Source organism: Streptomyces sp. NTD91, assembly GCF_059510455.1.
In genome coordinates this window covers 54500-221736 of record NZ_JCAJZW010000009.1, presented here as the reverse complement: position 1 = coordinate 221736, position 167237 = coordinate 54500, and the positions used below count along the sequence as shown (strand labels likewise).

The 167237-nt window shown below is 72.0% G+C and carries 143 protein-coding genes, 1 tRNA gene, 3 pseudogenes and 1 riboswitch; of the genes and pseudogenes, 33 read left to right on the top strand and 114 right to left on the bottom strand.

Annotated elements, in window-relative coordinates:
- Positions 1-297: 297 nt before the first annotated feature.
- Positions 298-747 (top strand): PTS sugar transporter subunit IIA, encoded by a 450-nt coding sequence (locus AC5WRT_RS13705; RefSeq protein WP_496093263.1) that lies wholly within the window; start codon positions 298-300, stop codon positions 745-747.
- 79 nt (positions 748-826) lie between these two features.
- On the top strand, positions 827-2497 hold the full coding sequence (ptsP, locus tag AC5WRT_RS13700; protein ID WP_496093264.1) for a phosphoenolpyruvate--protein phosphotransferase: 1671 nt from the start codon (positions 827-829) through the stop codon (positions 2495-2497).
- A 114-nt stretch (positions 2498-2611) separates the two neighbouring features.
- Here ptsP and AC5WRT_RS13695 read toward each other — a convergent pair whose 3' ends face one another.
- Positions 2612-3505 (bottom strand): DUF8829 domain-containing protein, encoded by an 894-nt coding sequence (locus tag AC5WRT_RS13695; protein ID WP_496093265.1) that lies wholly within the window; start codon positions 3503-3505, stop codon positions 2612-2614.
- A 24-nt stretch (positions 3506-3529) separates the two neighbouring features.
- Positions 3530-4801: an MFS transporter gene (locus tag AC5WRT_RS13690; RefSeq protein ID WP_496093266.1), complete on the bottom strand. Its 1272-nt coding sequence runs from the start codon at positions 4799-4801 to the stop codon at positions 3530-3532.
- A gap of 56 nt (positions 4802-4857) precedes the next feature.
- Here AC5WRT_RS13690 and AC5WRT_RS13685 point away from each other — a divergent pair, with 56 nt between their 5' ends.
- Complete coding sequence (locus AC5WRT_RS13685; protein WP_496100245.1) at positions 4858-6177, top strand: aminotransferase class I/II-fold pyridoxal phosphate-dependent enzyme; 1320 nt, start codon at positions 4858-4860, stop codon at positions 6175-6177.
- 12 nt (positions 6178-6189) lie between these two features.
- Here the strand turns inward: AC5WRT_RS13685 and AC5WRT_RS13680 are convergent, their stop codons facing one another.
- Positions 6190-8157 carry an acetoacetate--CoA ligase gene (locus AC5WRT_RS13680; RefSeq protein WP_496093268.1) on the bottom strand — a complete coding sequence of 656 codons (1968 nt, stop codon included), beginning with the start codon at positions 8155-8157 and terminating at the stop codon, positions 6190-6192.
- Positions 8158-8371: 214 nt separating this feature from the next.
- On the opposite strand from AC5WRT_RS13680, the gene AC5WRT_RS13675 reads away from it, so the two are divergent.
- Entirely contained in the window at positions 8372-10732 is a 2361-nt protein-coding gene (locus AC5WRT_RS13675; RefSeq protein WP_496100244.1) for a glycoside hydrolase family 31 protein, read from the top strand.
- 10 nt (positions 10733-10742) lie between these two features.
- Here AC5WRT_RS13675 and AC5WRT_RS13670 read toward each other — a convergent pair whose 3' ends face one another.
- A complete protein-coding gene (locus AC5WRT_RS13670) occupies positions 10743-11279 on the bottom strand; it encodes an NUDIX domain-containing protein (protein ID WP_496093270.1) in 537 nt (178 codons plus the stop codon).
- 45 nt (positions 11280-11324) lie between these two features.
- Positions 11325-12134 (bottom strand): M15 family metallopeptidase, encoded by an 810-nt coding sequence (locus AC5WRT_RS13665; RefSeq protein WP_496093271.1) that lies wholly within the window; start codon positions 12132-12134, stop codon positions 11325-11327.
- Positions 12135-12267: 133 nt separating this feature from the next.
- On the opposite strand from AC5WRT_RS13665, the gene AC5WRT_RS13660 reads away from it, so the two are divergent.
- The 5 genes from AC5WRT_RS13660 to glpK all read left to right on the top strand — a co-directional run bounded on the left by AC5WRT_RS13660 (position 12268) and on the right by glpK (position 18404).
- A complete protein-coding gene (locus AC5WRT_RS13660; protein ID WP_496093435.1) occupies positions 12268-12693 on the top strand; it encodes a Zn-ribbon domain-containing OB-fold protein in 426 nt (141 codons plus the stop codon).
- Positions 12690-13880, top strand: coding sequence for a lipid-transfer protein (locus AC5WRT_RS13655; protein ID WP_496100243.1), 1191 nt, complete (start codon positions 12690-12692; stop codon positions 13878-13880). Before AC5WRT_RS13660 ends, AC5WRT_RS13655 begins: the two co-directional genes overlap by 4 nt.
- A 124-nt stretch (positions 13881-14004) precedes the next feature.
- Complete coding sequence (locus AC5WRT_RS13650) at positions 14005-15654, top strand: GGDEF domain-containing protein (protein WP_496100242.1); 1650 nt, start codon at positions 14005-14007, stop codon at positions 15652-15654.
- Between the two features lie 375 nt (positions 15655-16029).
- Complete coding sequence (locus AC5WRT_RS13645; RefSeq protein WP_496093274.1) at positions 16030-16779, top strand: MIP/aquaporin family protein; 750 nt, start codon at positions 16030-16032, stop codon at positions 16777-16779.
- A 104-nt stretch (positions 16780-16883) separates the two neighbouring features.
- Positions 16884-18404 carry a glycerol kinase GlpK gene (glpK, locus tag AC5WRT_RS13640; protein ID WP_496093275.1) on the top strand — a complete coding sequence of 507 codons (1521 nt, stop codon included), beginning with the start codon at positions 16884-16886 and terminating at the stop codon, positions 18402-18404.
- A 168-nt stretch (positions 18405-18572) separates the two neighbouring features.
- Here glpK and AC5WRT_RS13635 read toward each other — a convergent pair whose 3' ends face one another.
- The 4 genes from AC5WRT_RS13635 to AC5WRT_RS13620 all read right to left on the bottom strand — a co-directional run bounded on the left by AC5WRT_RS13635 (position 18573) and on the right by AC5WRT_RS13620 (position 23202).
- Positions 18573-19178 carry a GTP-binding protein gene (locus AC5WRT_RS13635; protein ID WP_496093276.1) on the bottom strand — a complete coding sequence of 202 codons (606 nt, stop codon included), beginning with the start codon at positions 19176-19178 and terminating at the stop codon, positions 18573-18575.
- Positions 19179-19243: 65 nt separating this feature from the next.
- Entirely contained in the window at positions 19244-19639 is a 396-nt protein-coding gene (locus AC5WRT_RS13630) for a DUF742 domain-containing protein (RefSeq protein ID WP_496093277.1), read from the bottom strand.
- 9 nt (positions 19640-19648) lie between these two features.
- Positions 19649-20083 carry a roadblock/LC7 domain-containing protein gene (locus AC5WRT_RS13625; RefSeq protein WP_496093278.1) on the bottom strand — a complete coding sequence of 145 codons (435 nt, stop codon included), beginning with the start codon at positions 20081-20083 and terminating at the stop codon, positions 19649-19651.
- A complete protein-coding gene (locus tag AC5WRT_RS13620) occupies positions 20080-23202 on the bottom strand; it encodes a nitrate- and nitrite sensing domain-containing protein (RefSeq protein ID WP_496100241.1) in 3123 nt (1040 codons plus the stop codon). Before AC5WRT_RS13620 ends, AC5WRT_RS13625 begins: the two co-directional genes overlap by 4 nt.
- A 414-nt stretch (positions 23203-23616) precedes the next feature.
- Here AC5WRT_RS13620 and AC5WRT_RS13615 point away from each other — a divergent pair, with 414 nt between their 5' ends.
- Positions 23617-24138: a hypothetical protein gene (locus AC5WRT_RS13615; RefSeq protein WP_496093436.1), complete on the top strand. Its 522-nt coding sequence runs from the start codon at positions 23617-23619 to the stop codon at positions 24136-24138.
- Between the two features lie 18 nt (positions 24139-24156).
- On the opposite strand, the gene AC5WRT_RS13610 is transcribed toward AC5WRT_RS13615, so the two are convergent.
- The 4 genes from AC5WRT_RS13610 to AC5WRT_RS13595 all read right to left on the bottom strand — a co-directional run bounded on the left by AC5WRT_RS13610 (position 24157) and on the right by AC5WRT_RS13595 (position 32232).
- Positions 24157-28920 (bottom strand): hypothetical protein, encoded by a 4764-nt coding sequence (locus tag AC5WRT_RS13610; protein WP_496093280.1) that lies wholly within the window; start codon positions 28918-28920, stop codon positions 24157-24159.
- Positions 28921-28969: 49 nt separating this feature from the next.
- Complete coding sequence (locus AC5WRT_RS13605) at positions 28970-29848, bottom strand: hypothetical protein (RefSeq protein WP_496093281.1); 879 nt, start codon at positions 29846-29848, stop codon at positions 28970-28972.
- 28 nt (positions 29849-29876) lie between these two features.
- The gene (locus AC5WRT_RS13600) at positions 29877-31406 is read right to left on the bottom strand and encodes a hypothetical protein (RefSeq protein WP_496093282.1); all 1530 of its coding nucleotides are present in this window, start codon (positions 31404-31406) and stop codon (positions 29877-29879) included.
- 136 nt (positions 31407-31542) lie between these two features.
- A complete protein-coding gene (locus AC5WRT_RS13595) occupies positions 31543-32232 on the bottom strand; it encodes a GntR family transcriptional regulator (protein ID WP_496093283.1) in 690 nt (229 codons plus the stop codon).
- 111 nt (positions 32233-32343) lie between these two features.
- On the opposite strand from AC5WRT_RS13595, the gene AC5WRT_RS13590 reads away from it, so the two are divergent.
- Positions 32344-33183 carry a putative hydro-lyase gene (locus AC5WRT_RS13590; protein WP_496093284.1) on the top strand — a complete coding sequence of 280 codons (840 nt, stop codon included), beginning with the start codon at positions 32344-32346 and terminating at the stop codon, positions 33181-33183.
- A gap of 343 nt (positions 33184-33526) precedes the next feature.
- Here AC5WRT_RS13590 and AC5WRT_RS13585 read toward each other — a convergent pair.
- The 5 genes and pseudogenes from AC5WRT_RS13585 to AC5WRT_RS13565 form a co-directional block, all read right to left on the bottom strand.
- Positions 33527-34354: pseudogene (locus AC5WRT_RS13585) on the bottom strand (SGNH/GDSL hydrolase family protein); the annotation flags it as partial.
- A complete protein-coding gene (locus AC5WRT_RS13580) occupies positions 34351-35526 on the bottom strand; it encodes a glycosyltransferase (RefSeq protein WP_496093285.1) in 1176 nt (391 codons plus the stop codon). The gene AC5WRT_RS13580 and the pseudogene AC5WRT_RS13585, both read right to left, overlap by 4 nt.
- The gene (locus AC5WRT_RS13575) at positions 35523-36689 is read right to left on the bottom strand and encodes a glycosyltransferase family 4 protein (RefSeq protein ID WP_496093286.1); all 1167 of its coding nucleotides are present in this window, start codon (positions 36687-36689) and stop codon (positions 35523-35525) included. The genes AC5WRT_RS13580 and AC5WRT_RS13575 overlap by 4 nt, the downstream gene beginning before the upstream one ends.
- Positions 36690-36871: 182 nt before the next feature.
- Entirely contained in the window at positions 36872-38290 is a 1419-nt protein-coding gene (locus AC5WRT_RS13570; RefSeq protein WP_496093287.1) for a HEAT repeat domain-containing protein, read from the bottom strand.
- A 301-nt stretch (positions 38291-38591) separates the two neighbouring features.
- Positions 38592-38984 carry an ankyrin repeat domain-containing protein gene (locus AC5WRT_RS13565; protein ID WP_496093288.1) on the bottom strand — a complete coding sequence of 131 codons (393 nt, stop codon included), beginning with the start codon at positions 38982-38984 and terminating at the stop codon, positions 38592-38594.
- Positions 38985-39288: 304 nt separating this feature from the next.
- On the opposite strand from AC5WRT_RS13565, the gene AC5WRT_RS13560 reads away from it, so the two are divergent.
- Positions 39289-39483 carry a hypothetical protein gene (locus AC5WRT_RS13560; protein WP_496093289.1) on the top strand — a complete coding sequence of 65 codons (195 nt, stop codon included), beginning with the start codon at positions 39289-39291 and terminating at the stop codon, positions 39481-39483.
- 47 nt (positions 39484-39530) lie between these two features.
- Positions 39531-41144, top strand: coding sequence for a hypothetical protein (locus AC5WRT_RS13555; RefSeq protein ID WP_496093290.1), 1614 nt, complete (start codon positions 39531-39533; stop codon positions 41142-41144).
- Between the two features lie 33 nt (positions 41145-41177).
- Here the strand turns inward: AC5WRT_RS13555 and AC5WRT_RS13550 are convergent, their stop codons facing one another.
- Positions 41178-42686 (bottom strand): SCO1417 family PLP biosynthesis transcription factor, encoded by a 1509-nt coding sequence (locus AC5WRT_RS13550; protein WP_496093291.1) that lies wholly within the window; start codon positions 42684-42686, stop codon positions 41178-41180.
- Positions 42687-42788: 102 nt separating this feature from the next.
- Between AC5WRT_RS13550 and yczE the strand changes: the two genes are divergently transcribed.
- The 4 genes from yczE (at position 42789) to AC5WRT_RS13530 (ending at position 46277) form a co-directional block, all read left to right on the top strand.
- Positions 42789-43442 (top strand): membrane protein YczE, encoded by a 654-nt coding sequence (yczE, locus tag AC5WRT_RS13545; protein ID WP_496093292.1) that lies wholly within the window; start codon positions 42789-42791, stop codon positions 43440-43442.
- Positions 43439-44215: a glycerophosphodiester phosphodiesterase family protein gene (locus AC5WRT_RS13540; protein ID WP_496093293.1), complete on the top strand. Its 777-nt coding sequence runs from the start codon at positions 43439-43441 to the stop codon at positions 44213-44215. Before yczE ends, AC5WRT_RS13540 begins: the two co-directional genes overlap by 4 nt.
- A 62-nt stretch (positions 44216-44277) precedes the next feature.
- Entirely contained in the window at positions 44278-45624 is a 1347-nt protein-coding gene (locus AC5WRT_RS13535; RefSeq protein ID WP_496093294.1) for an MFS transporter, read from the top strand.
- Between the two features lie 278 nt (positions 45625-45902).
- Complete coding sequence (locus tag AC5WRT_RS13530; RefSeq protein ID WP_003977404.1) at positions 45903-46277, top strand: RNA polymerase-binding protein RbpA; 375 nt, start codon at positions 45903-45905, stop codon at positions 46275-46277.
- A gap of 102 nt (positions 46278-46379) precedes the next feature.
- On the opposite strand, the gene fxsA is transcribed toward AC5WRT_RS13530, so the two are convergent.
- From fxsA to AC5WRT_RS13510, 4 genes are all read right to left on the bottom strand, one after another.
- Positions 46380-46934, bottom strand: coding sequence for an FxsA family membrane protein (gene fxsA / locus AC5WRT_RS13525; RefSeq protein WP_496100240.1), 555 nt, complete (start codon positions 46932-46934; stop codon positions 46380-46382).
- A gap of 66 nt (positions 46935-47000) precedes the next feature.
- On the bottom strand, positions 47001-47798 hold the full coding sequence (locus AC5WRT_RS13520) for a polyprenol monophosphomannose synthase (RefSeq protein WP_496093296.1): 798 nt from the start codon (positions 47796-47798) through the stop codon (positions 47001-47003).
- 537 nt (positions 47799-48335) lie between these two features.
- Positions 48336-49940, bottom strand: coding sequence for an amidohydrolase (locus tag AC5WRT_RS13515; RefSeq protein ID WP_496093297.1), 1605 nt, complete (start codon positions 49938-49940; stop codon positions 48336-48338).
- 67 nt (positions 49941-50007) lie between these two features.
- Positions 50008-50448, bottom strand: a complete 441-nt coding sequence (locus tag AC5WRT_RS13510; protein ID WP_018548954.1) for an Lrp/AsnC family transcriptional regulator — start codon at positions 50446-50448, stop codon at positions 50008-50010.
- A 244-nt stretch (positions 50449-50692) separates the two neighbouring features.
- Here AC5WRT_RS13510 and AC5WRT_RS13505 point away from each other — a divergent pair, with 244 nt between their 5' ends.
- Entirely contained in the window at positions 50693-51127 is a 435-nt protein-coding gene (locus AC5WRT_RS13505) for a hypothetical protein (protein ID WP_496093298.1), read from the top strand.
- Between the two features lie 434 nt (positions 51128-51561).
- Here the strand turns inward: AC5WRT_RS13505 and AC5WRT_RS13500 are convergent, their stop codons facing one another.
- The 6 genes from AC5WRT_RS13500 to AC5WRT_RS13475 form a co-directional block, all read right to left on the bottom strand.
- Positions 51562-52737, bottom strand: a complete 1176-nt coding sequence (locus AC5WRT_RS13500; protein ID WP_496100239.1) for an acyl-CoA dehydrogenase family protein — start codon at positions 52735-52737, stop codon at positions 51562-51564.
- 327 nt (positions 52738-53064) lie between these two features.
- Entirely contained in the window at positions 53065-53685 is a 621-nt protein-coding gene (locus tag AC5WRT_RS13495) for a TetR/AcrR family transcriptional regulator (RefSeq protein ID WP_496093437.1), read from the bottom strand.
- 114 nt (positions 53686-53799) lie between these two features.
- Positions 53800-53946: an SCO1431 family membrane protein gene (locus tag AC5WRT_RS13490; protein WP_496093300.1), complete on the bottom strand. Its 147-nt coding sequence runs from the start codon at positions 53944-53946 to the stop codon at positions 53800-53802.
- Between the two features lie 54 nt (positions 53947-54000).
- Positions 54001-55362, bottom strand: coding sequence for a C39 family peptidase (locus tag AC5WRT_RS13485; RefSeq protein WP_496093301.1), 1362 nt, complete (start codon positions 55360-55362; stop codon positions 54001-54003).
- A gap of 244 nt (positions 55363-55606) precedes the next feature.
- Positions 55607-57148: an amino acid permease gene (locus AC5WRT_RS13480; protein WP_496093438.1), complete on the bottom strand. Its 1542-nt coding sequence runs from the start codon at positions 57146-57148 to the stop codon at positions 55607-55609.
- A 62-nt stretch (positions 57149-57210) separates the two neighbouring features.
- Complete coding sequence (locus AC5WRT_RS13475; protein WP_496093302.1) at positions 57211-58158, bottom strand: hypothetical protein; 948 nt, start codon at positions 58156-58158, stop codon at positions 57211-57213.
- Between the two features lie 219 nt (positions 58159-58377).
- On the opposite strand from AC5WRT_RS13475, the gene AC5WRT_RS13470 reads away from it, so the two are divergent.
- Together AC5WRT_RS13470 and AC5WRT_RS13465 are read left to right on the top strand one after the other, a co-directional pair.
- Positions 58378-59061, top strand: a complete 684-nt coding sequence (locus tag AC5WRT_RS13470) for a uridine kinase family protein (protein WP_496093303.1) — start codon at positions 58378-58380, stop codon at positions 59059-59061.
- A gap of 428 nt (positions 59062-59489) precedes the next feature.
- A complete protein-coding gene (locus AC5WRT_RS13465; protein ID WP_496093304.1) occupies positions 59490-61355 on the top strand; it encodes an AAA family ATPase in 1866 nt (621 codons plus the stop codon).
- 410 nt (positions 61356-61765) lie between these two features.
- Here the strand turns inward: AC5WRT_RS13465 and AC5WRT_RS13460 are convergent, their stop codons facing one another.
- The 9 genes from AC5WRT_RS13460 to AC5WRT_RS13420 all read right to left on the bottom strand — a co-directional run bounded on the left by AC5WRT_RS13460 (position 61766) and on the right by AC5WRT_RS13420 (position 69159).
- Positions 61766-62854 (bottom strand): hemolysin family protein, encoded by a 1089-nt coding sequence (locus tag AC5WRT_RS13460; RefSeq protein WP_496100238.1) that lies wholly within the window; start codon positions 62852-62854, stop codon positions 61766-61768.
- Positions 62851-64185, bottom strand: coding sequence for a hemolysin family protein (locus AC5WRT_RS13455; protein ID WP_496093306.1), 1335 nt, complete (start codon positions 64183-64185; stop codon positions 62851-62853). Before AC5WRT_RS13455 ends, AC5WRT_RS13460 begins: the two co-directional genes overlap by 4 nt.
- Positions 64186-64420: 235 nt before the next feature.
- On the bottom strand, positions 64421-64885 hold the full coding sequence (locus AC5WRT_RS13450) for a PH domain-containing protein (RefSeq protein WP_496093307.1): 465 nt from the start codon (positions 64883-64885) through the stop codon (positions 64421-64423).
- Positions 64886-64900: 15 nt separating this feature from the next.
- Positions 64901-65749: an ATP phosphoribosyltransferase gene (gene hisG, locus AC5WRT_RS13445; RefSeq protein WP_496093308.1), complete on the bottom strand. Its 849-nt coding sequence runs from the start codon at positions 65747-65749 to the stop codon at positions 64901-64903.
- Between the two features lie 54 nt (positions 65750-65803).
- Positions 65804-66076: a phosphoribosyl-ATP diphosphatase gene (locus tag AC5WRT_RS13440; protein WP_023552153.1), complete on the bottom strand. Its 273-nt coding sequence runs from the start codon at positions 66074-66076 to the stop codon at positions 65804-65806.
- Positions 66077-66110: 34 nt separating this feature from the next.
- Positions 66111-66596 carry a 6,7-dimethyl-8-ribityllumazine synthase gene (gene ribH / locus AC5WRT_RS13435; RefSeq protein ID WP_496093309.1) on the bottom strand — a complete coding sequence of 162 codons (486 nt, stop codon included), beginning with the start codon at positions 66594-66596 and terminating at the stop codon, positions 66111-66113.
- Between the two features lie 36 nt (positions 66597-66632).
- Complete coding sequence (locus AC5WRT_RS13430; protein WP_496093310.1) at positions 66633-67916, bottom strand: bifunctional 3,4-dihydroxy-2-butanone-4-phosphate synthase/GTP cyclohydrolase II; 1284 nt, start codon at positions 67914-67916, stop codon at positions 66633-66635.
- The gene (gene pnuC, locus AC5WRT_RS13425; protein WP_496093311.1) at positions 67913-68554 is read right to left on the bottom strand and encodes a nicotinamide riboside transporter PnuC; all 642 of its coding nucleotides are present in this window, start codon (positions 68552-68554) and stop codon (positions 67913-67915) included. The genes AC5WRT_RS13430 and pnuC overlap by 4 nt, the downstream gene beginning before the upstream one ends.
- Positions 68551-69159, bottom strand: coding sequence for a riboflavin synthase (locus tag AC5WRT_RS13420; protein ID WP_496093312.1), 609 nt, complete (start codon positions 69157-69159; stop codon positions 68551-68553). The genes pnuC and AC5WRT_RS13420 overlap by 4 nt, the downstream gene beginning before the upstream one ends.
- Before the next feature lie 155 nt (positions 69160-69314).
- Positions 69315-69445, bottom strand: a riboswitch (FMN riboswitch).
- 319 nt (positions 69446-69764) lie between these two features.
- On the opposite strand from AC5WRT_RS13420, the gene AC5WRT_RS13415 reads away from it, so the two are divergent.
- Positions 69765-70655, top strand: coding sequence for an RNA polymerase sigma-70 factor (locus tag AC5WRT_RS13415; protein WP_496093313.1), 891 nt, complete (start codon positions 69765-69767; stop codon positions 70653-70655).
- 103 nt (positions 70656-70758) lie between these two features.
- Positions 70759-71502: an SDR family oxidoreductase gene (locus tag AC5WRT_RS13410; RefSeq protein ID WP_496093314.1), complete on the top strand. Its 744-nt coding sequence runs from the start codon at positions 70759-70761 to the stop codon at positions 71500-71502.
- Positions 71503-72044: 542 nt separating this feature from the next.
- Here the strand turns inward: AC5WRT_RS13410 and AC5WRT_RS13405 are convergent.
- On the bottom strand, positions 72045-73325 hold the full coding sequence (locus tag AC5WRT_RS13405; protein ID WP_496093315.1) for an ROK family transcriptional regulator: 1281 nt from the start codon (positions 73323-73325) through the stop codon (positions 72045-72047).
- Positions 73326-73455: 130 nt separating this feature from the next.
- Here AC5WRT_RS13405 and AC5WRT_RS13400 point away from each other — a divergent pair, with 130 nt between their 5' ends.
- Positions 73456-74670, top strand: a complete 1215-nt coding sequence (locus AC5WRT_RS13400) for an MFS transporter (RefSeq protein WP_496093316.1) — start codon at positions 73456-73458, stop codon at positions 74668-74670.
- On the opposite strand, the gene AC5WRT_RS13395 is transcribed toward AC5WRT_RS13400, so the two are convergent.
- Entirely contained in the window at positions 74630-75088 is a 459-nt protein-coding gene (locus AC5WRT_RS13395) for an acyl-CoA thioesterase (RefSeq protein ID WP_496093317.1), read from the bottom strand. The two genes, AC5WRT_RS13400 and AC5WRT_RS13395, sit on opposite strands and share 41 nt — an antisense overlap.
- Before the next feature lie 205 nt (positions 75089-75293).
- Here AC5WRT_RS13395 and AC5WRT_RS13390 point away from each other — a divergent pair, with 205 nt between their 5' ends.
- Both AC5WRT_RS13390 and AC5WRT_RS13385 read left to right on the top strand, forming a co-directional pair.
- Complete coding sequence (locus AC5WRT_RS13390; RefSeq protein WP_496100246.1) at positions 75294-76700, top strand: uracil-xanthine permease family protein; 1407 nt, start codon at positions 75294-75296, stop codon at positions 76698-76700.
- Positions 76701-76849: 149 nt separating this feature from the next.
- Complete coding sequence (locus AC5WRT_RS13385; protein WP_496093318.1) at positions 76850-77536, top strand: DUF5995 family protein; 687 nt, start codon at positions 76850-76852, stop codon at positions 77534-77536.
- Positions 77537-78039: 503 nt separating this feature from the next.
- On the opposite strand, the gene AC5WRT_RS13380 is transcribed toward AC5WRT_RS13385, so the two are convergent.
- The 10 genes from AC5WRT_RS13380 to AC5WRT_RS13335 form a co-directional block, all read right to left on the bottom strand.
- Complete coding sequence (locus AC5WRT_RS13380) at positions 78040-79752, bottom strand: flavin monoamine oxidase family protein (RefSeq protein WP_496093319.1); 1713 nt, start codon at positions 79750-79752, stop codon at positions 78040-78042.
- A gap of 53 nt (positions 79753-79805) precedes the next feature.
- Positions 79806-80594: a carbon-nitrogen hydrolase family protein gene (locus AC5WRT_RS13375; protein ID WP_496093320.1), complete on the bottom strand. Its 789-nt coding sequence runs from the start codon at positions 80592-80594 to the stop codon at positions 79806-79808.
- A 213-nt stretch (positions 80595-80807) separates the two neighbouring features.
- Positions 80808-81188, bottom strand: coding sequence for a DUF742 domain-containing protein (locus tag AC5WRT_RS13370; RefSeq protein ID WP_496100237.1), 381 nt, complete (start codon positions 81186-81188; stop codon positions 80808-80810).
- Positions 81189-81195: 7 nt separating this feature from the next.
- Positions 81196-81633, bottom strand: coding sequence for a roadblock/LC7 domain-containing protein (locus AC5WRT_RS13365; RefSeq protein WP_496093322.1), 438 nt, complete (start codon positions 81631-81633; stop codon positions 81196-81198).
- Positions 81623-84091, bottom strand: coding sequence for a sensor histidine kinase (locus tag AC5WRT_RS13360; RefSeq protein WP_496093323.1), 2469 nt, complete (start codon positions 84089-84091; stop codon positions 81623-81625). Before AC5WRT_RS13360 ends, AC5WRT_RS13365 begins: the two co-directional genes overlap by 11 nt.
- A gap of 55 nt (positions 84092-84146) precedes the next feature.
- A complete protein-coding gene (locus AC5WRT_RS13355) occupies positions 84147-85658 on the bottom strand; it encodes an HAD-IA family hydrolase (RefSeq protein ID WP_496093324.1) in 1512 nt (503 codons plus the stop codon).
- A gap of 14 nt (positions 85659-85672) precedes the next feature.
- Complete coding sequence (locus tag AC5WRT_RS13350) at positions 85673-86743, bottom strand: ABC transporter ATP-binding protein (protein WP_496093325.1); 1071 nt, start codon at positions 86741-86743, stop codon at positions 85673-85675.
- Between the two features lie 5 nt (positions 86744-86748).
- Positions 86749-87567, bottom strand: a complete 819-nt coding sequence (locus AC5WRT_RS13345; protein WP_496093326.1) for an ABC transporter permease — start codon at positions 87565-87567, stop codon at positions 86749-86751.
- Positions 87555-88451: an ABC transporter permease gene (locus AC5WRT_RS13340; RefSeq protein WP_496093327.1), complete on the bottom strand. Its 897-nt coding sequence runs from the start codon at positions 88449-88451 to the stop codon at positions 87555-87557. Before AC5WRT_RS13340 ends, AC5WRT_RS13345 begins: the two co-directional genes overlap by 13 nt.
- Complete coding sequence (locus AC5WRT_RS13335) at positions 88448-89605, bottom strand: ABC transporter substrate-binding protein (protein ID WP_496093328.1); 1158 nt, start codon at positions 89603-89605, stop codon at positions 88448-88450. Before AC5WRT_RS13335 ends, AC5WRT_RS13340 begins: the two co-directional genes overlap by 4 nt.
- 203 nt (positions 89606-89808) lie before the next feature.
- Between AC5WRT_RS13335 and AC5WRT_RS13330 the strand changes: the two genes are divergently transcribed.
- Positions 89809-90549: a GntR family transcriptional regulator gene (locus AC5WRT_RS13330; protein WP_496093329.1), complete on the top strand. Its 741-nt coding sequence runs from the start codon at positions 89809-89811 to the stop codon at positions 90547-90549.
- Positions 90550-90669: 120 nt separating this feature from the next.
- Here AC5WRT_RS13330 and AC5WRT_RS13325 read toward each other — a convergent pair whose 3' ends face one another.
- From AC5WRT_RS13325 to fmt, 9 genes and pseudogenes are all read right to left on the bottom strand, one after another.
- Positions 90670-91122: an Lrp/AsnC family transcriptional regulator gene (locus tag AC5WRT_RS13325; protein WP_031174468.1), complete on the bottom strand. Its 453-nt coding sequence runs from the start codon at positions 91120-91122 to the stop codon at positions 90670-90672.
- A 54-nt stretch (positions 91123-91176) separates the two neighbouring features.
- Positions 91177-91329, bottom strand: a pseudogene (locus AC5WRT_RS13320) (amino acid permease C-terminal domain-containing protein); the annotation flags it as partial.
- A 415-nt stretch (positions 91330-91744) separates the two neighbouring features.
- Positions 91745-93190, bottom strand: coding sequence for a GuaB1 family IMP dehydrogenase-related protein (locus AC5WRT_RS13315; RefSeq protein ID WP_496093440.1), 1446 nt, complete (start codon positions 93188-93190; stop codon positions 91745-91747).
- A 132-nt stretch (positions 93191-93322) separates the two neighbouring features.
- Positions 93323-93661: a barstar family protein gene (locus tag AC5WRT_RS13310; RefSeq protein ID WP_496093330.1), complete on the bottom strand. Its 339-nt coding sequence runs from the start codon at positions 93659-93661 to the stop codon at positions 93323-93325.
- Entirely contained in the window at positions 93658-94074 is a 417-nt protein-coding gene (locus AC5WRT_RS13305; RefSeq protein ID WP_496093441.1) for a guanyl-specific ribonuclease, read from the bottom strand. The genes AC5WRT_RS13310 and AC5WRT_RS13305 overlap by 4 nt, the downstream gene beginning before the upstream one ends.
- A 201-nt stretch (positions 94075-94275) precedes the next feature.
- Complete coding sequence (locus AC5WRT_RS13300) at positions 94276-95319, bottom strand: sugar-binding transcriptional regulator (protein ID WP_496093331.1); 1044 nt, start codon at positions 95317-95319, stop codon at positions 94276-94278.
- 90 nt (positions 95320-95409) lie between these two features.
- Positions 95410-96093 (bottom strand): ribulose-phosphate 3-epimerase, encoded by a 684-nt coding sequence (gene rpe, locus AC5WRT_RS13295; RefSeq protein ID WP_496093332.1) that lies wholly within the window; start codon positions 96091-96093, stop codon positions 95410-95412.
- A gap of 152 nt (positions 96094-96245) precedes the next feature.
- Complete coding sequence (locus tag AC5WRT_RS13290) at positions 96246-97664, bottom strand: RsmB/NOP family class I SAM-dependent RNA methyltransferase (RefSeq protein ID WP_496093333.1); 1419 nt, start codon at positions 97662-97664, stop codon at positions 96246-96248.
- Positions 97665-97745: 81 nt separating this feature from the next.
- Positions 97746-98678: a methionyl-tRNA formyltransferase gene (fmt, locus tag AC5WRT_RS13285; RefSeq protein ID WP_496093334.1), complete on the bottom strand. Its 933-nt coding sequence runs from the start codon at positions 98676-98678 to the stop codon at positions 97746-97748.
- Between the two features lie 322 nt (positions 98679-99000).
- Between fmt and AC5WRT_RS13280 the strand changes: the two genes are divergently transcribed.
- Entirely contained in the window at positions 99001-99537 is a 537-nt protein-coding gene (locus AC5WRT_RS13280) for a hypothetical protein (RefSeq protein ID WP_496093335.1), read from the top strand.
- A gap of 119 nt (positions 99538-99656) precedes the next feature.
- Here AC5WRT_RS13280 and AC5WRT_RS13275 read toward each other — a convergent pair whose 3' ends face one another.
- The 14 genes from AC5WRT_RS13275 to pyrR form a co-directional block, all read right to left on the bottom strand.
- Positions 99657-101804 (bottom strand): primosomal protein N', encoded by a 2148-nt coding sequence (locus AC5WRT_RS13275; protein WP_496093336.1) that lies wholly within the window; start codon positions 101802-101804, stop codon positions 99657-99659.
- Positions 101805-102249: 445 nt separating this feature from the next.
- The gene (gene metK, locus AC5WRT_RS13270) at positions 102250-103458 is read right to left on the bottom strand and encodes a methionine adenosyltransferase (protein WP_496093337.1); all 1209 of its coding nucleotides are present in this window, start codon (positions 103456-103458) and stop codon (positions 102250-102252) included.
- A 241-nt stretch (positions 103459-103699) separates the two neighbouring features.
- Positions 103700-104902 carry a bifunctional phosphopantothenoylcysteine decarboxylase/phosphopantothenate--cysteine ligase CoaBC gene (gene coaBC, locus AC5WRT_RS13265; RefSeq protein ID WP_496093338.1) on the bottom strand — a complete coding sequence of 401 codons (1203 nt, stop codon included), beginning with the start codon at positions 104900-104902 and terminating at the stop codon, positions 103700-103702.
- Positions 104903-105017: 115 nt separating this feature from the next.
- A complete protein-coding gene (gene rpoZ, locus AC5WRT_RS13260) occupies positions 105018-105290 on the bottom strand; it encodes a DNA-directed RNA polymerase subunit omega (protein WP_003982715.1) in 273 nt (90 codons plus the stop codon).
- Positions 105291-105341: 51 nt separating this feature from the next.
- Positions 105342-105959, bottom strand: a complete 618-nt coding sequence (gene gmk / locus AC5WRT_RS13255) for a guanylate kinase (protein ID WP_496100236.1) — start codon at positions 105957-105959, stop codon at positions 105342-105344.
- Positions 105960-105971: 12 nt separating this feature from the next.
- A complete protein-coding gene (locus AC5WRT_RS13250) occupies positions 105972-106295 on the bottom strand; it encodes an integration host factor (RefSeq protein WP_003977346.1) in 324 nt (107 codons plus the stop codon).
- A gap of 301 nt (positions 106296-106596) precedes the next feature.
- Positions 106597-107442 (bottom strand): orotidine-5'-phosphate decarboxylase, encoded by an 846-nt coding sequence (gene pyrF / locus AC5WRT_RS13245; RefSeq protein WP_496093340.1) that lies wholly within the window; start codon positions 107440-107442, stop codon positions 106597-106599.
- Complete coding sequence (locus AC5WRT_RS13240) at positions 107439-108545, bottom strand: quinone-dependent dihydroorotate dehydrogenase (RefSeq protein ID WP_496093341.1); 1107 nt, start codon at positions 108543-108545, stop codon at positions 107439-107441. Before AC5WRT_RS13240 ends, pyrF begins: the two co-directional genes overlap by 4 nt.
- 54 nt (positions 108546-108599) lie before the next feature.
- Entirely contained in the window at positions 108600-111908 is a 3309-nt protein-coding gene (gene carB / locus AC5WRT_RS13235) for a carbamoyl-phosphate synthase large subunit (RefSeq protein ID WP_496100235.1), read from the bottom strand.
- Positions 111901-113043 (bottom strand): glutamine-hydrolyzing carbamoyl-phosphate synthase small subunit, encoded by a 1143-nt coding sequence (gene carA / locus AC5WRT_RS13230; protein ID WP_496093343.1) that lies wholly within the window; start codon positions 113041-113043, stop codon positions 111901-111903. The genes carB and carA overlap by 8 nt, the downstream gene beginning before the upstream one ends.
- Positions 113040-113600, bottom strand: coding sequence for a PH-like domain-containing protein (locus AC5WRT_RS13225; protein WP_496093344.1), 561 nt, complete (start codon positions 113598-113600; stop codon positions 113040-113042). Before AC5WRT_RS13225 ends, carA begins: the two co-directional genes overlap by 4 nt.
- Positions 113597-114883: a dihydroorotase gene (locus tag AC5WRT_RS13220; RefSeq protein WP_496093345.1), complete on the bottom strand. Its 1287-nt coding sequence runs from the start codon at positions 114881-114883 to the stop codon at positions 113597-113599. Before AC5WRT_RS13220 ends, AC5WRT_RS13225 begins: the two co-directional genes overlap by 4 nt.
- Before the next feature lie 5 nt (positions 114884-114888).
- Positions 114889-115923 (bottom strand): aspartate carbamoyltransferase catalytic subunit, encoded by a 1035-nt coding sequence (locus AC5WRT_RS13215; RefSeq protein WP_496093346.1) that lies wholly within the window; start codon positions 115921-115923, stop codon positions 114889-114891.
- 93 nt (positions 115924-116016) lie between these two features.
- Entirely contained in the window at positions 116017-116598 is a 582-nt protein-coding gene (pyrR, locus tag AC5WRT_RS13210; protein WP_496093347.1) for a bifunctional pyr operon transcriptional regulator/uracil phosphoribosyltransferase PyrR, read from the bottom strand.
- A gap of 253 nt (positions 116599-116851) precedes the next feature.
- On the opposite strand from pyrR, the gene bldD reads away from it, so the two are divergent.
- A complete protein-coding gene (gene bldD / locus AC5WRT_RS13205; RefSeq protein WP_043498969.1) occupies positions 116852-117355 on the top strand; it encodes a transcriptional regulator BldD in 504 nt (167 codons plus the stop codon).
- A gap of 154 nt (positions 117356-117509) precedes the next feature.
- On the opposite strand, the gene nusB is transcribed toward bldD, so the two are convergent.
- The 18 genes from nusB to AC5WRT_RS13115 form a co-directional block, all read right to left on the bottom strand.
- Complete coding sequence (gene nusB / locus AC5WRT_RS13200; protein WP_496093348.1) at positions 117510-117944, bottom strand: transcription antitermination factor NusB; 435 nt, start codon at positions 117942-117944, stop codon at positions 117510-117512.
- A 2-nt stretch (positions 117945-117946) separates the two neighbouring features.
- Positions 117947-118513, bottom strand: a complete 567-nt coding sequence (gene efp, locus AC5WRT_RS13195) for an elongation factor P (protein WP_208901946.1) — start codon at positions 118511-118513, stop codon at positions 117947-117949.
- A gap of 44 nt (positions 118514-118557) precedes the next feature.
- The gene (locus AC5WRT_RS13190) at positions 118558-119664 is read right to left on the bottom strand and encodes an aminopeptidase P family protein (RefSeq protein ID WP_496093349.1); all 1107 of its coding nucleotides are present in this window, start codon (positions 119662-119664) and stop codon (positions 118558-118560) included.
- Positions 119665-119842: 178 nt separating this feature from the next.
- Entirely contained in the window at positions 119843-120721 is an 879-nt protein-coding gene (locus tag AC5WRT_RS13185; protein WP_496093350.1) for a Pro-rich N-terminal domain-containing protein, read from the bottom strand.
- A 183-nt stretch (positions 120722-120904) separates the two neighbouring features.
- Entirely contained in the window at positions 120905-121996 is a 1092-nt protein-coding gene (aroB, locus tag AC5WRT_RS13180; RefSeq protein WP_496093351.1) for a 3-dehydroquinate synthase, read from the bottom strand.
- The gene (locus AC5WRT_RS13175) at positions 121993-122475 is read right to left on the bottom strand and encodes a shikimate kinase (protein WP_496093442.1); all 483 of its coding nucleotides are present in this window, start codon (positions 122473-122475) and stop codon (positions 121993-121995) included. The genes aroB and AC5WRT_RS13175 overlap by 4 nt, the downstream gene beginning before the upstream one ends.
- A gap of 32 nt (positions 122476-122507) precedes the next feature.
- A complete protein-coding gene (aroC, locus tag AC5WRT_RS13170; RefSeq protein WP_496093352.1) occupies positions 122508-123692 on the bottom strand; it encodes a chorismate synthase in 1185 nt (394 codons plus the stop codon).
- 165 nt (positions 123693-123857) lie between these two features.
- Positions 123858-124697, bottom strand: a complete 840-nt coding sequence (locus AC5WRT_RS13165; RefSeq protein WP_496093353.1) for a shikimate dehydrogenase — start codon at positions 124695-124697, stop codon at positions 123858-123860.
- Entirely contained in the window at positions 124678-126357 is a 1680-nt protein-coding gene (gene mltG, locus AC5WRT_RS13160; RefSeq protein ID WP_496093354.1) for an endolytic transglycosylase MltG, read from the bottom strand. Before mltG ends, AC5WRT_RS13165 begins: the two co-directional genes overlap by 20 nt.
- Positions 126358-126480: 123 nt before the next feature.
- Positions 126481-126945, bottom strand: a complete 465-nt coding sequence (gene ruvX / locus AC5WRT_RS13155; protein WP_496093355.1) for a Holliday junction resolvase RuvX — start codon at positions 126943-126945, stop codon at positions 126481-126483.
- Positions 126946-126971: 26 nt separating this feature from the next.
- A complete protein-coding gene (gene alaS, locus AC5WRT_RS13150) occupies positions 126972-129644 on the bottom strand; it encodes an alanine--tRNA ligase (RefSeq protein WP_496093356.1) in 2673 nt (890 codons plus the stop codon).
- Positions 129644-130000 (bottom strand): hypothetical protein, encoded by a 357-nt coding sequence (locus AC5WRT_RS13145; RefSeq protein WP_496093357.1) that lies wholly within the window; start codon positions 129998-130000, stop codon positions 129644-129646. Before AC5WRT_RS13145 ends, alaS begins: the two co-directional genes overlap by 1 nt.
- Positions 130001-130016: 16 nt before the next feature.
- Entirely contained in the window at positions 130017-130451 is a 435-nt protein-coding gene (locus AC5WRT_RS13140; RefSeq protein WP_496093358.1) for a DUF948 domain-containing protein, read from the bottom strand.
- A gap of 582 nt (positions 130452-131033) precedes the next feature.
- Positions 131034-131648 (bottom strand): 30S ribosomal protein S4, encoded by a 615-nt coding sequence (gene rpsD, locus AC5WRT_RS13135; RefSeq protein ID WP_360157444.1) that lies wholly within the window; start codon positions 131646-131648, stop codon positions 131034-131036.
- A gap of 305 nt (positions 131649-131953) precedes the next feature.
- On the bottom strand, positions 131954-133309 hold the full coding sequence (locus AC5WRT_RS13130; RefSeq protein ID WP_496093359.1) for a replication-associated recombination protein A: 1356 nt from the start codon (positions 133307-133309) through the stop codon (positions 131954-131956).
- Between the two features lie 44 nt (positions 133310-133353).
- The gene (locus AC5WRT_RS13125; protein WP_496093360.1) at positions 133354-134010 is read right to left on the bottom strand and encodes a vitamin K epoxide reductase family protein; all 657 of its coding nucleotides are present in this window, start codon (positions 134008-134010) and stop codon (positions 133354-133356) included.
- A gap of 447 nt (positions 134011-134457) precedes the next feature.
- Complete coding sequence (gene hisS, locus AC5WRT_RS13120) at positions 134458-135720, bottom strand: histidine--tRNA ligase (RefSeq protein WP_496093361.1); 1263 nt, start codon at positions 135718-135720, stop codon at positions 134458-134460.
- A 14-nt stretch (positions 135721-135734) separates the two neighbouring features.
- Positions 135735-136448: an MBL fold metallo-hydrolase gene (locus AC5WRT_RS13115; RefSeq protein ID WP_496093362.1), complete on the bottom strand. Its 714-nt coding sequence runs from the start codon at positions 136446-136448 to the stop codon at positions 135735-135737.
- Positions 136449-136628: 180 nt separating this feature from the next.
- Here AC5WRT_RS13115 and AC5WRT_RS13110 point away from each other — a divergent pair, with 180 nt between their 5' ends.
- Together AC5WRT_RS13110 and AC5WRT_RS13105 are read left to right on the top strand one after the other, a co-directional pair.
- A complete protein-coding gene (locus AC5WRT_RS13110; protein ID WP_496093363.1) occupies positions 136629-137462 on the top strand; it encodes a peptidylprolyl isomerase in 834 nt (277 codons plus the stop codon).
- A gap of 142 nt (positions 137463-137604) precedes the next feature.
- Positions 137605-138834 carry a DUF349 domain-containing protein gene (locus AC5WRT_RS13105; protein ID WP_496093364.1) on the top strand — a complete coding sequence of 410 codons (1230 nt, stop codon included), beginning with the start codon at positions 137605-137607 and terminating at the stop codon, positions 138832-138834.
- Positions 138835-138897: 63 nt separating this feature from the next.
- Here AC5WRT_RS13105 and relA read toward each other — a convergent pair whose 3' ends face one another.
- From relA to pgsA, 15 genes are all read right to left on the bottom strand, one after another.
- Complete coding sequence (gene relA, locus AC5WRT_RS13100; RefSeq protein WP_496093365.1) at positions 138898-141432, bottom strand: GTP pyrophosphokinase; 2535 nt, start codon at positions 141430-141432, stop codon at positions 138898-138900.
- A gap of 283 nt (positions 141433-141715) precedes the next feature.
- Positions 141716-142255, bottom strand: a complete 540-nt coding sequence (locus AC5WRT_RS13095; RefSeq protein WP_496093366.1) for an adenine phosphoribosyltransferase — start codon at positions 142253-142255, stop codon at positions 141716-141718.
- Positions 142252-143355 (bottom strand): protein translocase subunit SecF, encoded by a 1104-nt coding sequence (gene secF / locus AC5WRT_RS13090; RefSeq protein WP_496093367.1) that lies wholly within the window; start codon positions 143353-143355, stop codon positions 142252-142254. The genes AC5WRT_RS13095 and secF overlap by 4 nt, the downstream gene beginning before the upstream one ends.
- Before the next feature lie 3 nt (positions 143356-143358).
- On the bottom strand, positions 143359-145137 hold the full coding sequence (secD, locus tag AC5WRT_RS13085) for a protein translocase subunit SecD (protein WP_496093368.1): 1779 nt from the start codon (positions 145135-145137) through the stop codon (positions 143359-143361).
- Positions 145138-145279: 142 nt separating this feature from the next.
- On the bottom strand, positions 145280-145783 hold the full coding sequence (gene yajC / locus AC5WRT_RS13080; RefSeq protein WP_496093369.1) for a preprotein translocase subunit YajC: 504 nt from the start codon (positions 145781-145783) through the stop codon (positions 145280-145282).
- 189 nt (positions 145784-145972) lie between these two features.
- Entirely contained in the window at positions 145973-147043 is a 1071-nt protein-coding gene (gene ruvB, locus AC5WRT_RS13075) for a Holliday junction branch migration DNA helicase RuvB (RefSeq protein WP_496093370.1), read from the bottom strand.
- Positions 147044-147068: 25 nt separating this feature from the next.
- A complete protein-coding gene (gene ruvA / locus AC5WRT_RS13070; RefSeq protein ID WP_496093371.1) occupies positions 147069-147674 on the bottom strand; it encodes a Holliday junction branch migration protein RuvA in 606 nt (201 codons plus the stop codon).
- The gene (ruvC, locus tag AC5WRT_RS13065; protein ID WP_496093372.1) at positions 147671-148210 is read right to left on the bottom strand and encodes a crossover junction endodeoxyribonuclease RuvC; all 540 of its coding nucleotides are present in this window, start codon (positions 148208-148210) and stop codon (positions 147671-147673) included. The genes ruvA and ruvC overlap by 4 nt, the downstream gene beginning before the upstream one ends.
- A 127-nt stretch (positions 148211-148337) precedes the next feature.
- The gene (locus AC5WRT_RS13060; protein ID WP_496093373.1) at positions 148338-149090 is read right to left on the bottom strand and encodes a YebC/PmpR family DNA-binding transcriptional regulator; all 753 of its coding nucleotides are present in this window, start codon (positions 149088-149090) and stop codon (positions 148338-148340) included.
- Positions 149091-149139: 49 nt separating this feature from the next.
- Positions 149140-149748: a pyridoxal 5'-phosphate synthase glutaminase subunit PdxT gene (pdxT, locus tag AC5WRT_RS13055; protein ID WP_496093374.1), complete on the bottom strand. Its 609-nt coding sequence runs from the start codon at positions 149746-149748 to the stop codon at positions 149140-149142.
- A 24-nt stretch (positions 149749-149772) separates the two neighbouring features.
- Positions 149773-150678, bottom strand: a complete 906-nt coding sequence (gene pdxS, locus AC5WRT_RS13050; RefSeq protein WP_393859929.1) for a pyridoxal 5'-phosphate synthase lyase subunit PdxS — start codon at positions 150676-150678, stop codon at positions 149773-149775.
- 125 nt (positions 150679-150803) lie between these two features.
- Positions 150804-151346, bottom strand: a complete 543-nt coding sequence (locus AC5WRT_RS13045) for a hypothetical protein (protein ID WP_496093375.1) — start codon at positions 151344-151346, stop codon at positions 150804-150806.
- Positions 151347-151441: 95 nt separating this feature from the next.
- Complete coding sequence (locus AC5WRT_RS13040; RefSeq protein ID WP_496093376.1) at positions 151442-152605, bottom strand: glycosyltransferase family 4 protein; 1164 nt, start codon at positions 152603-152605, stop codon at positions 151442-151444.
- Entirely contained in the window at positions 152602-153510 is a 909-nt protein-coding gene (locus tag AC5WRT_RS13035; RefSeq protein ID WP_496093377.1) for a phosphatidylinositol mannoside acyltransferase, read from the bottom strand. Before AC5WRT_RS13035 ends, AC5WRT_RS13040 begins: the two co-directional genes overlap by 4 nt.
- Positions 153507-154169 carry a phosphatidylinositol phosphate synthase gene (gene pgsA, locus AC5WRT_RS13030; protein WP_496093378.1) on the bottom strand — a complete coding sequence of 221 codons (663 nt, stop codon included), beginning with the start codon at positions 154167-154169 and terminating at the stop codon, positions 153507-153509. Before pgsA ends, AC5WRT_RS13035 begins: the two co-directional genes overlap by 4 nt.
- 312 nt (positions 154170-154481) lie before the next feature.
- On the opposite strand from pgsA, the gene AC5WRT_RS13025 reads away from it, so the two are divergent.
- The gene (locus tag AC5WRT_RS13025; protein WP_496093379.1) at positions 154482-156680 is read left to right on the top strand and encodes an elongation factor G-like protein EF-G2; all 2199 of its coding nucleotides are present in this window, start codon (positions 154482-154484) and stop codon (positions 156678-156680) included.
- Positions 156681-156891: 211 nt separating this feature from the next.
- The gene (locus AC5WRT_RS13020) at positions 156892-158538 is read left to right on the top strand and encodes an AbeC-like domain-containing protein (protein WP_496093380.1); all 1647 of its coding nucleotides are present in this window, start codon (positions 156892-156894) and stop codon (positions 158536-158538) included.
- Positions 158539-158567: 29 nt separating this feature from the next.
- Here AC5WRT_RS13020 and AC5WRT_RS13015 read toward each other — a convergent pair whose 3' ends face one another.
- The 4 genes from AC5WRT_RS13015 to AC5WRT_RS13000 form a co-directional block, all read right to left on the bottom strand.
- The gene (locus AC5WRT_RS13015) at positions 158568-159125 is read right to left on the bottom strand and encodes an HIT family protein (protein WP_496093381.1); all 558 of its coding nucleotides are present in this window, start codon (positions 159123-159125) and stop codon (positions 158568-158570) included.
- Positions 159126-159199: 74 nt separating this feature from the next.
- Positions 159200-161179 (bottom strand): threonine--tRNA ligase, encoded by a 1980-nt coding sequence (thrS, locus tag AC5WRT_RS13010; RefSeq protein WP_496093382.1) that lies wholly within the window; start codon positions 161177-161179, stop codon positions 159200-159202.
- Between the two features lie 121 nt (positions 161180-161300).
- Positions 161301-162533: a hypothetical protein gene (locus AC5WRT_RS13005; RefSeq protein ID WP_496093383.1), complete on the bottom strand. Its 1233-nt coding sequence runs from the start codon at positions 162531-162533 to the stop codon at positions 161301-161303.
- Positions 162530-163096, bottom strand: coding sequence for a DUF4365 domain-containing protein (locus tag AC5WRT_RS13000; protein WP_496093384.1), 567 nt, complete (start codon positions 163094-163096; stop codon positions 162530-162532). The genes AC5WRT_RS13005 and AC5WRT_RS13000 overlap by 4 nt, the downstream gene beginning before the upstream one ends.
- Before the next feature lie 168 nt (positions 163097-163264).
- Here AC5WRT_RS13000 and AC5WRT_RS12995 point away from each other — a divergent pair, with 168 nt between their 5' ends.
- Positions 163265-163990 (top strand): 3'-5' exonuclease, encoded by a 726-nt coding sequence (locus AC5WRT_RS12995; protein WP_496093385.1) that lies wholly within the window; start codon positions 163265-163267, stop codon positions 163988-163990.
- 45 nt (positions 163991-164035) lie between these two features.
- On the opposite strand, the gene AC5WRT_RS12990 is transcribed toward AC5WRT_RS12995, so the two are convergent.
- The 4 genes and pseudogenes from AC5WRT_RS12990 to AC5WRT_RS12975 all read right to left on the bottom strand — a co-directional run bounded on the left by AC5WRT_RS12990 (position 164036) and on the right by AC5WRT_RS12975 (position 166783).
- Positions 164036-164107 (bottom strand) — tRNA-Val (locus tag AC5WRT_RS12990).
- Between the two features lie 39 nt (positions 164108-164146).
- Positions 164147-164593 carry an SRPBCC family protein gene (locus tag AC5WRT_RS12985; protein ID WP_496093386.1) on the bottom strand — a complete coding sequence of 149 codons (447 nt, stop codon included), beginning with the start codon at positions 164591-164593 and terminating at the stop codon, positions 164147-164149.
- Positions 164594-164639: 46 nt separating this feature from the next.
- Positions 164640-165183 (bottom strand): annotated as a pseudogene (locus AC5WRT_RS12980) (exo-rhamnogalacturonan lyase family protein); the annotation flags it as partial.
- 589 nt (positions 165184-165772) lie between these two features.
- Positions 165773-166783, bottom strand: coding sequence for an alpha/beta fold hydrolase (locus tag AC5WRT_RS12975; RefSeq protein WP_496093387.1), 1011 nt, complete (start codon positions 166781-166783; stop codon positions 165773-165775).
- Between the last annotated feature and the right edge of the window lie 454 nt (positions 166784-167237).

Here is a 167237-nt window from a genome sequence, read left to right as displayed (position 1 = left end):
GCTTTTTCCGCCTCTCCGACCACCACTCTGCAAGCATGCAGAAGCGGATCCAGAGATAGGATCTGACGAGTTGGATTCCGCCTGGCGGGGGTGCTTGCGCAGCCCTCAGCCCCGGCAGGAGTACGACTGTACACGGAGCCTCGGAGACGGCGCAAATCACGGGGTTGGTGGTCTAGACCACTAGCTGGTAGCTTCTATCCGGAACCGCTACTTCATATGACATACGCTGCTGCCAGTGCGCCGTCCGGGACACGCAGTGACGGCCCGTAAGCAGCTCCACTCCTTGGGAGGCTTCCCATGACCACCGTGACGTCCCCTCTCGCCGGGCGTGCCATCGGACTGGCCGAAGTGCCGGATCCGGTCTTCTCCGGGGCCATGGTCGGCCCGGGCACCGCGATCGACCCCGTGCGTGAGCCCTCCGAGGCCGTCGCGCCCGTGGACGGCGTCATCATCTCCCTGCACCCGCACGCATTCGTCGTGGTGGACGAGAGCGGGCGCGGCGTGCTCACCCACCTCGGCATCGACACGGTGCAGCTCAACGGCGAGGGTTTCGAGCTGCTCGTGAGCAAGGGCGACACCGTGACGCGCGGCCAGGCCGTCGTGCGTTGGAACCCGGCCGCGGTCGAGGCCGCCGGCAAGTCACCGGTCTGCCCCGTCGTCGCGCTCGAAGCCACGGCCGAGTCCCTCTTCGACCTCCGTGACAGCGGAGACGTGAAGGCCGGCGACAGCCTCTTCGGCTGGAACTGACGGCGACGCCGTCACCGGACGGCGAATCAGGAGAACCATCGCGGCGGCGGGGCCCGCCGCACTATCGGAGACGGGTGAGATGGAGACAACGCTGCGAGGCGTCGGCGTAAGCCATGGCGTGGCCATCGGCGAGGTCCGGCACATGGGTACGGCGGTGCTGGAACCGCCGGCCAAGCAGATACCTGCGGAGGAGGCGGAGCGGGAGCAGGGGCGCGCCCGCCAGGCGGTGGACGCCGTGGCCGCCGATCTCATGGCGCGCGGCAACCTGGCGGGCGGCGAGGCCCAGGCCGTGCTCGAGGCGCAGGCCATGATGGCCCAGGATCCCGAGCTGATGGCTGATGTGGACCGGCGGATCGCCGTGGGCAGCACGGCCGAGCGCGCGGTGTACGACGCGTTCGCCGCGTACCGGGAGCTGCTGGCCGGTGCCGGTGAGTACCTCGCCGGCCGGGTCGCCGACCTCGATGACGTGCGGAACCGCATCGTCGCCCGACTGCTGGGCGTGCCGATGCCGGGCGTCCCGGACAGCGACCAGCCGTACGTACTCGTGGCCCGGGACCTGGCGCCCGCGGACACCGCTCTGCTGGATCCCTCGCTGGTGCTCGGCTTCGTGACCGAGGAGGGCGGGCCGACCAGCCACAGCGCGATCCTGGCGCGGGCGCTGGGGGTACCGGCGGTCGTGGCACTGCCGGGCGCCGGTGAGCTGGCCGAGGGCACGGTGATCGCCGTCGACGGCAGCACCGGCGACGTCTTCGTGAACCCGAGCGAGGAGAAGAAGGCACAGCTGGAGGCCGCGGCCGCCGAGCGCAGGGCCGCGCTGGCCGCGTCGACCGGCCCGGGCGCGACGGCGGACGGTCACAAGGTGCCGCTGCTGGCCAACGTGGGCGGTCCCGCGGACGTTCCGGCGGCGGTCGAGGCCGGGGCGGAGGGTGTCGGTCTCTTCCGTACCGAGTTCCTGTTCCTGGACGACAGCAAGAGTGCTCCTTCCGAGGCGAAGCAGGTGGAGGCCTACCGGCAGGTGCTGGAGGCGTTCCCCGAGGGCCGCGTGGTCGTGCGGGTGCTGGACGCGGGTGCGGACAAACCGCTGGACTTCCTGACTCCTGCCGACGAGCCGAACCCGGCGCTTGGCGTGCGGGGTCTGCGGACGCTGCTGGACCACCCGGAGATCCTGCGCACGCAGCTGACCGCGCTGGCGAAGGCCGCCGAGGGGCTGCCGGTCTATCTCGAGGTCATGGCGCCGATGGTCGCGGACCGTACGGACGCGAAGGCGTTCGCGGACGCCTGCCGTGCCGCAGGGCTGCAGGCGAAGTTCGGCGCGATGGTGGAGATCCCGTCGGCCGCGCTGCGGGCTCGTTCGATCCTGCAGGAGGTCGAGTTCCTGTCGCTGGGGACCAACGACCTCGCGCAGTACACGTTCGCCGCCGACCGGCAGGTGGGCGCGGTGTCCCGGCTTCAGGACCCGTGGCAGCCGGCGCTGCTGGACCTGGTGGCGCTGTCCGCCGAGGCGGCGAAGGCCGAGGGCAAGAGCTGCGGGGTGTGCGGTGAGGCCGCCTCCGACCCGCTGCTGGCCTGTGTGCTGACCGGTCTGGGTGTCACCTCCCTGTCGATGGGTGCGGCGTCGATTCCCTATGTCCGGGCGACGCTGGCGAAGTACACGCTGGCGCAGTGCGAGCGGGCCGCCGCGGCCGCGCGGGCCGCGGACAGTGCCGAGGACGCGCGCAGCGCTGCTCAGGCGGTGCTGTCCGGCGAGTAGTCGTACCGGCGCGTCGCGTGTGTCGGGTCAGGGGCGTCCCGCCTTCGGGTGGGGCGCCCCTGGTGCGTCCTGCGTGCTGGAGGCGCGGTCCGCGTCCGCGGCGTCTCGGTCCGCTCAGTGCCGGTGGTCCGGTGTCCCGCTCTCGTCTCCGAGGTCGGGGGGCTCGCAGTAGTCGACGCCGGATTCCGGCGGGATGAGGTCGCCGGATTCGACGTCGGTGCAGTAGGCGTCGAAGACTTCGGAGGCGGTGAGTGGTTCGAGGCGGCCGCAGCGCAGTCGCCAGCCGTAGACGCGGTCGGCCGTGTCCGGGGCGCTGGTGCGCAGGACGAGACCGCCGGGGCTTCGGGTGGCGAGGCCGAGCGCGAGGACGCTGGTGAACTCCAGGACCTCGCCCTCGTCGAGGTGGATGCCGTCGTCACCGTCCCGGTCGCCGTGCAGGACGGCGACCAGGGTGTCGGGTGGTCCGGAGACACTGCACACGAGGTGGCGGTCGCCGGGTGGTGCGGTGTCGAGGATACGGATCAGAAGTTCGGAGGCGCGGGTGAAGGCCGCCCTCCCGATGTCCTCGCCGCAGGTGGGACAGGGGCCGAGGCGGGAGAGCAGGGTGGTGGCGTACTCCCATGTCGCCTGTCGTACGGCTTCGTCCACGAGGGCGGGGACGAGTGTGGCCAGGGGCCGGCCGTCGTAGGGGATGGCCGGGCCGGTCGCGGCGAGTTCCGCGGTGAAGCGGCTACGGCTGGCCGGGGCTTCGGGGTCGAGGCCGGCTTCGGCGCAGTAGGCGGCGTAGTCCTCGGGGTCGAAGAGGGCGAGTGTGGTGTGGCTGCCCTGGGCGGCGCGGGCCCTGAGGACGGCTTCCACCTGTCGGAGATAGGCCGCATGGTCGTCGAAGGCGAAGCTGCGGTAGCGCCGCATGGCGTGGAAGTCGTGTTCGTCGGTGAGCAGGCCGATGGTGCCGGCGATCTCGCGGCGCAGGACGCGCCGCATGCTCTGGTGGTCGGTGTGCGCCATGTTTCCCCCTGAGTGCGCAGTCGATCAGTGCTCACTCACCGTAACCGGCGGCACTGACAGCGGGCTCCGACGGAGGCGGTCGCGGACCAGGCGGTGCTGGAGTGCGCAGGTCGCGGCGATGGTGGCGCCGAAGGCGGTCCAGCCGAGGGGACCGGTGGCGATGGCCGCGGTGACGGCGAGCGGGCCGAGGCTGCGCTGGGCGGACTGGGCGAGTCCGTGCACGCCGAGGTAGGCGCCCTGTGCGGTGTCGGGGGCGAGGGCCAGGGAGAGTTCCCAGGACACGACGGCGTGCAGCATCTCGGCCGTGGTGAAGAGGGCGGCGGACGCGATGAGCAGGCAGATCGCCCGGTCGGTGCCGCCCGTGGCGGACAGGGCGAGGGTGACGCCGCCGGCGGCGGAGGCGGCGGACAGCGGGAGGAGCAGTTTCCGGGCTGCCGCGGTGGTGGTGCCGTAGCGGGCGAGCGGCACCTGGAGGGCGACCACCATCACGTTGTTGAGAACGAGCAGCAGGGGTGCGAGGCCGTGCGGTACGCCCTCGCTGTGCGCTATCCACAGGGGCAGGCCGACCTGGAAGACGGAGTCGTCGAGGAACAGGACCGTGTCGGTCGCCACGTAGCCGAGGTAGGTGCGGTCGCGCCAGGGGTTCGCCGGTCTCGTGCCGCGCGGTGTGCTGCCGGAGGCGGCGACGCGGTTGCCGGACGGGGGTTCCGCACAGGTCAGGGTGAGCAGTGCGATGGCCACGAAGGAGCATGCGTCTCCGGTGAGGAGCCAGCGGTAGGCGGTGGTGGTGCCGAGGGTGAGGGCGGCCGCGGCGGCGAGGCCGCCCAGGGCCCAGCCGGCGTTGGACGCGGTGCGGTTGACGGCCTGGTAGCGGACGCGGTCGGGGCCGGCGATGCGGGCGGCGTAGAGCTTGGTGAGGACGCTGGAGGCGCGGTCGCCGAGGCTGCCTACGGCCGAGATGGCGAGGAGCGGGAGGTAGTGGTCGGTGGTGAGCAGGCCGAAGGACGCGAGTGCGCGCAGGAGTTGGAGTGCGATCAGGATCCGGGTCAGGGGGAAGCGGTCGGCGATGCGTCCGCCGAGAGGTGCGCCTGCGATGCCGACGGCGCCGGAGACGGCGGCGAGGGTGCCGATCTGGGCGATGGAGAGGCCGGAGACGTAGGTGAAGTACAGGACGGAGACGGCTGCCCACAGGCCGCTGCCGATGCGGTCGACGAAGGTGATGAGCAGCATCCGGTGTCCGTCGCGGCCTCCTGGCATGCGTGCGGGCCGGATGGTGGCCTCGGGTTCGGCGTCCACTGTTCCCCCTCAGCTGGAGCTTGTGTCGAGTTATGTGCTGATACATAATCAGCGACGTGGCAACACAATATGAGATCAGTGGTACGACGGCCAAGGGGATTGCCTGGTCCGTCGAAAGGGGCGTGGCCGAAGGAGCGTTGGCGCCGGGGGGCGCGCTGCCGCCGGTGCGACGGCTCGCGGACGAGCTGGGGGTGAGTCCGGGAACGGTCGCCACGGCCTACAAGGAGTTGCGGCGGCGGGGCATCGTCGTCACGCGCGGGCGGGGCGGCACCGTGGTCGCGCCGGCTCCCGCGGTGGCGTCGCGACGGCCGCCCAGGGTGCCCGCGGGGCTGCGGGACCTGGCCGGCGGACATCCCGATCCGGCCTGGCTGCCCGCTCTGCTGCCGCCGTCACGGCTCTCGCCCGGCGCCCGCTCCCATCGCTCCTCGCCCCGGCTGGCGCGGCTCGAGGAGGTGGTGCGGGACTGGCTGGGGGCGGACGGCGTCCCGGTGGAACACGTGACGTTCGCGCACGGGGCGCTGGACCTGATCGGCCGGGTGCTGTCGGTCGAGCTGCGCCCTGGGGACGCCGTGGCCATGGAGGACCCGGGGTATCACCATCTGCTGGATCTGGTCGCGGCGCTGGGGCTGCGTGCCGTCCCGGCCGCGGTGGACGACGCGGGGATGCGCCCGGAGGCGCTGCGCGAGGCGCTCGCGGCCGGGGTGCGGGCCGTGGTGTTCAGTCCGCGCGCGCAGAATCCGTACGGCGGATGTTTCTCGGCCGCCCGCCGCGACGCGCTGGCCGAGGTGCTCCGTGCCGCGCCCGACGTGCTGGTGGTGGAGAACGACCACGCCTCCGAGGTCGCGGATGCCCCGCTGCACACGGTGACGGGAGCCGCTCTGCCGCGCTGGGTGCATGTGCGGACCGTGAGCAAGTTCCTGGGAACGGATCTGCGCTGGGCGGCCGCGGCCTGTGATCCGGTGACGCTCGCGCGGCACGACGGCCGGCTGCTGCTCACCTCGGGCTGGGTCAGCCATCTCTTGCAGGAGACCGTGCACGGTCTGATGACCGACGGGGGCACGCGCGCGTTGGTGGCGCGTGCGCGCGCGACGTACGCGCTGCGTCGCACCGCGCTGGCCGGTGAGCTGAGCGCGCGGGGCATCGCCTCGCACGCGGTGAGCGGGATGAACCTGTGGGTGCCCGTACGCGACGAGTCGGCCGTGGTGAACGGGCTGCGGTCGTACGGCTGGTGGGTCGCGGCCGGGGCGAGGTTCCGGCTGGCTTCCGGGCCCGGGGTCCGGATCACGGCCGCGGCGCTGGAGCCTGCCGACGCCGCGCGGCTGGCCTCGGACTTCGCCGCCGTACTGGGCGAGTCCGAGGCCACCTACGGAGGGTGAGGCCCGCGGAGGTCAGCCGCGCTTGCGGGCGAGTTCCTCGTAGAAGCCGAGCAGGGCGAGGTTGTCGATGGAGCCGGGGTTGACCGCCTTCTCCGGCGGAGTGCCCTGCAGGAGGCGCTTGACGGGGACCTCGATGCGCTTGCCGGTGAGGGTGTGCGGGACGCCGGGCACCTCGATGATCTCGTCGGGCACATGGCGTGGCGAGAGCTGCTCGCGGATCGTCTGCTTGATCCGGTTCAGCAGGGCCTCGTCCAGGACGGCGCCGGGCGCGAGGTGCACGAACAGTGGCATCCAGTAGCCCCCGTCGGGCTGCTCGATGCCGATGACCAGGGACTCCTTGATCTCCGGCAGCCGTTCGACGACCTCGTAGATGTCGGCCGAGCCCATGCGCACGCCCTGCCGGTTGAGGGTGGAGTCTGAACGACCGTGGATGATCACGGTGCCGCGCGAGGTGACGGTGATCCAGTCGCCGTGGCGCCAGACGCCGGGGTAGGTGTCGAAGTAGCTGTCGTGGTAGCGGCTGCCGTCCGGGTCGTTCCAGAAGCGGATCGGCATCGAGGGCATCGGGTTGGTGACGACCAGCTCGCCGACCTCGTCGATGACCGGCTTGCCGCTCGGGTCCCAGGCCTGCAGATCGGTGCCGAGTCCCGGCGCCTGGAGTTCGCCGGTGTACACCGGAAGGGTCGGTACGCCGCCGGCGAAGCAGGAGCAGACATCGGTGCCGCCGCTGACGGAGGCGATCCACAGGTCCTCGCGCACCTCGTCGTGCAGCCAGCGGAAGCCGTCGGGCGGCAGCGGCGAGCCGGTGGTGGCGACGCACTTCACCGCCGAGAGGTCGTGGTCGCGCGCGGGGTGGACGCCGGCCTTGCGGCAGGCCATGACATAGGCGGCGGAGGTGCCGTAGAGGGTGGCGCCGGTGCGTTCGGCGACCCGCCACTGGGCGCCCGTGTCCGGGTAGCCGGGGCTGCCGTCGTACAGGACGATCGTCGTGCCGGTGAGCAGGCCGGAGACGAGGAAGTTCCACATCATCCAGCCGGTCGAGGTGTACCAGAAGAAACGGTCCTCGGGGCCGAGGTCGCAGTGCAGGCCGAGCTGCTTGAGGTGCTCGACCAGGATGCCGCCGTGGGACTGGACGATGGCCTTGGGCAGGCCGGTCGTGCCGGAGGAGTACAGCACCCACAGGGGATGGTCGAAGGGCACCTGCTCGAAGACGGGTTCGGTGTCCCGCGCGGTCAGGGCCGACCACGCCAGGGCGCCCTCCGGTGCCTCGGTGCCGAGCAGCGGGATGTGGACGACGGCGCGCAGGGTGGGCAGCTCGCGGCGCAGTTCGGCGACGACCTCGCGGCGGTCGTGCTCCTTGCCGCCGTAGCGGTAGCCGTCGACGGTGAAGAGCACAACGGGTTCGACCTGCTGGAAGCGGTCCAGCACACTGCGGGCGCCGAAGTCGGGGGCACAGGAGGTCCACACGGCGCCGACGGCGGCGGTGGCGAGCAGGGCGACGACGGCCTGCGGGATGTTGGGCAGGTAACCGCTGATCCGGTCGCCGGGGCGGACACCGAGCGCGCGGAGTTCGGCGGCGAGGGAACCGACCTGGCGGCGCAGTTCGGACCAGGTCACCGCGCGCGGTGCGTGGGTTTCGTCGACGTACAGGAGGGCGGGCTGATCCGCGCGGTCGGCGGCGGCACGCAGGGCGTGCTCGGCGTAGTTGAGGGTGGCTCCGGGGAACCACTGGGCGCCGGGCATCGCCCGGTCGCCGAGCACGCGTGCGTAGGGCGTCGAGAAACGGACGTCGAACCACTCGGTGACGGCTTCCCAGAACCTCTCCAGGTGGTCGACGGACCACTGGTGCAGGGCCGGGTAACCGCCTTCGGCGGGGGCGCCGTGGCGCTCGGCGGCCCAGGCCTGGAATCGGGTGATGCGTGCCTGGGCGATCCGCTCGGGATCGGGCTGCCAGAGCGGCTGGGGGTTCGCGGTCGACATGGTGGCGGCTCCCGGGCTGTGCGCGTCGTGTGCGTCGGTCCGCGCACGGCTGGGGTGTGCGCGTGACGCGGCTGACAGGGACGATGCCATGTGATCGACTTCTACACCAGGGTGTCCCCCACACAGTCCGCGTCGTGAAGATGTGCTCGCACCATGGGTGAACGGCAGTTGAACGACACGCGCGCGTGGGGCACGCAGTGGCAGGGTGAGCAGCATGGACGGTCGTGACCTGGTGCGTTCGGTGAGTGGAGTCGGTGCGGGGCGGGCGGCTCGGGGGTTGCGTACCGTCCGGGCGGCGTGGCGTCGGCGGCGGATCGACGCCGCCGCCCTGCCGCGACGTGGAGCCGAGCGGGCTCGGGTCCCGGGTCGGGTGGAGGACGTGGAACCGGGACCCGGCGGCGGACTGATCCGATTCGCGCGCTCCGAACTGCGGATCACGGTCGCCGTGAACGGGGCGGTCTTCTGGGGCTGGGACGGAGCGGGTCCGCAGCCCTCGTACGCGCTCGCCGGGAGCTGTCCGGAGGCGGATCCGCGAGCGATGCTGGAGCCGGACAAGGACGGTGGCTGGCGGGTGGTCGCCGAGCGGGTGACCGTCGCCGTCTCCCGGCACGGCGCGGTGGAGGTGCGCACGCCCGGCGGAGTGACCCTGCGGCGGGACCTGCCGCCGCGCTGGTGGGAGCCGGTCGACGGGGGCCCGGCGCGCTGGACGCAGCGGTCGGAGGTGCCGGCGGACGCGCGCTTCTTCGGCCTGGGCGGCCGGGCGTCCGGGCCCCGGCTGCGGGACGGGGCGTACCGGCTGTGGAACACCGACCCCGGCCGGGCGTTCGGCCCCGCCGACGACCCGCTGTATCTGACCATGCCGGTGCAGCTCCTGGTGGCGGACGCCGGCACGCATATGGTGTTCCACGACACGACGTGGGACGGCACGGTGGTGTTGCACGAGGGCGAGGAGGGGGCCGGGTCGGGGCACGACCGGGCGGGGCGCTGCGAGCTGCGGATGGACGGCGGCCCGCTGCGCTGCTGGGTGATCGTGGGCACCCCCGCACGCGTGCTGCACACGTGGGCCTCGCTCACCGGGGCGCCCGCACTGCCGCCCGCGTGGGCGCTCGGTCACCACCACGCGCGGTGGGGCTTCGGCAGCGAGCAGGAGGTCCGCCGGATCGTCGCCGGATACCAGGAGCGCGGGCTGCCGCTGGACGCCGTGCACCTGGACATCGACCACTACGACGGCCACCAGGTGTTCACGGTCGACCGGGAGCGGTTCCCGACGCTGCCGCAGCTCGCCGAGGAACTGCGCCGCGACGGGATCCGGCTGGTGTCGATCGTCGACCCGGCGGTGAAGGCGGCGCCGGGGAACGCCGTGTACGACAGCGGTTCTGCCGTGGACGCGTTCGTGCGGGACGCCTCGGGGCGCACGGTGCGCGGTGTGGTGTGGGCCGGGGAGTCGGTCTTCCCGGACTTCACGCACGCGCGCGTGCGCAAGTGGTGGGGCGGGCTCTACGAGGAGCGGCTGGAGCAGGGCTTCGCCGGCTTCTGGCACGACATGAACGAGCCGACGTCCTTCACCGCCTTCGGTGAGCCGACCCTGCCGCGTTCGGCCCGGCACGCCCTGGAGGGGTGTGGCGGGGATCACCGGGAGGCGCACAACGTGTACGCGCTCTGCATGGCCCGGGCGGGCTACGAGGCGCTGCGCGAGCTGTCCCCCGGTGAGCGGCCCTTCCTGTTCTCCCGGTCGGGCTGGGCGGGGCTGCAGCGCTACGGGGGCACCTGGTCGGGGGACGTGGCGACGGGCTGGCCGGGACTGCGGGCGTCGCTGTCGCTGGTGCTCGGGCTCGGGCTGTGCGGGGTGCCGTACTCGGGCCCGGACGTGGGCGGTTTCGACGGCGATCCGTCGCCGGAGCTGTATCTCAGGTGGTTCCAGCTCGGCGCGTATCTGCCGCTCTTCCGCACCCACGCGAGCCTGCGGGCGGGGCGCCGGGAGCCCTGGGCGTTCGGCCCCGAGGTGCTGGAGCACGTGCGCGTGGCGCTGCTCCAGCGACGGCGGCTGCTGCCGTACTTCGTCACGCTGGCGCACCTGGCCCGGCGCACCGGCGCGCCCTACGTGCGGCCGCTGTGGTGGTCGGCACCGGAGGACCGAACGCTGCGTGACTGCGAGGACACGTTTCTGCTCGGGGACGCTCTGCTGGTGGCTCCGGTGCTGGAGCCGGGCGCCGAAAGGCGTGCGGTGCGGCTGCCGCGCGGCCGGTGGTACGACACCGTGACGGAGGAGGTGTACGACGGGCCGGCGCGGGTCCTCGTCGACGCGCCGCTGTCGCGGGTACCGGTGTTCGCTCGCGCGGGCGCGGTCGTCCCCGTGCGCGGCGCCGACGGCGGCCTCGAGCTGGAGGTGTGGTCACCCGCGCGTGGCCGTACGGGGGGCGGTCTGGTGGTGCCGGACGCGGGGGACGCGTGGGACGAACCGGAGGTCGAACGGTACGTCGCCCGCCGCCACGGTGCTCGGGTGGTGGTCACGCGGGACCGGGAGGCGGGGTCCGCCGAGCCGCCGTACCCGGTGCGGGTGCGGGGGCTCGACTGAACCGCGTCGGTCAGACGTACCGGCCCTCGAACCAAGCCCGTACGGCCAGGGTGTGCAGCGGGAAGGCGAGTTCCTCGGGCCGGCGCAGCAGCTGCCGGCCCTCGGTCTCGTCCGTGGGAGCGGCGGGCGGGAGGCCTTCCGCCGGGCGCTCCGGGAGGAGTCCGAACAGCAGCAGGTGGCCGTCGGGCGAGCTCATGGCGTCCACGAGCCGTACGTCGCGCGCGGCCGCGTCGATGCCGGTCTCCTCCTTGAGTTCGCGCACGACGGCCTGCTTCCAGTCCTCCCGGTCGTCGATGTAGCCGCCGGGCAGCGCCGTGCCCCCGCGCGCGGGGGCGACGGTCCGGGTGATGACGACCAGGGCCGTGCCCTTGGTGTCGTACACGGGCTGGAGCGCGATCGCCACCGGGAGCGGATTGCGGTAGGCGACGGTTCCGCACGCCGGGCAGGTGCGCGGCCAGCCGGAAACGCCCTCTCCGTAGGGCGCTCCGCACGTCGAACAGTGCGAGTCCGGTGCGGAATTGGCAGTTGAGTGCTGAGTTTCGGACACGCGCGGACTGTATCCGATCGGAAGAGGGCCGTCTTGGGCAGGCGGTCAGTCTCCGCTGGTGAGCGACCTCCGGGACACGGGGAAGTCGAAGTAGGTGTCCGGGTAGGGCTCGGGCTTGTACGTGTAGTGCCACCATTCCTCGGCGAGGTTCACGAACCCGAGGCTCTCCAGGGTGTTCTTGAGCAGCAGGCGGTTGGCGCGCTGTGCGCCCTGGATGCGCGGGTCGAGGGTGTGGGCGAGGGTGTCGAAGCAGTCGAATCCGGTGCCCATGTCGACGGAGTTGTCGGGGAAACGCTCGTCCTTGGGCGCGTAGCAGGGCACGAGCGGCTGTCCGGGGTGGTAGGGGCGGGTCGGGCGGGCGGGGAGCCTCACGATCGTGAGGTCCATGGTCGAGCCGCGGCTGTGGCCGGACTTCTCGGCGATGTAACCGTCCTCGAAGAGCCGGGTCTTGTCGACGTTCGGGTAGAACTCGCCCTTCATCGCCTGGTCGTCGAGGTCCCGGGCCCAGCGGACGAAGTGGTTGACGGCGCGCTGCGGTCGGTAGCAGTCGTACACCTTGAGGGTGTAGCCCTTGCGCAGCAGGAGGAGCTGGGCCCTGTGGAGGGCCTCGGCGGCGGGGCGGGTGAGGGTGCAGATCGGCTGCTCGTAGCCGTCGATGCGCTCGCCCACGAAGTTGTGCGGCGTGAAGTAGCGGATCTCCTGGACGATCGTCGGATCCACGCTGCTCAGGGCCACGAAGTCCTTGGGCGCCCGGGGCTTTGTCGTCGCCCCGGCGGTCGCGGGGGCGGTCGTCACGGCCAGCAGGGCGGCGAGGGCGGTGACGAGACCGCGGACTGCACTGGTGAGTCGTGTCATGCCTCCTGCGTCTATCAGGAGGCATTCCGGCCGGGAAGCTCTCTGCCCATTTCCGGATCGCGGTGGCACACTTCTGACGCACCGTCAGAATTTTGATGCCCGGGGAGGGACTGTGCCGCACATCCGCACGCCCGTGGTCGATGGATGGTTCGTCGGCGACGGTGACGGCTTCCGCCTGCTCGGCACCCGGTGCGCCGCATGCGCCTCGGTCTTCTTCCCCCCTGAGAACCTCCACTGCCGCAACCCCTGGTGCCCCGGCGGCGATCTGCACGAGGTACCGCTCTCTGCGCGCGGCCGGGTCTGGTCGTACACGGACAGCCGCTACCGGCCTCCGTCACCCTATGTGAGCGATCCGGAACTTCCCTGGGTGCCGTGCACGTTGATCGCTGTGGAGTTGACGGCCGAGCGGATCGTGGTGCTGGGCCAGGCGGCTCCCGGTGTCACCGTCGCCGATCTGGCGGTGGGCATGGAGGTGGAGGTCGTTTCCGGAGTGCTCCACGAGGACGCGGAGACGACCTGGACGACCTGGAACTGGCGGCCGGCGGGGGTGAGGGCGTGACGAAGGACGTGGCGGTGCTCGGCGCGGGCATGCACCCGTGGGGCAAATGGGGGCGCTCCTTCGTGGAGTACGGGACGGCGGCGGCCCGCGCGGCGCTCGCGGACGCCGGTGTCGGCTGGCGGGACGTCGGCTCGGTCGTGGGCGCGGACACGGTGCGTGGCGGATATCCCGGGTATGTGGCGGGAGCGACCTTCGTCAGGGCCCTGGGCCGGCAGGGCGCGAAGATCGCGAGTGTGTACGCGGCGTGCGCCTCCGGGGCGCAGGCGATCGCCACCGCCCGGGCGCAGATCCTGGCCGACCTCGCCGACGTCGCACTCGTGGTGGGCGCGGACGCGGCGCCCAAGGGGTTTTTCCGGCCGGCGAGCGGCCACCGGCCGGACGATCCCGACTGGCTGCGCTTCCGGGTCCTGGGAGCGACCAATCCCGTGTACTTCGGGCTGTACGCGCGTCGGCGGATGGCGGTGCACGGGGACACACCGGCGGACTTCGCCCTGGTGAAGGTGAAGAACGCCGCGCTGGGCGCCCTCAACCCGTACGCCCGCTACCGCAAGCGGGTCACCGCCGAGGAGGTCGCCGCCTCCGCGATGGTCGCCGATCCGCTGCGGTTGCTCGACATCTGCGCCACCTCCGACGGCGGCGCCGCCCTGGTGCTCTCCAGCATGGAGTTCGCGCACCGGCACGGCGTGGCCCGGCCGGTGCGGATCCGGGCGGTGTCCACGGTGACCCCGCACTTCCCGAACCGGACCCTGGACCTGCCGGACATCGCCACGGACCCGGCGGTGGCGGTGGACGCCCCCGACGAGACCTTCGGGGCGTCCATAGCCCGGACCGCCTACGAGGAGGCCGGCATCGGCCCCGGTGACCTGTCCCTCGCCGAGGTCTACGACCTGTCCACCGCCATGGAGTTGCAGTGGTACGAGGATCTGGGGCTGTGCGGCGAGGGCGACGGGGCGAAGCTGCTGCGGGAGGGCGCGACGGCCCCCGGCGGCCGCATACCCGTCAACACCAGTGGCGGGCTCGCCTCCTTCGGGGAGGCGGTGCCGGCCCAGGCCATCGCGCAGGTCTGCGAACTGACCCGGCAGCTGAGAGGCACGGCGGGCGACCGGCAGATCGCCCGCGCGCGCGTGGGGATCTCCGCCACCCAGGGGCTGTTCGGGCACGGATCGTCGGTGATCGCGGTGAGATGAGCCGAAGGCCGGTGCGACCGTGGTGGCGTCTGTGGCTGTCCACGCTGCGTGACCACCTCGGAATCCTGCGTGAACGTCTCATGAACTGCGCCTGGGGGTGCCCGCGCAGCGCCATCATGCTCCCGTGCACTCCTGGACGGACACTCTCCGCTTCGCCTTCCAGCCGGTGGTCAACCTGAGGACGGGCGCGGTCGCCGCACTGGAGACACTCGCCCGCCCGGAGACGGGCGACATCCTGGCCGAGGCCCGCCGGGATCCCGAACTCGACGGGAGACTCGCGGTGCTGGCACTCCGCGCGGCGACGCGCAAGGAGACCCTGCTGCCGCTGCACCTGAACGTGTTCGCGGCCACCCTCGCCGACCTCGGCGGCCTCCGGCCGCTGCACGACGCCGTGCGCGCGGCCGGACGGCTGCCCTGGGAGGTGACGCTGGACGTGGTCCCGCCCTATACGCACGTGCCGCAGCGGGCCCTGCTGGAAGCGGTGGCCGCGCTGCGCGAACAGGGGTTCCGGATCAGCGCGGACGGCATCGGGGACGGCGACGTGCCGCTTCGGCTGCTCACCGACCTCTCCCCCGACCTGGTCAAGCTGGACGCCTCCCTGCTGTCGCGGCCGGCCGCGGTGCGCGCGATGCGCACGCTGTGCGAGGAGCTTCGCGCCCTGGTCGCGGTGGAGGGCGTGGAGACGGAACTGCAGTACGCGGCGGCCGTGTCGGCCGGGGCGCAGCTCGGCCAGGGCGAGCTGTTCGCGCCGCCGGCCCGGATCCCCGCGGCGGACGTATACGTTCCGCCGCGCTCCCCCGGCGCCGTCGGTGCGCCCCGGTCGGGGCCGTCCGTGCGGGAGTTCGTCCGTCCGGCCGCCGTACTGCCGGTGACCGCCCCGGCAAGGCAGGTGCGGTCACTGCTGACCGGTTCGCCTGATGTGTCCGGGGTTCTGCTGGTGGACCAGGCGGGCAGACCCGTGCGCTCGGTGCACCGCTCCCGGTTCCTGCTGTCGATGTCCGGCCGCTACGGGCACGCCCTGTACGCCGACCGGCCGGCTTTCAAACTCGGGGACGCGCCGCGCACGGTCGGGGTCGACGCCACCGCCTGGGAGGTACTGGACGTCGTCGCGATCGGCGGCCGGGACCGCACCTCCGACGACGTCGCGGTGGTCGACCGGCACGGCCGGTGCGTGGGCGTCGTACGGCTCGCGGACCTGGTGCGGGCGCTGGCCGAGAGCCGGGTCGAGGAGGCGGCCGGGCTCAATCCGCTGACCCGGCTGCCCGGTTCCGACGCGATCACGGGCGAGGTGGACCGATGGATCGCGGACGGCCGCGCCTTCGCGCTCAGCTGGCTGGACATCGACCACTTCAAGCAGGTCAACGACGGTGCCGGGTTCGCCACGGGCGACGAGCTGATCCGATCGGTCGGGCGGGCGCTGCAACAGGCGGTCGCCGGGCACGCGCGCGTGGGGCACATCGGCGGGGACGACTTCCTGGTACTGGCCGAGGAGGAGGCGCTCGATCCGCTCGTCGCCGCCGTGCTCGACACGCCCTGGTCGGCCGGAGGCCGGCCGGTCACCCTCTCGCTCGCGACCGTGGTGTGCGCGCCGGGCAGCGTGGGCGACCACCGGCAGGCCGCCGCCCGGCTGGCTCCGTTGAAGCAGGCGGCCAAGGCGCTGCGCGGTGCCAGCTGGGTGCTGGGACGGGCCGGGCTGCCCGGTCACGAGGTCCGGCGCGGAGCGGGGGCGGCGCCGGCACCGGCGGGGTACGCGGTCGTGGAACCGGGGCGGTGAAGGACCTTGCCCTGTTCGACCTTCGAGCGACGTACCGGTTGAGGACCGTGTCCCCCGCCGCCCGGCACCGTGACCCGGGCAGGGGCGCGTCGATGTCACCGTCGCCGTCGGCAACCTTGACGCCCCCCGGGCGCCGGTGAACACTTCCCGGTGTCGGCCGACATCGCCGTACATTCTCGGCGTTATCAGGCACTGTGCCACGGGTCTGTCCTGCTCCACGACCCGTCCTTCCCCGGCGATACGGCTGCGACGGCACGCTCGTCACGGACGCCGGGCGGGACTCGGTACTCCCTGTCCCCGGCTGAAGACGCCAACGGAACTTTCCTGCACGGAAGGCCGGGGCCACCGCCCCCGAAAGGCGCCAAGGGAGCCGCCATGAGCAACGGAGACATTTTCGTCGGCGAAGTCATCGGCACCGCCATCCTCGTCCTCTTCGGGGCCGGTGTGTGCGCCGCCGTCACCCTGAGATACTCCAAGGCGCGGGCCTCGGGCTGGGTCGTCATCGCGTTCGGCTGGGGCTTCGGCGTCCTCGCGGGCGCGTACACCGCCGCTCCCCTCTCCGGCGGCCAGCTCAACCCCGCCGTCACCCTCGGCATCGCCATCGACACCGGCAAGTGGGGCAAGGTCTGGGTGTATCTGCTGGGCCAGCTCGTCGGCGCGATGATCGGGGCCGTGCTGGCCTATCTGGTCTATCTCGCCCAGTTCCAGGCGAACGTCCGCAAGGAGGGCACCACGGAGGGCACGGCCGACGAACCGGTGCCGACGCTGGGCGTCTTCTCGACCATCCCGGAGATCCGGAACCCACTGGCCAACCTCGTCACCGAGATCATCGCGACCGTCGCGCTGGTCCTGCCGATCCTCGCCTTCGGGCTGACGAAGGGGCTCGGCGAGTCCGGTACCACCGTGCTGATCGTCTCGCTGCTCGTCGTGGGCATAGGGCTCTCCCTGGGCGGCCCCACCGGTTACGCCATCAACCCCGCCCGCGACCTCGGCCCGCGCATCGTGCACACCTTCCTGCCGATCCCCAACAAGGGCAGCTCCGACTGGGGTTACGCCTGGATCCCGGTCGTCGGCCCCCTGATCGGCGGGGCCATCGCCGGCGCCCTCTACAACACGGCCTTCTGATCCGCCGTTTCCCGCCCCTTCGGCCCCGAACGCCGACCTCGTCCCTCTCCCCCGCAACGCGCCCCTCCGACCAGCGACCCGACCCAGCGACCCAGGGGACTGCCATGACGGACACCGCCGACACCTACGTCGCCGCCATCGACCAGGGCACCACGTCCAGCCGTTGCATCGTCTTCGACCACAGCGGCGCCATCGTCGCCGTCGACCAGCGCGAACACCGCCAGATCTTCCCCAAGCCGGGCTGGGTGGAGCACGACGCGACCGAGATCTGGTCCAAGGTGCAGGCCGTGGTCGCCGGCGCGCTCGCCAAGGCCGGGCTGCGCGCCGACCAACTGAGCGCGCTCGGCATCACCAACCAGCGCGAGACCACCGTCCTGTGGGACCGCGCCACGGGCAAACCCGTGCACAACGCGATCGTGTGGCAGGACACCCGGACCGCGGCCCTGTGCGGCGAACTGGGCGGGACGGACGGCCAGGACCGCTTCCGCGAGCAGACCGGACTGCCGCTCGCCAGCTACTTCTCCGGTCCCAAGGCGGCCTGGCTGCTGGACGACGTGCCCGGCCTGAGGGAGCGCGCAGAGCACGGCGAGATCGCCTTCGGCACCATCGACTCCTGGCTGATCTGGAACCTCACCGGCGGCACCGAGGGCGGCCGGCACGTCACCGACGTCACGAACGCCGGCCGCACCATGCTGATGAACCTGGAGACGCTCCAGTGGGATCCGGCCATCCTGTCCGTCATGGACATCCCCGAGGCGGTGCTGCCGGAGATCCGGTCCTCCGCCGAGGTGTACGGCACGGCCGTCGGACAGCTCTCCGGGGTGCCCGTGGCCTCCGCGCTGGGCGACCAGCAGGCCGCCGTCTTCGGGCAGGCCTGCTACGACGTGGGCACCGCGAAGAACACCTATGGCACCGGCAGTTTCCTGCTGCTGAACACCGGCGACCGGCCGGTGCCCTCCAAGAACGGGCTGCTGACGACGATGGGGTACAAGATCGGCGGGGAGGCGCCGGTCTACTGCCTCGAGGGTTCCATCGCGACAACGGGTGCGCTCGTCCAGTGGTTCCGCGACCAGCTCGGGATCATCCGCACCGCCGACGAGATCGAGACACTGGCGGCGAGCGTCGAGGACAACGGCGGCGCCTACATCGTGCCCGCGTTCTCGGGCCTGTTCGCGCCCTACTGGCGCTCCGACGCGCGCGGTGTCGTCACCGGCCTCACCCGGTACGTCACCAAGGCCCACCTGGCGCGGGCGGTGCTGGAGGCGACGAGCTGGCAGACCCGGGAGGTCGTGGACGCCATGTACCAGGACTCCGGAGTACGGATCAGCACTCTGAAGGTCGACGGCGGCATGACCAAGAACAGCCTGCTCATGCAGCACCAGGCGGACGTCCTCGGCGTGCCGGTGATCCGGCCCCGGGTCTCGGAGACGACCTGTCTGGGTGCCGCGTACGCGGCCGGTCTGGCGACGGGCGTGTGGAACGACCTGGACGAGCTGAAGTCCCACTGGCAGCAGGACGCGCAGTGGACACCGGCGATGGAGCCCTCGGTACGCGACCGCGAGTACCGCAACTGGCGCAAGGCCGTGGAGAAGAGCTTCGGCTGGCTGGAGGAGGACGGAGCGTAGCGGGATCGCGCACGCGCGCGTGCCGGCTCCGCTCCGAAGAGTTGCGGCACGCACGCGTGAAGGGTCCTCACCGGACCACGGCCCGTACCCCGGTCGGCGGGGGTACGGGCCGTGCCCGTGGGTCGGCCGGGGAGGTCCCCCGGCCGGCCGTGGCAAACGCCCCGTCGGTCAGCCGAGGGCGGCCCGGCGGCGGTCCGCCCCATGGTCCATCGCGTGCCGGACTACTCCGATGAGCACCTCCTTGACCGATTCCCGCTCCCGCGCGTCGCACAGCAGCACGGGGACGTCGTCGTCCAGGTCGAGAGCCTGCCGGACCGTCTCGGCCGGGTAACGGGCCGCTTCCTCGAAGCAGTTGACGCCGACGAGGAAGGGGATGCCACGCCGCTCGAAGTAGTCGACGGCGGCGAAGCAGTCCTCCAGACGGCGGGTGTCGGCGAGGACCACGGCTCCGAGCGCGCCCTCGGACAGCTCGTCCCACATGAACCAGAACCGTTCCTGCCCAGGTGTGCCGAACAGGTACAGCACCAGGTCCTCGCGCAGGCTGATCCGGCCGAAGTCCATGGCCACGGTGGTGGTGTGCTTGCCCTCCACCCCGCTGGTGTCGTCGATGGGGCGGCTCGCCTCGGTGAGTAGTTCCTCGGTGCGCAGCGGCCTGATCTCGCTGACGGCGCCGACGAGGGTCGTCTTGCCCACGCCGAAGCCGCCTGCCACCAGTATCTTGAGCGTGACGGGCTCGACCGGGGACGCGCCGCGCTCGGAACGCCCGAAGATCATCGGTCTCTTCTCCTGCTCGAAGGGTCCTGCTCGAAGGGTCCTGCTCGAGGGGTCCTGGGCGACGTTCACAGTGCCCGGAGGCCGTTGATCACGTCGCGCAGAATCCTCTCGTCCGGCAGCTCGGCCGGCGGCACCGGACGTGTGACATGGACGAGTTCCGCATGCACGAGGTCGCCGACGAGAACGCGCACCACGCCGACCGGCAGGTCGAGTCCGGCGGCGAGTTCGGCGACCGACTGCGGCTCGCGGCGGCAGAGCCCGACGATCTCCACGTGTTCCGGCGCCAGCGTCGGGTCCGTTTCCGGGTCCGCCACGTCGGGTTCGGTGACGACCACCGCGATCAGGTCGAGCCGGTGCTGGGCCGGACTTGTGGTGCGGCCGCGTGTCATGGCGAAGGGACGGACGACCGGTCCGGCCTCGTCGTCGAACCAGTGGTTGCTTCCCTGCCCGTCTGTGCTCATGACATCTCACTACCCGTCTGCGGGCAGATCGGTGCGCGGTGCGCTGCCCAGATGTGCGCCGACCCTCTTGACCAGGAGGGTCATCTCGTAGGCGACCTGGCCGACGTCGGAGTCGGCGTCGGACAGGACGGCGAGGCAACTGCCGTCCCCGGCGGCCGTGACGAACAGGAAGGCGTCGTCCAGTTCGACCACCGTCTGCCGGACGCCGCCCGCCTCGAAGTGGCGGCCCACGCCCTTGGCCAGGCTGTGGAAGCCGGACGCGACGGCGGCCAGATGCTCGCTGTCCTCGCGGGTCAGGTCCTTGGACACACCCGTCGGAAGCCCGTCGCCGGACAGGATGACGGCCTTGCGGATGCTGGCGACCCGGTCGACCAGGTCGTCCAGGAGCCAGTTGAGGCCTCCCTTGTCGGTCGCCGTGTGGCCGGTCGCCTTCGGTGCGGTCATCGACCGTCCCCCTTAGTCGTTCCTTGTGCTGTGCCGTCATGGGCGTCGTCGCCCCCGGCGTTCTCCCGCCGGCCGCGCTGCCAGCCGCGCTGGAGCGAGGCCATCCGGCTGCGAACCTCCTCGGCGTCGCGTTCCGCGGGCTGCGCCGCGCGCTCGGTGCGCCGCGCGGTGTCCTGCTTGAGCTGGGGGGCCAGACTGGCCTGCCGTATGCGCCGGGGCAGTGGGCCGGTGGCCGGTGGGGCTGCGGCCGGGTCGTCGGCCGTGTGACCGCCGTGTCCGGGGGCGCCACTCGCCGGTGCCGCGCCGTCGCCGGCCAGCGCTCCGCTGCCGCGGCGTGTCGGTCCGTCGCCGTCGCCGGTGCGGTGCGCCGCGCTGTCACCGGGAAGGGCCCGCTCGTCCCCACCGGCAGCCGCGCGGTCCTCCTCACGGGTGGCTCCACCTACGCCGTCGTCGGAGCGGCGGCGCCGGGGCAGGGCGGCGAGGCCGGACGCTGCGTCGGTGTTCTGGTCGGCGGGCTCGTCGCGGTCCCCGGCCCGGTCCGCGGGGTCGGCGGCGGCTGCGGTCCGGGCGCGGCGCGGCAGCGCGGGAACGCCGGTCCCGTCCACGGACGACGGTTCGCCGTCCCCGGCCCGGTCCGCGGGGACCGCAGCGGCAGCGGTTCCGGCGCGGCGCGGCAGCGCGGGAACGCCGGTCCCGTCCACGGACGACGGTTCGCCGTCCCCGGCCCGGTCCGCGGGGTCGGCGGGGCCCCGGGAAGTGGTGGTGGGCCGGCGGGTCGGGAGGGGAGCCGGTGCGTCGGTGCCGGGGCGACGGGGCCCGACGGAGGGCTGCTGGTCGCGTTCGTCACGGCGGGAGCGCCGGCCGGTGACGGGCTTGCCGTGCGAGCTGACCAGTTTCGGGGTCTGCCGGCGCGACAGGGGTATGGGCCCGGTGCCGCCGGCCTCGGCGGACGGCGAGGGCACTTCGTCGTCCGTGCCGGAACGGGAGCCGCGGGGCCGGAACAGCCCTCCGCGCTCGCTGTCCTCGTCGGCCAGGACACCGGGGAAGTCGTCGATGGCGTCCAGGTCCACCGGCGCCTCCAGCTCGACCGGGCCGTCCAGCAGCGAGGTGGGCAGGCCGGGAAGCTGCGCCGGCGCCATGGACCGTGCGCCGGCCAGGCCCGTCTGTCCGGTTCCCTTCGCCGGCCGGTCCCGGTCGAGGCGGAAGCCGAGGCCGTTGGTGTCCGGTACGTCGTCGGACAGCAGCGCGTCCGGGATGAAGACGACGGCGGTGGTGCCGCCGTACGGCGAGGGCTGGAGGGAGACCCGGACGTTCTGCCGTTGGGCGAGACGGCTGACCACGAACAGGCCGAGCCGGTCGGTGTCGGACAGTTCGAACTCGGGCGTCTCCGCCAGCCGCAGATTGGCGTCCAGGAGCGCCTCGGCCGTCATGCCGAGTCCCCGGTCGTGGATCTCCAGCGTGAAGCCGTTGGCGACCCGCTCGCCGAGCACCTGGACGGCGGTGTGCGGGGGCGAGAACACCGTGGCGTTCTCGAGCAGTTCGGCGACGAGATGGGTGAGGTCGGCGACGGCCGGACCGGTGACGGCGACCCTGGGCAGACGCCGTACCTCGACGCGTTCGTAGTCCTCGACCTCGGCGACGGCGGCCCGTACGACGTCCATCAGCTGCACCGGGCGTCGCCACTGCCGGGAGGGCGCGGCACCGGAGAGGATCACCAGGCCCTCGGCGTGCCGGCGCATCCGGGTGGTGAGGTGGTCCAGGCGGAAGAGGTCGGCGAGTTCGTCGGTGTCCTCGGTGCGGCGCTCCATCGTGTCGAGGAGGGTGAGCTGCTTGTGCAGCAGCACCTGGCTGCGGCGGGCGAGGTTGACGAAGACCTCGGAGACGCCCGCGCGCAGTTCGGCCTGTTTGACGGCGGCCTCGACGGCGGCGCGCTGAAGCGTGTTGAGGGCCTGCCCGACCTCGCCGATCTCGTTCCTGTCGTACTCCAGGCGCGGCACCTCGGTCTCGATGTCGACCTGTTCGCCCGCGGACAGGCGGCGCATCACGCTGGGCAGTCGGACGCCGGACGCCTCGTGTGCCTCCAGACGCAGCTGGCGCAGGTCGCGGATGAGGCGGCGGCCGACCCGGACCGACAGGACGAGGGAGAGCACGAGCGCCACCAGGCCGAGCAGCCCCGCGACGGCGGCCTGCAGGATGACGCCGAGGGCCACCGGGCGCGTACGGTCCTGGAAGCGGTCGCCCACCTGGTCGTCGAGGGTGCCGAGGTCGTCGAGGACGCTCGCCGCCGCCGAGTCCCAGCTCTGCGCGGTGACACCGCGCGGGGTGCCCGACTCCGAGTCGACGACGGTGTGTTCTGCCGTGCGCAGCGGGGCCGTGGTGGCGTTCTTCCAGAAGCGCTCGTAGTGGTCGCGCTCGGCGGCGGGCAGCAGCGGCAGGCTGACGTCGTACAGGACGGTGCGCTGGGCGGCGAGGTCGGCGATGTCACGGGTCTCGGCGCGGGTCAGCCGGCCGACGACGAGCGAGGAGCCGAGCAGCGCGTCCTCACGGGAGAGCAGTTCGCGGGCACGGGCGATGTTGACCATCGCGCGTGCCTGAGCGTCGAGTCCGACGTCGTCGATGCCTTCGAGGGAGGCGAGCAGCGTGAAACAGGGGTCGACGAGCCGGTTGTAGAGGTCGTAGGCCTCGGCGCGGGCGACCGTGCCCTCCTCGACGCTGCGGCGCAGGGTGTCGAGGCCGTCGAAGGCGTCCAGGACGGCGGTCAGGCGGTCGTCGTCGGCCGGGTCCAGGCCGTCGAAGACGTGCTGACCGCCGGCGTTCCTGCGCATCTCGGTGATCGCGCGGTCGGTGGCGGTGCGGGTGCGCTGCAGCGCGGAGAGGGCGTCGGCGGCTCTGGGGTCGGCGAGGTAGACGAGGGTCTGGCGGCGTTCCTGCTGGAGTGCGCGGATGGCGTCCTCGGCGGGATATCCGATGTCCTGCTGGACGTCCTTCACCTGGAATAGCCGGGCGACTTCGCGCCCTGTGAGTACCGTTGCGAAGCCCCAGACGGCGGTCAGCGACACCAGCGGCACGAGAAGCAGCGCCACGATCTTCCGGCGGATGGACTTCCCGCGAAAGCGCATGGCCTCCCCCAGCTCGACCCCCGCCGGCCGGGGGTGCACATGTGCGTCAACAAACGGCGCGAGCCTACTACCGCCCACAGTTAACTCGAAGACATGTCCGGAGGGCGAACTTCCGCTGCGTCGGCGAGACATGGCGAGTTGTCCGGGCATTGCGGGAGATTGCCACCGCGATCCGGCGCCCGAGCCCGGACGGATCCGCGTCTCGTTACCGGGTGGTTGGCTGGAATTTTTCGCCGGTCGGGAATCATCGGGCGATCCCGTTCGTCCTTCTCCACGGGAAATGGGGGCGGAATGGGCCACAGGAGCCGCATCCCGCACCCCGGCGGCGTAAAACAGCGCAAGCCGGGCACCACTGGGGAGTCGGAGTCTTGTGACGCCGGGGCGAGCGGTCTGGCGGTGGGGAGTGACACGATGATGGGCACTGCGGAGCGGCGCGAAGCGCCCGAGAAGAGCGTCGCAGGGCGCTCGGCGGCGGAGCGCGTCCTGGAAGCACCGGATCGCGACATTCCGGCGCCTGGGCGCGCCGGGGAAGACGAGCGGCGGTACTACCGGCAGTTGTGGGTCGAGGAGCCGGCCAAACGGCATCCGCTGCCGGATCCGGTGCGTACGGCGGCGGTGCGGGCGCTGCTGATCATCGCGGTGACGCTGATACAGGCGATGGTGGCGTTCCTGTGCACGATGGCCGGGTCCTGGCTGGCGTTCCCCATGGTGATCAGCAGCGTGGTGAGCACGGTGGTCGCCACCTGGGCCGCGGTCGACGTGTGGGTGACCCGCCAGGTGTGGAACCAGCGGTACGGCGTGGTCTCGGAGCCGAGCAGCACGGCCCGCTCGCTCCGCCGGGAGCGGCGAGCCCGGCGACGCGAGGAGCGCGCGGTCCTGCGCGAGCAGGACCGGATACGCCGCCGGGGCGGCACCGGGCAGCTGTCCCATCCCTGAGCTCCCCGGGCCCCGCCGCTACGGCGCGGTCGGCGTCGGCTTCCTGAACATCCGCGTCGCCGTGATCTCGCTGTGCACCGCCTCTCCGGCCTGGGGCTGCCGGGGCAGTCCTGGCCGAAGGTGTTCCTCCACGCTGATGTACTTCAGGCCGGCCCTGAGGTCGGCGTCGTTGCGCAGACGGATGACCAACGGGAACTCGGCCAGGGCGGTCGTGTCGAACAGACCGGTGGTGTAGAGCAACTGCACGCCGAGCGCGTCCGACACGGCCCGCTGCAGCTCCAGCAGGTAGGTGGCGTTGGCGCGGCCGATCGGGTTGTCCAGGAACAGCGTGCCGGCGTGGCGGTGCTTGTCCCGGCCCCGGTCGTTGCTGCGCAGCGCGGCCATCGTGCAGTACAGGGCGATGGCCGCGGTGAGCAACTGGCCGCCGGAGAAGACGTCGCCCATCTGTCCGACGGGGACGCGTTCGGCGCGCAGGACGGCGTCGGGCTTGAGGATCTCGACGGCCACACCCTTGGGCTGGAGCGCCGCCGCGACACCGCGCAGCAGCAGCGACATGCCGTCCCGGCGCAGATCGGAGTTCTTCTTCACGGCCGCGCGCGTGGCGTCGTCGATGACCTCGCCGAGGCGTTCGGTGAGCGTGGCCTGATCGGGCTCCTCGAAGCGGATGCGCAGGAACTCCTGGCCGGACCACTCGCCGAGGCCCTCGGGCAGCCGGGAGAGCCGCTGCGCGGACCTCAAGGTGGCGAGGGCGGACTCCACGAGGCCCCGGAGGCGGTCCACGATGGAGTCGCGGTTGCGTTCCAGCTGGGCCAGCTCGTCGGTCAGGACGCGCAGCCGGGGCGCGAAGGCGTCGGCCCACTTCTGCGCGTGCTCGGGCAGCGCGGATGCGGGCAGTTCGCGGATCTGCTGCCGGGCGGGGGTGCGGACCTGCTCGTAGCGCGTGGAGTTGGCGTGCCGGACGAGGATGTCGCTCGCCTCGCGCACGGCCGCCTCGGCGGCGGACAGGTCGGCGGCGCAGCCGCGCAGCGAGCGGCGGGCCTCGGCGGCGGAGTGCCGGGCCTCCTCCAGGTTGCCGGGGTACGGCTCCGGCTCCTCCTGTTCCTCCTCCGGAACGTGCTCGCGCAGCAGGTCGCGGAGCATCGCGGCGATCTCGTCGAAGCCGCCGGCCGCGTCCTCGGCGGCCCGGTGGGCCTCCAGCAGCTCGGCGTGCGCCGCGCGGGCCTCGGCCAGCGCCTCGGTCCGGGCGGCGAGTTCGGCCGTCGCGGTGCGCAGCAGGGCCTGGGCGTGCTCGGCGTCGCGGGGGACGAGTTCCTCGGGCAGTTCGGTGTGCGCGTCGCCGTCCAGGGGGGCGTGCCTTTCGGCCTCGCCGCGCAGCCGGCCGAGCTGTTCGCTCGCGCTGGACATGCGGGTCTCCAGCAGCTGCACCAGCTCCTCCGCGCGTGCGGCGGCGGCCTGCCGGGAGGGCCCGTCGGAGCCGTCCGGTGACTGGAGCAGCTGCTCGGCCCGGGTGCGGACCTTGTTGCTGAGCCGGTCGAGTTCGGCGCGGGCTGCGCTCTCGTCGCTCTCCGCACGGGCCTGCTCGGCCCGCAGGTCGGCCCCGACACCGACCTTCTCGTACACCTGGGAGGCGGCCCGGTAGGCCTCGCGCAGGGCGGGCAGGGAGGTCTTGGGGGCGTCCGCGTCCTCGACCGGCAGGTCGTCGGGGGCGCCGGCGATCTCGGAGCGCTCGCCGCGCAGGGCACGCGCGGTGCGGCGGGCGTCGTCGGCGGCGCGCTGGGCGCCGCGGCGGTCCTCGTCGGCTGCGCGGGCGCGCTCCAGGCAGGCCTGGGCGCGGGCCTCGTACTCGGCGGCCTCGTCGGCGAGTTCACGCAGCCGGGCATGCCAGCCGGCGCGCTCGCGCAGCCGGTAGGCGAGTCCGGCGAGGGCGTCGGCGGCGCGGCGGGCCTTCTGTGCGGCCTCCTGCCGTTCGTCGCGGACCTGCACGGCCTCGGCGGCGGCCTCGTCGGTCTCCGCGCGCACCGTACGGGCCTCGGCCAGTTCGGCCTCGGTCTCCTCGGCGAACGCGCGGGTCTCCTGGGCCGCCCGGGCCAGTTCGGTGAGGCGTCCGGCGGGGCAGCCGGTGCGCCAGGAGGCGAGGCGGGCGGCCAGTTCACGGTCCTTGCCGAGCCGGGCGGCGAGGGCGCGGATCTCCTCGTCGCGCTCGGCGGCCCGGGCGCGCAGCGCCTGGCGTTCCTCGTCGGCGGCGTGCTCGTCGTGCATGGCCGGGTTCGGCGGCACGAGGAAGACGTCGCCCGGCGCGGCGTCGGCGGCGGGGGCCGGGGCGAGCAGGGCGGCGGCCGTGCCGACGGCGACGGCGGAGCGGGGCAGCAGGGCGGCGTCTTCGAGGGCTTCACGAGCACGCGCGTGTGTGTCCGGGTCGGTGATGATCACGCCGTCGACCAGCTCGGGGCGGGCGGCGAGCACGCGCGCGTGGTCGGCGGGGTCGACGGCCTGGGCGAGGTAGCGCCAGCCGGGCAGTGCCGGGATGCCGTGTTCGCCGAGGTACTCCACCGTGGCCAGGACGTCGGGGCCGGGCGGCAGCAGTCCACCGTCACCGAGCGCGCCGAGGATCCGGGAGTCGTCGGCGGCGGCGGTGCGCAGTTCGAAGAGGTGCCGCTCGGCGGTCGAGACGGCGTCGTCGAGGAGTTCACGCAACTCGTCGGCGAAGCGGTCGAGTTCGTCGGGGGTGAGGGGGCCTTCGGCCGGGCGCCGGGCAGCGCCGGACGCGTCGTCCGCCACGTCCGGGGAGACGCCCGTACGGCCGTGCGCGGCAGGCACCGCCTCGGCGCGGGCGCCGGACGCCGCCTCGCCGGCGCCCGTCCTGCCGGCCCGGTCACCAAGGGCGTCGTCGGCACCGGTCCGGGGCCCGGGAACGTCGGCCCGACCGGTCCCGGGCGCACCGGGCAGGCTGAGCAGTTCCGCGAGCCGCTCCTCGGCGGCCAGGGACTCGGCGAGCCGCCGCTCGGCCTCGTAGGCGCGCTGGGCGGCCGTCGCGGCGTCCGCCGCGCGGGCCGCGGTCAGTTCGGCGCGTGACTCGGCGGCGGCGGCCTCGCGCGCGTGCTCGGTGGCCTTGCGGGCGGCCTCGCGAGCCGTGTCCCAGGCGGCGACCGCACTTTTCTCGGCGTCACTCGCGGCGAGAGCGGCACGCGCCGGGTCGGCGTCCGGGGCGCTGTCGTCGAGCCAGCCCGCGCGGACGGCCTCGGCGGTCTCCTGCTCGACCTCGGCGAGGCGCTGGCGCAGATGCCCGGCCTCGCTGCGGGCGCGCTGTGCCTCGGTCGCGGCGGTGGTGGAGTCGCGGTAGGCGGAGTCGGAGGCCTCCTGGAGGGCGGCGGAGCGTTCCTCCTCCTCGTTGGCGAGGGCCTCGGCGCGCTCGGCGGCCGCGTGCAGGGCCCGTACGAGGTCCACGGCGGCCTTGGCGCGGGCGGCGAGCGCGGGCGCGGCGTCCCGCTCGGCCTCCTGGATGGCGGCGGACACGCGCGCGACGCGGTCGGCGGCGGCGCGATGCCGCAGCACGGCCTCGGCGGCCTGCCAGGCGGAGTGCAGGGTGCGGGCGTCGGCCACTTCGCGTTTCTGCGCGGCGGCCGACTTCTCCGCGGCGGCGAGCGCCAGGGAGGCGTGCCGGTAGGCGAGTTCGGCGGCGATCAGGGCGCTGCGCTCCCGGCCGCCCTCGGAGTGGGTGACGGCGTAGGCGGCGGCCGTGACCCGCTGTGCGAGGTCGGCGGCGCGCACCCGCTCCTGCACCGCCCGCGCGGACAGCCGCCGGCCGAGGGTGCGGGTACGGCGCTCGGCGCCGGCGTGGACGTCACGCGCGCGTGCGCGGGCCTCGGCGGCCTCGACGATCCGCCCGAGCAGGTCGACGGAACCGGCGGTGAAGTCGCGTTCGGCGATCAGCTCGGCGCGCCGGCCGAGCTTGTTGCCGAATCCGCTGACGAGGTCGGCGAGACCGTCGGTGTCCCGGGTGTCGGTGACGGCGCGCAGCAGCAGGTCGGTGAAGTCGGAGTCCTTCTTGACCGCGAAGAGGCCGGCCGCCTCGCCCTCGTCGGCGTTCATCTCCCGCTGGTAGCGGAAGAGTTCGGGGTCCAGGCCGAGGTCGCCCAGGTGCTCGATCCAGCGGTCGTGGATCTCCTCCCAGTGCGCCTCCAGGTGCGGGTAGGCCTTGCCGGCCTCCGTCAGGGCGTCGCGGAAGCCCTTCATGGTGCGCCGGCGGCCATGGGCGCCCGAAGTACCCTCGGCCGGCGGCCGTACGGCGGTGGACTCGGCGACCGGCAGATTGTCCAGGCTCAGCCCCGGGCCGGGCCGGAACGAGTACCAGGCCTCGGCGAACCTGCGCGGGTCGTTGGACACCTGCCGTCCGCGCCACTCGCTCACCTTGCCGACGACCACGCACTCGCCGGTCTGCACGTGCTGCCACTCCAGGGCCACGTGCCCGCAGTCGTCCGCGAGCAGGAACTTGCGCAGCACACCGGAGCTGGCGCCGCCGAGGGTGTTGCGGTGGCCCGGCAGCATCACCGAGAAGATCAGCTTCAGCAGCACGGACTTGCCGCCGCCGTTCTCCAGGAAGAGCACCCCCGCGGGCGCGGGGCGGCGCGGCGGGCCGGACGGCTCCTCCTCGAAGAACTCCGCCTGCGTGGGCGCCGGGTCGGGCACGGGCTCGCCGACGCCCCGCAGGTCAAGCACGGTGTCGGCGTAGCGCGCACCGGCGGGACCGATGGAGTAGAGGCGGACCCGGGACAACTCGTACATGGCGGACTCTCGTCGTAATTCTTCGGAAATCGTGCGGTGGTTCTGGGGTTCAGGAGTGGAACGGCAGCCCGGCGTCGGCCACCAACTCCAGGTCGTCGGTGTCCTCGGCGGGCAGCAGGCTGGCCGTGCCGTCGGTCACCGGGACCACGCCCAGCTCCAGCAGTTCGGCCAGCGCGGCGCTGCCGGCCATGTCGCGGACCTGGAGCTGGTAGCGGGCCGTGGTGCGGTACGTGCCGCCGTTGTCGTCGCCGGTGCGCTGCAGGAAGCCCGAGTCGGTGAGGAAGGCGAGGGCCTTGGCGACGATGCCGGTGGTGGAGGCGGCCGGACGGCGGGCGTCCTTGGTGGCTCCGGTGGCGCTGCGTCTGGCCCAGATCCGCCAGGCGGCCTCGAGTCCGGGTGCGTCGGTCGCCGGGTCGGTGTTCTCGCCGCGCTCCTCGGCCCGCTGCTCCAGGCGTCGGCAGGCCTGCCGTACGAAGGCGTCGACGCCGTTGACGGTGACGCGGCCGATGTAGGTGTCGTCGGCCAGGTCCTCCGGGCGCGGGAACGCCAGGGCGGCCACGGCGAGATGGGCCAGTCCGTGCAGGAAGCGGTCGCCGGAGTCAGCGGCGGTGCGACGCGCGTAGTCGCTCATGCGGACGGCGAACACCGAGTCCTCGGCGGCGGTCACGGCCATCCCCGCGCGCGGGGACACCTCCAGCACGACGAGCCCCAGGCCTGCGGCGACGGCGTCGGCGAGCCGCGCGAACGCCGGGTCCTCTCGGTAGCGCCGCAACAGCTCCGTGTACTCCTGGTCCCGGGCGGGCTGCAGTCTGGGCTGGAGCCCGAAGGCGACGAGCCGCGCCGCGTCGGCGGCGTCGGCGGGGGTGACGGCGGCGGGTGCCGACGGGGCGGACGGCTCCGCCTCACTCCACTCGACGTGCTCGCTCACGGCTGTGACTCCTTGCGTCGGTGCTCACTCATGCTGCTTCGGTCCGGTCCGCGGCCATCCCCGCCGCGTCCAGCAACGCGGTCCCCACGATCAGGTCGGCCCCGCCGAACTCGGGATCGTCCAGCTCGGTCCCGTCGTCCACGGCGAACAGCAGCTTCTCCTCGCCCTGCCGGTAGGCGGTTCCCACCGCCGGGCTGGCCGCGTGGACCGCCAACAGCGCCACCAGGTAGGCCAGATCCGGGTCACCGGTGCGCCGGGCCTCGGCCAGGAGCCCCGACAGTCTGCGCGGAGCGTCGGCCGGGAGGTCCAGCAGCTCCGTCGCGGCGGCCAGTTGCTCCTCGCTGAACCGGCTGTCGTCCGGCGTGGCGATCAGGTCGGGCTCGGGCATCTCCGCGCCCAGGTGCTCCCGCTCGACGGGCGGCGTCAGCAGTATGTCGACGAGGTCCGCCAGCCGGACGGACGCCGGCGTGCGCAACCCCGTGCCGTTCGCGAAGAACGCGTCCGTGACCCGGACGGCGCGCTCCAGGGGCAACGGCAGCACCGGGGCGAGGAGATGGCCGTACAGGTCCGTCCCGGACGCCGTCGAGGGTGTGGCGAAGGCCTGCCGGTCCTGCTCGGCGCGGAACAGCGGGCCCGCCTCCAGCAGCCGTGACTGGAGCTGGGTGTGCCGCCGGATGCAGTCCTTGACGATGTCGACCAGCTCGGCGGCGCGCCGCTTGTGCTCGGGTTCCTCGGTCTCGTCGCGGGCCTTGCGGATGTTGGTGAGGATCGCGTTCTCGTGACGGTAGCGGTCGGCCACGTGGTCCAGGGCCTCGGCGATCATGTCGGGCACGGCGTCGAGCCAGTCCACCGCGCGGACGTTGCGCCGGGTGGCCTCCAGGGCCCGGCGCAGGGTCTCCGAGTACTGCACCGTGCGGTAGCGGGCCTGTTCGGCCGCGAGCTGGGCATCGGCCAGCCGGCCGCGGCTGATCAGCACCTCCAGCTTGACCTCGGCGGCGATCTGGGCGCTGGTGACGTCGGTGTCGAGGGCGCCGACCAGGACGTTGACCGCCTCGTCCGTCGTGCGCAGGTAGACCGTGCCGCCGGGGCCGGGGACCTCCTCGATCAGCTTGAAGTCGTAGTCCCGCCGGACGTATGTGCCGTCGGGGGCGAAGGTGCCGTAGACGGCGCGGAAGCCGCGGTCCACGCTGCCGACGTTGATCAGGTTCTCCAGGACCCAGCGGGCCACGCGCTCGTGCTCGGCGGTCGGCCGGTGCGGGGCCTGGGCGGCGACGCGCGGGAGGAGCCGGGCCACGATCTGCTCGTGGTCGGCTCCCGTGTCGAAGTCCATGTTGAGCGTGACCAGGTCGATGGCGGCGAGGGCCACCTCGGCCATGCCGTACACCGAGTACTCACCGGCCAGGTTGGCCTTGCGCGCGTCGAGGTCGTGCAGCGGCGCGGTGCAGGCGAGCGCGCGCAGCCGCCGCGCCAGTCCCTCGTCGGCGGCCGGGCCCAAAGCCGGGCGCGGCCCCACGCTGAACTGGGGCGGAACGCTGTCCGTCGATGCAGGCGAAGTCACGGTGCACAGACTAGGTCCTCGGTCTGACATCGACCCAAACGAGCGGCTCCGCCGGTTTGGTCGGGGCGGTGCGGGCCGTGTGGCGGATGCGGGCCGGTGCGGGCCGGTCGGGTCCCGCGGCGGAGTCGCGTGCCCGTCACGGGGCGACCCGGCGGCGGTAGACCTCCACCACCCGTTCCAGCGAGTCCGCGAGGTACCTCTCCAGCAGGCGTTCCGCCTCACGGTTGTCCCCGGTCTGCAGCTCCCGCAGGATCTCGCGGTTGCGGACGAGGTAGGGCTCGTGCAGCCGGCGCGGGTCGTCGACGACGTGGAAGGCGAGCCGCAGCTCGGCGAAGACGCTGCGCATCAGTTCGTCGGTGCGTTCGCTGCCCGCGAGGGCGACGAGTTCCCGGTGGAAGTGGATGTTCGCGGTGCCCAGCGCCTTCCAGTCCTGCTCCGCGCTCGCCGCCTCTCCCTCGACGACCGCGGCGGCCACCCGGTCCAGCCGGTACGGCGGCTCGCCGAGCCCGCGTACGACGGCGCACTCGACCAGCGAGCGCATGCGGTAGATGTCCTCGACGTCCTCGACGGTCAGGACCCGCACGAACACACCGCGGTTGAGCTCGTGGACCAGCAGCCGCTCGTGCGTGAGCAGCCGGAACGCCTCGCGCAGGGTGTTGCGGGAGACACCGAGCGCCCCGCCGATGCCGTCCTCGGACAGCCGGGTGCCGGGCGGGAAGTACCCGTCGGCGATACGGCTCCGGAGGATGTCGGAAACCCGCTCGGCCGTGCTGGTACGTCCCAGGAGCGCACGGTCGTCGGCCAGTGCCGTCAGCTGCTCTGCCATGTCGGAATTCAATCGCACGGACCGGAACGGAACAACATGGGTATTGAAGGATCGTTCAACGATCCTCTACGGTGCTGGGACGACGCCACTCACCCTCCCCCAGGAGCGGGCATGACGCAGACCCCCCGTGTCCAGGACCTCCCGGTCATCGCAGTCGACGAGCACGCGCGCGCGTGGAGCCCGCTCACCGCCCGGGCCCGCTTCCGGGAAGGCCTCTCGGGACCCACGGCCGGCGTGGCGGCGGGCCACACGCAGGCCAATCTGATCTCCGTGCCGGCCGACTGGGCGTACGACATGCTGCTGTTCTGCCAGCGCAACCCCAAGCCCTGCCCGGTGCTGGACGTCACGGACGCCGGCGCCACGTCGACCGTCCTCGCCGAAGGGGCCGACCTGCGTACGGATGTGCCGCGCTACCGGGTCTGGCGGGACGGCGAACTGGTCGAGGAGCCGACCGATGCGCGGGCGTACTGGCGGGACGACCTTGTGTCGTTCCTGCTCGGGTGCAGCTTCACCTTCGAGTGGGCGCTGGCCCGCGCGGGCGTGCCGATCCGGCATGTCGAGCAGGGCCGCAATGTGCCGATGTACGTGACCACGCGCGCGTGCCGGCCGGCGGGACGGCTGCGCGGGCCGACGGTGGTGTCGATGCGGCCGGTGCCACCGGAGCACCTGCGCGCCGCGATCCGGGAGAGCGGCCTGCTGCCGGCCGTGCACGGCGGTCCCGTGCACTGCGGAGACCCCCAGGCGCTCGGCATCGAGGACCTCGCCCGGCCCGACTTCGGCGACCCGGTCACCCCCGCACCCGGCGACATCCCGGTGTTCTGGGCCTGCGGCGTGACCCCGCAGGCGGCGGTGATGGCGTCCCGGCCGCCGTTCGCCATCACCCACGCCCCGGGCCAGATGTTCCTCACCGACGCCCGCGACGAGCAGTACCGGCTGGTCGGCATCGACTGAGGCGCCCGCCGTCCAGCCCGCCCACCCGGTGAACCGAGGGCCCGGTTCCCGGCGCTGCACACGCTCCTCACCCGGGCTCCCACGCGCTGTCCCCGGCCGACCCCGCCGCCACCAACGACTCGTCGTCGGCCCCGCCGGACACCGTCGCTCCAAGGACCGGACCGACCGCCGCGGCACTGCCGGGCACTGCCGCGCCCGCCGTCTTGTCCCCACCGGAGGGACTCACCGCCGCGGCCCCACGGCCCGCGCCGGTCGCAGTGACCGCTCGCGTCTGCCTCGGGATCGCCGTCGTGGTCGTGCCGGCAAGGCGCCGCTGCGCCCCGGCGTGCCCGGTGGTGCCCTCCGTCAGGGCCGTCAGGGCCGCGGAGACCGCGGCCGAGGCGTGCAGGTCGAGGCGGGCGCTGGTGCCGCGGGCCCGGTGGTGGACCTCGTCGGCGGCCAGGCGCAGCAGCTGCGGCAGCAGGTCCTGGGAGCGCCGGACCACCCAGGCGGTGCCGGCCGTGGCCAGCCACAGCAGGCTCGCCGCCCGGGTCGGCCCGGGGGACTCCGGTTCCGGGGACGGCGGTCGTCCCGTCGCGTGGCCCGTCTCGGTGAGCAGGGCGTGGAAGCGGACGGCCAGTTGCCGGTGCCCGCGTTCGCCCGGGTGCAGCCGGTCGGCGCTCCACAGCGCCCGGTCGTTGATCCAGGCGCCGTCCGCGGCGTGCAGGTGGACGGCGCCGTGGCGCTCGGACAGCGCGTGGACGACCGTGTTGACCGCCCGCTGCCGGCGGGCCAGCGGGCGGGCCAGGGCGTCCGGCAGGCCGAGCATGGCGCCGGGGTCGGGCAGGCAGGCGGTGAGCAGGGTCGCTCCCTCGCGGGTGAAGGCCGCGTACACCTCGTCGAGGTGGGCGGCCACCGTTCGGATGTCGAAGGTGCGACGCAGTGTGTCGTTGACGCCGATCACCACCGACACCAGGTCGGGACGCCGTTCGAGGGCGGCAGGCGTCTGCCGCTCCAGCACGTCACGGGTCTGGGCGCCGCCGGCCGCGAGGTTGGTGAACTCCACGGCGTCGGGGGTCTCGGCGAGGCAGGGGGCCAGGAGCGCCGCCCAGCCCCGCCAGCCGTCCCCGACGGGGTCGCCCACGCCCTCGGTCAGCGAGTCCCCGAGGGCGACGTAGCTCAGGGCTCTCATGCCACGCCCTCCGGCACGGTGCGGCGGGCACCGGCCGGGCGGAGCACCTCCGTGTCGTGGGCCGCCAGGAACGCCTCCACGGCCGTCCCCCAGCCGAAGCACTCCGCACGCGCGCGTGCCGCCTCCCGCCGTGCGGGCCCGGCACGCTCCAGGAGCACTTCCACGGCGTCCGCGAAGGCCTCACCGCGGTCGGCGGCTGTCGCCCCGGCGGAGCCGACGACCTCGGGCAGTGCCGACGACCGGCTGGCCACGACGGGCGTGCCGCACGCCATGGCCTCCAGCGCGGCGAGCCCGAAGGTCTCGGCGGGACCGGGCTGCAGGGCGATGTCCGCGGTCGCCTGGAGGGCGCCGAGGGCGGCCCGGTCGAAGACGTGCCCGAGGAACGTCACCGGCAGTCCGTGCTCCCGCGCACGCTGCTCCAGCCGGGGCCTGAGCGGCCCGTCCCCGGCCACCACGAGCACTGCCCGACGTCCGCGCCGTATCAGCGCGTCGAGGGCGTCCAGGGCGGTGCCTGGGCGCTTCTCGACGGACAGCCGGGAGCACATCACGAGCAGCGCCTCGTCCTCGCGCGCGTGCAGGGTGCGCAGGCCGGGATCGCGCAGGGCGGGGTGGCGTTCCGTCAGGTCGACGCCCAGCGGGGCGCGTACGACGTTGCGGGCGCCGATGCGCACGAACTCACGCTCGGCGAACTCGGTGGTGCACACCACCCGTGAGTAGACGTGCGCGGTACGGGTGTTCAGGGCGTCGGCGGCCCGGCGCGAGAGGTTCCCGGGCAGGCCCCAGGTGCGCAGCACGCCGTCCGCGGTCTCGTGGGAGACCATCACGGCGGGCACGCGCGCGCGGCGCGCCCAGCGGCCGGTCCAGCGCAGGGTGGTCCGGTCGGAGACCTCCAGGCGGTCCGGGGCCAGCTCCTCCAGCAGGGCGGCCACGCGCCGCCTGTCGGTCAGGACGCGGTAGCCGCCGGTGCCGGGCAGCAGCGGGCCGGGCAGGGTGATGACCCGGCCCTGCTCGGTGTCACGGTCGGTGTGCCGATCGCCGGGCACGATCAGGACGGGTTCGTGGCCGGCCGCCCGGAAGCCCTTGCCCAGTTCCCGCAGGGCGGTGCGCAGGCCGCCGGAGGCCGGGGCGACGAAGTTGGCGAGCCGCACGATGCGCAGGGACTGCCCGCTCATGCCGCCACCGCCGTCTTCCGTGCCGCGAGCACGTCGTCGTAGTGGGCGATCAGCTGGTCGCCCACGGCGGCCCAGGTACGGCCCTGGACCATGGTGCGGGCGGCGGCACCGAAGGCCAGGCGGCGGGCCGGGTCGGCGGCCAGTTCGCGGACGGCCTGCGTCACGGCGGCGGTGTCGCGCGGCGGGACGAGGAGCCCGGTGCGCTGGTGGGCGACCAGGTCGAGCGGGCCGCCGGCGGCGGGTGCGACGACCGGTACGCCGCTGGCCATGGCCTCCTGGACGGTCTGGCAGAACGTCTCGAAGGGACCGGTGTGCACGAACAGGTCCAGCGAGGCGAAGATCCGCGCGAGGTCACCGCCGGTGCGGCGGCCGAGGAAGACGGCGCCGGGCAGCGCCTGGGCGAGGTGGGCCTGGCTGGGCCCGTCGCCGACGACCACCACCTTGACGCCCTTGAGAGCGCAGGCGCCGGCCAGGAGTTCGACGTGCTTTTCGGGAGCGAGCCGGCCGACGTAGCCGACGATCAGCTCGCCGTCCGGGGCGAGTTCACGGCGCAGCGCCTCGTCCCGCAGGTCTGGCCGGAAACGTACGGTGTCCACGCCGCGCGGCCAGAGCCGCACCCGGGGCACGCCGTGCGCCTCCAGGTCACCGAGGGAGGCGCTGGAGGGGGCGAGGGTGCGGTCGGCGGCGGCGTGCACCGAGCGGATCCGCCGCCAGGCGGCGGCCTCGCCGGCACCCATGTAGGTGCGGGCGTATCCGGCGAGATCGGTCTGGTAGACGGCGACGGCGGGGATGCCGAGCCGGACTGCGGCGGCCATGCCGCGTACGCCCAGCACAAAGGGGCTGGCGAGATGGACCAGGTCGGCGCGGTGCTCGACGAGCGCGGCGGCGAGCCGTCGGCTGGGCAGGGCGACGCGGACCTGGGGGTAGCCGGGGAGCGGGAGAGAGGGGATCCGGACGACCGGGCACGGGGCGTCCGTGTCCGGTCCACTGCCCGTGGGGGTGCCTCCCTGTTCGAGCGAAGGCGAGAAGGAGGGGGCGGGGGCGGGGGCGACGACGAGCGGATGGTGACCGCGATCTACGAGGTGCCGGGCGGTCTGGAGCGCGCAGTGGGCCACGCCGTTCACATCGGGGGGAAAGGATTCGGTCACGATGACGACACGCATACGGGTGTTGTCGCCGTGCCGGACGTGGCCGCGTCAACGTCGATCTTTCCGCGCGGGGAACGTCCCGTGAGCGTTGTGCTGTGCACCCGAGCAGGTCAGGCGGCCGTCATGGCCGCCTGACCTGCGGGACACCCGATGTTCACCCGGCGGGCGGTCGTCCCCCGGGCGGTTCGCGCGCGGGATCAGCCGAGGGCGGCGTCGGGTCCGAAGCGGCTGCGTACGGCGGTCTGCACCTCCGCCTCCTCGGCGGGATCGGCGGCCAGACGGCGCAGGCGCTCCACGACCCGGGCGTCACCGGTCTCGGCGTGCCGGGCGGCGAGTTCGCGGGTGGTCTCCTCGCAGTCCCAGAGGCATTCCACGGCGAAGCCCGCGGCGAAGGAGGGGTCGGTGGCGGCCAGGGCGCGGGCGGCGCGGCCACGGAGATGCGAGGAGGCCGTCTCGCGGTAGATGTGGCGCAGTACGGGGGCCGCGCAGGCGATGCCGAGACGTCCGGCGCCGTCCACGAGGGTCCACAGCGTGGGCGCGTCGGGGCCGTCGCCGCGTACGGCCTCGCGCAGGGCACCGAGGACCAGGTCGCGGTCCCGCACGCCGCCGCGGCAGGCGAGCATGCGCCCGGCGGCGCCGCCGAGCGGGTCGGGGCGCTGGGCCCAGCGGCGCGCGCGGTCGACGGCGGCGATGCTGCGCATCCGTTCGAAGGCGTCGACGGCGGCCTCGACGACGACGCTCGTGCCGTCGGCGACGGCCGCCTCGATCAGGTCGAGGGCGTCGGGGTCGTTGCCGTCGGCGAGATAGCGCAAGGCCGTACAGCGCGCTCCGTCGACGCCGGTGCGGGCGGCCTGGACGATCTCCGGGCGGTCCTCGGGGCCGGCCACGGCGACCAGGCAGCGGGCGGCGGGCACGTGGAGGGCGGCACCGCGGTCCAGGCCCTGCTGGGCCCATTCGAAGACCGCGCGCACGCTCCAGTCGGGCCGGGGGCCGGTGGGTCGCATCTGACGCTGCCAGCGGTCGAAACAGCCGGTCTCCTGGGCGGCACGCACGCGTGCGGCGATCGACGGGCGCGGGTCCTCGGCCCACAGCCGCCAGGGCCGCGGCTCGAAGGCGTCGCGTACGGCGGCCGCCAGTTCGGCCTCGCCCTCGGGATCGCCGGGGAAGCGGGCCAGGACGGGTGCGGCAAGGGCGCGCAGGCCCGCGTCGTCGTCGCGCAGGGCCAGCTCGTCCAGGGCCCAGGCCCAGTTGGAGCCGTGGGCGGCGTACCTGCGCAGCAGTTCGAGCGCGTCGCGCCTGCCGTAGGAGGCGAGGTGGCCGAGCACGGCCAGGGCGAGGCCGGTGCGGGACTCGTCGGTGTCGAGGACGTCCTCGGGGTCGAAGAGGTGCGCCTCGATCGCGTCCAGTTCGCCGTTCAGGTCGAGGTGGAGGCGGGCGTAGTACAGGGAGCGGTTCTCCACCTGCCAGTCGTGGCGGGGATCGCGCAGCACGCAGTGGTCGAGGGCCGCGAGCGCCTCGGCGCGCGGGGCGGTGAGCGCGTGCAGTGTGCCGTCGCCGCGGCCCCGCTGGAGCAGGCCGAGCAGCGTACCGCTGGGCGCTATGACCGGATCGAACATGGGAAACAGCCTCACATCAAGCGTCGACACAACCGGGGAACACGCATTACCTGGCCGCGTGACACAACGTCGGAGCGCCCGCCGTCTCTTGCTTGCTGAAGACCATCTCTCTCTGCCTCTCGTCGGTGGCCCATGCGGGCCGCATCACGGCCCGCGCGGTGCGGCAACGCCTGCCCAGCCATCGCGTCCGTGAATCACGTCGTCATGATGACCCGGCGGTTTGCGCTGCCGCGACCGTATTTCCGGCGGCCCTGTACCGCCTCCCCCGTTTTCCGTGTCGTAGCTGGTCAGGACATGCGCGTCAATGCGCGCCGAACAGCTCCAGAAGTTCCGTCTTGCCGAACATGCGGGCGGTGTCGACGGCCGACGGCGTGCCCGCGGCGGGGTCGGCGCCGCCCTCCAGGAGGGCTTTGATCACGTCCGTCTCGCCCTTGAACACGGCGCCCGCGAGCGGGGTCTGACCCCGGTCGTTGACCTGGTCCGCCGCGGCGCCCCGCGCGAGCAGGGCGCGCACCGCGTCGGCGTGGCCGTGGTAGGCCGCGAGCATCACGAGGGAGTCGCCGCGGTCGTTGGTGAGGTTGGCCGGCACGCCGGCGTCGACGTACGCCACGAGCGCCTCGGTCTGGCCCCGCCGGGCCAGGTCGAAGATCTTGGTCGCCAGCTCCACGACCTCGGGGTCGGGGGCTTCACTCATCGGCGGACCACCTCTCGTGCAGACTTCTGGAACTTCGGGGAGCGTACGGCACGCGAGCGGAACACGGCCGTACGAGTGAATCGCCAGCGTACTGGCTCGTGCGGCACATGACCCGGTGTGCCCGAGGTAAGGATCGTCGATGGGCCCGCCGGGACGACCGACCCGCCCGGCCGCGCAGGAGCCGTCCACCAGATGGGCGAAATCGCCAGAAGTTCACCCGATTGCACCTTTAATCGTATGGATACATGGTGTGATTCTGGAAGAACTCAGGGTGACTGTCCCTCTCCACACCAGGAGGCCTCAAATGATCCTCTCCATGTCCGGCGTCGTCCTGCTCGGCACCGTCGTGTTCGTGTTCTTCCGCAAGGACGGACTCAAGGGTTCGCACGCGTGCGTCTCGGCCCTGTTCGGCTTCTACCTGTCGAGCACGGGCATCGCTCCGAGCATCAAGGCGGGCGGGGACAGCCTCGCGAGCCTCCTCGGCGGAATCAAGTTCTGAGTCCGCCCGCCCACCGGCACGCACGCACGCAGCAACAGGAGACAGCAGTGGCCCGGCGCCCTCTCCCCCGCATTCTGAGCAAGGACAGCGCCCAGATCGCCCGGACGCAGCTCGCCAGGAGCCGGGAGCTGGCCCGGACGGCGGCCGACGGTGCCACCGACGTCCTCCATCCGCTGATCACGGTCACGCGCGGGCTGCGCCGGCTGGCCTCGGTCGGGCGGCGCAGGTGGGCCGACACGCCCAAGGACAAGCGGGGGCCGCTGCTGTTCCTGGTGGCCTGCGTGATCTTCGCCGTGACGCTGGTGCCGTACGGGCCGCTGCTCGCCGTCGTCACCGCGCTGGCGGCAGCCGCCTGGCAGGGGCGCGAGCACACCCCGCCGGCCCCCGAGAGCCCCGACGAGTCCCGGACCGAACGGCTCCAGTCGCTCTACGACGCCCTGGTGCCCTACTTCTCCAGCCCCGCCGACCCGGCGCCGCTGTACGCGCACGGCGGAGTGTGGGAGAAGGGGTTCACCTCCCACGAGTTCGACGACGCCGGGCGTGTCGGCCACCTCGTGATCCGCTACCCCGCGTACTTCCCGGACGGCGAGCCCGAGGCCCGCGCCCGGATCGAGCACCTGCTCGCCGCGAAGGCCGGCCGGGGCCGCGAGTACCGCTTCGCGTGGGACGAGGAGGGCAACCAGCTCACCGTCACCGCCCTGCCTCCGCTGCCCACCGACATCCCGGCCCAGCACTTCGTGATCGCGCCGGGCGAGATCGTGCTCGGCTTCACCGACCCGGGCGAGGTCCACCGCACGCTCCCTCTCTCCTACCGAGAGGAACGGATCGACGTACCGCCGGTCGTCTGGCGCACCGGCATCCGCTCCACCGAGCCGCACCTGCTCGCCATCGGGCATCCCGGCAGCGGTGCCTCGACCCTGCTGCGCTCGATCGCGCTGCAGGCCCTGCGCTTCGGCGACGTCCTGATCGTCGACGGCGGCGGCACCGGCGAGTACGCCTGCCTGACCGGCCGGGAGGGCGTACTGACCGTGGAGTGCGCGTTGCCCGGGGCGCTGGCCAGCCTGGAGTGGGCCGCGCAGGAGACCGAGCGGCGGCTCATCGCCATCAACCTGGCCCGGCAGGCCGGCGACCCGCCGCCCGCCGACGCCCGGCGCCCCCTGTGGATCCTGCTGGACCGCCCCTCCGTCTTCGCCCACCTCGCCACGGCCGACGGCCGCAAGGACCCGCAGACGCTGCTCCAGGTGCCGCTGCGGCACGGCCGGGCGGCGAACGTGACGGTCGTGGTGGCCGAGCAGTTCGACGGGGAGGACTCCTTGAGCGACGCGGTACGGCAGCACACACGGGCGCGTGTCGTGCTCGGGCCCATGGCCCCCCGGCAGGTGGAGGAGGTCCTGGGTGCTCCGCCGCATACCACGCCGCTGGGACATGTACCGCCGGGGCGTGGATACGCGCGGCTGGGGTCGGGGCCGGTGCACCGCGTCCAGGTGCCGCGTACGCCGGATCCGTACGACGACGCGACGAGCGATGCCGACCGGCAGGCGGTGCTGGAGCTGCTGCCCGCGCGGGCCACGGCTCTGGAGGCACAGCCGACGGATCTCACGAAGCCGGAGGTCGAAGCGGCCCCGGTGAGTGCGGAGGTCATGGCCGCGGAGCGTTCGTAGGTTCCTGCCGCCCCGAGCCATCGGGCGCTCGGCCTACGCCACGAACGTGCGCGGTGCCTCCGCGCCCCCCGTACCGCCCGTCTCCACCAGGCGGGCCGCCGCCGCCAGGCGGACCGCAGCCTCCTCCGCCACCGCTCCCCCGACCGTGAACGGCAGCCGGAGATAGCCCTCGAAGGCGCCGTCCACACCGAACCGCGGGCCGGACGGAACGCGGACGCCGGTCCGCTCCCCCGCCTCGGCGAGCCGGGAGCCGGACAGGCCGCCGGCGCGGACCCACAGGGTCAGACCGCCCTGCGGGACGTTGAACTCCCACGCCGGCAGCTCACGCCGGACCGCCGCCACCAGCGCGTCCCGGTTCTCCCGGGCCTGGGCCCGGCGCAGCTCCACCGCGTGCTCCCAACCGCCCGTGCTGAACAGCCAGTTGACGGCGAGCTGTTCCAGCACCGGCGTACCGAGATCGGCGTACGCCCGCGCGGCGACCAGGCTGCGGATGACGTCCGGAGCCGCCCGCACCCAGCCGATCCGCATGCCCGCCCAGAACGCCTTGCTGGCCGAGCCGACCGTGATGACGGTCGAGCCGGCCGGGTCGAAGGCGCAGACCCGGCGCGGCATCCGGCCGTCTGCGAACTCCTCGTCCAGCCACAGCTCGGTCATCGTCTCGTCGGCGACGAGCACCGTGCCGGCCGAGCGCGCCGCGTCCACCAGACGCCGCCGCTGGTCCTCGTCGGCGAGCGCGCCGGTGGGGTTGTGGAAGTCGGCGACGACATAGGCGAGTCGGGGCGCGGCCTCGCGCAGGACCTGACGCCAGCGGTCCAGGTCCCAGCCGGACAGGCCCTCGGCCATCGCGACGGGCACCAGGCGTGCGCCCGCCTCCCGCATCAGCTGCAGGATGTTCGCGTAGGAGGGGGACTCCACGGCGATCCGCTCGCCACGCCCCGCGAAGAGATGGCAGATCGCGTCGATGGCGCCCATCGCGCCGGTCGTCACCATGATCTGCTCGGGCATGGTGGGGATGCCGCACGCCGTGTACCGCTCGGCGATCATCGCGCGCAACGCGGGGAGGCCCGCCGGGTAGTCGCCGTGCGTGTGGGCGTACGGAGGCAGTTCCTCCAGGGCGCCCTGCACGGCGCGGGTGAGCCAGGGCTCGGGGGCCGGGAGCGAGGCACAGCCGAGGTCGATCATCGAGCCGAGGGCCTCGGGCGGCAGGGGTTCGAGCCCGCGGGCGGGCAGCGGGTTCCCGGCCGGTACCGCGGTCCAGCTGCCGGCTCCGCGCCGGGACTCGAGGAAGCCCTCGGTGCGCAAGGCCTCGTAGGCCGCGGCGACGGTGGTGCGGCTCACGGACAGGGCGAGAGCCAGCTCGCGCTCGGCGGGCAGACGGGCGGCCACCGGGACGCGCCCTTCGAGCACCAGCAGGCGGATGCCGTCGGCGAGGGCACGGTAGGCCGGTGGACGGCGGGTCCCGGGGCCGGCCGGGCGGTGCTGCTGGGACTTGAGAAGCCGGGCGAGCTGCGCGGCACCCATCGCAGAGGTCCACTGCGCCATGAAGATCAGTCCACCTTCCCCGGATTGGCCATGGATGGCGATTGCCACCGAGCCACAGAGTGACATGCACCAGGCCACCGCCACCACCCAGGGGGGTACGTCGTGTCCACTCCGCGCCGTCTCGGACGACGCCTGATCCAGCTGTACGCCGGGCTCGCCCTCTACGGCGCCAGTTCCGCCCTTCTCGTCGACGCGGGCCTGGGTCTCGAACCCTGGAACGTGCTGCACCAGGGCCTCGCCCGGCTCACCGGGCTGACGATCGGGGTGGTGTCGATCGTCGTGGGGGCCGCGGTGCTGCTCCTGTGGATCCCGCTGCGCCAGCGCCCCGGGCTCGGCACGGTCTCGAACGTCTTCGTCGTCGGGCTGGCCATGGACGGCACCCTCGCGCTCGTCCCGGCCCCGAACGCGCTGACCGTGCGCGTCCCGCTGTTGCTCGCGGGGATCGTGTCGAACGGCGCGGCGACCGGCCTGTACATCGCGGCACGCTTCGGTCCTGGCCCGCGCGACGGCCTGATGACGGGCCTGCACCGGCGCACCGGCCGCTCCATCCGCGTGATGCGGACGGGGCTCGAGGTGGCGGTGGTGGTCACCGGGTTCCTGCTGGGCGGCACCGTCGGTGTCGGCACCGTGCTGTACGCGGTGTCCATCGGCCCGCTGGCACAGCTGTTCCTGAGGGTGTTCGCCGTTCCCCCGGCACCGAGTCGCAGCACGGTGGTTGCCGGTCCGACACCGGAAGGGGCGATACTGCGTCCGTGACCCTCGCTACACCGCCCCTGCGCCACCCCTATCTCGACCATCCCGGACCGATCGCCTTCGCCCACCGGGGCGGGGCGGCCGACGGGCTGGAGAACACCCTGGCGCAGTTCCGGCGCGCGGCCGAGATGGGCTACCGCTACATGGAGACCGACGTGCACGCCACGGCCGACGGCCGGCTCGTCGCCTTCCACGACTCGACGCTGGACCGCGTCACCGACGGCGCGGGCCGGATCGCGGATTTGCCGTGGGAGGACGTGCGGCACGCGCGCGTGGCCGGCCGTGAACCGGTGCCGCTGTTCGAGGAGTTGTTGGAGACCTTCCCCGAGGTCCGCTGGAACGTCGACGTCAAGGCGGAGCCCGCCCTGCGCCCCACGCTCGACCTCATCGAGCGCATGGGCGTCTGGGACCGGGTCTGCGTGGGTTCGTTCTCCGAGGCGCGTGTGCTGCGGGCCCAACGCCTGGCCGGGCCGCGGTTGGCCACCTCGTTCGGCACGCGCGGGGTGCTGAGCCTGCGGCTGCGCTCATGGGGACTGCCGGCCGCCGTGCGCCGCTCCGCCGTCGCCGCCCAGGTGCCCGAGGCCCAGTCGGGCGTCCCGGTGGTCGACCACCGCTTCGTCCGCGCCGCCCACGCGCGCGGGCTGCACGTGCACGTGTGGACGATCAACGAACCCGGGCGCATGCACCGGCTCCTGGACCTCGGAGTCGATGGCATCATGACCGATCACATCGACACGTTGCGCAAGGTCATGGAGGACCGGGGCGTCTGGGTCTGACCGACCGGCGGCCGGCCCGAGCCTTCGCGCCTGAGCAGTTGAGCGGGGAAGCGAGGGCAGGGGTGGGCACGGACACCTTGCGGACGGGGACGGCGGTCGACACCGCCGACCTCAGACGCGAACAGCGCGGCTGGTACTTCTACGACTGGGCCTGCTCGGTCTATTCGACGAGCGTGGTGACGGTGTTCCTCGGGCCGTACCTCACGGCGGTCGCCAAGCAAGCCGCGGACGGTGACGGCTATGTGCATCCGCTGGGCGTCCCGGTACGGGCGGGCTCCTTCTTCGCCTATTCGGTGTCGCTGTCGGTGATCGTGGCGGTCGTGGTGATGCCGCTCGTGGGCAGCCTGGCCGACCGTACGGGCCGCAAGAAGCCGCTGCTCGCGGCGGCGGCGTACACCGGGGCGGCCGCGACCACGGGCATGTTCTTCCTGGACGGCGACCGGTATCTGCTCGGCGGGCTGCTCCTGGTGGTGGCGAACGCGGCGCAGTCCGTCGGCATGATGCTCTACAACTCCTACCTGCCGCAGATCGCCCCGCCCGAGGAGCGCGACGCGGTCTCGTCGCGGGGCTGGGCCTTCGGCTACGCCGCGGGCTCCACAGTCCTGGTCGCCAACCTGGTCCTGTACTCGGCGCACGACTCCTTCGGCCTGACCGAGACGGCCGCGGTCCGGGTCTGTCTGGCCTCCGCGGGCCTGTGGTGGGGCGCCTTCACGCTCGTACCGCTGCGCAGGCTGCGCGACCGGCACGCGCGCGTGGAGCGCTCGGCGGCGCCCGGGCTCCGGCAGCTGGCGGGGACGGTCCGTGACATGCGCAGGCATCCGCTGACGCTGGCCTTCCTGCTGGCGTACCTCGTCTACAACGACGGCATCCAAACGGTGATCACGCAGGCCTCCGTCTACGGTTCGCAGGAACTGGGGCTCGGCCAGTCGACATTGATCATGGCGGTGCTGCTGGTGCAGGTGCTGGCGGTGGCCGGAGCGCTGGCGATGGGGCGACTGGCCCGGACGTACGGCGCTCAGCGGACGATACTGGGCTCGCTCGTGGCGTGGACGGTCACCCTGGCCGCCGGCTACTTCCTGCCCGCGAAGGCCCCGGCGTTCTTCTTCGTCCTGGCCGCCGGGATCGGGCTCGTCCTCGGCGGCAGCCAGGCGCTGTCCCGGTCGCTGTTCTCCCATCTCGTGCCGCCCGGCAAGGAGGCCGAGTACTTCTCGGCGTACGAGCTGAGCGACCGCGGGATGAGCTGGCTGGGACCGCTGCTGTTCGGCGTGACCTACCAGCTGACCGGGAGCTACCGGTCCGCGATCATCTCGCTGGTGGCGTTCTTCGTCATCGGTTTCGTGCTGCTGGCGCGGGTCCCGGTGCGGCGGGCGATCGGCGCTGCGGGCAATCCGGTTCCGGAGAAGATTTAGCGCCGATTTAGCGTTCAACACGAAAGGGCGGTAGTGTACGCCTTTGGCCTGCCAGGCGTACCGTTACTGCGCGTCAAAGATGCCGAAACGCTGGGTGACATCTGCTAGCAGATGTGACAAACCGGGCGCCGGTGGGTAGAACAAGGGGCGGCTACGACGGCGACGCATGACCCGGAACGGGACACGGAACGGGAATCTTTACCGCCGACCGGACGTTGACCGGATGACGACGACAGCGACACCTGTCCTGTGGGCGACAAGCCCGGGAGGCACGATTCATGAGTGAGCGAGCTCTTCGCGGTACGCGCCTCGTGGTGACCAGCTACGAGACGGACCGCGGTATCGACCTGGCTCCGCGCCAGGCCGTGGAGTACGCATGCGAGAAGGGGCACCGCTTCGAGATGCCCTTCTCGGTCGAGGCGGAGATTCCGCCGGAGTGGGAGTGCAAGGTCTGCGGAGCCCAGGCACTCCTCGTCGACGGCGACGGCCCTGAGGAGAAGAAGGCCAAGCCCGCGCGTACCCATTGGGACATGCTGATGGAGCGGCGCACCCGTGAGGAGCTCGAAGAGGTCCTCGAGGAGCGCCTGGCGGTTCTGCGCTCGGGGGCGATGAACATCGCCGTTCATCCTCGGGACAGCCGCAAGTCCGCCTAGTCCTGCGGGGCCGGGCCGGGGCACAGCGCATACGAAGACCGCGGGCGCCGTACGTGATGCACGTACGGCGCCCGCGGTCGTTCCGTCTTTCCGCGGAGCCGCTCAGCGGGACAACGGCGGACGCTGCTGCTCCCCCGGTTCGGGCCCGTCCTCCCGGATGACCTCGCCCGGCACCACCTTGCCGTCGGGGCGGTGCATGCGGGCCTGCTGGAAGGCGTCGCCGAGGCTGCCCGGGGCCGCCCCGCGCAGCCGCTTGTCCAGGGCGCTCTCCGTGTACCGGCTCACGGCCTTCTGCACCGGCGGGAGCAGCAGGAGCAGACCCGCGGCGTCCGACAGGACACCGGGGATCATCAGCAGCAGGCCACCGAGCATCGTCAGGCCGTTGCCGCCGCCGCGCTCCGGTGAACCTCCGCCTCGCACCGCCTCGTTCAGGCTCTGGAAGGCGCGGCGGCCCGCCCTCTTGATGACCGCGGAGCCCGCCACGAGACCCGCGACGAGCAGCAGGAACACGGCGAGCCCGCCGACCGCGTCCGCGACCAGGGTCAGCAGCCAGATCTCCAGCACCAGCCAGGCGGCGCCCCCCAGCGGCAGATACCTGCGCAGCCGGGGGCGCCGGGGCCGGGCGGTGTACGAAGAGGTGGGAGCGCCAGTCGTCATGCCCCCAGTGTGCCTGGCGGCGACTCAGCGCGGGATAAGGGCCTGATCGGCCGGAGGGGGGCGCTGCTACTTGGCGCGCTTGTCCTTGCCGGTGAGCCGGGCGTACCGCTCCCCCGCGCCCCAGGCGGTGACCCGCCACAGCGCCTCGATGAGGATGTCCTTGCTCATCTTGGAGTCGCCCAGCTCGCGCTCGACGAAGGTGATCGGCACCTCGACCACGTGGTAGCCGGCCTTGACCGCGCGGCGGGCGAGGTCCACCTGGAAGCAGTAGCCCTGCGAGGCGACCTGTTCCAGGCCGAGCCCCTCGAGCGTCTCACGGCGGAACGCGCGGTAGCCGCCGGTGATGTCGCGCAGCGGGAGGTCGAGGGCGAGCCGGGAGTAGAGGCTGCCGCCCCGGGAGATGAACTCGCGGGACTTGGGCCAGTTCACCACGCGGCCGCCGGGCACCCAGCGGGAGCCGAGCACCAGGTCGGCACTCTTGAGGGCGGTGAGCAGCCGGGGCAGTTCCTCGGGCTGGTGGGAGCCGTCGGCGTCCATCTCGACCAGCACGCCGTAGCCGCGCTCCAGGCCCCAGCGGAAGCCCGCGAGGTAGGCGGCGCCCAGGCCCTCCTTGCCCTTGCGGTGCATCACCTGGACGTTTCCGTCGTCGGCGGCCAGTTCGTCGGCGAGCTTGCCGGTGCCGTCGGGGCTGTTGTCGTCCGCGATCAGTACGTGCGCCTCTGGGACGGCCTTGCGCACCCGGCCGACGATGGTCTTGATGTTCTCCGCCTCGTTGTAGGTCGGAATGATCACCAAAGCCGTGCCGAGCGGACCGAACTGCCTCCCCTGGGCCTTGGCCTCGAGGGTCCCGTCGCCGTCGTTCACTGCTGCCCCTTCTGGTCGTACGCAGGGGTCCACCATAGTGGCCGCCGCATGGGAAGACGGCACGCGTCGTTCGTATGGGGGTGTCGATTCCGCAAGAGCGGGGTAAGAATGCGTTTTTCGGTACCCTCCCGGCCCCTGCGGATGGGGGCCCGGCGCCCTTCGGGCCGACCTGGGACCCGCTGGCTGCGGATCGACCGAAAGCCGTTGTCTACTGAGCGCACGGGCCCCACCCGGGTCACACCTTGCCGACCGGCCGGAGCGCTCCCTCGGCGGCGCGGGCGCTGAGCCTGGCTCCCAGTGACGGTGTCCCGGTGCGGCACACCGTCCCTGACCCAGCGGCGCTGCGCCGAGTTGCGCGAACGCTCCCCGGTCGGGCGTCCGGTGGTGGACTCGGACGAACCTACCGGCCCCCGACCGCCGACTGTCAATAGCCGCCTGACCTGCGGCAATACGCGGACGGCCGCATTCGCCGGGGAGGATGCGCAGGTGGGGCGGCGGGACGGCGGCGGCCGCCCGCCGTCGCGCCACCCCCGTAGATCACTCGCCCGGCCGTACGAAAACCGTCCGTCCGCCGACCACCGTGCGCAGACAGACCGGCAGGTCACGGCCCGGGGTGAGATCGGGCAGGCCGGGCGTGCCGGAGCGCGGGTCGGTCGACCAGCGGGCCACCCGGTCGTCGGGGGCCTGGACGACCAGCTCGCCGGTGCGCCAGACGGCGTAGTCGGCGGGCGCGCCCGGCACCAGGACGCCCGCGTCGTCCCGGCCCACGGCCCGCCAGCCGCCGCGCGTGTGCGCGGTGAACGCGGCGCGGACGGAGACCCGGTGCTCGGGCGTGCGGTGGAAAGCGGCGGCGCGGACGGTGCCCCACGGGTCGAGCGGGGTGACCGGGCTGTCGGAGCCGAAGGCGAGTGGCACACCGGCGCGCAGCAGGGCCGCGAAGGGGTTGAGGGTGCGGGCCCGCTCGGCGCCCAGCCGGCGGGCGTACATGCCGTCCTCACCGCCCCACAGCGCGTCGAAGGCGGGCTGCACTGAGGCGATCAGGCCCAGCTCGGCGAAGCCGGCGACGGTCTCGGCGGTGAGCATCTCGGCGTGCTCGACACGATGGCGGGCGGCCCGGATCCGGGCGAGGCCGACCTTCTCGGCGGCGGCGCGCACGCCCGCGACGACGGCGGTCACGGCCGCGTCGCCGATGGCGTGGAACCCGGCCTGCAGTCCCGCCTCGGTGCAGGCGACGACGTGGGCGGCGACGGCGTCCGCGTCCAGGTAGGCGGTGCCGGCGTGGTCGGCGTCGGCGTACGGCTCGTGCAGACAGGCGGTGTGCGAGCCGAGGGCGCCGTCGGCGAAGAGGTCGCCGGCGGCGCCGGCCGCGCCCAGTTCGCACGCCTTGTCGGCGTTCTGCTCGGCCCAGTAGCCGACGACCCGGGGGGCCGGGGCCTCTGCGGCGAGCTTCAGGAGGGCGGTGAAGTCGTCCTCGGAGGAGATCTGCGGTCCGCCGCACTCGTGCACCGAGCCGATGCCGAGCGAGGCCGCCTGGGCGAGGGCGGCACGCTGGGCCTCGGCACGCTGGACGGGGCCGACGGCCGCGAGAGCGGCCTTGCGGACGGCGTGGTGGGCGTCGGCGGTCAACGGGCCGTCCCCCGGCACCGTTCCGGGCACGAGGTCGAGCAGTGCCGTGGTGACGACCGCCGAGTGCACGTCGATGCGCGAGAGGTACAGCGGGCGGCCGCCGGCGGCCTCGTCGAGTTCGGCGCGGGTCGGCGGCCGGCCGCCGGGCCAGCGGGCGGCGTCCCAGCCGTGGCCGAGCAGGACGCGGTCGTCCGGGCGGGCGGCGGCGAAGTCGCGCACCAGGGCCAGGGCCGCCTCCAGCGAGGGGGCGCCGGACAGGTCCAGGCCCGTCAGGGCGAGACCGGTGGCGGTGGTGTGCACATGGGCGTCGGTGAAGGCGGGTGTGACGAGGGCGCCGTCGAGGTCGATCACCTCGTCCACGTTCCCGGCGAAGGCGTCGGCGGCGCCCTCGGAGCCGACCCAGGCGACGTGGCCGCGTTCCACCACCATCGCCGTGGCGAAGGGGTCCGCGGGGCTGTGCACCTCGCCGCGGCGCAGGAGGACGGTCTTGGGGGGCTCGGCGGTGCTGTCACTCATGGCGGACAGTTTCCCGCCCCGGGCGGCGCCGGCGGTACCCGGGGCACGCCCGGCACCCGTGCGGTGCTCAGATCCGGGGCGGCCGGGCCTCGTACGGCGTCGACAGGACCACCGTCGTGCGGGTCGACACACCAGCCAGGCTGCGCAGCCGGGCGAGCAGCTCCTCCAGTTCGTGCGGGGTGGCCACCCGCACCTTGAGGATGTAGTTCTCGTCGCCCGCGACGCTGTGGCAGGCCTCGATCTCGGGGACGCCGGCGAGGCGGTCAGCGATGTCGTCCGGGGCGCTGGGGTCGAACGGTTTCACCGAGATGAACGCGGTGAGCGGCAGCCCGACGGCCTCGGGGTCGACCACCGCGGCGTATCCGCGGATGACGCCACGCTGTTCCAGTCGGCGCACCCGCTGGTGCACGGCCGAGGTGGACAGGCCCGTGGCCTTGCCCAGGTCTGTGTAGCTCATCCGCCCGTCCTTGACGAGCAGCTGCACGATCTGTCGGTCCAGCTCCTCCATGGCGCCAAAACCTACAGTGCACCTGATCTCCTGGGATAGCCGAGAGCGCAGGTCATGGCCGCTTCGAGGTAAAAAGCAGCGTGAAACGCCCAGAGCACGCACCTGCATCCGGCATGTGACGAACGCCACACCGCCCGGACAGGCTCCGTGATGCTCCCGTGATTACCGCCGACGGCGGACGGGAAGTGCTTGCTGTGGTCGAGGCCGCAGCGCCGTAACGGCCCAGCCTTAGGGGGAGAATCCCATGCAGAGTGTCCATCGCCCTGGTCGATCCGCGTCCAAGCGGCAGCAGCCGGTCGTCGAGCCCGAGCCGGAGGGCGTCGAACCCGACGCCTACGACGACGAAGCGGACACCTACGACACCTTCGAGATGTACCGAGTGATCTGCCCGGACTGCGCCCAGCCGATCGCGCTGCTGGCGGACGAGCAGGTCCTGCCGGAGCACGCGCTGTGCGCCTCGCCGTGGAATCCGTTCGGGCTCACGGTCTGCGCCGGCACGGGCCGGGCCGCGGCGGACGCGCACCCCGCGGACGAGTCCGTCGTGCCGCAGGAGCAGGACACCGCCCTGCTGCTGACGCTCCCCCAGGGTCTGAACTGGCGGACGCAGCCCTTCTCGCACGTCGGCGGCCCGGGCTCGCGCCCGATGCGCGTGCCGACGATGCGCCGCCAGGCCGCCTGAGCCGCCTCCCGCACCCGGCCTGCACCATGGCGCGCAGGCCGTCGTGGTGCAGGGCCGGCGTGTCCGGTCCGCCGGGACAACGGCCCCGTGCGAAGCACCCCTGCCGGGGAACGGCCGGTGGAGGGCACGCCGGTGGCCGGGATGGCCGGAGCCGGGAGGAGACGTCGCTGAACTGACGCCCGATTCCACGGGACGGTGACCTGCCGGGGGGCTGCGGCGTTGCCCAGGCATGACCCCCATGCACTCGGTCACCGGGCGTCAGCGCCGCATCTTCGTCCCGCGTCCGGCAGCATCGGTTCCACCGCCCGTACCGCAGGACCCGCCCATCTACCGCGATCTCATGCGGACCTGGGCCGACCGGGGCCGGACGCTGCCGGGCCGCCACGACCCGGAGTGGACCAGGCTGGCGGCCCCGACGGTTCTCGAGGGACAGTTCAGCGACCTTCGGGTCCCGCCACGTGACGGGCGATGACCATCCGCTGGATCTGGTTGGTGCCCTCGACGATCTGCAGCACCTTGGCCTCGCGCATGTACCGCTCGGCCGGGAAGTCGGCGGTGTAGCCGTAGCCGCCGAGTATCTGCACGGCGTCCGTGGTGACCTTCATGGCCGTGTCGGTGCAGTACAGCTTGGCCATGGCGGCCTGCTTGGCGAACGGCTTGCCGGCGTCGCGCAGCCGGGCTGCCGCGAGGTACAGGGCGCGGCCCGCCTCGATCTGGGTGGCCATGTCGGCGAGCATGAAGCGCAGGCCCTGGAAGTCGGCGATGGGACGGCCGAACTGCCGGCGCTGGGTGGCGTAGGCGACCGCCTCGTCCAGGGCGGCCTGGGCGAGCCCGATCGCGCAGGCCGCGATGCCGAGCCGGCCGGAGTCGAGGGCGGACAGGGCGATGAAGAAGCCCTGACCCTCCTCGCCGATCCGCCGGTCGTCGGCGACCCGGACGCCGTCGAAGTGCACCTGCGCGGTGGGCGAGCCCTTCAGGCCCATCTTCTTCTCGGGCACCGCACCGCTCACTCCGGGCGCGTCCCCGGGCACCAGGAATGCGGTGATCCCGCGCGGGCCCTCCTCGCCGGTGCGGGCCATCACGGTGTAGAAGTCGGCGATGCCGCCGTGCGTGATCCAGGCCTTGGTGCCGTTGATCACCCATTCTCCCCCACCGTCCCGGACGGCCTTCGTGCGGAGCGAGGCCGCGTCGGAGCCGGAGGACGGCTCGGAGAGGCAGTACGCGCCGAGCCGGCCGCCGCCTAGCATGGCAGGCAGATGCTCGACCTGCTGCTGTTTGCTGCCGTAGGTGGCGAGCGCATAGCAGGCGAGCGTGTGCACGCTGACGCCCAGACCCACGGTGAGCCGGGCCATGGCCAGCTCTTCGAGGACCTGGAGGTAGACCTCGTACGGCTGGTCACCGCCACCGTGCTCGGAGTCGTACGGCAGACCGAGCAGGCCCGATTCGGACAGCAGGGTGAAGACCTCGCGCGGGAAGCGTCCCGCGTCCTCCTCCTCGGCTGCCTTCGGCCTGATCTCACGCTGGGCGATGTCCCGGACGAGGGCGAGCAGATCCCGCGCCTCCTCCGTCGGCAGCTGACGCTCCACCGGCTGCGGGTCGCGGTCGGACATGGCGACGGTCTCCTCCCTCTTTCGGGCACCGGCGGGGGCCCGTCGGGTGGGGGCAGCTCCGCCTGGTCGTTCCGGATGGCCGAAGGCGCCCCCTTCCGGGTCTCGGAAGCGGCTGACCAGCGGCGTGCGCAGTGAGTATGCCCGATCAGCGACTTCACGTCACCAGTTAACGACCGCTTACTTCAAGAATCCAGTCGGAACTCGGCACGACACCGGATCCGGGGGCGAAATCGGGGACGACAGCCTGCGCCCCCGCGCAAACGATCAGCATTTGGTGCGAACATGACAATAATGCCCGGGCCGACTCACAGGCCTCCGCCCGGCGTCTCAGGCGTCGCGGCGGGCCGGCTCCGGCGCGCGGTAGGACGGGTCCAGTTCCTCGACGGCGCGCAGGGCTCCGCCGAGCGTCTTCACCAGCAGCGCGCGCATCGTGTCGCGGGACAGCTCGGGGCGGTCGATCCAGTCCAGGGTCGCGCCCTCCACACCGCACACCCAGGACAGCAGGCTCGTCCGTGCCAGCGGCGAGATGTCACCGCGGCCGTAGGCACCTTCGGCGATGGTGGTGATGACGGCCTCGCGCACCCCGTCCCGGACGGCGTGCACCTCGGCGTCGAAACCCACACCGCCGCTGACGATGGTGCGGTAGGCCGCCTGGTGGTTCTCGGCGTAGCGCAGATAGCCGTCGATGGTCCGGTGGACGCGGTCCACGGCGGGCATCTCCAGCCCGCTCGCGGCGGAGGTGACCAGGTCGGCGACGGAGTCCTGGATGATGGCCAGGTAGTAACCGCGCTTGGACTGGAAGTAGTAGTAGATCAGCCCCTTGGCGACATGCGCCTGGCGGGCGATGTCGTCCATGGACAGCGCGTCGTAGGACGTGTCGGCGAACAACTTCCGCCCGATGGCAATGAGTTCGGCGCGGCGCGTCACCGAGCGCTCGGTGCCGCGCATCCGGGGACGGGCGAGGGCACGCTGATGCGGCGTATTCAAGGTCGACCCTGTTCCAGGCGGTCGGCGGGACCTGAGCAGTATGTCAGAACATGCCGCGCGCGTGAGCGGGTCGGGTCAGAGCAGGCCGAGTTGGCTCACGAACATCGCGACGACCGCCACGAGGACCCAGCCCATGACGTGCTCGAGGGTCTGCGGGCCGGGGTCGTGGGGGCCACCGGTGCGGGCGCGGGTGGCGGTGGCCGGGTGTGCGGTCATGTCCATTTGTCCACCTTGCCACCCGCGACGGCGTCCGCGGCGATGAGCTCGGTCACACGGTCAGCGCACACCCACCGCCGCGAGCGCCTTGCGCTGGAGCGGGCTCGGATGGGCCGGGAAGTAGAGGTAGCAGACTCCCCCGGTGCCCGAGGCCACCTTGCCGGAGGCGTTGTACCGCTTGGTGCGCAGCCAGATGTTCTCGAACTCCCGGCGCAGATACACCCGTCGGACCGCCTCGTCGCTCGGCGATGCCGGGTCGTTGGCGATCACGTCGCCGTCCGCGGTGAAGCCGATCACCGTCATCAGATGGCCGGAGGTGCCGTAACCGGCGCCGGTCAGCTCGGTCTTGAGGAACGACTGGGACGTTATGGCCGGGATGCCGGCCGCGATCAGCGTCTCCAGGTCGGTGAGCGAGGCCAGCCGCGTGACCACGCCCTGCAGGCCCTCGAACGTGGCCGCGTAGGCGGCGTTGAACGGCCAGTTGCCGCAGCCCTGGTACTGGTAGTCGTAGGTGAAACGCGCGGCGTTGTCCACCTGCGGGTCGGCATACGTCGGGTCGACCCAGGACAGTTGCTCGGGAGTGAGCCGGCCGCCCCAGTACTCGATGATCATCTGCGAGGAGGTGGGGCTGCACCATGCCTCGCCGCCGCCGTCGTACTGCGGGTACTGACCCTTGTGGATCTCCTGCGAGTAGCGCGGGACGGCCAGTTCCTGGGCGAGGCCCGGGGTGGAGGCGGGAACCGTGAAGCGGTCGGGGATGTCGGAGCCCATGGCGCCGAGCCGCCACACGGTGGGGGTCAGGTGGGTACCGGGCCTGCGGTAGAGGGTGAGGCGCAGCCGGTACGACGTCAGGCGCAGGCCGGCGCTCGCGTCGTCGATGGCGAAGGTGTCGGTCCAGATGCTGCTCTTGCCGTCGCTCTGGCCGTCCACCGAGGTCCGCTTGATGTCCTGGTCCCCGGCCGCCCAGCGGCCCATCACGTACCAGGGGGTCTCGGTGCCGTCGGAGTAGGCGCCCCGCAGTTCCACCTGGAGCCAGGTGCCGTCGGGGGTGTGCGCGTTCCAGGAGGAGACGACCTCGGTGGCGGGGACGGTGAGCCGGCGCTCCGGGGAGGTCCAGGTGGCGTACTCCCAGGTGGCGGTGGTGCCGGTGTGCGGGTCGGTGTAGTCGGTACGGCCGGCGGGGGCGCCGATCTCGACGCCGGGGCGGGCGCCCGCGACGGCCCGGACGCCCTGGGCGGCACCGAGGCGCCACTCGCGGTACGTGGTCCAGGCGTGGTAGTCGATCGGGCGGGCCGGCGCCTGACCGGTGCCGGCGGCGGACGGCCGCGCGGCGGCGGCAGCGGGGGCCGTGCCGCCGGCCACCGCCGCGGCGACGGCGACGGCGAGGACGGTTCTGCGGGACGGCTGTTGGGCTCTGCTCATGGGCGCGCTTACCCCCAGGTGTCCGGTGATCCGGTGCGGTTGTGCGCCAACTATGGAGCAGGCGGCAGGGGCCTGCCAGCACTTCGGCGCATGCCACGCAAGGAATATTGGTCTGATCCGGTGAAAGCGCCTTCCCCGGCGCGGCGGTGCCGGTGCGGGCCGGGGGTGGAGCGCGGGGAACCGAGCGATCAGCCCTCGCGCCCGCACCCGGACGTCGTACGCGGCCGGCCTGTACGCCCGCCGGTCAGACGAGGTCCATCGCCGCCACCTCGTCGGGGCGCCCGTAGCTGATCGGCCCCTGGAAGCGGCGGCGGGCCGTGGCGAACCACCACACCGTCGCCACGACCAGGACGACGGCGAGCGCGATCGGCGCGTAATTGAAGGAGTCGACGGTGATCGGCGAGGCCTGCGGAAGCATGAACAGGACGCTGCTGAGCACGATCCAGACCACCGCCAGCCAGCCGACCGGCCGCCCCCAGCGCCCCAGGTGCCAGGGCCCCGGCTGGAACCCGTCACCGAGCCGCAGCCGCAGGAAGATCGGCACCGCGTAGGCGAGGAAGAGACCGACGACGTTGACGCTGACGATCGCGGTGAACGCGGTGTGGGACCACCAGCCGGGTACGACCAGCACCAGTGAGCAGGCCACCGCGAGCCACACCGCCTTCACGGGGGTACGGGTGCGCGGCGAGACCGAGTGCCACCAGCGGGAGCCGGGCATGGCGCCGTCGCGGGAGAAGGCGAAGATCTGCCGGGTGTTACTGGTGAGGTTGGCGAGCCCGCAGAAGAGCATCGCGCCGATGACGATGAGGAGCATGACCTTGGCGGCGCCGAGGCCGAGTCCGTCGATGAGGATCTGGACGGGCGGTGCGTCCGAGCCGGCCACCTTGGCGTAGTCGCCGATGCTGTAGACCAGCGCGAGCATCAGGATCAGTCCGGTGATCGCCGAATAGCCGATGGCGCGTGTGATCCCCTTGGGTGCGTTGACCGTCGCGCGGACCGTTTCCTCCGACATGTGGAAGCTGCCGTCGAACCCGGTGAACGTCCAGCTGGTGACCAACAGGCCGAGCATGCCGCCGTAAAGCCCGCTCCGGAAGCCGGTGTTGTTCTCGAAATGCGTCACGAACGACACCGGCTGATGATGATCAGGCATCACTGCCAGTGCCCCTACGATCACCACGAGTCCGATCAGCAGCCACCACACGGAAATCCGGTTCAGTACGGCGACGAGCTGCACCGTGTAGGTGTTGGCAAGCCCCTGCACGACGATGATGAGGGCCGTGATCAGCACCGTCTGGTGCGCGGTCGGCCGGTAGGAGGGCCACTGCAGGTGCAGGAAGGCCTGGACGAAGGTGGCGGCCGCGTAGCCGGTGGCGGCGGTGCCGCCGATCTGGCCCACGAAGTTCAGCCAGCCGGTGAACCAGGACCAGGCGCCCTTGTGCCGCTTCGCCAGTTTACCGGCGGAGAAATACAGGGCGCCGCTCGTCGGATAGGCGGAGGCGACTTCCGCCATGGCCGCACCGATGAGCAGTACCATGACGCAGACGCCGATCCAGCCGAACACGAGAATGCGGGGGCCGCCCGCGTTCATGCCGAATCCGAAGGACGAGAAAATACCCGAGAGGATATTGATGATGGTGAAGGAGATCGCGAAATTGTCGAACGCCTGGAAACGACGCGTGAGTTTACGCGGATAACCCATCGCGTGCAGGGTCGCGTCGTCGTCGAGCACGACCGGGTCCGCGCCCGCGCGGGCCTGCGCCCGGGGCTTCGATGTCCGTTCCGACACAGATAGGCCTTTCTTCTGGGTGAATCCGGGTGAAAGGGCGGAGCAGGTGCGGGTCGGTCGGGTCACGGCACGGGCAGGCCGCAGGCGCGCCGGGCCCGGGAGAGCTGCTCGGCGGGGTCGCCGAAGGCGCTCCAGGGCATACGCGAGGCGTACGGGCCCATCGCCGTGAGCACCGCCCGGGCCTCGAACGCGCACTGGGCCATGACCAGGGCGTGCGCGAGGTAGGCCAGGTCGAGCACCGGGGTGTAGCGGTAACCGGCCACCACGGGGAGCCAGTGCTGGTAGACCGCCAGCGCGGTGGAGCGCCACTGCGGCTGTTCCCAGACACGGTCGGCGAGCAGCTGGGTGGGGTTGTAGCTCTCCACGAGGGCCACCAGGGGCAACAGCCGCAGGGCCGAGTCTGCGGGCGCCCGCTGGCTGAGGAAGGCAGCCACGTCCCAGGCCGCGTTGACCGAACCGCCGTACCGCGTGAAGAAGAAGGACAGGAAACGGTGGTGGCCCTCGCGGTTCCAGGGGTCCAGCGTCAGGACGTGGGCGAACAGCCGCCAAGGGCCGGCCGGGGCGGTGAGCAGGCCGTGCGGTGCCGGATCGCACGGCCGGTGCAGCCGGGCCATGGCGAGCCTGGCGACCCAGGGCGTGGGGTCCTCCGGCGCCATGGCGGCGGCCCGGTCGCAGGCGGTCAGCGCTATGCGCTCCAGCGCCTCGGCGCGCTCGTCGTGCGCGTCGGCGGCCCGCAGCGCACGCTGCACCGCGACCCGGGCCCACAGCAGCGCGGCCTCGGGGGTCGGTTCCTCGGCGAGCCAGCGCTCGGCCAGGTCGGTGCCGGCCGCCTCGGAGGCGAGGACCAGCGAGCGATGGGCGCGCAGGGCGAAGTCGGAACGCGTCTCGGCAAGTGCCTCGTACGCGCATCGATAACGCCCGGCCCGGACATCGACGCATACGCTCGCCAGGACACGGTCGTCGGCCGCCGGGTGCCACACATAGTGCCCTTCGAATAACTCCGCGGCCATCTCCCCCTGCCAGTCCCCGTACGCGCACCGGTCGGTCGTGCTGGAGGCACCCTACTCAGCCGCGGGCGCACCCGGAACGGCTGATTCGACATATCGGTCAGGGGTTTCGTGAATGTTTATCCGAGGCCAATGACTGGCCGCCGGCCGATGATTCAAAACGCGACCTTTTCGGTCCCGCGGGCCCGGCCGTACGTCTGCAAACGGCCACACCGGGCCTCTATGCGCCCCTACTACACTGTTTCGGGACAACCGCCCGCATCCGCCCGCACCGGGGGAACCGTCATTCGCGAACTCGCCGCCCGGCTGCGCCGGCTGCCCCCCTCCCTCGGGCAGGTCCGGCTGGTCGGCGTCGACGGGCACGCCGGCTCGGGAAAGTCCACCTTCGCCGGGCAGCTGGCCGCCGCGCTCGGCGGGGCTCCGGTGCTGCACCTCGACGACATCGCCACTCACGAGCAGCTCTTCGAGTGGACCGTCCGGCTGACGGCCCAGGTGATCCGCCCTCTCGGCCGCGGCGAGAGGGCCTCCTACACGCCCTACGACTGGCGCGCTCGCGCCTTCGGTGCGCCGCGCCCGCTGCCGGCCGCGCCCGTGGTCCTCGTCGAGGGCGTCGGCGCGGGCCGCCGGGCGCTGCGACCGCATCTGGCCCTGCTGCTGTGGATGGAGACCCCCCGGGAGGAGTCCTGGGCGCGCGGCCGGCTGCGGGACGGGCCGGAGCAGCGCGAGTTCTGGAAGGGCTGGGTCGCGGCGGAGGCCGCGCACTTCGCCCGGGACCCCTCACGCCCCCATGCGGATCTTCTGGTGCTCCAGACACCGGAGGGATACGAGGTGCTGCCGGGTCCCGGGTCAACGACTGGACCGGACCAAGGTGTCACCCACGGTGACGGACCACCCTCGTTGTGGTGAACCCGTGAAGACCCTTGCGGGCGAACTTCCCCCAGTGTCCCAACTCCGCTTGACCCACGGGTCGTACAGGTCTTACGTTCTCAATGAGCGGTGATACGAAGCCGCCGCAGACGCGAAGCCCCCGGTTGTTCCCCCGTGATCGGGGGCTTCGTTCTGTCCGCTTCACTCTTTCCCGGGCCCCGCGCGCACCGATCCGCTCACCCTCGGTCACCGATCCCTGTGCGCCCCGTCTGCTCCCACCTCGACAAACGGCCCGTGCGGCACCCTTCGGCACGCGGTCGCCGCGCGGGTACGATGCCCTCGGTGCGACCTTCGAGGCTGCCTCGCGCACCGGTAACTCCGGTCCGCGGCACAGCGGTTCGACCGCGGCGGCCGTCGGGCGACTGCCCGGTGGTGATCCACGGGGACACGGTCTGTGGGGGGACGGGATGGACTTCGGCACGCAGGGCCCCGAGGCCCCGGCCGACCTGGCCTGGCTACGGGGGGTGGACGCCTACACGATGGGCGCCTATCCGCAGGCGGAGGAGGAGTTCCGCGCCGCGGTGCGGATGGACCCCGGGATGGCCGACGGCTGGCTCGGGCTGCACGCGCTCAGGGTCGACACGACGACCGCGCTGCTGAGGATGTTCCGGCACCGCGACCGCTTCGGCGAACAACGCGCCCGGCACCGCCGCTCGCTCAACTCCTGGTACTGGCTGGGCTGGTGGGTGCAGCCGGTGCTGGAGAGCCCGCGCGATCTGCTGCTCGCGCACGCCTCGCACTGGCTGGACGGCCGGCACGTGCCCGAACTGGACCGGGCCCTCGCCGGGCTGCCCCCGGTCGACACCGACCCGCAGGTCCGCTTCCTGCACGCCTGCCGCGCCTACCTGGTCAAGGACTGGGAGCAGCTGGTACGGCACACCGACCCGCTGCTGGACGATGCCATGCTCGGCATCGAGGCGGGTCTGTTCGGCGGCATGGCCCGGGTCCGGCTGGAGATGTACGGCCAGGCCGAACCGCTGCTGTCGGCTGCGTTGATGCGCTGCCGCAGCGAACAGCCGCAGCGCAAGGAGCTGCGCTACTGGCTGGCCCGGGCGCACGAGGGCACGGGACGCTCGGCGGCGGCCCTGCCCCTGTACCGGGCCGTGCACCGCGTCGACGCCGCCTTCATGGACACCTCGGCACGGCTGGCGGCGATCGCCGAGGGCGACGGGTACGACGACGGAGGCGACTTCGCCGCGATCACCCTGACCGGTGCCGGGCAGGACAGCGTGGACGGCCCCGACGGCTTCGATCCGATCTTCGGCGGCGAGGGACGCGATCTGCGGCTGTCTGAACCGGATCTGCCGACGGGCCCCCTGCCGTCGGTGACCGATCCGGCGGTGCGGGTGAAGACCGGCCTGACCGCCTACTCGCCCATCCCGGCAGGCCCCACCGACCCCGCCCTGCTGGAGGAGGCGCTCGCCGCGCTCGAGCGCATGGTAGGCCTGGAACCGGTGAAACGCCAGGTCAAGGCGTTGTCCGCGCAGTTGAACATGGCTCGGCTGCGGGCCGGTCAGGGGCTGCCGGTGCAACCGCCGAAACGGCACTTCGTCTTCTCCGGGCCGTCGGGCACCGGCAAGACCACGGTGGCCCGGATTCTGGGCCGGGTGTTCTACGCGCTGGGGCTGCTCGGCGGCGACCATCTGGTGGAGGCGCAGCGGGCGGATCTGGTCGGCGAGTACCTCGGGCAGACGGCCGTGAAGGCCAACGAACTGATCGACTCCGCGATCGGCGGCGTGCTGTTCGTGGACGAGGCGTACTCCCTGTCCAACTCCGGGTACGGCAAGGGGGACGCCTACGGCGACGAGGCCTTGCAGGTGCTGCTGAAGCGGGCCGAGGACAACCGGGACCATCTGGTGGTGATCCTCGCCGGCTATCCGGAGGGCATGGACCGGCTGCTGGCCGCGAACCCCGGGCTGTCCTCCCGTTTCACCACCCGCGTCGACTTCCCCTCCTACCGCCCGCAGGAACTCACCGAGATCGGCAAGGTGCTGGCCGGGGAGAACAGTGACGTGTGGGACGAGGAGGCGCTGGAGGAGCTGCGCTCGATCGCCGGGCACGTGGTCGAACAGGGCTGGATCGACGAGCTGGGCAACGGCCGGTTCCTGCGGACGCTGTACGAGAAGAGCTGCGCGTACCGGGATCTGCGGCTGTCGACGTCCGCGGGGGCGCTGTCACGGGACGACCTGGCGACGCTTCGGTTGCCGGATCTGATGCAGGCGTACGGAGAGGTGCTGTCGGGGCGGGGGCCGCACGATCCGTCGGCCACCTGAGCGGGGGCGGCCGTGCGGCGGTCCACGACGGAGCACCGGGCGGGCCTTCACCCCCGGGAAGGAGACGATCAACCTCGGACGGTCCGTCGCGGCCAGGCCTCCGCGGACCCGGAGGCATCCGACGAGGCCGGTCTCGGCAACACCGCGGCGACCTGGACGTCCGCTGGGACGACATCACCCGGGGAGCCAGGGGCCTGGCGCCGCAAGGCCGCACCGGCGGCCTCGTCCCCGTACGGCGGGATGCTTCGACGACGTTCCGTTCTCGCTCGCCACGCCGGGATTCGACCACTGCACCGCGTCGGACGCCACGTGCGCCGGCATGGTTCCAGTCGTCACGCCCGCGGCCGACGGGTCCTCCTGCAGAAGATCGTCACGGCCTCGTCGTCCGTGCGGCTTCGCCGGGGATTCCGTCAGCCCGCCAGTGCCTCTTCCGGTTCGCCGCTCGCCCGCGGTTCCGCCAGCCTCACCTCGGGTGTTTCCCGGTGCGCGGGATCCCGGACCTCGCCGACGAGCGTTTCCAGCACGTCCTCCAGGGCGACCAGCCCGAGCACCTTGCCCGAGGCGTCCGCCACCTGGGCCAGGTGGGTCGCCGCCCGGCGCATGACGGTCAGGGCGTCGTCCAGGGGGAGTTCGGCGCGAAGGGTCGCCATGGGGCGCCAGACGTGCTGCGGCACCGCCCGGTGGGAGTCCTCCAGATCGAGGACGTCCTTCACATGGACGTACCCCATGAACACGCCGTTCCCGGTCGCGGCGACCGGGAAACGGGAATAGCCGGTCCGGGCGGTCAGCTGGACGATCTCCCCGGGGGTGACCGCGGGGGTCACGGTCACCAGTGCCTCCCGGCGCAGCAGGACGTCCGTCACCGGGCGGGAGCCCAGCTCCAGGGCGTCCTCCAGACGCTCCCGCTCCTCGGGGGCGAGCAGGCCGGCCTGACCGGAGTCCTCCAGCAGGCGGTTGAGCTGCTCGGGGGTGACGACGGCCTCGACCTCGTCCTTGGGCTCGACCCGGAAGAGCCGCAGGATGCCCTGGGCGCAGGCGCCGAGTGTCACGGTGATCGGCCTGCAGACGCGGGCGAACCAGACCAGTCCGGGGCTGAGCCGGAGCGCCGCCTTCTCAGGGGCCGCCATCGCGAGGTTCTTGGGCACCATCTCGCCGATGACCAGGTGGAAGAAGACCACCGCCGCCAGCGCGATGACGTAGCCCAGCGGGTGGACCATGCCGTCCGGAAGGTGGACGGCGGCGAACAGCGGCTCCAGCAGATGCGCCACCGTGGGCTCGGCCACCGCGCCAAGGGTCAGCGAGCAGACCGTGATGCCGAACTGGGCCGCGGCCATCATCTGCGGCAGCCGCTCCAGGCCGTACAGCACCTGCCGGGCGCGGGCGGTGCCGAGCGGTTCGATCTGGCTGCGGCGCACCGAGACGAGCGCGAACTCGGCGCCGACGAAGAAGCCGTTGGCCAGCACGAGCAGCGCGGCGAAGGCCAGTTGGAGGACGCTCATCGGGCGGCCTCCACCATGTTGCTCACCGGCGCCGTACGGACCAGGCGGACCCGTTCGGCGCGGTAGTGGCCGACCTGGCGGACGGAGAGCCGCCAGCCGGGCAGCTCGGCGCGGTCGCCGGGGGCCGGGATGCGGCCCAGCAGGTCGGCGACGAGTCCGGCGACCGTCTCGTACGGCCCCTCGGGCACGTCGAGCCCTATGCGCTGGAGGGTGTCGACGCGGCAGCTTCCGTCGGCGTCCCAGGCGGGCCGGCCGTCCTCCGGCGGGGCGGGAGCCAGCTCGGGCATGTCCTTGGCGTCGTGCTCGTCGCGGACCTCGCCGACGAGTTCCTCGACGATGTCCTCCAGGGTGACCACGCCGGCCGTGCCACCGTACTCGTCGACGACGACCGCGATGGGCTGCTCGGAGCGGAGCCGGGTGAGCAGGGGCTGGACCGGCAGGGTCTGCGGGACCAGAAGCGCCTTGCGGGCGATACGGCCCACCGGGGTGCGCAGGCGGTCGTGCACGGGGACGGCGAGGGCGTCCTTCAGATGGGCCATGCCGACGATCTCGTCGATCTTCTCCCGGTAGACGGGGAAGCGGGACAGGCCGGTGGCCCTGGTGAGGTTGACGACGTCCTCGGCGGTGGCCGTGTCCTGCAGGGCGCTGACCTTCACCCGCGGGGTCATGACGTGCTGCGCGGTCAGCTCGCCCAGGGACAGGGTGCGCACGAACAGGTCGGCCGTGTCCTGTTCCAGGGCTCCGGCCTGCGCGGAGTGGCGGGCCAGGGACACCAGTTCGCCCGGGGTGCGGGCGGAGGCCAGTTCATCGGCGGGTTCGACGCCGAGGGCCCGCACCAGCCGGTTGGCGACCGTGTTCAGCGCGGCGATCACCGGGCGGAACAGTCGGGAGAAGGTGGCCTGCGGGCCGGCCACGAACCGGGCGACCGGCAGTGGCTTGGACACCGCCCAGTTCTTGGGCACGAGCTCGCCGATCACCATCTGGACCGCGGAGGCCAGCAGCATGCCGACGACCACGGCGACACCGGAGACCGCGCCGTCCGGGATGCCGAGCGCGGCGAACGGGCCGCGCAGCAGCCGGGCCAGGGCGGGCTCGGCGAGCATGCCGACGACGAGGGAGGTGATGGTGATGCCGAGCTGGGTGCCGGAGAGCTGGAAGGACAGCTCCTTGAGCGACTCGGCGACTGTGCGGGCCCGTCGGTCGCCCTCGGCGGCCGCCTTCTCGGCCTCCGTCGCCTCGACGGTCACCAGGCCGAACTCGGCGGCCACGAAGAAGCCGTTGGCGAGGATCAGCAGGAAAGCCGCTCCCAGGAGCAGCAAAGAGATGGTCACGCTGCCACCGCCTTCCCGGTATGTCGGGCAGGGGCGGCGCAGGTACTACAGGACGATCCGTCCATCGCTGGAGGGAGTCACTCCTCGGGTAGCAGGAACCCCTGTGCGCCGGTTGGCGTCCAGGGGCGGAGGCCCGGCGAAAGGGCCTCCGTCACCAGATTAATCAAGACGGCGCCGCTGGGGCAGGGTGGACGACCCGGAGTGAGCCCCGAGTCACCCCTGAGCCGCCTCCGGGTCAGCCCCGGCCGTCCGCCGGGTGGGCCGTGGCACGGACTTCGGCGAGGGCCCGCAGGGCCTGCGCGTCGGCGACGGCGCGCCGCTTGGCGAGCCCCGGCTGGATGCCGAGGGCGGGCAGGCTGGTGCCGTCGCTGAGGTTGAGGTAGACCCATGGATCCCCCGGACGGAGGTTCACCTGAAGGATCTCCGGCCACTCCAGACGCCGCTTGCCGGCGATGTTGACCACGGTCACACCGGCCTCGTCGGCGACGACCTTCACCCGGGCGATCCGGGCCAGCACCCAGAAGATCAGCGCCCCGGTGACGGCGAAGCTGGCCCGCTCCCCCGGGCCGAGCTGCTCCAGCAGCAGCCCGATCCCGGATATGGTCACGAAGATCAGCACCCCGGCGGTGAGCAGGATGGCCCGGGTGTGGCCCGGCCGGAAGGTGACGGGCAGGGCCGGAAGGGTGGGTGTGTCGGACATCTCGGTGCGCACCCCTTACAGGCGGCAGGCGTGGATGGCCGTGGTCAGGATGGCGCGGGCGCCGATGGCGTAGAGGTCGTCCATGATCCGCTGCGCCTCCTTGGCGGGGACCATGGCGCGGACCGCGACCCAGCCCTCGTTGTGCAGCGGGGAGACGGTCGGGGACTCCAGGCCCGGGGTGAGCGCGACGGCCTTCTCGAGCTGCTCGACACGGCAGTCGTAGTCCATCATCACGTACGTCCGGGCGACCAGGACGCCCTGGAGGCGACGCAGGAACTGCTGGACCTTCGGTTCCTCACCGTCGGTGCCGGTGCGGCGGATGACGATCGCCTCGGACTTCATGATCGGCTCGCCGAAGACGTCCAGACCGGCGTTGCGCAGGCTCGTGCCGGTCTCGACGACGTCGGCGATGACCTCGGCGACGCCCAGCTCGATCGCGGTCTCCACGGCGCCGTCCAGGTGGACGACGGAGGCATCGACGCCCCTGTCCTCGAGGTGCCCGGCGACGATGCCCTCGTAGGAGGTGGCGACCGTCTTGCCCTTGAGGTCCTCGATGCCGTTCGCGGTGCCTGGCTTGGCGGCGAAGCGGAAGGTGGAGCGGGCGAAGCCGAGCGGCAGGATCTCCTCGGCGTCGGCACCGGAGTCGATCAGCAGGTCGCGGCCGGTGATGCCCACGTCGAGGCGGCCGGAGGCGACGTAGATCGCGATGTCGCGGGGGCGGAGGTAGAAGAACTCGACCTCGTTGACCGGATCGACGATCCGCAGCTCCTTGGACTCGCGGCGCTGCTGGTAGCCGGCCTCATGCAGCATCTCCGCCGCAGGGCCGGACAGTGAACCCTTGTTGGGGACGGCGATGCGCAGCATGAGGTCGGCTTCCTTTGTGTGAAGGGGTTTTCTACGGCTTGTGCGGCGGGCGGGTCACAGGTGGGCGTAGACGTCGTCCAGCGAGATCCCGCGGGCGACCATCATCACCTGGACGTGGTACAGCAGCTGGGAGATCTCCTCGGCGGCCGCCTCCTTGCCCTCGTACTCGGCGGCCATCCAGACCTCGGCGGCCTCTTCGACGACCTTCTTGCCGATGGCATGGACACCCTTGCCGACCAGCTCTGCGGTGCGGGAGGTGGCGGGGTCGCCGTGGGCGGCCTTCTGCTGGAGCTCGGTGAAGAGCTCCTCGAACGTCTTCTTGGACATGGTGGTCCTTACCCTACGCGCTCCGGCCGATGCCTCAGTGCCAGGGTTCGGATACCGAGCGCAGTGTGGCGGCGGTCGAGACCGCCGCGGTGACCGCCTCGTGGCCCTTGTCCTCGTTCGAGCCCTCCAGGCCGGCCCGGTCCAGCGCCTGCTCCTCGGTGTCGCAGGTGAGCACGCCGAAACCGACGGGCACGCCGGTCTCGACGCTGACCTGGGTGAGGCCCTGGGTGACGCCCTGGCACACGTAGTCGAAGTGGGGAGTGCCGCCGCGGATGACCACACCGAGGGCGACCACGGCGTCGTAGCCGCGCCCGGCCAGCACCTTGGCGGCGACGGGGAGTTCGAAGCTGCCCGGGACCCGGATCAGGGTCGGCTCGTCGATCCCCAGTTCGCGCAGGGCGCGCAGGGCGCCGTTCACCAGACCGTCCATCACCTTCTCGTGCCACTGCGCCGCGATGACGGCGACCCTGAGGTCGCTCGCGTTGCGTACGGACAGCTCCGGTGCACCCTTGCCGCTCACGTGTCTCCTAAGTGCCTTGCAGTCGTGCTTACTGGCTTACTGGTTGGCCGCCACGGCCGGTGTGTCCAGCCAGGGCAGGTCGTGTCCCATCCGGTCGCGCTTGGTGCGCAGGTAGTGGAGGTTGTGCTCGCCGGCCTCGATCGGCATCGATTCGCGGCCGGTGACCTTCAGACCGTGCCGCAGCAGCGCGTCGGTCTTGTCGGGGTTGTTGGTCATCAGCCGGACGCTGCGCACGCCGAGGTCGGCGAGGATCTGCGCACCCGCGCCGTAGTCGCGGGCGTCGGCGGGCAGGCCGAGTTCGAGGTTGGCGTCGAGGGTGTCGCGGCCCCGTTCCTGGAGTTCGTACGCCCGGAGCTTGGACAGCAGTCCGATGCCGCGTCCCTCGTGGCCGCGCAGGTAGACCACCACGCCCCGGCCCTCCTCCTGGATGCGCCGCAGGGCGGTGTCCAACTGGGGGCCGCAGTCGCAGCGCAGGGAGCCGAAGACGTCACCGGTGAGGCATTCGGAGTGGACGCGGACCAGGACGTTCTCGCCGGCCCCGATGTCGCCGTGGACGAGGGCGACGTGCTCGACGCCGTCGACGGTGGAGCGGTAGCCGTAGGCGGTGAAGGTGCCGTGCCGGGTGGGCAGGCGGGTCTCGGCCTCGCGGCGGACGGTGGGCTCGCTGCTGCGCCGGTAGGCGATCAGGTCCTCGATGGAGATGATCGTCAGCCCGTGCTTGCGGGCGAACGGGATCAGCTCGGGCAGGCGGAGCATTCGGCCGTCCTCGCCGGCGATCTCCACGATGGCGCCGGCCGGGCGCAGGCCCGCGAGCCGGGCGAGGTCGACGGCGGCCTCGGTGTGGCCGTTGCGCACGAGGACGCCGCCGGGCCTGGCGCGCAGCGGGAAGACGTGGCCGGGGCGGACGAAGTCCGTGGGCTCGGCCGTGCCGCTCGCGAGCAGTTGGAGCGTGGTGGCGCGGTCGGCGGCGGAGATGCCGGTGCTCACACCGTGCGCGGCGGAGGCGTCCACGGAGACGGTGAACGCGGTCTTCATCGACTCGGTGTTGTCCTGGACCATCTGCGGGAGCCGGAGCCGGTCCAGTTCCTGGGGCTCCATGGGCGCGCAGATCAGACCGCGGCACTCGCTCATCATGAACGCGACGATCTCGGGGGTCGCGTGTTCGGCCGCGACGACCAGGTCGCCCTCGTTCTCGCGGTCCTCGTCGTCCACGACGACGACCGGGCGGCCGGCCGCGATGTCGGCGATGGCCTGCTCGACGGGGTCGAGCCCGAAGTTCTCGATGGCGTCGGTGTCGTACAGGGGCGGTGCCGAGGTCATGCCGGGGCTCCTTCCAGGACGGGCTGCGGGCTCCTGCGGGAGCGCAGCCACCAGTCGCGCATGCCCCACAGGACGAGCGCGCCGTAGATGACGTAGACGAAACCGGAGAAGGCGTAGCCGTTGGCGAAGTTGAGGGGCACGCCGACGAGGTCGACCAGCAGCCAGGCGATCCAGAACTCGACCATGCCCTTGGCCTGGGCGTACATGGCGACGATGGTGCCGACGAAGATGTAGGCGTCGGGCCAGGGGTCCCAGGACAGCGACGGGTAGGCCGTGAAGAGCAGGGCCACGGCGACCGTGCCGACGGCGGCCGCGCCGAGCATCGCCGCGCGCTCGCGCCAGCCGGCGAAGCGGGGGGTTATGTGCCCGTTGCCCGACCGGTCCTTGTCGCGCCGCCACTGCCACCAGCCGTAGAGGGCGACGGCCATGACGACGGCCTGCTTGCCGGCGCTGCCCGTCAGATGTCCGTAGAAGGCGGCGAACAGGACGAGGCCGGAGAGGAACTGCACGGGCCAGGTCCACAGGGAGCGGCGCCAGCCGAGGGCGAGAGCGATCAGCCCGAGGACGTTGCCGGTCATGTCCGACCAGATGATGCGCTGGCCGAAGAGGGTGAAGGCCTCGGAGTTCAGCCAGTTCACTCGGCCGCCCCCTGCGCACGGTCGCCGAGCAGTCGCTCGACGTACTTGGCGACGACGTCGACCTCGAGGTTGACCGGGTCGCCGGGCTGCTTGTGCCCGAGCGTGGTCAGGGCGAGGGTGGTCGGGATGAGGCTGACGGTGAAGTAGTCGGGGCCGGCGTCCACGACCGTGAGGCTGATGCCGTCGACGGTGATCGAGCCCTTCTCGACGACGTAGCGGGAGAGGTCCGCGGGGAGGGAGACCTTCACGATCTCCCAGTTCTCGGAGGGCTTGCGCTCCAGCACCTCTCCGGTGCCGTCGACGTGGCCCTGCACGATGTGCCCGCCCAGGCGGGCGCCCACGGCCATGGGACGTTCGAGGTTGACGCGGGATCCCACGGTGAGCGCGCCGAGGCCGGAGCGGTTCAGGGTCTCCGCCATCACGTCGGCGGTGAACTCGTCGCCCTCGTGCTCCACCACGGTGAGACAGACGCCGTTCACGGCGATGGAGTCGCCGTGCCGCGCGCCCTCGGTCACCACGGGGCCGCGGAGCCGGAAGCGGGAGGCGTCGCCGAGGTTCTCGACGGCGGTGACCTCACCCAGCTCTTCGACGATACCGGTGAACACTTCCCGGGTCCTCCTGCCTCTTCGGGCACGGACTCCGGGGCCTGTCGATGACGACAGAACGTACGGGTGAGCACGCCGGGGCGGCGCCGAAAGAGGGCCGTCCGCGTGCGGACCAGCCCCAGATACGGCGACGCGCACACGTGTGTGCCCGCCCGCCGCGCACTGCCTCCCATCCGGACTTTAACCGTCGGTCCAGGAATTTCACCTGGTCAACCGGCCGCTGGAAGCGACCGGGTCGCGGACTGTAACCGCCGGTTCGGACTTTCACCGACCCCGGAGTGCGCTGCTTCTGGTACAGAGCCAGTCTGCCACGCCGGGCGGCCGTCCAGACAGGCGGAGGGTGTGGGTTCCCTCACAGTGCGTGTCACCAGCCTTGCGTGACGCGCCCGAGGCACCCAACTCGCCGTGCTGCAGAGGCACTTGACATCGGCTCGAAGTCATTGACCATACTGGTCTAGTCCTTTTATCGTGCGGTCGGGTCCGGCGGCGGTGACGACGGCCCTTGCCCGCCGCCGGACCGCCCAGAACGGCGGACCTGCCCGGCCCCGGCGGCCGCCGGCACTCCGTGACCGGGACGTCACCAGGCCTCTGGCAGGCTGTGCCGCATGACGTCATCGCCGCTCGCCGACGAGTTCGAGTCCCACCGGCCCCGTCTGTTCGGGCTGGCGTACCGCCTGCTGGGCTCCGCGCACGAGGCGGAGGACGCGGTGCAGGACGCGTATGTGCGGTTCAGCGGCGCGGACCGGGCGGCGATCGAGCACCCGGGCGCGTGGCTCGCCAAGGCCGTCACCAACCTCTGTCTGACCCGGCTGGCCTCGGCCCGGGCGCGGCGCGAGGAGTATCCCGGGACCTGGCTGCCGGAGCCGGTGGCCACCTCCGACGGCACGCTCGGGCCGCTGGAGTCGGCCGAGCGCCGCGAGCAGGTGTCGATGGCGCTGCTGGTCCTGCTGGAACGGCTGACGCCGGCCGAGCGGGCCGTGTACGTGCTGCGCGAGGCCTTCCGTTACGCCCATCGGGAGATCGCGGACGTCCTGGATCTGAGCGAGGCCAACTGCCGTCAGCTGTACCGGCGGGCGTCGGTCCGGGTCGCCGTGCCGGAGAACCGCTTCGAGCCCGCGCCGGAGCGGCGGGAGCAGCTGCTCCTGTCCTTCCTCACGGCGGCCCGCGAGGGTGACCTGGCCGGGCTGGAGAGGATGCTCACGGCGGACGTCACCTACTGGGGCGACGGCGGCGGCAGGGTGTCCGCGGTCAGGCGGCCGGTCGAGGGGCGCGAGAAGGTCGTGCGCTTCCTGGTGGGCGGGGCCGAGCGGTTCACCGGTGGTCTGGACATCGGGGTGCGGGAGGTCAACGGGGCGACGGCGCTGGTCGGCTGGGCGGGTGACGTGCTCGCCGGGGTGGCGGCCTTCGAGTTGCGGGACGGGCTGATCGCCCAGGTGTGGACCATGTTGAATCCGGACAAGCTGGCCTACGTGCAGCGGCAGCTGGTACGGCCGTAGCCCGCTGCCGGCCGGGCTTGTCACATTCGCCGGGGCCACGCGGTCTCAATGGTGAGGGTGCCCCGGGCGGGCGCACCCCGAGTCCGGAGGGAGCGCGAACAGCATGACGACCATCCTGGTGACCGGCGGGACCGGCACGCTCGGGCGGTGTGTGACGGAGCGGCTGCGGGCGGACGGGCACGAGGTGCGGGTGCTGAGCCGGCACACGCAGCCGTACGCCGTCGATCTGCGCGTCGGGGGGAGCGGCCTCGACGCGGCGCTCGCCGGCGTGGAGACGGTGGTGCACTGCGCGACCACCCAGCGGGGCGGGGACGAGGCCTCCGCCGATCACCTGATCGAGGCGGCCCGCCGGGCCGGGGTGGGCCATCTGGTCTACATCTCCATCGTCGGCGTCGACCGGGTGCCGCTCGGCTACTACAGGACCAAGCTGGCCGTGGAGCGCCGGATCGAGGAGTCGGGGCTCGGCTGGACGGTCCTGCGCACGACCCAGTTCCACGACCTTCTCGTCACGGTCCTGGGCGGGCTGGCCAAGGCGCCCGTCGTGCTGGTTCCGGCCGGCCTGCCGGATCAGCCGGTGGAGGTCACCGAAGTCGCCGAGCGCCTGGCCGAGTCGGCGCTCGCCGCGCCGGCCGGGCGGGTGGCGGACATGGGCGGCCCCGAAGTGCGGTCCCTGGACTCGCTGGCCCGCGCCTACGTGCGGGCGACCGGCCGCCGCCGGACGGTGGCCCAGGTCCCTCTGTTCGGCCGTACCTACCGTGCGTGCCGCGAGGGCGGACTGCTGGCGCCGGACCGGGCGGTGGGGAGGACGACGTTCGAGGAGTATCTGGCGCGGCGCTTCGACGGCTGACGCACGGAGGGCGCCGGGACGGGCACATGCCTCCCGCCGGAATCGCCCGAACCGGACCGGGCAGGAGTCCGGTGCGGTCCGTGCAGGGGTCCGGTGCGCTGCGGCCGCTGCGGTCCGGGCAGCGGTCCGATGGGGCCGAGACAGCGGCCGTCGGCGCCCGGACAGGGTTTCCGGTCCGGACACGGTCCGACGGGCGAGGCAGATGCGGTCCGGGCAGCGGTCCGATGGGGCCCAGGCAGCAGCCGTAGGTCCGGTGGGCGAGGCGGGTCCCGTACATTTCCGGGCTGCGGTCCGACGGTGCCGGCGCCCGTGCGGTCCGGGCAGCGGTCCGATGAGGCCGACGCAGCGGCCGTCGGCGCCCGGACAGGGGTTCCGGTCCGGGCAGCGGTCCGATGAGGCCGGGGCAGCGGTCCGGTGGGCCGGGGCGGCGGTCCCGTGGGGTCCGGACCGGGGTCCGGGCCGGGCAGGCGTTCCGTGTGGGCCGGACAAGCAGCCGGACGCAGGCCGGACCGGCGACCCCCAGCACAGGGCCGGGCAGGTGGTCAGGGGCGGGCCGGAGGTGCGAAGAGTTCCTCCTGGGCGCGGTCCCGAGCCGTCAGCAGAGCCCCGCGCAGCACCGCCGCGCCGCCGAGCGTGCTCGCCCGCACCTCTGTGACCAGGGGCGACATACGGCGGAGGCGGTCCTCGACGAGAGCGGCCAGCAGCGGGCCACCGGCCTGCCCGACCTCTCCGCCGAGCACCACACAGCCGGGATCGAGCACGGCCACGACGGACGCGGCGCCGACGGCGATCCGGTCGGCGAGGGCGTGGAGGAACGGTCCGGCGCGCCGCCCACCGTCCGCAGGGGCCGCACCCGGCGAGGCCGCGCCCGCCGCGCCCAGGTCACCCGCCTCCCCCACAGCTCTCTCGACCACCGCCGCCGCCCCCGGCCCGTCCATCGTGGCCGGCACGTGCAGGCCACACTCCGAGGCCAGCGCGCCGATCGCCGCCGCGCCCGCCAGGGAGTGGAAGCCGCCGTCGCAGTCCCGCGCCGAGGGCAGTGAGACGGTGCCCGGGACCGGCAGGAAGCCGATCTCGCCGGTGCCGCCCGAGGCGCCGCGGCGGAGGGTGCCGTCGAGGACGACCGCCGCGCCGACGCCGTGGCCGAGCCAGAGCAGGACAAAGGTGTCCCGGTCCCGGGCGGCGCCCTCCCGCTGCTCGGCGAGGGCCGCGAGGTTGGTCTCGTTCTCCACGGTGACCCGGGCGCCGGGCAGCCGTTCCTGGAGGGCGGTGGCCAGGCTGCGGTGCCAGGCGGGCAGGCCTCCGGAGTCCCGGAGGTCGCCGGTGGCCGGGTCGATGAGGCCGGGCGCGCCGATGCCGAGGGTGTGCAGCCTCCCCCACGCTCGAACGCCCTCGCGCGGCGGCGCCCCCATGGCCCCGGCCGCCCTCGCGGTCCGCTCCACCGCGGCCACCGCCTGCTCGACGGCGGGCCCGGTCCCGGTGTCCCCGCCGATCGGCACGGACGCCTCGGCGAGCACCCGGCCGACCAGGTCGGAGACCAGGACGAAGAGACCGCCGGTACGGACGTCGAGCGCGGCCAGAAGGGCGCGGTCGGCGACGATGCCGTAGAGGCGGGCGTTCGGGCCCCGGCGCTGTTCGCCCGACTCGCCGACGACCGTGATCAGTCCGGCGGCGGTGAGCCGCTCCACGAGGTCGGCGACCGTCGGCCGGGACAGACCCGTCAGCTGTTTCAACTGCCCTGCCGTGAGCGGCCCTTCCTGCTGGAGCAGACGCAGGGCCAGGCGGTCGTTGATGGCCCGGGCGGTGCTGGGTGATGCGGGCATGACGGGAATCCTCCCAGATCGACGCGCGCCGACAGCGGCCGGGAAATCGGCTATCTATCAGGCAGGGTCCCTGATAGTTTACGGCGCGTGGAGTCGGGGCGGGCGGGGAACTCCCCGGGAGGGACGGAACATGAGTGACGTGAGTGACCCGCGCGGTGAGGTCAGGCGCGCCCGGTACGCCGTGGCGGCTGTGTTCGCCGTGCACGGCGCGGTGACCGGCTCGTTCGCCACCCGGGTGCCGTGGATCCAGGACCACGCCTCGCTCGGCGCGGGTCAGTTGGGGTTCGCGCTGGCCTTCACCGCCTTCGGCGCCTCGTGCGCGATGCCGCTGGCGGGTCGGATCAGCCACCGCTTCGGCAGCCGTACGGCGCTGCGGGGACTGCTCGCGCTGTGGACGCTGGCGCTGGTGCTGCCCTCCCTCGCACCGAACCTGTACACGCTGTGCCTGGCGATGTTCGCCTACGGTGCGAGTGCCGGCATGGCCGACGTGGCGATGAACGCACTCGGCGTCGAGATCGAGCGACTGCTCGGCCGGTCGATCATGTCGGGGCTGCACGGCATGTGGAGCGCGGGCGCCCTCGTCGGCTCGGCGGCCGGCACGCTCGCCGCCCACATCGGCTCGGACGCCCGGCTGCATTTCGTGCTCGCCTCGGCCGTGCTCACCGCGCTCGGCCTGACGGCCTGCACCTGGGTACTTGATCTGCAGCCCGCCGAGGACGAGGAGCCGCCGCCGAGGTTCGCGCTGCCGCCGCGCTCGGCGCTGCTCATCGGCACGGTCGGCTTCTGCGCGGTGTTCGCGGAGGGTGCGAGCCTGGACTGGTCGGCGGTGTTCCTGCGGGACAGGCTGGACAGTTCGGCCGGGGTGGCGGCGGCCTGCACGACCGGGTTCATGCTGACGATGGCCGTGGCCCGGATCGCCGGGGACGCGGCGGTGAACCGGTTCGGCGCCGTCCGCACCGTGCGGGCCGGCGGCGTCCTGGCCGTACTCGGCGGTCTGCTGATCGTGTGCGCCGGGCACGAGGCAGTGGCGATGGGCGGGTTCGCACTGATGGGGCTCGGCATCGCGGTGGTCGTACCGCTCTGCTTCGCGGCGGCCGGGCACGCGGGCCCCAATCCCAGCCAGGCCATCGCCGGCGTCGCGACGATCACCTACACCTCGGGGCTGATCGCGCCGAGCCTGATCGGCGGGGTGGCGCAGGCGACCAGCCTGGTGGTGTCGTTCTGCGTGGTGACGGCGCTGGCGAGCGGGCTCGCGGTGTTCGCGGGCGTGCTGCGCAGCGCCGAACGCGGCGGCCGGACCGAGATCAGCCGGCCGGCCGCAGCAGTTCCCGACCCACGGCCCTGAAGGCGTCGGACCAGGGCGCCGGGCGCAGGGTGGTCGCGTCCAGCCGGACCAGCACCCGGGTCCCCCGGGCGTAGGTCAGCGCGCCGTCGGCCGAGCAGAAGCGGAAGCCGTAGGTCAGGCCGGTGGTGCCGAGCCGGTCCAGCCAGAGGTGGACGGCGTAGGTGCCGGGCCTGGTCACCGGCGCCTCGTAGCTGATGCGGAGTTCGCGAACGGCGTTGCAGGCGTCGCCGGCCGCGTGCCAGTCGCCGTCGAAGCGGACACCGTACTCGCTCCACAGCTCGGTCCAGGCCCGCTCGACCAGCAGCGGGTAGCGGGCGTTGTGCAGGAGGCCGAGCGCGTCGAGGTCGTCGAAGTGCACGGTGACGGGGAGCAGTCGGCCGTAGGAGACGACGGGGGCGATCGGGGCTTCGGCGGTCACTGGTGGGGCTCCTGAGCATCGCTGTGGTGGACCATCCATACTAAGCGACCGCTCAGAAGGCTCGGCCGGGACCGCCGCGACACGGTCACGCCAGTCAACCATGTGAATGAGATTCACCAGCTGGACCGCGGGGACGGAGAGCCGCTCGTTACCCGTGACAATGGTGCGGACCACCTTCACGTACGTGAGAAAGCGAAACCCCGTCATGGACCTCGGCGTGCGCTGGAAACTGCACGGTGACGGGCGCACGCCCGCGCCCGGCGCGGTGGTACGCCCCGACGAACGGCTCTCCTGGCCCCGCACGGTGGGCCTGGGCGCCCAGCACGTGGTCGCGATGTTCGGCGCGTCCTTCGTCGCGCCCGTGCTGATGGGCCTGGACCCGAATCTGGCCATCATGATGTCGGGCGTGGCGACCGTGATCTTCCTGCTCGCCACTCGTGGCCGGGTGCCGAGCTACCTGGGCTGCTCCCTGTCGTTCGTGGGTGTGGCCGCAGTCATCCGCGCCCAGGGCGGCACGAGCGCCACGGTGACCGGCGCGGTGTTCGTCGTCGGCGTGGTGCTGTTCCTGGTGGGGCTGGCGGTGCAGCGCTTCGGGGCCCGGATCATCCACGCGGCCATGCCGCCGATCGTCACCGGCGCGGTCGTCATGCTGATCGGCTTCAACCTCGCCCCGGTCACCGCCTCCACCTACTGGCCGCAGGACCAGTGGACCGCCCTGCTGGTCATGCTGTTCACGGGGCTGGCGGTCGTCTGTCTGCGCGGCTTCTGGTCCCGTGTCGCGATCTTCCTCGGGCTGGTCTTCGGGTACGGCGTCTCCTGGGCCTTCGACCGGATCTTCGGCAAGATCCACTCCATGGGACCGGGCGGCAAGGTCACCGACCACTGGCGGCTCGACCTCTCCGGCGTCTCCAGGGCCGACTGGATCGGACTGCCGAATTGCCACGGTCCGTCCTTCCAGTGGTCGGCGATCCTGGTCGCCCTGCCGGTCGTGATCGCCCTGGTCGCCGAGAACGCGGGCCACGTCAAGGCGGTCGGCGAGATGACCGGCGACCCGCTGGACGACAAGCTGGGTACGGCGATCTCGGCCGACGGCATCGGATCCATGCTGTCCACGGCGGTGGGCGGCCCGCCGAACACCACCTACTCCGAGAACATCGGAGTGATGGCCGCGACCCGCGTCTACTCCACCGCCGCCTACTGGGCCGCTGCCGGCTTCGCCCTGCTCTTCGGCCTCTGCCCCAAGTTCGGCGCGGTCGTGGCCGCGATCCCGGGCGGTGTCCTCGGCGGCATCACCGTGATCCTCTACGGCATGATCGGCCTGCTCGGCGCCCAGATCTGGCTGCACGCCAAGGTGGACCTGCGCAACCCGCTGAACCTGGTGCCGGCCGCCGCGGGCATCATCATCGGCGTCGGCAACGTGAGCATGAAGTTCACCAGCGGCTTCTCGCTCAGCGGCATCGCCCTCGGCACCCTGGTCGTCATCACCGGCTACCACGCGCTGCGCGCCTTCGCCCCGGCCCATCTGAAGACGCAGGAGCCGCTGCTGGACGAGGGCACGTCCGCCTACGACACGGAGACCACCGACCCGAAGACGCCGCGCGCCACGTCGTAGGCGCACCGCGACCCGAACGCGCCGACCGCACCACGACGGTACCGCGCCGTCCCCCTCGCCTTGGCGCCGCGGCGGCCGGTTCCCCCGTTCCGGCGAAGCCCCGGGCCGGTCGGGCGGCCCTGCCGTCGCGGGACTGGGACCCTTCCCCCATGGCGCAGTCGGAACACCTCACCACTCCCGTCGACACGGTCGTCTCCCGGATGCGCGCCCTCGACGCGACGCTGCCCGAACGGGACGGTGTCGCCGTGTTCAACCGCGTCTACCTCACCGTCACCGAGGAGATCGACCGGCGGCTGGGCACCGGTGCGTTCCCGGACCCGCGGGCCGCGGTCGCGCTGGACGTGCGGTTCGCCGAGCGCTATCTGTCGGCGGTCGACGCGTCCGCCGGCGACGGCCGTCCGCCCGCCTGCTGGCGCCCGCTGTTCCAGCTCCGTCGCCACCCCGGGGTACGTCCACTGCAGTTCGCGCTCGCGGGCATCAACGCGCACATCGGGCACGACCTGTCGCTCGCGGTGGTGGACGCCTGTCGTGCTCTCGGCTGCGAACCGACCGATCTGGAGGACGAGTTCGACCGGGTGGGCGACCTCCTCGTCGCGCTGGAGGAGCGCGTCCGCGAGGATCTGATGCCAGGTCCCGACCTCTTGCAGCTCGCCGACCCACTCACCCATCTGCTGGGCTCGTGGAGCCTGGAGCGGGCCCGCGACGCCGCCTGGGCCGCGGCCCGGGCCCTGTGGACGCTGCGTCACTGCGGCGACGTGGCCGACGAGTTCACCGAACGGCTGGACGCCGTCGTGGGGTTCGCCGGGCGGATGCTGCTGACACCGCTCGCCGACTGAACCGGCCCGATCCCGCCCCGGGCGAGGCGTCGGCGGAACACCGAGGCGAGCGCCGTACGTTGTCCGGTCGGCACCCGATCACGTCGGGAGCGGCGACATGGCGACCCGGCTCGGCCTCGCGGCTCGTCGACCACGCCGACGGCTGGCTGCCGGCAGGGGTGAGCGCCGGGCAGGTCGCGGTCCAGTGGCGCCGGCTGCGGGAGCCGGCGGAGGAGCGGGGCCGTACCCGGCCGATCCGGACGGTGCTCCGGGTGAACGCCGATCACCGGGCGAAGCCGTACGAGGGCACGGGCCGCGGGCCGTTCCAGGGTGACGTCGACGGGATCGTGGCCGATCTCGTGGAGTTCGACCGGATCGGCCTGGACGAGATCCTCGTCGACCTGCAGGGATCCGCGCGGGACGCGCTCGAGCTGACCGATGTCGCCGCCGAGGTGTGGGAAAAGGCGCGGGCGGCCGGAGTCCGAGGCCGGCCGCCCGCCCCTTGGTCCTTGCTCGTTCTTCCGTCAGTCCTCGGGCAGCTCCACGGGGGCGATCTCGTCGTAGACGTCACCCGGGCCGGGGTTGGCCGCGTCGGTCCGGCCGCCGAAGTGGTGCATGACGCCCCAGACCGCGTTCAGAGCGGTCTGGACGGCGCCCTCGGCCCAGCCGGCGGTCCAGGAGATGTCGTCGCCGGCGAGGAAGACGCCCCGCTTGTCCTCGGGGAGCCGGTCCTGCATGAAGTGCGTGAACAGGCGCCGCTGGTACCGGTAGTGGCCCGGCAGATTGGCCTTGAACGCTCCCATGAAGTAGGGCTCGTTCTCCCAGGAGACGGTCACCGGGTTGCCGATGATGTGCTTCCTGATGTCGACGTTCGGGTAGATCTCGCCGAGCGACTTCAGCATGACCTCCATCCGCTCGTTCGCGGACAGCGGCAGCCACTTCAGACTGTCGTCGCACCAGGTGTAGGAGAGGCAGATGACGGCGGGCTGGTCCGGCCCGTTGTCGAGCAGGTAGGTCCCGCGGGTCATGCGGTCGGTGAGCGTCATCGACATGACGTCGCGGCCGGTCGGATTTCCGCTGTCGTCGACGGCCTTGTCCAGCCAGAACGGCCGGTCGACGGGGACGAACAGCTTGCTGGACTCCATGTAGTGGGTGCGCTCGATCGCGGTCCAGTGGTCGATCGGGAAGAGCGAGTCGTCGCACGCGATCTTGGACAGCAGCATCCAGGACTGGGCGGTGAAGATCGCCGCCTTGTAGGTGCGGATGTCGCCGTTCGCGTCCGTCACCGTGATCTGGTTGCCGGCGGTGCGGTGCAGCCGGGTCACGGCCGGGCGGGGTTCACCGTCCACGTGCAGGGACTTCAGCGAGGTGCCGTACGGCCAGTGGACGATCTTCTCCGGCTCGCGCTCCCACAGGCGCAGCGGCAGCTGCTGGGACCCGCCGACGATGCCGCGGTGGTGGTCGTCGGCCTCGGTGTAGACGACGCGGAGGATCTCCAGGATGGAGTTCGGGAAGTCGGTGTCCCAGCCGCCGGTGCCGAAGCCGACCTGGCCGAAGATCTCGCGGTGCCGGAAGGACTTGAAGGCCTCGGAGTCGCAGAGGAAGCCGTAGAAGGTCTGGTTGTCGAGCTTCTCGACCAGCTTCGACCAGATCTCGCGGATCCGCTTGACGTCCCGCTCGCGCATGGCGCGGTTCATGTCGGAGAAGTCGGCACCCTCCTCGAGGCACCTGTTCCAGGCCTCGGCGACGTCCCGGTACACCTGGGGCAGGTCGTCGATGGTCTCCGCGTAGTGCGACTCGCCCTTGAGGTCGACCACGGTCGAGGGGGTGGCCTCGGCGAGCGGGTTCGGGAACGGCTTTGTCTCCAGGCCCACCATGTCGATGTAGTGCTGGAGAGCGGTGGAGGACGGCGGGAAGCGCATCGCGCCCATCTCGGCGGTCAGCGACTCGTCGCAGCCCTCGAAGCCGACGGTGCGCAGCCGGCCGCCGATCTGGTCGGCCTCGTAGACGACGGGCTTGAGCCCCATCTTCATCAGTTCGTACGCGGCCACGATGCCGGACAGGCCGCCACCGATGATCGCGACCTCGGTGCCGTGCTCGGTCGCGGGTATCTGGCCCAGGCCCGCCGGGTGGGCGAGGAAGTCGTCATAGGCGTACGGGAAGTCCGGGCCGAACATGGTGATCGGCGGCTGCTGCTCGTCGGTGTGCTCGACGGCGTTGGGCACCGTGGACGTCATGGGGTACGGACTCCTTGCACGAGGTGAAACTGGGGGAAGCGTGTGCCGGCGGCTCAGCCGAGGGACCGGTAGAGGCCGGGGCGGCGGTCCTTCAGGTACGGGTTGGCCTCGCGGGAGGCGGCCAGGAGGGCCGGGTCGGCGTCGGCGACGATCAGTTGCTCGGTGCGGCCGGCCCGGGCGCGGGCGATCCCGTCGGGGCCGGCGAGCACGGAGAGTCCGACGAACTCGAACTCCTCCTCCTGTCCGACCCGGTTGACGTACGCGACGTACATCTGGTTCTCCCAGGCGCGCACCGGCACCAGGGACTCGGCCACGAACTGGAAGGGGTGCATCTGCGCGGTCGGGACGAGGAGGAGGTCGGTGCCGGCCAGGGCGTGGGCGCGGACGTTCTCCGGGAACTCGACGTCGTAGCAGATCATCAGGCCCACGGTGATGCCGTTCAGCTCGGCCTGGACGACCGGCTGCTCACCCGGCGTGAAGTGGTCGCGCTCGAAGCAGCCGAAGAGGTGGGTCTTGCGGTAGTTCGCGAGCCGGGTGCCGTCGGCGGAGATCAGCTGGGCGGAGTTGAAGACGGTCCCGCCGTCGCGCTCCGGGTAGCCGTAGGCGATCGCGATGCCGTGCCGGGTGGCGGTCTCGGCGATCGCGTCGGCACAGGCGCCGTCGGCGGGCTCGGCGAGGCGCGCGACGGCGTCGCCGATCGCGTATCCGGTCAGGAACATCTCCGGTGAGGCGAGCAGCGCGGCGCCCGCGGCGGCGGCACGGCCCGCGGCCGCGTCGAGGACCTTGAGGTTCTCGGCGACGGAGCCGGGGCGGCCGGAGCTCTGGAGCAGGGCGGTGCGCATGCGGGGTCCTCACCGGAAAGAGGCTTGTTCGAGGGCGGGCCGCGATGTTTTTTCGGGGCCACGAAAAAGGTACGGTCGGCGCGCTCGGCCGGACAAGAAGGAGCCGTTGCGCGCCCGTGCGCACTTCGTTGCGTGCGGCGGGTCACGGACGGCGATTCGTTGCGCACGCCGGTGGGCGCAGCCCGGTGCTGGTGCGCCGCCGACCGGGCCCGCCTACAGCTCCTTCAGGCGCTCCATGATCTCCCGCAGCAGCCCGGGATCGGTCGCCTGGCCGCCGACCGGGTGGCGGCGGGGTTCGTCGATGCGGATGAGGCCCGCCTCGGCCAGGTCTCCGAGCAGGACCCGGAGGACGGTCAGGGGCAGGTCGGCGTCCGCGGCCAGTTCCGCGACGGGCCGCGGGCCGCGCCGGATCAGCTCGAGCAGTGCCGCCCCGGCGTGGTCGACGGCCGGTGGCGGCGGGTCGGTGTCGAGCGCGGTGACCCGGGACATCAGGTCGACGCCGTGCCCGGCCGAGGGCCGGGTACGGCCCCTGGTCACCGTGTAGGGGCGCACCATCGGCCCGGTCTCGTCCTCGTACCAGTGCTCGTCGCTCACCGCGGGATCATCTGGGGGTGCGGGCGGCCGCGTCCAGGTGGCGGCCGAGGCGGCGGACGAGCAGCGCCATCTCGTGGGCGAGCTGGCCGACGTCGGTGCCGGCCTCGCTGAGGACGGCGAGCCGGCTGCCGTGCCCGGCCGGGGTGATGAAGAGGTAGGCGTCGTCGAGCATCACCATGCTCTGCCGCACCTCGCCCGCGCCGAACCGCTCCCCCGCCGAGCGGGCCAGGCCGTGGAAGCCGGAGCAGACGGCGGCCAGGTGCTCGATGTCCCGTCGGCGCATCCCGTCCGAGCTGCTGAGCGGCAGCCCGTCGGCGGTCAGCAGCACGGCCTGGCGCACGTGGTCCGTGCGCGCCACGAGGTCGTCCAGCAGCCAGCCGAGGTCCGTGCCGGGCGCTGAGGCCGCCGGCTCCCGCGGCTCCGGGGTACGGTCGTCACCGTTCATGATCGGTGTCGGTCCCTTCGTGGGCGTGGCTGGTCGGGGGTTCGGGGTCGGCCTCGGCATCGGCGGGCGCGTTGTGGGCGTGGTCCGGTGGGGGCAGTCCCTTGCGGCCGCGGTCCAAGCCGCGCTGGAAGGCTCCGAAGACGGCCCGCATCTCGTCGGCGTCGAGCCGCGCCTCGGTCCCGCTCTGCCGTGCCGGCGGCTCGTCCCGCAGCTCCCGTGCGAGAGAGGCCTGCCGGACCCGGGTGGGAAGGGCCGACACCGGCGACTCGGACACGGCCTCGCGGCCGGGCGCGGTCGAGGGCGCCGGCCGCTCCCCGGGGGACGGCGTGGAACCGGCCCCCGAGGCGCCGGCGGTCCGAGCCGCCGGGTCGGCCGACGGCCTCTCGCGCGCAGCCTCCGTCTCAGGGGTGCCCGGCGCCGGCACGGACGCGAGCCGTTGCCGTGTGGGCAGGGCGCCGGCGCGAGCGCCGTGCGGCTCACCCGGGGTGGACACGGCCGCCCGCTTCCTCGTCGGCAACTCCCGTACCGCCGCCCCGGATTGGCGCGGCTCGACCGCCGCCAGCACCGCCTCCGGCAGCAGCACCACCGCCGTCGTACCGCCGTAGGGCGAATCGCGCAGGCTCACCTCGATGCCGTGGCGGGCGGCGAGGCGGCCGACGACGTACAGGCCGAGGCGGTCGTGGCGGGTGGGGTCGAAGGCGTCCGGGTCGGTGAGGGTGGTGTGGGCCCGGTCGCGGGCCTCGGTGTCCAGGCCGAGGCCGCGGTCGTCGATCTCCAGCACGAAGCCGCCCCCGACCCGGCCGGTGCGCAGGGTGACCTGGGTGTGCGGGGGTGAGAACACCGCGGCGTTCTCGAGGAGTTCGGCGACCAGGTGAACGACGTCGGCGACCGCGTCCGCCGTCACGCCGATCTCCGGCATCGGCGGCACCACCACGCGCGCGTAGTCCTCGATCTCGCCGACGGCCGAGGCGACGACGTCCGCGACCGGCACGGGCCGGCGCCAGCGGCGCCCGGGTGCCGCGCCGGAGAGGATGATCAGGCTCTCCGCGTGCCTGCGCATACGCGTGGTCAGGTGGTCGATGCGGAACAGCTCGCGCAGGACGTCGGGGTCGTCGGTGCGCCGCTCCAGGGTGTCGACGAGCTTCAGCTGGCGGTGAACCAGAGCCTGGTTGCGGCGGGCGATGTTGAGCAGCACCGCGAACAGGCCCCGGCGCAGGGTCGCCTGCTTCACGGCGGCCTCGACAGCGGCGAGCCGCGCGGTGTTGAAGGACCGGCCGACCTGCCCGATCTCGTCGTCGCGCACCTCGTCGGCGGCCAGTGGCGGCGCCTCCGCCACCGCATCCACCTCCTCGCCGGCACTCAGTCTTCGCATGACGTCCGGAAGCTGACGCTGCGTCAGGACGTCGGCCGCGTCCCGCAGCGTCTCCAGGCGCCGCGAGATGCGCCGCGCGCCGCGGACGGCGAACCACAGCGAGAGCCCCGCCGCGGCGAGGCCGGCCACCCCGACCACGGCCGCCTTGGTCAGCTCCCGGTAGGCGAAGGCCCGGCCGCGCGCGGCGGAGTTCTCGGCGGATCGCGTGCACAGCTCCATGTACCGCTTCACGGCCCGGTCGGTGGTGGACCGCCAGGTCTGCGCGGCGACGGCCTTCCCGGCGTCCGCGGCCCCGGCCCGCAGCAGCGCGTCCTCACCGCGCACCAGTGAGCCGTACAGCTCCCCGCGCTGGAAGTCCTCGAACAGCGCGCGCGAGTCGCCGGGCAGGTCCGGCACGTACGTCCGCTGGAAGACCCGCCGGTCCTCGATGGTCGCGGTCAACGTCCCGTACTGCCCGTCGGTCAGTGTGCCCGCCGCCCGCGCGCCGGCGACCAGGGCGTCCTCCCGGGAGACGAACTCGCGTACCCGCACCAGTTCGATGACGACCTGTGCCTCGCGGGCGAGCTGCCCGGCCTGGAGGGCGGTGAGCGTCGACTCCACGTCGAAGCCGGGCTCGACGAGCGCGCTGTACTCGTCCACCGCCCGGTCCCAGGTGATGTGCCGGGACAGCACCCGCGCGCGCAGCCCGTCCAGCCTCCCGGTGGCCGTGTCCATGGCGTCCAGCGCCTGCCGCTGCCGCGCCGTGAGCCGGCCGCGGTCGCCGCCCCGGATCGCCCGCCGCATGGCGTCCACGGCCCGGTCCGTGCGGCGTTGCTGTTCGAGCAGCCGGCCGGCCGCCGCCGTGTCGAGGCGGCCGCCGAGGTAGGCAGCGGACATCCGGCGCTCGATCTGGATCTGCCCGACCGCGGTGTCCACGGGGGTGCCGAAGTCCTCGTACACCCCCTGGAGCCGGACCAGGGCGCGGGTTTCACCGGTGACGGACCACATGGCGAAGCTCCACAGCGCCATCAGCGCGACGGCCGGCGCGAGCGCGAGCGCCACGATCCGCGCGCGGACGGTGGTGGGACGGCCAAGGGGCCAGCGCATGGAGACCTACCGGTGTTACCAGTCAGTAGAAAGTGCGGCACAACCTACGGCACGGTCACCGCGTACCGCAATGGTGACCGTCGGTAACCTCGGGTGGGACCCGGCTCGGCGGCAGTGCGAAGGTGGTGACGACGGCCGCGTGGTCGGAGGGCCAGTCGTTGTCCGCGACGTGCGGCCACGGCCGGGGATTGCCGGTGACGAGGGTGTGCGCGTCCCGGACGGTCAGGCCCCGGTGCAGCACGTAGTCGATCCGGTCCTGCGGTTCGGGTCGGCCGCTGCCGTCCTCGTGCACCGGGTGGACCGGCGACCAGGTGTGGCCGGGCTCGGCGGCGGGGTCGGGGTGGGCCTCGCGGAAGGAGTCGGCGAAGCCGGCGTCCTCGGCGGCCTTCGTCACCGGCCAGGCCACGTCCGGCCGGTCCAGGTGGGAGGGGCAGTTGAAGTCGCCCACGAGGACGACCGGCACGCCGTCGCGCGAGGCTTTCGCCATACGGTCCAGCGCGTCGCGCATCTGGGTCAGCCGCAGTTCCTCGTGGGCGATCAGCTCGGCGGCCGGCAGCCCGTCGAAGACGGACTCGTAGGGGCCGTACGGCGTGTAGTGCAGATGGGCGGTCCACACGTCGACCTCGCGGCCGGGCGTCACGGCGATCCGGACACCCGCGGCGCCGTAGAAGCCGACGTCCGGGTCACCGAAGCGGGCGGTGATGGGGTGGCGGCTGAGGACGCCGAGGTTCTCGCCGGCCCGGTGGTGGTGCCAGCCGAGCGCCTCGGCCAGCTCCTGGGCGGCGGTTCCGCCGGTCTCCTGGAGCCCGACGACGTCGGCGCCGCTCTCCACGATGACCTTGAGCTGTTTGGCCCGGTGGTCGTCGACCTCGCTGCCGCCGAGCCACAGGTTCCAGGTCATCACCCGCAGTTCGGGCGCGACCATGTGCCGCAGTTCCCGGACCGTGACGCCGGTGAGGCTGTCCCGTACGGTCCGGCCGGGCGCCGGGCCGATCGGCGCGAGGGACGGCACGGCGAGGACGGCGCAGCCGGCGGCCTCGGCCGAGGCGACGCCGGTCCCGGTGTCCTCGACGGCCACGCAGGCGGCCGGGTCGACGCCGAGGGCGCGGCAGGCGGCCCGGTAGGGGTCGGGGGCGGGCTTGGTACGGGCGGTGTCGTCGGCGGTGACGGAGACCGCGAACCGGTGCGCGCCGAGGGCGTCCAGGACGATGTCGGCGACCGCGCGCGGGGACGCGGTGACCAGGGCGACCGGGATGCCGTGGGCGGCCAGCGCGTCCAGCAGGTCCACGGCGCCCGGGCGGGGCACGGTCCCGGTGCGGACGCGCTCGGCGAACTCCCGGTGCAGTCCGGCCGCGAGCTCGGCGGCCGGCCTGCCGGTGGCCGTCGCGAGCCAGGCGGCGGTGTGCTCGACCGGGCGGCCGAGCACGTCCGGCTGGTCGGCCTCGGTCAGCGGGCGTCCGGCGACCTGCTCGACGGCCTCCCACCACAGTCGCTCGGTGTCGACGAGCGTGCCGTCCATGTCGAACAGGACGGCCTGCAGCGGGCGTCGGGGGGCGTGGGGGGTCACGTCGGGGTCATTCCTCACTTCTGGGTACGTTCGGCCACGAGCACCGGCCGCTCCGGCAGCGACAGGCAGGCGGCGCTTCCGGTGCCGAGGGCGGCGGCCTCGTGGGCGGGCAGGTCGGCCTTGGCCTCGGTGCCGTCGGCGAGCCGCACGGTGACGCGGACGACCGCGCCGAGGAAGGCGGTGGCGACGATCCGGGCAGTGCCCTGCTCGTCGGCGGCCACCCGGACGGCCTCCGGCCGCACCAGCACGTCCACCGGGCCGTCCGGCACCTCGCCGTCGGCCGGCAGCCGCTGCCCCAGCACTTCGACCGTGCCGTCCTTCAGCTCGCCCGGGATCCGGCTCATGGTGCCGACGAACTCGGCGACGAAGGCGGTCGCGGGACGGCCGTACAACTCTGCCGGCCCGGCGCACTGTTCGAGGCGCCCGGCGCGCATCACGGCGACCCGGTCGGCGACGGACAGCGCCTCCTCCTGATCGTGCGTCACGAACAGCGTCGTGATGCCCAGCTCCTGCTGGAGCCGGCGGATCTCCTCGCGCAGGGTGAGCCGCACCTTGGCGTCCAACGCGGACAGCGGCTCGTCGAGCAGCAGCACCCGCGGGCGCAGGGCGAGTGCGCGGGCCAGGGCGATGCGCTGCTGCTGGCCGCCGGAGAGCTGGTGCGGGTAGCGCTCGCCCTTGTCGGCCAGGCCGACCAGGGCCAGCAACTCGGCTGCGCGGGCGCGCCGTTCGGCCGCTCGGACGCCACGCATGCGCAGACCGAAGGCGACGTTGTCCACGGCGTTCAGGTGCGGGAAGAGGCTGTACGACTGAAAGACCATGCCCGCGTCCCGGCGGTGGGCCGGGACTTGGGTGATGTCCTCGCCGTCCACCAGGACGGCTCCGGAGTCGGGGTGTTCGAACCCGGCGAGCATGCGCAGGGCGGTGGTCTTGCCGCAGCCGGAGGGGCCGAGCAGGGCCAGCAACTCCCCCGGACGGACGGTCAGGTCGAGCCCGTCTAGGGCGACGGCGCTCCCGAACTCCCGCCGCAGTGAGCGGAATTCGACGGCGGCGGCCTGGATGCGGGTGTCGGGCAGGGTGGCGGTCATGGAGGTCATCCCCGGGAAGGAGCGGTTCGGGTGCGTCCGCCGCCGGCACCGGCGAGCGCGAGGAGCAGGGCCCAGGTGACGAGCAGGCTGAGCACGGACACGGCGACGGACAACTGGGCCTGGGAACTGCCGATGCTGTAGATCCACACGGCGAAGGGCGTGAAGCCGAGCAGCTGGGCGACGGTGAACTCGCCGAGCACCAGCGCCAGCGTGAGGAAGGACGCGTTCAGCAGCGCCCCGCGCAGGTTCGGCAGCACGGCCCGCAGCAGTGCCTGCGGCCAGCTCGCACCGCAGCTGCGGGCGGCTTCGACGAGCGTGCGCACGTCGATGGAACGCAGCCCGGCGTCCAGGGCCCGGTAGACGAACGGCAGCGCCATCACCACGTAGGCGAGGACCAGCACGAACGGGAAGCTCGGGTTCTGGACGGCCTGGAAGGTCATGAAGAGCGGGGTGCGGGAGAGGTAGTCCGGTCCCCACTTGAGGACGGTGACGATCCCTGCGACATACGCGATGGGCGGCACGACCAGCGGCAGCGAGCAGATCACTTCGACGACCGGCCGCAGCCGCGGAGCGCCGAGGCGCAGTGCGACCAGGGCGGGCACCATGAGCAGCAGGACGAGCGCGATCGTCGCGGCGGCCAGCTCCAGCGAGAGCCGCAGACTGGAGAGGAAGCCGTCGGCGGAGACGATCTGGGTGTAGGCATCGACGGTGACGCCCTGTCCGGGCACGTCGACGGTGAAGATCACGGACGCGGCGAGGGGGACCAGGAAGTACAGTCCGGCGAGGCCGAGGACGGCCCACCGCCAAGGGGTCAGGCGAGCCATCGCGCACTCCGTCGTTGCAGGGGCAGGTACACGGCCATGACCAGGCCCGCGACCAGAACCATGTCGAGGCTGAGGGCGAGCGCCACGTGCTCCTGGCCGATCAGGACGTTGCCGGACAGGGCGTCGGCGATCTGCAGGGTGACCAGCGGGACCGCGGCACCCACCATGGCCCGCGCGGTGGCGTACGCGGCGAAGGCGCTGCCGAAGAGGAGGACGAACCCGCCGAGCAGGGTGGGCGCGAGCACGGGCAGGGCCACGTGCCGCCAGTACTGCACGGTGGTGGCACCGTTGTTCTGCGCGGCCTCACGCCACTGGCCGCGCAGGCCCTCCAGGGCCGGGGTGACGGTGAGGACCATCAGCGGGATCAGGAAGTACAGGTAGACGACGACCAGACCCCAGAAGCTGTAGAGGTCCCAGCCCGTGTCGGCGAGGCCCAGGTGCGTGGTCAGCACACCGGCGTTGCCGAGCGTCGCCACGAAGGCGAAGGCCAGCGGTACACCGCCGAAGTTGGCGAGGACCCCCGAGGCGGTGAGCACGGCCTCGCGCAGCATCCGGGAGCGGGACGTCACCACGGCCTGGGCGAGCGGCAGTCCGAGGGCGGTGGCGACGGCAGCCGACAGGGCGGACAGTTTGACGCTGCCGAGCAGGGCGGTGAGGTAGGCGCCCTGCACCGATCCGGTCATGTTCGCGGTGGTGTACGACGTGGCGCCCGAGGTCGGGTCCGTGACGGTGAAGGCACCGTTCAGCATCGCCAGGGCGGGCAGCCCGAAGGCGAGCGCGGTGAAGACGAGCAGGGGGGCGACGGCCAGCCAGCCGGGAACGCGGCGCCGCCGCTTCGAGGAAGCGGCGGTCACCACGTCGGCCCGCGTGAGGGCGGCGGTCATCCGGAGACGGCCTTCGCCCAGCCCTGCGTGACGACCGTCTTCGCCTTGTTCTGCTGGGCGTCGGTCGGGAAGGAGGGGGTGCCCGTCACCTTCGGCAGTTTGGCGGCCGCGGCGGCGTCGAGCGTGCCGTCCTTCTGCATGGCGTCCATCCGCGCCGGACGGGCGTAGCCCTTGAGCCACAGGTTCTGGCCCTCGGTGCTGTACAGGTACTCCTCCCACAGGCGGGCGGCGGCCGGGTGCGGCGCGCCCTTGTTGACGGCCTGCGAGTAGTACTGGGAGAACTTGCCGTCGGCGGGGACCGTGACCTGCCAGTCCACGCCCTTTGACTTGAACTCGTCGGCGTACCCGGCGTTCAGGTAGTCCCAGTCGATGGTGATCGGCGTCTCGCCCTTCTCGATGGTGGCCGGGTGGGCCTCGACGGGCGTGTAGTTGCCGTTCTTCTTCAGCTTGCCGAAGAAGTCGATGCCGGGCTGGATGTCGTCGAAGGAGCCGCCGCTCGCGAGGGAGGCCGCGTACACGGCGGCGAAGGCGGCACCGGCCTGGGTCGGGTTGCCGTTGAGCGCGACCTGCCCCTTGTACTCGGGCTTGAGGAGGTCCTTGAAGCTGGTGGGGCAGTGCTTGACGCGCTTGGCGTCGCAGCCGATGGAGATGTAGCCGCCGTAGTCGTTGTACCAGCGGGCCTGCGGGTCCTTCTGGGTGCTGGGGATGTCGGCGAAGCCGGCCACCTTGTACGGGGCGAACAGGCCCTGCTGGGCGCCGGTGAGCGCGAAGGAGCTGCCGACGTCGACCACGTCCGGGGCGCGGTCCTGACCCTTGCGCGACGTGATCGCGTTGAGCTCGTCCTGGCTCGTCCCGCTGGGGTTCTCGACCTGGACCTTGATGCCGTACTTCTTCTGGAAGCCGTCGATGAGGGCACCGTAGTTCGCCCAGTCCCGGGGCAGCGCGATGGCGTGCAGCGTGCCCTCCTTCTTGGCCGCCTCGACGAGGGCGTCCATGCCGCCGAAGTCGGCGGCGGAGGTGGCCGTGGCGGCGTTCTTGCCGTCGGCGGTGGTCGTCGAGTTGGTCGGAGCGGCACCGCAGGCGCTCAGGGCGAGCGCGGCGACGACGGCGAGGGGGCCGCCGAGCAGGGCGGTTCTCGGCAGGGACACGGTCACGGCTTCTCCAGGGGACGTACGAGGGTGTACGGAGAACTTGTCTGAACAAGTTGACCTCAGTCAGCCTGCACATGGTGTCGGGATCGTAAACACTGGCGAAACCCTGAGCCCCGATTCTTTGCACAATCGGGAGCTGCGCCGATCACTCTGGACCTCGACTAGGCTGGTCACGCTGTGCACAGCGGCCTGAGCAGAGGGGAAGCATGACGGCGCGACATGAGGAGATCGCCGACGAGCTGCGGCGAGCGATCGACCGCGAGGAGTACACGGTCGGCAGCCGGCTGCCCTCGGAGTCGGAGCTGGCCGCGCACTACGGCGTCTCGCGCGGCACGGTCCGCCAGGCCGTGGCGGCCCTGACCGCCGAGGGGCTCATCGGCTCCCGTCAGGGCGCCCGGCGCGTGGTCCTCGCCAGCCGCCGCAGCCAGAGCTTCGAGGAGCTGCGCAGCTTCGCCCAGTGGGCCCGCGCGATGGGTCGCGAGGCCACGGGCCGGGTGGTGACCCAGGAGTACCGCCCGGCCACCCACGAGGACGCCGTACGCCTCCAACTGCCCACTGGTACGCAGGTGTTGCGCGTCCTGCGGGTGCGCGGCCTGGACGGCGAACCGGTGCTGCTGGAACGCACGGTCTACGCCGACTGGATCTCCCCGGCGGTCGCGTCCATCGAGCCCGACTGCCCCTCGGTCACCCAACGCCTCTACGACGACACGGGGTTGGTCTTCGCCTACGGCGAGCACATCATCGACGCGGTTGCGGCGGGCGCCCAGGACGCCGAGTTGCTGGGGGTCCGCCGTACCAGCCCGCTGCTGCGGGTACGCCGGGTGACGACCACCCGGGAGGGGCGCCCTGTGGAGTGGTCGGACGACCGCTACCGCTCGGACGCGGTGAGCTTCAGCGTGCACAACTCGATCGGCAACAACGCGCTCGCGCGCAAGACCGCGGAGTAGCTCGCGGCGCCCTGCGGTTCGCCGGGTGCGGGTGGTGTGTGGCAGGGCGCGCGGGTCCCGCGCCCCTCAGGGAGCTCCATCCGGGCGTGCCCGAGGGGCGGGTGCGCAGCCGGATCCGGCTCAGCCCGGGGCGCCGGAGGAGAACCTCCTGAGCAACGGCGACAACACGAGGACCGACTTGGTCCGCTCCACGAACGGCTCCCCGGCGATCCGCTCCAGCACACGCTCGAAGTGCCGCATGTCGGAGGCGAAGACCTGGGCGATCGCGTCCGCGTCCCCGGTGACGGTGGACGCGGCCACGACCTCCTGGTACCGCTCGAGGCCCCGCTGAATGGTGTCGGGCGAGGTGTTGCGCCGGCAGTAGATCTCGATGTACCCCTCGGTCTCCCAGCCGAGCGCCGCCGGGTCCACCCGGACGGTGAACCCGGTGATCGCTCCGGTGGCGCGCAGCCGGTCCACACGCCGCTTCACGGCGGGTGCGGACAGGCCGACCATCTGCCCGATGTCCGCGTAGGACCGGCGGGCGTCCTCGGCGAGGGCGTGCACGATGCGTTCGTCGAGATCGTTCAGCACAGGGGGTGTTTCACTTCTTCGTCAGGTCACTTCGCTGCCGTCACCGCGACGTCGTCACGTCGCGAGACGGGAACGGCGATAGCCGTATACGAAGTAGAACACGAGCCCGACGGCCATCCAGACACCGAACACGATCCAGGTGACGGTCGACAGGCTGCCCATCATCCAGACACAGAAGGCGAAGCCCAGCGCGGGCAGCACCGGCGACGCGTTCCACGGGCTTGCGCCGCATGAGGTGCGCGGCGACGCCCGGGGACGCGGGGGCGGTCGCTGTGCGGTCGTGCGGGGGTGCGCCTTGATCGAGCACGCGCTGGCTCCTTCTCGCTGCCGTCTCTCACGTGGTGCGGTCCGGCGCCCTTGCCGGCCCTCGGGGAGGGCACCGATGGAGCCCGCCGGGGCAGGAACCCATCGAGCGGGGTCCCCGCCACGCCACGTTCAGCGCAGCACCTTACGGGGGGCCTGCACGGACGTAATGCAGCAACCTTGCACTTCCCCGCATGATCATTGGGTTGCTCGGCCCGGAATGACACATCGTCGCGCGCCCGTTGCCGACCGTTGCAGGGCAACGGCCCCCGTCCTCCCCTCGGGCGGGAGAACAGGGGCCGCGCCCAGGCGGGTCGGGTCAGTTCCAGCTGGCGTGCAGCGGCTTGCCCTCGGCGTAGCCGGCCGCGCTCTGGATGCCGACGACCGCCTTCTCGGCGAACTCCTCAAGGGTGGCGGCACCGGCGTAGGTGCAGGAGGAGCGGACGCCCGCGATGATCGAGTCGATCAGGTCCTCGACGCCCGGGCGGGCCGGGTCGAGGAACATGCGGGAGGTGGAGATGCCCTCCTCGAACAGCGCCTTGCGGGCACGGTCGTACGCCGACTCCTCCGAGGTGCGGTTGGCCACGGCACGCGCGGAGGCCATGCCGAACGACTCCTTGTAGGCACGGCCGCCCGCGTCGTGCTGGAGGTCGCCCGGGGACTCGTAGGTGCCGGCGAACCAGGAGCCGACCATCACGTTGGAGGCGCCGGCCGCGAGAGCCATCGCCACGTCGCGCGGGTGCCGGACGCCGCCGTCGGCCCACACGTGCTTGCCGTACTTCCGAGCCTCTGCGGCGCACTCCAGCACCGCGGAGAACTGCGGCCGGCCCACGCCGGTCATCATGCGGGTGGTGCACATGGCGCCGGGGCCCACGCCGACCTTGACGATGTCGGCGCCGGCCTCGATCAGGTCCCGCACGCCCTCGGCGGAGACGATGTTCCCCGCGACGACCGGCACCTGCGGGTCGAGCGCGCGTACCAGCTTGACGGCGCCGATCATCGACTCCTGGTGGCCGTGCGCGGTGTCGATGACGAGCGTGTCCACCCCTGCGTCGAGCAGTTGCTTGGCCTTGCCCGCCACATCGCCGTTGATGCCGACGGCGGCGGCGATCCGCAGCTTGCCGGCGGCGTCGACGGCCGGGGTGTACAGGGTGGCGCGCAGCGCGCCCTTGCGGGTGAGGATTCCCGCCAGCCTGCCGTCCTTGTCGACGGCCGGGGCGTAGCGGCGGTTGTGGTGGTCCAGGATGTTGAAGGCCTCGCGCGGGTCGATGTCCGCGTCGAGGAGCAGCAGCTCCTCCTTGGACATGACCACTTCGAGCTGGGTGAAGCGGTCGACGCCGGTGAGGTCCTCGTCGGTGACGACACCGACGGGCCGCCGCTCCTCGTCCACGACCACACCGGCGTTGTGCGCGCGCTTGGGCAGCAGCGCCAGGGCGTCGGCGACGGTCTGGTGCGGGGCCAGCACGATCGGGGTGTCCAGCACCAGGTGGCGGCTCTTCACCCAGGAGACGACGTCGGTGACCACGTCGATCGGGATGTCCTGCGGGATGACCACCAGACCGCCGCGGCGGGCGATCGTCTCGGCCATGCGGCGGCCGGCGATGGCGGTCATGTTGGCCACGACGAGCGGGATGGTGGTGCCCGTGCCGTCCGGCGAGCTGAGGTCCACGCCCTGACGGGAGCCCACCGCGGAGCGGCTCGGCACCATGAACACGTCGTCGTACGTCAGGTCGTACGCGGGCTGGATGTCATTGAGGAAACGCACGTGCTGCACATCCCAGTCGATCAGAGGTGACCCCCCGACGGGTGCGCCGAGGGGAAAGAGCACGTACTTCATTGTCCCATGTCGGGGCGGTTGTCACGCCCCGACGGAACATCCAGGGTGGCCGCCGATCACCTAGGAGGATCCTCCAAGGGCCAGGACGACGGCGAGGGCGGGCGTCCGGTCCACGGCGTCGGCGAACACCTCCTGGGCCGTCCGCCACTCGCCCGGGCTCGCCTCGGCGTACGGCCGCCAGCCGCGGACGACGATCAGCAGCCCCTGTTCCACCGCCCCCTGCGGCCAGACCGTGTGGTCGCAGAGGGAGTCGGCCAGCGCGTCCCAGTTGCGGCCGAACCAGTCGGGCAGCGCGAGGGCCCGGGCGGCGCGGTCCATCAGACCGGCCTTGTCGGTGACCCCGCCGAGGTCCAGGTCGACCACGAGCCGCCCGGTCAGGTCCGTCGGGTCTCTGCTCATCTCAGCACCGCCCGGAACGAGTTGTAATGATCATCGGTGTAGTAGATCTCCCCGCCCCGGCCGGTGACGATGCGCCGGGCGCCGCGGTCGTGGGAGCCGGGCGTCGGGACGGTGTACTCGTGGTAGTAGCCGCGCGGATGCTTCGGCAGATGTCCTTCGAAGTTCCCGAAGACGACCCCGTCCCTGGCGTACGGGAAGGGCCCGCCCTTGTCGATGAGCGCGAGCGTCCTGCGGGCCTCGGCCGGCAGCTGGGACTCCTCGACGGTCCCCGTCCCCCGCGACCGGTGCGGCGCGGACACACCCGCTTCGGACGCGCCCGTCCCCGCCCCCGCCCCGGACGAGCAGCCCGCGAGCCCCACGACGAACAGGCCGGCCAGCAGCACCACGAGCAGCCGCGACAGGGTCGACGGCAGTCCGGGCGGGGATGCGCGGGTGCGGAGCGGCGTCGGGCACGGTCCCGCGGTGTGGTGCGGTACGAGGGACCGTCCGGGCGTGTGGGGGGCGAACCGCGGCAACATGCCGACGATGCTGCCACGGCCGCCCCGAGCCCACGGCGCCACGACCCGCGAAGCCGCGGTCACCCGCCCTGGCGCCCCCCGGCGGTGGCCGTCGGCTCAGTGGCCGTCGGGGTCCGCCCGGCTGAGGGCCGGCTTCGGTGTGGGGCCCGCCGTCATCAGGTAGTCCGCCGCGGACGTGTCCGTGACCAGGCTGGTGACCAGCCCGGAGCGGAGCACCGCGTCGATCGCGGCCGCCTTGCGCTGTCCGCCAGCGATCGCCACGACCTCCGGGATACGGCGCAGCTGGTCGGCCTTGACCGTGATGCACCGCTCCCCCAGGTCCCGCCCGATCCGGCGCCCCTCGGCGTCGAAGAGGTGCGCGGCCATCTCGGCGGCGACACCGAGCGAGGCGTAGTGCGCCCGCTCCTCGTCGCTGAGCATGTCGTGCACGGTCGAGATGCCCGGCTCCCAGGAGCCGATGGAGACACAGGCGACCGTGACCTTGTCGAAGTACTCGAAGGCCCGCGCGATCCCTGTCTGGTTGCGCAGCGCCGCCGCGGTGGCCGCGTCCGGCAGCAGCATCGGCGCGTAGATGGGGTGGGCGTCGCCGCCCGAGACCTGCGCCGCGCGCCGTACGGCCTCCACCGAGCCGCGCTCCGAGGTCCCGGCGTCGTACACACCGGTCAGCTGCACCACCGTGCACGGCGGCAGCCGGTCCAGCGCCGCCGCCATGTGGATCGTGGACCGGCCCCAGGCCAGCCCGAGGACGTCCCCCTCGTTGACGAGCTCGCCGAGCAGGTCGGCGCCGACCTCACCGAGGTTCTCGGGGTCGGGGGTCTCCTCGGCGTCGGCCGGGGACTCGACGACGACGGCGTGCCTCAGGCCGTAGCGGGCACGCAGCGCGTCGGAGCGCTCTGCGTCCAGCTCGGCCGGGACGCGGATCTCGATGCGTACGAGATCCCGTTCGAGGGCCGTCTCCAGGACCCGGGCCACCTTGAAGCGGCTGACGCCGAACTCCTCCGCGATCTGGATCTTGGACTTGCCCTCGAGGTAGAAGCGGCGGGCCATGGCCGCCGCCTGCACCAGCTCAGCGGGTCCCATCCGCATGGCTGACCGGCCCGCCGACATACCCGACACGGCGATCTCCTCACTGCTGTTCACACTCTGGATTCGCCGTTCATCCTTGCAGATTCGGCGCTGCTGATCCGCCCTGTGGGGCGGCCTTCACTCAACCGTTCACGTAGCTGTGGCTCAGTGGTCGCATGCCCAGGACGCCTTGGCGGCGGCCGCCTTCGCCTGCGTCCGCAGCGCCCGTACCGCTTCCGCCGGGTCCTCGGCCCCGTAGACGGCCGAGCCGGCCACGAAGACGTCCGCTCCCGCGTCCGCGCACCGCTCGATCGTGGAGGCCGAGACGCCGCCGTCGACCTGGAGCCACAGCTGCAGGCCGTGCTTGTCGATCAGCTCTCGGCTCCGACGGATCTTCGGCAGCATGATGTCGAGGAACGCCTGGCCGCCGAAGCCGGGCTCGACCGTCATGATCAGCAGCATGTCGAGTTCCGGCAGCAGGTCCTCGAACGGCTCGATCGGCGTCGCCGGCTTGAGCGCCATGGAGGCGCGGGCGCCCTTGGCCCGGATCTCCCGGGCCAGCCGCACAGGAGCGGCGGCCGCCTCCACGTGGAAGGTGACCGAGGAGGCGCCCGCCTCGACGTACTGCGGCGCCCACCGGTCGGGGTCCTCGATCATCAGATGGCAGTCCAGCGGGGTGTCCGTCGCTCGTGCCAGGGACTCCACGACCGGCACGCCGAGCGTGAGGTTCGGGACGAAGTGGTTGTCCATGACATCGACATGGAGCCAGTCGGCGCCTTGGACCGCCTTGGCCTCCTCCGCGAGGCGGGCGAAGTCGGCGGACAGGATGCTGGGGTTGATCTGGGCCATGACCCAAGCCTGCCATGCCGCTGCGCCGGGCCGAAACGGCGGTCCGTCGGGGTCGTCCGCTGTCCGCGAGTGGGCGGGGCCGGCCGCACCCCGCGGCAAAGCCGCACACCGATACGGCCCGCGCCCCTGGGTCGGCTGCCCTCGGCGGTGATTCAGCCCGTTCTGCGGATCAGGGCCAGGTACATCGCGTCCGTGCCGTGCACATGCGGCCACAGCTGGACGTCCGGGCCCTCGCCCAGGGCGGGCACGCCGGGCAGCAGCGGACGGGCGTCGATCAGCTCCGTCTGCGGGTGCTGTTTGAGGACGTCGGCGACGACCGCGCGGGTCTCGGCGAGGTGCGGCGAGCAGGTCGCGTAGCCGACGACCCCGCCGACGCGCACCGAGTCGAGCGCGGTGCGCAGCAGGGCGCGCTGGAGGGGTGCGAAGTTGTCCAGGTCCTCCGGGCGCCGCCGCCAGCGGGCCTCCGGCCGTCGGCGCAGCGCGCCGAGCCCGGTGCACGGCACGTCCATGAGCACGCGGTCGAAGGTGCCGGGCCGCCACGGCGGCCGGGTCCCGTCGGCGGCGACGACCTGGTACGGCCCCGGGTTGCCGGCGAGTGCCTTGGCGACCAGGCCCGCCCGGTGCGGCTGCTTCTCGGAGGCGAGCAGAGTGGCTCCCCGTTCGGCGGCGAGGGCGGCCAGCAGCGCGGCCTTGCCGCCGGGCCCGGCGCACCCGTCCAGCCACCGGCTGTCCGAGCCCTCGACGGGCGCGTCGGCGAGCGCGAGCGCGACCAACTGGCTGCCCTCGTCCTGCACCCCGGCCCGCCCCTCGCGCACGGCCTGCACGCGGCCGGGCTCACCGCCCTCGGCGAGCCGCACGGCGTACGGCGACCAGCGCCCCGGCACGGCGGCGTCCTCGCGCAGCAGTTCCTCGGCGGTGGCTCGCCCCGGCCGCGCCACCAGGGTCACCTCGGGCCGTTCGTTGTCGGCCTCCAGCAGGTCCTCGATGCCGGCGCGGCCGCCGCCGAGGGAGTCCCAGAGCGCCGAGACGATCCAGCGGGGATGGGAGTGCACGACGGCGAGGTGGGCCTCGGGGTCCTCCTCGTACGGCGGTGCGACCTTCTCCAGCCATCCGTCGAGGTCGTCCTGGGCAACCTTCCGCAGCACGGCGTTGACGAACTTGGCCCGCCCGTCGCCGAGCACCACCCGCGCCAGCTCGACGGTGGCCGACACGGCGGCGTGCGTCGGGATGCGCGTGCCCAGCAGCTGGTGCATGCCGAGGCTGAGCACGTCGAGGACCGGCGGGTCGACCTCGCCGAGCGGCCGGTCGACACAGGCGGCGATCACCGCGTCGTACGTCCCCTGCCGACGCAGCGTGCCGTACACCAGCTCGGTGGCGAGGGCGGCGTCCCGCGCGTCGAAGTCACCCTTCTCGCGTGCCTTGCGCAGCAGCGGAGGAAGGACGAGGTTGGCGTACGCGTCCCGCTCGTCGACCGCGCGAAGCGCCTCGAAGGCCAGGATGCGGACGGGGTCCCTCTGCGGACGGCGGTAGGGCTTGGCGGGCCTGCGGGGGCGCCGGGACTGCTCGCTCACGAAAAAGGTGCTCCGGATGTGAAGAAGGGGATGCGCCTCCCAGCGTACGTCGGCGCACCCACGCCTCCGGCTGCCGGGGCCTCAGCCGCCGAGCGTCTCGCTCTCGGCGATGCGCACGCCACGCGCCCAGTCGGCAGCGCGCATGGGCTTCTTGCCCTGGGCCTGCACCCAGAGCAGTTCGACGGCATACGAACCGGTGCCGACGTGCACGCTGTTCTTGCCGGCGGCCATCTGTCCGGGCGCGAGGTCGGTGCGCTCGGGCACGGGCGTGACCTGGATCAGCTTGAGCCGCTCGCCGCGGAAGGTGGTCCAGGCGCCGGGCGCCGGGGTGCAGCCGCGCACCACCCGGTCGACGCGCAGCGCGGGCGCGGCCCAGTCGACCTTGGCGTCGTCCACGGTGATCTTCGGCGCGACCGTGACGCCCTCGGCCGGCTGCGGTACGGCCTTCAGGGTGCCGTCCTCGATGCCGTCCATGGTCGCGGCGAGCAGTCCCGCGCCCGCGAAGGCGAGCCGGGTGAGCAGGTCGCCGCTGGTGTCGGTGGGCCGGATCTCCTCGGTCACGGTGCCGTAGACGGGCCCGGAGTCCAGTCCCTCCTCGATGAGGAACGTCGACGCCCCGGTGATCTCGTCGCCGGCCATGACGGCGTGCTGCACCGGCGCCGCCCCGCGCCAGGCGGGCAGCAGCGAGAAGTGCAGGTTGACCCAGCCGTGGGTGGGGATGTCGAGGGCGACGCGCGGCAGCAGGGCGCCGTAGGCGACGACCGGGCAGCAGTCCGGGGCGATCCGGGTCAGCCGCTCCAGGAACTCGGGGTCCCTCGGCCTGGCCGGCTTCAGCACTTCGATCCCGGCCTCCTCCGCCCGCTCGGCCACGGGCGACGCGACCAGCCTGCGCCCGCGCCCGGCCGGCGCGTCGGGCCGCGTGACGACGGCGGCGACCTCGTGCCGCCCGGAGGCGATCAGAGCGTCCAGAGCGGGAACGGCGACCTCGGGGGTACCGGCGAAGACGAGCTTCATGGGCGGGATCGGGCCTCTCGGGCGGGGGGCGAAGGGGCAGCGCACCAGTCTATGACCTCGGGAGGATCGAGGCCGCCGACGACGAGCAACCGCCGGGGTCCGTGCGGCCTCTTGGCCGGCGGGAAACGGACGGTGTGCGCGCGTGAAAGCACAACCCCGCAGCGCAGACGGCGCGCAACAGCCCGGACCGGCGTACGCATATGCCCGTACGCCCCCACCCCGTGACCAGCGGAGCGCCCACGCGTTGGTCAAGAAAGAGTTGACCACATAGGGCCGCTTTCTCGGCCCGATTCCTTTCAACGCCGGTTCGAGAGGCTTGTTCATGGCCGACCACGCAACCCACGACGCCCAGGCCCGGGCCAGCCTGCACTTGCTGGTGCGGGACATCGAGCGGGTCCGCCGGCAGGTGGACGCGCTGCGCACGCTCACCGCCCAGTTGGGCAACGTCTACCGCCCGCGCCGCTCCGGCCCGTCCACGGGCTTCGTCGTCTACGGACGCGCCCCCGCGCCGACGGTGCGCCTCGCCCAGGAACTCCGCGACAGTGTCGAAACCCTGGTCACCGCGGCCGTGGACTTCGACCGCTCGCTCGGCTTCTCGTGGGACGCGGTGGGCTCGGCTCTCGGCGTCACCAAACAGGCGGTGCACCGCCGTTACGGCGCCCGCCGCGCCGCGGCCCAGGCGGCCGCCGAGGCCGAGCGGGCCGCGGAGCCGTCCGGCGCCCGCACGGTCAACTCCGGCCTGCCCACGGTCCCGACGGTCCCCGCCGCCCGCTCGATGCCCACGCAGCCGACCGCGGGCAGCCAGTCCCTGCGCGACGACACCCGCCCCACGGCCTTCCCCGGTCCGCGCAACCCCTGATCCACGGCGGACCGACCGCTACGCCCTCTCCCTGCCCTCCCGGACGTCCGGGAGGGCAGACGTGCGCAGGACGAACCAGCCACCGGCACCCACCGACGGCCTGCAGGCCTGCCGGCCTCTCACCCGATGTCCGGCGGATCGATCCGCACCCGCACCGCCTCCCCGCTTCCCCGCGCCATACGCGCGGCCTGCGCGGTCTTCAGCGCGGCGGCCAGGGCGGACCCGCTGCCCGGCGGCACCCGCACCAGCGCCCGGTCCCAGTGCTCACCCGGCGGCGGCGCTCCGGGCCTGCGGGGTCGGCCGGGCGGCGTCGGGGGTACCGGCACAGGCCCCAACACCTCTGCGTCGGGCGGCAGTTCCACCGAGGCAAGGAACTCGGAGACGGCCGCGGGCATCCCGGAAACCGCCGCCATCCGGGACACCGGCGGGAAGCCCAGCTCGGCCCGTTCGGCCAGTTCCCGCACTGCGTGCCCGACCGGGTCCCAGCGCACCAGCGCCTGCACCGGCCGCAGGGTCGGCTCGGCCACGACGACCACCGTGCCCCCCTCGCTCTGCGGCCGCACCAACGCTCCCGCCGCGATCCACCGGCGCAGCGCGTCCTCACCGGCCCGCAGGTCGGGCCGTACGAGCATGGCCCAGCCGTCCAGCAGGAGGGCCGCCGAGTAACCGCCCTCGGCGACCGGTTCGGCCCCCGGTGTGCTCACCACCAGCGCGGGCGTGTCCGGCACCGTGTCCAGCACGTGCTCCCGCCCCGAGGTGCGCACCGGGACGGCGGGGAAGGCCCGCCCCAGTTCCTCGGCCGTCCGCCGTGCCCCGACGACCTGGGCGCGCAGCCGGAAGCCACCGCACTCGGGGCAGTGCCAGGCGTCCTCCTCGCGCCCGCACCAGCCGCACCGCAGCACTCCCGCGTCCTGCCCCTGAAGCGGCCCGGAGCAGTGCCGGCAGCGGGCGGGGGCACGGCACCGCGCGCAGGCCATGCGGGGGGCGTAACCGCGCCGGGGCACCTGCACCAGCACAGGCCCCTGCCGCAGCCCCTCGCGGGCCGTCTGCCAGGCGAGGGTGGGCAGCCGGGCGGCGCGGGCGGCCTCGTCACGCGCGAGGTCGTCGTCCCCGACGGTCCGGACCAGGGGCGCGGCCCGGCGCACCTGGTCCCGGCCGGCGGCCAGCGGCCGGGCCCAGCCGCTGTCCACGAGCTGGGCGGCCTCGACGGTGCAGGAGAAGCCGCCGAGCAGGAAGGCGCACTTGTCCAGCGCGGCGCGCAGCAGCAGCACGTCGCGCGCGTGCGGCTGCGGGGCATGCTGCTCGCTGTGGCTGTCGTCGCCGTCGTCCCAGATGGCCACGAGCCCCAGGTCCCGCACGGGCGCGAACATGGCGGCCCGGGTCCCGACCACGGCCCGTACGGACCCCCGCCGCACGGCGAGCCACTGCGCGTACCGCTTCTCGGGTCCGGCGTCGGCGGTGAGCAGCGCGTGCCGGCCGGTTCCGAGCAGCGCGGTGAGCGCGGCGTCGACACGCGTGGCGGCCCGGCCGTCCGGTACCACGACCAGGGCGCCGCGTCCCGAGGCGAGCGTGGCGGCGACGGCGCGGGCCAGTTCCTCGCCCCACAGCGGGCCCGGCAGCGCGGTCCAGACGGCCCTGGGCGAGCCGCCGGTGGCGAGTGCCTGGAGGAAGGCGCTTCCGTGCTCGTAGCGCCCCCAGGAGGCCGCCTCGGGCGCTTGCGGCGGGGGCAGTGGCGCGGGGGACGGCCGCTGCTCCGCTCGGGCGCTCCGCGGCGGCACGGCCAGTTGGAGGACGTCGGCGAGGCTTCCCGCGTACCGGTCGGCGACGGCCCGCGCGAGGCCGAGCAGTTCCCCGCTCAGCACCGGCTCCGGCGAGACGACCTGGGCCAGTGCGGCCAGCGGACCGCTGTAGTCGGACTGGGCGCGCCGCTCCACGAGGAAGCCGTCGATGAGCCCGCCGCCCTCGCGGCGCCCCTCGCGCACCCGGTGCCGCCCGGCCCCGAACCGCACCCGCACCCGAACGCCCGGCTGCGCGTCGGCGTCCAGCTCGGCGGGCACGGCGTAGTCGAAGTACCGGTCGAGGTGCAGCACGCCCTTGTCGACGAGCACCCGGGCGACGGGCAGCTCCTCGGCGAGCGCGGCTCCGCGCCAGGTGCGCGGCTTGGCCCGTGGCGCCCGCGCCTTGCGCACGCTCTCCCGGATCAGCGCGAGCTGCTCCGGCGGCACCCCTTCGGCCCCGCCGGCCCCCGGCTCGTTCTCGCTGCTCACCCTTGCATTCTTACCAAACGGCACCGACAGCCGGCCTGCGCCGGCGAACGGCTCCCGTGATCACCGGCCGCGCCCAGGCTCCGCCCCATGACGCATCCCGCCTCCAACCCGATGGACGAGGGTGCGCGTACGCCTCGCGGAGCGGCGGCACGAACAGCTGACGACGGGCGCGGTCGCGGGGTACGGCGAGCGCGGCGACGTCGCCGTCTCGACGGCGCCCCCCCGGCGAGCCACCTGGGCGGAAGGGCCGTCGGGAGGGGCAGGAGACGCGGATCGGGATCGCGGAGATCGACCGTCCGCGGCGTCGGATCCGGCGGGCGCCCGCCGACCGGCCTCGGACACGAGCGGTGGCCCGGCACACCAGGGGCCGCCGACGCCGGCACCCGGACGGGGCGAAGCCCGGCCCCCGGCGAAGGGGAACCGGGCCTCGCCGCGGACCGAGGGTCTACAGACCGACCGCCGCGCGCAGGGCGTCCACGCGGTCCGTGCGCTCCCAGGTGAAGTCGGGCAGCTCGCGGCCGAAGTGACCGTAGGCCGCCGTCTGGGCGTAGATCGGGCGGAGCAGGTCGAGGTCGCGGATGATGGCGGCCGGACGGAGGTCGAAGACCGCGTCGATCGCCTTCTCGATCTTCTCTGCGTCGACCTTGGCGGTGCCGAACGTCTCCACGAACAGACCGACCGGCTCGGCCTTGCCGATCGCATAGGCGACCTGGACCTCGCAGCGGGAGGCCAGGCCCGCCGCCACCACGTTCTTGGCGACCCAGCGCATCGCGTACGCCGCCGAGCGGTCAACCTTGGACGGGTCCTTGCCGGAGAAGGCTCCGCCGCCGTGGCGGGCCATGCCGCCGTAGGTGTCGATGATGATCTTGCGGCCGGTCAGGCCGGCGTCGCCCATCGGGCCGCCGATCTCAAAACGGCCGGTCGGGTTGACCAGCAGGCGGTAGCCCTCGGTGTCCAGCTTGATGCCCTCGTCCAGCAGCGCCTTCAGCTCCGGCTCGACGACGAACTCGCGGATGTCGGGGGCGAGCAGCGACTCCAGGTCGATGTCGGAGGCGTGCTGCGAGGAGACGACCACCGTGTCCAGGCGGACGGCCTTGTCGCCGTCGTACTCGATGGTGACCTGCGTCTTGCCGTCCGGGCGCAGGTAGGGAATGGTGCCGTTCTTGCGCACGTCCGACAGCCGCTTCGACAGGCGGTGGGCCAGGAAGATCGGCAGCGGCATCAGGGTCGGCGTCTCGTCGGAGGCGTAGCCGAACATCAGGCCCTGGTCACCGGCGCCCTGCCGGTCCAGCTCGTCGTCGTCGCCCTCGACCCGGGCCTCGTAGGCCGCGTCGACGCCCTGCGCGATGTCCGGGGACTGCGCGCCGATGGAGACCGACACACCGCAGGAGGCGCCGTCGAAGCCCTTCTTGGAGGAGTCGTAGCCGATCTCGAGGATCTTGCTGCGGACCAGGGTCGCGATGTCCGCGTAGGCCTTGGTCGTCACCTCGCCGGCCACGTGCACCAGGCCGGTGGTGATCAGCGTCTCGACGGCGACCCGGGAGGTCGGGTCCTCGCGCAGAAGCGCGTCGAGAATCGTGTCGCTGATCTGGTCAGCGATCTTGTCGGGGTGACCCTCGGTCACGGACTCCGAGGTGAACAGGCGACGGGACACAACGCTCCCTGGGGTTGCAGCGGCTGCTGGCTGATCATTTGCGGTCGACGCGCAGGGCTGCGCCCGGCGTCGGCCATGAACAGTTTATCGGTCGCACTCGGCCGATGGGTCACCTGTCTCGCCTCTCGGGAGCGCTGTGACCTGCGGCACGGGCATTCTGCCCAATGCCGGGCGGCATTGGCCAGGGACGCCACACCCGAATTCTGTCCGACGTGCACCTGCCGCCGTCGCCGCCCGGGCGTCAGCCCAGGCGCTGTACGACGAGGTCCCAGACGACGTCGGCCAGCGCTTCCTTGGGGCCTTGAGGCACGGGGGTCTCGCTGCCGTCGGCACCCAGCACCACGGCCTCGTTCTCCTCGGAGCCGAACGTCTTGCGCTCCCCGACCTCGTTGACCACGAGCAGGTCGCAGCCCTTGCGTGCGAGCTTGGCGCGTCCGTTGGCGAGGACCTCGTCGGTCTCGGCGGCGAAGCCGACGACCACCTGGCCGGGGCGTGCGCGCTCGGCGGAGATCTCCGCGAGGATGTCGGGGTTGCGTACCAGGACGATCGGGTCGGGGTCCTGGCCGTCCTTCTTCTTGATCTTGCCGGTCGCGTAGGCCGCCGGGCGGAAGTCCGCGACGGCTGCGGCCATGACGACCGCGTCGGCGTCCGCCGCCGTTTTCAGCACGGCCTCGCGGAGCTGGACGGCCGTGCCGACCGGTACGACGTCCACGCCCGCCGGGTCGGGCAGGCCGGCGTTGGCGGCGATCAGGGTGACCCGGGCCCCGCGGGCGGCTGCGGTGCGGGCGAGGGCGTAGCCCTGCTTGCCGGAGGAGCGGTTGCCGAGGAAGCGCACCGGATCCAGGGGTTCGCGGGTGCCGCCGGCGGAGACGACGACGTGCCGCCCCTTCAGGTCGGGCTCGGTGACGCCCCGGAGCAGCACCCGGCGGCAGACCTCGAAGATCTCCACCGGGTCGGGCAGCCGGCCCTTGCCGGTGTCGACGCCGGTGAGCCGGCCGACGGCGGGCTCGATGACGACGGCGCCGCGGCGGCGCAGCGTGGCCACGTTCTCCTGGGTGGCCGGGTGCTCCCACATCTCGGTGTGCATCGCGGGCGCGAAGACGACCGGGCAGCGGGCGGTGAGGAGGGTGTTGGTCAGCAGGTCGTCGGCGAGGCCGTGGGCGGCCTTGGCAAGCGTGTCGGCGGTGGCGGGCGCGACCACGACCAGCTCGGCGTGCTGGCCGATGCGGACGTGCGGGACCTCGTGGACGTCGTCCCAGACCTCCGTCGCCACGGGGTTGCCGGACAGGGCCGACCAGGTGGCGGCGCCGACGAAGTGCAGCGCCGAGGCGGTGGGCACCACGCGCACGTCATGGCCCGACTCGGTGAATCTGCGCAGCAGCTCACAGGCCTTGTAGGCGGCGATGCCGCCGCTGACCCCCAGGACGACCTTCGGCTTGTCCACGCTCACTCCCCGGACTCGGAACCGTGCACCCCCAATGACACACCACAGGCCCGGCAGACGGACTGCCGGGCCTGTGGACAAGTCGATCGCACTCTGACAGTACGACCGCGAAGTGCTACTGCGCCGGGCCCTCGACGGCCTCGGAGGTCAGCAGGCCGGCGTTGATCTCACGCAGGGCGATCGACAGCGGCTTCTCGTGGACGTGGGTGTCGACGAGGGGACCGACGTACTCGAGCAGGCCCTCGCCGAGCTGCGAGTAGTACGCGTTGATCTGGCGGGCCCGCTTGGCCGCGTAGATCACGAGGCTGTACTTCGAGTCGGTGGCCTCAAGCAACTCGTCGATCGGCGGGTTGATGATGCCCTCGGGCGCGGTGATGGAAGAGGACACGCTCTACCTTCCGATGGGTGGGAAAAGTTCATTCATGACCACGGACCGTGATCACACGACATCCATCAAGGCTAGCAGCTCGCGTGCCACGTCCTCGACGGAGGTGTTGACCAGGGTCGTATCGAACTCCGGCTCGGCCGCCAGCTCGGTCCTGGCCGCCTCCAGGCGGCGCTCGATGACCTCGGGCGGCTCGGTGCCCCGGCCTGTCAGCCTGCGCACCAGCTCCTCCCAGGAGGGCGGAGCCAGGAACACCAGCTGGGCGTCCGCCATGGACTCCCGCACCTGCCGAGCGCCCTGGAGGTCGATCTCCAGGAGGACGGGCTCCCCCTTCTCCAGCCGCTCCTGCACGGCCGCGCGGGGCGTGCCGTAGCGGTTGCCGGCGAACTCGGCCCACTCCAGCAGCTCGCCGTTGGCGATCAGCTTGTCCATCTCCTCGTCGGTGACGAAGAAGTAGTGGACTCCGTGCTGCTCGCCGGGGCGCGGCTTGCGGGTGGTGGCCGACACCGAGAGCCAGACCTCGGGGTGTTCCTTGCGCATATGGGCGACGACCGTGCTCTTGCCGACCCCCGAGGGGCCGGAGAGCACGGTCAGCCGCGGACGTTCACTCATGCAGCGATTATTCCAGCAATCCCGGAGTGCCCGGGACTCCCGGTCCGACTCCCCCTGCACGGGGAGGCGGGCTCAGGAACCGGTGCTGCCGAACTCACGCTCCAGGGAAGCGATCTGGTTGGAACCGAGACCGCGCACGCGGCGGCTCTCGGAAATGCCCAGACGCTCCATGATCTGCTTGGCGCGGACCTTGCCCACGCCCGGCAGCGACTCGAGCAGGGCGGAGACCTTCATCTTGCCGATGACGTCGTTCTCCTGGCCCTGCTTGATGACCTCGTGCAGGGAGGCGCCGGAGTGCTTGAGTCGATTCTTGACCTCGGCCCGCTCCCGGCGAGCCGCGGCGGCCTTTTCGAGCGCGGCTGCGCGCTGTTCGGGGGTAAGGGGCGGAAGAGCCACGCCTACGTCACCTCGGATGTCGAACTGTCGGATACGGACCGGTGAGGAACCTAGTCGCCCCACACCTGGGGAGCCACGAGCAACACGCTGCGCCCGTTCTCCCCCACTACCTCATGGGTGTGGGGGTGTCCCCACAGCTCGGAGACTAGCGGTCAAGTCCGCCAGAGTCAGCGAGAACAGCGGAAAAGTCCTGGTCAGCCTCCGTCAGGTCGGATATTTCAGACATTCTGCCCTCGATTTGAGCATGTATTCACACTCAAGTCGTCGGCCGGACCGCTCGGCAGAGCACTCCTCAGTGGTGTCAGGCGCCGGAAACGGCCGACCTGACCTCCTCCGCGAAGCGCTCCGCGGCCGCGCGCAGCGCCCCGGCATCGGGACCGTGACGCAGCACACCCCGGCTGACGTTGGGCACGACGTTGCGCACCGCCGGCCCGAACACCTTCGGAAGATCGGCCGCCGTGGCACCCTGCGCGCCGACTCCGGGCGCGAGGAGCGGGCCGTTGATGGCGAGGTCGTACGACGACAGGTCGCCGACGGTGGCGCCGACGACGGCGCCGAAGGAGCCCAGGGGCTCCTCCCCCGCGTTCTCGGCGGCGAGGTGGGCCAGCATGGTGGCGCCCACCGTCCGGCCGTCCGCGCGCACCGCGTGCTGGACCTCGGGGCCCTCCGGGTTGGAGGTCAGAGCCAGCACGAAGAGACCGGTGCCGCTCTCCCGGGCCAGCGCCACGGCCGGACTGAGCGAGCCGTACCCGAGGAACGGCGAGACCGTCAGGGCGTCGGAGAACAACGGTGCGTCCTTGCGGAGGAAGGCCTCGGCGTACCCGGCCATGGTCGAGCCGATGTCACCGCGCTTGGCGTCCATCACGACGAGGGCGCCTGCCGCGCGCGCCTCCAGCACGATCTTCTCCAGCACGGCGACACCGCGCGAGCCGAAGCGTTCGAAGAAGGCGCTCTGCGGCTTCATCACGGCGACCCGGCCGGCCACGGCCTCCACGACCGTGCGGCTGAACCGCTCAAGACCCGCCACGTCGTCGTTCAGGCCCCACTCGGCGAGCAGGGAGGCGTGCGGGTCGATGCCGACGCACAGCGGGCCGCGCTCGTCCATGGCGCGGCGCAGGCGGGCACCGAAGGGCTCCATCGGGCTCATGCGGGCTTCCTCACGTCTGCGCCGACCGCGTCGGCAAGGGTGGCGTAGGGGCTGGTGCGCAGGCGGGCGGCGAGGCCCTTGTGGAGGGCACGGCACCAGAAGGGGCCCTCGTAGATGAAGGCGCTGTACCCCTGGACCAGCGTGGCCCCGGCCAGGATGCGCTGCCAGGCGTCTTCGGCGGTCGCGATGCCGCCCACGCCCACGAGGGTGATCCGGTCGCCCACGCGCGCGTACAGACGGCGCAGGACCTCCAGCGAGCGCGCCTTGAGCGGGGCGCCGGACAGGCCGCCGGTCTCCTTCACCAGCGAGGGCGCGGACCTCAGACCGAGCCCCTCGCGGGCGATGGTGGTGTTCGTGGCGATGATGCCGTCCAGGCCCAGCTCCACGGCCAGGTCGGCGACTGCGTCGATGTCCTCGTCGGCGAGGTCCGGGGCGATCTTCACCAGGAGCGGGACGCGCCGGCTCGCGACCGTGCGGTCGGCGGCCTCGCGGACGGCGGTCAGCAGCGGGCGCAGATGGTCGACCGCCTGCAGGTCGCGCAGGCCGGGCGTGTTCGGCGAGGAGACGTTGACGACCAGGTAGTCCGCGTACGGCGCGAGACGCTCGGCCGACTTCACGTAGTCGCCGACGGCCTCCGCCTCCGGGACGACCTTGGTCTTGCCGATGTTGACGCCCACGACGGTCCTGAAGACGGGCTCGCGGGTGGCCAGCCGGGCGGCGACGGCAAGGGATCCGTCGTTGTTGAAGCCCATCCGGTTGATCAGCGCGCGGTCCGGAACCAGGCGGAACAGTCGCTTCCTGGGGTTGCCGGGCTGCGGCTCGCCGGTGACCGTGCCGATCTCGACGTGGTCGAAGCCCAGCATCGACATCCCGTCGATCGCGACGGCGTTCTTGTCGAAGCCGGCGGCGAGCCCGAAGGGACCGTGCATCCGCAGCCCGAAGGCCTCCGTGCGCAGCTCCTTGTGGCGGGGCGCGAGGGCGGCCGCGACGAACGTGCGCAGCACGGGGACGCGGACGGCGAGACGGATCCAGCGGAAGGCCAGCTGGTGGGCCTTCTCAGGGTCCATCCGTTTGAAAACCAGACGGAAGAAGAGCTCGTACATCTGTGTGTCCTCATGAAGAGGGGGACACCGTTTCCGGTGTCCCCCTCGGGGCTGCTAGTCGCGGGCGGCGGTCAGGTGCTCCGCGTGTTCCTGGAGCGAGCGGACGCCCACGTCGCCGTGGTTGAGGGCGTCGATGCCCTGGACGGCCGCGGCGAGGGCCTGGACGGTCGTCAGGCACGGGACCGAGCGGGCCACGGCCGCCGTACGGATGTCGTAGCCGTCGAGGCGGCCGCCTGTGCCGTACGGGGTGTTGACGATGAGGTCGACCTCGCCGTCGTGGATGAGCTGGACGATGGTCTTCTCGCCGTTCGGCCCGGTGCCCTCGGACTGCTTGCGCACGACGACGGCGTTGATGCCGTTGCGCTTGAGGACCTCGGCGGTGCCGGAGGTGGCCAGCAGCTCGAAGCCGTGGGCGACCAGCTCGCGCGCCGGGAAGATCATCGAGCGCTTGTCGCGGTTGGCGACCGAGATGAACGCGCGGCCCTTGGTGGGCAGCGGGCCGTAGGCACCCGCCTGCGACTTGGCGTACGCCGTGCCGAAGACGGAGTCGATGCCCATGACCTCGCCGGTGGAGCGCATCTCCGGGCCGAGGACGGTGTCCACGCCGCGGCCCTGGATGTCGCGGAAGCGCGACCACGGCATGACGGCCTCCTTGACCGAGATCGGCGCGTCCAGCGGCAGCTCGCCGCCGTCGCCGTTCTTCGGCAGCAGCCCCTCGGCGCGCAGCTCGGCGATGGTCGCGCCCAGCGAGATCCGGGCGGCGGCCTTGGCGAGCGCCACAGCGGTGGCCTTCGAGGTGAAGGGGACCGTACGGGAGGCGCGCGGGTTGGCCTCCAGGACGTAGAGGATGTCGCCGGCCATCGCGAACTGGATGTTGATCAGTCCGCGCACCCCGACACCGCGCGCGATGGCCTCGGTGGATGCGCGCAGGCGCTTGATGTCGAAGCCGCCGAGGGTGATCGGGGGCAGGGCGCACGCCGAGTCGCCGGAATGGATGCCGGCCTCCTCGATGTGTTCCATCACGCCGCCCAGGTACAGGTCCTCGCCGTCGTAGAGCGCGTCGACGTCGATCTCGATGGCGTCGTCCAGGAACCGGTCGACGAGGACCGGCCGGGAGGGGCTGATCTCGGTGGACTCGGCGATGTAGGCGGCGAGGCGGGTCTCGTCGTAGACGATCTCCATGCCGCGCCCGCCGAGGACGTACGACGGCCGGACCAGGACCGGGTAGCCGATCTCGTCGGCGATGGCCTTGGCCTCGGCGAAGGTGGTGGCCGTGCCGTGCTTGGGGGCGGGCAGGCCGGCCTCGGCGAGGACGCGGCCGAAGGCGCCGCGGTCCTCGGCGGCGTGGATCGCCTCGGGGGACGTGCCGACGATCGGCACGCCGTTGTCCTTCAGGGCCTGCGCGAGGCCGAGCGGGGTCTGGCCGCCGAGCTGGACGACCACGCCGGCGATCGGGCCCGCGAGCGACTCCGCGTGGACGATCTCCAGCACGTCCTCGAGCGTGAGCGGCTCGAAGTACAGGCGGTCTGAGGTGTCGTAGTCGGTGGAGACGGTCTCCGGGTTGCAGTTGACCATCACGGTCTCGTACCCGGCGTCCGACAGCGCGAAGGAGGCGTGGACGCAGGAGTAGTCGAACTCGATGCCCTGGCCGATGCGGTTCGGGCCGGAGCCGAGGATGATCACCGCGGGCTTCTCGCGGGGCGCGACCTCGGTCTCCTCGTCGTAGGAGGAGTAGAAGTACGGCGTCCGCGCGGCGAACTCGGCGGCGCAGGTGTCGACCGTCTTGTAGACAGGGCGGATGCCGAGCGCGTGCCGGACCTCGCGGACGACGTCCTCGCGCAGGCCGCGGATCTCGCCGACCTGCTGGTCGGAGAAGCCGTGCCGCTTGGCCTCGGCGAGCAGCTCGCGGGTCAGCTCCGGCGCCTCGGCCAGCTCGTCCGCGATCTCCTTGATCAGGAACAGCTGGTCCACGAACCACGGGTCGATCTTGGTGTACTCGAAGACCTCCTCCGGGGTGGCGCCCGCGCGGATGGCCTGCATGACCGTGTTGATCCGGCCGTCGGTGGGCCGTACGGCCTCGCGGAGCAGGGTCTCCTTGTCACCCGGGTCGCCGACGAAGGTGAACTGGCTGCCCTTCTTCTCCAGCGAGCGCAGCGCCTTCTGGAAGGCCTCGGGGAAGTTGCGCCCGATGGCCATGGCCTCGCCGACCGACTTCATGGTGGTGGTCAGCGTGGAGTCGGCCTGCGGGAACTTCTCGAAGGCGAAGCGCGGGGCCTTGACGACCACGTAGTCGAGGGTGGGCTCGAAGGAGGCCGGGGTCTCGGCCGTGATGTCGTTCGGGATCTCGTCCAGCGTGTAGCCGACGGCCAGCTTGGCGGCGATCTTGGCGATCGGGAAGCCGGTGGCCTTGGAGGCGAGCGCGGAGGAGCGCGACACACGCGGGTTCATCTCGATGACGATCACGCGACCGTCCTCGGGGTTCACCGCGAACTGGATGTTGCAGCCGCCGGTGTCGACGCCGACCTCGCGGATGATCGCGATGCCGACGTCGCGCAGCACCTGGAACTCGCGGTCGGTCAGCGTCATCGCGGGCGCCACGGTGATCGAGTCGCCGGTGTGCACGCCCATCGGGTCGAAGTTCTCGATGGAGCAGACGACCACGACGTTGTCGTGCTTGTCGCGCATGAGCTCCAGCTCGTACTCCTTCCAGCCGAGGATGGACTCCTCCAGGAGCACCTCGGTGGTCGGGGACAGCGTGAGGCCCTGGCCGGCGATGCGGCGCAGCTCCTCCTCGTCGTGGGCGAAGCCGGAGCCGGCGCCGCCCATGGTGAAGGAGGGGCGGACGACGACCGGGTAGCCGCCGAGCGTCTCGACGCCCTGGAGGACGTCGTCCATGGTGTGGCAGATGACCGAGCGGGCGGACTCGCCGTGCCCGGTCTTCCTGCGGACCTCCTCCACGACGTCCTTGAAGAGGTCGCGGTCCTCGCCCTTGTGGATCGCCTCGGGCTTGGCGCCGATCAGCTCCACGCCGTACTTGGCGAGGACACCGTTCTCGTGCAGGGAGATGGCGGTGTTGAGCGCCGTCTGGCCGCCCAGGGTGGGCAGCAGGGCGTCGGGGCGCTCCTTGGCGATGATCTTCTCGACGAAGTCCGGGGTGATCGGCTCGACGTAGGTGGCGTCGGCGATCTCCGGGTCGGTCATGATCGTCGCCGGGTTGGAGTTGACGAGGACGACGCGCAGGCCTTCGGCCTTGAGCACGCGGCACGCCTGCGTGCCGGAGTAGTCGAACTCGGCGGCCTGGCCGATGACGATCGGGCCGGAGCCGATGACCAGGACGGACTGGATATCGGTGCGCTTAGGCACGCTGGCCCTCCATCAGGGAGACGAAGCGGTCGAACAGGTAGGCGGCGTCGTGCGGGCCCGCTGCCGCTTCGGGGTGGTACTGGACGGAGAAGGCCGGCTGGTCGAGCAGCTGCAGCCCCTCCACGACGTTGTCGTTCAGACAGACGTGCGAGACCTCGGCGCGGCCGAACTCGGTCTCGCTGACCTTGTCGAGCGGCGCGTCCACGGCGAACCCGTGGTTGTGCGCGGTCACCTCGACCTTGCCGGTCGTACGGTCCTGGACCGGCTGGTTGATGCCCCGGTGGCCGTACTTCAGCTTGTAGGTGCCGAAGCCGAGGGCGCGGCCGAGGATCTGGTTGCCGAAGCAGATGCCGAACAGCGGCGTCCTGCGCTCCAGGACGGCGGTCATGAGGGCCACCGGTCCGTCGGCGGTCGCCGGGTCACCGGGGCCGTTCGAGAAGAACACACCGTCCGGGCCGACCGCGTAGACCTCGTCGGCGGTGCTGGTGGCGGGCAGGACGTGCACCTCGATGCCGCGCTCGGCCATGCGCTGCGGGGTCATGCCCTTGATGCCGAGGTCGATGGCGGCGACGGTGAAGCGCTTCTCGCCGATCGCGGGGACGACGTACGCCTCCTTGGTCGCGACCTCCTCGTACAGGCTCGCGCCCTTCATGTACGGCTGGGCCTGCACGCGTGCGAGGAGGCCGGAGTCGGCGGCGATCGCCGCGCCGGAGAAGATCCCGGCGCGCATGGAGCCGCGCTCGCGCAGGTGACGGGTCAGCGCCCGGGTGTCGATGCCCGAGATGCCGACCACGCCCTGGCGCTCCAGCTCGTCGTCCAGCGAGCGCTTGGCCCGCCAGTTGGACGGAACGCGCGCGGGGTCGCGCACGACGTAGCCGGAGACCCAGATGCGGCTCGACTCGTCGTCCTCGTCGTTCCAGCCGGTGTTGCCGATCTGCGGGGCGGTCGCGACGACGATCTGGCGGTCGTACGACGGGTCGGTCAGGGTCTCCTGGTAGCCGGTCATGCCGGTGGAGAACACGGCCTCGCCGAAGGTCTCCCCCACGGCCCCGTAGGCACGGCCGCGGAAGATGCGGCCGTCCTCCAGGACGAGTACGGCGGGAACCCTCTCGGCTCCCCTTGTGGAGGTCGTCATCGTGCGCCTTCCGTGTCGTTGATCATCTGGTTCAGGGTGTCGACCCACTCGGTGTGCTCGGCCGCGTGGTCGGAGCGGAAGCCGGAGTCGATCAGCTTGTCGCCCAGCTCCCAGGTGACCACCAGCAGTCCGCCCTCGGTGAGGACCTTGCCGGCGATGCCCTTGTCCAGCCGGGCGCCGCGCAGGGCCGGGGTGGGGACGAAGAAGTCGGTCGCACCGGGGCGCTCGACCTCCAGGCCCGCATCGGTCAGGGTGAGCTCGGCCCGGCTGCGGGTGCCCAGGCCGTGGGCCACGATGCGGTCCAGCCACTGCCCTGCCGTGGTGGAGCCGTGGTAGCGGCCGCTCATGCTCAGTTTCACCGGGCCCGTCCCGTCCGGCGCGCCGGGCGGCTCGGGCAGGTCGCTCTGGAGCGTGCCGCGCCACTTCCAGCCCTCGCGCATCAGCCAGTAGACGAGCGCGATGAAGAGGGCGAGTCCGACGAGCCAGCCGATGCGGGCCGGCCAGTCGGTGACCGGGGCCGACTTCTCCGCCTCGGCCAGCAGGATTACAGGTGTCACGTGAGCTTCCCGTCGACGAGCGTGGCCTTGCCCCGCAGCCACGTATGCGTCACACGGCCCGGCAGCTCACGCCCCGCGTAGGGGGTGTTGCGGCTGCGCGAGGCGAAGCCCGCGGGGTCCACCTGACCACGGTATGCCGCATCGACCAGGGTGAGGTTGGCAGGCTCACCGACCGAGACGGGACGGCCGTGTCCGGCGGCCTGTCCGATCTGCGCGGGCTTGAAGGACATCCGGTCGGCGACACCGGCCCAGTCCAGCAGGCCCGTGTCGACCATGGTCTCCTGCACGACCGACAACGCGGTCTCCAGGCCGACCATGCCCATGGCGGCGGCGGCCCACTCGCAGTCCTTGTCCTCGTGCGGGTGCGGGGCGTGGTCCGTGGCGACGATGTCGATCGTGCCGTCGGCGAGGGCCTCGCGCAGGGCGTGCACGTCGCGCTCGGTGCGCAGCGGCGGGTTGACCTTGTAGACGGGGTTGTAGGTGCGCACCAGCTCGTCGGTGAGGAGCAGGTGGTGCGGGGTCACCTCGGCGGTGACCTGGATGCCGCGGGACTTGGCCCAGCGGACGATCTCCACGGAACCGGCCGTGGACAGGTGGCAGATGTGGACGCGGGAGCCGACGTGCTCGGCGAGCAGCACGTCCCGGGCGATGATCGACTCCTCCGCGACGGCCGGCCAGCCGCCCAGGCCCAGCTCGGCGGAGACGACGCCCTCGTTCATCTGGGCGCCCTCGGTCAGCCGCGGCTCCTGCGCGTGCTGGGCGACGACACCGCCGAAGGCCTTCACGTACTCCAGCGCGCGGCGCATTATCACCGCGTCGTCCACGCACTTGCCGTCGTCGGAGAAGACGGTGACGCCGGCGGCGGACTCGTGCATGGCGCCCAGTTCGGCGAGCTTCCTGCCCTCCAGGCCGACGGTGACGGCGCCGATGGGCTGCACGTCGCAGTAGCCGTGCTCCTGGCCCAGCCGGTAGACCTGCTCGACCACACCGGCGGTGTCGGCGACGGGGAAGGTGTTGGCCATGGCGAACACGGCGGTGTAGCCGCCGGACGCGGCCGCGCGCGTGCCGGTCAGGACCGTCTCGGAGTCCTCGCGGCCGGGCTCACGCAGGTGGGTGTGCAGGTCGACCAGGCCCGGCAGCAGCACCTTGCCGGCGGCCTGCACGACCTCGGCGTCCCCGGCGGACAGCCCGGTGCCCACCCCGGCGATCACCGCGCCGTCGATCAGCACGTCCTGCGGCTCGCCGCCGAGCACCTTCGCACCACGGATCAGGATCTTGCTCATGGGTCCTACTTCTCCTCGGCCGCGAAAGAGGTGTGCGCGGAGCGCTCGTCGGAAGGGTGGTGGTGGGAGACGGGTGGGCGGGCGTGGGTGACGGCGGGCTCGTTTCCGCCGAGCAGCAGGTAGAGGACGGCCATCCGGATGGAGACGCCGTTGGCGACCTGCTCGACGGCGGTGCAGCGGTCGGAGTCGGCGACCTCGGCGGTGATCTCCATGCCGCGCACCATCGGGCCGGGGTGCATCACGATGGCGTGCTCGGGCAGCCTGGCCATGCGGTCGCCGTCGAGGCCGTAGCGGCGGGAGTACTCGCGCTCGGTCGGGAAGAAGGCGGCGTTCATCCGCTCTCGCTGGACGCGCAGCATCATCACCGCGTCGCACTTGGGCAGCGTGCTGTCGAGGTCGTACGACACCTCGCACGGCCAGCTCTCGACGCCGACCGGCACCAGGGTCGGCGGGGCGACGAGGGTGACCTCGGCGCCGAGGGTGTGCAGCAGGTCCACGTTGGAGCGGGCGACCCGGCTGTGCAGGACGTCGCCCACGATGGTGATCCGCCGGCCGGACAGGTCCTGGCCGAGCCCGGCGTCCCGGCCGATCAGCCGGCGGCGCATGGTGAACGCGTCCAGCAGGGCCTGGGTGGGGTGCTGGTGGGTGCCGTCGCCGGCGTTGATGACCGCGGCGTCGATCCAGCCGGAGTTCGCGAGGCGGTACGGGGCGCCGGAGGCGCCGTGCCGGATGACCACGGCGTCGACGCCCATGGCCTCCAGGGTCTGGGCGGTGTCCTTCAGGGACTCGCCCTTGGAGACGCTGGAGCCCTTGGCGGAGAAGTTGATGACGTCGGCGGAGAGGCGCTTCTCGGCGGCTTCGAAGGAGATACGCGTGCGCGTGGAGTCCTCGAAGAAGAGGTTGACGATGGTGCGGCCGCGCAGGGTCGGCAGTTTCTTGATCGGCCGGTCGGCGACCCGGGCCATCTCCTCGGCGGTGTCGAGGATCAGGACGGCGTCGTCGCGGGTGAGGTCGGCGGCCGAGATGAGATGACGCTGCATCTGTCAGGCTCCGTAAGGCAGTTCATTCGGGAGAATCAGGGCGATCCGCTGCGTACGCGGGCACGCCGGAGCGGCCGGGCGCACGCCGGAGCGCTACTGGTCGGTGTGCTTCACGCCGAGCAGCACGGTGTCGCGACCGTCCTCCTCGGCGAGCTGGACCTTGACCGTCTCCCGCAGCGACGTGGGGAGGTTCTTGCCGACGTAGTCGGCGCGGATGGGCAGTTCGCGGTGGCCGCGGTCGACCAGGACCGCGAGCTGGACCGCACGGGGGCGCCCGATGTCGTTCAGGGCGTCGAGGGCGGCGCGGATGGTGCGGCCGGAGAACAGCACGTCGTCGACGAGGACGACCAGCTTGCCGTCGATGCCGTCACCGGGAATCTCGGTGCGGGCCAGCGCACGCGGCGGGTGCATGCGCAGGTCGTCGCGGTACATGGTGATGTCGAGCGAGCCGACCGGGACCTTGCGGTCGGTGATCTGCTCCAGCTTGGCGGCGAGCCGCTGGGCGAGGAAGACACCCCGGGTGGGGATGCCGAGGAGCACCACGTCGTCGGCGCCCTTGGCGCGTTCGACGATCTCGTGCGCGATGCGGGTCAGTACCCGCGCGATGTCGGGGGCCTCGAGAACGGGCCGCGCATCGGACGCATGCGGAGTGGCGTGCGAGTCCTGCTTGTCCATACGAAAAGGACCTCCTTCTCCGCCTCACGGGACGGACCTTAAAGGACGCCTGATTTGCGCCATCCACTGTAGCAGGTCCTGGAGAGGGCCCCGGTCACCCCCCTGGCCCAATCGGCTGTCGCTACCACGGAAGAGTCGGGGTGGACCATTCGGCTTGACGCAGAAGAATCACGCTGCGTAACCTCACAGTGAGTTACCAGCCGCGCGGCGGGAAGCCAGTCCGGCCGCGTCGACACAGTGTCCGGGGAGCTATATGTCCAGCGAATACGCCAAACAGCTCGGGGCCAAGCTCCGGGCCATCCGCACCCAGCAGGGCCTTTCCCTCCACGGTGTCGAGGAGAAGTCCCAGGGTCGCTGGAAGGCCGTGGTGGTCGGGTCCTACGAGCGTGGCGACCGTGCGGTGACCGTCCAGCGGCTCGCCGAGCTGGCCGATTTCTATGGCGTTCCGGTGCAGGAGCTGCTGCCGGGCACCACGCCGGGCGGCGCCGCCGAGCCGCCGCCGAAGCTGGTCCTGGACCTGGAGCGGCTGGCCACCGTGCCGGCCGAGAAGGCGGGGCCCCTGCAGCGGTACGCAGCGACGATCCAGTCCCAGCGCGGCGACTACAACGGCAAGGTGCTCTCCATCCGCCAGGACGACCTGCGCACCCTCGCCGTCATCTACGACCAGTCCCCCTCGGTCCTCACCGAGCAGCTGATCAGCTGGGGTGTCCTGGACGCGGACGCCCGCCGCGCGGTGGCCGCGCACGAGGAGAGCTGAGCCGCTCGACGTCCGAGCAGAAACGTGCCGCCGGGGTGGCCGGAACCGTGCGGTTCCGGCCACCCCGGCGGCGTTCTCACGGTCGAGGGAAGAACGCCGGAGGGCCCGCAGCACGAGCATGCTGCGGGCCCTCCGGCGAGGTCGTACCGGGCTCTTACGTCTGGTCCCGGCGCAGGGACGGCTTGAGTTCCTTCAAGCGGCCCAGCAAGCCGTTGACGAACGACGGCGACTCGTCGGTGGAGAACTCCTTCGCCAGCTGCACCATCTCGTCCAGCACGACGGCGTCCGGGGTCTCGTCCACCCAGATCAGCTCGTACGCGCCGAGCCGCAGGATGTTGCGGTCCACGACCGGCATCCGGTCCAGCGTCCAGCCGACCGCGTACTGGGCGATCAGCTCGTCGATGCGCTTCGCGTGCTCGGCGTAGCCCTCGACGAGCTGCATCGTGTACTCGCTGACCGGTGGCTGCCGGGCGTCGGACCGGGACAGCCGGATCCAGTCCGCGAGGACCGTCAGGACGTCGGCGCCGCGCTGGTCGCCCTCGAAGAGGATCTGGAAGGCGCGCTTGCGGGCCGTGTTGCGGGCAGCCACGGTTAGCTGTTCACCCGGCCGAGGTAGTCGCTGGTGCGGGTGTCGACCTTGATCTTCTCGCCGGTGGTGATGAAGAGCGGGACCTGGATCTGGTGACCCGTCTCCAGGGTGGCGGGCTTGGTGCCACCGGTGGAGCGGTCGCCCTGGACTCCCGGCTCGGTCTCGGCGATGGTCAGCTCGACCGCGGCGGGCAGCTCGACGAAGAGCACCTCGCCCTCGTGCTGCGCGACGGTGGCCGTGAAGCCCTCGATCAGGAAGTTCGCGGCGTCGCCGACGGCCTTCCTGTCGATGTGCAGCTGGTCGTAGGTCTCCATGTCCATGAAGACGAAGTACTCGCCGTCCATGTACGAGAACTGCATGTCGCGCTTGTCGACAGTGGCCGTCTCGACCTTGACACCGGCGTTGAAGGTCTTGTCGACCACCTTGCCGGACAGCACGTTCTTGAGCTTGGTGCGCACGAAGGCCGGGCCCTTGCCGGGCTTGACGTGCTGGAACTCGACGACGGACCAGAGCTGGCCGCCTTCGAGCTTGAGCACCATGCCGTTCTTGAGGTCGTTCGTGGAAGCCACGGTTGCGGAATCTCCTGGACTGACGTACGACCCCGGGTCACGCGCTACAGCGCGAGCAGCTCCTTGGTCGTGATGGTGAGTAGCTCGGGTCCGCCGTCCGCCTCGGGGCGTACGACGAGCGTGTCATCGATCCGGACACCGCCCCGGCCCGGGAGGTGGACCCCCGGTTCGACGGTGACCGGCACGCAAGCGTCCAGTTTACCCATGGCCGCGGGGGCCAACTGCGGGTCCTCGTCGATTTCGAGTCCGACCCCGTGTCCGGTCAGCGGCGGCAGGGCCTCCGCATAGCCGGCGGAGTCCAGCACCTGGCGTGCCGCACGGTCCACGTCGCGGTAGGCGGCGCCGGGCGCCAGGCACTCGCGTCCGGCGCGCTGGGCGGAGAAGACGAGGTCGTACAACTCGACCTGCCAGTCCGCGGGCGAGGTGCCGATCACGAAGGTACGGCCGATCTCGCAGCGGTAGCCGCGGTAGGTCGCACCCAGGCAGACGGAGAGGAAGTCGCCCTCCTCCACCCGCCGGTCGGTGGGGCGGTGCCCGCGGCGGCCGGAGTTGGGCCCGGTGGCGACGGAGGTGGGGAAGGCCGGGCCGTCGGCGCCGTGGTCGACCAGGCGGCGCTCCAGCTCCAGCGCGAGGTGCCGTTCGGTACGGCCGACCAGGATCGACTCCAGCAGCTCGCCGAGGGCCTGGTCGGCGATCTCGGCACCGATGCGCAGGCAGGAGATCTCCTCCTCGTCCTTGACCACCCTGAGCTGCTCCACGGCTCCGCCGAGGTCGGTGAGGCGGAGCGCCGGGGCCGCCGAGGCGAGGGCTCTGTGGCGGGCCACGGTCAGGTGGTGTTCCTCCACGGCGAGGGAGTCGGCGTCCTGGCTCGCGGCATGGCCGGCCGCCTCGATGGCGGGGTCGCCGTCGTTCGCCGGGAGGACGTGCAGGCGCAGATGCTCGTCGGGCCGGCCTTCGTACGGCCGGTCCTCGGGCGGCCCGGTGCACACCAGCAGGTCATCACGCTTGCCCACCAGCAGGACGGCGCCCTGCGGGGCCGCGCCCGCGAGGTAGCGCACGTTGGCGGGGCGGGTGACGAGTGCTGCCGCGGTGCCGGCCGCGGTGAAGTGGTCTCTCAGCCGGGATCGGCGGGTCGCGTACACCTCTGACATGAGACGAGCGTAGGAGTTTTGTGGCGATTATGCCGATTTGTGGGGGCCGAGTGAGGTTGCGGGGCAGGTGGGGGGTGGTCTCCGTGGACACGCCGGGCGTGGCGCGTGGGGCCCGGCGCCCACGCGCCGGAGCCGCACCGAGGTCCCGCACCCCTCGCGGCGGTGCGGCTCTCCCCGCCTACCAGCTCGGTGGGCTCGCTATCGCCCTGGCCAGGACCTCGTCCAGGACTCTCGCCGTGCCCGGGATGTCGAGCTGGGAGTTGTCGATGATCGGCAGGCCGGAGCCGTACCAGCCGGCCATGCGGCCGTGGATGCGGGCGACCTCCTCGTCGGTGAGACGGCGGTTGCCGGTGCGTTCGGCGTTGCGCTCCAGGACGATGTCCAGGCCGGGGAGGAGCACGACGGGCAGCAGGCCGGGGCCCACATGGCGTTTCCATCCGCCGAGGCCGACGACCGGGCGGTCGGGGAAGACGGCGTCGTCCAGGATGCAGGAGATCCCGTTGGCGAGGAAGTTGCGCGCCGCGAAGCCACAGGTGCGGCGGGCCAGGCGGTACTGGGCCTCGGAGTTGTCGTTCCAGCCGGACTGGGGGTCGGCGAAGCCGGAGCGGACCCATTCCCGGACGTCGTCCAGGCTGATGTGGGCGGTGGGCACGCGGCGGTGGTCGGCCCAGTACTTGGCGACGCTGGTCTTGCCCGCGCCGGCCGGGCCTATCAGCAGCACGGCCAGGGTGGTGGTCGTCGCATCGGGGGCCGCGGCGGGAGCCGGGGGCGCCGCGGGCACCCCGACCGGGACGCCGGGCGGCAGCGGGACGTGACCGGTGGCGTCGGGGGCCGGGGGAGCGGCGGGTTGCGTGGGCGGGGGCGGCGGCGACTGCGGAGGTGTGGGCGGGACGGCGCCGGCCGGAGTCGGAAATCCCGGCGGCGGGGGCACGGGGGCGGGTCCCTGGGGGACTGGCGGGTGCGGTCCCGGGTGGTGTGCGGCCGGGGCCCAGCGGGCGTGCGGCCCCTGCCCCGGCTGGTGGGGCGGCGGCAGCGGAGACCCCACTGCGTGCTGCATCCGTGGCCACTCCGTCTCGTCGTCTTTCGGCTCGTTCGTGCTGGCAGCGGGGTCGCCCCCGCTGCCAGCACGAACGGTACCGTCCCCTGCCGTCCTTTGGTGAAACGGCCGGGGGCGGCCCGAAGTGCCCGTTCCGCCAAGGAAATCGGCGCCGGAAATGGGACGGACGCGGCAGCCGAGGACCTACTGGCCCACTTCTCCGTACGCGGCGAGCAGCACGGCCGGGTCCGGCCCCTCCAGCACCGTCGGCTTGGCCAGGCCGTCGAGGACGATGAAGCGCAGCAGGTCGCCGCGGGACTTCTTGTCGATCTTCATCGCCTCCAGCAACTTGGGCCACTGGTCGTAGCGGTAGTGCAGCGGCAGGCCGACCGCCTCCAGGACGGTGCGGTGGCGGTCCGCCGTGGCGTCGTCCAACCGGCCCGCCAGACGACCGAGTTCGGCGGCGAAGTGCATGCCGACCGCGACGGCCGCGCCGTGCCGCCACTTGTAACGCTCGTTCTTCTCGATGGCGTGCCCGAGCGTGTGGCCGTAGTTGAGGATCTCGCGCAGGCCCGACTCCTTCAGGTCCGAGGAGACGACCTCGGCCTTCACCCGGATGGAGCGCTCGATCAGTTCGGCCGTGTGCGGGCCCGCAGGGGTCCGTGCGGCCTCGGGGTCGGACTCGATCAGGTCGAGGATCACCGGGTCGGCGATGAAACCGGCCTTGATGACCTCGGCGAGCCCGGAGACGTAGTCGTTGACCGGGAGGGAGTCCAGCGCGGCGAGGTCGCACAGGACGCCGGCCGGCGGGTGGAAGGCGCCGACGAGGTTCTTCCCCTCGACAGTGTTGATCCCGGTCTTGCCGCCGACCGCCGCGTCCACCATGGCGAGCACGGTGGTGGGAACGGCGATCCAGCGCACCCCGCGCAGCCAGGTCGCCGCGACGAACCCGGCGAGGTCCGTCGTCGCGCCGCCGCCCACGCCGACGACGACGTCGGAGCGGGTGAAACCCGACTGGCCGAGCGCCTTCCAGCAGTAGGCGGCGACCTCGACGGTCTTGGCCTCCTCTGCGTTCGGCACCTGGATGGCGATCGCCTCGAAGCCCTGCTCGGCCAGGTCCGCCCGGAGCGCGTCACCGGTCTCGGCCAGCGCCTCCGGGTGGATCACCGCGACCCGCTTGGCCTTCTGGCCGATCAACCCGGCCAGCTCGCCGAGGAGTTGGCGTCCGACCAGCACCTCGTAGGGGTCGGTGCCCGCCGTGCCGGCAACCTGGATGCGGGTGACTGCCTCGCTCATGCTTCCTTCAACTCCAGTGCGTCCAGCGCTGCTTGGGTGACCTCTTCGGGGGTGCGGCCGTCCGTCGGTACGACGGCGGTGGCGACCTCCTCGTACAGGTGTCGCCGGGCCTCCATCAGCTCGCGCCACTGCTTGCGCGGATTGACCGCGAGCAACGGCCGGGCAACGTTGAGGCCGGTGCGCCGGACGGCCTCCTCCACGTCCATGGAGAGGTAGACCACCCGGTGCCCGGCGAGCAGGGCGCGTGTGTCGTCGTCGAGGATCGCGCCGCCGCCGAGGGCGAGGACCCCCTCGTGCTCGGCCAGCGCGGTGTGCACGGCCCGCTTCTCGATGGCGCGGAAGACGGGCTCGCCCTCGTCGACGAAGATCTCGGCGATCGTGCGGCCCTCGGCGGTGACGATGTCCTCGTCGGTGTCCCGGTAGCCGAGCCCGAGGCGCTCGGCGAGCAGCCGGCCGACGGTGGACTTGCCCACGCCCATCGGACCGACCAGTACGACGGCGGGCACAGCGCTCACCGGATCCGCAGGTTGTCGAGGTACGACCGCACGTTGCGGCGGGTCTCGGCCACGGAGTCGCCGCCGAACTTCTCGGCGACCGCGTCCGCGAGCACCAGCGCGACCATCGCCTCGGCCACGATGCCGGCGGCCGGCACGGCGGAGACGTCGGAGCGCTGGTGGTGGGCCTGGGCCTCCTCGCCGGTGGTGACGTCCACGGTCCGCAGGGCGCGCGGCACGGTCGCGATCGGCTTCATGGCGGCTCGCACCCGCAGCAGCTCGCCGGTGCTCAGACCGCCCTCGGTGCCGCCGGCACGGCCGGAGACGCGCCTGATGCCCTCGGGGGTGTTCACGATCTCGTCGTGCGCCTTGGAGCCCGGCACCCGGGCCAGCTCGAAGCCGTCGCCGATCTCGACGCCCTTGATCGCCTGGATGCCCATGAGGGCACCGGCGAGCCGGGCGTCCAGCTTGCGGTCCCAGTGCACGTGCGAGCCGAGGCCGACCGGAACGCCGTACGCCAGCACCTCGACCACGCCGCCGAGGGTGTCGCCGTCCTTGTGGGCCTGGTCGACCTCCGCGACCATCGCCTTCGAGGCGTCCGCGTCCAGGCAGCGCAGCGGGTCGGCGTCCAGCTTCTCGACGTCGGCCGGGGTGGGGTACAGGCCCCGCGGAGCCTTCACCGAGCACAGTTCGACGACGTGCGAGACGATCTCGATGCCCGTGGTCTCCTTCAGGTAGGAGCGGGCGACGGCGCCGAGGGCCACGCGGGCCGCGGTCTCGCGGGCGGAGGCCCGCTCGAGGACGGGGCGGGCCTCGTCGAAGCCGTACTTCTGCATGCCGGCGAGGTCGGCGTGGCCGGGACGCGGGCGGGTCAGGGGCGCGTTGCGGGCGAGCCCCGCGAGGATCTCCGGGTCCACCGGGTCGGCCGCCATGACCTGCTCCCACTTGGGCCACTCGGTGTTGCCGACCATGATCGCGACCGGGGAGCCCAGGGTGAGACCGTGCCGGACGCCGCCCAGGAAGGTGACCTCGTCCCGTTCGAACTTCATCCGCGCACCGCGGCCGTAGCCGAGCCGCCGCCGCGCCAGGTGGTCCGCCACCATCTCCGTGGTGATCGGCACGCCGGCGGGCAGCCCCTCCAGCGTCGCGACAAGTGCCGGACCGTGGGACTCCCCCGCGGTCAGCCAACGCAGCCTGCTCAACGGTGCTCCTCAGTGTTCGCGCCCGGTACTGCCCGGCGTACGCGCGTCCTCGCGTACGGCGACGGCGCGACCGGGTGCGCGACCCCGGCCCGCCACCTTCCGATCCTCCCACGCCCGGGGCCGGAAACCGGCCACAGGTCCACAAGGCGGACGCGGGGGCGGCGATCAGCGTGCGGCGAGCGCCTTCTCCCCGGCGCGGCGCATGGCTTCCAGGGGTGCCGGACAGCGGCCGGTCATCCGCTCGACCTGCAGCACGGCCTGGTGAACCAGCAGGTCCAGACCGCTGACCACGGCCCCGCCGAACATGGACCAGCGGGCCGCCAGCTCGGTGGGCCAGGGCTCGTAGAGCACGTCGAAGAGGGTGGTGGGGCGCTCGGGTACGGCGGCGGCGAGGGCGTCGGTCGTACCGGCGGGCGTGGTGGCGATCACCAGCGGGGCGCGCAGCGCCTGCCCGGCGTCCGCCCAGTCCGCCGTACGGACGTCGACGTCGAGCCGTTCGCCCCACCGGCGCATCTCGGCGGCGCGGGCCTCGCTGCGGACGTAGGCGACGACCTCGCCGGTGCAGATCCGGGAGAGGGCGGCGAGCGCGGAGGAGGCGGTGGCGCCTGCGCCGAGGATCGCGGCGGAGTCGACCTGCTCGATGCCGTGCTCGCGCAGCGCGGCCACCATGCCGGGGATGTCGGTGTTGTCGCCGAGGCGGCGGCCGTCCCCGGTGAGGACCACGGTGTTGACCGCATCGACGGAGGCGGCCGTCTCGCTGACCTCGTCCAGCAGCGGGATCACCGCCCGCTTCAGCGGCATGGTCAGCGACAGGCCCGCCCACTCGGGGCCCAGCTTCTCCAGGAAACCGGGCAGCCCGGCCTCGTCCACCTCGAAGCGGTCGTACGACCAGCCGGTGAGCCCCAGTTCGTCGTACGCGGCCCGGTGCAGCACCGGGGAGAGGGAGTGAGCGATGGGCTTGCCCAGGACGGCGGCCCGGCGGGCGTCAGTTGCCCGAGCTGGCATCGAACTTTTCCTTGAGTTGCTTGAATTCGGCGTAGGTCTTGGCGAATTCGGTGTTCTTCACTCCGTCGGTCGCCACGAAATAGATCCAGCCGTCGTGCGTCGGATTCAGTGCCGCCTGCAGTGCGTCATCGCCGGGGTTGCCGATCGGACCGGGCGGAAGTCCCTTGTGGGTGTACGTGTTGTACGGGCTCTGGTCGCTCTGGATCGCCTTCTCGGAGATGTGGATGTCGCTGGTGCCCTTGGCGTAGTTGTAGGTCGAGTCGAACTGCAGGTACTGGTTCGTCTCGGTGTTGGTGGGTTTGAGGCGGTTGTAGACCACCTCGGCCATCTTGCGGAAGTCGTCGTTCGTCTTCCCCTCGGCCTGCACCAGGCTGGCGACGGTGACCAGCTGGAACGCGTTGTCCAGGCCCAGGGCCCGGGCCTTGGAGGTGAGGCCGTCGGCGTCGTACTTGGACGTGGCCTCCCCGACCATCTGCTTGAGGATGTTGTCCGGCTTCATGCCCTTGGCCGCCGCGTAGGTGCCTGGGAAGAGGAAGCCCTCCAGCGGGTCCATTATGGCGCCGGCGTACCGGGTGTTCTGCGCCCAGGACGGCAGGCCGAGACTCTTGTATTCCTTTTCGGCGAGCTTCTTCGTGGTGCCGTCGGCGAGTCCGAGTTTCTGGTCGATCGCCTCGTAGACGCGCGCGTTGCGCTCGCCCGGTGTCACGAGGACGAAGCTGTGGCTCTTCGGGTCCAGCATCAGTCGCACCGCGCTGGCGGCGGACATCTCCTTGTTCAGGACATAGGCGCCGGCCTGGATCGCGCCGGCACCTGGAGCCTCGCTCTGCGCGTGCACGAAGGCCTCGGCGCTCTTGACGACCCCGGCGTCCTTCAGCCGGCGGCCGATGTCCCAGCCTCCCGCGCCCTTCGGGATCTCGACCGTCACCTTCTGGGCGATGCCGTCGCCCTGGTAGTCGGGAGCCGGGGCGAAACGGTTCTGGTAGAACCTGTAGCCGAAATAGCCGACGGTGCCGACGCCTCCGCCGAGGACCAGGACGACGACCAGACAGGCACAGCCGTTGCGGCGTTTCCGACCCTTCTTGCCTGGTTTGTCCCCCTTGCCGCGCCGCTCGCGGCGGCTCTGGAGCTCGTGTTCCTCGTCGTCCTCGTCGTCGTCGCCTCCCGCGAAGAAGGCGTGGTCCTCCTCCTCGGGCGCGGCCTCTGGCTCCGGTCCCGGCTCCGGCGCCCTGCGGCCGGGCGGCTGCGGCGGCGGGTAGGAGTCCTCGGCGCCGTAGTAGTCGGCCTGGTGGCCGTCGTGGCCCATGCGCCGCCGGCCGTACGGGTCGCCGGGGTCGGCGCCGTACGGCATCTGGCCATGGCCGCCGGACGCGTCCCAGCCGCCCTGCTGCGGGTACGGCTGCTGGGCCTGACCGGGATACTGCTGATAGCCCTGTCCGTCGAAGTACGGGTACTGCTCGTGCCCGTAGCCGGGCTGGGGCTGCTGGTTCCAGTCGCCGTACTGCGGGTGCTGCGGCTGCTGCGGGTAGTGCTGCTGCGGCTGGCCGCCGTAGGCAGGCTGATGGCCACTGTGGGCCTCCTGCCCTTCCCATCCGCCGTCCCCGTACAACGGGTCCTGCGGATGCCAGGGTTGGGGGCCTGGGCCCCGGCCATACTCTGTCATCGATCCCCTAGAGCCGCGAGGCCGACCGGTCACGTGGCCGGCCGGCCCGCTTCCGTTCCGCCTCTTGCTGTGTGCCCGCTGTTCGAACACCGGCACATCGCGCGGAACGTTACCGTATCGCGATCAGGTGACCACTTCGACGCCCTCGCCGGGTGCTTTACCTGACACGCGTTCGGATTCGAGGGCTTGCTGGAGGATGACGACCGCCGCTGCCTGGTCGATGACCGAGCGGCCCTTCTTCGATTTCACGCCCGAGGCACGCAGTCCCTGACTGGCGGTGACCGTCGTCATCCGCTCGTCGACCAGGCGCACCGGCACCGGCTCGACGCCCTTGGCCAGTTCCTGGGCGAAGGCGCGGACCTTGACGGCGGCCGGACCCTCGCCGCCCTTGAGGGAGCGAGGAAGTCCGACGACGACCTCGATCGGCTCGTACTCCTCCACCAGCTGCCGCAGGCGGCGGTGGGCGGCGGGGATGTCCCGGCCCGGAACCGTCTCCACCGGGGTGGCGAGGATCCCGTCGGGGTCGCACGAGGCGACCCCGATCCGGGCGTCCCCGACGTCGATCGCGAGCCGACGCCCTCTGCGCATGTCCGACCGTTTCCTTACGTGCCCGTTTACTTGGCGGTGTCGGCGACCAGGCGCTCGACGGCATCCACGGCCTCGCCGACGGCGGCCGGGTTCTGACCGCCGCCCTGGGCCACGTCCGGCTTGCCGCCACCGCCGCCGCCGAGGGTCTTGGCGGCGGCGCGGACCAGGTCACCGGCCTTGAGACCGCGCTCGCGGGCGGCCTCGTTGGTGGCGATGACGGTCAGCGGCTTGCCGTTGTTGACCGTGAAGAGAGCGACCACGGCGGCGCGTCCGCCCTGGATCCGGCCGCGCACGTCGAGGACCAGCTTGCGCAGGTCGTCCGGCGTGGTCCCGTCCGGCACCTGGCCGGTGACGACGGCCACACCGCGCACGTCCTTGGCGGACTCGGCGAGACCGGCGGCGGCCTGGAGCACCTTCTCGGCACGGAACTTCTCGATCTCCTTCTCGGCGTCCTTCAGCTTGCCGAGCATCGAGGAGACCTTCTCCGGCAGCTCCTCCGGGCGGCCCTTGAGCAGCTCGGTCAGCTGGTTGACCACCGTGTGCTCGCGGGCGAGGAAACTGTAGGCGTCCACACCGACCAGGGCCTCGATACGGCGCACACCCGAGCCGATGGAGGACTCGCCGAGCAGCTTCACGAGGCCCAGCTGTGCGGTGTTGTGCACATGGGTGCCACCGCACAGCTCCTTGGAGAAGTCGCCGATGGTGACCACGCGGACCCGCTCGCCGTACTTCTCGCCGAACTCGGCGATGGCGCCCTGCTTCTTGGCGTCGTCGATGCCCATGATCTCGGCATGCACGTCGAGGTCGCGGGCCAGCACCTCGTTGATCTTCTGCTCGACATCGGTCATCACGGCCGTCGGAACGGCGGACGGGGAGCCGAAGTCGAAACGGAAGCGCCCGGGCTGGTTCTCGGAACCGGCCTGGGCGGCCGTCGGTCCGAGAGCGTCACGCAGAGCCTGGTGGGTCAGGTGGGTGGCCGAGTGGGCGCGGGCGATGGCCTTGCGGCGGCGGGTGTCGATGGAGGCGTGGGCCTTGGCGCCGACGGTCACCTCACCGACCTGGACGACGCCCTTGTGGACGTACACGCCCGGGACCGGCTTCTGACAGTCCCGGACCTCGATCACGGCACCGGAGTCCACCTTGATCCGGCCGGTGTCGCCGATCTGGCCACCGCCCTCGGCGTAGAACGGCGTGCGGTCGAGGACGACCTCGACCTCGTCGCCCTCGGTGGCGGCCGGCGAGGAGACGCCGTCGACCAGCAGGCCGACGATGGTGGACTCGCCCTCGGTGTCGGTGTAGCCGATGAAGTCTGTCGCGCCGGCGCTGTCGGCGATCTCCCGGTAGGCACCCATGTCGGCGTGGCCGGTCTTCTTGGCCTGGGCGTCGGCCTTGGCACGCTCCCGCTGCTCCTTCATCAGGCGGCGGAAGCCCTCCTCGTCCACGGACAGGCCCTGCTCGGCGGCCATCTCGAGGGTGAGGTCGATCGGGAAGCCCCAGGTGTCGTGGAGCAGGAAGGCCTTGTCGCCCGACAGCACCGTGCCACCCGACTGCTTGGTCTCGGTGACGGCGGTGTCGAGGATGTTGGTGCCGGCCTTCAGCGTCTTGAGGAAGGCGTTCTCCTCGGCGAGGGCGACCTTCTCGATGCGCTCGCGGTCGGTGATCAGCTCGGGGTACTGCCGGCCCATCATGCCGATCACGGTGTCGATGAGGTCCTTGACGACCGGGCCGGTGGCACCGAGCAGGCGCATGTTGCGGATGGCGCGGCGCATGATGCGGCGCAGGACGTAGCCGCGGCCCTCGTTGCCGGGGGTGACGCCGTCGCCGATCAGCATGCTGGCGGTGCGCATGTGGTCGGTGACCACGCGCAGCGACACGTCCGAGGCGTGGGCGTCGCCGTAGCGGACGCCGGTCAGCTCGGTGGCCTTGTCGATGACGGCCATGGAGGTGTCGATCTCGTACATGTTCTGCACGCCCTGCAGAATCATGGCGAGCCGCTCCAGGCCGAGACCGGTGTCGATGTTCTTGCTCGGCAGGTCCCCGAGGATCTCGAAGTTGTCCTTGCCGGTGCCCTCGCCGCGCTCGTACTGCATGAAGACGAGGTTCCAGATCTCCACGTACCGCTCGTCGTTGACGGCGGGGCCGCCCTCGACGCCGAACTCGGGGCCGCGGTCGTAGTTGATCTCGGAGCAGGGGCCGCACGGGCCGGGCACGCCCATGGACCAGAAGTTGTCCTTCATCCCCAGGCGCTGGATGCGCTCCATGGGCACGCCGACGACCTCGTGCCAGATGCGCTCGGCCTCGTCGTCGTCCTTGTAGACGGTGATCCACAGCCGGTCGGGCTCCAGGCCGTAACCGCCCTTGTCCTGGGGGGTGGTGAGCAGCTCCCAGGCGAGCTTGATGGCGCCCTCCTTGAAGTAGTCGCCGAAGGAGAAGTTGCCGCACATCTGGAAGAACGTGCCGTGCCGCGTGGTCTTGCCGACCTCTTCGATGTCGGGTGTACGCACGCACTTCTGCACGCTGGTGGCGCGCGGGAACGGCGGCTTGACCTCACCGAGGAAGTAGGGCTTGAAGGGCACCATGCCGGCGGGGACGAGGAGCAGAGTCGGGTCGTCCGCGATGAGCGACGCCGAAGGGACGACGGTGTGCCCGCGCTCCTCGAAGAAGCTCAGCCAGCGGCGGCGAATCTCGGCCGACTCCATCAGTGGTCCTCATTCCGGTTGTACGAGTGCATCGGGGCTTCGATGTACTTCGGTGTGCTGCGGTTGTCGCTGTCGTTCTCGATGGCGGTGCAGTGACGGGGCGAGGGCAGCTCGGGGTTCGCGTGGATCCCCAGGGCCTCCTCCAGCTCGGCCTCCCGCTGGACCATGTTGTCGCGGACCTCGAGCGCGAAGCCCACCGCGCGGTCCTTGAGTCGCTGACCGGTCTCCAGTGCCCTGTTCGCCGCGGTCGCGGCGAGGCTCTCCGGAGTCAGCTGCCTGAGCTTGCGGTTGACCTTGGTGGTGGCCCACACACCGGCGGCGACACCGGTGCCGAACCAGAACGTACGGCGGAACATCGCTCGGTCTCAGTCCTTACTTCCGCTTGCGTCGCGCGGCAGGGACCGTGCGGCCCACGATCACCGTACGCCGGGGTGCCTTCGCGGGCACGTCCTCCTTGCGTCCGCCGAGCGCCCGGCGGACGCCGTAGCCGAAGGCCGCGACCTTGACCAGCGGCCCGCCGAAGGTGGAGGCGACCGTGGTCGACAGCGCGGAGGCGTTCGACGTGACCTCCTGGACGTCCGAGGCGATCGCGTCGACGCGGTCGATCTGGGTCTGCGCGGAACGCACCGCGCGGGAGGCGTCGGCGAGCAGCGGGACGGCCTGGTCGGTCACGTCCGCCACCAGCTTGGTGGTCGCCTTGAGCGTCTGGGCCAGCCTCGCGAGAGCCACCGCGAGGAAGGAGACCAGGATCGCCCAGAAGACGGCCACCAGGATCCCGGCCACCTCTCCACCGGACACTGTGCGCACCCGCTCCCTGAAACGTGCCTCACCATCGAAAAAAGTCGAGTCCGAGCCTATCGCGCCGGGGCCCGGGCTCCGTACCCGATTACCGGGCGGCGGGGACGGAGCCGCGGGAAGCGATTGTACGCAGCGCACACGGCTCAGCACGCTCCGCGTCCCATGCGAGGTCCTCGGCGCCCGGATCCCTTTCCCGACGCCGATCCTCCCTGAACTGACCGCCTTCGTCGGGCGGTCGGGCGCTCGTGCGCCGACTCTGGGGAGCGCCCGGTACGAGGAGTGCGTGCGCGAGGGGCCCCGCGCTCGAGGGCGCGCAGGCCGGGGCCCGTGCGCTGGGAGCGGGCTACGGCCGTCGCGGGCGCTGTCGGTCCGGCGCGGGGGCCGGCGGACAGAGCGCCCCGAAGGGAGGCACGGCGTACCGCGCGCCGGGCACCGGCCCGCACCCCGATACGGCCCGCACCATGCGAACGACCTGCTCGCCCATGGCGTGGGCGGCGCGCCACGCCGAGGGGCCGCCCATGCGAAACCCGCCGCCTCCCTTGCCCGAAGGGCGGGGAGACGGCGGGCTGAGGTACGACGCGGCCGCTGGGGTCAGCGGGCGTAGTACTCGACGACGAGCTGCTCGTCGCAGATCACCGGGATCTCCTTGCGGTTCGGCTCGCGGTCCAGGCGGAACGCCAGGGCCTTGAGGTTCACCTGCAGGTAGCGCGGGGTCTCACCCTCGGGGGCGAAGCCGCCCTCACGGGCGATCTGGAAGAGCGTCTTGTCCTTGGAGCGGTCGCGGACCTGCACGACGTCGTCCGGGCGGACACGGAAGGACGGCTTGTCGACCTTCTGGCCGTTGACCTGGATGTGGCCGTGGACGACCATCTGACGGGCCTGGTAGATGGTGCGGGCGATGCCCGAACGCAGGACCAGGGCGTCGAGACGGCGCTCGAGCTCCACGATCAGGGCCTCACCGGTCTTGCCCTGGACCTTGGACGCGCGCTCGTAGGCGCGGACCAGCTGGCGCTCGGAGAGGTCGTACTGCGCGCGCAGACGCTGCTTCTCCAGCAGACGGACCTTGTAGTCCGAGTTCTGCTTGCGGCCGCGGCCGTGCTCACCCGGCGGGTAGGGGCGGGCCTCGAAGTACTTGACGGCCTTCGGGGTCAGCGCGATGCCGAGGGCACGCGACTTCTTGACCTTCGGGCGGGACTGGTTCGCCACTGTCTCAATCTCTTTCGTAGTTGCCGGCTCGTCAGTGTTGAGGGAGGTCGCATCCGCAGCCGGGGAATCCCGCCGGGTCCGCTCGGACCTGTCGGGCAGCCGCTCCCCTGGTCTGGGCACATACGTGCAGCACGCGAGTGGCCCACCGACCGTCCCGGGAATCCGAGTGGTGGTGGGCTGCCCGCGACACCGTTCGACGGTGCGCGACGCTCCTGGAACCGCACGTCCTCGCGGCCGCGGGTTCCGGCTGGGTGTCCCGCTCTGACTGCACGGGACTCAGCACTTCGGGCAAGTCTACAGGGCGCTCAGGACCGTCTGCGACCGAGGCGTGTACGGGTCCACTCCACCGCGTCCGCGTACCGCGCCTCGGCGCCGTGCCGGCCCGGGGCGTAGTACTCGCGGTTCTTCAGGGCGTCCGGGGCGTACTGCTGCTCGGCGATGCCCTCGGGCAGGTCGTGCGGGTAGACGTACCCCTGCGCGTGGCCGAGTTTCGCGGCGCCCTTGTAGTGCCCGTCGCGCAGGTGCGGCGGGACCGGGCCGGCGAGGCCCTTGCGGACGTCCTCCATGGCGGCGCCGATCGCGGTCGTCGCCGAGTTGGACTTGGGGGCGAGCGCGAGGGCGATGGTGGCGTGGCTGAGGGTGAGGGCCGCCTCGGGGAAGCCGATCATGGCGACGGCCTGGGCCGCGGCGACCGCGAGGGGCAGCGCGTGGGGGTCGGCCAGGCCGATGTCCTCGCTGGCGGAGATCATCAGGCGCCGGGCGATGAAGCGGGGGTCCTCGCCGGCCTCGATCATGCGGGCCAGGTAGTGCAGGGCCGCGTCGACGTCGGAGCCCCGGATGGACTTGATCAGGGCGCTGGCGACGTCGTAGTGCTGGTCGCCGTCACGGTCGTACTTCACCGCCGCCCGGTCGACAGTCTGCTCCAGCGTATCCAGACCGATCTCGCTCTCGCCCTTGTCCAGGGCGGCTCCGGCGGCGGCCTCCAGCGCGGTCAGGGCCCGGCGGGCGTCGCCGCCGGCGATGCGCAGCAGGTGCTCCTCGGTGTCCTCCGGGAGCCCGACGGCGCCCCCCAGGCCACGCTCGTCGGTCAGAGCGCGCCGCAGCAGGCCCCGGATGTCCTCGTCGGTAAGGGGTTCGAGGGTGAGCAGCAACGAGCGGGAGAGCAACGGGGAGATCACCGAGAAGTACGGGTTCTCGGTGGTGGCCGCGATCAGGGTCACCCAGCGGTTCTCCACGGCGGGCAGGAGGGAGTCCTGCTGGGCCTTGCTGAAGCGGTGGATCTCGTCCAGGAAGAGGACGGTCTCCTTGCCGAATCCGCCGGCGGCGCGACGGGCGCCGTCGATGACCGCGCGGACCTCCTTGACGCCTGCGGTGATCGCGGACAGCTCCACGAACCGCTTGTTCGTCGCCCTGGAGACCACGTACGCCAGGGTGGTCTTGCCGGTGCCGGGCGGTCCCCAGAGGATCACCGAGGACGGTCCGGCCGGGCCGCCGGACCCCTCGCCGACCAGCCGGCGGAGCGGGGAGCCGGGCCCCAGCAGATGCTGCTGGCCGACCACCTCGTCGAGCGTGCGCGGACGCATCCGCACCGCCAGGGGACTCGCGGACGGGTCCTTCTCCTGGCGGTCTTCTGCTGCGGCGGTGAACAGGTCGGGTTCCACGCTGAAACCCTAAATCACGGCGCTGACAACGCCGCGCGGCCCGGTCAGGCCCAGAGCTGGCTGCCCCACCGGGTCAGAATCAGCATGGCGATGATGCCGCAGTGCGTGACCGGCACCACCCAGGTGAACTCGCCGAAGAACGACTTCAGCCAGCGCGGGGCCGGCAGGAAGTCGTTCCGGACGTTGAAGGAGGTCACGTACCAGAACATGGTGATCGTGGCGACCCAGGCCAGCGAGCACCACAGGCACAGCGCGTTGATCCGGTACAGGGACTGGAACTGCAGCCAGGTGACGAAGCAGACACCGAAGAGCGTGCCGAAATTGAAGGTCAGCCAGTACCAGCGCGGGAACCGGGCGCGGCCCAGCAGACTCATACCGACGCAGATGACGATGCCGTAGCAGACGAGGCCGAGCCAGGGGTTCGGGAAGCCGAAGACCGCCGCCTGCTTGCTCTCCATGACGCTGCCGCAGGACACGATCGGGTTGACGCTGCACCCCGGCGTGAACGTCTTCCCGGCGAGCTTCGCCTCGAGGATCTTGTTCTTGTCGAGCGTGATGACCCAGGCGGCCAGCAGTCCGGCCGCGCCGGTGATCACGAGCAGCAGGGCGAAGGCGCGGCTGCCGCCCACCGTGCGCGGGCCGTCGGCGGCACGCTCGGGACCCGACTCCGTGGAGACCTCGTTGACTGTCGTCTTGCTCATCACGCCGATTCCGTCACTTGCGAGTGGACCATCTTCGGGCAGGGCTCATTCTGCCGCACGCACGGGTGTGTGCACCGTTCGGACGACATAAGGACGTACGCACCGTGGCCACGGAGCGTTCGGTTCCGGCCGCTGATCGACGGCATGCCGGCACACATGAGCGACTCGTGGCGGGTGTACGGGACGTCACCGCGGCGGGCGGGACGGCTGCCGGCATCCGGCGCGGTGCGGCGTTCGGCCTGCTCACGCCGAAACCGGCAAGACCACCACGGCGGAGTTCGTGTCCGTCCTCGGCGCGCACAGCGCGACGGCCACACGCGCGTGGGGGGTCCGGTGCGGGAATCGTCCGGCAGGGCGAATCGCGGTCCGGGGAGTTGACGGTCGACGAGGCAGCACGAACGACGGCCGGCGGGCGCCGGGTCCCCGGCGCCCGCCCCGACCGCTCGGCTAGCCGAGCCGGGACTCCAGTTCCGCCACGATCTCGTTCACACCGATCGCCGTCTGCTCGCCGGAGTCCATGTCCTTGAGCTGGACGACGCCCTCGGCGAGGTCGCGCTCGCCCGCCACGATCGTGTACCGGGCACCGCTGCGGTTGGCGTTCTTCATGGCGCCCTTCAGGCCCTTGCCGCCGTAACTGAAGTCGGCCGCGATGCCGACCTTCCGCAGCTCGGTGACCTTGGCGAACAGCACGCGGCGGGCCTCCTCGCCGAGCGGGACCGCGTAGACCGACGTGGGGGACGGGAGGTCCAGTTCCACGCCCTCCGCCTCCAGGGCGAGGACCGTGCGGTCGACGCCGAGGGCCCAGCCGACCGACGGCAGCGCGGGGCCCCCGATCATCTCGGACAGGCCGTCGTAGCGGCCGCCGCCGCCCACCGCGGACTGTGAGCCCAGGCCGTCGTGCACGAACTCGAAGGTGGTGCGGGTGTAGTAGTCCAGGCCCCGCACCAGCTTCGGGTCGTCCTCGAAGGACACGCCCGCCGCGGTGATCAGTTCGCGGACCTCCTCGTGGTACGCCTTGCAGGCGTCGCACAGGTAGTCGCGCAGCAGCGGGGCGCCGGTGAGCTGCTTCTGCACCGACTCGCGCTTGTCGTCCAGCACCCGCAGCGGGTTGATGTCGACGCGGCGCCGGGTGTCCTCGTCCAGGTCCAGGCCGCGCAGGAAGTCCTGCAGTGCGGTCCGGTACACCGGGCGGCACTCCTTGTCGCCCAGGCTGTTCAGCAGAATCCGGAACTCGCGCAGGCCCAGCGAGCGGTACGCCTGGTCGGCGAGGATGATCAGCTCGGCGTCCAGGGCCGGGTCCTCGGCGCCGATCGCCTCGGCGCCGACCTGGGAGAAGTGCCGGTAGCGGCCCTTCTGGGGCTTCTCGTAGCGGTAGTAGGAACCCGAATACCACAGCTTCACCGGGAGGTTGCCCGCCTTGTGCAGGTTGGCCTCCAGGGCGGCGCGCAGCACCGAGGCGGTGCCCTCGGGGCGCAGGGCGAGCCTGTCGCCGCCCTTGGTCTCGAAGGCGTACATCTCCTTGGTCACGATGTCCGTGGACTCGCCGACCCCGCGCGCGAACAACTCGACGTTCTCGAAGCCGGGCGTCTCGATGTAGCCGTAGCCGGAGTTGCGCAGCGGGGCGGCGATCGCCTCGCGCACTGCCAGGTACGTGGCCGACACGGGCGGGATCAGGTCATAGGTGCCCTTGGGGGCCTGGAAGGTACTCACGAAAGGCTCTCTCGTCACGTTCCTCGTCGGGGAGCGGTGCTCACGTCCGCGCCCTGGCCGGACGCCACCTGCCGCAGATAGGGGTTGGTGGCGCGCTCCTGGCCGATGGTCGTCTGGGGGCCGTGGCCGGACAGCACCACGGTGGAGTCGTCGAGCGGCAGGCACACGCGGGCCAGCGACTCGAGCATGTCCTCCATGGAGCCGCCCGGCAGATCGGTGCGTCCGATGGAGCCGGCGAACAGCAGATCCCCGGAGAAGAACACCGACGGGACGTCGGCGGTCTCGGGCATCCGGAAGGTCACCGACCCCTTGGTATGGCCCGGCGCGTGCGCGACGGAGAACTCCAGTCCCGCCAGTTCGAGGGTGGTGCCGTTCGCCAGTTCGCGGACGTCGTCCGGCTCCCCCACGGTCAGCTCGCCCATCAGCGGCATGCCGATGGACCGGCCGAGCGCCTTCTCGGGGTCGCTCATCATGTAGCGGTCCTCGGGGTGGATCCAGGCGGGCACGTCGTGCGCGCCGCAGACCGGGACGACCGAGGCCACGTGATCGATGTGCCCGTGGGTGAGGACGACGGCGACGGGCTTGAGCCGATGCTTCTTCAGCGCTTCCCCGACGCCTTCGGCGGCCTGGTGGCCGGGGTCGATGATCACGCACTCCTCACCGGCGGCGGGGGCGACGAGGTAACAGTTCGTCCCCCAGGCCCCGGCGGGGAACCCGGCAATGAGCACGATCGTCCTTCGTTGTGTCGATACGGGTGACCACAAGCTGTGGCCCAGAGCCTACCGGCGCTGCCGTTTCCTCAGCGAACCCATATACGGTACGGGGCTACATACAGCGGTCGGCTCACGAGCACGCACGCGTACCGGTCGGCACACGACACGCATCGACACCCATGAGGAGAGAACCCGGTGGTCAGCCAGGAGCAGCGGCGGCGTCAGCTCGCCCGGGAAAAGTTCTTGCGGCAGCAGCAGCGGCGCACCCAGGCGCGCCGCAACGCCCGCGTGCGCAACTCCGTGATCGCGTCGGTACTGGGCGTCATCGTCATCGGGAGTGTCGTGCTGTACACGACCGATGTGCTCAAGGGCGGTGACGGCAAGAAGACCGACACCGCCGCGGACGTCAAGCCCAGCGCCTCGCCGACTAGCAAGGCCCCGGACCCGTGCGCGAAGCCGGCGGCCGGCTCGGCGAAGAAGCTGAGCTGGAAGAAGGAGCCGGCGATGACGATCGACACGTCGGCGAAGTACACGATGAAGCTGGCCACGACATGCGGTGACATCGACATCGCGCTGAAGACGGCGGCGGCCCCGCACACGGTGAACTCGTTCAACTTCCTCGCGGGCCAGGGCTTCTTCGACCACACCAAGTGCCACCGCCTGACCACCGACGGGATCTTCGTGCTGCAGTGCGGCGACCCTCAGGGCACGGGCATGGGCGGTCCCGGCTACACGCTCCCGGACGAGAACCTGAAGGACAAGAGCCTGAAGGGCAACACCTACCCGGCGGGCACGGTGGCGATGGCCAACACCGGCCAGAAGCACACCGGCGGCAGCCAGTTCTTCCTGGTCTACAAGAACAGCCCGCTGCCGCCCAGCTACACGCCGTTCGGCACGGTGTCCGCGGCCGGCATGAAGGTGCTGCAGAAGATCGCCGCCGCCGGTGCCCAACCAGCCGATCCGACCTCGGGCAACACCGCTCCCAACGCGACCGTGGTGATCAACAAGGCGACGGTGACGAAGTCCTGACGGCGATGACGGCCAACTGCGGAATTTCGGTCGCGCTGGATGCGGACAGGCAACCCGCTGGTCGCCTATGTTGGCCGTGACGAAACTGTGGACGATGCCCCGGGCGCTGAGGCCCCCGCAGGCATCATGTGGAGGAGGCGCTGTGAGCAGCGACCCGTGGGGCCGCGTCGACGAGACGGGGACCGTGTACGTGCGTACGGCCGACGGCGAGAAGGTCGTCGGATCCTGGGCGGCCGGCTCCCCTGAGGAGGCGCTGGCCTACTTCGAGCGCAAGTACGAGGGCCTGGTTGTCGAGATCGGCCTCCTCGAGAAGCGGGTGCGGACCACCGACCTGTCGTCGAAGGACGCCATGGCCGCGATCGACCACCTGCGCGAGCAGGTGGAGGCGCACCACGCGGTCGGCGACCTGGACGCGCTGCGGGGCCGGCTGGACAAGCTGGTGGAGACCGTCGAGGCGCGCCGCGAGGAGCGCAAGGCGCAGCGGGCCAGGCAGTCCGACGAGGCCCGCAAGGCCAAGGAGGACCTGGTCGCCGAGGCCGAGCAGCTGGCGCAGTCCGACCAGTGGCGGGCCGCCGGTGAGCGGCTGCGGGCGTTGGTGGACACCTGGAAGGGGCTGCCACGTCTGGACCGCAAGTCCGACGACGAGCTCTGGCACCGTTTCTCGCACGCCCGGTCGGCTTTCTCCAAGCGGCGCAAGGCGCACTTCGCGCAGCTCGACGCGCAGCGCGAGGAGGCCCGCCGGACGAAGGAGAGGCTGGTCGCGGAGGCCGAGACGCTGTCCGGTTCGACGGACTGGGGCCCGACGGCGGCCCGCTACCGCGAGCTGATGACGCAGTGGAAGGCCGCCGGCCGCGCCCAGCGCGAGCACGAGGACGACCTGTGGAACCGCTTCCGCGGCGCCCAGGACGTGTTCTTCGCGGCCCGCGGCTCGGTGTTCGCCGAGCGGGACGCGGAGCAGGCCGAGAACCTGAAGCTGAAGGAGGAGCTGGCCGAGGAGGCCGAGAAGCTTCTGCCGGTCGGCGACCTGAAGGCCGCGCGGGCCGCCTTCCGCTCGATCAACGAGCGCTGGGAGGCCATCGGCCATGTGCCCCGCGACGCGCGTCCCAAGGTCGAGGGCCGGATGCACGCGGTCGAGCGGGCGATCCAGGAGGCCGAGGAGGCCGAGTGGCGCCGCACGAACCCGGAGGCGCGCGCGCGTGCCGAGGGTCTGACCGGTCAGCTGCAGGCCGCCGTCGACAAGCTGAGGGCACAGATCGAGCAGGCGCGTGCCCAGGGCAACAACGCCAAGGCCGAGAAGCTGGAGCGTGAGCTGGAGGGCCGCCAGGCGCTGCTGGACCAGGCTCTGAAGGGCCTGCAGGAGTTCGGCGGCTGACACCCCGCGACCCGTGCGAGAGGGCCCCGTGCGCGCGTACGGGGCCCTCTCGCATGTGCTCTGTCAGGACCTGGCGCGTCCCGAGGTCACGCGGTACACGTCGTACACACCCTCGACGCCTCGTACGGCCTTCAGGACGTGCCCGAGGTGCTTGGGGTCGCCCATCTCGAAGGTGAAGCGCGAGGTGGCCACCCGGTCGCGGGAGGTCTGGACGGCCGCGGAGAGGATGTTGACGTGCTGGTCGGACAGCACGCGGGTGACGTCCGACAGCAGCCGGGAGCGGTCCAGCGCCTCGACCTGGATGGCGACCAGGAAGACCGAGGACTGGGTGGGCGCCCACTCGACGTCGAGGATGCGCTCCGGCTCACGGGAGAGCGACTCGACGTTCACGCAGTCGCTGCGGTGAACCGATACGCCGCTGCCGCGCGTGACGAATCCGATGATCGGGTCGCCCGGGACCGGGGTGCAGCAGCGGGCCAGCTTGACCCACACGTCCTCGACGCCCTTGACCACGACACCCGGGTCGGCGCTGGAGCGCCGCTTGCGGCCCCGGCTGCGGGACGGCGGGACGGTCTCGTCGATCTCCTCGGTGGCCGCCTCCTCGCCGCCGAGGGCCTGCACGAGCTTCTGCACGATGTTCTGCGCGGAGACATGGCCCTCGCCGATCGCCGCGTACAGGGCGGAGATGTCCGAGTACCGCATCTCGTGCGCGAGCGTGACGAGGGAGTCACCGGTGAGGATGCGCTGGATCGGCAGGTTCTGCTTGCGCATCGCCCGTACGATCGCGTCCTTGCCCTGCTCGATCGCCTCGTCCCGGCGTTCCTTGGAGAACCAGGCGCGGATCTTGTTGCGCGCCCGGGGCGACTTGACGAAGCCCAGCCAGTCGCGGGACGGCCCGGCGCCGGGCGCCTTCGAGGTGAAGACCTCCACCAAGTCGCCGTTGTCCAGGGTGGATTCGAGCGGCACGAGCCTGCCGTTGACCCGCGCTCCTATGGTGCGGTGACCGACCTCGGTGTGGACGGCGTACGCGAAGTCGACGGGTGTGGCGCCCGCGGGCAGCGCGATGACGTCGCCCTTGGGGGTGAAGACGAAGACCTCGTTGCGGGACAGGTCGAAGCGCAGGGACTCCAGGAACTCCCCCGGGTCCTCGGTCTCCTTCTGCCAGTCCAGCAGCTGCCGCAGCCACGCCATGTCGTTGATGGCGTCCTTGTCCTTCGCGGACGTCCTGGGCGCGTCCGTGCGGACCTTGGAGGCGCCGGCGACGGCCTCCTGCTTGTACTTCCAGTGCGCGGCGATGCCGTACTCGGCGCGGCGGTGCATGTCGAAGGTGCGGATCTGCAGCTCGACCGGCTTGCCGTTGGGCCCTATGACCGTGGTGTGCAGCGACTGGTACATGTTGAACTTGGGCATCGCGATGTAGTCCTTGAACCGGCCGGGGACCGGGTTCCATCGCGCGTGCACGGTGCCGAGGGCGGCGTAGCAGTCGCGGACCGTGTCGACCAGGACACGAATGCCCACGAGGTCGTAGATCTCCGCGAAGTCACGGCCGCGGACGATCATCTTCTGGTAGACGCTGTAGTAGTGCTTAGGGCGCCCCGTGACGGTCGCCTTGATGCGGGCGGCGCGCAGGTCGGCCTGCACCTCGTCGGTCACTATGGCCAGGTACTCGTCGCGCTTCGGCGCCCTTTCGGCCACCAGCCGTACGATCTCGTCGTACATCTTGGGGTAGAGGATCGCGAAGGCGAGGTCCTCCAGCTCCCACTTGATGGTGTTCATCCCGAGGCGGTGGGCGAGCGGCGCGTAGATCTCGAGGGTCTCGCGCGCCTTCTTCTCCTGCTTCTCGCGCTTCAGGTAGCGCATGGTGCGCATGTTGTGCAGGCGGTCGGCGAGCTTGATCACCAGGACGCGCGGGTCCTTGGCCATGGCGACGACCATCTTGCGCACGGTCTCGGCCTGCGCGGCCTCGCCGAACTTGACCTTGTCCAGCTTGGTGACGCCGTCGACGAGCAGGGCGACGGTGTCGCCGAAGTCGCGGCGCAACTGGTCGAGGCCGTACTCGGTGTCCTCGACCGTGTCGTGCAGCAGGCCCGCCATCAGGGTGGCCGGATCCATGCCCAGCTCGGCGAGGATGGTCGTGACGGCGAGCGGATGCGTGATGTAGGGATCGCCGCTCTTGCGCTTCTGGCCGCGGTGCCAGCGCTCGGCGACCTGGTAGGCGCGCTCGATCTGGCGCAGGGTGGAGTTCTCGATCTTCGGGTCGTTGCTGCGCACTATCCGCAGCAGCGGCTCGAGAACCGGGTTGTAGGGGTTCGCGCGCTGCACGCCGAGACGAGCCAGGCGGGCACGGACACGATTGGAGGAGCCGGTGCGGGCGGGCTGCGCCGCCGGCTGGCGCACCACGGGCGGCTGTGCCGGGCGCTCGGGCGGGGCCGGCTTGGGACGCGAGGCCTCGGCTGCCTTCTCGACGGGCGCGGACTGGGCGTGCTCGATCGGCCCGCGGGTGTCGTTCTTCGCGTTGGACGCATACGGCGCGGGCTTCGCCGCGGCCGAGGCGGACTCGGGCTTTGCGGCGGTCAGGTGCTGGGCCTCGTCTGGCAAGAGGACTCCTCGTGCGCGATCCGGGTCCCCCGGTCAGGCTCCGGAGACCCCATGGTAGCGATCCTGCGGCTGGTCATCCCCTTCAGCCGGAAGTGAGGACCGTCCACCTCTGAAACGCGAGAGGCTTCCGCGGGATTCCGGGAGGTGGAATCCGGATGATCCGGAGGCCGTGCGGAGGGTGTCTCGCCGGTGGCCCTCGCGAGGCCTCTTCGCCGTCGGCGGGTGCGGGCCGAAAACGCGAAGCGGCCCGGGACGAGGCCCGGGCCGCTCGGGTGGTGTCCACTCAGACCTGGAGCAGCGCCTCCAGCTGGGCCCCGGCCAGGGCCGGCTCCAGGCGGACCCGGCCGCCCAAAAAGCCCAGCTCCATGAGCACGGCCAGCCCGCAGACCTCGGCGCCGGCGCGCTGGATCAGCTGGATCGCGGCCTCGGCCGTACCGCCCGTCGCGAGGACGTCGTCCACGATCAGGACACGGTCGCCGGACGAGAGGTCCTCGGCGTGCACCTCGATCTCCGCCGAGCCGTACTCCAGGTCGTACGCCTGGCGCAGGGTCGCTCCGGGCAGCTTGCCCGCCTTGCGGACCGGGATGAACCCGAGGCCCGCGCGGACGGCGACCGGGGCGCCCAGGATGAAGCCCCGGGCCTCCAGGCCGACGACCTTGGTCGCACCGGTGTTCGCGGCGATCTCGGCCAGCGCGTCGGTGAGCGCCGTGAACGCGGCCGGATCGGCGAGGAGCGGGGTGATGTCCTTGAACATCACGCCCGGCTCCGGGTAGTCGGCGACGTCCCGGATACGGCTCAGCAGCAGGTCCCCCATCTCCGTCATCGGCGCTTCCCCGAGGGTCGGCCGCGGCCCCGGGTGCGGGACGCGGGCTGGTTGCGGGGCCCCACGACGGCGGGGGCCGCGTCCTCGGAGTCGTCGGCGGCGCGGCCGGCGGTGAGGTCCTCCTCCGCGGCGGCCTGAGCGCGCTTGGCCATGACCCGCTTGGTGAGGGCCTTCATCGCAGGCTCGCGCTCCTTGAGGTCGGCGACGAGCGGCGTGGCGATGAAGATCGACGAATAGGCACCGGCGGCGAGGCCGACGAACAGCGACAGCGAGATGTCGTTCAGCGTGCCGGCGCCGAGGAAGCCGCCGCCGATGAACAGCAGGCCCGCGACCGGCAGCAGCGCGACGACCGTGGTGTTGATGGAACGGACCAGCGTGCCGTTGATCGACTGGTTGGCGATGTCGCTGTAGGTGAAGCGGGTCTGCTTGGTGATGTCCTTCGTCTGCTCCTTGAGGCTGTCGAAGACGACGACCGTGTCGTAGAGCGAGTAACCGAGGATCGTCAGCAGACCGATGACCGTGCCCGGCGTGACCTCGAAGCCGACGAGGGCGTAGATGCCGGTGGTGATGGTGATGTCGTGGATCAGCGCGACCAGGGCCGCGATGGCCATCCGCCACTCGAAGGCGATGGCCAGATAGATCACCACGAGCACCATGAAGATGCCCAGGCCCTCCCAGGCCTTGTTGGCGATCTGCTGTCCCCAGCTCGGGCCGACCAGGTCGGCGGCGAGCTTCTCGGGGTCGAGCTTCAGGTCCTTGGCCAGCTCCTGCTTGATCCTGTCGGACTGGCCGGTGTCGATGCCGGCGATCTGGATGCGCAGACTGCCGTTGCCGAGCTTCTGCACGATCGCCTCATGCCCTGAGGCGTCCTTGGCGTAGGTCTCCGCCTGGGTCACCGAGGTGCTCATGTGGGTCGGCGTGGTGAAGACCGCGCCGCCCTTGAACTCGATGCCCATGTTCAGGCCGCGCACCGCCAGGCCGACGATGGCCGTGATGGTGATCAGGATGGAGACGCCGTACCAGATCTTGCGCTTGCCGACGAAGTCGTACGAGATCTCGCCGCGGTGCAGTCGAGCGCCGAGGTTGCCGAGTTTCGACATCGCTCAGGCCTCCTTCGGGTCGACAGAGCCGGCGGGGCCGGCGGGACGGCGGGTGCGGCGCAACGGCGGCTTGGCACCCAGGCTCTTCGGGTCGAGACCGGACCACTTGTGACCGCCCGCGAAGAACTTGCGGCGGGCGAGGAGGGTCATCAGCGGCTTGGTGAACAGGAAGACGACGACGACGTCGAGCAGGGTGGTCAGGCCGAGGGTGAACGCGAAGCCCTGGACCTTGCCGACGGTCACGATGAACAGGACGGCCGCGGCGAGGAACGACACGAAGTCGGAGACGAGGACGGTGCGCCGGGCGCGGGGCCACGCCCGCTCGACGGCGGGGCGCAGCGAGCGGCCCTCGCGGATCTCGTCCCGGATGCGTTCGAAGTACACGATGAACGAGTCCGCGGTGATACCGATGGCGACGATGGCGCCGCAGACGGCCGGGAGGTTCAGCGCGAAGCCGATGGCCGGGCCGAGCAGCGACATGATCACGTAGGTGAGGATCGCGGAGACCACCAGCGAGGCCATCGCGACGAGCGACAGACCGCGGTAGTAGGCGACCAGGTAGATCACGACCAGGGCGAGGCCGATCGCGCCGGCGAGCAGACCGGCGTGCAGCTGCTCACCGCCGAGCGCGGCGGTGACGGTGGTGACGGACTGCTCCTGGAAGGACAGCGGCAGAGCACCGTACGACAGCATGTTGGCGAGGCTCTGGGCGTCCTGCTGGGTGAAGCTGCCGGAGATCTCCGCCTGGCCGCCGGTGATGGCCTGGCTGACGTACGGGCTGGAGACGACCTCGCCGTCGAGGACGATGCCGAACTCGTTCTGCGGGGACTGGTTCTTCGCCAGCCGGCCGGTGATGTCCGCGAACTTCTTGGCGCCGCTGGAGCTGAAGGTCATCTGGACCTGCCAGCCGGAGGCACCCTGGGTGTCGAAGACGGCCTGGGCCTTCTTCACCTCCGTGCCGTCGACGGCGGCCGGGCCGAGGACGTACTTGTACCAGGCGCCCCGGATCTGGCCACAGGCGACCGTGGGCTCGGCGGGCTTGGCGGCGCCACCGACCTTGGCCCGCTCGGCGGGCTTGGAGCAGTCCAGGGCGGCGTACTGGGCCTGGAGCTTGTCGGCGGCGGAACCGGCGCTGGAGGAGGCCGAGGGGGTGGCCGTCGGCTTGGGGCTGCCCGAGGCGGACGTGCTCGGCGACGGGGTGGAGCCGGCCTTCAGCGCGTCGGTGACGGCGCGGCCCTGGGAGGTCGCCGACGCCGTGGGGGACGCGGTGGAGGACGAGGACGCCTTCTCCTTGGCGGTGGAGGAGGCGGAGGGGCTCGGGCTCGGCTTGGCGCTGCCGCTCGGGGAGGTGCTCGGTGAGGGGCTCTGCGCGGCGCCGCCGCTGGGCTCGCTGGCGAGGACCGGGCGGAAGTACAGCTTGGCGGTGGTGCCGACCTGCTGCTGGGCTTCCTTGGAGTTGGTGCCCTTGGGGATGTTGACGATGATGTTGTCGGTCCCCTGGGTCTGCACCTCCGCCTCGGAGACGCCGAGGCCGTTGACACGGCGGTTCATGATGTCGACCGCGGTGTCCATGTTGGCCTTGTTGATCGCGGACCCCTGGTCGGCCTTCGCCTTGAGTGTGATGCTCGTACCACCGGCGAGGTCGATGCCGAGACGCGGAGTGGTGTTGCCGGAGAGGAACATGCCTCCGGTGAGCGCCACGATGGCGATCAGGATGAGGGCCAGCGAGCGCCCTGGCTTGCTCTGGGCGCTCGCGCTCCGGCCCCTCTTGGGTGCTGCCACCTTCTCGTACTCCCTCTCGGGCCGCTCCGCGCGGGTGGGCGCGGGCGGCCATGACATGGTGTCGGGGCTGTTCCGGGCGGGAAACAGACGCCCGGTGGTCCGCGGGGCGGATCATGCCGCGCAGCGCACCACCGGGGCGTGACTACTTCGCGTCGGAGTCGCCGTCGGTCTTCTTCGGAGCGTCCTCCGCCTTGTCCTCGGCGGCCTCGGCCGCGTCGGTGCCGCCCTCGTCGGCTTCCTTCTTACCGAGGTCGACGGCCTTGTCGTCGGAGGCGGCGGCAGCGGGCGAGTCGGAGTCGGCGGTCTCGGTGAGGGAGGAGGCGTCGTCCGGGACGATGTCGGCGTCGGACTTCAGGTCGTGCTCGATGCCGTGGACGATGCGGTTGTACTCGTCGTCGCTGAGGACGGCGCCGATCGCGTTCTTGGCGAAGAGGAGCTCGACGCCGGGGCCGGCGTCGAGGAGGACGGTTTCCTCGTTGACCTCCTTGACCGTCGCGTAGATACCCCCGATCGTGCGGACACCGGAGCCGGGCTGCATCTCGTTGCGCATCTGGGCGGCCTGCTGCTGCTTCTTCTTGGCCGAGCGCGTCATGAGGAACATGGCCGCGATGAGCACGATGAAGGGGAGAAGGGTAAAGGCATTCACGGGACGGGGTTTCCTTCGCGCGACCGCGACGGAGAGCGGCCTGTTGATGGGGGTGTGGGTCGGCGCCGCCCGCAAGGGCGGCATCGGCGGAGTCTAAGCGAGTCCACGCGCATGGAACAACGCTCAGCATGGCACCTGAGTTCCTGCTCGGGCCAATGTCTCCGCCGTCCCGTATCCATCATCGCGCGGTCAGCTCCCGAACAGGTCCTGTTGTCCGTTTCCCCCGGTCGCCGAGCGCGGCGGGGTGAGGCCGAGGTGCGCCCACGCGGCGGGCGTGGCGACCCGGCCGCGCGGGGTGCGGGCGAGCAGTCCCTCCCGGACGAGGAAGGGCTCGGCGACCTCCTCGACGGTCTCCCGCTCCTCCCCCACCGCCACGGCGAGCGTGGACAGGCCGACGGGGCCGCCGCCGAACAGTTTCAGCAGGGCCTCCAGGACAGCGCGGTCGAGCCGGTCGAGGCCGCGCGCGTCGACCTCGTACACGGCGAGGGCCGCCGCGGCGATCTCGCGGGTGATCAGCCCGTCCGCCTTGACCTGCGCGTAGTCGCGGACGCGGCGCAGCAGGCGGTTGGCGATGCGGGGTGTGCCCCGGGAGCGGCCGGCGATCTCGGCGGCGCCGTCCGGTTCGATCTCGACGTCCAGCAGGTTCGCCGAGCGGTGCACCACCCGCTCCAGCTCGTGCGGCTCGTAGAACTCCATGTGCGCGGTGAAGCCGAAACGGTCGCGCAGCGGGGGCGGCAGCAGGCCCGCGCGCGTGGTGGCGCCGACCAGGGTGAAAGGGGGCAGTTCGAGGGGGATGGCGGTGGCCCCGGGACCCTTGCCGACGATGACGTCGACGCGGAAGTCCTCCATCGCCATGTACAGCATCTCCTCGGCCGGCCGGGACATCCGGTGGATCTCGTCGAGGAAGAGGACCTCGCCCTCCTGGAGCGAGGAGAGGATCGCGGCGAGGTCGCCGGCGTGCTGGATGGCGGGCCCGGAGGTGATGCGGATGGGAGCGCCCATCTCGGCGGCGATGATCATCGACAGTGTCGTCTTGCCCAGGCCGGGGGAGCCGGAGAGCAGGACGTGGTCGGCGGTGGCGCCCCGCGCGCGTGCGGCCCGCAGCACGAGGTCGAGCTGCTCGCGGACCTTCTCCTGGCCGATGAACTCGCCGAGGTCCTTCGGGCGCAGTGCGGCCTCGACGGCCTGGTCCTCCCGGTCGGCGACAGAGCCCACCAGCCGCTCGGGGGCGGGGGTGTCGGTCGTGTCGTCCCAGTTCATGTGTGAGTGTGCCTTCGGCTCGGCGTCAGCGGGCGCGGTTCAGGGTCTGCAGCGCGGCTCTCAGCAGCACGCCGACCTGCGGGGTGCCGCCGGCGGCCTCGGCCCGGGGGGCCACGGCGGCGACGGCCTCGTCGGCCTCGCGGGTGGCGTAGCCGAGACCGATGAGGGCCGCGTGCAGCTGGTCGCGCCAGCCCTCGGTGACCGGGGCGCCGACCGCGGGGGCGCCGACGGGTTCGCCGAGCCGGTCCCGCAGCTCGAGCAGCAGCTTCTGCGCGCCCTTCTTGCCGATGCCGGGGACGGCGGTGAGGACCTTCTCGTCACCGGTGGCGACGGCGCGGCGCAGCGCGTCCGGGGTGTGCACGGCGAGCATGGCCTGGGCGAGGCGCGGGCCGACGCCGCTCGCGGTCTGCAGCAGCTCGAAGACCTGGCGTTCGTCGTCGTCCGCGAAGCCGTACAGGGTCAGCGAGTCCTCGCGGACGACGAGCGACGTGTGCAGCTTCGCACTGTGGCCGACGCGGAGCGTGGACAGCGTGTTCGGCGTGCACTGGACGGCAATGCCGACGCCGCCGACCTCGACGACCGCAGCGTCGGGGGCGAGCGCGGCGACCGTGCCGCTGACGAAAGCGATCATGCCGTACGGCCTTTCGTTGCGTGGACTGTGTGGCGGGCGACCGCCTGCTGGAGCCGGTTCTGGGCGGGGGCGCGCCAGATGTGGCAGATGGCGAGCGCGAGGGCGTCGGCGGCATCGGCGGGCTTCGGCGGTGCGGAGAGCCGGAGCAGACGGGTGACCATGGCGCCGATCTGCGTCTTGTCGGCGCGTCCCGAGCCGGTGACGGCGGCCTTGACCTCGCTGGGGGTGTGCAATGCGACGGGGATGCCGCGGCGGGCGGCGCACAGCATGGCGACGGCGCTGGCCTGGGCGGTGCCCATCACCGTGCGCACGTTGTGCTGGCTGAAGACGCGCTCGACGGCGACGCACTCGGGGCGGTGCTCCTCCAGCCACTGCTCGATGCCGTGCTCGACGGCGAGGAGGCGGTGGCCGAGGTCGGCGTCCGCGGGTGTGCGGACGACGCCGACGCCGAGCATGGTGAGCGGGCGGCCGGCGACTCCTTCGACGACGCCGACCCCGCACCGGGTCAGTCCGGGGTCCACCCCCAGTACGCGCACGCGCCCCTCCCTCCGATCGCCTGCCGATCCCCTGCCGATCGTCTGTTCGTGCAGGCTATCGGGTGGCACTGACAAAGGGACGGGCCGACGGGGGTGTGTCCCGTCGGCCCGTCGGAAGCCGTGCGTGCTACGCGTCGACCTTCTCCATGATCTCGTCGCTCACGTCGAAGTTGGCGAAGACGTTCTGCACGTCGTCACTGTCCTCGAGCGCGTCGATCAGCTTGAAGATCTTCTTGGCACCCTCCTCGTCCAGTTCGACCTGAACGGACGGCACGAAGCTGGAGTCGGCGGAGTCGTAGTCGATCCCGGCGTCCTGGAGGGCGGTGCGGACCGCGACCAGGTCGGTGGCCTCGCTGATGACCTCGAAGGTCTCGCCGAGGTCGTTGACCTCCTCGGCACCCGCGTCCAGGACGGCGGCCAGGACGTCGTCCTCGGCCAGCTCGCCCTTGGGGACGATGACGACGCCCTTGCGGCTGAACATGTACGACACCGAGCCCGGGTCGGCCATGCTGCCGCCGTTGCGGGTCATGGCGACGCGCACGTCGGAGGCGGCGCGGTTGCGGTTGTCGGTCAGGCACTCGATGAGCACCGCGACACCGTTCGGACCGTAGCCCTCGTACATGATCGTCTCGTAGTCGGCGCCACCGGCCTCCAGACCACCGCCGCGCTTGATCGCGGAGTCGATGTTCTTGTTCGGGACCGACTGCTTCTTGGCCTTCTGGACGGCGTCGTAGAGGGTGGGGTTGCCTTCGAGGTCGACGCCGCCCATGCGCGCCGCGACCTCGATGTTCTTGATCAGCTTCGCGAAGAGCTTGCCGCGCTTGGCGTCGATCACGGCCTTCTTGTGCTTCGTCGTAGCCCATTTAGAGTGGCCGGACATCTGCCTGTCTCCTTCGCGTAACCCATCTCTGCAACGAACTCCAGAGATCCTACAAGGACTCCGGTGTCCGGTCGGCGCGCACCATGTCGACGAAGAGCGAGTGCACGCGGTGGTCGCCGGTCAGCTCCGGGTGGAACGACGTGGCGAGCGCGTTGCCCTGGCGGACCGCGACGATGTGCCCGTCGTGCTCGGCGAGCACCTCGGCGCCGGCGCCCACGGACTCCACCCAGGGAGCGCGGATGAAGACGCCCTCCACAGGATCGCCCGGGATGCCCTTCACGTCGAGTGCGGCCTCGAAGGACTCGTTCTGGCGGCCGAAGGCGTTGCGGCGCACGATCATGTCGATGCCGCCGATGGTCTCCTGGCCCGAGCGCGGGTCGAGGATCTTGTCGGCGAGCATGATCATGCCGGCGCAGGTGCCGTAGACGGGCATGCCGTCGCGTACGCGCGCGCGGAGCGGCTCCATCACGCCGAACAGGACGGCCAGCTTGGAGATGGTGGTGGACTCGCCGCCGGGCAGGACGAGGCCGTCGACCTCGGCGAGTTCCTCGGAGCGCCGCACCGGCCTGGCCACGGCGTCCGCCGCGGCCAGGGCGATGAGGTGCTCCCGTACGTCGCCCTGGAGGGCCAGGACGCCTATGACGGGTGCGTCAGTCATCTATGTGTCGTTCCTCGGTGGTGATTACCAGCCGCGGTTCGCGTAGCGCTCGGACTCGGGCAGGATGTCGCAGTTGATGCCGACCATGGCCTCGCCGAGGTTGCGGGACGCGTCCGCGATGATCTTCGGGTCGTCGTAGAAGGTGGTGGCCTTCACGATGGCGGCGGCGCGCTTGGCCGGGTCTCCGGACTTGAAGATGCCGGAGCCGACGAACACGCCCTCGGCGCCGAGCTGGCGCATGAGGGCCGCGTCGGCCGGGGTGGCCACGCCGCCGGCGGAGAAGAGGACCACCGGGAGCTTGCCCAGCTCGGCGACCTCCTTGACCAGCTCGTACGGGGCGCGCAGTTCCTTGGCGGCGGCGTACAGCTCGTGGTTGTCCAGACCGCGCAGGCGGGCGATGTCGCCCTTGATCTGGCGCAGGTGGCGGACGGCCTCCACGACGTTGCCGGTGCCGGCCTCGCCCTTGGAGCGGATCATCGCGGCGCCCTCGGCGATGCGGCGCAGTGCCTCGCCCAGGTTGGTGGCGCCGCACACGAACGGGGTCGTGAAGGCCCACTTGTCGGAGTGGTTGACCTCGTCGGCCGGGGTGAGCACCTCGGACTCGTCGATGTAGTCGACACCGAGGGACTGCAGGACCTGCGCCTCGACGAAGTGGCCGATGCGGGACTTGGCCATGACCGGGATCGAGACGGCGTCGATGATGCCCTCGATCATGTCCGGGTCGGACATACGGGCCACGCCGCCGTCCTTGCGGATGTCGGCCGGGACCCGCTCCAGGGCCATGACGGCGACGGCGCCCGCGTCCTCGGCGATCTTGGCCTGCTCCGGCGTGACGACGTCCATGATCACGCCGCCCTTGAGCTGCTCGGCCATGCCGCGCTTCACGCGCGCGGTGCCGGTCTCGGGAGCCTGGTTCTCGATGGTGGACACGGGTGACCTCACTGATGGGAAAGAGGGTTTCTGCACTTCAGAGGAAACGGGAGTGGACCAGGCCACAGCAAGGGCCAATGGCAAGCCGGTGGATCCTTTTCGGACCGGGAGGGACCGCCGGGCTCTCAGGAGGCCCGCTCCACGAGGGCCGTGGGGGGCTCGTCGTCCATCTCGAAGGCCAGCGGGAACGGGGCATGGCCGGCCAGCCGGAACCAGCGCACCTTGCGGTGCTCGCGGAGCCTGCGCGCGGCCCCGACGGCGTCGTTGTGGAAGCGGCGGGCCATCGGGACCCGGCGGACGGCCTCCGCCAGCTCACGGGCCGCCTCCTCGCCTCCTGGGGCCTCCCGTACGGCCTCCACCTGGGCCGGCTCCCCGAACACCGCGCGCAACGCCTGGCTCAGCTCGCTCTCGGCGACCTCCCGCTGCTCCTCCTCGGCCTGCCGGGCCGCGTGCGCGGCCTCGTACAGCACGATCGAGGCGGCCGGGTCCAGCACGCCCGAGGTGGCCAGTTCCTGTGCGACGGAGGCCCGGCGCAGCAGTTGCGCGTCGAGCGCGGCCCGCGCGGCGTCCATCCGCACGTGCAGCCGGTCCAGCCGCCCGGCGGTCCAGCTCAGGTACACGCCGATCACGACGAGCACGACGAGGATCCAGATGAGGGTTGCGGTCACGGCCGAAGGCTATCGGCTGCCTCGAAACGCCCCTCGGGGCGATCCCTCACCGGTCGGCGGCACCGCGTCCGGGCGGGCCGCGCAGGCCCGCGGCCTCAGTCCCGGGCCAGGCCGAACCTGGCCCGCAGCCCCGTCGTGCGCTCGTCCGCCGCGACCGCCGCAGCGCCCGCCGTGACCGTCTCGTAGACGGAGAGGATGTCGGCGCCGACCGTCGACCAGTCGAAGCGGCGCACATGGGCACTCCCGCGCCGGCGGAGCTCCGCGCGGCGGGCCGGGTCCTCGAGGAGCCGTATGGCGGCCTCGGCGAGCGCCTCGGCGTTCTCGTTGGCGAACAGCTCGCCCGCCTCGCCCTGGTCGAGGACCTGCACGAACGCGTCCAGGTCGGAGGCGAGCACGGGGGCACCCGCCGACATCGCCTCGACCAGGATGATGCCGAAGCTCTCGCCGCCGGTGTTGGGCGCGACGTACAGGTCCACGCTGCGCAGGAAGCGCGCCTTGTCCTCGTCGCTGATCATGCCGAGGAACTCCACACGCGCGCGCAGTTCCTCGGGGAGCTCCTCCACGGCCGCCTCCTCGTCTCCCCGGCCGGCGACCAGCAGTCGGGTGCGGGGGCGGGCCGCCAGGATCTTCGGCAGGGCGTTCATCAGCACGGGCAGCCCCTTGCGGGGCTCGTCGATACGGCCGATGAAGCCGATCGTGTCGCCCTGCCACTGCGGCTTCGGCTCGGCCTTGGCGAAGAAGTCCACGTCGACGCCGTTCGGGATGACCACCGCGTCGCCGCCCAGGTGCTCGACCAGCGTCCGGCGGGCGTACTCGCTGACCGCTATCCGCGCGCTGATCTTCTCGAGCGCGGCCTGCAGGATCGCGTACGCGGCGATCATCGCGCGCGAGCGGGGGTTGGAGGTGTGGAAGGTGGCCACGATCGGGCCGGAGGCCGCCCAGCAGGTCAGCAGGCCCAGCGAGGGCGAGGTCGGCTCGTGGATGTGGACCACGTCGAAGGCGCCCTCGTGCAGCCAGCGGCGTACCCGCGCGGCCGACAGGAAGCCGAAGTTCAGGCGGGCCACGGAGCCGTTGTACGGCACCGGGACGGCACGGCCGGCCGAGACGACGTACGGCGGCAGCGGGGTGTCGTCGTCGGCCGGAGCGAGGACGGAGACGTCGTGGCCGAGCCGCAGGAAGTACTCCGCGAGGTCGCGGATGTGGAACTGGACGCCACCGGGCACGTCCCAGGAGTACGGGCAGACGATCCCGATTCTCACGAGGGTCCCTTCGCGGGGTCGAGGTCGGCGAGCCACAGCCGCTGGAGCATGTGCCAGTCCTCCGGATGCTCGGCGATGCCGCCGGCGAAGGCGTCTGCCAGTGCCTGTGTCATGACGGACGTCTTCACGGCCCGCGTACCCGACTCGGGTACCTCGACCGGGGGGTGCACACGGCCCTGCATGATGGGCGAGTCGTCGTACCAGAGCGTGACCGGGAGCAGCAGCGCTCCGGTCTGCTGGGCGAGCAGGGCGGGCCCCGCGGGCATCCGGGTCTTCTCCCCGAAGAACTCGACCTCGACGCCGGAGGCGGACAGGTCGCGGTCGGCGACCAGGCAGACCAGGCCGCCGTCGCGCAGCCTGCGGGCCAGGGTGCCGAAAGCGGCGCCGCCGCTGTGCGGCAGGACCTCCATGCCGAGGCCCTCGCGGTAGGCGACGAAACGGTCGTACAGCGTCTCGGGCTTCAGGCGCTCCGCGACCGTCGTGAAGGGCGTCTCCAGCGCGGTGGTGACCCAGGCCCCGGCGAGGTCGTAGTTGGCCATGTGCGGCAGGGCGAGGACCACGCCCTTTCCGGCGGCCAGCCCGTCGGTGAGGAAATCTATGTCCTTGGGGTCGAAGCCCGACTTCACACGCTCGCGGCTCCAGGCCGGGAGCCGGAAGGACTCCATCCAGTAGCGCAGGTACGAGCGCATGCCCGCGCGGGACAGCTCGCGCAGGCGCTTTGGGCCCGCGCCGGGCAGCACGCGCGCGTAGTTCGACTCCAGGCGCTGTACGCCCCTGCCGCGCTGCCTCCAGGTGAGGTCGGCGATGGTCTGCCCGAGGCGGACCGCGACGGGTTCGGGAAGGTTCTTGACGGTGCTCCAGCCGACCCCGTACAGCGCGTCGGTGAGCCGGTCCCCGGCGCTCACTTCGCGGCCTCGGCGTTCTGCTGGGCGGCCGCCTCCGCCTCGGCGGACTCGCGGCGGACGGTGACGACGCGCTGGACCAGCGTGACCAGGCTGCCGACGGCGACGATCCACAGAGCGATGGGCAGCAGCCACTGGATGCCCGGCACACCGAACTTGTGCAGGCCCGCGAGACCGGCCGCGACCAGCGAGATCACCAGCCGCTCGGCCCGTTCCACCAGGCCGTTGACGGCGACCGGCAGCCCGATGGACTCGCCGCGCGCCTTGGTGTACGACACCACCTGGCCGCTCGCGAGACAGAAGATCGAGACGGCGCACAGGACGTTGTTGTTCCCGTGGCCCGCGTACCAGAGGGCGAAGCCGCCGAAGACGGCGCCGTCCGCGACGCGATCGAGGGTGGAGTCGAGGAAGGCGCCCCAGCGGCTGGAACGGCCCAGCTGGCGGGCCATGTTGCCGTCGACCAGGTCGGAGAAGACGAACAGGGTGATCACGACCGTGCCCCAGAAGAACTCGCCCCGGGGGTAGAAGACCAACGCTCCCGCGACCACACCGGCCGTGCCGATGAGCGTGACCGTGTCGGGGCTGACGCCCCGGCGGATGAGAAACGCGGCGAACGGTGTGAGGACACGCGTGAAGAATGCACGCGCGTACTTGTTCAGCATGGCCTTCCCGAGGGTCGGTGTCGCCGCGGCCCCTGGTGGCCTCCGGCTGGCCCATCGTAGCCACGCGCGCGTGTGCGTGGCGGGCGGGCACCCGAAGCCCGTGGCGCGGACCGGTGCGGCCCCCCACGGCGCCGGGCGCGCACGGCGCCGGGCGCGCACGGCGCCGTGGGGGGCGCGGCCGTCGTTCGTATGGACGCAGCGTGACGGGAGTGGAAAGCTCGAATAACCGCGGGCGTCGCCGGAGCCGCCAGTGCACGCGGGTCCCGCGTGTCCGCGCCCACAGTGACCTCACCGTGCACGGGAGGCAGGATCATGGGCGACAAGACTCAGACACACCCTGGGGCCGCCGGCAGGGCTCTGGAGGCCGACCAGCCCGCGTCCGTACGGAACGTGGTGCTGGTCGGCCACTCCGGTTCGGGCAAGACGACTCTGGTGGAGGCCCTCGCGCTGACCGCGGGGGCGCTGAACCGGGCGGGCCGCAAGGAGGACGGCGGCACCGTCTCGGACTACGACGAGATCGAGCACCGGCAGCAGCGCTCCGTACAGCTCTCCCTGGTGCCGGTCGAATGGGACGGCATCAAGATCAACCTTCTGGACACCCCCGGATACGCCGACTTCGTCGGTGAGCTCAGGGCCGGTCTGCGCGCCGCGGACGCGGCCCTCTTCGTCGTCTCGGCCTCGGACGGCGTGGACGGCTCCACCCGGATGGTGTGGGAGGAGTGCGCGGCCGTCGGCATGCCGCGCGCGATCGTCATCACGCACCTGGAAGCCGCGCGCGCGGACTTCGAGGAGATGACCCGGACCTGCGCCGAGGCCTTCGGCGGGGACGACCCCGACGCGGTGCTGCCGCTGTATCTGCCGCTGCGCGGCCCCGAGGGCCCCGACGGGCACGCGCCCGTGACCGGGCTGGTCGGGCTGCTGACGCAGAAGCTGTTCGACTACTCGGCCGGGCAGCGCAACGAGTCCGAGCCCGGCGAGGACCAGCTGCCGGACATCGAGGAGGCCCGCAACCGGCTGATCGAGGGCATCATCGCCGAGAGCGAGGACGAGACCCTCATGGACCGCTATCTCGGCGGTGCGGAGGTCGACGTCAAGACGCTGATCCAGGACCTGGAGCGGGCCGTGGCACGCGGCTCGTTCTTCCCCGTCCTGGCGGCCGCCCCCGCCGCCGAGGGCGCCAGGCAGGGACTCGGCACGGTGGAACTGCTGGAGCTGATCACCCGCGGGTTCCCGACCCCGTTCGAGCACCCGCTGCCCGAGGTCACCACCATCGACGGCAAGCCGCGCGAGCTGAAGCCCTGCGACACCGGCGGGCCGCTGGTCGCCGAGGTGGTCAAGACCGCCTCCGACCCGTACGTCGGCCGGGTCTCGCTGGTCCGCGTCTTCTCCGGCACCCTGCGCCCCGACCAGACGGTGCACATCTCCGGGCACGGGCTCGCCGACCGCGGGCACGAGGACCACGACGTCGACGAGAAGGTCGGCGCGCTGTCCATGCCCTTCGGCAAGCAGCAGCGCCCGGTCACGCACGCCGTCGCCGGCGATCTGGTGTGCGTGGCCAAGCTCGGCCGGGCCGAGACCGGGGACACGCTGTCCGCGAAGGACGACCCGCTCCTGATGGAGCCCTGGCGGATGCCCGACCCGCTGCTGCCGCTCGCCATCCAGGCGCACAGCAAGGCCGACGAGGACAAGCTCTCGCAGGGCCTGTCCCGGCTGGTGGCCGAGGATCCGACCATGCGTCTGGAACAGAACCAGGACACCCACCAGGTGGTCCTGTGGTGCCTGGGCGAGGCCCACGCGGACGTCGCCCTGGAGCGGCTGCGCAGCCGCTACGGCGTCCAGGTCGACGTCGTGCCCCACAAGGTCTCGCTGCGGGAGACGTTCGCGAACAAGGCGGCCGGGCGCGGGCGGCATGTGAAGCAGTCCGGCGGGCACGGACAGTACGCCATCTGCGAGATCGAGGTGGAGCCACTGCCCGGCGGCTCGGGCATCGAGTTCGTGGACAAGGTGGTCGGCGGTGCCGTACCGCGCCAGTTCATCCCGTCGGTGGAGAAGGGCGTGCGGGCGCAGGCCGCCAAGGGTGTCGCCGCCGGATACCCGCTCGTGGACGTACGGGTCACGCTGCTGGACGGCAAGGCGCACTCGGTGGACTCCTCCGACGCCGCCTTCCAGACCGCGGGCGCGCTGGCGCTGCGCGAGGCCGCTGCGGGCGCCAAGATCCATCTGCTGGAGCCGGTGGCCGAGGTGTCCGTGCTGGTCGGCGACGACTACGTGGGCGCCGTGATGAGCGACCTGTCCAGCCGCCGCGGGCGGGTGCTCGGCACCGAGCAGGTGGGCTCCGGGCGGACCCTGATCCGGGCCGAGGTGCCGGAGTTCGAGATCGGCCGGTACGCCGTCGATCTGCGCTCGCTGTCGCACGGCACGGCACGGTTCGACCGCGCGTACGCCCGGCACGAGCCCATGCCGCCGCAGGTCGCCGAGCGGATCCGGGAACAGGCCGGTGAGAACGGGTAGTTCGGCCTTCCGCAGCCGGGTGCGCGGGCGGACGGCTTCGGCCGTCCGCCCGCCGGTCGTCGGTGGCGGCGACTACGCTGATCACCTGATCGCGTCGTGCCGCAGTCGTCCGGTTGTGACGGGCAATCGACGCGACGGCTGTTCGGCAGGTGTGCGGAGCGAGGAAGTCGGGAAGGCCGCAGAAGCGACACCGGCGGCGATGGGGGCGGGAATGTCGTTGGGAACGGAGTGGGACGGGCCCCAGGTGCCCGTCTCGGGCGACGAGGGCCAGGCGGCGACCGCCGCGCTGGCCTCCGCGGCGTACCGGGACAGCCCGATGGAGGAGATCAAGAAGGCCGACAACGAGTGGCACGAGTCGACCCTCACGCCCGGCAGGATCGCACTGCTGCGGCCCAACCTCGGTGAGGCGTTCTCGCGCGCGGTGATCACCCGGATGCTCGCCCCCGGCCGCAAGCCGCTCATCCAGTCCTTCGGTTCCGAGCCCCAGTTCGTCGTCGAGCACTGCCTCGCGGCCAACAACATCCGCCGGGAGCGCGACAACCGGCTGACCGCCGTGACGCTCCTGTGCGGTGTGCTCTTCCTGCCCGGGCTGCTCGGCTGGCTGCTCGTCTTCCAGCTGCGCACGTTCGTCGCCAAGCGCGAGGACAGGCGGGCCGGGGCGCTCGGCACCGCCCTCCTCCTCGGCGTGGGCGTGCTCGGCGCGCTGTTCCTGCTCAAGATGCCGTTCAGCGGATTGTGGGGCTGGTACGCGCGAGCGTGCGTGGTGGTGCCCGTGCTGGGCTGGTTCTGGGCCAAGCGGATCTGCGAGCGCACGGCCAGGGACCTGCGGGCCCGCTGGGACGGCCTGCTCTCCGGCACCAGCGTCGGCGCCAAGGTGCCGGAGGCGGTGCCGCGCGGGCCGAACGAGACCGCGGCCGAGGAGCTGCGCCAGTCGCTGGCCCGGCTCAGCGCCGAGCAGCAGTCCAACTCGGTCTTCTACGCCGGCCCCAAAGGCATACTCGGCATGGGCACCCGCTGGGGTTCCTGGCAGCTCGCCGAGGACCTGGTGCCCGCCGACCCGGCCCGGGAGATCCACCCCTTCCGCAGCTGGGACGTCATACGCGCGATCCACGACCAGCTCGCCCTGCTGGAGCGCGGCCCGCTGAACACCGGCGGCTTCCCCAAGCCGTCCATCAAGCACTGGATCGTCACGCCGATCGGCGAGAAGGCCGCGGCGGTGTCCCGTCCGGAGGGCACCGACGTCGAGGCGTTTCAGGTCAAGCCGCACGCCATACAGGAGATCTGCAACAAGCAGCAGTTCGGCAGCGGCGACCGGCACTATCTGGGCGTGCAGTGGACGCTGTGGGACGGGCAGCTGGTCATCACCATGCTGATCACGGTGACGGTGCTGCACGAGACGCTGCGCATCGAGGTGACCGGGCACGCGCTGGGACCGGTGAACCCGCTGTTCACCTCCAAGCCGGAGCCGCCGAGCAAGGAGGTCGCCAAGTCGCTCAAGCCGTGGGAGACCCGGAAGGTCATGTTGCCGCTGGTCACCACCGACGAGGTGGTCCGGCTCGCCACACGCGCCCCACTGGCCTGGTATCCGCCGCTGCTCAACTGGCTCGGCGGCCAGCTCGTCCTGCCCGAGCCGTTCGGTCTGCGGCACGCGTGGGCCGACCAGCCGTGGCGGCACCGATTCATGGCCGACGACGCGCTGCGCGCGGCCACGCCGGTGCTGCGGGTGGTGCACGCGGCGGCGATCCGGGTGCTGGAGGAGAACGGCGTGGACACGGAGAAGTTCGGCACCCGGTCGGGCGTCCTCAGTGGGCTGGTGCAGGATCCGACGCCGAAGAAGGCCGACCTGTACGACGCGTGAGCGGTGCCCTCGGCAGAGGGCGTCCGCGACTACGCCGGCCAGGCCTCCGCCAGCATCTTCCTGGTGTCCGCCAGCAGCTGGGGCAGCACCTTGGTGTGGCCGACCACCGGCATGAAGTTCGTGTCGCCGCCCCAGCGCGGAACGATGTGCTGGTGCAGGTGGGCGGCGATGCCGGCGCCCGCGACCGTGCCCTGGTTCATCCCGATGTTGAAGCCGTGCGCGCCGGACGCGGTGCGCAGGGCCGTCATGGCCTGCTTGGTCAGCTCGGCCAGCTCGGCGGTCTCCGGACCGGTCAGCTCCGTGTAGTCGGCGACATGCCGGTACGGCACCGTCATCAGATGGCCGCCGTTGTACGGGTAGAGATTCAGCACGGCGTAGACGTGTTCGCCGCGCCGGACGATCAGTCCGTCCTCGTCGGACTTGGCCGGGATGCCGCAGAAAGGACAGCCGTCACCGGCCCCGGGGCCGCTCGGCTTGCCCTCGCCCTGGATGTAGGCCATCCGGTGGGGCGTCCACAGGCGCTGGAACGCGTCCTGCGTCCCCACTCCGATCTGCTGCTCCGGCTCACTCGTCATGCTGTGCAGCATATGGCGTCACCCCCGCCGACCGGGAAAGACCCCCGAGATCACGGGGATCCCGGGGGTCGTTCACGGCGGGTGGATCAGACCTGGACCCGGTCCTCCACGACCTTGGCGATCTTGGCGATGGCCTCGTCGAGGGGGATGCCGTTCTCCTGGGAGCCGTCGCGGTAGCGGAAGGAGACCGAGCCGTTCGACATGTCCTCGTCGCCCGCGATGACCATGAAGGGCACCTTCTGCTTCTGGGCGTTGCGGATCTTCTTCTGCATGCGGTCCGAGGAGGAGTCCACCTCGACGCGCAGGCCCTTCCGGCGAGCCGCCGCGGCGAACCTCTCCAGGTACTCCACGTGCGCGTCGCCGATCGGGATGCCGAGGGCCTGGACCGGGGCCAGCCAGGCCGGGAAGGCGCCCGCGTAGTGCTCCAGCAGGACGGCGAAGAACCGCTCGATCGAGCCGAACAGGGCTCGGTGGATCATGACCGGGCGCTGCTTGGAGCCGTCCGGACCCGTGTACTCCAGGTCGAACCGCTCGGGCAGGTTGAAGTCGAGCTGGATGGTCGACATCTGCCAGGTCCGGCCGATCGCGTCCTTGGCCTGGACGGAGATCTTCGGACCGTAGAAGGCGGCGCCGCCCGGGTCCGGGACCAGCGGCAGGCCCTGCTTCTCGGCGACCTGGCGCAGGGTCTCGGTCGCCTCCTCCCAGGCCTCGTCGGAGCCGACGAACTTCTCCGGGTCCTTGGTGGACAGCTCCAGGTAGAAGTCGGTCAGGCCGTAGTCGCGCAGCAGGCCGAGGACGAAGGTGAGCGTCTTGTCCAGTTCCTCGGACATCTGCTCACGGGTGCAGTAGATGTGCGCGTCGTCCTGCGTGAAGCCCCGCGCACGCGTCAGGCCGTGCACGACGCCCGACTTCTCGTACCGGTACACGGTTCCGAACTCGAAGAGGCGCAGCGGCAGTTCGCGGTAGGAACGGCCGCGCGCGTCGAAGATCAGGTTGTGCATCGGGCAGTTCATGGGCTTCAGGTAGTAGTCCACGCCCTCGTCGAGCTGCATGGGCGGGTACATGCCCTCGGCGTACCAGTCCAGGTGCCCGGACGTCTCGAAGAGCTTCCCCTTCGTCGCATGCGGGGTGTAGACGAACTCGTAGCCCTCTTCCTCGTGCCGGCGGCGCGAGTAGTCCTCCATGACCCGGCGGATGATGCCGCCCTTGGGGTGGAAGACCGCGAGGCCGGAGCCGATCTGCTCCGGGATGGAGAACAGGTCCAGCTCGCTGCCGAGCTTGCGGTGGTCGCGCTTCTCGGCCTCGGCGAGGAAGTCCAGGTGCGCCTTCAGCTCGTCCTTGGACGGCCAGGCGGTGCCGTAGATGCGCTGGAGCATCGGGTTCTTCTCGCTGCCGCGCCAGTAGGCGGCCGCGTTGCGCATGAGCTTGAACGCCGGGATGAGCCGGGTGGAGGGCAGGTGCGGACCGCGGCACAGGTCCTTCCAGCACAGCTCGCCGGTCTTGGCGTCCAGGTTGTCGTAGATCGTCAGCTCACCGGCGCCGATCTCGACGTCCGCGCCGTCGTCGGCGGAGGCGGCGGAGCCCTTGAGACCGATCAGCTCCAGCTTGTACGGCTCGTTCGCCAGCTCGTCACGGGCGGCCTCGTCGGTGACGACACGACGGGAGAAGCGCTGGCCCCTCTTCTGGATCTCCTGCATCTTCTTCTCGATGGCCTTGAGATCCTCGGGCGTGAACGGCTTGTCGACGTCGAAGTCGTAATAGAAGCCGTCCTTGACGGGCGGGCCGATGCCCAGCTTGGCCTCGGGGAACAGCTCCTGCACGGCCTGCGCCATGACGTGCGCGGTGGAGTGGCGCAGGATGTTCAGGCCGTCCTCGGACGAGATCTCCACGCCCTCGACCTCGTCGCCGTCGGACAGCTCGTACGCCAGGTCCTTCAGCTCGCCGCCCACGCGCGCGGCGATGATCGAGCGCTCGCCCGCGAAGAGGTCGGCGGCCGTAGTGCCCGTCGTCACCACGCGTTCTTCCCGCTCGGAATCGCGTTGGATGATCACACGGACGTCTGACACCGGTCTCTCCTGACTGAAGGTGGGTGCGGCGCCATACCAGGAGCGCGCGCACAGGCGATCGTACCGACCCGGCGGCGCCGACCGCGAAACGGTCACCCTCGGTCCCCGTCCCCCTACTCCCTCAGTCCTCGTCCCCGTACGCCTCCCCGCAGGCCTCCTCGAAGAAGTCGAGGTTCTCCTGCAGGGACTTCATCAGCCGGTCCCGCTCCCCCTCGTCGACCTGCACGGGTACGACTCCGGAGGCGCCGGTGATCCTTCGGAAGCCACCGCGCCGTTCCAGCCGGCCGTGCACCCGCACCGGGAGTCCGACGAGGTGGGCGTGGCCGGCGATGCGGTAGTCCTCCTCGTCCAGGGTGACGCGCACGTGCGGGACGTCGGCGCCCGCGAGAACCCGCAGCCGTACCGAGCCCTCGCCGCCGGGTCCGGAGCGGCGCATGCGGACGACGGCGCCGGTGATCCTGACCGGCACGGAGGGTTCCTCGCGCAGGTAGCGGTCGGCGGCCTCGCGCAGGACGGGCAGGTCGCCGGGTGAGAACTCGACGGGTTCGGCGGAGGGCGCACAGCCCTCGGGGACGCCTGCGCCGGGGGCCCAGGCGACGGCGATCCGGGCACCCTCGGTGCCCCGGACGAGAGCGGCCAGTGCTTCGGTCAGCTCGCGGCTGACGCCCGCCCCCACCGCGCCGTCGAAGGCGTCCATGCCACCGGTGGCCCGCCGGTAGTCGACGGCCTCACGGGCGGCGCACAGGGCCTGGTGGAGGCGGACGGCGAGCGGGCGGCCGGTGGGCACGGGCACGAAGGCGGTGAGGTGCCGGCCCTCGGCGGCGGGGCCGACGAGGACGTCCTGAAGGAGCGCGGCGGCGGAGCGGCGGTGGCGGGCGCCGTAGTAGCCGGCACGCGCGCGTGTGGCGAGGGCGGCGGCGAGCAGCATCTGCCGGGCTGTGGTGCGCAGTTGCCCGTCCGCCGTCCAGGGGACGGTGCCGACCGGTCCGCTCGGGGTGTCGCGCCACCAGCGGATCTCGTCGCTGGGCACGGCGAGCGCGATCAGCACCTCGCGGGCGGCGGCCGTGTCGCTGCGGGAGAGGGCGTCGAGGGCCTCGCCGAGCAGATCGTCGCTGTCCGGGAAGGCCCGGCTCTCCGGGACCAGCAGGCTGGTCCCGCCGCCGCCCGGCCCCGGCGGGGTCCAGCGGCCGTAGCGTCCGACGGCCCCGCCGCGCCGCTGCCAGCCGTGCCGGTGCAGCAGGACGCCGAGCACGGCGGGGTCGACCTGGGCCGGGTCGGGGGGCCGGTGCCAGTCGGGGTCGTCGGGATGCGGCCGGACCTGGCGCGGCAGCTCCTCGTACGGACGGCTCCTCATGGTCTGCCTCCCGTCCCGACCCGCGTCATGATCTCGCACAGCGCCCGGTCGTCGAAGATGCGCGAGGTCGGGATCCGCACGGTGGTCCGGTGCCGGCCGGTGACGGGGTGTCCGGCCAGGTTGACCCAGTAGCAGCAGTGCCTCAGGTCGAGCCGGTCGTGGCTGGCGCGCAGCCAGTCGTCCTGCGAGCGCGGGACGAGCATGACGACCAGGATCTTGTGCACCGAGACAGGTGTGCGGGCGAGCTTGCGCAGATGGTCGTTGTCGAGGGTGAAGGAGAAGGAGCGTCCCGGAGGGTTCGGCGCGACCTGGTAGGTGGCCTTGAGCTGCACCTTGATGGTGACTTCGTCGTCGACGGTGTGCCCGGGCGCGCTGTGGCTGACGTGCCAGTCGATGCCGTTGTCCGGGAAGGGCTGGGACAGCGAGCATCCCGCCGCGGCGGCGACCGCGTGGAGATAGCCGACCTGCAGTGTCTCCATGCAGGCGGTGGTGGCGAGCGTGCCACGAAGGGGCCCCGCGCGATCGGGCAGCAGCCCGCCCCGCTCGGGCTGCGCCATGGCCATGACCAACAGCCTTCCAAGCCAAGAGTTTCCCCGCTGTGGGCCGCTGAACTGCAAAGACCCGTACTCCTGTTGTCTCCTTGCGGCGTACGGCGCAAACGGCCCGGGTATCACCAAACGGGCAGAAGACGGAACGTCACCTGCCCTGGGTGAACGAGGAGTTGGGTTGGGATGACGTACTGGTACGAGGGGCCGCTGGCCGCCTTCGACACGGAGACGACGGGCGTGGACGTCGAGACCGACCGGATCGTGTCGGCCGCCGTCGTCGTCCAGGACGCGCCGGGCACCCGGCCCCGGGTCACCCGCTGGCTGGTGAACCCGGGCGTGCCGGTGCCCGAGGAGGCCACGGCGGTGCACGGGCTGACGGAGGCGCACCTGCAGCGCAACGGCCGCTGGCCGGCGCCGGTGATGTACGAGATAGCCGAGCAGCTGGCGGAGCACGCGGCGATGGGCCGCCCGCTGGTGGTGATGAACGCGCCCTTCGATCTGACGCTGCTGGACCGGGAGTTGCGCCGGCACCGGGCGTCCTCGCTGGAGCGCTGGTTCGAGTCGGTGCCGCTCAGGGTGCTGGACCCGCGCGTGCTGGACAAGCACCTGGACCGCTACCGCAAGGGCCGCCGCACCCTGAGCGACCTGTGCGAGCACTACGGCGTGACGCTGCAGGGCGCACACGAGGCGGCGGCGGACGCGCTGGCCGCGCTGGATGTCGTACGCGCCCTGGGCCGCCGGTTCGCGCCCCGTCTGGAACGCCTGACCCCCGCCGAACTGCACACCCTCCAGGCGGGCTGGCACGCGGCACAGGCCCGCGGCCTTCAGGCGTGGTTCGCGCGCAGCGGCTCGGACGAGATCGTCAGCACGGACTGGCCGCTCAGGCCGGAGCTGTCGGCGGCGGCATGAAGGCGCGGAAGGCCGGCCCGCTGCTGCGGACCGGCCTCCTCCCGGTGGGCGATACTGGGTTCGAACCAGTGACCTCTTCGGTGTGAACGAAGCGCTCTCCCACTGAGCTAATCGCCCGGGAACGCACCGAACAATACAGGCCCCGGCGCCGTTCGTTCAAACCGCTCGGAGCCGGCGCAACAGTCCGCGCCGCCCGGCGGCCATCATCAGCCGGTGATTGGCGCGGAAGACGGGCCGTCCCGGCACCGCCAACCGCCTCAGCAGGGGCTTGTGCACGTGGACGAGCTGGTCGTAGCGGGCGAGGGTGCCGGACCCCTCTGCGGTGACCGTCCAGCGTGCCCAGCCCTCGATGTCTCCGGACAGGGCGACCTCCAGCACACCGGCGTCGGGGTCGCGGCGGGTCTGCCGCGCGGTGAAGGTCATGTCGTACGGCAGGAGGGACCGGACGGTGATCACACCGGTGTCGCCGTCCAGCCCGGTCACCGCCCGCACCTGCGGCCACCAGCCCGGATAGTCCTCGGGCCGTTCCAGCACCGCGTACACGACGGCCGGCGGGGCGGGCACGGACCACAGGCTGCGGAAGCGGTACTGGTTCCAGTCCATGGCGGGAGTCTGCCCGGCCGCAGGCACCGAATCTGAGTGCACGTACTCATGCGCCGCGCCGTGCCGTGGGCCACACTCGGGGGGCGAGCGCCGCCGCCCGTGCGACGGCGCTCCCCACCCGCCGGCCGGGCATCCGCTCGCCGAGCAGCGCCAGGTTCCCGACGGCCGCGAGCCCGTTGAGCGCCGTGGCGTCGCCGGACACCCGGCTCGCCTCGCTGCCCTCGACCCGTTGCTGCCGTAGCCTGCCGCCTGTTCGGCCTCGGTGGCGTTGTAGCAGCGGCAGTAGTCCACGCAGACCTTCCTGAACTCGGGCATGCCGACCAGGTGGATCAGCTCGGCGCACAGCTCGCCCAGGCCGAAGACCGCCGAGAGGTGGGACACGGAGACGACCGGCTGGTCGGCGAAGGCGAATCCGCCGGTGTCGAGGTCGTACAGTCCGCTGCCCCGGACGAGGCCGTGGGGCCGGGCGGCGATGCCCTCCATCGTGGACAGCACGCGTGCCTTGGCCTTCTCCCACTGGGGCCCTTGCGTTCCCACTCGGTGAGCCAGGCCGGCACCAGGCCGCTCCCGTCCGGGCCGAGGCCGGTGGAGGTGAAGAGGAAGTCGAGGCGTCCTCGATCTTGGCCTTGGCCGGGATGGAGGCGGTCCGGCTCGGAGAACGGTCCGGCGCCGAAGACCTTGGCCTTGATGAGCTGCTTCGGTGGGGCGGCGAGCCGCGGCGAGGAGTTCGGAGGTGCGGGCGAGGGCGTAGGGGGTGCCGAACCCGGGCTGCCGACCGGAATTCCGAGCTGTTTTTACGTCGACCTCACCGACCTTCGCCACCCCGGCCCGGAAGTGATACACGGTCAGATCACCTGCCCGCCTCTGGTATTCGAGGTCGAGGAGAATTTCGCGCTTGTCGTATTTCCAGAGAAAAGTGACGGTCTTTTGGAAAACGTCTGGGGGATTTCCGCCGACGGCCTGCGTCTGGAACTTCTCCCAGAAGGACCCGTATGTCCGGAAGTCGGCCTTGGTCTTGATCCTCGGGTACTTCTTCTCGAAGAGGGCGATGGTCCGGTCGATCTTCTTGACCCGCTCCCCGGCACCCACCGGGAGAGGATCCGGCGGGCACGTCGGCGCCCCGGATCCGGCGGCCGGACCGGCACCCGGCATCCGGCGGGGCACGGCGGCGCCCCGGGTTCAGGCGGGCAGGCCGGCCAGCCAGTCGAGCAGGATCCGGTTGGTCTCTTCCGGGCGCTCCTGCTGGACGAAGTGTCCGCAGCCTTCGATGATGTGCGAGCCGCGCAGGCCGGGCAGGGTCTCGGGGTACGCCTCGACCGCGCCGGCCAGCCAGGCGAGTGAGGGATCCAGGGCACCGGCGACGAACAGCGAGGGCTGCCGGATCGGGGCACCCGCGTGAACGGCCAGGTCCGTCCAGTCCCGGTCCAGGTTCCGGTACCGGTTCAGCGCCCCGGCCGTCCCGGTCCGCTCGAACTCCCCGGCCAGGAAGTCCAGGCCGTCCTCGCCCAGCCAGGCGGGCGGCGGACCGGCGGGGAAGCGTTCCCGCAGGGTGCCGCCGGGGCCGGTGAAGTGCGGGGCGGGGGCGCCCGGGCCGGGCACGGTGCCGGCGGACAGGGCCGCGTAGAAGCCGGCGAGCCAGCCGCGCACGTCCGGCTCGATCTCCGCCTCGGCCCGGCCCGGCTGCTGGAAGTACGCCACGTAGAACTCCTCCTCCCCGCCCATGCCCGCGAAGACCTCACTGGGCCTCGGACCACCGGGAGGGGTGTACGGCACACCCAGCAGAGCCACCGCACGGAACACGTCCGGCCTGGTCAGAGCAGAGACGGCGGCGATCGTCGCGCCCCAGTCGTGCCCCACGACCACCGCCGCCTCGTCCCCCAGCGCCTCCACGACGGCGACGTTGTCGGCCACCAGGTCGAGCATCCCGTACGCGTCCACGGCCGCCGGTTTCGACGAACGGCCGTAGCCCCGCACATCCACGGCCACGGCCCGGTAACCGGCGGCGGCCAGGGCCGGCAACTGGTGCCGCCAGGAGTACCAGGACTCCGGGAAACCGTGCACCAGGAGCACGAGGGGCCCGCGGCCCTGTTCGACGAGGTGCACCCGGCCGGCCGGGGAGGGCACCAGGCGGTGGACGGGATTGGGGGTGGGGTTCTTGGCGGTGGGGGCTGCTGCGGGTGTCTCGGGCACGGGGTCTCCTGGGAGGGCTCGGACTCGGGGCGTCTGCGGCGTTGCCGGTCGTGGGCCGGTCCGGGCGGGCGGTGGGCGTGCAGAGGGGCTGACGGGCTGGTGAGAGGGGGGCGGAAGGTCGGCGGGGCTGGGCCGTCGGTGTACCGGCGTAGGAGGTCCGCGGTGCCCGGCACCGGCCGGGGTGGGCGTCGGGGCCGGGGCCGGGGCCGCCGGCGGGCCGGTGCCCGGGTCGGTTCTGTCGGTTCGTCTACTTGTTGATCTATCGCTCTGTCGCCTCTGCCGGGCGGGCGGTGCACCAGGGTGGCGTCGGCTCATGTGCTGGTCGGGCGGGCGCGGAGGGGATCGGCGGGCACAGCGGACGGCTCGCGGCCGCCGTGTGGGACCGACGGGCGTCGATCCGGTGGCGGAACGTGTCGACGATGGTGCAGTGAGCGGCCCGGCGGGCACGAGGGAT

Coding starts and splice junctions, on each gene's coding strand:
- AC5WRT_RS13500 (WP_496100239.1), bottom strand. CDS start 52,737: ATGTCCGACCGCGACCCGCAGCCGGTGGAGCGTCAGCTGCCGACGGAG.
- AC5WRT_RS13215 (WP_496093346.1), bottom strand. CDS start 115,923: ATGCAGCGTCATCTCATCTCGGCCGCCGACCTCACCCGCGACGACGCC.
- mltG (WP_496093354.1), bottom strand. CDS start 126,357: ATGACAGAGTATGGCCGGGGCCCAGGCCCCCAACCCTGGCATCCGCAG.
- AC5WRT_RS13430 (WP_496093310.1), bottom strand. CDS start 67,916: ATGACCTCGGCACCGCCCCTGTACGACACCGACGCCATCGAGAACTTC.
- AC5WRT_RS13590 (WP_496093284.1), top strand. CDS start 32,344: ATGACGCAGACCCCCCGTGTCCAGGACCTCCCGGTCATCGCAGTCGAC.
- AC5WRT_RS13375 (WP_496093320.1), bottom strand. CDS start 80,594: ATGCGCACCGCCCTGCTCCAGAGCTCCGGCCGCCCCGGCTCCGTCGCC.
- AC5WRT_RS13165 (WP_496093353.1), bottom strand. CDS start 124,697: ATGCCAGCTCGGGCAACTGACGCCCGCCGGGCCGCCGTCCTGGGCAAG.
- AC5WRT_RS13190 (WP_496093349.1), bottom strand. CDS start 119,664: ATGTCAGAGGTGTACGCGACCCGCCGATCCCGGCTGAGAGACCACTTC.
- AC5WRT_RS13705 (WP_496093263.1), top strand. CDS start 298: ATGACCACCGTGACGTCCCCTCTCGCCGGGCGTGCCATCGGACTGGCC.
- AC5WRT_RS13580 (WP_496093285.1), bottom strand. CDS start 35,526: ATGAGCGGGCAGTCCCTGCGCATCGTGCGGCTCGCCAACTTCGTCGCC.
- AC5WRT_RS13390 (WP_496100246.1), top strand. CDS start 75,294: ATGGACCTCGGCGTGCGCTGGAAACTGCACGGTGACGGGCGCACGCCC.
- pyrF (WP_496093340.1), bottom strand. CDS start 107,442: ATGAGCCCGATGGAGCCCTTCGGTGCCCGCCTGCGCCGCGCCATGGAC.
- AC5WRT_RS13095 (WP_496093366.1), bottom strand. CDS start 142,255: ATGACGGAGATGGGGGACCTGCTGCTGAGCCGTATCCGGGACGTCGCC.
- AC5WRT_RS13560 (WP_496093289.1), top strand. CDS start 39,289: ATGATCCTCTCCATGTCCGGCGTCGTCCTGCTCGGCACCGTCGTGTTC.
- AC5WRT_RS13410 (WP_496093314.1), top strand. CDS start 70,759: ATGACGACCATCCTGGTGACCGGCGGGACCGGCACGCTCGGGCGGTGT.
- alaS (WP_496093356.1), bottom strand. CDS start 129,644: ATGGAGTCGGCCGAGATTCGCCGCCGCTGGCTGAGCTTCTTCGAGGAG.
- AC5WRT_RS13280 (WP_496093335.1), top strand. CDS start 99,001: ATGGCCGACCACGCAACCCACGACGCCCAGGCCCGGGCCAGCCTGCAC.
- AC5WRT_RS13565 (WP_496093288.1), bottom strand. CDS start 38,984: ATGAGTGAAGCCCCCGACCCCGAGGTCGTGGAGCTGGCGACCAAGATC.
- AC5WRT_RS13175 (WP_496093442.1), bottom strand. CDS start 122,475: ATGGGCGTGGGCAAGTCCACCGTCGGCCGGCTGCTCGCCGAGCGCCTC.
- AC5WRT_RS13240 (WP_496093341.1), bottom strand. CDS start 108,545: ATGTACGAGCTCTTCTTCCGTCTGGTTTTCAAACGGATGGACCCTGAG.
- AC5WRT_RS12995 (WP_496093385.1), top strand. CDS start 163,265: ATGACGTACTGGTACGAGGGGCCGCTGGCCGCCTTCGACACGGAGACG.
- AC5WRT_RS13460 (WP_496100238.1), bottom strand. CDS start 62,854: ATGAGCGTCCTCCAACTGGCCTTCGCCGCGCTGCTCGTGCTGGCCAAC.
- AC5WRT_RS13450 (WP_496093307.1), bottom strand. CDS start 64,885: ATGTCCGACACACCCACCCTTCCGGCCCTGCCCGTCACCTTCCGGCCG.
- rpe (WP_496093332.1), bottom strand. CDS start 96,093: ATGGCCCAGATCAACCCCAGCATCCTGTCCGCCGACTTCGCCCGCCTC.
- AC5WRT_RS13575 (WP_496093286.1), bottom strand. CDS start 36,689: ATGCGTGTCGTCATCGTGACCGAATCCTTTCCCCCCGATGTGAACGGC.
- AC5WRT_RS13485 (WP_496093301.1), bottom strand. CDS start 55,362: ATGAGCAGAGCCCAACAGCCGTCCCGCAGAACCGTCCTCGCCGTCGCC.
- AC5WRT_RS13610 (WP_496093280.1), bottom strand. CDS start 28,920: ATGTACGAGTTGTCCCGGGTCCGCCTCTACTCCATCGGTCCCGCCGGT.
- AC5WRT_RS13505 (WP_496093298.1), top strand. CDS start 50,693: ATGCAGAGTGTCCATCGCCCTGGTCGATCCGCGTCCAAGCGGCAGCAG.
- AC5WRT_RS13665 (WP_496093271.1), bottom strand. CDS start 12,134: ATGACACGACTCACCAGTGCAGTCCGCGGTCTCGTCACCGCCCTCGCC.
- AC5WRT_RS13005 (WP_496093383.1), bottom strand. CDS start 162,533: ATGAGGAGCCGTCCGTACGAGGAGCTGCCGCGCCAGGTCCGGCCGCAT.
- AC5WRT_RS13360 (WP_496093323.1), bottom strand. CDS start 84,091: ATGCGCTGGCCCCTTGGCCGTCCCACCACCGTCCGCGCGCGGATCGTG.
- pgsA (WP_496093378.1), bottom strand. CDS start 154,169: ATGCTGAACAAGTACGCGCGTGCATTCTTCACGCGTGTCCTCACACCG.
- AC5WRT_RS13680 (WP_496093268.1), bottom strand. CDS start 8,157: ATGTCGACCGCGAACCCCCAGCCGCTCTGGCAGCCCGATCCCGAGCGG.
- AC5WRT_RS13550 (WP_496093291.1), bottom strand. CDS start 42,686: ATGGCGCAGTGGACCTCTGCGATGGGTGCCGCGCAGCTCGCCCGGCTT.
- AC5WRT_RS13495 (WP_496093437.1), bottom strand. CDS start 53,685: ATGCGCGGCACCGAGCGCTCGGTGACGCGCCGCGCCGAACTCATTGCC.
- AC5WRT_RS13625 (WP_496093278.1), bottom strand. CDS start 20,083: ATGACCGCACCGAAGGCGACCGGCCACACGGCGACCGACAAGGGAGGC.
- AC5WRT_RS13145 (WP_496093357.1), bottom strand. CDS start 130,000: ATGTTCCGCCGTACGTTCTGGTTCGGCACCGGTGTCGCCGCCGGTGTG.
- AC5WRT_RS13595 (WP_496093283.1), bottom strand. CDS start 32,232: ATGGCAGAGCAGCTGACGGCACTGGCCGACGACCGTGCGCTCCTGGGA.
- AC5WRT_RS13380 (WP_496093319.1), bottom strand. CDS start 79,752: ATGACGTCCACGGTGCCCAACGCCGTCGAGCACACCGACGAGCAGCAG.
- glpK (WP_496093275.1), top strand. CDS start 16,884: ATGACGGACACCGCCGACACCTACGTCGCCGCCATCGACCAGGGCACC.
- fmt (WP_496093334.1), bottom strand. CDS start 98,678: ATGAAGCTCGTCTTCGCCGGTACCCCCGAGGTCGCCGTTCCCGCTCTG.
- AC5WRT_RS13015 (WP_496093381.1), bottom strand. CDS start 159,125: ATGCTGCACAGCATGACGAGTGAGCCGGAGCAGCAGATCGGAGTGGGG.
- AC5WRT_RS13490 (WP_496093300.1), bottom strand. CDS start 53,946: ATGGACATGACCGCACACCCGGCCACCGCCACCCGCGCCCGCACCGGT.
- AC5WRT_RS13385 (WP_496093318.1), top strand. CDS start 76,850: ATGGCGCAGTCGGAACACCTCACCACTCCCGTCGACACGGTCGTCTCC.
- AC5WRT_RS13400 (WP_496093316.1), top strand. CDS start 73,456: ATGAGTGACGTGAGTGACCCGCGCGGTGAGGTCAGGCGCGCCCGGTAC.
- AC5WRT_RS13630 (WP_496093277.1), bottom strand. CDS start 19,639: ATGAGCACAGACGGGCAGGGAAGCAACCACTGGTTCGACGACGAGGCC.
- AC5WRT_RS13615 (WP_496093436.1), top strand. CDS start 23,617: ATGGGCACTGCGGAGCGGCGCGAAGCGCCCGAGAAGAGCGTCGCAGGG.
- ruvB (WP_496093370.1), bottom strand. CDS start 147,043: ATGAACTGGGACGACACGACCGACACCCCCGCCCCCGAGCGGCTGGTG.
- AC5WRT_RS13340 (WP_496093327.1), bottom strand. CDS start 88,451: ATGACCGCCGCCCTCACGCGGGCCGACGTGGTGACCGCCGCTTCCTCG.
- AC5WRT_RS13350 (WP_496093325.1), bottom strand. CDS start 86,743: ATGACCGCCACCCTGCCCGACACCCGCATCCAGGCCGCCGCCGTCGAA.
- aroB (WP_496093351.1), bottom strand. CDS start 121,996: ATGAGCGAGGCAGTCACCCGCATCCAGGTTGCCGGCACGGCGGGCACC.
- AC5WRT_RS13440 (WP_023552153.1), bottom strand. CDS start 66,076: ATGTCCAAGAAGACGTTCGAGGAGCTCTTCACCGAGCTCCAGCAGAAG.
- AC5WRT_RS13330 (WP_496093329.1), top strand. CDS start 89,809: ATGACGGCGCGACATGAGGAGATCGCCGACGAGCTGCGGCGAGCGATC.
- AC5WRT_RS13635 (WP_496093276.1), bottom strand. CDS start 19,178: ATGATCTTCGGGCGTTCCGAGCGCGGCGCGTCCCCGGTCGAGCCCGTC.
- AC5WRT_RS13620 (WP_496100241.1), bottom strand. CDS start 23,202: ATGCGCTTTCGCGGGAAGTCCATCCGCCGGAAGATCGTGGCGCTGCTT.
- fxsA (WP_496100240.1), bottom strand. CDS start 46,934: ATGACGACTGGCGCTCCCACCTCTTCGTACACCGCCCGGCCCCGGCGC.
- AC5WRT_RS13220 (WP_496093345.1), bottom strand. CDS start 114,883: ATGAGCAAGATCCTGATCCGTGGTGCGAAGGTGCTCGGCGGCGAGCCG.
- AC5WRT_RS13020 (WP_496093380.1), top strand. CDS start 156,892: ATGTCGTTGGGAACGGAGTGGGACGGGCCCCAGGTGCCCGTCTCGGGC.
- AC5WRT_RS13365 (WP_496093322.1), bottom strand. CDS start 81,633: ATGAACGGTGACGACCGTACCCCGGAGCCGCGGGAGCCGGCGGCCTCA.
- AC5WRT_RS13475 (WP_496093302.1), bottom strand. CDS start 58,158: ATGGCCGCGGAGTTATTCGAAGGGCACTATGTGTGGCACCCGGCGGCC.
- ptsP (WP_496093264.1), top strand. CDS start 827: ATGGAGACAACGCTGCGAGGCGTCGGCGTAAGCCATGGCGTGGCCATC.
- AC5WRT_RS13570 (WP_496093287.1), bottom strand. CDS start 38,290: ATGTTCGATCCGGTCATAGCGCCCAGCGGTACGCTGCTCGGCCTGCTC.
- AC5WRT_RS13125 (WP_496093360.1), bottom strand. CDS start 134,010: ATGAGCAAGACGACAGTCAACGAGGTCTCCACGGAGTCGGGTCCCGAG.
- AC5WRT_RS13515 (WP_496093297.1), bottom strand. CDS start 49,940: ATGAGTGACAGCACCGCCGAGCCCCCCAAGACCGTCCTCCTGCGCCGC.
- AC5WRT_RS13000 (WP_496093384.1), bottom strand. CDS start 163,096: ATGGCCATGGCGCAGCCCGAGCGGGGCGGGCTGCTGCCCGATCGCGCG.
- ruvA (WP_496093371.1), bottom strand. CDS start 147,674: ATGATCGCTTTCGTCAGCGGCACGGTCGCCGCGCTCGCCCCCGACGCT.
- pyrR (WP_496093347.1), bottom strand. CDS start 116,598: ATGGACAAGCAGGACTCGCACGCCACTCCGCATGCGTCCGATGCGCGG.
- AC5WRT_RS13185 (WP_496093350.1), bottom strand. CDS start 120,721: ATGCAGCACGCAGTGGGGTCTCCGCTGCCGCCGCCCCACCAGCCGGGG.
- bldD (WP_043498969.1), top strand. CDS start 116,852: ATGTCCAGCGAATACGCCAAACAGCTCGGGGCCAAGCTCCGGGCCATC.
- AC5WRT_RS12985 (WP_496093386.1), bottom strand. CDS start 164,593: ATGGACTGGAACCAGTACCGCTTCCGCAGCCTGTGGTCCGTGCCCGCC.
- AC5WRT_RS13470 (WP_496093303.1), top strand. CDS start 58,378: ATGCGCCCCTACTACACTGTTTCGGGACAACCGCCCGCATCCGCCCGC.
- AC5WRT_RS13415 (WP_496093313.1), top strand. CDS start 69,765: ATGACGTCATCGCCGCTCGCCGACGAGTTCGAGTCCCACCGGCCCCGT.
- AC5WRT_RS13025 (WP_496093379.1), top strand. CDS start 154,482: ATGGGCGACAAGACTCAGACACACCCTGGGGCCGCCGGCAGGGCTCTG.
- pdxT (WP_496093374.1), bottom strand. CDS start 149,748: ATGACTGACGCACCCGTCATAGGCGTCCTGGCCCTCCAGGGCGACGTA.
- hisG (WP_496093308.1), bottom strand. CDS start 65,749: ATGCTGCGCATCGCCGTCCCCAACAAGGGTTCACTGTCCGGCCCTGCG.
- AC5WRT_RS13405 (WP_496093315.1), bottom strand. CDS start 73,325: ATGCCCGCATCACCCAGCACCGCCCGGGCCATCAACGACCGCCTGGCC.
- AC5WRT_RS13510 (WP_018548954.1), bottom strand. CDS start 50,448: ATGGAGGAGCTGGACCGACAGATCGTGCAGCTGCTCGTCAAGGACGGG.
- AC5WRT_RS13465 (WP_496093304.1), top strand. CDS start 59,490: ATGGACTTCGGCACGCAGGGCCCCGAGGCCCCGGCCGACCTGGCCTGG.
- secF (WP_496093367.1), bottom strand. CDS start 143,355: ATGTCGAAACTCGGCAACCTCGGCGCTCGACTGCACCGCGGCGAGATC.
- AC5WRT_RS13645 (WP_496093274.1), top strand. CDS start 16,030: ATGAGCAACGGAGACATTTTCGTCGGCGAAGTCATCGGCACCGCCATC.
- AC5WRT_RS13675 (WP_496100244.1), top strand. CDS start 8,372: ATGGACGGTCGTGACCTGGTGCGTTCGGTGAGTGGAGTCGGTGCGGGG.
- carA (WP_496093343.1), bottom strand. CDS start 113,043: ATGACGACCTCCACAAGGGGAGCCGAGAGGGTTCCCGCCGTACTCGTC.
- AC5WRT_RS13310 (WP_496093330.1), bottom strand. CDS start 93,661: ATGAGCAGAGACCCGACGGACCTGACCGGGCGGCTCGTGGTCGACCTG.
- AC5WRT_RS13695 (WP_496093265.1), bottom strand. CDS start 3,505: ATGGCGCACACCGACCACCAGAGCATGCGGCGCGTCCTGCGCCGCGAG.
- AC5WRT_RS13345 (WP_496093326.1), bottom strand. CDS start 87,567: ATGGCTCGCCTGACCCCTTGGCGGTGGGCCGTCCTCGGCCTCGCCGGA.
- AC5WRT_RS13530 (WP_003977404.1), top strand. CDS start 45,903: ATGAGTGAGCGAGCTCTTCGCGGTACGCGCCTCGTGGTGACCAGCTAC.
- AC5WRT_RS13060 (WP_496093373.1), bottom strand. CDS start 149,090: ATGTCCGGCCACTCTAAATGGGCTACGACGAAGCACAAGAAGGCCGTG.
- ruvX (WP_496093355.1), bottom strand. CDS start 126,945: ATGCGCAGAGGGCGTCGGCTCGCGATCGACGTCGGGGACGCCCGGATC.